Origin of the sequence: Kribbella sp. NPDC023972 (assembly GCF_040639075.1) — a bacterium.
Classification (GTDB): Bacteria; Actinomycetota; Actinomycetes; order Propionibacteriales; family Kribbellaceae; genus Kribbella.
Map to the genome: position 1 here is coordinate 1,501,617 of NZ_JBEZZH010000001.1, position 220,587 is coordinate 1,722,203.

Genomic DNA, 220,587 nt, shown 5'->3' on the forward strand with positions numbered 1-220,587 from the left:
CGCAGCCACGTCGCGCGACGCCGTCTGCTCCGCAGGTACGACGCCCAACGGCTCCTGCACCGTGATCGTCACATTGTCGACAATCAGCGTGGTGCCGACCGCGATCTCCACCGGAGTGTTGCCGATGACAACGGTCACCGGAACCTTGGACGAGAAGGTCAACCGGTCGTCGGAGAGCGCCACCAGGTCGGCCGAGGCCAGCGTCAGCGTCTTGTCCCCGAGCGGCAGGCCGATCAGCATCAGCGGGCACGAGTCCGCCGCAACCGCCACCGACACCCCGTCGACGATCGCCCGGCCGTCCGTCGTACCGAGGTTCGGTACGGCGACCAGCCGCCCACCACCGCCCAGGTCGAGGACCGAGGGAGACGAGCTGGTCGGGAAGTCCGCAACCACCTCGACGGGTGCTCCGGAGGTTGCGAGCGCCAACCGGGTGCCCAGCGCGTCGAGGACGCGGGCCAGGACCTGTGCCTCGGCGTACTCGGGCCGCTCGCTACCCGTCGACGATACGTAACCACCGAAGTCGTACCCGTGGCTCATGAAGTTGCCGGGTTTGCCCCAGTTCCCGCTCGACGGCGTGTAGCCGAAGTTCCATCCCGACGCCTGCAGGTACGGCGCGATCAGCGAGGCGCCACTGGCCAGCAGCCGCCGGAGCGTCCGGTGCCGCCGGTTCGTCTCGGTGATCAGCAACGGCAGCCCGCGATCCGCGAGCAAGGTCGCGTAGCGCCGTACCTCATCCTCGATGTACGGCGAGTCGTCGTTCGGGTAGAAGTTGCACGCGGGTACGACGTCCGGCACGTTGCCGGTGGCACCGAAGACGTCACCCTGACCAGCGCAGGCGATCAACGGCACCGTGATGCCATGGGCAACAGCCTGGTCGCGCAGCGCGGTGATGTAGCCGGTGCGGTCCTCGCAGTCGAAGAAGTCCAGCTCGTTCTCCAGCTGGACCATGATCACCGAGCCGCCCGCTCCGTGCTGACGAGCAGCGAGGATCGGCAGGACTTCGTCGAACCAGGCACTCACCCAGGCGAGGAAGCGCGGCTCGTTCTGCCGGACCCGGAGGTCCGGGTCGAGACCGAGCCAGGCCGGCAGCGCGCCGCCGTCCCACTCCGAGCAGATGTACGGCCCGGGCCGGGCGATCACGTGCAGCCCGGCGTCGTGCGCGAGGTCCAGGAACGCGGCCACGTCGCGCCGGCCGTCGAACGACCAGCGGCCGGGCGCGAGCTCGTGGAAGTTCCACGGCAGGTACACGTCCACACACGTGTAGCCCGAGGCCTTGACCTGGTCGAGCCGTTCCCGCCACTGCTCCCGGGGCAACCGGAAGTAGAACAGGGATGCACACAGGACGACCTGCGGCTGACCGTCGATCCGGATGCCGCGGGCATCCATTGTCACCGCGTTCACTTGACCCCCGCGCTGCCGCCGCTGATGTCCATCTCGTACAGGTACCGCTGACCCAGGTAGTAGACCAGGATCATCGGCAAGGTGAGCAGGATCGATCCGACCATCACCAGGTTCCACGGCGGCGCCTGCAGTGCTTGCGACGTACTGGTGATGTACTGCACGCCGAGGGCGAGTGGCATCTTGGTCTCGTCGTTCAGGTAGATCAACGGGCCCATGAAATCACCCCAGGTCGCGGTCAGGGTGAAGATGCCGATCGCGATCAGCACCGGGCTGAGCATCGGCAGCATGATCCGGCGGTAGATGCCGAAGAAGCCGAGCCCGTCCACCATCGCCGCCTCGTCGATCTCGCTCGGCAACCGGGACACGAACTGCCGGACCAGGAAGACGTTGAACGCGTTGGAGAAGAAGTTCGGCACGATCAGCGGCAGGAACGTGTTCACCCAGCCGAGCTCCTTGAACAGGATGAACTGCGGGATCATCGTGATCTGCGCCGGGATCATCATCGTCGCCAGCACGATGATGAACAGCGCGTTCTTGCCCGGCGCCCGCAGCCGGGCGAACGCGTACCCGACCAGTCCGCTGGACAGCATCTGACCGATCACCGCGCCGGTGGAGATGATGACCGAGTTCAGCAGGAACCGCTGCATCGGCAGGTCGGTGCCGAAGACCCGGGTGAAGTTCTCCCAGTGGAACTCGCGCGGGATGATCGTGAAGGTGTTCGCGTTCACGGTCTGGTCGCTGGACAGCGCGATCGAGACCACGAACACCAGCGGCACGCACAGCACCGCCGACACGATGATCAACGTGGCGTAGGTGAACGGCGACGCCCGGAACACGCCCATCACCCGGTCCCGGCTCTCCGATCGAGGCCCCGGCTCCGGTTCCAGCTGAGTCGGCGGGGCAGGGGACAGAACGGTGGCCATCACTTCACCTCGGTCTCGTAGAACACCCAGCGCCGGGCGGTGCGGAAGGCGAGCAGCGTGAACACCAGGATGACCGCGAACAGCAGCCACGACAGCGCCGACGCGTAACCCATGTGGTAGAAGGAGAACGCCTCGTTGAACAGCAGCGGAACCATCATCTGGCTGGCGTTGTCCGGCCCGCCCTTGGTCAGGATGTAGACCTGGGAGAACACCTGGAACGCCCCGATCAGGCCCATGATCAGGTTGAAGAAGATGATCGGGGTCAGCTGCGGGACGGTGATGCTCCAGAACTGCCGGACCGGCCCGGCGCCGTCCACCTCGGCCGCCTCGTAGAGCTCCCGCGGGATGCCCTTCATTGCCGCCAGCAACAGTACGGTCGCGCCGCCGGCGCCCCAGACCGACAGCAGGATCAGCGCCGGTTTCACCCAGATCGCTTCCAGCAGCCACGACGGGCCCGGGATGCCGAACACCCCGAGCACGTCGTTGAGCGGACCCGAGGGGGCCAGCACCATCTTGAAGATCATCGCCGTCGCGACCAGCGGCACCAGGGTGGGCAGGTAGATCAGCGTCCGGAACACCTTGCGGATGCGAACCTGCTTGTTCAGCAGGTTCGCCAGCCACAGGCCGATCCCGAGCCCGAGCGGCACCGAGATCGCGGCGTAGTAGAACGTGTTCCACAACGCCTTCCAGAACACCGGATCCTCGGTCAGCAGCCGGGTGTAGTTCTCCAGCCCGACCCACTTCGGCGGCGTGAACGAGTCCCAGTCGGTCAGCGAGATGTAGATCGACGCGATCATCGGCCCGAGCAGGAACACGACGAACCCGATGATCCACGGCGATGCGAACAAGTAGAACCACATCGCCTCGCGGCGGCGCAACCTGGACATCAGCTCGGCTTGACGATGGTCTCGAGCCGCTTCTGGATGGCGGTCAGCGCGGTGCGCGCGTCCTGCTTGCCCAGCCAGAAGTCAGCCAGCCCGTCGTCGAACGCCTTCTGCATCTCGTTCCAGGCCGGGATGAACGGCGCCCGGTAGACGAAGTCGCTGGACTCGCCGAACACGTTCATGTTCACCGGCTTGGTCATCCAGGCGGGCTTCAGGAACGCGTCGCTCTTCTGCACCTCGATGTTGGCCGGCACGTCCTGGCCGGTGGCGATGATCTGCTGCTGCGCCTCCGGCGAGGTGAGGAAGTCGATCGCCTTGAGTGCGGCGTCCGGGTTCTTCGCCGTCCGGGAGACGGCCAGGCCGCTGCCGAACGCGGTCACCGCCTGCTGCTTGCCCTTCCACAGCGGCGCGATGTCCCAGTCGATCTTGCTCTTGGCCAGACCGCCGATCGCCCAGAACCCGGTGGTGTTCACCGCGACCTTGCCGTTCGCGAAGGCCTGGTCCCCGCCGACGTCCGCGCCCATGTCGGCGTACTGCTTCTTGGTCGGGACGACGCCGTGCTTGAACACCAGGTCGCCGGTCCACTGCAGCGCCTCGATCACCTCGTCGGTGGCGACCGCGGGCTTGCCGCTGTCGTCGATGATCTTGCCGCCGTTCTGGTACACGAAGCTCCACCACTGGGCCCACCAGCCGCCGCCGGCGTAACCCCACTGCTTGCCCGGAACCGTCAGCTCCTTGAAGGCGCTGAGCGCGTCGTCCCAGGTCCAGTCCGCGCTCGGCGCCTTGATGCCCTTGGCATCGAACAGCGCCTTGTTGTAGTACACGATCATCGCGCCGGAGCGGTCCGGGATCGCGTAGACCTTGTCCTGGTACGAGTACAGCTTGCCGATCGAGCCGAACCGCTTCTCCAGGTCGAGCCCGGCCTTCGAGGCCAGCTCGTCCAGCGGCAGGAGCTGGTTCTTGCTCGAGTACACGTTGACGCTCTCGGCCACCTGCATGATGTCGGGGCCCTTGCCGCCGGCAATCATCGTCTGGACCTTCTGCGCGTACCCGTCACCCGGGATCAGCTGCAGCGTCACCTTCAGCTCGGGGAACTTCTTGACCAGCAGGTCGATCCGCTTCTGGTACGCCGTCTTGTCGGCCTCCCCGCCCCACACCGTCATCACCAGGTTGGCGGCGGTGGCGTTACCCGACGACGAGCTCTTCTCGTCACTGTCGGCCCCGCAGGCGGTGAGCGTGATGACGCCCGCGGCCAGACCCATCCCGAGAAAACCCCGACGCGAAACCTGCGCCCTGTCCATGGCCATCGCGCTGGCCCTCCTTGCCTGTTGAACCCTGAGGGTTTCTGTTGAACCCTGAGCGTTTGAGTGGCGGTTAAACTAACCATTGGAATAACCGCTGGCAAGACCTCGGACGCCAAGACGCGAAACCGTGACCTCTTACGCTGAGTAGCCGGCAGGGGTTCCAGGGGCAGTAGCGCCGAGAAGCCACCGGCTGGTGGCGTAGGACAGGTCGCCCAGGTAGCCACTAACGTTCGGGCATGCGGAAAGTGACGTGGGTCGGTGTCGGTTGCCTGGTGCTCGCCTTCGTGGTGAGCGGGTTCTTCGTGCTGCAGCTCGTGCGCAGCATCCCGGGTGCACCGACCCCGATCGACGGTGGTCCGGTCCGGCTGGACGGAGTCGGGCTGACGATCTTCGCGTCGGAGCGGGGTGCCGGCCAGACGTGTACGGCGAAGGACGCGAATGGTCGCGCGATCGCGTTGAAGGAGCCGTCCCGGTCGGAGAAGTTCGACAACGGTGACGTCTACTACGTGGTCGCACACTCGGTCGAGAAGATCCCGGCGCAGACGGTCGACGTCGTCTGCACCAACCAGAGTGCGACCTACTTCGCCGGCCGCCGCCACACCGCGGAGACGTTCCTCGGACCAGCCTTGACCGCGCTCGGCTCGTTCGTCCTGTTCGGCGCCCTCGGCACCGTCCTGATCGTCGTCGCCCAACGCAAGCGTGGTCCGCGGCCGGTGCGATGACCTCGCTGGCGGGTTGTGTGCCGGCTGTCAGGCCGCCAAGGCCTCACCGCCGCCTGCCTCAGTCAGCGGCGCGGGCGGCCGCGATCTCGTAGAGGAAGCTGTTGACGGGCGTGGGCACACCGGCGCGGTCGCCCAGGCGGACGACCGCGCCGGTCCATGCGTCCAGCTCGTTCGGGCGGCCGGCGAGGATGTCGCGTTGCAGGGACGTGGTCCCGTCAGCGGGCAGGCTGTCGATCCAGCCCAGCGTCTTGGGTACGACGTCGTCCGGCAACTGGATGCCCAGCGCCAGGGCGACGTCGCGGATCTCGGTGATGGCCTCGGTGAGGAGTTTGCGGGTGCCGGGCCGGGAGCGCATCACGCCGTACGCGGCGCCGGTCGCAGTGCCCAGGCCGCCACCGGGCACGACCGACAGGAACTTGGTCCAGAGGCCGGCCCAGATGTCGTCCGACACGACCGCCAGCAGGCCGGCGTCCACGAAGGCGGTGCGCAGCCACTCGGTCCGCGGTGTCGGCCGGCTGTCCCACTCGGCGAAGGTCAGCCGGCCCGGTCCGCCGAGGTGGCGGATGGTCCCGGGGCTCTCGACGTACGCGATCACCTCCGCGGCGCCGGGCAGGACCGCCTCGCGCCCGTACACGGCCGCCACCTGATCGGGCGCCTCGACGCCGTTCTGCACGGTCACGATCGCGGTTCGATCACCGACCAGCGGCTCGATCGCGGTGATCGCGTCGGCCAACTGCCAGGTCTTCACGCAGACGAGAACGTAGTCGACCACACCGATCTCGGCCGCGTCCCCGGTCACCCGCACCGGCCTGAGCTCGAAGTCCCCGGCAACACTGCGAACCGCCAGCCCATCCGCCCGCAGTGCCTCCAAGTGTTTGCCACGGGCCACAAAGCTGACCTCGTGTCCGGCCTTCGCCAGCCGGCCACCGAAGTACCCACCGACCCCACCCGCTCCGACCACTGCGACCGCCGTCATCTGCCCCACTCCGTCCGTTACCGGCTTATCTGGTAACAGCGATGGTAGATTATTCCGGGTGAAGAGCTTTACCTGGGTCGGCGGCCGCCCGTCGGTGAACTTCACCGCGACCCTCGGCAAACGCCTGCAGGACCCTTTCGAGCGGATCCCGGGGCCGGCGGAGCTGGCTCGCTGGTTCCGCGAAGCGGGCCTGTCCGATGAGCTGCTCGACGTCACTCCACGCACCCACAAACAGGCCGTCGAGCTGCGCGAAGCCCTCTACCGCCTGTTCACGCGGACGGCGGTTGACCAGGTCGACGTCGATCTGGTGAACCGCTGGAGCACCCGCCCGCTCGCCGGCCCAAGCCTGACCCGCGACTTGGCCCTCGCGCGTCCCCGGACAGACGTCAACGGTCTGCTGACCCTGCTCGCGCGTGACGCCGTCGAGCTCGTCACCGGTCCACTTCGCGACCGGATCCACACGTGCTCGGCCGAGGACTGCTCACTGCTGTTCGTTGACGAGAGCCGTGCCGGGCGGCGGCGCTGGTGCTCGATGAACACGTGCGGCGCCCGCGCGAAGATGAGCCACTACCGCGATGGATTGAGGAGTTCCGTCAATTCAGGACGCGGGTAGAGCGCGGGCTGGTTGGCTCGAGGCATGCGTACAGCGACTAGTTCTCCGAATGAGGCGGCTCAGCTGCTGCAGGCGGATCATCGGCTGCTGGTGGAACGGATCGACGGGTTGAGTGAGGCTGAGCTCCGGGCGCCGTACCGGGTGGTCTCCGGGCCGCTCGGGCACTTCTGTGACTCGCTACATGATCTGACGGCACACCTTCTGATGTGGGACGAGATCACCCTCGCCGTACTCCGTGACGCGGCGGCCGGGCGGTTGCACTGGAGCCTGGATCCGCGCTGGGAGACCGCCGAAGCGGGGAGCGCACTCAACGTCGGCGGTGTCGAGGCGGGCCGGCACCTCCCGTCCGGGCTGCTCCTGCACCGGTTCCACAGCGTCGCCGACGCGCTCGTCGCGGAGATCCAGCAGTACGACGAGACGTCGTGGCACGACCCGTCGACCGGCGGCGGGTACGACGGCAGCATCGGAGCGCTGGCCGAGTACGCCGCGACCCCACCCGACGGCGCGCTCTTCGGACACGCCGCCCGCCACCTCAACCCCGCGCGGGTGCCGGCATGACGACATTCGAGGCCGAGCCTCCGGCGCGGGGGTCATGGGGCGCTGGCTCCCGGACCATCGTCGATCACCCGGCCTACCAGGCGGAGACCGATGCGCTGCTCGCCCGTTTCGCCGACCAGCCACCAGGTCCGGACCTCGATCCCTACCAGGCGCTGCTGCTCGACCGCGAGGAACTCCCCGACCCGTCGCTCGCCGGATCGATCCACCCAGCTGTCCATTGTGAAGACCTGACGATCGGCACCCTCGCGGCACGGATGTACCGACCGCCGACCGACGAGCCGAGGCCGGTGCTGTTGTGGTTGCACGGTGGCGGGTTCATCGGTGGGGACCTGCGCGACATCGAGTGCGCCACGTCCGGAATAGCTGCCGCAGGCAACATCATCGTTGTCTCGCTCAACTATCGGCTCGCCCCCGAAAACCCTTACCCGGCAGCGCTGCACGACGTACGCGACAGTCTCGAGTGGATTCGCGAGCACCAGGCCGAGCTCAACGGTGACGGCAGGATCGCGGTCGGCGGGCAGAGTGCGGGTGCCGCCCTCGCGGCCGGTGCGTGCCTGCTCGCGCGGGACGAAGGACGACCGCTGCCCGACCGCCAGCTCCTCTGCTATCCCAGTCTCGACCTCGACCAGGACACCGAGTCATATCGCCTCTTCGACGGCACGTTCCTCAGCATCGCGCCCGGTCGGTGGTCGTCGGCGCAGTACTTCCCCAGCGGCGAGCTGCCGGCGACCGCCGTACCCCTGCGGGCCGAGTCGTTGAAAGGCCTTCCGCCGGCTCTGATCCTCGCCGCCGGCCGGGATCCGCTGCGCGACGACGCCCGCAACTACGCGGCTCGGCTCGAGAATGACGACGTACCCGTGCGACTGGTCGAGTACGCCGGCACGATGCACGCGTTCCTCAACTTCCCCGCCGTACTGTCGGCGGCGCGGCACGCGATCGAGCTCATCGGCGCCGACCTGCGCGCTGCCTTTCCAGCGCCGTGACGAAAGCCGCCGTGGCCGGTGGATCGGGTGGTTCGCCGTACGTCGCCAGGTAGATCCGGCGTGCGGCGCTCACCTTGGTCGTCTTCACCCCCTCGGCCAGGTGCGTGCGCAACGCCATCCCCGGCATCACGGTGACGCCGAGTCCATGCGCCACGAAGGCCTGCTTCACCATGATGTCGTCGCTGGTGTAGGCGATCCGCGGCGTGAATCCGGCCTGCGCGCACAGGTCGACGAGCTCCTGCCGGCAATGCACGCAGCCCGCGATCCAGGCCGACTCCCGGTGGTCGGTGAGGGTTTCGCCGGTACGACGACTGAGCAGGTACACCGGGTCGTCGAGCAGGTACGTGTACCGGATCCCGTCGCTCGGCGGCTCGTCGTCGTACCGGAAGATGATCGCGAGATCGAGAATCCCCTCGCGGAGCTGCCGCTGCGCGACGACGGGGTGGACGTCGGTGAGCTCCAGCTCGAGGTTGGGGTGCTCCCGGCGAAGCTCGGCGGCGGCCGGCGGGACCAGCACGGTCAGCGCCGAGGTGAAGGCCCCGAGGCGGACCCGGCCGACCTCCAGACCGATCAGCGCGGCCAACTCGGCGTCGGCCGCGTCGACCCGGCCGATGATCTCGGCCGCGCGGCGCGCGAGCACCTCTCCCTCCGGGGTGAGCCGGATCCCGCGGCCCACCTTCTGGACCAGGCGGGCGCCGGTCGCCGCCTCCAGTCGCGCGAGGTGATGACTGACCGTCGGCTGGGTGTAGTGCAACGCCTGCGCCGCGGCCGTTACCGACCCGTGCGCGGCCACCGCGGCAAGCACCCGTAGCCGGACAAGATCGAGCATGAATCGATGGTATCTATGCATCCGCGCCGGCGGTGGCGTGCGGCCTATTACTCAGGTCCGCCGTGGTTGGTGCGGGGAGTGAAGAACTTGGTGGGATTGCCGGCGGCCCGAGGGCCGGACTCCATCCACTGGGTGAAGGCGTCGGGGGCGCGGCGTTCGAGCTCGTCCAGGTAGGCGTGGCGGGCGGCGATCACGGCGAGCCGTTGCTCGTCCGTCGTACAGGTCTCGAGCTCGGTGAAGCTGCGACGCCAAGCCAGGCAGAGATCCTCGTCGCTGAGAGCAGTGAGGTCCGGCGGCTCGGGTGACCTCGATGCAACCGGTTCCGGGGGCGGCGGCTCGGGCATCGGCTGTTTGTCTTTCTTCCGTTCGACCTTCGGCTTCCGCGGCCGTTCGGCCTTCGTCTTCGTCGTTGTCGCCCGCTCAACCGGAGGTTCCGGCCGGCGTACGGGTTCCTTCGACTGCGGCCAGAGCCAGCTGACGAGCGGCGGTGAGGTGACGGCGATCAGCACCAGCAACCAGAGTGTGGCCAGCCCTACCGCCGTCGTGTACCCGGCGATCGCGACCACGCAGAGCCCCGCCCGGCAGGCCCACCGCAGGACGTCGCGGATCAGTTCAGGCGTCTGTCTCTCCTGGGCCAGCCCGACACTCAGATGGACCGAGGCCACCAGCGTCCCGCCCATCAGGAACGCGACCACGATGGTCGACATCCCGACGAACAGGAACGCGGTCACCAGGCCGAGACCGACCAGGATCCCCACTGCTGTCCGCCAGCCGTGGCGATACGTTGCCCAACCGCTGTTCGCCATACCCATCTGGTGCCCACCCACCTCTCTACCAACCGTCACTCCGGCCGCGTTTTCAGTCAAGACGTACGCCGCCCTCACACGGCCCGGATCGCCACTCTGTACGACGACGTGAACCGGTTCCGGTCGACGGTGACCATGGCCCGGCACCGGTTCGGCGAGGGCGAGTACCGGTACTTCGACGAGCCGTTCCCGACGGCGCTGACGGCCTTGCCGCGGGCGCTGTACCCACAACTGTTGCCGATAGCACGGGACTGGTACGCGAAGCTCGGCCGGGAGGCCGAATGGCCGGACCACGGGCGAGGGCCTACTCGGCGGCCGCCAACTCCTCGCAGATGTCCCAGGCGGCTTGCCGGAGGAGGGCCGCGGTGTCCGCAGCGAGGCCCTTCACCGGTACGTCGATGCCGACCGGGTCCTGTTCGAGCAGGGCGATCAGGAAGACACACGCCGCGAGGTAGCTTCCCGCGAGCGCGGGGTGACTGTTGTCCTTGTCGTGCAGCACCGGCTGGTCGTGCAGGCTGAGGAAGCGTTCCCAGACCACGCCGACCGGGACGAGCGTCGCACCTAGCTCGGCAGCACTACCGGCGTACGCGGAAGTCAACGCCTGCTGGGTTTCCGGCGCGTTCCGCCGGGCCCAGGTCAGGTACAGCGCGGTCCGTGCGCCGGCCTCCTTGATCGCCGCGTCGAAGTCACGCACGCTCTCCCGCATCCGCGCCGGGCTTTTGATCGGCAACGTGCTCTGCTCCTGCAGTACGACGAAGTCGAACCCGCCGGTCGCGATCGCATCGAGCGCTTTACCCGCGTTCAGGTGCTGCCTGAGTGACGCACCGCCGGCCGAGACGAGCTTGTGCTCGAGGTCGATCCCCCGAGCTCCGGCCAGGCCGGCGAGCAGCCCGGGCAGGTTGTTCCGGGCCGTGAAGCTGTTCCCCACAAACAGAATCCGCACGCCATGGACGCTACAGGACCTAAACTTGCGCGGTGACTGAGCTTCGGATCGTGCCGGTGAGCGATGACGCGACACTCCTGGACTGGCAGCGCGTGCACAACGAGATCATTCCGACGGCGCCGTTGTCCGTCGACGAGATCCGGGAGCGCGCTGGGCGGCACGTCCTCGAGGTCGCGTACGCCGGTGACGTCCTGGTCGGCTGCTCGACCGTGCGCCCGCCGTCGGAGGAGACCGCGGCGGCGACCGTGATCGCCCGGGTGCTGCCCGAACACCGGCGACGGGCGTACGGCTCGGCCATCTACGAGCGCAGTCTGGCCCGGGGCCGCGAGCTCAGCAGCGCAGGGATCGAGACGCACATCCTCGCGACCAACGAGGACGGGCTGCGGTTCGCCAAGACCCACGGCTTCGTCGAGGTCGAGACCTATCTACTGCCCGGCGACACCATCCCCTTCATCGAACTGCGTCTGGAGCCACGACCCGGGTGAAGTCGCCGGCCGGCTACTGGCCGCGCAAGACCCCGATGCGACGCGACGCGCGCTGGGACGGCGCCGTACCGCTGTTCCTGAACGCCAACCACGGTGTCGCCCCGCCGGTCGAGGAAGTGCGCGCTCTGATGACCTTCCTGCAGGCACAACGCGGCAGGCACTTTGAGATTCTGGGCTCATGAGTGAGGAACAGCCGTCCTGCTGTGCGCCGCCGCGGCCGGTGCTGGGCGTGGGATCGACGCCACCGATCCCACCGGCCCAGCCGTACGCAGCGGCGGATCTGCATCAGATCGAGCAGGTCCGGCTGGACGGTGGCGTGTTCGCGATGGGGGACGGTTACGCCGACGGCAATCCTGGGGATGGGGAGGTGCCGATTCACCAGGTGCGGGTTCGGCCGTTCAGTATCGACGCGACCTCGGTGACGAATGCCGACTTCAGGCGGTTCGCCGAGGACACCGGGTATCGGACCGAGGCGGAGATCTTCGGGTTCTCGGCCGTGTTCCACCTGGCGGTGCAGGCGGATCCGGGCGAACTGATGGGACCGGCCGCCGGTACGCCGTGGTGGGCCGGGGTACGGGGTGCGGACTGGCGGCATCCGGGTGGTGGCCGGTCGGACCTCGACGGGCTCGACGACCATCCCGTCGTCCACGTGAGTTGGAAAGACGCGGTCGCCTACTGTTCGTGGGCCGGGCGGCGGCTGCCGACGGAGGCCGAGTGGGAGTACGCGTCCCGCGGCGGGCTCGACGGCGCACGGTATCCGTGGGGCGATGATCTGCTCGGCGACGACGGCGTCTGGCGCTGCAACATCTGGCAGGGCGTGTTCCCCGAGGCCAACACCGAAGAGGACGGTTATCTCACCACCACGCCGGTGCGGAGCTTCGAGCCTAACGGCTACGGGCTCTGGCAGACGGTCGGCAACGTGTGGGAGTGGTGCGCGGACTGGTTCGGTCCGCGGTACTACAAGTTCTCCCCCGACGAGGATCCGCGGGGCCCGTCCCTCGGCGCGGCCCGGGTGATGCGCGGCGGCTCATACCTCTGCCACGACTCGTACTGCAACCGCTATCGCAACGCCGCCCGCTCGTCGAACACCCCGGAGTCCTCGATGGGTAATGCCGGCTTCCGCACCGTCGCCCTCACTCCCGAGTAGCGACCGTGGTCCGGCGGAGGCCGGGCGTCGTCGCGGCCACGGCTGCGACGGCCACGACACACAGGATGGCGCCGGAGGCCAAGGCGGTGACGCCGGAGGTCGCCTGAGCCACCAGGCCGCCCCGAAGGTTCCCGAGATCAGGGCCTGCCTGGCCGACGATCTGCTCGGCGGCGGTGACGCGCCCGAGCAACTCGTTGGGTGTGTGCAACTGGACGATCGTGCTGCGCGAGATCACCGCGAGGGTGTCCGCGGCCCCGGCGACCGCGAGAAACGCCAGCCCGATCCACGGCACCGGCGAGAACGCGAACAACACCAGGGCGATGCCCCAGCCGGCCGACCCGGCAAGCATGACCGCGCCCGGTCGCGCCAACCGGGTGAACGAACCGGACAGCACGGACGCCGTCACACCGCCGACCGCGATCGCGCTCAGGAACAACCCCAACGTCCGTGGGTCATTGCCGAACCGCTCGGCGTTGATCACCGGGAACAGACTGACCGGCATCGACAACACCGTCGCCGCGAGGTCGGTGATCAACGCGCCCCGGATCACCGGCGTCGACACCACGAACGCCAACCCGTCCCGCACACCGCGCAACCCCGGACGGGCGGCGGCCTCGGCCCGCATGGCCGGCAGGCCGAGTACGCCGTACAAGGCGGCAAGGAAACTCAGGCAGTCGATGAGGTAACAGACGCCGACGCCCCACGCGTTGACGATCAGTCCGCCGACCGCGGGCCCGATCAGCATCGCGCCCTGGAGACCGATCCGGTTGAGCGCGATCCCGGCGGCGAGCAGCTCGCGGGGCAACAGTTGCGGAAGCACCGTCCGCGCCACCGGCCCGCCCGCGGCCGCGAACGCCGCCTGCGCCGCGACCAGGCCGAGCAGTACGCCGACCGGCACCGGCCCGATCACCAGCTGACTCGCCATCAGCGCGGAGACGACAACCTTCCCGCTGATGGTGATCAGGTAGAACCGCCGCCGCTCGACCCGATCGACGGCCGCGCCCGCGAACAACCCGAGCACGATCAACGGCACCGCCTGCGCCAACCCGACCGCACCCGTCCAGGCCGCACTCGACGTCTGGTCCCACACCTGGAACATCACCGCGACGAACGCGAGCTGGCCGCCGAAGCTCGACAGCACCTGGCCCATCCACAACCGCCGGAAGACCGGCGAAACCCGCAGCGGCTCCAGGTCGATCAGCGCGTGCCGGGCACTCATGGCTGCTGTTCGAGCTTCTCGGCGATCCGGTCGTGGAAGCTCTTGCGGGCCAGGGCTTGTTCGACGTCCCGGACCACCTGGGTCATCGGGTACGGGAGCTCGGCCTCGAGCTCGGTGATCGCGGCCTCGGTCGCTCGCCACTCGGCCGCGAGCAGCTCGACGATGCCCTTGGCCTTGGCGGTGAGAGCGACCTTCTTGCTCCGGGCATCGGCGCCGGGCACGGTCCGGACCAGGCCGGCAGTGCGCATCGCCGAGACCTTCTGGCTGAGCGCCGAATGGGTGCGGCCGACCGACTCGGCCAGCTCGGTGATCGTCATCGGGCCTTTGGCATGCAGCCGGAGCAGCTCCATCACGAAGCTCGGCTTCAGCCCCTTGACCTGTCGCTCGGAGTAGATGCGGGCGATGTCCGCGTCCATTCTGGCCTGCAGCTGGTGCAGCCCCCGCCACTGACTCTGCTCGGTCGGATCCTCCATCCCCGCATCATAACAGCACTTATATAAGTCCTGTCGTATTCGTCACCGGGACGGGCGCGGCAGGACGACGCTGCACCGTCGACCGGCGGATCCAGGCAGCGGCCAGGACGGCGGCGGTGACGCTGATGGCCATCAGGGTCGCGAACCCGTACCTGGTGTCGCTGCGATCGGTCACGACCGACGCGATCAGCATCACCACGACCGTGGCCGCGAGCCCGTAGCCATTGGCGACACCGAACGCACGGCCGACCTGGGACTCGTCGACCGAGGTCATCAGCAGGGACCGCGCCGCGATCCGCGCCTGCCCGAACACGAACGCACCAGCCACGACGCCGGCCATCAGCACACCGACCCCGAACTGCGGTTGCACCACCAGCATCACGTTGCAGGCGACGAACCCGACGAAGGCCAACCGCAGGTCCCCGAAGCGGACGGCGGTACGTCGATAGGCCACCGCGGCCAGCAGGAATCCGGCACCACCCAGCGCGTCGACGATCCCGACCACCGCCGCACCGCGGTGCCACTCACCGACGATCAGCACCGGCAGCAAGGCATTGAACACCGTCACCACCACGAGCCCTTGACCGTAGAGCAAGGCGAGCGCGCCCAACGGCAACCTCTGGCCGGTCGGATTGATTGCCGGGTGCAGCTCCTCGACGATGCCGGTACGACGGGGAGCGCGACCGATCGCGAGCACAAGCAATGCTGAGGCAACAAACGTGATCGCATTGAACACGAACAGCGGCGTGGAACCGAAGTACTGCACGGCGAATCCGCCGATCGATGCCGAGAGCAACATGCCGCACTGCAGCGCCATCTCGTAGCGCGCGTTGAAGCGCCGCAACTCGGTCGCCGGCACGCGCTCTCGCACCAGTGCGGCACTCGCGGGCGCGAACAACGCCGCGACAATCGCCAGAGCGAAGTTGCACGCGTACACAAGAGCTTGCTGCGGCGCGCCGATCGCCAGGCCGATCGGGAGGCAGACACCGGCGACAGCGCTCACGACATCGCAGCCAACCCACAGGCGACGGCGGTCGAAGCGATCGGCGAGCCGGCCGAAGTACGGCGACAACAAGGCCTGCGGGACAGCGACGGCAATGAACAGCCAGCCGACGTCCAGCATCGAGCCCTGCGCCTGGACAAGTAGTAGCGCGGCGCCGATCAGCTGGATGTTGTTGCCGAGAGACGTGACGAAGGCTGCCGGAAGCAGCAGCGTAGGAGATCTGAGCACGCGAGAACGCTCTCAACAAAACCTGACAATCCATGGCAGCGATCCTTTTCGCTACCTCAGTTGCGTAAATCCATCGCAGTGGATAGTGTCTTTTCGACACCGAAGTAGCGAAAAGGGGATGGTGATGGTGCGAGGGCGGCCGCGGGATGCTGGGGTGGAGGGACGGGTGCTGGAGGCCGCCATGGCCGAGATGCGGTTGCGGGGGTACGACGGCCTGTCGGTCGACCGGGTCGCGGACCGGGCCGGGGTGGCGAAGACGACGATCTACCGGCGCTGGCCGAGCAAGGCCGAGCTGGTGATCGCGATGATCGCCAGCCTGCGCGCCGCCGTACCGTTCGAGCCGAGCGGGGATCCACGCCGTGATCTCACCGACCTCGTCACCGCGATCTCCTCGGCGCTGACCGCCCTACCGACGACATTGATCGCGGACCTGGCAGCGGCCGCTGCTCGCGAGCCGCGGGTCGGGGAGAGCGTCCGTGCGCTGTGGGGTGAGCGGCACACGACCGTCACCGCGGTCCTCGCGCAGGCCCAACGGGATGGCGTCGTCCCCGGACACGCCTCCCCCGCCGTACTGGTCGACCAGCTCGTCGGGCCGCTGTACTACCGGCTTCTCATCACCGGGGAGCCGATCACGTCCGCCTACGTGAGGGAGCTGGTGCACAGCACCCTCGGACCTGTTCAGGAGAAGTCATGAAGAAGCTTTTGGTTGCCCTCGGCGTCATCGTCGTCCTGGTCGCCGGCTACACCGTCTACACAATCGTCCGGCCGTTCGTCGTGCACACCGAGATCGAGGTGGACGCGACCCCGGAGCAGGTCTGGAAGGTGCTTGCCGACCGGCAGGCGTACGCAGAGTGGAATCCGTTCATCATCTCCTCGACCGGTGAGCTGACGGCCGGTGGCACGATCACCAACGTGCTGCGCGACACCGAGGGCAAGGAGACCACGTTCACGCCCGAATTGCTGGTTGTCGAGCCGAACAAGGAACTGCGCTGGGTCGGCAAGATCGCGTTCGGCGGCATCTTCGACGGCGAACACGCGTTCCGCCTCGAGGAGCTCCCGAACGGCCGCACCCGCCTGATCCACGAAGAAACCTTCCGCGGCGTCGCCGTCCCCTTCACCAAGTCCCTGCTGACCAAGACCATCCAGCCCCAGTTCGTCGCGATGAACCACGCCCTCGCCGCGCGAGCCGCTGTATGAGTGGACTGCTGCGCAAGGTGGATGCGGTGACCGTGCGGGTGCCGGAGCTGGATGCGGGGCTGGAGTTCTACCGGGATCGGCTCGGGCATGAGCTGGTGTGGCGGAACGACGAGATCGGCCAGGCGGGTTTGCGGCTGCCGGACAGTGACACGGAGATCGTGCTGGCGACCGGGCTGGAGTATGCGCCGAGCTGGCTGGTGACCTCAGCGGACGAGGCCGCCGTACAGATCGTGCGGCAAGGTGGCCGGCTGGTCAGGGCGCCGTTCGACCTCCCGGTCGGGCGGTGCGCGGTGGTCGAGGATCCGTTCGGCAACGCGCTGGTGGTGCTCGATCTGTCGAAGGGTCTCTACGTCACCGACGAGCGGGGCTCGGTCACCGGCATCGAGTGACCTCATGTCCTATGTGCATCAACTCTGCGCAAAAGATGCATTGGACGGATGAGCTCCGCACTGGTTGGCTCGAAGCATGGAGAAACGTGCTTTGGGACGAGTTGGAATCGAGGTCAGCCCGGTCGGTTTCGGGTGCTGGGCCATTGGTGGGCCGTTCACTCGCGCGGGCAACGACGAGCCGTTGGGGTGGGGTGAGGTGGACGACGACGAGTCGGTGCGGGCGATCCGGCGAGCCGTCGAGCTGGGCGTGACGTTCTTCGACACCGCCGACGTGTACGGCGCCGGGCACAGCGAAAGGGTGTTGGGCAAGGCACTCGCGGGGATGCGGGACCAGGTGGTCATTGCCACCAAGTGGGGCAACACGTTCGACGAGGCGACCAAGGTCATGCATCACCAGGACACGTCGGCCGAGTATGTGCACAAGGCGGTCCGGGCGTCGCTCGAGCGGCTCGGGACCGACTACATCGACCTCTACCAGTTGCACTGCGACGCGACCAACGACGTCGCGCTGCCGTTGCGGGAGGCCTGCGAGGATCTCGTCCGGGAAGGGCTGATCCGCAGCTACGCCTGGAGCACGGACACGCTGAGCAGCGCGGAGTTCTTCGCCGAAGGCGAGCACTGCTCCGCGGTACAGCACGAGGCCAGCGTCCTGCACGACGCACCGGAGTTCTTCGCACTCTGCGAGCGCGTCGACCTGGCCAGCATCAACAGGACACCTTTGGGTATGGGCCTTCTCGGCCGTCGCGACGCGAACCGGCCGGCCACCGGTGCGGACATCCGGACGCTGCCGCCGTCCTGGCTGCAGTACTTCGACAAGGGCGGCGTACCCGCGCCTGAGTGGGCGGACAAGGTGTCGGCGATCCGCGACGTCCTGGAGAGCGACGGCCGGACGCTTGCGCAGGGTGCGCTCGCGTGGTTGTGGGCGCGGAGTCCGCGGACGGTTCCGATTCCGGGCTTCCGCACGGTCGCGCAGGCCGAGGAGAACGCCCGGGCGATGGAGTTCGGGCCGTTGCGGGACGACCAGCTGGCCGAGATCGCCACGCTGCTCGGGCGGTGATGAATCCCGTTCGCGCGATTGGGTACACGGTCGGTAAGCAACCATCGAGAAGGAGAGAGACGATGCGTCTGATCGTCGACCGCAGTACCAGGCACCGCGGTATCGCGGTGAAGGATCACGGGCATCCGTTCCTCAAGTCCGCCGGGCTCGCCGTGGCCGGGATGTGCGCCGGGATGGTGACCGAGTATCTGCTGGATCCCGAGCGCGGCAAGGCGCGACGAGCCCGGATGAAAGACAAGACGGCACATGCCGCACACGAAATGAACGGCGGCTTGAGCGGCATGTCCCGCGACATGACGAATCGCGGCCGCGGGATGGCGATGGCCGCCCGCTACCGGCTGATGGGACGGTCCGCCGACGACTCTGTCCTGCACGACCGGGTCCGATCCGAACTCGGGCGGCACGTCAGCCATCCGCACGCCGTGCAGGTGCGGGTGGACGGCGGGACCGTGACGCTGGTCGGCGACATGCTGGCCGACGAGGAGAAGGCGGCCCGGCACGCGGTCAAGCGGATCCCCGGCGTGAAGAAGGTGGACGCCCAGTGGACGGTCCACGAGGAGCCGGGCGACGTACCGACCCTGCAGGGTAAGGGGCGCAGCAAGCACTCCCCCGCGAACAGCTGACACACCCCCCGATCCAGCCCGGCGCTCTCGCCCTTCAGGCGGCGGCGCCGGGCTGATCCACGTCCGCGGCGGCCTCGAGCCTTCGCAGGCCAGGGCGGGCGCGCCGATGAAATCTCCACGGCCAACCTCTTGCCGACCATGAGGTTTATCGATATACCTCTGATCGACACCCCACCCTGGGAGCCGTGATGAGGTCTGTAGTGCGGTCAGCCGGCCGGTTTGGTCGTGCCGCGCTCGATCAGTGCGGCAGGCACGACCAGTTCCTGCGGGTCGCCGGTGGGCCCGCCGGCGATCTGGGCGACCAGCAGCGACGTGATCGCGTCGGCCATCTCCTCGTGGCCGGGGTTCACCGTGGAAAGCGCGGGAACCAGGTACGGCGCCTCGTCGATGTCGTCGAAGCCGACCACCTGGACGTCATCGGGCACTCGCAGGCCGGCATCGGCCAGGGCGCGCAGGGCGCCGATGGCCGCCACATCGGTCAGCGCGAACACGGCGTCGAAGGCGATCCCGCGGTCGAGCAGCGACCGGATCCCGTCGTACCCGTCCTGCAGCCGGAAACTGCACCGGACGATCAGCTCGGGATCCACCGGTACGCCGGCCTCGGCGTACGCGATGGCGTAGCCCTCGGACCGCAGCGCCGGCATGTTCGCGGTGGTGTCCAGGTTGCCGCCGAGCAGGGCGACGCGCCGGGCGCCGGTGGCGAGCAGGTGCGCGGTCGCCTGCCGGGCGCCGTCGACGTTGTCCATCATCACGTGGTCGAACCGCGACGGCAGCGCCCGCTCGCCGATCAGCACCACCGGTGCGTCGGTGCGGATCTGGGTCAGCTCGGCCGGGTCGATGTCGACCACACTGAGGATCAGGCCGTCGTACATCCGCAGCCGGGAGAAGGCGACCGCGTCCAGCTCGCCCTCGCGGCTGGCGCCGGTGCGCTCCATCACGATCCGCAGTCCGTGTGCCTCGAACCGGTCGGCGAGCCGGCCGGCCAGCTGGGCGAAGTACGGGCGCTCCAGTTCCGGAACCGCGAGCCCGACCACCCCGGTGCGGCCCGCGCGCAGATGCCGGGCGGCCAGGTTGACCTGGTACCCGAGCTCGCTGATCGCCGCCAGCACCCGTTCCCGGGTCGCCTCGCCCACGCGCGGCCGGCCGTTGATCACGTTCGACACGGTCATCGTGGACACCCCCGCGGACCGCGCCACATCGGCCATCGTCACCACGGTGCCCGGCTTCTTCATGGTCCATACCTTAGACATCATCTGGAGTTGCGATGAGATCCTCACCCCGCCGCATCGTCGACGGCCTGCCGGCAGGAACAGTGAAGTCATGATGCGCGCACCCTCGCCGCTCTACACCGATCCGGTGCATCTCGCGCCGACCGATCCGACGCTGATCGCCGGGCCGGACGGCGCGTGGTGGATGTTCTACACGCAGCGCCGCGCGCGTGAGCCCGACGGCGGCACCCGCTGGGTTCACGGCACCGACATCGGCGTGGCCCGATCCGTCGACGGCGGCCTGACCTGGACGTACGACGGTGTCGCGGCCGGTCTCGATCCCCATCCGGGCCGCAACACGCTGTGGGCTCCCGAGGTGATCCTGGCCGGCGATCGCTATCACATGTTCACCAGCTACATCCCCGGCGTACCGGACCGCTGGGAAGGGCATCCACGGTCGATCCTGCATCACACCTCGACCGACCTGCTCGATTGGCGGTACGACGGAGTGCTGCCGCTGTCGTCGGATCGGGTGATCGACGCGTGCGCGCATGAGTTGCCCAGTGGTGGGTGGCGGCTCTGGTACAAGGACGAGGCGCACGGGTCGACCACCTGGTCAGTGGACTCGCCCGACCTCGCCGAGTGGTCGGCACCGGTCCAGGTGATCGGTGGTGCTCCGCACGAAGGGCCGAACGTGTTCCAGCTGGGCGAGCACTACTGGATGATCACCGACGAGTGGCGCGGGCAGGCGGTCTACCGGTCCAGCGATCTGACCAGCTGGGAACGTGCCGGGCAGATCCTCGCCGAGCCGGGAACGCGGTCACTCGACCGGGGTGTCGGCCACCACGCGGACGTCGTGGTGGGCCGGGACGAGAACGGGCTCGAGGTGGGCTGGATCTTCTACTTCACCCATCGCACTGTTGCCACTGATGGGGAACACTTGGTCGACAACGAGGTCGATCCGCAGCGGCTGACCGACATCCACGTCGCGGTGCTGCGCGCCGACGGCGACCGGCTCAGCTGCGACCGCGACGCACCGGTCGCCCTTGACCTGCGTCGTACTGTCTGAAACACCAAGAAAACAAGGAGACTTCGTTGTCCAAGGTATCGTCGTCGCGGGTCGTGATCGACCTGGACGTCTCCGGTCCGGCCATCAGCCGGCACCTGTACGGGCACTTCGCCGAGCACCTGGGGCGGTGCATCTACGGCGGGTTCTACGTCGGTGAGGACTCAGACCTGCCGAACGAGGGCGGGATCCGGCTCGACGTGGTCGAGGCGCTCAAGGCGCTGAACATCCCTAACCTGCGCTGGCCGGGGGGCTGCTTCGCGGACGAGTACCACTGGAAGGACGGGATCGGCCCGAAGGACAGCCGGCCGTCGATGATCAACACCCACTGGGGCAACGTCGAGGAGAACAACCACTTCGGCACCCACGAGTTCATGGCACTGTGCGAGCTGCTCGGCGCCGACCCGTACGTGAACGGCAACGTCGGCAGCGGGACCGTCCAGGAGATGAGCGAGTGGGTCGAGTACCTGACCCGCGACGGTGACAGCCCGATGGTCCGGCTGCGCAAGGCGAACGGGCGGGACGAGCCGTGGAAGGTGCCGTTCTGGGGTGTCGGCAACGAGACCTGGGGCTGCGGCGGCAACATGCGGGCCGAGGCGTACGCCGACATGGCCCGGCGCTACGCCACCTTCTGCCGCAACCACGGGGACAACAAGCTCTACCGGATCGCCGCCGGCGCGTCCGACTACGACCTGGCCTGGACCGAGGCGCTGATGAAGGCGATCAGCTGCCTGGGCTGCGGGCGGGAGCCGAAGAACATCTTCCAGGCGATCTCGTTCCACTACTACACGATCGTCGGTTCGTGGGGGAACAAGGGCAGTGCCACCGACTTCTCCCTGGACGACTACTACCGGACGCTGATCAAGGCGCAGGACATCGACCGGATCATCCGCGGCCACTCCGCGGTGATGGACGCGTACGACCCGGACAAGACGGTCGGCCTGGTGCTGGACGAGTGGGGCACCTGGTGGGACGTCGAGCCGGGCACGAACCCCGGGTTCCTGTTCCAGCAGAACGCGATGCGGGACGCGCTGGTGGCGAGCGTGCACTTCGACGTGTTCCACCGGCACGCCGACCGGCTGGTGATGGCGAACATCGCGCAGACGGTCAACGTGCTGCAGGCGATGGTGCTCACCGACGACGACGGCGGCCTGGTGCTGACCCCGACGTACCACGTGTTCGAGATGAACAAGGGCCACCACGACGCGACGTCGGTCCCGACGCACCTGGTCGAGCAGCCGGCGCCGTACGAGCTGGACGGCAAGACGATGGAGCTGCTGTCCGCCTCGGCCAGTGTGAAGGACGGCAAGGCGCTGATCTCGGTCAGCAACCTGGACCCGAGCTCGCCGGCCGACGTCGTGCTGGATCTGCGGGGTGCGGACGTCCGCAACCCGTCCGGCCGGTTGCTGACGGCATCGAAACCGCAGTCCTACAACACGACGACGGACCCGTCCGCGGTCGCTCCGGTGCCGCTGACCGGGCTGGAGGCGGACCCGCGCGGCCTGCGGGTCACGCTTCCACCGCACTCCTTCGCCACGATCAGCCTGGACGTGTGACCAGGATCTGAAACTCGCGCACCCAGTTCGTGCCCGTCGACGTCGGCAACCTGGTCGGCGTCGACGGGTACGGCGGCATGGACGACGATCTGGTCGTCCTCGAGCTGCGCCTGCCGCAGCCGCAGCATGCCGCGCGGTTCCGCGCGAAGTCCGCGATGGTGAACCTGCGAGCACCTTCCTCGTTGACACGGTGTCAAGGTCAACGGGTCAGCGGGCGCGGCGGGTCCTCCGGTCGTTCTCGCGCTGGATGGCGTCGACCAGTGCGGGCTTCGTCATGGTCGAGCGGCCGGGGATGCCCAGTCGGCGGGCGACGTCGTACAGGTGCTGCTTGCTCGCGTTCGCGTCCACTCCCCCGGCGGTCTCGGCGGAGTCCGCGGACGACGCGGCGGTCCTCTCGGCCTGCTGGTCCGAGGGGCCGCTCTCCTGCTTCGGTTCCCAGTGGTCGCCGATCTTCTCGTACTGGTGCTTCAGGGCGGCGAACGCGGTCCGGTGGGCCCGTTCGCCCTCGCCGTACGTCTCGACTGCCGCGTCGTGGGCCGCGACCCAGATCTCCTGAGCGTGCTCGGGTGAGCGACGCAGTGTGGACGGCAGTTCCTGTCTGCCAGGCATTCGGGCCTCCTCTCCTCCGGAGGTCCGGTACCCGAATCACACCCTGGAGACGCTGCTCAGGAGGGGACCTGAGTACGGCGGTCGCGGACGGCGGCGACCGCGAAACCGGTGAGCATCAGGGCGATCCCGCCGGTGCCGAGGCCGACGACCACGTTGCCGCGGTTGTCCAGGCGTGGGTCGCACTGCATCGGCGTGATGCCCTTGTCCGGCTGGAACACCGACCCGCAGTCGCGACCGTCGACCGTGACCGGGCGGACGGCGAACACCACCCCGGCGATCAGCAGGACCACTCCCACCGCGCCGAGAACCTTGCTCAGCACTGCCCGTCTCGCAGCGCCGACCGCGGGACCTGCGCGACGGCAGCCACCAGGACCGACCACACCTGCCTGGTCAGACCTCGCATCTGGCGCTCACACTCCCTGGTAGCCCGGTAGGATTTGATCAAATCTAACGCAGCTAGTCCTCAGCGCTGAAGCCTGGATCCGGGCCCGGTTCGAATCTTCACCCAGTTCTAACGATCCACCACCGGGAATGTTCAAGCGTCAAGGACTGCGACCAGCGAGCCTGCGGCACGTCCGTGCGCGACATCGGCGAGGGCGCGGTCGACCTCGGCGAACGGGACCGCGGTGGTGTGCGCGGTTACGGGCAACCGGGCGACCAGCCGGAAGAGCTCCTCACCGTCACGTCGGGTGTTGGACGTGACGCTGCGCAGATCGCGCTCGCGGAAGAGGTGGCGCTCGTAGTTGAGGACCGGTACGTCGGTCAGGTGGATCCCCGCCACCGACACCGTGCCGCCGGGTTTGAGCGCCTCCAGGGCAGACGGCACCACGTCACCGGCCGGCGCGAACACGATGGCCGAGTCCAGCGGGACGGGCGGTCGGTCCGCCGTCTCACCGACGTACGCGGCCCCCAGCGCGCGGGCCAGCTCCCGGTTCCGCTCGCCGCGGGTCATCACGAACAATTCGGCGCCTTGCGCGGCGGCGAGCTGGGCCGTGAGGTGCGCACTGGAGCCGAAGCCGTAGATGCCGAGCCGTCCGCCCGGTGGCAGGTTCGCCCGCAGCAGCGATCGGTAGCCGATGATCCCCGCACAGAGGAACGGCGCCAGCTGCTCGGCCGGGCGATCGATCGACAGCGCGTACGCGTAGTCCTGCGGCACGACGGCGTACTCGGCGAAACCGCCGTCCGCGTCCCAGCCCGTGTACGACGACCGCGGGCAGAGGTTCTCCGAGCCGGCGCGGCAGAACTCGCACGACCCGCAGGTGCCGCGCAGCCAGGCGATCCCGACCCGATCCCCGGGCGCGAATCGCTCGGCCCTGGTACCACGCCCAACCACGGATCCCACGACCTGGTGCCCGGGCACGACGCCGGGCCTTCGCGGCCGCAGATCCCCCTCGCACAGATGCAGGTCGGTCCGGCAGATCCCACAGGCCTCCACCTTGACCAGCACTTCTCCCGGCCCCGGTTCCGGCACAGTACGACGTACTCGCCGCAAGGGCCCGTCATCGATCGGCGCGGGCCGGTCGACTGCCCAGACATCCATCTCGTCACCCATGCCCCGACCATCTCAGGTCGCATGCCCGCGGGCACCGGAGGAGCAAGCGGAAAGGCGGTGTGTCATGTACTCTCTCGTGCCCGTCGTCGACGCCGTGGTGATCGACGCGACGGACCCGGAGGCGGTCGCAAGCTTCTGGCAACGCCTGCTGGGCGGCGAACTCGTCCGTACCTCCAACGGCGACATCGACCTGCAGGACGGCCCGGTCCGCCTCTACTTCCAGCACGTGAAGGACGACGTCAAGCGCGGCAAGAACCGCCTCCACCTCGACCTCCGCGTCCCACCCGACGTACGGCGTGAAGCGGTCGAACGGGCCCTCTCCCTCGGCGCCACCCGAGCCGACGACGTCTACCCCGGCGACGAGTTCCAAGTCCTGCGCGACCCGGCCGGCAACGAGTTCTGCCTGATCTGGAACTGACCTCAGGCCGGCTTGTGCCTGGGGTGCTGGGTCAGAGAGCTCGGGGAGTTCGGGTTCGCGCCTTCGTCGACGCCGATGCCGAGGCGTTCGACGAGCTCGCCGCCGAGCCAGCCGGTAACCCCGGCCAGGGCGAAACCGGCGAAGCCGAGAATCAGCGCGCCGACACCCGGCTCCCAGGCGTCGGCGCCGGACCGAAACACCCAGCTCAGCGCGAACAGGACCACGACGACGACGTTGCCGACCCCGTGCAGTGCGCCGATCCGCCGGGCCCGGGTCCCGCCCGGGATCGCCAGCCAGTCGACCAGACCGAACACCGCCGCCACCAGTCCGCCGATCACACCGGCCGCGATGCTGTACGCCGCCGCGACGGGGAACCCGTCACGGTCCGTGATCAGATACAGGATGTCGAAGATGACCGCCGTACTGAGCAACCCCAGCGGGAACACGATCAGGACCGGGTGAATCGCGTGACCCATCATGCGCGCACGACTCTGCATGACTCGCACCTCCCTGACTCCCGGGTACCCAGGGCGAGGCGTTCGCATTCCGGTTCAGTCGGCCGGTCGGTGGCGGGCCTTTCATGGTCAGGGAGCCTTTGAGTGGTTCAGGCGACCCGCTGCAGCGCCCGCTCCCGCCGCTCGGCGACCTTGGAGCCGGACTCCCGCCGGGCCATCCGGCGGAGTACGACGGGTGCCGCCGCCAGCCCGATCACGGCCCAGACCCCCAGCACGGCGGCTGTCTCCAGTTGCCGCCAGGAGCCGCCGATCTCGACCACGACCGCGCTGTCGGGGAGCAGCGCCGACCGCATGCCCAGTCCCATCCAGTAGATCGGGCTGAGCTGGCCGATCCACTCCAGCCAGTCCGGCAGCGCGGTGATCGGGTAGAAGATGCCGGAGATCGCGATCAGGCCGAGCACCGGCAACTGGATGAGTCCCTGCGCCCGGGCGGTGGTGAAGACCGAGCCCAGGATCGCTCCGATCGGCAGCGTCGCGACCATCCCGAGCAGGAGCACCCAGCTCAGCGTGAGCCAGCCGTCGGCCGATCCGAGGGCGAGCCCGTCCACGATGAGCAGTCCCGGAATCAGCAGGATGGCCAGGTCGGCGAGCAGTCCGCCGGCCACCGAGACGACCTTGCCGACGAGATAGCCGAGCATCCCGTTCGGGGTCGCCTTGGCCCGCAGCAGCGTGCCGTCCTCGCGGTCCGCGGTGAGCTGCTGGCTCATGCTGACCATGCCCATCGCCGCGTTCATCCCGAGGATGCTCGGCAACGCGAGCGCGCCGAGCAGGAATCCGGTGGAGCCGAAGTCCCGGTCCCGCAGGAAGAACAGCGCGACCAGCATCAGCACCGGCCAGAGGAAGTGGCTGAACAGCTCCGGCCCGTTGGTGAAGGACTGCCGCAACTCGATCAGGCCGCGGGTCCAGCCGGCCCGGATGGCAACGGCTCTCATGCCACTGACTCCTCTCCGCGCACCAGCGCGAGATACGTGTCTTCGAGCGACGCTCGGCGTACTTCGAGCTCGCGGACGGCGGCGCCGTACTGCGTGAAGAGACCGCGAACGAAGTCGGTCGAATCGGCGGTGGACTTGCGGAAGTGCTGACCGTCGATGCTCCAGCGAACCTCGTCCACACCGGCGATCAGCGTGGTGAGCTCGGCGGCTGTGCCGGCCGCGACGATCCGGCCCGCGCTGAGGATCAGGATGCGATGCGCCAGCTTGCTGGCCTCGTCCAGGTCGTGGGTGGTGAGCAGGATCGTGGTCTCGTACTCGGCGGCCAAGAGTCGTACCAGCTCGTGGAACTCGTGCCGCGCCTGCGGGTCGAAGCCGGTGGTCGGCTCGTCCAGGAACAGCAACTCGGGCCGGCCGACGAGCCCGATCGCGACGTCGAGGCGGCGGCGTTGACCGCCGGACAGTGTCTTGACCTTCTTGTCCGCGTGCTCGGTGAGGCCGGCCGCGGCCAGCAGCTCACCGGTGTCCCACGGCCGGTCGATGCTGTTCGTCGAGTACGGCGCGTAGTACGTGCCGAGGTGGTGCAAGAGCTCACGGACTCGCCAGTTGCCGTGGTCGCGCCAGGACTGCAGCACGATGCCGAGCCGCGATCGCCAGCGCTCGTCGCCGTCGGCCGGATCGACGCCGAGCACCTCGACCGTCCCGGCCGACCGTAGCCGGAAGCCCTCGAGGATCTCGATCGTCGTGCTCTTGCCCGCGCCGTTCGGGCCGAGCAGGGCGAGGACTTCGCCGTGCCGGGCTTGGAACGAGACGTCGTGCAGCACCTCCGTACTGCCGTAGCACATCCGCAGGCCGTCCACCGCCAGCACCATGGGCAGCTCCCTTCTGTTGTTCACGAGTGCCTGAAAGCTACGTTGCGTTCACCTGCCCAGCAATCACTTCATCGCCCCGAACCGCTGCAAATGCAGCGAAATCATGGCAATCTGTGCAATGACGCTGAGACTGAATGCAACCGCGCATTGCAATGAGCTGATGATGAACGCACCGAGGAGGAACCAATGCCAGGTGGCAGGCTGAGCCACGAGGACCGGCGCGAGATCGCCGCCGGGCTGGCGGCCGGGCTCGGGTACGCCGAGATCGCGCGGCAACTGGACCGCCCGACCTCGACCATCAGCCGCGAGGTCGCCCGCAACGGCGGCGCCCATGGGTACCGCGCCGACCACGCCCACTACGCGACGTCGAGCCGGGCCCGTCGGCGGCGGTCCGAAACCACCGAACCACCATCGGCACTCGACGACCAGGTACGCGACTTCGTCGAGCGGTTCGCGACGATGATGGTGGACGGCGGGCTACCGAGGATGGCATCGCGAGTTCTCGCCCTGCTCTACACGGCAGATTCGCGCAGCCTGACCGCGGCCGAGCTGGTCCGGGAGCTGCGCGTCTCGCCGGCATCGATCTCCAAGGCGGTCGGCTATCTCGAACGTGTCGGCATGGTGCACCGCGAACCCGATCCACGTCGTCGGCTCCAGCACTACGTCATCGCCGAGGACGTGTGGCTGCAGGCGTGGAGGATCAGCGCTCGCACCAATCTGAACTGGGCCGAGACGGCCGGCGAAGGCGCGGTACTGCTCGGCCCGGACACGCCGGCCGGCGAGCGGCTGACCAAGATGGCCGACTTCTTCCACCGCCTCGGTGAGGACATGGCCGGTGGGCCCGCGTTCGAGGTCATCGCCGACGCCCTCACCGCGCTCGCCGCGCTCCTGCACGCGGCCCGTCCACTCACCGCGGACGAGCTCGCCACCGCCCTCGCCTGGCCGCCCGCCCGCATCACGGACGCCCTGGCCAACGCGACGAAGTACGCCGAGTACACCGACCCGGTCGTCCTTCATCAGCCGACGTCGGACACCTACACCGCCATCCCGGCCCCGAACCGTCTCAGCCCGGAGCAGTTGGCCGCACTCAGCTAGGTCCCGGATACGGGTGCATGCCGGCCGGGTATTCGTTGCCGTGAGCAACCAGCCAGCCGGCCGAGTCGACGATCAGCGCGGCGGTGACGTCGAAGGCGTTCAGGCTGTCGCCGTCACCCGCCGCCAGGTTGGCCACGTGCCCACCGGCGAACAGGAGAACCTCGCGCGCACCGGCCCGGTGACTCGTCACCGCCGGGATCACCTCCTCACCGTTGCCCAGGGCATCGAGATCGATCTCCTCCGCGGAGTGACCGGCGTTGACCACCAGGCATCCGTCCTTCAACCGCCCGATCACCTCCGCCGACACGGTCCCGACCCGACCGGTCGCGGTGACGACGATGTCGGCCCACTCCCCGATCTGCGACACGACCTCGAACCCGTCGTACGACGCGACCAGCGCGCGGCTCGCGTCCACCTCGGCGACCTGCACGATCGCCCCGAGGCCGCGCGCCGTACGAGCCAGGCCCGCGCCGACTTCGCCGTACCCGACGACCAGTACGGCGAGGCCGTGCAACGAGAGCTGGGTGCGGGCGAGGACGGTGTGCCACGTACTCGAGCCGACCGCGAACCGGTTGTGCAGCTGGTTCTTCACCGGTACGCCGTCCAGATCGAACACCGGGTGGGTCAACGCCAGCGCGTCGACCCGGTTGAGACCCGTCCGGGTCATCTCGATCCCCGCGACCACCCCGTCGTACCCGCGGGACGTCGCCTCGACCACCACGTCGCCACCCATCTCGACGGTGTGCGTCGGACCCCAGTCGACGCACCCGGCCGGCGTGGTGACCTCGATCCCCCAGCTCTCGACCAGCCGGCGTACGTCGTCCCGCGTCGTCGCCGGGTCGGCCGGATGCAGGATCACCGCGGCTCCGGCCTCCCGGAACGCCTGCAGGAACAGCGCCGACTTCAGGTCGATGTGCGCGGTGACCGCCAACCGCACGGACGTCAGGTCCGGCAACCTGCCGGCCGCGGCAGCTGTCCGTTGCATCCACCGCCGCGCCCACGCGAGCCGCTGCCCGAGCTCAACCCCTTGCCACGCCGTCCCCGGAAGATCCACCCGTCCACGATGTCACAGGAAGCCCTGGGCCAGTGCGCGGAGGAGGCGCCGGGTGATCAGGCCGTCGGCCAGGCCGAGCTCGACCAGGTCGTCGAAGATCGCTTGGTCGGCCGCGGCGGCGCGGATGCCGACATCGAGGATGCGGCCGGAGCCGGTGAGCTGGGCCGTCAGGGCGGTGTGCCGCAGGTGTTTGCCGAGCAAGCGATTGGTCTGACGGCGGTACGGCGTACCGGCGTCGGTGCTGTTGCTCCGGAGCGCATCGGCGACCGCGCGGCCGGCCAGCATCCCGGTCGCGACGGCGTAGTAGATGCCCTCACCGGTCATCGGATTGATCAGCCCGGCCGCGTCACCGGCGAGCATCACCGGCCCCGGCTGAGGACGCCAGAACCAGCTCGACAACGGCAGGTGATGACCCCACCAGGACTTCCCGCCGTCCGCCGCGCCCGGAAGCAGCGTCTCCAGTTGCGCCAGCAGCTCCGCTCGGCTCGGGCGTGGCCGGGTCGCTGTGAGCTGCTCGCCGTACCCGACGTTCGACCAGCCGTCGCCGCGGTCGAAGGACCACGCGTACGACGGTTGCCGGCCCGGGCCGTAGGCGATCACCTGGCTCGCGGCCCGCCCGGGCGGTGTCGGTGCGTACCCGCGGATCGCGAGTGCCACCGGACCCGCCTTCACCCCGAGGTCCCGGCGTACGACGGAATGCGCGCCGTCCGCACCGACGACGAACCGGGCCTCGAGGTCGCCGTCGACGGTGATGGAGTGTCTGCCGACCGTGATACCGCGGACACGCCGCCGAACGAGCTCGGCACCCGCCGCCTGGGCCGCGACCGCTAGGCGCTGGTCGAACACCGTCCGCGGCACCACCCAGTTCGGCCGGGCCATGTCCCGGTCGACTCCAGCTTCCCCCCGAGACAGCGCGAACCGTCGTACCGGGGTCCAATCGTCGACGATCCCGGTCACCCCGACCTCGGCCAGCAGGTCGAGCACGTGCGGCGCGATCCCGTCCCCACACGCCTTGTCCCGCGGGAAGTCATGCCGGTCCAGCAGCAGCACCGAAAGACTGGGATCCACCGCCAGCGCGCCGAGCGCCGCGGAAGCACCAGCCGGTCCGGCTCCGACGACCACCAGGTCCCACACAGCCCCAGTGTTGCGAAGCGGCAGCGCGGACGCGACCCCAGGCCACCGATCAGACCTGCTAGGTGCCAGGTCGCTTACCCGGTTTGGGGGTACGACGTGACGCCGTACGTCGTTGACGGGGGATCAGCCGGTCGACGTGGCCGGCGGACTCGCCCCACGGGGTGACCGGACGGGCTTCGTCGAGATCCACGATCTTCGGTGGCGGCGGGACGAAGACCTCGATGGTCTCCTCCTCCGCGGGCGGCGGTGGCGCCGGAACCGGCGTGGCCCTGGCCCGGGCGGCGGACTCCTTGCTCACCCGAGGCACGGGGGCCGCCGCCACCGCCACCACGGCGACGGGGGCAGGGACCGGGCGGCGCGGCAGCTTGGTCCGGAGCTCGAGGCCGAGCGCGTCGATCAACTTGCGGCAGGCAACGATCGACACGGCGACCGCGACGACCGTGCAGGCGGCGAACAGCACCGCCTGGCCGCCGGCCGCCCAGTTCGACGGATCGGTCCGGCGCATCGCGGCGATCATCGCCACCACGACCGCGTTGGTGATGCCGAAGGCAACCGCCACCCCGGCGGTCCGCAGCAGCACCCGGCGCTCCAGCCCGACATCGTCGGCAGCGGCGACCAGGCCGGCGATCAACCCGGCCAGCACCGGCACGGTGTACACCAGCGCCAGCATGAGCCCGGGGCTCGCCACCAGGTAGAAGACGTCGAAGACCAGCGCGGTCCCGGTCAGTGCGGCCGCGAAACACACCACCATCGGCGGATACGACCGCACGATGGCCACCGCGTCCGCCGGCACCGTCCTGATCATCCCGAACGCCAAACCACCGACTCCATCCCTCGCTCTCCCCCATTGTGCAGGTACCCCGCACCCTGGGTGACAACCGGACACACCCTGAGGTCGATGAATACGTGAGGCTGAAGCGTTTGTCCGCGGTGGGACAGCAGGTGTGTGCGCCGTGGCGACGGCCAGGTCGACGGGGTGTTCGGCAGCCAGTTGACCGGGGCAACGGTTGTCGACGGGATCTTCACCGCGATGAGCACCACGATCGGTGACTACCGGCAGGCGTGACGTCTGCAGGACGACCTCGTTGCCGCCGGAGCCGTGCTCTCGCGCTGACTCCGGCGGCTGAGGTCTAGGCTGCGGCCGGCATCGGGGCCAGTTGGTCGCGCAGGTCGTCCAGGATCTTGCGCAGGACGCGGGAGACCTGCATCTGGCTGACGCCGATGTCGCGGCCGATCTCGGACTGCGTCCAGCCCTCGACGAACCGCAACTGGAGGATCCGGCGCTCACGCGGCCCGAGCCCCTCCAGCACCGGCTGGAGCATCTCCACCGTCTCCAGCTGGTCGATGCTGCCGTCCTCGTCGTCTGCGACGACGTCGGCCAGGGTCAGGTCGGCGTCCACGTCGGACGGACGGTCCAGGGACAGAACGTTGAAACAACCCTTCGCGGCCAGGGCCTGCTCGACCTCGGAAACCTCGACGCCGAGGTGGTCGGCGATCTCGGCGGGGGTCGGCTCGCGGTTGAGCTGCTGCTCGAGCAACGGCAGCTTGGTGGCGATGGTGCCTTGCATCTCCTGCAGCCGGCGCGGGATCCGGACGGTCCACGCGCAGTCGCGGAAGTAGCGTTTCACCTCGCCCCGGATGGTCGGGATGGCGAATCCGATGAACGGTGTGTCTGCGTCGAGCCGGTAGTGGTGAGCGGCCTTCACCAGACCCAGATACGCGACCTGCTCGAGATCGTCGGCCTCGGCCCCGCGGCCGCGAAACCGGCGGGCGATCCCCCTGGCCATCTCGATGTTGAGCTCGACCACCTCTTCGAGCAACTGTTGCCGCTCTGCTTCGTCGGTGCTGGCAGCCCTGCGTTCCATCAGTTCTCGGGTGGCTGCTTCCCGGGCGGCCCGATCGGCCGCGGTTGAACAGTGAACAGGAGCCTGTTCGATCGTGCTGGTACCCATGGTATGACCTCGCGACTGTCCGTCACGGCGTGGCACGTATCTGGACCACGGTCATGCCTGCTTCCCGCCCGTACCCAACCGGGCGGATGTCATGCGCCCTATGTACGCGCGAGGCTGCGCTCGGCGTATCCCGACGGCACGGGCCGTTCCCCGGGCACCGGGTCGAGGAGCCGGATCGCGGTGCCGGTGCGGTCGGCGAAGACGGCGTACCGGCCGAGCGGGCTGTCCGCCGGGCTGAGCAGCCAGTCGAGGTCGCGATGGTCCTCGAAGAAGGTGTCGATGTCGCCGACGTCGAACACCCCGCCGGTTCCGAGCGCCCCCTCGGCGGGATCCCGGACCAGGGCGATCGTCGGGTGGTCGCCGCGCGGACCGAGTAACGCGGTGTCGTCACTGGGCCAGGCGACCGGCTCCAGGCCAAGTCCGCGGTAGTAGTCCACACTGGCTTCCAGGTGTTCGACCGGGCGAAGTTCGAACAGCAGTTTCATTGTCAGCCTCCCCTGTACTTGTGGCTGCGGTTCTGGCCTGATCGGCGGGCCTCGTTGGTCCGGGCGCCGATCTCGGAGATCCGGCCGGCCAGTGCCGGATGGTCCCTGCTGAGTTGTTCGCCCGCCGCGGCCAGCGGGCCGAGCAAGGCGGCCGAGTCGTTGTTGCCCAGGGCATCGTGGACGGCGTCGACACTCGCCTGGGCCTGATCGTCCAGTCCGGCCAGTCCCGCAACCTCGCCGGCCAGCCGGCGCAGATCCGCCGCGTGATCCCGGGCCCAGACCGCGACCGCACGGTCACCGGCGCGCTGGTCCCGCGCCGCCCGCACCCGCTGCTCACCGTTCAGCTCCGGGTGGGACGCATGCGGGTTGAGCCGGAGATAGCGCCGCTCGGCCGCCTGCCGGCTGGTGACTCCCAGCGCGGGCGCGAGCTGGATCCAGCTGATCCCGGCGGCCCGCGCGGCCTCGATCAATCGCGGCTCCCAGCCGCTCAGCTGCTCCCGCAACTCACGCAGCCGGACCAGCGCGGCGAGCACCTCGTCCGCGGAGGAAGCGGCCTCCGCCCCGGGAACGTTCGGGGCGGAGGGCAGCCTCCCCAGCACATCCACCAGGAACTCCAGAGCCGCCGCCGGTGTGCGGTCCTCTCCATTGGGCTGCGGCATCTGACCTCCTGGTGTCAGGCGTCGACCTGTTTGGTGTCCTCGACCGTCTCACCGGTCACGGTCCGGCTGCCGGTCTCACCACCGGTGATGGCGATCTTGCGCGGCTTGGCCTGCGCTGCGACCGGGATCTTCACGGTCAGGACGCCGTTCTCGTACGCCGCGCTGATCCGGTCGGCGTCGAGGGTGTCACCGAGGAACAACTGGCGCGAGAACACGCCGAGCGGCCGCTCCGACACCTGCATCTCGACTCCCTCGTCCAGCGCCGCCGGCCGGCGCTCGGCCTTCACGGTCAGCACGTTCCGCTCGACGTCGAGGTCGATCGCGTCCGGGCTCACCCCGGGCAGGTCGAACACGACCACGTACTCGTCACCCGATCGGTAGGCGTCCATCGGCATCGGGCTCGGCCGCGACCACGTCCCCGGCGTCACCGCGCCGGTCAGCTGCTGGGCCAGCCGGTCGAACTCCCGGAACGGGTCAGTGCGCATCAACATCGTTTCCACCTCCAGGTTCATCCGACAGTTCCGCTGTCAACACGCACCTTTGATATAGCATGTCATCGCTCCGTTGACAAGTCCTGTGTCATCCAAGCGTTGACGAGCATCGAGCTGGGTACCGGCGGCGGCATGACGGAGAACGAGCGGTTGATCCGGGCCCCGGTGGCCGACGTGTTCGCGATCCTGACCGACGGCTGGACCTACGGCGCCTGGGTGGTGGGAGCGTCCCGGGTCCGTGACGTCGAGAAGGGGTTCCCGCAGCCCGGTCACAGCCTCCACCACTCGGTGGGGATCTGGCCGCTGGTGATCGACGACAGCACGACGGTGCTGCAGTACGAGCCACTGCGTTTCCTCCAGCTCCGGGTCCGCGCCTGGCCGACCGGCGAGGGTCAGGTCGAGTTCGTCGCCACTGACCGCGACGGCGACTGCCACCTGGTGATGCGGGAGCAGGCCGTCAAAGGACCGGCCGCCGCGCTCCCCCACGCCGTGTACGACCCGATCCTGCGAGCCCGCAACCACGAGACCCTTCGCCGGCTGGCTCTGCTGGCCGAACGTCACCACTGAGATCCGCCTCGGCGGGTACCGGAATCACATGACGAGACAAGATTCGGTGTGGCTGGCGACCGCGACGATCCCGGAGTTCGAAGGGATCCTGACTGACAAACACGCCGATGTGGTCGTGGTCGGTGGTGGCCTGATCGGGCTGACGACCGCGCTGTATCTGCAGCAGGAGGGGACTGACGTCGTACTCCTGGAAGCCGGTCGCGTCGGTGGCCGGACCAGCGGCAACACCACCGGCAAGGTCACCTCGCAGCACAGCGCCATCTACGCGAATCTGCTCGACCGGCACGGGCCCGGCAAGGCCGGGCAGTACGCCGCCGCGAACCAGGCCGCTGTCGAGGAGGTCGCGGACCTGGTGAACCGCCTCGGCATCGACTGCGAGCTCGCCCGTACGCCGGCCTTCGTCTACTCGTTGACACCCGACTCACCGCTGCGCCGCGAGGCCGACGTCGCGGCCGCGCTCGGACTCCCGGCCCACTTCGTCGATCCGGACGAGCTCCAGCTGCCACTGAAGGTCGCCGAGGCCGTGCGTTTCGACGACCAGGTTCAGTTGCACCCGGCCCGCTACCTGGCCGGCCTCGCGACCGCGTTCACCCAGGCCGGCGGCCGCATCTTCGAGAACAGCCGGGTGACCGAGGTCAACACCGACGACGAGATCCAGGTGGTCACCGCCCAAGGTCCACTGGTCCGCGCCGACTACGTGATCGTCGCGACCCTGCTGCCGATCGGGCTCACCGGCGGGTACTTCGCCCGTACGCGGCCGAGCCAGTCGCACGGGATCGCCGTACGGCTACCGGTCGAGGCTCCCCGCGGTATGGCGATCTCGGTCGACTCACCAGTGCGGTCCACCCGCCCCTGGCCCGGCGGCGGCCCGAACGGGTTGATCGTTGTCGGTGGCGACCACGAGACCGGCGCCGAGCAGGACACCGAGGCGACCTACCAGAGCCTGGTCGACTGGGTCGGTTCGGTGTGGAACTTCGATGCCGAGCCGGAGTACCGCTGGTCCGCGCAGGACTACAGCACCCCCGACCTGCTCCCCTTCGTCGGCAAGGCACCGGGATCGCCGGTCCTGGTTGCCACCGGCATGCACAAGTGGGGACTGAGCAACGGAACGGTTGCCGCCGGCATCCTCCGCGACCTGGTCCTCGGCCGCGACAACCCCTCCGCCGGTCTGTACGACGCAGGCCGCATCGGTGACGTACAAGCGGTGGCGAAACTGGTGAAGGACAACCTGCACGTCGGCAAGGAGTTCGCGGCCGGCCACCTGGGACGGCTAAAGGGCGGAGTCGACCACCTCGAGGTCGGCCAAGGCGGTCTGCTCACCCTCGACGACGGCGGCACCGTCGGCGCCTACCGCGACCATGACGGCGAACTGCACACGGTCGAGCCCGTCTGCACCCACCTCGGCTGCCCGCTGCGCTGGAACCCGGCGGACACCACCTGGGACTGCAACTGCCACGGCTCCCGCTTCGACCACACCGGAAAGAACCTCGACGGCCCGGCCACCAAACCCCTCAGGTCGCCACGATCGGAGCCGGCCGAGCCGCCAGCCTGATCGGCGGTCGCAACGAGCTCGCCTGAGCCGCACCCAGCCGGGCATGCGAACGGCGCGCGCCCCTGTCCGGGACGCGCGCCGTCGAGGTCGCTACGGTCAGATTTCCTTCTTGGCGATACCGGCCATCAGGATCCGCTGGTACGGCTGCAGGTCCTCGACCGCCGGGATGTCGCCGTCGGGGTCCTCCGGGAACCAGCGGGCCAGGAAGTCCAGGCCCGGGGGAACGAGCGGCATCCCGAGGAAGTGCTGCTCGATCCGCTCCGGCGTCCGGATCCACCCGTTGCCGAGGCTCTCCAGACCGGCCCGCTCCATCCCCTTCTGCAGCGGCTCACCGGTGTCGACGAAGTCGGTGATGAACAGGTAGCTGCCCGGGACGAGTGCGTTCATGATCGTGCGGACCCACTCGTCCGGCTTCTCGTCGTCGTGGAAGTGCATGTGCAGACCGACGACCATCAGCGCGATCGGACGGCTGAAGTCCAGGTGCGCCTTGATGTCGGGGTGGTCGAGGATCTCCTGCGGCTGCCGCAGGTCCGCGGTGACCACGATGGTGCTGTTGTTGGTCGCCAGCAGCGCCCGGCCGTGCGCGAGCACGATCGGGTCGTTGTCGACGTAGGCGACCTTGGCGTTCGGATTGATCTCCTGAGCCGCCTCGTGGGTGTTCTTCTGCGTCGGCAGGCCGCTGCCGATGTCGAGGAACTGGTCGATCCCGGCCTGGCGGGCGAGGTACTGAACGCCCTTGACGAGCGCTTCCCGGTTCTCGATCGCGCAGCGACCGGCATCCGGGACGTACTTGAGGTAGAGCGCCGCGCCTTCCCGGTCGGCGGCGAAGTTGTCCTTGCCACCGAGCAGGGCGTCGTAGACGCGGGCGATGGTCGGTTGGGAAGTGTCGAACTCCGGGTTCGGGTCCGGAGTGCCGGAAGTCGCCATCGGCGCAGCCTTCGTGTCGGGGAAATCTTGGAGTGTCATCGTAGGGCAGTTGCGGACCTGTCGGAGCACTGGTTCGGCGCTGCGGGTGTGTCGGTCCGAAAGTCGGCCGGATTGCCTGAATCGTCAAGCAGATAAGCCTTTTCGGATGACCGAAGGTCCTGACAAACCAGGCGCTCGCCGGAGCTCCACTTCCTACCTTCCCCGTCCGTCGGCGGCCCAATCGCACCAGTCCTCGCGACGGCCCTGGAGCCGGAAAAGGTCACGAGCGGCGACCACGCCGTGCGATCGCCCCATGTCTTCGACCACACCGTGTAACTGAGCGGACACATCGACGCCAAACGTGTACGATGCAAATGCAAGGCCAAATGCACGTGCATTTGCCAAAGACGTACGGAAGGTGCAGCTGATGACTGCTGTCTACAACGGCATGCCTGGCGACTCGATGAGCACGCTGATCTGGCGGAAGAGTCAGCGGAGCGGCCCGAACGGCAACTGCGTAGAGGTCGCGAAGCTCCCGGGCGGCGGCGTGGCGATGCGAAACTCGCGTCACACCGACGGCCCGGCGCTGGTGTTCACCAAGGCCGAGATCGAGGCGTTCCTCGGCGGTGTTCAGGACGGGGAGTTCGACTACCTCGTCTGATCCGAACCGGAAAGCAAGAGGCCCCTTCGCCAGGCGAGTGACGAAGGGGCCTCTTCCTGTCTGCTGGTCTCTCCGGCGTCGAGTACGTCGCTGTGCCACCTGAGTACGGCGCCCTGACGCGAGCGGCCTCGCCGTACCGTCCTGAACGCCGTACGAACCGGATGAGAACAACGAAGGCCGACCCTCGGACGAGGGTCGGCCTTGGTGTTGCCCGGGGCAGGCGCGGACTACTGGACGGTGAGCGGCCAGAGCTGTTCGCTCGGCAGCTCCGACGCCGTCCCGCCGGCCGAATTGTCAACGGTGATACGCAATCCGGTGAACTTCGGCGTCATCACCCGCTGGTACCGCGAGGCGCGGTCGGGCTCGGCAAGGTACTCGGCGATCAGGTGGTCCCCCAGCCAGATCCGCACCATCTTTCGGCCTCCTGCTGCTCTGTCGGTGGTCATGGGGCCAGGCTCACGATCGGGTCGCCATCCAGCTGACGGACGCCGCGCAGCCAGCCCTCGAAGGCCCAGCGCTGTTGCTCAGGGCAACGCGCAACCAGTTCCTGGATCTCCCGCTCGGTCAGCTCGCCGGGCGCGTTCCCGCTCAGGTCGGCGGTGTGCTCGGCTACCTCACTGTCGTCACCGTTCATCGACTCGGGTTCCCCAACCAGTCGTGCCGGCGCTTGCGCCACCGGCGGTCTGTAGGACCGGCCTGCCGGATCACGCGATGTCACGTTTCGCGAGATTCAGCTCACCTTCTGTGCATGAATCAATCATGGCGTCGGCACGCTACGAATGCAAGCGCCCGATGCACGTGCATCCGCACGTTTTCCAGTTCGTGACCCGAAAACCTCGTTTTCCGCCTGCGGAGACCCCCTGGCCGCCCGTCGAACGGTGTTCGTCGGCGATCCAGGCGGCAACTTTGTCAGGACAAGTTCGATCTGCCTGACCGGTTCAGTACTACGCTGCGTAACCGTCGGAACCGGCTCGGCGCGACCCATGTAAGAACTTCGGCAGATTCCCGGTGGTCCGTGCGATGATGTCTCCCTGCGGGCGATGTCGCCGCTGATCCAGCTGGGGGCCGTGGGAGGTGGGTGTGACCGAGTCGGGCGCGCAGAGCGGGCCGACTGCGCTTCGGATCATCCTCGGAGCGCACCTGCGACGGATGCGGGAGGCGGCTGGGATCAGCCGCTCCGACGCAGGCTGGGAGATCCGCTCGTCGGAATCCAAGGTCAGCCGGATGGAGCTCGGCCGTGTCGGCTTCAAGGAGCGCGACGTCAGCGACCTCCTCACTCTCTACGGCCTGGACGACGGCGAGGAGCGCGAGCGGCTGCTGTCACTGGCCCGCGACGCGAACAACCCCGGCTGGTGGCACCGCTTCGGCGACGTACTGCCCAGCTGGTTCCACTCCTACCTCGACCTCGAGTCCGCCGCCCAGCTGATCCGTACCTACGAGCTGCAGTTCGTCCCGGGTCTGCTGCAGACACCGGAGTACGTGCGGGCCGTGGTCCAGCTCGGCCGCGGCCTGATCCCGGCCGAGGAGGTCGAGCGCCGCGTCGCCCTGCGGGTCAACCGGCAGGAGATCCTCCGCCGGGCCGACCCGGTGCGGCTGTGGGCCGTCGTCGACGAGTCCGTGCTGCGCCGGCCGATCGGCGGGGTGAAGGCGATGCGGGTGCAGCTGGAGTACCTGATCGAGGCCACCCACCTGCCGAACCTCACGCTCCAGGTGATGGAGTTCGACGGCGGTGGTCACGCCGCGACCGGCGGTGCGTACAGCATCCTTCGTTTCCCGGAGCGGGATCTGCCGGACATCGTCTACATCGAGCACCTGACCAGTGCGCTGTACCTGGACAAGCTCGAGGACCTCGACCGGTACACGGCCACCATGGAAGCCCTCTGCGTCGCGGCCCCGCCGCCGAACAAGACGCGCGACATCTTGGCCAGGATCCTGCGCGACTACGACGACTGACCTCAGCTGTTGTCGGTCAGCCAGGTGATCAGTGGTTTCGTCGCCCGCCAGTCCGCCCGGACGAGCTCGGCGAGCTCAGGGGTGTGGATCACCGGTTCGAAGCCGTAGGACTTGCTGACCGTCAGGGACTTGTGCCGGAGCAGCTCGATCCGCGGATGCTCGGCGTCGTAGCCGCGCGGACTCGTCTTCAGCCGGTCGCCGCCGACGGTCCAGCCGGCCGCGGTGAGATCGGCCAGCAGCCGCTCGAGTTGCTTGCCGCGGCGATCGTCGTCGATCGCGGTCCGCACCCGGCCGAGCCGTTCCGAGCTCGCCTCGTAGAAACCGGCCGCGACCCGGACGCCGGGCGCGGACACCTGGACGTACCACCCGGTCGACGGCGCGACGTCGATGAACGCGCCCTGATGGGTCTTGTACGGCGTCTTGTCCCGGGCGAACCGGACGTCGCGGTACGGCCGGAAGATCTTCGCCGGACCGAACTCCTCCTCGAGCTCCGCCAGGAGCGCCGCCATCGGGGCCCGGACCGACTCCTCGTAGACGTGCTTGTGCGCCGTCCAGAACGTCTTGGTGTTGTCCATCTCGAGGTCGTCGTAGAAGTCCAGCGCCGCGGCCGGGAACCCGGTGAAGCTCATCCACGTCCTCGCTTCGCTCCGGGCGCGGATGAGGCACGAACCGCGCTGTGCTTGATGGTGAACTCGCTTCGCTCCTTCACACCGATCACCATAGTTCCGTCCCGACTGGGCGATTACCCCGCGGGTACCGGGGGCGCGCCACTTTCCTGAACTCACTGGGAGGACGCGAAATGCCCGCGGACGTTGTCGATCTGATCATGCAGGACCACCGTGAGGTCGAACGACTGTTCGACGAGCTGAAGGACAGCCCGGAGAAACGCCCCAACCTGCTCCCCGTGCTCACCACGCTGCTCACCGCCCACAGTCGCGCCGAGGAGGCCGAGGTCTACCCGGTCGCCGCGACCGAGGCCGGTGAGAAGGAAGAGGTCTCGCACAGCCAGCAGGAGCACATCGAGGCCGATCAGCTGCTGGCGAAGCTCGCGCAGACCGATCCGACGTCGCCCGAGTTCGACACGGTGCTGCAGAACCTGGTCGACGCGGTGTCACACCACGTCGAGGAGGAGGAGACGAAGGTGCTGCCGGGCATGCGCTCGAACCTGTCCGACGAACGCCGGGCCCAGCTCGGCGAGGCGTTCGTTGCCAGCCGCAAGCAACATCTCGGCGAGCAGCCCGGTGATATGACCAAGGAGCAACTCGTTCAGCAGGCGAGCAACGCGGACATCTCCGGGACGTCGGGCCTGAGCAAGGAAGAGCTGAAGAAGAAGGTCGAGCAGGAGGCCGAGAGCTGACCACGAACAGGTGCGCCGGCCACCACCTGGCGCAGGCCGGCGCACCGCTCAGTCGACAGTGCGGAAGAACGCGCGGATGTCCTCGATCAGCACCTGGGGTTGTTCGAGCGCGGCGAAGTGACCGCCGTGCGGGTGGCTGGTCCAGCGGACGATGTTGTCCGTGTGCGCCACCCGATGGCGGAGCGGGATGAAGTTCTCGTGGGCGAGGTCCAGCAAAGCGGTCGGGGCGGTCGACGGCTCTGGCGGCTGCCCCCAGTACGGCGCCTGCGCGCGCTCGTAGTAGATCCGCGCCGCCGACCCCGCCGTACGCGTGAGCCAGTAGAACATCACGTTGGTGAGCAGTACGTCGCGATCGACGGTGCTCGCCGGATCGGTCCATTCCTCGAACTTCTCGGCGATCCAGGCCAGCTGGCCGACCGGTGAGTCGGTCAGCGCGTAGGCCAGTGTCTGCGGTCGGGTCGACTGCAGGTCGGCGTACCCTTGCCGGTCCTTCGACCACTTCTGATACCGCCGCCACGAGGCCCAGGTGCGTTCACGCTCGGCCGGATCGAGTGGCTCCAGCTCTTCCGCGGTCGGCTCGGCGGTCGCGCCGGCGCCGGGGATGAGATTGAGATGTACGCCGATCACGCGCTCGGGGTGGATCCGACCGAGCTCACGGGAGATCGCGGCACCATAGTCGCCACCCTGCAGGCCGAATCGCTCGTAGCCCAACCGGGACATCAACTCCGACCAGGCCCGGGCGATGCGCAAGAGCTCCCAGCCGGTCTCCCGGGTCGGCCCGGACAGGCCGAACCCCGGGATGCTCGGAATCACCAGGTGGAAGGCATCGGCCGGATCACCGCCGTACGCACGGGGGTCGGACAACGGCCCGGCGACCTCGAGGAACTCGACGATCGACCCCGGCCAGCCATGGGTGAGGACGAGCGGTGTCGCGTCCGGCTCCGGCGAACGGAGGTGGGCGAAGTGCACGTTCGCGCCGTCGATCGTGGTCGTGTACTGCGGCCACGCGTTCAGCCGGTCCTCGGCCCTGCGCCAGTCGTAGTCATGACGCCAGTAGTCGACCAGCTCCTGGAGATGGACCTTCGGTACGCCGTACGCCCACCCGACGCCGGGCAGCTCGTCCGGCCATCGGGTCAGGTCAAGACGTGTTCGCAGGTCGGCCAGCTCGCTGTCCGGCACGTCCAGCCGGAACGGTTCGACACTCACCCCGGCAGCCTGCCGTAGCGGTCGGCGTACCGCACCCGAATTCAGGCGTTGACCTTGTCGCGGACCACCTTGACGGCCGCCGCGGCGATCAGGCAGAGCACACCCGCGCTGATCACGATCGTCACCAGCGTGCCGGCGCCGTTCAGCGCGTTGTCGCACGACATCGGGGTGATGCCCGCGGCCGGTTGGAAGGCCGAACCGCAGACCGTGCCCCCGGCCGAGACCGACCGGAAGCCGAGCGCCACGCCGCCGAGGACGATGGCCACCCCGGCGATGGCGAGAATCTTGTTCAGCGTCGTCACGACGAATCCGGCGCCGCTGATGGTGGGCATGCCGGTGGCACGCCCGGTGAGCCCCGTTGCACTTCGTTCACTCCTGACCTCGACTGACCACCCGGATCGAACTTACGGTCCGGCGCCGGATGATCCCCAGTTGTGTGGTCGGTCAGCACTGATTCTTCACACAGTCCTTACTCAGGACATGACCGACCGTGACGATGGTCTCAGAGTGCGATGTGGACGGGGTCACGCACCCCCTTGACAGCTCCTTTCTCCGATGCTTACTTTTTGACTAAATTTAGTCCCAAAGTAAGTCTCCCGTGGAGGTGCCGCAGTGACAGGTCAGGGGCCGAGGGGCGACCTGGTGCCGTCCGGCATCGTCGCGCTGCTGGGCACTCGCGGGCCGACGTCGCGGACCGACATCGCGCGTGGCCTCGGCCTCAGCCCGGCGACCGTCACGCAGGTGACGAAGGACCTGATCGCGCGGGGCGTGGTCGAGGAGCTGGAGTCGGTGCCGTCGAACGGGGGCCGGCCGGCCCGGCTCCTCGGCCTGGTCAGCCAGGCCGGGGTCGCGCTCGGCGCCAAGGTCACCGCCGACCACGTCGCCGTCGTCACGGTCGAACTCGACGGGACGGTCCGTTCCACCCGGTCGCATCCGTACGACCCGAGCAGCAGCGAGGCGATCCCCGAGCTGGGCCGGATCCTCGCCGCCGAGGTCGCCGGCCTCGACGACCGGCTGCTCGGCGTCGGCGTCGGCGTGCCGGGATCGGTCGACTCGCAGGCGTCCGGGATCGTGGACGCTCCCACGCTGTCGTGGCGCGCCGTTCCGGTCGGCCCGGTCCTGCGTCAGGCCATCGGTACGCCGGTACTGGTCGACAACGACGTGAACACGTTGGCCGCGGCCGAGCGGCTGTACGGGATCGGCCGCGATCATTCGTCATACCTGGTGGTGACGATCGGGCGCGGGATCGGCTGTGGGATCGTCGTCGACGGCGGGATCTATCGCGGCGCCAACGGCGGCGCGGGCGAGATCGGGCACATCCCCGTCTGGGCTTCCGGTGGTGGTGCGGAACCGCCGTGCACGTGTGGATCCACGGGCTGCCTGGAGGCGTACATCGGCGCCGAAGGGCTGGTGCGTACGGCGCGCGCCCGCTGCGGGATCGAGTCACTCGACGAGCTGTTGCGTGCGGCAACCAATGGCGACGCGCGGGCGCAGGCCGTCTACGCGGAGGCGGGTGAGCTGCTCGGGCGGGCGCTGGCCGGCGTCATTCACACCGTCGACCCGGAGGTCGTCGTCCTGCTGGGTGAGGGAGTGGACGGATGGGAGTTCTGGCAGCCTGGGTTCGAGCCGTCGTTCCGGCGATCGTTGCTGCCGGCCCGCAAAGGCGTGCCAGTGGTGGTCGAGCCGTGGACGGAGGACCAGTGGGCCCGCGGCGCGGCCTCGCTCGTGCTGGCGTCACCGTTCGACTCGACCGGAAACGGCGGCGAGCAGAGCCGTCTGGTGCGGGCGCGGCTGGGTGCGTCATGAACGAGCGAAGCGAGTTCATCATCAAGCACAGTACGACTTGTGCCTCATCGGCGCCCGGAGCGAAGCGAGGACGTCGATGAGCACGGCGACCTTGACCCGGCCATCTTCTTCGGAGGCCCGGCGGGTGGGCCATCCAGGGCGTCGGTCGGTGGGCTGGAAGAAGCTCGGGTGGGTGCTGTTCTTCTTGTTGCCGAGTGCGATCCCGCTGTTCGTCTTCACGCTGGTGCCGATGGTCTCCAGCCTGTGGGTCAGCCTGCACAAGTGGAACCTGATCTCCCCGATGGAGTGGGTCGGGCTCGACAACTACGCGAACCTGCTCACCGATCCGATGACGCGACGCGTCTTCCTGCACACGCTGATCTACGTCGCCGGCTACCTCCCGCTGGTGTACGTCGGCGGTCTCGGACTGGCGCTCGCACTCAACCAGAAGCTGAAGGGCCGGGCCTTTCTGCGGGCGACGTACTTCCTGCCCGTGGTGACCAGCTGGGTGGTCGTAGCACTGGTCTGGAAGTGGTTGCTCAACCCGGCCAACGGCCTCGTCAACCAGTTGCTCGGGGCAATCGGTTTGCCGGAGCCGGGCTGGTGGACCGATCCGCAGTGGGCGCTGCCCGCGGTGATCCTGTCGTCGGCCTGGAAGGACCTCGGGTTCGTGATGGTGATCCTGCTGGCCGGGCTGCAGTCGATCCCGGCCGACGTGTACGAAGCGGCGACCGTGGACGGGGCGAGTGCCTGGCAGCGGTTCTGGCGGATCACGCTGCCGCTGCTGTCGCCGTCGACCTTCTTCGTGGTGGTGATCTCACTGATCAACGGCTTCCAGGTCTTCGACCAGGTGTACGTGATGACCGCCGGCGGCCCGGCCGGGTCGAGCCAGGTGGTGGTCGGGCAGATCTACGACCTCACCTTCCGGTACGGACGTGCCGGTGAGGCGTCCGCACTGTCCTGGATCCTGTTCGCGCTGATCCTGGTGATCACCGTGATCCAGATCCGCGGCCAGCGGAAGTGGGTGCACTATGCGTAGGGCGGCCCTCTACCTCGCGGTGCTGGCCGGAGCCGCGATCATGCTGTTCCCGTTCCTGTGGACGGTGATCACCTCGATCACGCCCGAGGGATCGCTGGCCGACGGGCCGACGCTGATAGTCGGCGATCCGACGCTCGACGCGTACCGGACCTTGCTGGACGCGATGCCGATCTGGCGGATCCTGGTCAACTCGCTGCTGATCGCGATCGCCTCGACGGTGTTCCAGCTGGTCACCGGGTCGATGGCCGCGTACGGGTTCGCGCGGTTGCGGTTCCCGTTCAAGAACGTGATCTTCGGGTGTTACCTGGCGACGCTGATGGTGCCGCTGCAGGTGCTCGTCGTACCGCTGTTCATCGAGATGAAGACGCTCAACCTGCAGGACACGTACTTCGCTCTGCTGGCACCGACGATCGCGTCCGCGTTCGGGGTGTTCCTGCTCCGGCAGGCGGTCGCGGGCGTACCCGCCGAACTGGACGAGGCGGCCACCATCGACGGCGCCGGGCACCTGCGCATCTTCACCACCATTGTGCTGCCGCTGATCCGGCCCGCACTCGCCACCGTCGCGGTGTTCGCGTTCATGGGCAGCTGGAACAGCTTCCTCTGGCCGCTCGTCGTGATCCGGTCGCCGGAGTTCATGACCCTGCCGCTCGGGCTGGCCACGCTGCAAGGCCAGTTCACCACCCAGTGGGACGTCGTGATGGCGGGGTCCGTCGTCTCGATCGTGCCGATCGCGATCGTCTACCTGCTCGCGCAGCGCCACATCATCGCCGGTGTCGCACACACCGGCATCAAGTAGGAGGGGACTTTGACCATGCGAACCATGCGTCTACTGAAACTTGCCGCCGCCGGCCTGGCCGGTGTGCTCGCGCTGACCGCCTGCGGGCAGGGGTCCGCGACCAAGGAGGCCGCCGCACCGGACGGCAAGACCGTCGTGCGGTACATGAACTTCTCCGCCAACGACGGCCACGAGAAGGACCTGACCGCGATCGTCAACGCGTTCCAGGCCGCCAACCCGGACATCACCGTCCAGGTCGAGACAGTCCCGTACGCCAACTACTTCACCAAGCTGCAGACCGCGGTCGCTGGTGGGACCGCGGCCGACGCGTTCGAGCTGAACTACGAGAACTTCGTGACGTACGCCAAGAACGGCTCACTCGCGGAGCTCGAGGACGTCGACTCGTCGGTCTACAAGAAGTCCTTGTACGACGCGTTCACCGCCGACGGCAAGCAGTACGGCGTACCCGAGTCGTTCTCGAACGTCGTGCTGTTCTACAACAAGAAGCTGTTCAAGCAGGCCGGCGTGGCCGAGCCGACGGCTGAGTGGACGTGGCAGGACGAGCAGGCCGCGGCCGCCAAGCTGACCAACAAGGGCGCAAAGGTGTGGGGCGACTACCAGCCGGTGTCGTACAACGAGTTCTACAAGGTGCTCGCGCAGAACGGCGGCGAGTTCCTGAACGCGGATCGGACCGAGGCGACGTTCAACTCGCCGCAGGGGGTCGAGGCGGCGAAGTTCCTGGTCGGCAAGGTGGGCAAGACGATGCCGACCGAGGCGGACGGCGCGGGTACGCCGGACTTCGACTCGAAGCTGTTCAAGTCCGGCAAGCTGGCCATGTGGCACACCGGGATCTGGATGTTCTCGGCACTCGAGGACGTTCCGTTCGAGTGGGACGTCGTGGTCGAGCCGGGGAACACGAAGAAGGCGTCGGCGATGTTCGTGAACGGGCTGGTGGTCAACGCCGCGTCGAAGAACGCCGAGGCCGCGCAGAAGTGGATCACCTTCCTGGCGTCGTCGGACGAGACGACCAAGACCCGGCTGGCGACCTCGTGGGAGCTGCCGCCGGTCGCGGACGAGGCGAAGCTCGCGCCGTACCTGCAGCAGCCCAAGCCGGCCAACCGTGAGGCCGTGTTCACCGCGCTGGAGGAGACCGTGCTGCCGCCGGTGGTCGAACGCCAGCAGGAGATGCAGGACCTGGTCACCCAGGAGCTGACCTCCGCGGCGGCCGGCCGCAAGACCGTCGAGAAGGCGCTGGCAGATGCCCAGACCAAGGTGAACGGACTGCTGAAGAAGTGACCGAGCTCGACCGGCTGCGGCAGTTGGCCGCCCACAGCCACGCAGTGATCGTCGCGCACCAGGACGTGGGCGGCGCGTATCCGGCGGCGCCTACGTTCTCGGCGTACAAGGGGTATGCGTGGCTGCGGGACGGCTCGTTCACCGCGGAGGGGATCTCGCGGTACGGCGACGTGCAGTCGGCCGACCGCTTTCACGACTGGGTGGACCGCGTACTGCGAGGCCGTCGCGCACAGGTGGACGACCTGTGCGCGACGGTGGCGCGGGGTGAAGTGCCGGATGACTCGGCGATGTTGCCGACGCGGTTCACGTTCGACGGGGCCGATGGGTCGGATCCGTGGTGGGACTTTCAGACTGACGGCTACGGGATGTGGTTGTGGTCCGTGGTGACGCATGCGGCGCGGCACGGGCTTGATCTCGAGCGATGGCGGGGCGGGATCGACGTCGCCGTGGACTACCTGGTCGCGTTCTGGGATCGGCCTTGTTACGACTGGTGGGAGGAGCACGTCGAGCATCGGCATGTCTCCACCCTCGGCGCGATCCACGGGGGATTGGTTGCCATCAGCCCGTATACGTCGGCTCCCGCACAGGAGGTTGCCGCGAGCATCCGGGCGCTCGTTGATGCTGAGGGCATCCATGACGGTCATCTGACCAAGTGGCTGGGGTCTTCGGCGGTGGACGGCTCGTTGCCGGCGTGCGTCGTACCGTTCGGGTTGGTGTCCGGTGACGTGGCAGCGGCCACGCTCGAGGCGGTGGCCGGGGACCTGGATGTCGATGGCGGGGTGCATCGGTTCGCGGCTGATGTGTTCTACGGCGGTGGACAGTGGATCCTGCTGTCGGCGTTGCTGGGGTGGAACCTGGCCGTTGCCGGTGACACCGAAGGTGCGTGGCGCCGTCTGCGGTGGATCGCCGCGCAGGCGGACGAAGCCGGCGACCTCCCGGAGCAGGTCGCGCATCACCTGCTGCACCCCGGATCGCGCGACGAGTGGATCGCGCGCTGGGGAACCGTGGCCAGCCCGCTGCTCTGGTCACACGGTATGTACCTGATCCTCGCCGACGAGCTCGGCATCACCCGCAAGGCGGCCTGAATGATCACCCATCGCCCCCACGGCATCGAACACCCCTATGCCTCCTCCCCCGACCAGCGCGTCCCCGTTCTCCCGCTGGCCGGCTCACCGGTCCGCCTCGGCGTTGTCGCCTCCCCCGACGTAACCCGAGTCGTGTGCGAGTGGGGCTCGGCCGAGTTGGAGATGTCACCTGCGGACGCAACCGAAGATGCCGCGGCTTTGGCAGGTGGCGAGGGCCATCTGAGCGAGGCGCAGGCGAAGTCACTCGGCTCCGAAGGCGGCTGGTCGGTGGAAACCCCGCCGGTCATCGAACCGGTGAGCTACCGCTTCCGTGCTTACCCGGCAGCCGGCGCTGCTGGTGACGGGGTGGAGCACACCGCCTGGTTCGAGGTCGCGCCGGCTAGTTGGGTGGCTGAGGGCGGGAAGCTGCTCGGTGGCGGTGACCGGGTGAGCGGTGTCGAGTGGTTGGTTTCGGCGCAGGGGGTTCACCGATGCCGGTTCAGGCTCCCGCTGGGACCGGATGATCGGCTGGTGGGCTTTGGCGAGCGGTACGACGTACTGGACCAGCGCGGGCGGGAGCTGGATGCGGTGGTGTTCGAGCAGTACAAGTCGCAAGGCGTGCACGGCAGGACCTACTTGCCCATGCCGTTCGCGCATGTGGTCAACGCCGCATGGGGATTCCACGTGCGGACGTCGCGGCGTACGTGGTTCTCGTCGGACGACCGCGGGCTGACCGTGGAAGTTGCCTTGGGCGACGAAGCGGTGGTTGACCTGGGCATCTATGACGGCTCGCCGACCGAGGTCTTGGGTGCCTTCCTGGACGAGGTCGGGCGGGCCGAGGAGTTGCCGTCCTGGGTGTTCCGGCTGTGGGCCTCCGGCAACGAATGGAACACCCAGGACCTGGTGATGGCCCGGATGGACAAGCATCGCGAGCTCGACATCCCGGTCGGCACGGTCGTGATCGAGGCCTGGAGCGACGAGGAAGGTATCACCATCTGGCGTGACGCGCAGTACGACGTGACGCCCGACGGCAGCGCGCACAAGGCGGGCGACTTCAGCTATCCCGCGGACGGCGCCTGGCCGTCGCCCAAGGCAATGATCGACGAGCTGCACCGCCGCGGGATCAAGGTGATCCTCTGGCAGATCCCGTTGCAGAAGTCGGAGCTCAGCACCGGCCAGGTCGCGGCCGACGCGGCGGCGATGGCGCGGGACGGGTACGCCGTCCTGGAGGCGGACGGTACGCCGTACCACAACCGCGGTTGGTGGTTCCCGCAGGCGCTGATGCCGGACCTGTCCGTGCAGCGGACCCGCGACTGGTGGACCGAGAAGCGCCGCTACCTGGTCGAGGATCTCGACGTCGACGGCTTCAAGACCGACGGCGGTGAGCACGCCTGGGGTCACGACCTGCGGTACGCCGACGGGCGACGTGGGGACGAAGGCAACAACCTCTTCCCGGTCCACTACGCGCGGGCGTTCGGCGATCTGCTCCGCTCGGCCGGGAAGGCGCCGGTCACGTTCTCACGCGCCGGCTTCACCGGCTCGCAGGCGCACGGCATCTTCTGGGCCGGCGACGAGGACTCCACCTGGGAGGCGTTCCGCTCGTCGATCACCGCCGGCCTGACGGCGGCGTCGTGCGGAATCGTCTACTGGGGTTGGGATCTGGCCGGCTTCTCCGGCCCGGTGCCCGACGCCGAGCTGTACCTGCGCGCGACCGCCGCGTCGACGTTCATGCCGATCATGCAGTACCACTCTGAGTTCAACCACCACCAGCTTCCGCTCCGCGACCGCACTCCCTGGCACGTCGCGGAGACCACTGATGACGACCGCGTCATCCCGATCTTCCGCCGGTATGCCGTACTCCGCGAGAAGCTCGTCCCCTACTTGACCGCGCAGGCGGCGCGCACCGTCACCACTGACCGCCCGTTGATGCGCCCATTGTTCTTCGACTACGCGGACGACCCGGAGATCTGGAACCACCCATACCAGTACCTCCTCGGCGACGATCTGCTGATCAGCCCGGTCCTCGAACCAGGTGCCGCCAACTGGACGACGTACGTCCCCGAAGGCGACTGGATCGACGCCTGGACCGGCACCCCGGTCTCCCCCGGCCTGATCACACGCGAGACTCCGCTGGACCTCATCCCGGTCTACTGCCGGGCCACCGCCTGGCCCGCCCTCCAGCCCTACTTCTGACGGAGGCCGTCCAAAAGCAGGTCCTCCACCGCGGCCAGATACTTCACGGTCGATTGGCGGGGTGCGGGTGGATGGCCTAGCCTGGACGTATGAAGAGTTCTGCAGATGTGCAGAGTGCCGATGCCTGCAACGTGCGGCTGGTGGACCCCGAGCGGGTGGCCAGCGTCACTGCCAGGATGCCCGCCGAGGAGGATGTCGTCGACACGGCTGACGTGTTCAGCCTGCTCGGCGATCCGCGCCGGCTGAAGCTGCTGGTCGCACTGCTCGACGGCGAGCTCTGCGTCTGCGACCTCGCGGCCGTGACCGGCATGAGCGAGTCTGCGACCTCCCATGCCCTCCGGCTGCTGCGTGCGCACCGAGTGGTCGCCGTACGCCGGGACGGCCGGATGGCGTACTACCGCTTGGACGACGCGCACGTCCGGATGCTCGTCGACCTCGCCGTCGCACACACCGAACACACAGACGCCATTCACCCCGAACGGTCCAACGCATGACTCTGCTATCTGCCGGGCCTCCGGCGCCGGCGGGTCATGGGGCCGCTCCGCTCCTCAGTCCAGGCCGGGAGGACGCATGACCGCGGAAGCGAACCACGGACACGGCCACGGCCACGGTCACGGGGTCAGCGTCGAGGCGGACCGGAAGCTGCTGAGTGGCGCGCTCGTACTGATCGTCGGATTCATGGCCGCCGAGGTGGTCGTCGGGATCGCGGCCGGCTCGCTCGCGCTGATCACCGACGCGGCGCACATGCTCACCGACGCGATCGCGATCGTCCTGGCCCTGATCGCGATCCGGCTGGCCGCCCGGCCGCCGGCCGGTGGGTTCACCTACGGCCTCAAGCGCGTGGAGATCCTGTCCGCCCAGGCGAACGGCATCACGCTGCTGCTGCTCGCGGCGTACTTCGTCTACGAGGCGATCGCCCGGATGATCCACCCACCCGAGGTGAAGGGCGCGCTGGTGCTGATCACCGGTGTGGTCGGCATCGTGGTGAACCTGGTCGCCACCTGGCTGATCAGCAAGGCGAACCGGACCAGCCTGAACGTCGAGGGCGCGTACCAGCACATCCTGAACGACCTGTTCGCATTCATCGCCACCGCGATCGCCGGCCTCGTCGTCCTGCTCACCGGTTTCGCCCGCGCCGACGCGATCGCCGCGCTGGTCGTCGCCGCACTGATGCTGAAGGCCGGCATCTCACTGGTCCGCGACTCCGGCCGCATCTTCCTCGAGGCCGCTCCGGCCGGCCTCGACCCGCAGGCGCTCGGCGCCGAGTTGTGCGCGCTCGACGGTGTGGTCGAGGTCCACGACCTGCACGTCTGGGAGATCACCTCGGGCGAGCCGGCCGCCTCCGCTCACATCCTGGTCGCGGAGGGCCTCGACTGCCACCAGATCCGGGTCGGGATCGAGGCGCTACTGGCCGAGCGTCACCAGTTGACGCACTCGACCCTTCAGGTCGACCACGCCACCGGCGACGAGGTCGACGCGCATTGCACCGATGCCCACGGCACGGTTCACCGGTCGGTCACAGCCGCTGGGAGAGGACCTGACCCGGCCATTCCGAACCCTTGACCGGTACGGCGAACTCGACGTCCCGGGTGAACCCCTGCTTCTCGTAGTACCGGACCAGCGCACCGTCGCCACCGGCGAAACAGTCCACCCGGAGCAACCCGACCCCGGCGGCACGCGCCAAGTCCCGGGCGTGGTCAAGTAGTGCCGCGCCGATGCCCTGACCGGCCGACGCCCGATCGGTCACCAGCATGCGCACGTACAACTCCGGCTCCCCGGCCGGCGGTACGTACGGCAACGCGGCGCCCACGGCGAGCGCGCCGACCACCCGCCCGTCGGCCTCCTCCGCCAGCCACAAGCCGTCGTCGTCAGCGAACCCGGTGACCTGTGCGATCCGCTGCGGGTTCGTCGAGTGCGGCTCGGTCCCCCACTGGTCGGTCCGCCCCTGCGCGACCAGCCATTCGGTCGCGCCGTCCAGCAGAGCCAGTACGTCGGGTAAGGCGGAGCGCCCCGCCTGGCGGATGGTGATCACCGATCCACAATAGATGTCGAAAACCGGTGGTCGGTTTCTACCTAGTGGTGAAAGCACCACGAGAGAGGAGCTCACCGTGACCAAGAAGACCGGAAAGCTGGACAGGACGTTCACCGCGCCACTGCAGAAGAGCGATGCGAAGGGCGGCTGGACCTTCGTGCAGATGCCGGGCTCGGCCGAGTACTTCGGCACCCGCGGGCTGGTCAAGGTCCGCGGCACCATGGACGGCCACCCGTTCGAGAGCTCGTTCATGGCCCTCGGCGACGGCACCCACAAACTCCCGGTGAAGGGCACGCTGCGCGACCTGATCGGCAAGGAGCCCGGCGACGAGATCACCGTGCACCTCCAGGAGCGCCTCGGCTGACCGTCAACCGGTCCGCAACCCCCGCGGGGTTGAGGACCGGTTCCGGGCTCAGGCGAGGGAGACCAGCTCCAGGTACTCGTCGGACCAGAGATCCTCGGTGGCGTCCGGGAGGATCAGCACCCGGTCGGGGCGGAGCGCCTCGATCGCGCCCTCGTCGTGGGTGACCATGACGATCGCGCCCGGATAGCTGCCGACCGCGCCGAGCACCTCGCCGCGGGAGGCCGGGTCGAGGTTGTTGGTCGGCTCGTCCAGGAGCAGCACGTTGGCGCCGGAGTGGACCAGCCTCGCGAGCGCCAGGCGGGTCTTCTCCCCGCCGGACAGCACGTGCGCCGGCTTCTCCGCGTCGTCGCCACTGAACAGGAACGAGCCGAGCACGTTCCGGACCTCGCCGTCGGTCAGTCCGGGCGCGACCGACGCCAGGTTCTGCCGGACGGTGCCGGCCAGATCCAGCGTGTCGTGCTCCTGCGCGAAGTACCCGAGCCGCAGCCCGTGACCGTGTACGACCTTCCCGTCGTCCGGCTCCTCACGACCCGCGAGCAGCCGGAGCAGCGTGGTCTTGCCCGCGCCGTTCAGACCGAGGATGACGACGCGGCTCCCCCGGTCCACGGCCAGGTCGACTCCGTCCAGCACCTGCAGGCCGCCGTACGCCTTCTTCAAGCCGGTGGCGCTGAGCGGTGTCTTCCCCGACGGCGCCGGCTCGGGCAGGCGGATCCGGGCCACCCGGGCAGCACGCCGTACCGGTTCGAGGTCCGCGAGCAGCTTGTCCGCCCGCCGCGCCATGTTGCGCGCGGCAACCGCCGTGGTGGCGCCGGCCTGCATCTTCGCCGCCTGGGCGTGCAGCACCGCCGCCTTACGCTCCGCGGTGTTGCGTTCGCGGGTACGACGGCGTTCGTCCAGCTCGAGCTGTTCCAGGTACTTCTTCCAGCCGGTGTTGTGGATGTCGATCGTGGTCCGTTGGGGATCCAGGTGGAACACACGGTTGACCGTTGCCGCGAGCAACTCGCGGTCGTGGCTGATGACCATCAGGCCGCCCGGGTACCCGAGCAGGAACTGGCGCAGCCACTGGACCGAGTCCGCGTCGAGGTGGTTGGTCGGCTCGTCGAGCAGCAACGTGTCGTGCTGCGCGAACAGGATCCGGGCCAGCTCGACCCGGCGCCGCTGACCGCCGGACAACTCACCGACCGGCTGCTCGAGCGCGCGGTTGGGCAGGCCGACACCGGCCGCGAGCCGGGCCGCCTCCGCCTCGGCCGCATAGCCACCGCCGGCCTGGAACTCAGCTTCGGCGCGGGCGTACGCCGCCATCGCGCGCTCCTGTGCTTCGCCGACGGCCGTGCTCATCGCGGCCTCGGCCTTGCGCAGGTTGCGGATGGCCACGTCCAGCCCGCGGGCGGACAGGATCCGGGCGGTGACGGTGAGACTCGGGTCGGCGGCGCGGGGGTCCTGGGGCAGGTAGCCGACGGAGCCGGACACGCTGATGTCACCTACGGCCGGGCGGTCCTCACCGGCCAGGGTCTTCATCAAGGTGGTCTTGCCGGCACCATTGCGGCCGACCAGCCCGACGCGGTCGCCTGAGCTGACGTGAAAGGTGAGGTCGGACAGCAGCAGGTGGGCGCCGACGCGAATATCTACACCGCGAACGGTGATCATGGTTACTCTCCGTGATAGCTAGTGGACACACTTCTGGCGTGGAAGCGGGTCCGCAGCTAGACACAGAGGCAAGTAGCCATGCGCCGAGGATAGAACGACCCCAGAAACTCACCAACCCATTAATCGCCGACCCCACCTTGAGAAGCCACCAACCAGATTTCGGCCCGAAATATGGTTGGTGGCTTCTCAAGGTGGCGGTGCCGCCGGGTCAGTGGAGCCGGACTCGGGGGTCGAGGGTGGCGTAGGCGATGTCGACCAGGATGTTGGCCACGACCACCGCGGCCGAGGCGAACAGGACGATGCCGATGATGACCGGCAGGTCTTGCTGGTTGATGGCGGTGACCGCGGTCTTGCCCAGGCCGGGGAGGCTGAAGACGGTCTCGGTGACAACCACACCGCCGATCAACTGACCAAGGTCGATGCCGAACTGGGTGACGACCGGCGTCATCGCACTCCGCAGGCCGTGGCGGACGATGACGCGGCTCTCCCGGATCCCCTTCGACCGCGCCGTACGGATGTAGTCCTCACCCAGGACGTCGAGCATCGAGCCGCGGGTCAGTCGCGTGTAAGTGGCCGCCAGCAACAAGGCGAGCGCGATCCAGGGCAGGAACAGGTGCTGGAACCACGGCCCGGCGCCCGCACTCAGCGCCGAGTACCCGCCGGCCGGGAACCAGTCGAAACCCGACAGCGTGAGCCGGAAGTACAGGAAGTACAGCAGTAGCAACCCGAGCAGGAACGACGGGAACGAGTAGAAGAACAACGAGAACAGCGTCAGCCCACGATCGGCCAGCGACCGCGGACGCACTGCCGAGACCACGCCGTTGAACACCCCGAGCAGCAACCACAGTACGGCGGCGCCGAGGGCGAGCGAGATGGTGATCGGCAACGCCTGTCCGATGATCGTGGTCACCGGCACCTGGTGGTAGTAGTCGTACCCGAGGTTGCCCTGCAGTGCGTTCTCGACGAAGTGCAGGTACTGCTTCCAGACCGGCAGGTCCAGCCCGAGCCGGTGCTTGATCAGCGCGATCGTCTCCGGTGTCGCCTGCCGCCCGGCCAGTGTCTGCGCAACGTTGCTCGGAGCAACGAAGAACAGCGCGAACACGGCCACCGTGATGAGCCAGAGGACCAGGATCCCGTGGCCGATCCGGCGGATCAGAAAGAGAATCATCGCTAGCTCCGGTCCGCGCGGGGGTCGAAAGCGTCCCGGACGCCGTCGCCGAAGAGGTTGAACGCCAGTGTCGTGATCAGCAGCGCCAGGCCGGGGAAGAGGATGAACCACCACGCGGTCGTGTAGTAGTTCTGCGACTCGCTGATCATCCCGCCCCAGTCCGCGGTCGGCGGCGGCAGCCCGAGCCCGAGGAACGACAGCGTCGCCTGGGTCACGATCACCACCGGGATCAGCAGCGTGGTGTAGACGATCACCGGCGCCAGCACGTTCGGCAGGACGTCGACGAACATGATCCGGGTGTCCCCGGCGCCGAGCGACCGCGCCGCCTCGACGAACTCCCGCTCCCGCAGCGACAGCACCTGACCGCGCACGATCCGGGCCACCGACGCCCAGCTGAAGAAGCCGATCACCAGCACCGTCACGGTCAGGCTCGGCCCGGTGATCGACACCAGCGCGATCGCCACCAGCAGGAACGGCACCGACAGGACGACGTCGATCAGCCGCGCGAGCACGGTGTCGACGATCCCGCCGAGGAACCCGGCCGCCAGCCCGAGGACGACGCCGATCGCGACGGTGATCGCGGTCGCGATGACGCCGACCAGCAACGACACGCGAGCGCCGTACGCGATCCGCACCAGGATGTCGCGGCCCAGGTCGTCGGTGCCCAGCCAGAACGTCCCGTTCGGCCCGCGGGGCAACCCGTCCGGCGTCAGCCCGATGTCGCGGTACTGCTCGTTCGGCGGATGCCCGGTCAGGTGGGCGAACAGCGGCGCGAAGATCGCCATCAGCACGATCAGCACGATCACGCCGAACGAGACCATCGCCACCTTGTCCCCGCGCAAGCGCCGCAACGCCAGCACGAACGGGCTCCGCCCCTCGATCGCCGGCGCCTCAATCGTAGGGTCCACCAGCTCCAACGCGGTGGTCATGATGCCTTCAAGTTGGGTACGGCGGTCGAGAGGTCTTCGCCGATTATCAGTGGATGGAGGCACGACGTGCGGTGTTCAGCGCCGTCTTCCAGTACGGCGACCAGCGGCGGCTCGGTCGTCGTGCAGTCGGCGCGGGCCTTCGGGCACCGGGTGTGGAACCGGCACCCGGCCGGCGGGTTCGTCGCGGACGGGATGTCGCCGCCGAGAATGATCTGCTCACGGCTGTCGGCCGTGTCCGGGTCCGCCACCGGTAGCGCGGACAGCAAGGCCCGGGTGTAGGGATGCCGGGTCTGCCCGAACAACTCGCCGGTGGGTGCCAGCTCCGCGATCTTCCCGAGGTACATCACCGCGATCCGGTCGCTCACGTGCCGGACCACGGACAGGTCGTGCGAGATGAACACGTAGGTCAGGTCGAACTCGCGCTGCAGATCTGCCAGCAGGTTGATGATCTGCGCCTGGATCGACACGTCGAGTGCCGACACCGGCTCGTCGCAGATCACCAGTTTCGGCCGCAGCGCGAGCGCCCGGGCGACCCCGATCCGCTGCCGCTGCCCGCCGGAGAACTCGGCCGGGAACCTGTTGTAGTGCTCGGGGTTCAGCCCGACCAGCTCCATCAGCTCCTGGACCTTCTTCTTCCGTTCCGGGCCGGACGCGATGCCGTGGATGCTGAACGGGTCGCCGATGATCGAGCCGACCCGGCGGCGCGGGTTCAGCGAGCCGTACGGGTCCTGGAAGATCACCTGGACCTCGCGGCGGATCGGCCGCATCGCCTTCCGGGACAACCTGCTGATCTCGGTACCGTCGAACCACACCGACCCGGACGTCACGTCGTACAAGTGCGCCATGCAACGGGCCAGGGTCGACTTGCCACACCCGGTCTCCCCGACCAGCCCGAGCGTCTCACCCTTGCGTACTTCGAGCGAGACCCCGTCGACCGCCCGAACGACCTCCCGTGAATGAGTCGGAAACTCCTTCCGGACGTCCTCCACTTTCAGCAGTACGTTACTCATCCACGTCCTCGCTTCGCTCCGGGCGCGGATGAGGCTCCGAGCGTGCTGGGCTTGATGATGAACTCGCTTCGCTCGTTCATGACGCGATCGCCTCGCTAACGTCGTGGGGTAGCCAGCAGGCGGACTGGTGCCGGGGGTCGCCGCCGACGTCGGTCAGGGGTGGCGCCTCGGTGCGGCACTTGTCGAACACATGCGGGCAGCGGGACGCGAACGGGCAGCCGGCCGGCAGGCGGATCAGGCTCGGCGGACTGCCCGGGATCGGGGTCAGCCGTTCGCCGCCGCGCGCCGGCAGGGAGGCCAGCAGGCCCTGGGTGTAAGGGTGATGGTTGCGGTAGAAGATGTCGCGCCGCGGTGCCCGTTCCATCACCGAGCCGGCGTACATCACCACCACGTCGTCGGCCATCTCCGCCACCACCCCGAGGTCGTGGGTGATCAGGATGATCGCCGTGCCGAACTGCTCCTGCAGCCGGCGCATCACGTTCAGCACCTGGGCCTGGACGGTCACGTCCAGCGCGGTCGTCGGCTCGTCGGCGATCAGCAGCGCCGGGTCGAGTGCCATCGCCATCGCGATCATCACCCGTTGCCGCATCCCGCCGGAGAACTGGTGCGGGTAGTCGTCGATCCGCTCGGCCGCGCGCGGGATGCCGACCAGGGTGAGCAGGTCGGCGGCACGTTGCCGGGCCGCCGCCTTGCTGATGACCCGGTCGTGGGCCCGGATCATCTCCACGATCTGCCAGCCGATCCGGTACTGCGGATGCAGGCTGGACAACGGGTCCTGGAAGATCATCCCGATCCGGTCCCCGCGCAACCGCCGCAGGGTGGCCGGGTCGGCACTGATCAGGTCGGTTCCGTCGAAGTACGCCGTACCGGAGACCTGGGCACCGCGGGTCAGGCCGGTGATGGTCTGGGTGGCGACGCTCTTGCCCGAGCCGGACTCGCCGACCACCGCCAGCGTCTGCCCGGCCTCCACGTCGAACGACAGCCCCCGGACGGCGCGGACGATGCCGTCCGGGGTGTCGAAGGAGACCCTCAGGTCCCTTACCTCTAGCAGTGTCATGGGGGTTAGCCGCCCTGCTTGTCCTTGGCGAGCCACACGTTCGTCGGGTCGAACATCTGCAGCGACGGCACATAGACCGCGTTGTTCACCTGCGGTGCGTGGTAGTTCGCGTTCTTCGGGTTGGTGAGCGGGAAGAACGGCGCGTCGGCCATCACCTGTGCGTCGGCCTTCGCCCACAGGTCGGCCGCCTGGTCCTCGGTGGTCGCCTTCGCGGCCTGATCGATCAGCGCGTTGGCGGCCGGGTTGTTGTAGAGGCCGAAGTTGCTGCCGATCGGCGGGTACGACGGCGCACCGGAGAACAGCGGGTTGAAGAACGACAGCGCCGCGTTGCCGTACCAGTCCGCACCCCAGCCGGCCAGCGACAGGTCCCACACCCCGCGCCGGGCGACACTCGGCACCTGCAGGTACTTCACGTAGAAGTCCGCGTTCGGCGACGGTACGCCGACCACCGTGATGCCGGCCTTGGACAGGTCCTGCTGGATCGTCTGGAACGCTTTGCTGCCGCCCTCGGACGCGTTGCGGTACAGGAACTTCAGCGTCAGGTGCGGGTAGCCGGCCTCGGCCAGCAGTTGCTTGGCCTTGTCCACGTCGTACGGGTACGGGTCGATCTGCTTCGAGCCGAGGATGTTGTCCGGCAGCACGTGGGTCAGCGGTGGGTTCACCGTCGGGCCGCCCAGCACCTGCAGGACGTGATCGCGGTTGATCGCGTAGCTGATCGCCTGGCGCACCTTCGGGTTCGCCAGCGCCTTGTTGTTGTTCGGCGAGGCGGTGTTGTAGACGACGTACGGGTTGCTGGACGCGGTCGGGCCGAGGTTCAGGTTCGGGTCCTTCTTCGCGATCAGCGCGGGCAGCTGGGACGGCGGCGGGCCGACGTCGAACTCGAGGTCGGCGGCCGGTGTGCCGGTCTGCAGCTGCTGCTGGACCGAGTCCTGGCTGACCGTCTCGTTCACCACGATCTTGTCGACGTACGCCTTGCGAACCGGGTCGGTGGAGGCGTTCCAGGCCGGGTTGCGCGAGTACGAGATCGACTTGGTCGGCACCCACGAGTCGACCTTGTACGGGCCGTCGGACGGGAAGTTGTTGCCCAGCTCGGTGCTGGCCGGCAGGTACTTGAGCACCTCGGCCGGGGCCGGTGAGAAGGCCGGCAGGGTGAGCATGTCGACGAAGTACGTGGCCGGCTGGGTGAGGTGGAACACGACCGTGGTCTGGTCCTTGGCGACCACACCGGGCAGCGGCGTCTTGTCGACGTACGCCTGGATCGCGGCCGGTGTCTTGTCCACCTTGGCGAAGCCGTCGGCGAACGCCTTGTAGCCGACGATCAGGTTGGCGAAGTCGGGGATGCCGCCGAACGGCTGGACCGGGTTCGCGGTCCGCTTCACCCCGCGGACCATGTCGGCCGCGGTCACCTGGCGGGCCGGGGAGGTGTTCCACTGCGCGCCGGGCCGGATCTTGATCGTGTACGTCTTCCCGTCGGCGCTGATCCCGCCGTTGTCCCGGGTCGGGATCTCGGTGGCGAGATCGGCCACCGGCTTGGTGTTCTCGCCGCCCGGCTCGGCCGGGTAGGTGAACAGCTGGCGGCTCCACATCCGCAGGTTCAGGTAGCCGACTGAGTAGTAGCTGATATTGGGATCCATGTAGTCGACATCACCCGCCCCGAGCATGTTCAGGGTGCCGCCGGTGACCGGGGCGGCCTCGGTACTTCCGGATCCGGAAGGTGATCCGCCACCACTGCTGCATGCGGCGAGCGCGAGCGTCGCCACGGCGGCAAGGGATACTGCCGCCAGCCGTCTTCTGGCCATTGGTCCTCCTCAGGACTCGATAAGGCCGAAATTAGGACCGGTGCGGCCGGTCGGAAGGCTGGTCACAGAAGCGTCAAACCCTTGTCACCGTGCGCCCGCGCGAAGATGACGAAGTCATGACAGACGTCACCGGCGGTTGCGCCTCCGGTAGGCCACACTGGACCGGTGGCACACAGCTTGCTGTTGGTCGATGACGAGCCGCGGATCCGGCGGGTGCTGCGGCTCGCCCTGGAGGACGAGGGCTACCAGGTCGCCGAGGCGGCCAACGGGTACGACGCACTGGCCACGCTGCGCCGGGAGCCGCCGGACGTGGTCCTGCTGGACTTGATGCTGCCGGACCGCGACGGGTTCACCGTCTGCCGCGAGATCCGGCGGACCAGCGACGTACCGGTCATCATGGTGACCGCGCGGACCGACAGCCACGACGTGGTCGCCGGGCTGGAGGCGGGCGCGGACGACTACGTCACCAAGCCGCTGGTGGCCAAGGAGCTCTCGGCCCGGATCCGGGCGCTGCTGCGGCGGGTCGAGCCGGCCAACGCACGGCAGGCGGAGCTGCTCGCGGTCGGGGACCTGCGGATCGACGTGCCGGGCGCCGAGGTGACCCGCGACGGCACCGTGCTGCCGTTGACCCGCACCGAGTTCAAGCTGCTCGCCGAGCTGGCCGGAGCCGAGGGCAAGGTGCTGAGCCGGGAGCAGTTGCTGTCGAAGGTGTGGGGCTACGGGTACTTCGGGGACAGCCGGATCGTCGACGTCCACATCCGCCGGCTACGGCTGAAGATCGAGCACGACCCGGCCAGCCCGACGCATCTGGTCACCGCTCGCGGCCTGGGCTATCGACTGGTGAGCTGACCGGTGCGGGGACGGCTGGCGCGGTGGGGGCGGCAACGGATCGGGCTCAGCCTGCGCGGGCGGGTGATGCTGGCCTATGGTTTGCTCGCGCTCGGACTGTCCACGCTGCTCGCGCTGGTCACCTGGAGTGTGGTCTCGGAGTACCTCACCGAGCAGCGCCAGTCATCCGCGCGAGTGGAGACGGCCGACAACGCGGCGGCCTTCCAGTACGGACTGTTCGGCCCGCCGCAGCCCTGCCGGCCCGCCCGGGAGCAGGTCGAGTGTGGCAGACCGACCCTCAAGCCTGATGTCAAGGTGATCGATCTGCTGAGCAGCCTGCCGTCCACCGATTCGGCGTCCTCGATGGCGTACTACGACGGCCAGTGGTACTCCTTGACCGGAAAGCCGTCCGACCTCCCCGCCGATCTGATCGAAACGGTCCGCAGCGGCAGTACGGCGCAGCGCCGCATCACGGTCGGTGGTCAGCCGGTCCTCGCGGTCGGCGTACCGATGAGGGGGCCGGGCGAGATGTTCTTCGAGTGGCATCCGCTGGAGAGCCTGGACGACACGCTGCGGACGTTGAAGATCACGCTGTTCGCGGCGGCGATCGCGACCGCGCTGATCGGTCTGGCGGTCGGACGGCTCGCGAGCACGCTGGCGCTGCGCCCGCTGGCCGCGCTGACGCGGGTTGCGGACGCAGTGGCCCGCGGCCAGCTGGATGCACGGTTGCAGGCCGAGGACGACCGCGACCTGGGCGGCCTGGCGCGGTCGTTCAACCAGACCGCGGCCGACCTGGAGCGGCGGGTGGCGGCGGACGCGCGGTTCGCCGGAGACGTCAGCCACGAGCTGCGGACGCCGCTGATGACGATGCTGAACTCGATGCAGCTGATCCAGAACCATCGCGCCGAGCTGCCGGGGTCCGTCCGCGAGCCGGTCGAGCTCCTCGGTGACGACCTCGAGCGCTTCCGCCGGCTGGTGATCGACCTGCTGGAGATCTCCCGCGACGACGGCGGTGACCAGGGCAGCCGGGAGATCGTCCGAATCGCCGATCTCGTTCGCGCCGCCGCGAACGCGACCGCCGGGCGGGACGTGACCACGGTCGCGCGGGAGGCCGAGGGGCTGACCTTGCAGGCGGACAAGCGCAGGCTGGAGCGAGTCATCGCCAACCTGGTCGAGAACGCCGAGGACCACGCCGGCGGCTGCAAAGGCGTCACTGTCGAGGCCGGCGGCCTCGGCGTCGTCATCACGGTCGACGACGCCGGTCCCGGTATCGCCGAAGCCGACCGGGACCGGATCTTCGAACGCTTCGGCCGCGGCGAGACCAGTAACACCAGCCGCGGTGTCGGCTTGGGACTGGCCATCGTCGCCCGCCATGTCCAGTGGCACCACGGCACCATCCGTGTCACCGACCGCCCGAGCGGCGGAGCCCGCTTCATCATCGAGCTTCCGGCCAAAACAACCTGAGTTCTTCGGTACGGTGTGGCGGTGCGGATCGTGGTGTACGGCGCGGGTGGGATCGGGTGCTATGTCGGCGGACGGTTGCTCGCGACGGGGACTCCGGTCACCTTTGTCGGACGGCAGCGGATGGCCGACGAGTTGGCCGCGCACGGATTGCGGCTGACGGACTATCTCGGTGCGGATCTCAGGGTGACCGCGGCGGACCTACGGTACGAGACGTCACCGGGCGCGGCGGCGGAAGCCGATCTGGTGCTGGTGACGGTGAAGTCGGCGGCGACGGAGAGCGCGGCCGGTGAGCTGGCCGAGGTCCTGAAACCTGGTGCGATCGTCGTCAGCTTCCAGAACGGCGTACGCAACGGAGAGCTCCTGCGGGAGCGGCTGACGGACCAGGTCGTGGTGACCGGGATGGTCCCGTTCAACGTGCTGAACCGTGGCGGCGGTGTCTTCCATCAGGGCACCGAGGGCGGCCTCGACGTCCAGCGTCACCCGGGGCTGGCGGCGTACGTCGATGCCTTCAGCCGGGCCGGGTTGCCGCTGACCCAGCACGACGACATCCTGCCGGTGCAGTGGGCGAAACTCCTGCTGAACCTGAACAATCCGATCAACGCGCTGTCCGACGTACCGTTGCGGGACGAGCTGTCCCAGCGTTCGTATCGCCGCTGCCTGGCCGCGGCCCAGGCCGAGACGCTCGCGCTCCTCGACGCCGCCGGCATCGAACCGGCCAAGCTCCTGCCGGTCCCGATGCACCGTTTCCCGGCGATCCTTCGCCTGCCCGACTTCCTGTTCCGCCGCCTGGCCGCGAAGATGCTCGCCATCGACCCGCTGGCGCGGACCTCCATGTGGGAAGACCTCGAGGCCGGCCGCCCCACCGAGATCGACTACCTCAACGGCGAGGTCGTCCGCCTGGCCGAATCCCTCAGCCGCTCCGCCCCGGTCAACGCCAAGCTCGTCGCGTTGATCCGCGCAGCCGAGGTCAACCGCCGCCCGTGGTCGGGCCAAGACCTGCTCCGCGAGCTGTCATAAACGCGCGGCCGGCGGGAGGGCCGCCGGGTCGGCGATCGGCCAACTGCGGGGATCCGGGCCGAGGCGGGCGAGTTCGTCCAGTTGCAGGACGCACCACGGGGACAGCTCCGGCATGCTGATCGGCCAGTCGACCCAGCGGTACGACGCTACTTCCGCCGGATTCGGTGTGGGGTCGCCGGTCCAGGTGACTCGGTAGACGGGACAGAGCTCGTTCTCGACCACGCCGGTCGGCATCTCCGCGCGGTAGCGGAACGCGGGCAGCACCAGGTCGACCCCGTCCGCGACGATCCCGAGCTCGTCGGCGAGGCGGCGTCGTACCGCGTCCGCCGCCGGCTCACCGGGAAGTGGATGCCCACAGCAACTATTTGTCCAGGCGCCGGGCCAGGTCGGCTTGCCGAAGGCGCGTTGCGTGACCAGCACCCGACCGGCCTCGTCGACCACATAGCTGGAGAACGCCAGGTGCAACGGGGTCGAGGCGTGGTGGACCGTCGCTTTGGCCTCGGTCCCGATTGCCCGGCCGGCCTCGTCCAGCAGTACTACCCGCTCCTCCGTCACACCCTGGAGCCTAACCCGATACCTGGCTGGGCCTGGCCTGCTAACCTGTTGGCGTGATCAAGCGAGGCGTGGCGTATCGACCGGCTCTGGGAGGGGCCGGCGTTCGGTAGTACCCACAACTCGCTCCACCCAGAGCCTCCGAGGCAGGAACCGTCCGGTTCCTGCCTCTTTCCGTTGCCGGAGGCCTCTGCTTGGGTGCCTCCTGTCCTGAGAGGAACCCCATGACCGAACCAAGTGCGGTGGTCGACCGGCTACGCCGCACCACCGACACCATCGTCGGCGAGAGCGAGCTACTCGAACGGCTGGCGTCCGGCCGGCCGCTGCGGATCAAGTACGGCGTCGACTGCACCGCGCCCGACCTGCACCTCGGGCACGCGGTCAACCTGTGGATGATGCGGCAACTGCAGGATCTCGGCCATCAGGTCGTGTTCCTGCTCGGCGACCTCACCACGCGCGTCGGCGACCCGACCGGCCGGTCCGAGACCAGGCCGCTGCTGTCCGCGGCGGAGATCGAGGCGAACGCGCAGTCCTTCCTCGAGCAGGTCTCGCTCGTGCTCCGCACCGATCCCGCGGTGTTCGAGGTCCGGCGGAACTCCGAGTGGTACGACGGGATGCGGGTGGCGGAGCTGCTGAGTCTGTTCGGCCAGGTCACGCACGCGCAGTTGATGGCGCGGGACATGTTCCGTGAGCGGGTCGCGGCCGGGCGGGAGATCGCGGTGCACGAACTGGTGTACCCGGTGCTGCAGGGATACGACAGCTTCGCGATGCGCAGCGACCTCACCATCGTGGGCTCGGATCAGCTCTTCAACGAACAGCTCGGCCGGCACCTCCAGCAACGGCTCGGCGCGCCACCGCAGGCGGTCATCACGACCACGATCACGCCGGGCATCGACGGGCGGGCGAAGCAGTCGAAATCGCTGAACAACTACATCGCGCTCACGGACACCCCGCGGGACAAGTTCGGCAAATTGATGAGCATCCCCGACTCGCTGGTGGAGATCTACGCCCGCGTCTACACCGAACTGCCCCTCGACACCGTCGCCGCCCTCGGCGCGTCCGCGGCCGTGGGCGGCCCGCAGGCCCGCGACGCCAAGCTCCGGTTGGCCGCGGCCGTCGTCACCCGCTACCACGGCGCCGGCACCGCCCGCAGCGAGCTCGAGGCGTTCAACCACACGTTCTCCGAAGGCCGGCAGCCGACCGACATCCCGGACGTCGTGGTGGGTTCGCCGGCTGCGACGATCCTCGAGTTGCTGCAGGTTGCCCGGCCGACCGACAGCAAGTCCGAGCTCCGCCGGCTGATCCGCGCGGGCGCGGTGACTGTCGACGGCACCCGCGCGGACGACCCGGACCAGGCCGTGTCGGTGGATCCCGACGTACTGCTCAAGTCGGGCCGCCGTACCTGGCACCGCATCCGGCGAGCGTGAAAACTGGGAGACGCGGTGCTGGGTGGCTGGTCAGACTGTGTGGGTGGAGCTGAAGACTGTCGAGGCGTTGGTGAGTGTGGGGACGCGGTATGTGGGCCGCGCCCCTACGTTCGATGTGGGGCCGCCTTGGTGGTCGGAGGTCGAGGGGGTTACGCGCCGGCTGGAGGAGTTGCTCGGCGTGCGAACCTTCGTGCTGCGCCTGGTGCATGCGGACGAGGCTGAGCTCGGTCGTGGCGGGCGGACGGTCTACCACGTGCAAGCGATGGGCGAACCGCGAGCCGGCGTCCTGGACGTGACGCCGTACGACGGATGGGACGAGATCGTCGCGCCACATCCGCTCCGGGCGCCCTGGGCCGAGGTGGGCGGTCCGGAGCGAATGGTGGAGTGGGCGCGATCGATCCTCGGGCCGGTCGATCCCGTTCAGGTGAAAACGTGGAATCTCTCCTGCCTGATGCGATTCCCGGGCGCGTGGGCGAAGGCGACGAGCCGCTTCTGCAGTATGGACGCGGACATCATCGAGCAGGTGCGGCGGTACGACGAGACGCTCGCGCCGGCCGTACTCGGCCAATCGGCGGAGCATCGCTGGTCGTTGCTCGCCCACGCACCGGGCGTCGACTGCTGGGAACCGGACCGGGCCACGGTCGAGGACGTCGTGAGCCGGTGGGTCGCGGTGCAGGCTCGCCTCGCGGATTCGGTCGACGAACTGCTCGCACCACGGCTCGTGCCGGACTCGTTGCCGGCGGAGATCGAACGGCTGCTTCGCGTCGTACCGCTGCCCGGCAGCGATCGCTCTGAGGTCGAGCAGTTGCTGACCGAACTCCCGTCGATCGTCGCCGACCTGGAGACGGCCGGGTTGCCGATCTCCCTCGTGCATGGCGACTTTCATCCGGGCAACTGGCGCTCGGACGGGACCACACGCGCGATCGTGGACTGGGCCGACACCTTCATCGGGCACCCGGCGACGGACATCCAGCGTCTGGTCGGCTGGCTGCCAGCAGCTGAGCGCGACCATGCCCTCGAGGTCTGGACCAGCGCATGGAAGGCATACCGCCCGGCTGCTGACCCCCTGCGTGCTCTGGCCCCGATGGCCGTACTGGCTCGCCTGATCTACGCGGCCATGTATCAGCGGTTCCTCGATAACATCGAGCCCGCCGAACGCATCTATCACGAGGATGACCCGGCCTCGGAACTCCGAGCGGCGGTCCTGGCTCTACGCGGAGGAAACTGATGACAGTTCTGGTGACGGGTGCCAGTGGGAACGCGGGCGGCGCGGTCGTGCAGGCGTTGGCCGCCGCGGGAATCGCGGGCCGGGCGCTGGTGCGCAAGGACATCGAGCTGCCCGGCGGGATCTCCGCGGTGTACGGCGATCTCAATCGGCCGGAGTCGTTCGCCGACGCGTTGCCGGGGGTGTCCGGCATCTTCCTGCTGAGCGGGTACGACCGGGTCGAGGAGTTGCTGGACAACGCCGTCCGCGCGGGGGTTCGCAAGGTCGTGCTGTTGTCGAGCAGCTCGCTGGACAGCGCGGACACCGGGAACGCGATCGCCGCGTATCACCACGCGGCCGAGGAGGCCGTGAAAGCGTCCGGTCTCGACTGGACGTTCCTGCGGCCGAACTCCTTCATGTCGAACACGCTGCGCTGGCTCGATCAGCTGCGTGCGGGTGATGTGGTCCGCGTGCAGTTTCCCGACGTACCTATCTCGACGATCCACCCGCTCGACATCGCCGAGGTCGCGGTGCGCGCGTTCACCGAGGATCACGCCGGCGTGATCCACCGGCTCACCGGCCCGGTCGCGCTGACTCCACCACAGCAGGTCGAGATCCTCGGCCAGGCGATCGGCCGGCCGTTGACGGTGTACCCGATGACGCGGGCCGAGGCACACGCGGAGTTGCACGCGACGATGCCACCGCAGTACGCCGAGGCGATCGAGAGCTTCTTCGGGGACGGCATCATCGACGAGACCTCGGTCAACGACACCGTCGAGAAGGTCACCGGCCACCCGGCTCGCACCTTGCCGGAGTGGACATCCGAGAACGCCGCGCTCTTCGCCTAGTTCGCTGCTGAGCTCGTCAGGTTGCGAAGGGTTTGCCCGGTCGGGTCAGGCCGGGTCGTCGACCTGGATGACGCAGAACTCGTTGCCCTCGGTGTCGCGCAGGACGATGAAGTCGTGCTCGTCGGGGTACGTCCAGTCGTCGACGCGGGTCGCGCCGAGGGCGACGATCCGGTCGATGTGCTCGTCACGCTTGCTGGTGTAGAGATCGATGTGCACCGGCGCCGGCTCCGACGGGATGTGCTGGGTGCGCTGGATCAGCACCGACGGACCGCTGCCGTCCGGATCCGTCAGCTTGGTGAACTGGTCGCCCGGACCGACCCGGTCCTTGCGCTCGTACCCAAGCACGCGCGACCAGAACTCCGCGGCGCGGTTCATGTCGAGCGCGTTGACGACGATCGTCGCCAGTCGCAGGTCACCGATCATCACTTCCTCCAGAAACCCATCCTGGGCGCGGTGTGGTCGAACGTGGCAGGGAGCGGGCCTTTGGTGAGCTTGTCGCGAGTGTGCGGATCCAGGTCGAGGTCGTACTGCGACACAAGGTGATGAGCCGCCGCGCTGACGGTCAGCAGTACGACATTCCGGCCAGGACACACCGCCGGACCTTCGCTGAACGGGATCAGCGGCCAAGGCCCGTCCGACCGCCCGTCCAGCCAGATCTCCGGGACGAAGTCGTTCGCGAAGTCCAGCACCTCGTCGTCGCGGTGGAACACCGAGCTCACGATCGCGAACTCGGTCCCGGCCGGCGCCGTACCGGCGTCCCATCGCGTCTCGGTGCGAGCCTCCCGCAGTACGACGAGCGTCGTCGGCCACAACCGCACCGATTCCTGGACGGCACCACCGGCGTACGCCCGCAGCGGCGACTCATCCTGGGCGACTCGCTCGGCGACTTCGCGCCTGGTGGCGAGTACGGCGAGGAGCCGCCAGAGCGCGATGCCGGCCGAGTCGAAGGCGAACAACCAGTGCGGGACCTGACCGGCCGGATCGAGCCCCGCCCCGGGCTCGATCGCGCGACTGTCTCGCTTGATGGTGCTCAGCATCAGGGCTTCGACGAGGCTTCCGGGCGCGGCGTGCTCGACGTACTCCGTGAGTCTTCGGTCGAGCAGGTCTTGCGCCTTGCGGTTGCGTGGACGCATGGCGGCCCAGTTGGCGTTCGAGCGCAGTACGTCGAGCAGCGCGGTGAGCTCGGTGTCGTCGCGAGCCTTGTCACCGAGCACGATGCGGCGGACGATCCGCGACCAGATCTCGCGGAAGTCGGTCCAGCCCAGCGTGCCTTCGAGGTGGAGCTCTTGGGTGACGGCCGCGATCATCGACTCGGCGGAGCGATGGACGGGGTGGTGGGAGTCGAGGGCTTCCTCGTTCAGCTCGCGCCGGGGTCCGCGCAACGGCGGCTCGGTGGCCAGGACGGCGTGCGGCTGGAAGTGATTCAGCGCGCCGACCTTGTCACCGGTTGCCGCGGAGAACGGATCTGGTGTCTCCCGGAGGATGCGATGGACGTGTTCCGGATCCATGACGAGCGCGATGGTCCGGCCCGGGAGGCGGATCAGCAGCGGGCCCTCGCCGTACTTTTCCCGCAGGACCCGCACTCGGTGGAGCGCGTGGTCGTCCGCGTGCAGCAGCTCGGCTGCTCTGGCTGCTGCCGGCCGCCGGAGGATCGCGCCCTGCGCGACGATCGGGAGCAGTACGTCGCGGATCGCCAGGGCGGCGTCAGGAAACGTCGCGGTGGGGAGCATGCCTGCCCGGTGCCCGGGGCGGCTGCCCACAAACCAGCGGCGTGGTCAGCTCGAAGGGCTCAGTGCCGCGACGTACTCCGTGCCCGAGCAGGTGGTCCCGAGCCGCGGGAAGATCGAGGACACGGCGAACTCGTGGGCGCGACCGTCCAGCCCGGTCATCGCATCCGTGATGTAGACGGCGTCGTAGCCGAGGTCGTCGGCGGCGCGGCCGGTGGACTCGACGCCGAAGTTGGTCGCGATCCCGGCCAGCGCGACGGTCTCGATCCCGCGCGTCTGCAACTCGCGGTCCAGCTCGGTCCGGCCGAAGGCGCCGATCGTCCGCTTGACGATCTCCAGATCTCCCGGCTCCGGCTGTGCACCGGGCGCGAACCCGCTGCCCTCCGGCTGCAGCTCGACCCCCGGCCGTTCGACCCGCACGTTCACGACCAACCCGCCCACCGACCGTGTCGCCTTCGCCAGCGCGACACACCGCTCCAGCACTTCCGGCCCGGTCAGTGGCGCCGTCTCCAGCGCCACGATCCGGGGCATCAGGTCGATCAGAACCAGCGCGGTATGCCGGGGATCCAGTCTGAGCTCGGTCATACCCCGACCCTAGTTGAGGACCAGTTCCACGAAGCCGAGGCCGGTACCCGCTGGCGGCGGATTCTTTACCGGCATAGTTGTCGTCCAGCCTGCACTCGAAAGGAGTTCGGAACCGTTTACCTCCTGCGCGGCGGCTGTTGATTCGTGCGTGCGTGCGCAGCGGCGGTCCAGGGGTTGGCCCCACTCGTCGTGATGCTTGCCGCGCGCGACAGACTGGGTCTCGACACCACACTGACCAGCGGGAGATTCGATGAGTTCTGCTCCAGCCCAGATCGCCGTCACCGGCCTCGCGGTGATGGGCCGCAACCTGGCCCGGAACCTGGCGCGCAACGGGTTCCGCGTCGCCGTCCACAACCGGTCGCAGGGCCGCACCGACGCCCTGATCAAGGAGTTCGGCCACGAGGGTGAGTTCGTCCCCGCCGCCGACCTGCCCGCCCTGGTCGAGTCGCTGGAACAGCCGCGGAAGATCATCATCATGGTCAAGGCGGGCGAGCCGACCGACGCGGTCATCGACGAACTGGTGCCACTGCTGGACGAAGGCGACATCGTCGTCGACGCCGGCAACGCGCACTTCGCCGACACCCGGCGGCGGGAGACCGCACTGCGCGAGAAGGGTCTGCACTTCGTCGGCAGCGGCGTGTCCGGCGGCGAGGAGGGCGCACTGAACGGCCCGAGCATCATGCCCGGCGGCTCCCCCGAGTCGTACGCGGCCCTCGAGCCGATGCTGACCAAGATCTCCGCACACGTGAACGGCGAGCCCTGCTGCGTGCACGTCGGCCCGGACGGCGCCGGCCACTTCGTCAAGATGCTGCACAACGGCATCGAGTACGCCGACATGCAGCTGATCGCGGAGGCGTACGACCTGCTCCGGCACGTCCTCGGACTCTCCCCGGCCGAGCTGGCCGACGTGTTCCGGGAGTGGAACAGCGGCGACCTCGAGTCGTTCCTGATCGAGATCACCGCGGAGGTGCTCAGCCAGGTCGACCCGACCACGGGCGGTCCGTTCGTGGACGTCGTACTGGACCAGGCGGAGCAGAAGGGCACCGGTCGCTGGACCGTGCAGTCCGCACTCGACCTCGGCATCCCGGTCAGCGGCATGGCCGAGGCCGTCTTCGCCCGATCCCTGTCGGGTGACGTCGTACGGCGTACTGCCGCGGCCGGAGTGCTGCCAGGGCCGGCCGACGCGAAGGCGGATGTGGACCGGGACGCGTTCGTCGAGGACGTGCGGCACGCGCTGTACGCGTCGAAGCTGGTCGCGTACGCACAGGGCTTCGACGCGATCCGGGCGGCGAGCGAGCAGTACGAGTGGGACATCGACCTGGGCGCGATGGCGACGATCTGGCGTGGCGGATGCATCATCCGGGCCCGCTTCCTGGACCGCATCAAGGAGGCGTACGACCGGAACCCGGACCTCCCCTCACTGCTCGTCGACGACTACTTCAAGGAAGCCATCGCGAACGGCCAGGAGGCCTGGCGCCGCGTGGTGGCCACCGCGGCGGCAGTCGGCGTACCGGCGCCCGGCTTCTCGGCCTCCTTGTCGTACTACGACGGCCTCCGCGCCGAACGCCTCCCCGCGGCCCTGATCCAAGGCCTCCGCGACCTCTTCGGCGCCCACACCTACCGCCGCACCGACCGCGAAGGCACCTACCACCTCGAATGGTCCGGCGACCGCTCCGAATCCGAGGCCTGACCCTGGCCCAAGCCGGCTTTTAGCTTGGTTTTCAGCCGGACCCGGTTCCACCGGGTCCGGCTGTTCCTTTGCGGCCGCCCCTCATCCGCGCCAAACCGCCTGCGCGCCCCCGACACAGACCCGCACCCGGGCCCCGCCATCTCCGCGCCGGGCCCTCAGGCACGCGCCGCCCCTCACCCACCGCAGCCGCCTCCGGCGAGCCATGCCCCGGTAGTGAGCGTGAAGCACAGGAGTGATGGTTGTTGCAGATGGGGCTGAATTGGCCTGGGTGTCGAACATATGTTCTAATAGACGCTCAGCGCCAGCCCGCTCACTGCGGGCGATGTTCAGAAGGAGATCGCCGCAACGATGACTGTAGACACTCTGGCAGTAGAAGCGCCGTCTGACGTCGCCGACACACCCGATACCGTCGCCCTGACGTCCACCGCGACAGACGCTCCGACGGACGCCCCGGCCATGGACGCAGCTCCGACGACCGACGCAGCCCCGGTCGCCGAGAAGCCAAAGAAGGCCACGGCAAAGAAGGCGGCCGGCAAGAAGACCAAGACCCTGGAGCTGACGCTGACCGTCACCGGCACTGCGGACGGCGAGTGGCACGCCGAGCTCAAGCAGGGCAGCACCTACCTGGCCCGCAACCTCGCCGTCGCAGCCGCCGCCGTCTCCCGCGCCGCCAAGGAGCTCCACGAAGACCTCTCCACCCCCATCGACGAGGTCATCGAAGCCGCCCGCGAACAGCAAGCCGCCAAGGTAGCCGCCCTGGAAGCCGAGCTCGAAGCCGCCCGCAAAGCCCTAGCCGACCTGGCGGACTAGCGCCCCACACCCTGAGGCTTAGCCCCACCAGCACCCCCCACCAGCCACCAACCCACCCCGGTCGGCCACCACGACGGCTCGTCACTGGCTGACAGTTGGCCCGCACAACGGCTGTTGGCGTACGACAACGAGGCGGCTGTGGGCCTGCACGACGATCGAGCGACTGGGGTTGTCGGGCTGCGCCACGATTGGTGCCCGCAGAGGTACACACCCTGGCGCGACAGCCATCTGCCTGGCGCTTGGAGGGCTTGCCCGGCCGCGTATCCGGCGGTCGAGACGGGCGTGCCCCACCACGACTGCTGACGTTTGGTGCTTTCCACCCGTCCGCTGCGACGGATTCCGTGCGCACCTCCCGCACGAGGGTGGGAAGCACCAAACGTCAGCCACCTCAGCAGCAGTGACACCCCGGCCGAGGTAGCTGATGGCAACAATCGTCAGCTGCCGACTCCCGCCGCCCCCGGGCCACACCACACCGTTGGCCGCCAGCTCCGACAGCGACGGCTGCGACGGAACGGCCGGGGTCTTCCAGCCGAACCCACAGACCGCGGGACGAACCGGTTCTGCTCAGGATCCGGCAGCGGCAGCGACCGGTCCGGCAGCGACTGCTCTGCAGCGGCACGACCGCGAGCGGGAACGGCACCGCCGGGAGCGGAGGGAAATGTGACGAAGACGCCGCGCCGGATGTCTGGGCGTGGTGGTGAGTGAAGCCTTACCGTGATTGCCTGGGCCGTCCCTGCTGGGCCCTGGCCACTCCGGATGAAGGGGTCAGATGAGCGCATTTCAGGACCTGGGATCGCTGCTGCTGGTGCGCGGCGCCGACGAGCTCGAGCACGCGGGCGGAAGCCTGTACGTCCATCTCCACCGCGTCGCCAAACGCCTGACCACGCTCGGCGCGTCCGACACCGTGGTCCTGGCCGGCCTCGCGCACGCGGCGTACGGAACCGATGGGTTCCCCACCCACCTGTTCGACTGGCAGCAGGAACGTCCGGTCCTGGAAGCCGTCATCGGACCCGAGGCCGAGCAGATCGTCTACCGCTACGGCTCCTGCGAACGCGAAACCACCTGGCGCGACCTCGCCGAACACCACACCGTCACCGACCGCTTCACCGGTACCTCCGAGGAGCTGTCCGTGGCCGACCTCCGCGACTTCATCGACCTCACCATCGTCAACGAGCTCGACGTCCTGGACCACGCCCCCGCCCTCGCCCCCAAACTCCGCCCCTTCCTCCAGGACCAAATCCCCCGCTGGCAATCCCTCGCCTCCCCCGCCGTCCTGGCCGAGGCCACCCGAATCCTCCAGCTCTAGCGGCCTCCTCCACCACCCAGCTCCAGCCTCCCGGCCCGGCACCGTTGTCGCGGAGCACCCGTCCGGGAACCTCAAGCCCGCGCCGGATCTGCCCTGCGGCCGCGGTCTCGCCGTACTCCAAGCTCCTCATCGAACGAAGTCTGCTGGAAAACTACTCACCGGCGACGGATGATCGGTGCATGGCCCGGTATGAAGTGGTTGCTCGCGCGAAGACTGACCGACGACTGTCCGACACCGACTACATCGACCTCGCACTCAAGTCGTACTCGCTCGACAAGGGCATGCGCTTCCAGCGGGTCGAGCACCTTCCCGACGGCACGGTCGCCGTCGTACTGCAGCACAAGCTCTCCCCACGCAAACACGACGCCGCCCGCAGCATGGCGAACCGTAGCCTCGCCCAGCTGGGATTCCCCGCCGCCCAGGTCCAGCAGATCGACCTCCTCCGCCTCTCCCGCAAGGGCAGGACGCTCGTCCGCTCCTGGTACACCCCGCAGGATCCTCCCGGCGACGAGGCCGGCGACCGCGAACCCCGCCGCCCGTCCCCCAACCCACCCCACCTCAAGGCAACCCTCGACCTGCCCAACAACTGACGAGCCGTCGAGCCGTCGAGCCGTCGAGCCGTCGACAGAGTTCTACGCCGAGTCGTCAATTGAGGTCCGCGAAACGGGCTTCAGCCAACCTCGATTGACGACTCGATGAGTGCGTGCAGGGCTGTGGACAGACGGCAACGCAGGCGGCGCAGGTCGGGCATGGTGGTGGGGTGGATGAGCGACCGGTTCGGCTGATCACGGCCGCGCAGGCCAGAGTGGCGGGGATCTCCCGCGGGATGCTGCGAAGCCGTCGCTACCAACGCGTCCTGGGGTCTGTGTACGTCGCCTCCGAGATCCCGCTGACGCTTCGAGTGCGCGCGGAGGCCGCATTGTCGCTCGTGCCGAACGGCGTACTGAGTCATCACACCGCGCTGGCGTTGTGGGGCGCCTCGGGTCCTGTCGACGACCGCCTGCATGTGAGTGTTCGTCGTGATCCGAAGCGAGCGAAGCCACGAGTTCATGGCCTCACGGTCCACGAAGTCCTCAATCTCGATGATCAGATTCTGGATGGCTTACCAGTGAGCCGGCCCGAGCGCACATTCTTGGACCTCGCCGGCGGCTCCGATCTGACCGGGCTCGTCATCGCCGGGGATTCGCTGGTACGGCGCTCGCCGGCCACACCCGAGTCACTTACCGCGCTGGCAACGTCAACGGCGGGCATGCGAGGAATCCGGCTGGCCCGGCGGGCGGCGACGCTCGTGCGCCACGGTGTCGACTCTCCGATGGAGACACGACTCCGGCTGCTGATCGTGCTCTCCGGACTACCCGAGCCCGCGGTCGGCCACGTGGTCCTCGACTCTGACGGTGGTTGGCTGGCCAAGCCGGACTTGTCGTACCCGGAACTCAAGATCGCGATCGAGTACGACGGCCACCATCACCTGAAGGATGCCCGTCAGTGGCAACGCGACATCCGCCGTCGAGAGAACCTCGAACGCGCAGGCTGGCGAGTCCGCGTCATCACCGCCGCCGACCTCCTCACCGCCCCCGCCACCATCCTCGCCCGCATCTCCACCGACCTCCACGCCCGCCACCTCTCCCACCTCGCGGCCTGACCAACCTGATCCCCCACTCACTCGTCAATCCCGGTCGAAGAAGCCGGCCCGACTCGACCAAGATCGACAACTCGATCCCGCGCCAGCATCGGCTGGGCTGTGCGGCGAGGGCCCAGCGGCATGCGCTGCGGGTGGCACGACCCGCGTCGTCGCGAGCCCGTCGGAGCACGGCGCCGCGGCACGCGGAGCCGGCCCGGTCTCGCTCGGAGCACGGCCCGGCGGCACGCGGAGCCGACCCGGTCCCGCTCGGAGCACGGCCCGGCGGCGCGTGGAGCCTGCGCGGTCCCGCTCGAAGCACGGCGCGGCGGCGCGTGGAGCCGGCGCGGTCCCGGTCGGCGGCGTGGCCGGCGTACGCGGGCTGCGCGGGGGGCGGCGCGGCGTGATACGGGCTGAGTCAGCACTCAGTCGTCAGTGTTGGTCCACAAAGTCGGCTCAACTCAACCAAAATCGACGACTCGATGTCGCGCCGGGCATCGGCTCGGCTGGACGGCGAGAGGTCGGTGGTGGACGCTGCGGCGGGAGCGGCGCGCCCGGCCCGACGCGTGAAGTCGGCGCACGTGGGGTCGGCGCGCCTGGAGTCGAAACGGTCCCGATCGGCGGGGACGTGGTCGGTGTACGTGGGGCCGGCGCGCGTGGGGTCCGCGCGCGTGAAGTCGACGCGCGTGGAGTCGGCGGCGCGAGTGATTCGAGGTGGGTCAGCACTCAGTCGTCAGTTCCGGTCCATGAAGTCGGCTCGACTCAGCCAAAATCGACGACTCGATGTCGCGCGGGCGTCGGCTGGGCTGGGTGGCGGGAGGTCGGTGGTGGACGCTGCGGCGGGGAGCGGCGCGGCCGGGTGGCGTGCGTGGGGTCGGCGCGGCGTCGCGTCGGCTCAGCTGCGCCTCGGCGAGCGTGGGGTCCGCGCGCCGTCGGCGGGCGTGAGGTTGGGGTGCGCGGGCGGCGGGCGCGAGTGTGGGGCGGGGGTGGGTTAGGGGGTGAAGACTTCGAAGGGGGTGGCGTAGGGGGTGCCTAGGCGGGTGCCGGTGGGGCGGGAGACGGCTTCGAGGAATTCGGCGGGGTCGAAGTCGGGGCGGTTGAGGCCTTCCAGGTACGCCTTGTGGGCTCGGAGGGACTCGAGGCCGAGGTCGAAGGTGTCGGTGGTGTCGGCGGCGTGGCGGGAGTTGGGGGAGCCGGCGGCCCACACTTGGCGTACGCCGTTCCAGCGTTCGCCGGCGTCGGGGAAGATCCAGCGGTTGGCCGCGTCGCGGACCGCGTCGAGGGTGGCGCGGCCGGTGTTGATGTGGTCGGCCTGGTTGAGCAGTACGTCGCCGTCCCAGGTGTCGCGGAAGTTGTTGGTGATCACGATCTCCGGCCGGTGCCGCCGGATCACCGAGGTGATCACGCGGCGGAGCGCTACGCCGTACTCGATTGTGCCGTCTGGCTGGCCGAGGAACTCGACCGCCGAGACGCCGACGATCCGGGCGGACTCGATCTGCTCGGCCTCGCGCAGCGGGCCGCACTCGTCGGGTGCGACACCGTCGATGCCCGCCTCCCCCGAGGTCAGCATGCAGTACACGACGTCCTTGCCCTGCCTGGTCCACCGCGCGATCGCGGCCGCCGACCCGAACTCCAGGTCATCCGGATGCGCGACAACAGCGAGCGCCTTCTGCCAGTCCTCGTCGACCGGTTCCAATTTCTCCACACCACTCATCCCCGCAGGCTAGCCCGCCCAGCAGGCTTCCGCGACCGTCTTCGCCCAAACAGACTGGGTGGTCAGCCGAAGACTTGGCGGGTGTAGGGGTTGGTGAAGGTCCGGTCGGGATCCAGTCGGTCTCGTACGGCGAGGAAGTCGTCGAAGCGGGGGTAGCGAGTACGGAGGTCGGAAGCGGTCAGGGTGTGGAGTTTCCCCCAGTGCGGGCGGCCGTCGTAGTCGGCGACGATTCGCTCGAAGGCCCGGAAGTACTCGTCGTGCGGGAGGCGGTGGTACTGATGAATGGCGATGTAGGCGGTGTCGCGGCCGTGGGCGGTGGACAGCCAGATGTCGTCGGCGGCGGCGACGCGGACCTCGATCGGGAACGGGATGCGCGAGCCTGAGCTGTCGATCCACGAGCGCAGCCGGCGGATGACGTCGATTGCGTGCTCCCGGGGTACGGCGTACTCGGACTCGCGGAAGACCACGTTGCGTTCGGAGCAGAAGACCTTGTACGACGCGTCGACGTACTCGCGGGCCGACAACGCGCGCGACGCGATCCGGTTGATCCTTGGCACCAGGCCGGGCTGCCGCGTCGCGAGCCGGTTGGTCAGCTCGAACACCTTGTTGGACAGCAGTTCGTCGTCGACCCAGCCGCGGAGCCGGCTGACCGGAGAGGCGCCGACGCCGCTCGCGACCCGGTTGTTCCGCTTGGTGAGCGCGAGGTCGGTGTGCGGAAACCAGTAGAACTCGAAGTGATCGTTGCCGTCGGCAAGCTCGTCGAACCCGTCCAGCACCTCCGGCAGCGGAAGCGGTCTCTCCTGCGCCCGCAGCAGGAACGCGGGCACGCACTGCAGCGTGAGCGAGGTGATCACGCCGAGCGCGCCGACCGAGATGCGCGCGGCGTTGAAGACGTCCGGGTTCTCCTCCGCGGAGCAGTGCAGCACCGAGCCGTCGGCCGTGACCAGGTCGAGCGCGACGACCTGTGTCGCGAGACCGCCGAGGCGCGCGCCGGTGCCGTGCGTACCGGTGGAGATCGCGCCGGAGATGGTCTGTTTGTCGATGTCGCCGAGGTTGGCCATCGCCAGGTCGAAGGCGGCCAGGCCCGCGTTGAGCTTGCGCAGGCCGGTGCCGGCGCCGACGGTGACGCGGCCGGATTCCTTGTCGGCGTACGTGATCGAGGACAGGCCGTCGAGCCGGATCATCACCTGCTCGGGCACCGAGCAGCCGGTGAACGAGTGGCCCGCGCCGACCGCCCTGAGCTTCCTGCCCTGCTCGGCGGCGGTCTTCACCGCGGCCGCCAGCTCGTCGGCCGACGCCGGGCGGAGCAGCTCCACGCCGGTCGCCGACTCGGTGCCGGACCAGTTCCGCCAGGTGCTCATCCGAAGTTCTTCCCCTCACCTCGGTACGTCGGGAGCCCGGTCAGCTCGTCACCGTCGATCGCGTACACGACATCGAATCGCTCCAGCATCTCGCCCGCCTTCGCATAGCGCATCCAAACCCGGTCTCCAAGATGCAATCCATCGGCGGAACTTCCAAGGACCGGAGTCTGCACTTCTCCGGCACCTTCTGTGCCCAGCAGCTTCAACCCGGCCGGCCACGCCGGCAACGGCAGCCGCGACTTCTTCGCCGGACCGGAGGCGACGTACCCGCCGCCGAAGAGGGTCGCGATCCGTGGCCCGGGCCGCCGTACGACGTCCAGCGCGTAGGCGACGGCGTGCTCCGGCTGGAAGACGTCGTACTTGTCGAAGAGGGTCGGGCCGTAGAGACCGGAACCGGCGGTGACCTCGGTGACGGCCGGGTCGGCGCTGCTGATCTCGAGGCTGCCGGTGCCGCCGCTGTTGACGAGCCGCAGCGGGGCGAACTGCTTGAGTGCGTCGACGACGGCGCCGCGACGATCGGCGAGCTCGGCGGCCGAGCGGCGTTTGACCCAGCGGACGGCCGGCGAAGTGTCCGGGAGACCGGCGATCTGCGCCTCGTAGAACATCACTCCGACCAGCTCGAAGGCATCGTCGGCGACGACCTCGCGGGCGAGGCCGGCGACGTCCGCCGGAGTCCGGAGCGGCGAACGACGTACCCCGAGATGTTGCCCGAAGACCCGCAATGACGCGTCCACGTCGAGACAGACCTGGATTCGCGTGCCGCCGGCGGTGACGGACTTGATGAACGCGAGGTGCTCGGACGAGTCGATCATCAAGGTGATCCGGGCGGCGGCTTCAGGATCCTCGGCCAGCGAGCGCAGGGCGGTCCGGTGCGTGGTCGGGTAGCCGAGCAGGATGTCGTCGACACCGTTGCGCGCCAGCCAGAGCGCCTCGGGCAGGGCGTAGCTCATCGCGCCGTGGAAACCGGGCCGCTCCAGCGCGGCCGCGATGAGCGCGCGGCAGCGGACCGACTTCGACGCGATCCGGATCGGCGTCCCCGCGGCACGGCGGACCAGGTCGTCCGCGTTCCGCCGGAACGCGGCCAGGTCGACCACCGCGTACGGCGCGTCGAGGTCCGCGGTCAAGCGGGTATACCGCTCGAAGTCACCCATAACGGGAGTGTAGGTCAACAAATACTGAAAGGTAATACAACTTCTGTTGCGGTTCCTACGGGGAATCGATCACGGCTTCCAGTGCCCGTACGACGCTGCGCGCCCAGTCTGACTGCGTGTCGGCCTGGGCGGAGGCTGCGGCGAGTAAAGCGACCGTGGAGCCCTTTACCACCGACACATCGACGTACTGCTCGGCCTCGTCGCCCGCATAGCGTCGTACTGCGGCTGCCGTGGTGTCCTCCGACCACAGTTGCTTCACACTGAGGTCACCGCCCTCGCCGCAAGCCGCGATGCGGGCCTGGTAGCCGGTGCGGTACGCCGTCGCCTGGTCAGCAGCTGCGAAGCGCAGAAGTAGTGCAGTGCCGGGCTTGCCGTCTGTTGTCCGGTAGGCGCCTTGCAGTGCGTACTGCGGAACCGGCAGCGAACCTGTCGGGAGTTGGCCAGCGCAACCGAGCGGCAAGGCCTCGTACGCAGCCTGATGCGGGTCACGTCGACGCGTCCAGGTCTGGTTGCCTAGAAAACCCTCCTCTGCACCGCCTGGGTCGACGTACGTCTTCCAGCCGGGACCTAGCTTGTCGGGCGCCGGCAGATTGCGTGCGGTGAGCGGACCGGCAGTGGGTGGAGGTGGCGCAGTGGCCTCCTCCGGTAGCTCAGGCGGCACTGCGGCGTCCGTCGGCTTCACGGTGCTCAGGGTGTTGGTCGGCACGGGCACGGTCCCACCCACCGTCTCCGGAATGGGAGTCGGACTGGGAGTCGTCGCCGCTTGAGGGCTCTCGTTACCGCTGCACCCCACCAGCAGCACCAAGAGGGCGGCGGCAGCCGCGACACCTCTCATCTGGGCTGGAAGTGCTGGTAGTCGGGTTTGCTCCAGTAAGCGCCCCACAAGTAGCCCTGGCCGATCAGCGCCTTCGTGGCGGTGCTGCTCGCGAACAACATGCCAGGGCGGGACACGGAGCGGTTGCGGTAGGCAAGGCCGTTGGACGGATACCAGACGCCATTGGCGGCCAGGTACGGGTTCTCCACGGTGTTGATGTCGATGGCCCAGCCATAGGAGTGCGGCGAGAGCGCGTACGGGTTGCCGGTGACCCGGCGGCAGTTGAACACGGAGGTGTTGTCCGCCGCCATCGACTTGATGTCGCTACCGCCGAAGCGGTCCACCCGGCGCATCTGCCGGATCGGGAACTTGGACGCGAACGTCGATGTCCAGACCGTGATCATCTTCCGTACGGCGGCATCCCGCACGATCAGCTCACCGCGGTGGACCTTGCCGTCGAAACCCCAGTAGTTCAACTGAATCAGCCGCAGCGACGAAGGCTTGACCGGGCAGCCGGCGCGGTACGTGTACGGCACCATCGAGGCCGAGACGGCGTACACCTTGGGGTTCAGGGCCGCCCTGACCACGATCGTGGCGAGGCCGGAGTACTCCATCTGGGGCTGGCTGACCCAGCGGGTCAGCACCCGCACGGTCCGGGTCGCCGGGACGTTGTCCGGCACCCGCATCCGGAAGTTGCCTGCGGCATCCATCTTGCCAATGGCGAGCAGTCGCCACTTGCCGCTGCCGAGGTAGTCCTGCAGTGCGAGCTCCTTGCCCGGCTCGGCCGGGGTCATCCGGCCGGTGACGGAGGCGCCGGTCAGCGTCGCGTACCACGGCGCCGGGGTGTTCAGCACGATCTTGCGGTCCTGGATGTTCGAGGACTGGTACGGCGAGATCGCGAGCGCGGTCTCGGCCTTGACGCCGATCATGGTGCGGAACGCCCACGTGCCGGGTGTCGCGGAGATGTAGCTGAACTTGTACACGCCGCCGGTCGTGGTCCGGGTCGAGGCGCGCAACACCCAGGCGCCGGGGACGCGCTGCCAGAGGGTGATGTACGAGCCGGTGATCGGCTGGCTGATCTTGCCGGTGAACACCGTGGCCCGGTCCTCCCAGGACGCGGCGGGTTTGGCCAGCGTGATCGACCACTCCTCGGCGGCCGTCGGTGTAGGCGTGGACGTCGGCGTCGGCGTCGGCGTGGGGGTCGGCGTCGGCTCCTCGACGGCCGAGGGTGGTGGTCCCGTAGGGGTGGCCGACGGCGTGTCGGCCAACTCCTTCGACGTCGAAATATCCGACGGGCTCTCGGTCGGATCATTCGACGTCGAAGATGTTGAGGTCGAAGGTTTCGATGTCGAAGGAGCTGGTGGGGTTGGGTCATCGTCGGCTGCGGCGCCGGGCGCGTGCAGCCCGGCCGCCAGCAGCAGTGCCGTCAGTCCCATCCCAAAGGCTCGCCACATCATCCGAACGCCCCTCTCCCCTGAACCGGGACCGGGCCGGTCCCCCCACCGCTTCTTACCCACTGAAGATGCGGTCGAAGAGGCAGATGTCACACACTACGTGGAAGTTCTGCCAAATGAGCGGTTTTTTCCACCGCGGCTAATCGTGCAGCCGTTTCACCGCGGCGTCGATGCGCTCATCGGTGCTAATCGTGCAGCCGTTTCACCGCGGCGTCGATGCGCTCATCGGTGCTAATCGTGCAGCCGTTTCACCGCGGCGTCGATGCGCTCGTCGGTGCCAGTGAGAGCAACGCGGACGTGCCGCTCCCCCGCCGTACCGTAGAAGGCTCCCGGGGCGACCAGGATGCCGCGATCCGCGAGCGCGCCCACCGAGCCGTACGAGTCGAACTCGGGGTGCTCGGCCCACAGGTACAGACCGCCGTTGGACAAGGTGATGACCCAGCCGGCGTCCGTCAGCGCATCACGCAGTACGGCGCGGCGCCGCAAGTACCGCTCCCGCTGCACCTCAACGTGCGCGTCGTCGGCAAACCCGGCCGCCATCGCCGCCTGGATCGGCGACGGCACCATCAGGCCCGCATGCTTGCGGACGGCAAGCAGTTCCGCGACCACCGTCTCGTCGCCGGCCACGAATCCACCGCGATACCCGGCGAGGTTGGACCGCTTCGAGAGCGAGTGCACGGCCAGCAGGTTGTCGAAGCTGCCGCCCGAGATATCCGGGTGCAGCACCGACACCGGCCGCGAATCCCAGCCGAACTCGATGTAGCACTCGTCGCTCACCAGCAGTACGTCGTTCGCCCGCGCCCACTCGACCGCCCGACGCAGATCCTCCGGCGAGGTGATCTCACCCGACGGGTTGCGCGGCGAATTGAGGTAGGCGACCCGGACCGGCCCGTCGTACGTCGTCGGATCGGCGACCGGAACGCTCTCGGCGCGAGCCAGCGCCGCGCCGGCCTCGTACGTCGGGTAGGCGAGGTCCGGGATGAGCACCGTGTCGCCGGCGCCGATGCCGAGCAGCGTCGGCAGCAGCATGATCAGCTCCTTGGTGCCGATCACGGGCAGTACGCCGGTCCGCGGGTCGACACCGGGTACGTCGAGACGCCGCGCCATCCAGTCCACGGCCGCCTGCCGCACGGTCGACGTACCGATGGTGGTCGGGTACGCCGGCGCGTCGGCCGCCTCCGCGAGCGCGTTCTTGATCAGGTCCGGCACCGGGTCGACCGGGCTGCCGATGGACAGGTCCACGATCCCGTCGGGATGCGCCGCCGCCTTCTGCTTGTACGGCGCGAGCTTGTCCCACGGAAAGTCCGGCAGCCGCCGCGAAGTCTCGAAGATCACCTCCGCATTCTCTCCTGTCAGCCGGATCGCCGGTCGGCAGGCGCCCGCTCCGCGAGAAAGACGACGGCCTTCTTCACCAGGTCGGGATCGCGCAGGACCCGGCGGTGCCCGAGGCCCTCGCTGGTCTCGAGCCGGGCGCCGGGCCAGTGAGCGAGGACGTCGACGCTGCCCTGGTACGACGTCTCCGGGTCGGAGCGATCGTGGACGAGCAGCAGCGGGGGCAACGGGCGACGGGAGGCGATGGACGGGATCACCGAGTCCATCCGGAACGAGTCCATCGGCCCGAAGCGGGCCTCGAACCGGCGGAGGAAGCCGGCCCGGATCCGCGGACCGAAGCCGAGAAAGGCCTGCATCTGGTCGAGTGTTTCGGTGAAGTCCGTCGCGGTGGCGATGAAGACGACGCGCTCGACATCGAGCCCGTCGCGCAGCGCGAGCGCGGTCGCGGGTGCACCGAGCGAGTGCGCGACGACGCCGTACGCCGGTCCTCGCGCGGCCACCACGACCTTCAGCGCGTCGGCCAACTCGAGGAGTGTGGACGCACCCTTGCCCTCACGGCCGGGAGCCGAGTCGCCATGACTTGGAGCGTCGTACGTGATGACCCGGAAGCCCGAGTCGACGAGCGGCTGGATGTGGGCGGCGAGCTGCAGCCCCCACCCACCCCAGCCGTGGACGAGGTAGATCGCCGGGCCCGCGCCGTACGACTGCCCACGGATGCCCCCGACCTCGAACGGGGTCGGCGTCGGGAGCTCGCCACGCGGGCGGCGGGTCTGCTCCGGTACGGCGGGAACGCGGAACCAGAGACGGTTGAGGAAGCCCACGCCGACGGCCGGTGCGATTCGTTCCAGCATAGTGAAAGCGAGATTCATCGACCGAACGTTCGTGCTTTTCTTGGCCGCCATGGCGACTACTCCAGGTCTCTCGAAAGGGTCAGCGGCGGGCCGCCCGGAGGAGCGCCTCGAAGGCGGTGCGCGCTCGATCCTCGGCCTTGGGGTCGGCCAGCAGGCGGCTGGCGTGGTGGTACGACAGCAGGACGCCTCTGATGTCGAAGGCGTACTGCTCGGGATCGGCGTCGGGGCGGAAGTGGCCCTCGCTGATGCCGGTCCGGAAGACGTTGGCGAGCAGGTCGGCGTAGTCGCGCTCGGCGCTCACCACGCGGTCGCGGACCGGGCCCGGCGGTGCGTCGTCGAGCTCCGCCGAGACGCTGGCGAAGAAGCATCCGCCGGGGAGCGCGAGGTCGCCGTTGTCCCAGCGGAGTTTGCGGTCGAAGAGCTCGCGCAGGCGTGGTTCGCCACGCGGAGCCTGCAGCGCCGGCCGGACGACCCGCTCGGCGAACAGCTCGGCGGCGCGCTCGACCACCGCGACCTGGAGCTGCTCCTTGGAGCGGAAGTGCGCGAACAGGCCACTCTTGGACAGCTGCATCCGATCGGCCAGCAACCCGATGGTGAGCCCGCTCAGCCCGCTCGCACTCACCACCCGCGCGGCCTCGTCCAGGACCGCGGCCCGAGTCTGCTCACCCTTACCCACCCCAGAATAAAAGCACGACCGTTCGTCAGATGGCAAGCAGTTCAGCAGGACTTCTCCGGGTCGACCTTGGTGAGGATCTGGTCGGCGATGACCTTGAGCTGGGCGAGCTGCTCCGGGGTGAGAGCGTCGATCACGTACTCGCGGACGGTCGCCTTCAACGCCGTCCTGCTGATCCTGGCCGTGATCGTCGCCGTCTTCCGCTTCGGCCCGAACAGCTTCTAGACCGCACAGCACTTCTCGGCCGCACGGCTCAGCGCCGCCAGGTCCACCTGCCCGCGACGAGGGTGGCGTGGACCTGGGTCGTCCCGAAGGTCTGCCTCCTGGCCTTACTCTGCAAGCGGACCGGTGCGACGAGGAGGCAGCGCGAAATGACGTACGACGTGGCCGTGGTCGGCGCGGGGGCGATGGGCTCGGCGGCTGCCCGGGCGTTGGCGGCTGCGGGGCGTGAGGTCGTCGTACTGGAGCAGTACGAGTTGGGCCATGTCCGGGGTGGGTCGCACGGCGGCACTCGGCTGTTCCGGCCGGCTGCGGACAACCCGGAGGTCGCGCGGCTGACTGAGCAGGCACGCGGCTTGTGGCGGGAGTTGGAAGACCAGTCCGGCGAGACGTTGTTTGAGGTGACCGGCGGGATTGACCACGGGGTCGACGATGCGGCGGTAGAGGCGTTCCGTGCGCTGCACCCGGCCGGCCAGGTGCTCGCACCTGAGGAGGCCGCGGAGCGCTGGCCGGGCATGCGGTTCGAGACGCAGGTGCTCTACCAGCCCGGTTCTGGGCGGTTGTACGCCGACCGCACGGTGAGTGCGCTGCAGCGAGTGGCGGACGCAGAATTCCGGGAGCAGTCGCCAGTGAAGGCGTTGCGGCTCCACAACGGCCTGGTCGAGCTCGACGTACCCGGTGGGGCGGTGCGGGCGCGGCAGGTCGTGGTGACGGCCGGGGCGTGGGCTCCGAAGCTGCTGACCGGGTTAGTGCCGCTGCCACCGTTCACGGTGACGCAGGAGCAGCCGCGGTTCTTCGAACCGGTGTCGGACGTCGACTGGCCTTCGTTCGTCCACGGGCGCAAAGCAAGCTACGGCCTGTTCGAGCCCGGGTCCGGCGTGAAAGTCGGGCTGCACGGCACCGGGCCGGAAGTCGATCCCGACACGCGTGACTTCGCGGTGGACCCCGAGCGGGATGCTCAGCTGATCCGGTACGTCGAGGCGTGGTTTCCCGGGCTGGACACCAGCCGGTCGACGGCGATCAGCTGCCTGTACGACACCACGCCGACGGACAACTTCGTCATCGACCGGGTCGGGCCGATCACGGTCGCGGTCGGGTTCTGTGGGCAGGGTTTCAAGTTCGTGCCACTGGTCGGCGAGCACGTGCGTGACCTGGTGATCGGCGGGGCCGCGGTGCCATCACGCTTCCGGCTCAGCAGCCACGGAGGAGGGTAGCTATGCTCGACCAAGACCTTGCGGACCTGCAGCTCGTGGATCATCACGTTCATGGCGCCGTCAAAGAACCACTGGACCGGGCCGGCTTCGAGCGGCTGATCACCGAGTCGGACCGGCCGGTCCCGCCGTGGATGTCGACGTTCGACTCCCAGCTGGGCTTCGCAGTTCGCCGGTACTGCGCTCCACTCCTCGGACTGGCTCCACACGCGTCAGCCGACGACTACATGGCTGCACGTGCCCAGCTGGGTGCGGGCGCCGTCAACCGGCTCTTTCTCGAAGCCGCCGGCGTGAGCGACTACCTGATGGACACAGGCCATCTGCCTGACGAGCTGACTGATGTCGACGAGTTGGCGAAGCTGAGTGGTTCCCGCGCCCATGAGGTGGTCCGGCTGGAGTCCGAGCTCGAGTACGTCGCCGCACACGAGTCCAGCGTTACTGCCGTACCTGACGCCCTGGCACGGTGGTTGGATGAGCGGACTGCTGGAGCGGTCGGGCTGAAGAGCATCGTGGCGTACCGGCACGGGTTCGACTTCGACCCGGCTGAGCCGAGTAGTTCCGAAGTACTGGCCGCACTGGATCGCTGGTACGCGTCAGGGCCTGAGCGGGTCACTGATCCCGTTCTGCTGCGCTGGCTGCTGTGGACGGGGGCGCGACGCGACCTGCCGTTACAACTGCACGTGGGCTTGGGTGATCCGGACCTGAACCTCCACATGACCAACCCGCTGCTACTGACCGAGTGGCTACGGCAGGTAGAGCCACTCGGTGCGCAGGTGGTGTTACTGCACTGCTATCCGTACCACCGTGAGGCCGGATACCTCGCACACGCCTTTCCGCACGTGCACTTCGACCTCGGCCTCACCACGATGTACGTCGGCGCGCGGGCGGCCGCCGTACTGGCCGAGGGGCTCGAGCTGGCGCCGTTCGCCAAGCTGCTCTACTCGTCCGACGCGTGGGGCCCCGCGGAGCTGCACTTCCTGGGAGCCACGCGGTGGCGGCGTGCGGTCACGACTGTGCTCAGTGGGTTTGTGGACCAGGGCGACTGGTCCGCCGACGACGCCCTGCGGGTGGCAACACTGTGGGGCCGCGAGAACGCCGTACGGCTCTACAACCTGAGTTAGAGGTAGAGGCCGGTCTGGCCGTCTTCGAGGCGGCCGGCGGCCACCGCGTGCAGGTCGCGCTCGCGGAGCAGGATGTAGTCGTCGCCGCGGACCTCGACCTCGGCCCGGTCCTCCGGGTCGAACAACACCCGGTCGTCCACCTCGACCGTGCGGACGTTGGCGCCGATCGCGACCACCTTGGCCCAGGCGAGCCGACGGCCCATCTGTGCGGTGGCCGGGATCAGGATGCCCGCCGAGGACTTCCGCTCGCCCTCCTGCTCGAGGGCGACCAGGACCCGGTCGTGCAGCATCCGGATCGGCAGTTTGTCGTCGGAGAGCCGCTTGCGAGGAGTCACCGGCGACCTACCAGCCGACGGATCAGCAGCAGCACGGCGAAGACGCCGACCGCGGCACCGCCGACCGCGACGAGCTTCTGGGTCCGCAACTGGCCGCGCTCGTCGAAGACCTGCGCCTTCGCCTGCTCGACCTGCCGCTTCGCCACGTTCTTCGGGTGCGCCCGGTCGACCAGTTCGTCCACGGTCGAGGCCAGGCGCGCGCGGGTGGCGGCGATATCCGCCTCGATCTGCTCGGCCGTCCGAGCCTGCGTGTCCGACACCTGTCGACGCTCCCTTCGTTCCTGGGGGCTGCCCCGGGATGCCCGGGGCTGCCCTGCTGAGTCCATCCTCGCAGGTCATCGCTGCAGGTCGACGACCACCTTGATGTCTTCCGGTTCCCGGACCAATGCGGACGGCCAGTCGGACAGCGGTACGGTCCGCGTGATCAAACGCTCCAGCCAGGCCTGGTCCGCGGTCTGGAGGATGCCGACCGCGTCCGCGTAGTGCCGTTTGGCCGCGTTGACCGATCCCACCAGGGCCGCGTTGCGGATGACCAACTGGCGGTTGAGGGTGTCCATCGGTACGTCGATGGTCGCGGGCCCGGGCGAGATGCCGGTCAGGCACATCACACCGGCCGGCCCGAGCAGCTTGGCGCAGTCGAACACCAACTGCCCCGCTCCGGTCGCCTCGATCACCACATCCGGCGTGACACTCAGGTCACCCAGCTCAGTGAGGTACGTCCCACCGAGTGCACGGACCAGATCAGGCTTCGGGCCGTCCTTGGTCCGGTCCAGCACGTGTACGGCGTACCCGCGCTGCGTGGCGATCAGAGCGGCCAGCAGACCGATCGGACCGGCCCCGGTGACGAGCACATGCTCCGGCCCGAACCATGACCGGGAGGCGACCCGGTCCACCTGCTCCCACGCCTTGGCGAGGATGCTGGTGGGCTCCACGAGTACGCCGAGGTGGCCGAGGTCTCGCGGGATCGGAGTCGCGAAGTACGGATCTACTCGCCAGCGCTCAGCGCCGTACCCGTCCATCTCGTTGATGCCGCGCTCCGTGTAGCGCCCGTTGCGGCAGAAGTCCCACTCACCGCGTGCACAGGCCGGACACGGCTCGGGATCGGGTCGGCGGACCACACCGGCCACCAGATCGCCTGCCGTGAAGCCAGAGCCGTCCGGTGCCTCCAGGACCCGGCCGAGCGACTCATGGCCGATCACCAGGTGATCCGAGCCCGGTCTGCCCTTGCCGAACGCACCGGAGACCAGCTCGACATCCGTGCCACAGATCCCGGTGAGCAGACCCTCGACCAGGATCGAACCGTCCGAGGCCGGCGGCTCGTCGACCTCCCCTACAGCGGCTGAATCAGCTTTCCCCGTCGTCACTGTCATCGCCCGCATGCGTTCAGGCTAACCGGGTCATGTCGACGGTCACCTCGATGGCAGTCGCCGCGCCGCCGGAATAGATGCCTTTGAGCGGAGAGACGTCCGCGTAGTCGCGACCGGTGGCGACCCAGACGTGCCGGTGTCCGATCGAGATGTCGTTCGTCGGATCGAAGCCCCACCAGTTACCCGTCCATGCCTCGATCCAGGCATGGCTCTCCCCCACGACCGTCTCACCGACCGCGGCGTCGGGTTTCGTGTGCAGGTAGCCCGACACGTACCGACTGGGTACGCCGACCGCCCGCAGCATGGCGAGCGTGAGATGCGCGTAGTCCTGGCAGACGCCTTCGCCCGCTTGCCAGGCGTCAACGGCGGACGAGTGCACTCCGGTGGTGCCGCGCTGGTACCTGAGGGTCTCGTGAACCCACTTGGAGACCGCCAGCACAGTCTCCTGCGGCGTACGTCCCTTGCGCAGCGACCGGGCTACCGCGGCGAGCTCACGATGCCTCGGGACGTAGGTGGTCCACTCGAGGTACTCGGCGTACCTGTCGATTGACTCGGGTGAGCGCACCTGGGCCCAGGTCGCATCGACGGACGGGGGCGGTTGCTCGGTTGTCTCGACCACGGACGCCGCGACGACCTTCAGCTCGGTGTGTGGGGTGTGCAGGTCGAAGGAGTTGACCTCGGTGCCCCAGTAGTCCGTGTACTTGTAGGCCCTGGTTGCCGGCACCGTCTCGAGTCGGGCGACCATGAGGTTCTGCCGGTCGTCGCTGCGCGGTGTGAGCCGTGCTTCGTTGTAGGACTGGGTCACCGGTGTCGCATAGCGGTAGCCGGTCGTGTGGACTACCCGGAGGCGCCAATTCACAGGTTCACCTCCGCGTTGTTCCACTCGATCCAGGGCACGGTGTGGAAGTACTGCCGTGACACCGCCTCACCGACCTCGCGCACCGTGGTCTGCAGCGCCTGCAGCCGGCCGGTGAGGTCGTCCAGTAGCTCAGCCGGTCGCAGGAACTCCAGCTCGCTCCGGGCCTTGCCCAGCAGCCGTGCCGCCTCCGCACTCGCGCCGATCCTGGCTGACGGCCCATGGTCGAGCTCTTCCAGGCAGGACTCGGCCTGCGTGAGTGCGTGGAAGGCAGACCGTGGGAACAACTTGTCCAGCAGCAGGAACTGCACGACACGTGAGGCGTCCAGTGCACCGCGGTAGGTCCGCAGGTACGTGTCATGAGCACCAGCGGAGCGCAACACCGTCACCCACCCTGGCGACGTCGGCTTGTCCCCCACCCGGGACATCAGCAGCCGGACGATCATGTCCACCCGCTCCACCGACCTGCCCAGCACCAGGAACCGCCAGCCGTCGTCCCGGCTCATCGTGGAGTCGGCCAGACCCGCGAACATCGCCGCCCGGTTCTCCACAAAGGTGAAGAACTCGTGCGGCCCCACTCGACGCGCGGCCCGCTGTCTCTCGGGTACGGCGTTCCACATGGCGTTGATGCACTGCCACAGCTCGCTGGACACCACCTCGCGGGCCACCCGGGTGTTCTCCCGCGCACTCGCGATCGACGACACGATCGAGCCGGTCTCAGGCGACATCGCTACCAGCTCGGTCAGGCCCCACACGTCCAGCTGGGTGCCTTCCGGCGGTGTGATGCCCAGGACTGCCAGCAGCGTGCGACTCTCGCTGTCGGCATCGACTGTCGCGTCCTCGAGCAACTGGTGGACCGACACGTCGAGGATCCGCGCGGTGTCGTCCGCGCGTTCGACGTACCGGCCGATCCAGTACAGCGACTCGGCGTTGCGTGCGAGCATCGTCAGCACCTCCCCATCACTGTTGCTGCTGCTGTTGGGCGACGTTGAGCTCCGGACCTTGCTCCAGGGTGGCCGTCTCATCAGCCTTCCCGGTCTTGCCGAGGAGCCCTGTCGTTGCCAGACCGCGTCCACGCAGTTCGGCGTCCTCACCGGAGGCTCTGGGCGCGAGGACCCAGGTGTCCTTGGACCCGCCGCCCTGCGACGAGTTGACGACCAGACTGCCTTCGGGGATCGCCACCCGGGTCAGTCCACCCGGCAGCACAAACACGTCCTCGCCGTCGTTCACCGCAAAGGGCCTCAGGTCCACATGCCTCGGCTGCAACCGCTCACCGACCTTGGTAGGCACAGTGGACAGCTGTACGACGGGCTGGGCGATCCAGCCACGCGGATTGGCCTTGATCCGGCGACGCTGTGCCTGAAGCTCCTTGGGTGAGGCATCCGGTCCGAAGACGATGCCGTAGCCACCGGAGCCCTCGACAGGCTTCGTGACCAGCTCATCCAGCCGGTCCAGCACCTCTGCCTGCTCACTGGGTAGCCAGCAGCGGTAGGTGTCCACGTTGGGCAGCAGCGGAGTCTCGCCCAGGTAGTACTTCAGGATCTCCGGCAGGTAGGTGTAGATCAGCTTGTCGTCGCCGACACCGTTGCCGATGGCGTTGGCGATGACCAGGTTGCCTGCCCGGGCCGCGTTCACCAGACCCGCGACACCGAGCACAGAGTCCGGTTCGAACTGCACCGGGTCCAGGAAGTCGTCGTCGATCCGCCGGTAGATCACGTCCACTCGCCGCTCGCCCTCAGTGGTCCGCAGGTAGATCACGTTGTTGCGGGCGAGCAGGTCACGACCCTCGACCAGCTCCACACCCATCTGCCGAGCCAGCAGCGAGTGCTCGAAGTACGCCGAGTTGTAGACGCCTGGCGTGAGTACGACGACGTTCGGGTCGGTCACACTCGGTGGAGCCGCCGCTCTGAGGGCTCTGAGCAGATGGACCGCGTAGTCACCGACCGCACGGACCCGGTGCTTGGCGAACAGGTCCGGAAACACCCGTGCCATCGTCCGGCGGTTCTCCATCACGTACGACACCCCGGACGGGTTGCGCAGGTTGTCCTCCAGCACCCGGAAGTCACCCTGCTCGTCACGGACCACGTCGATACCGGCCACGTGGATCCGGACACCGTTCGGCGGGGCGATGCCGGCCGCCTGCCGGTGGAAGTGCTCGCACGAGGTGATGAGGCGCCGCGGCAGTACGCCGTCCGCCACGATCTGCTGTGGACCGTAGATGTCGGCCAGGAACGCCTCCAGCGCCCGGACCCGCTGCACGATGCCACGCTCCAGCCGCGACCACTCCGAGGCGGTGATCACCCGCGGCACCAGGTCCAGCGGGAACGGCCGCTCCTGACCCGACAGGCTGAAGGTGATGCCTTGGTCGACCAGAGCCCGGTCGAGCGCCTCGGCCCGGGTGGTGAGGTCGCCCGGCCGCAACGGCTCGAGCGAGTCGTGCAGTCGCTTGTACGCCGTCCGGACGCCGTCGACCGGGTCGAACATCTCGTCGTACGCGCCGGCGTGCGGCCGCCGCGGATCGAGGTACCCGTCGAACAACTGGGGGCCCGCGGGGCGGGACAAAGCGGGACTCATCCGCGTCCTCGCTTCGCTCCGGGCGCGGCTGAGGCACCAAGGGCGCTGTGTTGAATGATGACCTCGCTCCGCTCGCTCATCTGCGCATCTTCACCCAGGTTCGGCCCGCTCGCACCCGGAACCGGGCTCAGTTATCCCGCACGTAACATTGCGGACAGTCATTCGATCCGTTCCGTGGAGGGCCTGATGTCCGAACGTCTGTCCGTCGGCGACGCCGCACCCGACTTCACCCTCCCGGATGCGGACGGCAACCAGGTCTCGCTGGCGGACCTGCGCGGGAAGAACGTGATCGTCTACTTCTACCCGGCCGCGATGACACCGGGCTGCACCAAGCAGGCGTGCGACTTCCGCGACTCACTCGACTCCCTCCAAGCCGCCGGGTACGCCGTACTCGGCATCTCGCCGGACAAGCCGGAGAAGCTGGCCAAGTTCCGCGACCGGGACGCGGTGACGTTCCCGCTGCTCAGCGACCCGGACAAGGACGTGCTGACGGCCTACGGCGCGTTCGGCGAGAAGACCATGTACGGCAAGAAGGTCACCGGGGTGATCCGCTCCACCTTCGTCGTCGACCCGGACGGCAAGATCGCCGTCGCCCAGTACAACGTCAAGGCCACCGGCCACGTCGCCAAGCTGCGCAGGGATCTGGGCCTCTGACCACCGTTACCGACCTACCTCCCAGGTCGGTCCGACGGAGGGAAACCTTCGACCGTTTCATGCAAATGGTCCATGGAACGGGCGTTTGAGCACAGGACCTGGCGTGATTTGGATCACACATTTATCTCACCGGACCGCAGCCACATCGCTACGGTCGGTGAGTTTTTGAGCCTTCCTGCGAAAGAGCGATACTCCCAGAGCTCCCAGCGTCCGGTTGCGGTCCCTCGTCAGGTGTGTCAAGAACCACTGCGATCTTCGCCCTGACCAGCCGAAACCGGGTAATCTGCGCGCGCAGTCAGCCTCTGGGAGGGAGGGACCTGCCGCGATGGGAAAACATTCCTCTGCGGTGACGCGAAGTAACAACAACCGTCGATCGGTGTACATCACCGCGGTCGGGCTTCTGGTGATCTCGCTGGGCGCCGTGTTCGTGGTCCGTTCCTTCGGATCCGCGTCGGGAGCCGACGGCTTCCTCAGCAACGGCAGCCAGTCGTGCGAAGACCCCACGCAGGTCTCGCTGAGCACCACACCCGAGTTGCAGTCCGCACTGGAGTCGGCGTCCAAGGCGCTGGCCGGCAAAGGCGGCGACGACGGAACTCCGTGTCTGCAGTTCACCATCACCGCGGCTCCCTCGGCGAAGATCGCCCAGGACATCGCCGGTAACTCCGACAACCGTCCCGACCTGTGGATCCCGGACTCCTCGCTCTGGGTGGCCCAGGCCGACGACGGCCAGAGCGTGCCGACAGTCGCCGTACCCTCCATCGCCTCGTCACCGCTGGTGCTGGTCGGCCGGAGCGACAACTTCGCCGACACCTCGTCCTGGCTGCGCGCGTTCGGCGGTGCCGAGCCGGCCCTGCTGGACCCGCTCAGCACCTCGCCGGGTGCGCTCGCGCTGCTCGCGATCCAGTCCGAGCGGCAGCGCACATCGGCGTCCGACACCCAGGTCGCCTCGGTCGTCGTACCGCTGGCGCAGCGACTCGGCTCGATGGCCAAGCCGTTCACCGACCCGAACGCCCTCTTCGGCCGTGCCGACCAGGACGGCAGCCGGGTCGTCGTACCGGCGTCGGAGCAGAGCTTCGTCAAGTACCAGGAAGACCACCCGGACGCGCAGCTGAGGGCGATCGTGCCGTCCACCGGCACCCTGTCGCTGGACTACCCGATCGTGGTCACCGCGAAGTCCGACGTCGAGCAGGTCACCGACGCCGCCAAGGCGCTCGCCGGTGAGCTCATCTCCGACGCGTCCACCCAGGCCCGCGACACCGCCGGCTTCCGGGACGCGCAGTTCAGCCCGCTCAGCGGTGGCCGCGGCGTCGGCGACATCACCCAGCTGACCAAGCCGAACAGCGAGATGATCGACAAGACGCTGCTGACCTGGACCCGGCTGTCGCTGTCCACCCACTCGCTGGCCGTGATCGACATCTCCGGCTCGATGGCGGAGGTGGTCGGCAACAAGACCCGGATGCAGCTGACCATCGAGGCGGCCAGCGGCGGTCTGTCCCTGTTCCCGAACAGCGCGTCCCTCGGCCTGTGGACGTTCTCCACCAAGATCGGCCCGGACGGCGCCGACTACAAGGAGCTCGTGCCGATCGCGCCGCTGTCGGACCGGCAGCGCAAGAAGATCCTCGACAACCTGAAGATCCAGCGCCCGATCCCGAACGGCAGCACCGGTCTGTTCGACACCGCGATCGCGGCGGTGCGCGCCGTACGGCAGCAGTACGACTCCAGCGCGGTCAACTCGATCCTGCTGTTCACCGACGGCAAGAACGACGACCCGGGCAGCCCCACCCTGGAGCAGACCGTGAAGACCCTCGAGGGCCTGCGCGACCCGGCCCGCCCGGTCCGCATCATCGCCCTCGGCATGGGCCCGGAGGCGAACGCCGACGAACTCCGCCGCCTCGCCGCCGCCACCGGGGGCCAGAGCTACGTCGCCCGCAACCCCACCGACCTCCGCCAGGTCTTCATCGACGCCCTCCAAAGCCGCTGACCGGGACAATCAGCACGACCTGAGTCGCCTCCCCTAGGATGTCTTCCCGAGGGGAGGCGACTCTCCCGGCCAGAGTGGTGGAACGGCAGACACGCCGGCTTTAGGTGCCGGTGCCCCCGGGCGTGCGGGTTCAAATCCCGCCTCTGGCACACATGCCCCCGCATGCCGATGTCTCAGGTTGTGCAGGGCGAGAGGTCTGGGCGCAGCGGGGTGTCGCCGGGGTGGAGATTGAAGTGAGCGGCGGCGGAGGCGCCTCGGATGACCAGTTCGAGGTAGCCGGTGCCGGAGCTGCCGGGGATGAGGCCTGGGGTGTTCCGGGGGACGGCGGTGAGGTGGGGGTAGCAGGTGACGTCGGTGTGGGTGATGGCGCCCTCGGGGGTGCGGCCTGTCACGGGGAGTGCGGCGCCGAGGGTGAAGCCGACGGCGGTGGGGTGGCAGTTGAGTTTGCAGTTGCCGAAGTTGTCGATGACGCTGACGGTCGGTGGTTCGTCCGGGGTCAGCGGTACGACGGCCGGCGTCGACGGGACCGGGCGGTCGTCGGCGATCCACTTGGCCAGCAGCGGAAGGTACCAGAGGCTGCGGAACTGGGTGTCCGCGATGCTGTCCGCCTCGGCCGACGTGAGGTTCGTCCACGAAGCCGAGGCCAGCACTTCACGGATGTCGGTGACGAACACCTTCTGTACGTCGAGTTCTCGCCGTACCAGGGCCAACGCGCGGGGGTTGAACGTGCTGGCGACCAGATGCCCGCCGAACCAGAAGTAGCAGAACGGTACGCCGTTCGGCCACGCGCCGTCGCGAGGGGCGATGTTGAGCAGGGTGATGGTCGGATGACCGTCCTCACCCAGTGCTTGCGTGGATCTCAGACAGTCCAGCAGGGTGAGGGCGGCGAAGGCCTCCGGGTCTGGGCCGTCGGCGGCCACGATGGTCGGTGGCTGGCCGAAGAGTGCGCCGATGCGGGTGCTGAGCCGGGCCCGGGCGTTCCCGTCGGAACAGTCGGTGAGGTAGGTGATCGGGTACATGCGTGCTCCTGAGGATGTTCGCAGCTGGGACGAAAAAAGAGAGGCCCCCGACACAGGGGGCCTCTCTGGCTGCAAGCATCAGTGCGCGCGCCGCTAGAGTCCTCCGCATCGAGGGCTCAGCATTCGCATGGCGGCGTACGCGATCACGAACGGGATGGTAGCACTACCGCGTCTGGCCGTTGTCGAAATACGTGACCAGCGCCGGGTCCAGGGGTGGGACGTCGATCGGGGTGCCGTTGTCGCGTAGGGACGTGGTCGCGGCGTACCCGGCGGCCACCGCTGCGCGAGCCGCGACCGGGGAGGTGAGGGTCGCGCCGCCCTCGCGCACGAACCGCACGTACTCGTCGACCAGCCGCGGGTCCGCGCCGGCGTGCCCGCCGTCGGCGGCCGGGATCTCGACCACCAGGTCCGCGTCCTCGCGGTACCCGGACCGCTTGCTGTTCCACACCTTCACCACGCCGCCGGGGCTGTCGCCGAAGTTCTCCAGCCGCCCTTCGGTGCCGATCACCGTGTAGTTGCGCCAGTAGTCCGGCGTGTAGTGGCACTGCTGATAGGTGACGAAAACCCCGTTGTCCAGCAGGAGATTCGCCATCGAGAGGTCCTCGACGTCCAGCACCGGCGCGAGCCCCCGCTGTGACAGCGGCGGCCAGTTGTCCTCGGACACGAAGTCGTCGAAACGTTGCCCGGAGCGGTCGAGCCGATCCTCGATCCCGCCGTACAGAGTCAGCGCGCCCATCGCGTTCGCCCGCGTGGTGTACCCGCCGGCCAGCCAGTGCATCACATCGATGTCGTGGGCACCTTTCTGCAACAGCAGGCTGGTGGTACGACGCCGGTCCGCGTGCCAGTCCTTGAAGTAGAAGTCACCGCCGTGCCCGACGAAGTGCCGGCACCAGATCGCCTTCACCTCGCCGATCGCGCCGGACTGGATGAGGTCGCGCATCGTCAGGACGACGGGCATGTGCCGCATGTTGTGGCCGACGTACAGCCGTGAACCACTCTCGTACGCCGCCTGCAGGACCCGGTCACACCCGGTCGTGGTGATCGCGAGCGGCTTCTCCACGAACACCGAGACACCGGCCTGGAGGAAGTCGATCGCCGGGTCCTCGTGCAGGTCGTCCGGCGTGGTCAGGAAGACCCCGTCGAGTTTCTGGTCGAGCAGTTCGCGGTAGTCGGCGTGGGTGGTGGCGTCCGGGTACTGCGCATGGGCCGCGTCCCGCTGGCCGCTGGCCGGGTCCGCGAGGGCGACGACCTCGGAACCCCGGCCGGGCCGGTGGGCGTGCTGCGCGATGCGGCTGCGAGCGCCGAGACCCACCACACCGAACCGAAGATCAGTCATCACCAGGCAACTCCTGCACATAGTTGTTTACATCACCCTAACTCCGAACACTTGCGTCCTTCAATCACCCTTCCTCCCGGTGGAATCGCCGCAGTCGTCATTCGGGCAACACAGCCGGCTCGCCCGGTGACGTCACGATGACGGAATGTGCGTTCGGAGGTACAGCGCGTCCGGGCATAGGGTCGGGGCATGGCTCGTATCGATGGACGTACTGCGGATCAACTCCGGCCCGTGACGCTGACCCGGAAGTGGCTCGACCACGCGGAAGGTTCGGTGCTGGTGGAGTTCGGCCGCACCCGGGTGCTGTGCGCGGCGAGCGTGACCGAGGGCGTGCCGCGGTGGCGGAAGGGCTCCGGGCTGGGCTGGGTCAGCGCGGAGTACGCGATGCTGCCGCGGTCGACGAACACCCGCTCGGACCGCGAGTCCGTCAAGGGCCGGATCGGCGGCCGGACGCACGAGATCTCCCGGCTGATCGGGCGGTCGCTGCGGGCCGTGATCGACTACAAGGCGCTCGGCGAGAACACCATCCTGCTGGACTGCGACGTACTGCAGGCCGACGGCGGCACCCGGACGGCCGCCATCACCGGCGCGTACGTCGCCCTCGCGGACGCCGTGTCGTTCCTGCGCGATCGCAAGCTGCTGAAGAGCGAGCCGCTGACCGGTTCGGTGTCCGCGGTCTCCGTCGGCATCATCGACGGCACCCCGATGCTCGACCTCTGCTACGAGGAGGACGCCCGAGCCGAGACCGACATGAACCTGGTGGTGACCGGCGACGGCAGGTTCATCGAGGTGCAGGGCACCGCCGAGGGCGCGCCGTTCGACCGCGCCGAGCTGGACAGCCTGCTCGAGCTCGGTACGGCGGGATGCGCCGAGCTGACCAAGCTGCAGCAGGAGGCCCTCGCGTGACTGTATTGACTGCCGCGCTGCCGCGCGGCGGGCCATGGGGCTTTGACTCCCGGCCTTCCCTCGTCGCTCCAGTCGCTTCGCTCCCTCCGCTCCTCAGTCCAGGCCGGGAGGCCCCATGACCCAGGTCTTGCTTGCCTCGAACAACAAGAAGAAGCTCGAGGAACTGCGCCGCATCCTGACCCCGATCGTGCCCGGGATCGAGGTGCTCGGGCTGGGCGACGTACCGCCGTACGACGAACCGGCCGAGACCGAGCCGACGTTCGAGGGCAACGCGCTGCTGAAGGCGCACGCGGCGATGGCGGCGACCGGGCTGCCGTCGATCGCGGACGACAGCGGGATCTGCGTCGACGCGCTGAACGGGATGCCCGGCGTCCTGTCCGCGCGCTGGGCCGGGCCCGCGAAAGACAACCACGCGAACAACCTGCTGCTGCTCGGGCAGCTGGAAGACGTACCGGACGAGCGGCGTGGCGCGTCGTTCATCGCGGCCGTGGCCTTTGTTCGGCCCGAGGCCGAGGACGAGATCGTGATCGGCGAGATGCGCGGCCGAGTCATCCGGGAACTGCGCGGCACCGGCGGGTTCGGGTACGACGTCCTGTTCGCCGCCGACGGCTACGACCGCACCACGGCCGAGCTGTCGATCGAGGAGAAGGACGCGATCAGCCACCGGGGCAAGGCGTTGCGCGCACTCGCCCCGATCGTCGCGAAGGCGTTGGGAGGCTAGGACACGATGTTGTTCGCCGGATCTGATCGGGACGGGGTCGCCGCGGGCAAGATCACCGCGGCGTACCGGCGGTGGGCCGAAGCACGGGTGGCCGAGGGGCGGGTCTACCGCACCAATGCCGGCCGGATCGAGATCGAGAGCGTCCGCCAGGTCAACCCGGACCTGATCGCCGACAACGACCCCGTCCTCGACGCCGCGGACCGCCGCAACGCCAAAGACGTCCGCCGCCGCCTCCGCGGCAACGAGTCCTGGCCAACCTTCCTGATCAGGTTCCACCTCGTCGAAGGCCCTGACCCTCGCGAGCAGCTCGCGGCCCAGTCCACCTTGTCCCCCGACGATGTCGAGGAGCTGAAGACACGGTTGGCCACGTTCGACGAGCTCAGCCGACACGGCGCCTGGACCACCGACACGCTCCGGCTGATCCAGGCGAAGCCGGCCACCCGGGCCGCCGACCTCGCCGCCGAACTAGGCCGCGAAACCGCCCCCTTCAAACTGGACGTCCGCAAACTCAAGAACCTCGGCCTCACCCACAGCCTCGAGGTCGGCTACGAGCTGACCCCCCGCGGCACGGCGTACCTGAACGCCCTCGACAACTGACTGGCCTGCCACGGATCCCCGGTTGGCGCGTTCGGCGGCCAGCTAGCGCATCGCCGACCGCAGCGCCTCCCGGACCAGGTGCGGCTGCTCGCGCCAAGGGGAGTGGCCGGCGTCCGGCACCAGGTGGAAGGTGTGCTGCGGCGTGCACGCCGCCAACTCGCGGACGGCGGATGCCGGCCGCGGGTCGCCCTCGCCGTGGATGTACGTCACGTGCATGGGCAAGTCCGCCGCGAGATCGGCGAGGTAGTTTTCCGGCCATGACTTGATCTCGGTGCCGAGAGCGCGGTTGGCCGCGAAGTTGATCGGCAGGTCGACGGAAGCACTTTTCAGCGCCCAAGTCATCGCCATCGACTGGTCAGCATGGTCGGTGAACCACGAGAGCACCCGGAACTCGATCTCCTCCTCGGCGCTCCGATCCGCGCCGCTCAACGCGTCCAGGCGCTCCCGCTGGGCCGGAGTCATCCGCCGGCTCTGTTCATCGTGGTACGCCGTACGCCAGTCACCGATCCCGACGCCATTGAGGTAGACGACACCCGCGACGTGGTCCGGGTACGACGCCGCGTACACCAGCGCCAGCGTCGCGCCGAACGAGTGCCCGATCACCACGATCCGCTCGTGACCCCAGTACGCGCGCAGCTCCTCGATGTCCTGCGCCAACCGCTGCATCGTCTGGACGTCCGACGGACCCGACCGCCCGCACCCGCGTTGGTCGAAGCGGTGGACGATCGTCAGGTCATCCACCATCTCCGCGAGTACGGCGTAGTCGTCCCAGAGGCCGGGGCCGCCGTGCAGGATCACGACCGGCGCGGCGGAAGTCGCCGTACCAGTGGTTGCGGTCCACAACTGAACGCCGTCAGATGTCGAAAACGGCATGCGGGGTCGCAACCTCTACCGGGCCCGGATACGTCTTGCGGGCGTTCTCGGCTTGGGTGTCGCGGTTGTACCAGGGTGGGACATGGGTGATGACGAGGCGTTTGACGCCCGCCTTCTTGGCCTGTTCACCGGCGTGGGCGGGAGTGAGGTGGAGGTCGGTCGGGTTGTGCGGATCGTCATCCGGCAAGGCGGCTTCGGACAGCAGCAAATCGGCGCCACGGGCCAGCTCGACCAGGGCGTCGTTCGGGCCGGTGTCGCCGGTGTAGACCAGCGATTTGTTGCCGTGCTCAACACGAATCGCGTACGCCGGGACCGGATGCACCATCGACGCGGTCCGCACCGTGAACGGCCCGATCTGCTGAACGTCCTTCCAGGCATGGAATTCCAGCTCCTCTTCCATGCCTGGATCGAGCGGCAGGTCGTACGCCAGCGCCATCCGGTACGCCGTACCAGGTGGGCCGTAGACGGGGATCCGCGGGATCGGTGCACCGGGTGCGTACTTGGCCGCGACGTACAGGCCGCACAGGTCCATACAGTGGTCAGGATGCAAGTGGGACAGGCCGATCGCGTCGATCTCCGGTACGGCGAGATGCCGCTGGAGCGCGCCGAGCGCGCCACTGCCGAGGTCGAGGATCAGGTTGAATCCCTCGGCGGTCACCAGATAGCTCGAGGCGGCCGAGTCCGGCCCGGGGACGGACCCGGAGCAGCCGAGCACGGTGAGCTTCATAGCGTGAACATTACCGGCGGGTTGCCGCGTTCGCAGGCAAGCCGGTGCCGTCGGACCAGAGCTGATCCAGTTGCCTGGCGATGATGTCGCGCACGTCCACGGCGGATCTGGTGCCGTGGACAACATCCAGTGCGAGACCCGTCACACCCGCGACCAGCAGGTCGGCGGTCGAGTCCACGTCGACCGCCGGCCGCAACAGCTTCAGCTCGGCGGCCTGCCGGAGGATCAACGCGACCAGATTCTCCAGCGACCGGTCGCCGGTGAGGAAGACCGCGGCCAGGGCGGGATCGGTCAGGCTGCGCGCGTAGTACGCCGCGAGCGCGCGCAGGCTCAGCCGGCGCTGCTCGTCGAGCGGCACGAACTCGTCCAGAACCGCGCGCAGCAAGGCTTTCGGGTCGGTCAGGTCGGCCTGGATCCGGTCCCGCGCGAGCCGTTCGTTGGTCTGGTGCAACACCCTCAGCGATTCGACCAGCAGCTGATGTTTGGTGCCGAAGTGGTACTGCACCACGCGCAACGACACCCCGGCCGCCGCCGCGACGGCGCGCATGGTGACCGCCTCGAGCCCTTGCTCGGCGGCGATTCGCCACACCGCCGAAGCGATCTGGGTACGGCGCTCCGTCCGTCGATCGGACGGTGCTACCTCGGGCGGGGCCGGTGGATTACGGCGAGCGCGATACGCCTTCGCCTGACACGAGCGCGAGCAGTACACCGGCCGCCGTCCGCGCTCCGGCGGGCTCAGCGGCCGACGGCAGACCCGGCACATTTCGTCACGCACGCTTCGCAGTCTATTCAGCCAACTGCCGTGATGTAAGAGCTAAGTTGCGACTAAAGTTAACGGTCTCCGCTGATACGTTCGTATCGTTTCGAACGGATCGAGAGGAGCTGGGGATGGACGAGGGCTGGTACCGGTTCGCGATGGTGGTGGTCGCGTTCTTCGGCGTCTGGGAAGGCGTCATCACGCTGATCTTCCGGCTGTGGACCGACAAGGAACCGACCGCGCTGACGGCGGCGAACCACCTGGACGCGCCGTGGTGCTACATCGTTGCCGCAGGCGCCATCGTGGTCGCGCTGGCGTTGCTCGCCGTACTGGGCAACGCGCGCGCCAAGGTGCTGGCGAAGTCCTAGCGGATCCAGGCGAACTGGTCGACGCCGGACAGCACCGGGCCGAGGAAGCGCGAGCCGATCGCGGCGAACTCGGCCGGGCTGCCGGTGGTGACGAACCGGTGCCGCGGCTCGGGCAGGTTGTCCGGGCGGAGCAGTCCGGTCTTGGTGAGCACGCCGTACACGTCCTTGGCGCATTCCTCGGCGCTGCTGACGAGGGTGACGTTGTCCCCCATCACGTAGGAGATCACACCGGTGAGCAGCGGGTAGTGGGTGCAGCCGAGGATGAGGGTGTCGACACCGGCCTCGACCAGCGGGTCGAGGTATTCGTGCGCGGCCTCGAGCAGCTCCGGGCCGGACGTCACACCGGACTCGACGAAGTCGACGAACTTCGGGCAGGCCCGGGTGAACAACTCCACCTGCGGCGCGGCGGCGAAACCGTCCTCGTACGCCAGTGAGGCCGCGGTCGCCCGGGTGCAGATGACGCCGACACGCTGGTTCCGGGTGGCGGCGACCGCGCGGCGGGCGGCGGGCAGGATCACCTCCACGACCGGTACGTCGTACCGCTCGCGAGCGTCCCGCAGCATCGCGGCGCTGGCCGAGTTGCAGGCGATCACGAGCATCTTCACGCCGGCCTCGACGAGGTGGTCGAGGCACTCCAGCGCGTACTCCCGCACCTCGGCGATCGGCTTCGGGCCGTACGGCTGGCGGGCGGTGTCGCCCAGGTAGAGGATCGGCTCGTGCGGGAGCTGGTCGAGCACCGCGCGGGCGACGGTGAGTCCCCCGAAGCCTGAATCGAAGATCCCCACCGGTGCGTCTGCCACACCGGAAAGCTTATCGGGAACCGTCGGCACCCGCCCGGCGGCTGTGGCCAGACCCGGGATCGGGCAGTGCTCAAGCGAGGCTCACCTGAGCCTGGCAACCGACACGCCGGAGTTATCCACATCTTTACTCTGCGGAATTGCCTTTTCGCGTGATGCGCGCCACTCTGGACCGATGTTTGTTCGACCGCCCGTCGTGACGCCATGAACCTGGCGCACCACATCGCGGTGATGCTGAGCACCACCGCCGCACCGAATCCGCAACCGGAGAACGCCACGGCCGCAGGGCAGGCCGCCGGTCAGGCTGCGGACACCAACAGCACCATGGCAGACATCGTGGCGTCCCTCGGGACGACCGGGACGATGCTGGTGCTGGCCATGGCGGCGTTTGCCATCTACGTCGTCTCGCTGTCGCTGCACCCGAACGCCAAGTGCCACCGTTGCAAAGGCGCCGGACGGCACCGCGGCGCGCTGTTCAGCTACGCCCAGCGCCCCTGCTCCAGCTGCAAGGGTCGCGGCGTCCACCCCCGGATCGGACGCAGGATCCTCTTCAAACAACCGTAGGCGGACATGACGTAAACACCCTTAGGTGCCGAAGGCAACAATTCGGAACCGTCGCCGGGTTCCGGCCCTCCGCCCGCCGGACCCGGATCACACCTCAGGCCCAGAGCTGGCCCTCGAGGCGGTCCTCCGCCTCGTCGATGGTGCCTTCGTAGGCGCCGGTGGACAGGTACTTCCAGCCGCCGTCGGCGACCACGAAGGCGATGTCCGCGGACTCGCCGTCACGGACGCACTTGGCCGCCTGGCCGAGCGCCGCGTGCAGGATCGCGCCGGTGGAGATGCCGGCGAAGATGCCCTCGTTGTCGAGCAGCTCGCGGACCCGCCGGACGGCGTCGCGCGGTCCGACCGAGAACCGGGCGTCGATCAGGGTCTCGTCGTACAGCTCGGGCACGAAGCCCTCGTCGAGGTTGCGCAGCCCGTAGACGAGCTCGCCGTACCGGGGCTCGGCCGCGACGATGCGCACCTCGGGCTTGTGCTCGCGGAAGAACCGGCCGGCGCCCATCAGCGTGCCGGTGGTTCCGAGGCCGGCCACGAAGTGGGTCACCGACGGGAGGTCGGCGAGGATCTCGCGCGCGGTGCCGTCGTAGTGCGCGGCCGCGTTCGACGGGTTGCCGTACTGGTAGAGCATCACCCAGTCCGGGTGCTCCTCGGCGACCTGCTTGGCCACCCGGACCGCCTCGTTCGAGCCGCCGGCGGCCGGGGAGGAGATGATCTCGACCCCCCACATCCGCAGGATCTGCCGGCGCTCCTCGGAGGTGTTCTCCGGCATCACGCAGACCATCCGGTAGCCGCGCAGCTTGGCCGCCATCGCCAGCGAGATACCGGTGTTGCCCGAGGTCGGCTCCAGGATCGTGTTGCCGGGCCGGAGCCGGCCGTCCTTCTCGGCGTCGAGCAGCATCCGCAACGCGGCCCGGTCCTTGATCGAGCCGGTCGGGTTGCGGTCCTCGAGCTTCGCCCACAGCCGTACGTCGGCCGACGGCGACAGCCGGGGCAGGCCGACCAGCGGCGTGCCCCCGACCGAGTCGAGCAGGCTGTCGAAACGCATGGTCAGCCGCCGGCCACCGCGGGCAGTACGACGACCACGTCACCGTCCTTGACACCGGTCTGCAGGCCGCCGGTGAAGCGGACGTCCTCGTCGTTCACGTACACGTTGACGAACCGGCGCAGCTCCTCCGGCTCACCCTCGATGATGCGCTCCTTCAGGCCCGGGTGGGTGCCGTTCACGTTGTCGATGAACTCGGCCAGGGTCGCGCCGTCGCCGTTCACGGCCTTCTCACCGCCGGTGTAGGTGCGCAGGATCGTCGGGACGCGCAACTCGATCGCCATCTCTATCTGTCTCCTTCGCCTTCTTCAAACGACACTGCTTCATAAGAACCAACCACGCGCACTTCTTCTTCCACGACCTCGCCGTCGATGATCCGGTACGAGCGGAACTCGACCGGGCCGTCGTACGACGGGGAATCCGCACCGTCCCGGGTCGACACCAGCACGTAGTGGGCGCCGGGCTCCTGGGCCAGCTTGATGTCGGTGCGCGACGGGTACGCCTCGGTCGCGGTGTGCGAGTGGTAGATCACCACCGGCTCCTCGTCCCGCTCGTCCATCTCCTTGTAGAGCCGGAACAGGTCCTGGGAGTCGAACTCGTAGAACGTCGGCGACATCGCCGCGTTGAGCATCGGGATGAACCGCTCGGCCCGGTCCGACCCGGCCGGCCCCGCGACCACCCCGCACGCCTCGTCCGGGTGGTCCCGGCGGGCATGCGCGACGATCGCGTCGTAGGTCGCACGCTCGATGATCAGCACGAGACCACGGTACGGGGGCGGCCGGTGCGGGCCTGCCAACCCGGCAGTCGGTCCATTATGCGGACAGGGCGCTACCAGCGATCGTGGATCTGTGGCCGGATCAACTCGTCGTACGTCGCCTGGACGGCGGCCAGCTGCTCCTCGGTGAGCGGTGGGAGCGTGGCCGCGGCGAGGTTGCCGGCGACCTGGGCGGGGTTGCGGGCGCCGGGGATGACGACGGTCACACCCGGCTGGTCGAGGATCCAGCGCAGGGCGAACTGGGCCATCGTGGCGCCGGCCGGGAGCCAGGGCATCAGGCGGCGGACGGCTTCCAGGCCGGTGGCGAAGTCGACGCCGGAGAAGGTCTCACCGACGTCGAAGGCCTCACCGTGGCGGTTGTAGGTCCGGTGGTCATCGGCTCCGAAGACCGTGTTCTCGTCGTACTTGCCGGACAGCAGCCCACTGGCCAGCGGGACCCGGGCGATGATGCCCACACCCGCCGCGCGCGCCGCCGGCAGCACCTCGTCGAGCGGCTTCAGCCGGAAGGCGTTCAGGATGATCTGGATCGACGCGACATTCGGCCGAGCGATCGCGGTCAGCGCCTCGGCGCAGGTCTCGACACTCACGCCGTACGACGCGATGCGGCCCTCCGAGACCATCGTGTCGAGCGCGTCGAAGACCGCGTCGGTCGAGTACACCGGCGTCGGCGGACAGTGCAGCTGGACGAGGTCGATCGTGTCGACGCCGAGGTTCTGCCGGGACCGGTCGTTCCAGGCGCGAAAGTTCTCCAGCGTGTAGTTCGCGGGGACCTGCTCGACCCGGCGGCCCATCTTGGTCGCCACGGTCAGGCCGCCAGACCCGTTGCGCACCGTCGACGTGAGCACCTGGCCGACCAGCCGCTCGCTGCGGCCGTCGCCGTACACGTCCGCGGTGTCGATGAAGGTGACCCCACCCTCGACCGCGGTCCGCAGTACGGCCAGCGCCTCTCGCTCGTCAACCGATCCCCAGTCGGCCCCCAGCTGCCAGGCACCAAGCCCAACCACACCCACATCCCGCCCGGTCCGCCCCAGCCTCCGCATCTCCATACCCGCCACCCTAAACAGTCCTCCCGCTCCACCGCTTTCCGGATGGTTACTGCCACCTGCTGGCAGCCATCTTCCGGAAACCAGCCGAACCCGCTCAGCGCATGTTGTGGAGAAGCGCGGACTGGAGGTAGCCCAACCACACCCCCACCGCCCGCGCGAAGCGCGGAACTTTTCAGCGCATGTTGTGGAGGAGGGCGGACTGGAGGTAGCCCAGCCAGTCGTAGAGGTCGTAGGTCAGGCGGCGGGGGTCGTCATCCGGGAGCTTCTCCCAGGTGGCGTAGTCGTCCTCTTCCTTGATGTCCAGGCGGGTGCCGATGGCCAGGCGGAGGTCGTTGATGGCGCGCAGCCAGGACAGCTGCTCGTCGGGTTCGAGGGCGATCTCGTCCGCACCCGACTCCTCGAGCGCCGACAGCACCCGTTTGGCGTCGCTGACCTTGCCCTCGCGCAGGCCGCGCTCGGTGAAGCGGCGGAACTCCGCGGAGGCCATGTCGTCCCCCTTGTACGCGTCCGGCAGCAGCCGCTGCAGTACGACGTCCTCCGGCGGCGACGTCGGCCCGTCACTGTCCAGCAAGGCGGCGAGCGGGTCCTCGGAGGCGGTGGCGCGCGGCGGCATCCCGTCGTACAGGAGCTCGACCAGGTTGCGGAGCAGGTTCGCCAGGATGTCGGCCTCGTGCTCGGCGAACCTCACCACCACGGTCTTGCGGCGCTTGCGGAACCGCGTCACGACTTCTCGCAGGTGGCCCACAGGCCGTAGGAGTGCATCGCCTCGACGTCGCGTTCCATCGCCTCACGGTTGCCGTTCGACACCGCCGACTTCCCCTCCTGGTGGACCTGCAGCATCAGCTTCTCCGCCTTCTCCTTGGAGTAGCCGAAATAGGTCTGGAAGACGAAGGTCACGTAGTCCATCAGGTTGACCGGATCGTTCCAGACGATCGTCACCCACGGTGGGCTCAGCTCGATCGCCTCGTCGACCTCGGGGCTCTCGAGTTCGCTTGGTGCGGTGCTCACCTGACCATTCTCTCCATCATCGGTTCGTCGTTCGCAATAGGCTGCCCTTGTGACTGACGCAGGGACGGATTCGACCGCTCTTCTCACGGACCACTACGAGCTGACCATGCTGCAGGCCAGTCTGGCCGACGGCACGGCGCATCGCCGATCGGTCTTCGAGCTGTTCGCCCGCCGGCTGCCGGACGGCCGCCGGTACGGCGTGGTGGCCGGCGTGAACAGGCTGCTCGACGCGCTCGACCGGTTCCGTTTCGACGAGCAGGCGATCGCGTTCCTGGCCGATCGGGGTGTCGTGGACCAGGCTACCCGCGACTGGCTGGCGGACTACCGGTTCAGCGGTGACATCTCCGGCTACGCCGACGGGGAGATCTTCTTCCCCGGCTCGCCGGTGCTCGTGGTGGAGTCCAGTTTCGCCGAGGCGGTGCTGCTGGAAACCGTTTTCCTGTCCATTCTGAACCACGACTCCGCGGTCGCCTCGGCCGCCTCCCGGATGACCTGGTGGGCCGGCGGCCGGCCGTGTATCGAGATGGGGTCCCGCCGGACCCACGAGGAGGCCGCGGTGGCCGCCGCGCTGGCGGCGTACATCGGCGGCTTCACCGCCACCTCGAACCTGGCCGCCGCCCGCCGCTTCGGCATCCCCAGCACCGGTACGGCGGCGCACTCGTTCACCCTGTTGCACGACCGGGAGCGGGACGCGTTCACCTCCCAGGTCGATGCCCTCGGCAAGGGAACGACACTGCTGGTGGACACCTACGACGTGGCTGAGGCGGTCCGGACCGCGATCGACATCACCGGGCCGGAGCTGGGCGCGGTCCGGCTCGATTCCGGCGACCTGCCGTCGCTGGCCGGGCAGGTCCGCGAGCAGCTGGACTCCCTCGGCGCGACCAAGACCCGGATCATCGTGACCAGCGACCTGGACGAGTTCCAGATCGCCGCGCTCGCCCCGGCGCCGGTCGACGGGTACGGCGTGGGCACGTCGCTGGTGACGGGGAGCGGCTACCCGACCTGTGGGTTCGTCTACAAGCTGGTCGCCCGTGAGGACGCGGACGGGACGCTGGTCCCGGTGGCGAAGAAGAGCGCCGACAAGATCTCGATCGGCGGCCGCAAGTGGGCGTTGCGCCGGCGTTCGGCCACCGGTGTCGCCGAGCTCGAGCTGATCGGCGTCGGCGAGCCGCCGGTCGACGACGGTGACGACCGCGAGCTGCTGAAGCCGCTGGTCGAGGGCGGCAAGATCGTCGGCCGCACCACCCCGGACGAAGCGCAGGCGCACCACCTCAAGGTCCGCGACGAGCTCCCCCGGTATGCCAGCCAGCTGAGCCGCGGCGAGCCCGCCATTCCGACCGAGTACATCGGCGACTTCGACGCCCGGAACCCGTTCCTGCCCCGGAGCCACGCGTGAGCACCGAGCACACCGAGAGCCGGGCCGCCCCAGCCGAGTGGCCGGCCGACGCACCGGCCAGCGAAGCGGATGTGCTGATCGCGATGCGGTTCGCGGACCGGGCGGCCCGGAAGGCGGTCAGCGAGGCGCTCGCCGGCACCGGGCTGCACACCGGGCAGGAGCTGGTGCTGGCCAAACTTCTTCACCTCGGCTCGCTCCCGGTCGCACGGCTTGCGAAGGTGCTGGACGTGGAGGTGCCGACCGCGACCAAGACCACCCAGCGGATGGAGGCCGCGGGCCTGGTCCGCCGGGTGAAGAACTCCACCGACGCGCGGCAGGTCAGCATCGAGCTCACCGACCGCGGCGTGGAGCTCGCCCACACGGTGCAGGAGGTCTACGCCCAGGCCGGCCGCCGCGCGCTGGCCAAGCTCACGCCCGAGGACCGCCGCATCCTGCGCAACCTGCTCTGGACCATCACCACCACCATCGAGCCGATCTCACACGAGTAGCTGGTCACACCCGCGGCGGCGTCAGGGGCAGGTACGTCTCCAGGTACGGGTTGCGGAACTTGCCGGTCGGGTCCTGCTTCGCGGCCAGGTCGATGAAGTCGGCAACCTTCGGGTAGCACGCCCGCAGGTACGCGGCGTCGGCCGCGAACACCTTCCCCCAGTGCGGCCGGGCACCCAACGGGTTCAGCGCGTCCTCGACTGCTGAAACGACGGGGAGTACGGCGGCCTCGTCCTGGATCCAGGTGAAGTGCAGGGCCACCGTGTCGCGGCCCTGGCTCGGACTCAGCCACAGCTCGTCGGCGGCGATCGTCCGTACCTCGGAAACCTGGATCACCGGCGCCAACCGATTGCCCAGAGATCGCAAGGCCTCGAACGCCTCGGCCGCCTTAGACCGTGCGACGAAGTACTCCGACTGCAGCTCGTCACCGTTGCTCGGGGTGAACTCCAGCCGGAAGTGCGGCAGCCGCTCGTTCCACGGCCCTGGTACACCGCCCTGCTGGGTCGCGTAGTCGGCCGGCATCGACTTGATCGGGTGCCGAGGCCCATCCGCGACGTGAGCACCGAGCCACTCGCTCTCGATCGGCGCACCGGCCCGCATCTTGCGCCACACCATCACGTCCGGGTCGACCCAGTCGGTGAACGCGCTGACGCTGTACGCACTGCCCATCACCTCGGCGAAGTCGCTGCCGAGCCGGTCGACCGGCAGACCGTCGTACACGACCTGGCTGATGTCGTACGACGGTTGCACGTCGAGCGTCAGGCTCACCATCACGCCGAGCGCGCCGAGCGAGATCACCGAGGCGGCGAACTCGGCGTCGTCGCGGGTGAGGGTGACCAGCTCGCCGGCCGCGTTGACGAAGGTGATCGCCCTGACGGCATCCGCGAGCGGGCCGTTGGTGTCACCGGAGCCATGCGTACCGGTCGCGCACGCGCCGGCCACCGAGATGTGCGGCAGCGAGCCGAGATTGTGCAACGCGAGCCCCCGCGACTGCAGCGCGGCGGTGATCTCGCCGTACCGGAGCCCGGCCGAGACCGTCACGCAGGAGTCGCCGACCTCGACCACCTGCGGCAGGTCCGCGACGCTGACCAGGGTGCCGGTGCTGTCGGCGATCTTGTTGAACGAGTGCCCGGTGCCGAGGACGCGGACCTTCTCGGCGCCGGCCACGAGCTCCTGCAGCTCGGGCACCGACCGCGGTCGCTGGAGTGGACCCGCGAAGCTGATGTTCCCGGCCCAGTTGGTGAGCTGCGTCATCGTTGCGCCCTTCTTCCGCACGGCATTCCCGGCCCGACTCTCGCACATCAGCCGGGGCCGGAGCCGAAGGGTCTTATCCCTTGGCCAGCGGCGAAAGGTTTCGGGCGGCGGGGAGCAGTTTGCCGCTGTCTCGCATCAGGCCTCCTCCGCGACGAGCCGGACGACGCGCACACCGCCGGCGTCGAGCTTCAGCGAGTCACCCGCCTCTCCGGTGAGCAGATCGGTCCCGCCGGCCAGCAGATCCACCGGCCGGGTGCCGTGATTGACGGCGATCAGATAGTCGGCGTCGGCCCCGTGCCGCCGGATGAGCTCGACCTCGGGCGGCCCGTCGGCCAGCACGATCCCGGCGTCGTCATAGGCCTGTCGCAGTACGACGGCCAACTCGTCCACACCGAGTCGCGTCGCGACGTAGTACGCCGAGCCGTCGCCGAGCACGTTGCGCGTGATGGCCGGCTTCCCCGCACCCGGCCCGTCCTCGAAGGCGGAGATCACCCCGGCGCCTTCCAGCGCGACGTCGTCCGACCACACGTCACCGGTCAGCCCGGCCGTCAGCCGGACCGTCTCACCGGCCCGCAGCGGCAGGAACTCCTCGACGGTCAGGCCGAGCACGTCCCGCAGCGGCGCCACGTAGCCACCCGGGTGGACGGCGTCGTTCGCGTCCACGATCGCGGAGAAGTACGACACCACGAGCGTCCCGCCGCTCTCGACGTACCGTCGAAGGTTGTCAGCGGCAACTTCCGTGAGCAGGTACGACGCCGGTGCGACGACCAGCCGGTACGCCGACAGGTCGGCCTCGGGATGGGCGAAGTCGACGGTGAGACCGTCGCGCCACAGCCGGTCGTAGAAGGTGTCGACCCGTTCGCGGTGGGACAGGTCCTCACTTGGCCGCCACTCCAGATCCTGCGCCCAGAACGACTCCCAGTCCCACAGAACGGCGACATCCGCGCGCACCACCGAGCCGAGAACCTCGCCGAGCCGGCCGAGGCCTTCGCCCAGCGCGCAAACCTCCGACCAGACCCGGCTGCTGGTGCCCGCGTGCGGCAGCATCGCCGAGTGGAACTTCTCCGCACCGGACCGGGACGCCTTCCACTGGAAGAACATCACCGCGTCGGCGCCGCGACCCAGATGAGTCAGAGCGTTGCGGGCGAGCTCGCCGGACCGTTTGGCCAGGTTGCGCGGCTGCCAGTTCACGCCCGAGGTCGAGTGCTCCATCAGGATCCACGGCCGGCCACGAGCGATCGACCGGGTCAGGTCGGCCGACATCGCCAGGCCGACATGGCTGCGTGGGTCGGCCGCGACGAGATAGTGGTCGTTGGCCACGATGTCGACCTCATCGGCCCACTTCCACAGATCCACCGACGGGCAGGTGCCGGCCATGAAGTTCGTGGTGATCGGTACGTCGGGACACTCCGCCCGGATCGCGTCCCGCTCGGCGATGAAGCACCGCAGCAGCGCGTCGGAGGTGAACCGGGCGAAGTCGAGCCGCTGGGCCGGGTTCACCACACTGGCCGAGACCGCCGGCGCGGACACGTGGTCCCACTCGCCGTAACGCTGACCCCAGAACGCCGTACCCCAGGCCTGGTTGAGCGCGTCGAGCGAGCCGTAGCGGTCCCGCAGCCAGCGGCGGAACGCGCGGATGCTCTCCTCGGCGTAACACTCCGACACAGGAGCGCCGTACTCGTTGTGGACATGCCAGACGGCCAGGGCCGGATGCTTGCCGTAGCGACGAGCGAGTGCTCGCGCGATCGACGTACTGGCTTCCCGGTACGCCGCTGAGCTCGGGCTGGCCATGCCGCGCGAGCCGAAGCCCAGGACCGTGCCGTCGCGAGTGACCACCCGGGCCTCAGGGTGCTGGTGGAAGAACCAGGCCGGCGGCGAGGCGGTCGGCGTACCGAGGCTGATCCGGATGCCGGCATCGTGCAGCAGGGCGAACAGCCGGTCCATCCAGCCGAAGTCGTACTCGCCCGGGCGCGGCTCGATCAGCGCCCAGGAGAAGACGCCGATGCTGACCAGGTTGACGCCCGCCTGCCGCATCAGCTCGATGTCGCCGGGCCAGGTCTCCTCCGCCCACTGCTCGGGGTTGTAGTCACCGCCGTAGCTGATCGCCGACACGTCCGGAAGCCAAGCGGCCATCGACAACTCCTCACAGTCTGTGCACGCACACAGCCGGTCGGCTCGGTGCCACAGCAAGGAAACAGGAAGAAACGAGCTGTTGACAAGAACTGAAGCTGAGAAGCACTGTGAACGTGCACAGCCCAACCAGCGACCAGGCTGCTGGCTCTGTTCCTCACCTTGCAGCGGTACTGGAAAGTCGATCTCGCCGCGGGTGCGGTGAAGAGTTGACACTAGACTCGGGAGCTGTGGAGCAGAACGGCGGCCGCAGACGACCCACGATCAAGGACGTGGCCGCCGTCGCCGGCGTCTCCCGCGGCACCGTCTCCCGGGTGCTGAACGGCGGCCACTGGGTCTCGCCCGAGGCGCTCACCGCGGTCCAGGCCGCGATCAAGTCCACCGGGTACGCCGCCAACCGGCACGCCCGGAGCCTGGTCACCGGCCGGGCCAACTCGGTCGCCTTCCTGCTGACCGAGCCGCAGCAACTCCTGTTCGAGGACCCGAACTTCTCGGTGCTGCTGCGCGGCGCCGCGGACGCGCTCGCCAAGCGCGACATGCCGCTGCTGCTGATGGTCGCGGGTACGGCGGCGGAACGGCGCCGGGTCACCGACTACGTCACCGCCGGGCACGTGGACGGCGTACTGCTGATCTCGTCGCACGCGGGGAACCCGGTGGTCGGCACGTTGCTGCGCGACGGCGTCCCGACGGTCGCCTGCGGGACACCGCTCGGCTACGAGGGGAAGGTCGGGTACGTCGCGGCCGACGACGTGACCGGCGCGCGGGAGATGGTCCGGCACCTGCGCGACACCGGCCGGCAGCGGATCGCCACCATCACCGGACCGCTGGACACACCCGGCGGGGTGCAGCGGCTGCAGGGGTACCGCGACGAGCTCGGCGGCTCCTACGACGAGTCACTCGTTGCCCATGGCGACTATTCGCGCCTCGGCGGCCAACGGGCGATGGCGGAGCTGCTCGAGCGCAGGCCGGACCTCGACGCGGTCTTCGTGGCCTCCGACCTGATGGCCGCCGGCGCCCTCATCACCCTCGCCGCCCAAGGCCGGCGAGTCCCCGGCGATGTCGCGGTCGGCGGCTTCGACGACTCCTACCTGGCCGCCACGCTGACCCCGGCCCTCACCACCATGCGCCAGCCCTTCGAGCGCATCAGCTCCGAGATGGTCCGCCTCCTCACAGACGTCATCAACGGCGAACAACCCGCCGCCATCACCCTCCCCACCACCCTCATCCACCGCGACTCCACCTGAGTTCGCTCTAACGCAGCATCAGTACGGCGGCCACGACGCCGGCCAGCACGATCAGCACGCGCAGCACCGTGGGCGGGATCCGGCGGCCGATGTGGGCGCCGACGTAGCCGCCGACCACGGAGCCGGCCGCGAGCAGGCCCGCCGCGGTCAGGTCGAGATCGGCGACGAAGACGAAGATCAGGCCGGCGACGAGGTTCGCGGCCAGCAGCGCGAGGGTCTTGAGCGCGTTGACGACGCGCAGGTCGAGATCGAGCCCGAGGGCGAGCACCGCGATCATCATCACGCCCGCACCGGCACCGAAGTAGCCGCCGTACACACCGGTCAGCGCGGCGAAGAAGGTGGTCGCCGGCGACATCGTCGTCCGTACGCCGTGCGGAGCCTGCTGCCGCGACCGCAGCCACTTCGTGATCCACGGCTGGACGCCGACGGTCAGGCAGGTGAACAGGATCAGCCACGGGGCCACGGCGGCGAAAACCCCCGGCGGCAACGCCAGCAGCAGGGCCGCCCCTCCGATCGCGCCGATGGCACAGGTCAGCACGACGGTGATCGAGTGCGCCCGAGGGACTTCCCGAAGCTCACGGCGGTACCCGAACGACCCGCTGGCCGCGGCCGGCAGCAGACCGACGGTGTTGGACACGTTCGCGACGACGGGCGGGATCCCGAGCGCGATCAGCACCGGGAAACTGAGCAACGACGCCACCCCGACCGTCGACGTCAGGACGCCGGCGCCGAGCCCGGCAGCGATGACAGCCAGATGTTCGGGCCCCGTCACGACTGCTCGCAAAGGAGCATGACGCCCGTGATCCAGGTGGAGCTCTGGTCGGCGACCTGCTCGTAGAGGCTCATCGCGTCAGGCTACGTCCCAGGTGCGCCAGTGGGGACAGGCGCAGGGACAGCGGTGAGAGGAAGAGGCCGATGGTGGTCGCGATCAGGGCTGCGCGAGTGCCGAACTGACCGGCCGCCGCACCACCGAGTAGGGCGCCGACCGGGGTCAGTCCCAGGCCAAGGAAGTTGATCGTGGCGACCACTCGGCCGTGGAGTGGGGCGGGGGTGATGGCTTGGCGGATCGCCATGATGGCGACGTCGACGGTTTGGCTGAAGACGCCGTACAGGAAGTTGATAGTGATCAGGGCGGCGATCGTGCCGACGCCGGAGCCGTGGAGGACCGACGTGCACAGCATGACCAGATCGGAGACGAGGGCGGCGAACACGACGACGCGGCCGTACCCGAACCAACGGGGCATCCAGCCCGACAGCAGCGAGCCGACCAACGCCCCCGGGCCGAAGGCGGCGAGGACCACACCCACGACCGCACCAGGCAAGTCCAGCGAGCGGGAGAGAAACAGCAGATACACCGTCATCAAGCCGGTGAAGAAGAACTGGTAGACACACGTCGCCAGCGCCACCGCCCGGAGTGAACCATCACCGACCACCACCCTCAGCCCTTCCTTGATCCCGCCGGACGGGACTGAGGGAGTCGTGTCAAGGCCGCGGATGCGCCAGATCGACACGCACGAGATCACGAAGCAGACGGCACTCGCCAGGACCGCGAAAGGGGCCGTGAGCAACGACACCAGACCGCCGCCGACCGCAGGTCCGGAGATCTGCGCCGCCGACTTGCTGCTCTCCAGGATGCTGTTGCCCTGCGCGAGCTGATCACGCCGGACCAGCCGCGGGAACGACGCCTGGTACGCGACGTCGAAGCAGACGCTGAACACCCCGCTGACGAAGGCGACGACGTACAGGAACGGCAGGCCGAGCGTCCACGCGATCGGGACCAGTCCGAGCAGGACGGCTCGGCCGAGGTCGGCGTACACCATCATGCTGCGGGCCCGCCACCGATCGACCAGGACGCCGACGAACAAGGAGAACAACAGGATCGGCACCTGCTGTGCGGCCCGCAGCCCACCGAGCTGGGCGGCGCCGGCGCCAAGTGAGACGACGGCGACCAGTGGCAGCGTCACCTGGCTGGCGTGAACGGCGAACAACGACGCGCTCTGGCCGATCCAGAGCTTGCGGAAATCACGATCCGCCCACAGGCTGGGCGCGCGCGACGGCAGCGACACGAGGAGTCCTTCGAGAAAGCCCGAAACGGGCAGGGGAAACCGTGCCGCCTACGCCGACAGCAGCACGCGATGACAGTCAGGTCAGCGCGTGCCCGATTGACCGACCATCACCAACTCCTCGAAGTCTCAGCTCCCCCGCACCCTAACCACCCGGCGCGGCCCCGGCCAAGCTGTTTTGCCGCCGGGGCCGCGTCAACCGCGTCAGCAGCGAGTGCCGCGGGGTGGGACGACGCCATCGGCCAGATACGCGTCGATCTTCGCGCGGGCGCAGGCGTTGACGGTGTAGAGGGTGTGCCCCGGACCGTCGTGGTACACCGAGCCGCTGCCCGGGACTTGGTCGATCACGCGCGAGGCCGAGTCGAACTCACTCCAGTTGCCCGCCATCAGCAACGGCGGCAGCCCTTTCGGGAGTGCGGCAGGTTCGTTCTGCAGCGGCACCGGCCAGCCGACACACGACAGCGTGGCGTAGGCGATCGTGCCGGCCGCGCCCGTGTACGGCGCCGCCGCCTCCATCCGTCGTACCTGCCGCTGGAGCTCACGCTGGTTGGCCGGATGCGGCCAGTCAGCGCACTCGACCACACCGGGCGTCGGTGTGTAGGGATACGGCGGGTTGGGCCGCGCCGGTACGAACCCGGACGCGTCGCCCGCCAACGCCTGCTTGATCGCGCCGGCCAGCTTCGGGTACGACGCCGGCCCGCGCCGCGCCAGCTGGAGACCGAGTGACCGTAGGTCGTTCCCGTCGTACGTCGTCCCGGCCGCCGGCGCGGGAATCGGCGTACGACTCGCCTTCGACACCAGTCGCTGCCACTCCACTTGTGGGTTGTCGATCGAGCAGGACGGCGTCGCCCGGCACCAGTCGAAGAAGCGGATCAGGAAGCTCTGCACGTCCCGAGCGACCTTGGTCAGCTCACGGTCCCAGTTGGCCGCGCTGTGGCTCCAGGTGCCGTCGAGCACGATCGTGCGGACGTGTTGCGGGTAGAGCCGGGCATACGCCTGCGCCAGGAACCCGCCGTACGACGCGCCGTAGAAGTTGACCTTCGCTTCACCGAGCGCCTTCCGGATCGCCTCCAGATCGCGCGCCTGACTGGCCGAGTCCATCGACTCGAACAACTGGGGGTCCTTCGCGCGGCACTTCTCCGCCGTAGCCCGGTTGGCGGCCGCGAGCTGGTCGAACTCGGCCTGGTTGCGCGGCAACCGCGGCAGCCGGGCCCCACTCCACTCGCACTGCAGGTTGGTACTCAGGCCGGGCAGGTTGGGTCCGCCGCGCATGTCCCAGGTGACGATGTCCATCTTCTGCCGCAGGCCCGCGAACGCTTCGGCGCCGCCGTACGAGCGCATCATGTCGATGCTGATGCCCATCGGGCCGCCGAAGTTGACGGTCACCGAGCCCTGCGACTTGGCGGCCGTGGAGGGCAACCGGCCGATCATCAAGGTGAGCTGCCGGCCGCCGGGATCGTCCCAGTCGACCGGGACCTGGAGGGACGCACATTCGATGCCGACCGTGCCGGGACCACCGGGACATTCACCCCAGTCCAGGCTCGGGGCGGCTGACGCGGGCACCGTGGCCGCGTTCAGCGCGAGTGCGCCGCTCGCGACGAGCGAGAGTATTTTCAGCATGCCTGCCACGCTTTCGCGGAACGCCGCGGAGCACATCGGACCGCAGGCCGACAGACCTGGGTCCGAGGTGGAGAGCCGTCCGGTCGGTTAGGTTCGACGCGTGACGGAGTCCGCGCTGACCCGGCGGCAACTGATTGCCGCCGACTGCTTCATTGCCGTCGTGTACGCCGTTCTGCTCGCGTTCACCAGGCCCACCGGTGAGCCGGCCTGGTCGGTCCTGCTGACGGCGGGCCTCGCGGTACCAATCGCCGTACGACGGATCTGGCCGTTGCCCGCGCTGGCAACTGTCCTCGCCCTGTCGGTCGCGGCCACCGCGGTTGACGCACTCCGTGACCCGCTCCTGGCCGCTTCCTACGTGTTGTACGTCGTGGGGCTCACCCGCGCGCCGACGCGCGCACCGGCAACAAATGGCCTGATCCGCGCGGCCGGCCTGGTGGGGCTCGTTCTCCTCGTCTTCGCTGTCATCGGAGGCTCGCCCCGCGGTTCCACCGATGTGACCCTCGTGCTCTCCGGGCTGGCGGGAATGTACGGCGCCTGGCTGCTCGGCCGCGTGGTCAGCGACCGGCGGGTGGCGGCCGTTCAAGCGGCCCGAACACTCGCTGAGCAGGCCGTGTCGGACGAACGGCTGCGGATCGCGCGGGAGCTGCACGACATCGTTGCCCACAGCATGGGTCTGATCGCGGTCAAGGCCGGCGTCGCCAACCACGTCCTACACGTGAAACCGGACGAGGTGTCCGACGCGCTCTCGGTGATCGAGACGATCAGCCGCAACGCACTCGTCGAGCTCCGCCACATGCTCAGCCTCCTGCGGACGACGGACCAACCCCCACCCGCCGGGCTGTCCGCACTCCCCGACCTGGCCGCCCGAGTCGAGTCCACCGGCGTTCAGGTCGAGCTCCTGGTGGAGGTGACCGAGCCGTTGCCGGAGGCGGTGGAGTTGGCGGTCCACCGGATCGTTCAGGAGTGCTTGACCAACGTCACCAGGCACGCTCGGGCAAGTCGTTGCCGGGTGCACCTTTCCGCTGACGCGTACGCCGTACGACTCGAGGTGACCGACGACGGGGTGGGAGGGGTTGCCCCGGAGGGACATGGGCTGATCGGGATCCGGGAAAGGGTGAGCATGTACGACGGGACGTTCCGGGCCGGGCCGCGATCGGCGGGCGGGTTCGAAGTCGCCGTACGGCTGCCGTTCCAGCGGGCTGGAGTCAACGCGTGAGCGACATCCGGGTCCTGGTGGCCGACGACCAGGCCTTGTTGCGCGGCAGTTTCCGGGTGCTCATCGACACGACTCCCGGTCTCGTCACGGTCGGTGAGGCCGCGGACGGTGTGGAGGCGGTCGAGCTGGCCCGCCGCGAGCGGCCGGACGTCGTACTGATGGATGTCCGGATGCCGCGGCTCGACGGGATCGAGGCGACCCGGCAGCTTTGCGCCTCCGCCGAGACGTCCGCGGTGCGGGTGCTGATCCTGACCATGTTCGACCTGGACGATTCCGTGTACGCCGCCCTGCGGGCAGGAGCGAGTGGATTCCTGCTGAAGGATGTTCCGCCGACCGAGTTGCTGCAGGCAATCACAGTCGTCGCGGCCGGCGAGGGCCTGCTCGCGCCGTCCATCACGCGCCGGCTGATCGCGGAGTTCGCCCGCTTGGCCGAGCCGGGACAGTCGCCATTGCACGGCTTGGACGGCGTGACCGAGCGGGAACGCGAGGTGCTGTCATTGATCGCACGCGGCCTGTCCAACAAGGAGATCTGCGAGCACCTGCACGTCGGACACGGGACCGTGAAGACGCACATCGGCCATCTGCTCGCCAAACTCCAGGCCCGCGACCGCGCCCAGCTGGTCATCGCCGCCTACGAGTCAGGCCTGGTCCACCCACGCCGCCACTGAGTCGCGCGGTCGGCCGGATCGGGTCAGCGGGTGGATGCCTTGCGCCGGATTGGTTAGTCGGCTAAGTTTTGTGATTAGCCGACTAACTACATGGAGTGTAGACATGGATCTGGGGTTGAAGGAAGCGGCCGTGCTGGTCACCGGCGGATCATCGGGGATCGGCCGCGAAGTGGCGATCGGGTACGGGCGTGAAGGCGCCCGGGTCGCGATCACGTACGCCTCCCGCAAGGACGCTGCCGAGGCGGTGGCCGAGGAGATCGAGGCGGCCGGCGGTACGGCGTACGTCGTACCGATGGAGCTGAACGAGCCGGAAACGATCGCGGCCGCGGTGGAGGCGACCGTGCAGCGGTGGGGCGGACTGGACGTGGTGGTGGGGAACGCGGTCAACTGGGGCAGCGCCGGGTTCCACGAGCGACCGGCCAGGATCGAGGACGCGAAACCCGAGTGGTGGGTGCCGGTGATGCGCGCCAACCTCGAGGGCAACTTCCGGCTCGCCCAGCAGGTGGCACCGGCCTTGCGGCGGTCGGAGCACGGCCGGCTGGTGCTGATCTCGACCGACCTGGCCGAGCGCGGGATGGCCGGCGCTTGGCCGTACGGCGCCGCGAAGGCCGGCCTGCACGGCCTGGTCGCGAGTCTCCAGCACGATCTCGGCGCGGACGGCGTACTGGTCAACGTCGTGATGCCGGGGATCACGCTGGAGAACGGCGAGCATCGGGTGATCCCGAAACCCGCGGTCGATCAGCTCGCGACCCGGTTCAGCGCCCGCAAACTCCCGGACACCACCGATGTCGCGGACGCGATCCTGTTCCTGACCTCACCGCGGACGACCGCGATCCAGGGTGAGATCCTGCGGGTCACCGGCGGCAGGATGCTCCCCGACTAGCGGATCCTGACGGCGGCGGCCGCACTCTTCCGGACGTTGCGGCCGTCGCTCACCTCGACGTGGTACGCGACCGACTGCCCGCTGGTCAGGCCGGTGTCGCCGAACGTCGTCACGACCGGCTTCGTCCACGGGTACGACGAGCGCTTCCAGGATCCGACCTTCGTCGTGCCGCGGTACAGCGTGTAGGTCAAGGAGATGTTGTCCGCGTCAACCACCGTCGTGAAACTCACCGTCGCCCGGTGGACCCGCGTGCTGGACACCTTCGGCGCAGCCGGGACGGCCGGCGGAGCACCGCCGGGCGCGTTGGTGAATCGCGTCAAGCCCTGCTGGGGTACACCATTCACCCTGGTGAAATCGCCGCCCGCCCAGACGTCGTTGCCGCCGGACGCGAAGGCCAGCGGCCCGACCTGCGTTGTGCCGCCCCAATTGGTGTTCGGGAACCAGGGCCCCAGCTTGCCGGTGATGGCGCTGTACACCAGCAGGTGATGCGGGCCGGCCCCTTCTGGGAAGCCGCCGTCCTTGCTGCAGTCATGCGCGTGCGAGCCCTTGTAGAGCCAGTTGCCGATCGCCTTGATCGCCTCGGTCGCGCCCAGGCAGTGGCTCTGCCACAGCAGCTTGCCGGACGACGCGTCAGCGGCGAGCACACCGTCGTAGCAATCGTCCCCATGGCCGGCGTTGGCAACGAAGACCTTGGTGCCGAGCGTGTCGATGTCCTTGACCCGACTGTCACAGCCGGGCGTCGTCTCCGGGATGGCAGCGGCGGCCGGCATCGGGTAGGCCGCTCCCGTCGTGGTGTTCAGCATCGCCAGCGCGTGGTGCTCCTCACCCTGCAGGGTCTCGAAGCCGCCACCGACGAAGACGCGGCTGCCGTCGTCCGACAGGTCGATCGCGTGCACGTCATCGTCCGCGGCCGGATCCCAAGGCAGCAGGACGCCGGTGTTCAGCGTGACCGCCGCCAGGCGTTCGCGGGTGACGTTGTCGACCCGGCCGAACGCGCCGCCGAGGTAGACCGTGTTGCCGGCGATCGCCAGCGCCGCAACCCGGTAGCTGACCGCCGGATCCCAGCCGGCCACGAGCTTGCCAGTGGCCACGCTGAACATGGCGATGCGCTTGCGGGACAGGCCGTTGACGGTGGTGAAGTCGCCGCCGATCACGACCCACTTGCCGTCCGGACTGGTGGCGATACTCCAGACGGCACCGTTGAGTTTCGGCGCAAACCTGGTCGGCGCACCGGTGCTGCGGTTGAACGCGGCGACGTACGTCCGGGCCGCGTCGCCTTGCCCGAGCGGCTTGCCGGGCTGCCGGATCCGCGTGAACAGGCCACCGGCGTACACGGTGTTGCCGGCGACGGCGAGCGCGTTCACGCTGGCGTTGGTCTGCCAGGCCGGCTGGCTGACGGCGGACACGGCCGACCCGAATCCCGGCGTCGCCGCCTCCACCGGCCGCCCGGATGGGACCAGCGCCGCGGCGACGACGGCCGCGGCGGTGACGACCGCCAGAACTACCTTCTTCATCAGGAATCCCCCGTGTCAATCCGTGACGTTATGCCACCACACGATAACTGTCCGCTCAGCCGGACGCGAATCGCCCTGCCGAAACGACTGGTTCAAGGCATGGCCCGGTGACCCACCGGCGGCGCGCAATTGGGGGTCTGTCGGCGGTGACGCTTGTACCGTTGGCACAGGGACACTTGGAGAAGGAGCGTCGCAATGGCCCGGGCACTGATTGTGGTGGACGTGCAGAACGACTTCTGCGAGGGCGGCAGCCTGGCCGTCAGCGGCGGGGCGGACGTGGCGTTCCGGATCGGTGAGCTGCTGCACAAGTGGTACGAGGCCGATCCGCAGGACAAGCGGTACGAGTACGTCGTGGCCACCCGGGACCACCACATCGACCCCGGCGACCACTTCTCCGCCAACCCCGACTTCGTGAACTCCTGGCCGCGGCACTGCGTCGCCGGTACCGACGGCGTCAGCTTCCACCCGAACATGGACCCCCAGCCGTTCGACGCGATCTTCGACAAGGGCGAGTACGCGGCCGCCTACTCGGGCTTCGAGGGCAAGTCCCACGAGGACGGCCGCGCGCTCGCCGACTGGCTGCGGGACAAGGGCGTCAGCGACGTCGACGTGTGCGGTATCGCCACCGACTACTGCGTCCGCGCGACCGCCCTCGACGCCAAGAAGGCAGGCTTCCGTACGACGGTCCTGACCCGGCTGACCGCGGGTGTCGCCCCGGCGACGACCGAGCAGGCGCTGTCCGAGCTCCGCGCCGCCGGAGTCACCCTCACCTGACCGGGGCTCGGCGGGTTGTCGCGGCCGGCCGGGTACATCAAGGGTTCACGATGATGGGGGCGCCGCCGGAGACCAGGGACCAGTCGCCGGTGTGGAAGGTGCTTGGGTCGACTGTGCCGGTGGCGATGACGTAGTCGATCATCAGTTGCCGGATCTCGACCTGGCGGTTGTAGACGACCGGCGCGGTCTTGATGTGCGGGAAGTTGCCGCCGCCGGACTGGCGATAGTTGTTCACGGCCACGACGAACTGCTGATCCGCCGCCACCGCGACCCCGTCGTACGTGAGGTCGGTGATCCGGGATCCAACCGGTTTGGCGATGTCGATCGTGTACCTGAGCGGCTTCGTCAGCCCGCCGAGGATGTCGTAGTTGTAGTCCGGCGTCCCGTTCGGCGCGGTCGCCGTCGGCGCGTTGGTCACCTGATCCGAGCTGAACGGTCCGGTCCCGCTGACCTGCTTGAAGTACTGCGCGGAGAACTCCAGGTACTCGTGGAGCTGCGCACCCGTCATCGTCACCGCGAGCAGCGTGTTGTCGAAGACGTACAGCCCGGCGACGTCGCGAATCGAGACCTCACCGGCCGGGATCGCGGCCGCCCGGTTGAACGGGGCCGCGATCGCCAGCACGGGCAGCGAGGCCTGCGGCGTACCGGCCAGCGCCTTCGCGACCGCGTCGGCCTGGATGAAGTTGACGAAGTCCAGCGCGGCAGTGTTCTCCCACGGCGCGGTCGCGGCCGACATTGCCTCAATGCAGGTGCCGATCCTGGAGTTCACGTACTCGACCACCGTGTCGTGAGCCTGTTGCAGTACGGCGACCACCTTGGGGTCGGCGTCGACGGTGTTGGCGTTCAGCACCTGCGCATGCCGGCCGACAACCTTCCACTTGCCGCGCTCCTTGCGCAGGTCGAGGTCGATCAGTGAGAGCCGCATCCCCCACTTGAGTGGCTCGGTCAGCACGGCCTGCTCGCCGGTCTGCCTGTTCGTCACCAGTCGCTCCGGGACCTCCTGGTGCGCGTGACCGACCAGAACGGCGTCGATCCCCGGCACGGTTTCGACCATCAGGGCCGAGGCGTTCTCGGGCACCGGCAGGGCGTCGCCGTACGACGAGGACAGCTCCATCCCGGAGTGCACCGCGACGATCACCACGTCCGCACCGGCCCGGCGGACCCGCGGCACCCAGAGCTTCGCCAGCTCGACCACGCCGCCGAACTTGATCTTGTTCTCGACGACCGCCTTGTCCCAGATCGCGATCCCGGGGTTGGTCAGGCCGAGGATGCCGACGGTGATCGGCTTCTCGCCAGGCACCTGCACCCGCTTCAGCACGTACGGCGGGAACACCGGCAGACCCGTCGTCCAGTCCTGGGCGTTCGCGCCGAGCAGCGGGAAGTCCAGCTGCTGCTGGAACTTCCGCAGGATGTCGAGGCCGTAGTTGAACTCATGGTTGCCCAGGGCAGCGGCGTCGTACCCGATCTCGTTCATCGCGGCCGCCATCGGGTGCAGGTGGCCGCCCGTGCTGTGCTCACTGGTGATGGGCTCGATCTTGGCGAAGTAGTACGCCAGCGGGGTGCCCTGGATGGTGTCGCCGGCGTCCAGCAGCAGCGGCCGCGGCGCGCTCCCGTCGGCGGCGATCCGGTCGCGGACCGCGGTGACCAGGGTGGAGACCTTCGCCAGGCCGATGTCGTTGTGCGCGGCGTCGTCGTACTCGGTGTTCTTGAAGTAGTCCCAGTTGAAGACGTTGCCGTGCAGGTCGGTGGTACCCATCACGGTCAGCCGAACCGTCCGCTCACCGCTCATCCATCCGCCTCACGTGTCGACTGCCCGGGTCGCCGGCCTCGACCGCACACGATACGGCGACACGCCCTGACCTGAGGTGGGGTTGGCCCTGCCCACACGAGAAGATGCCCGTCATGACCGTGCTCATGGCGCGCCTCCGGCGCGACGGGTCACGGGGCTTTGACTCCCGCCCTTCCCTCGTCGCTCCAGTCGCTTCGCTCCCTCCGCTCCTCAGTCCAGGCCGGGAGGCCCCGTGACCGGGCCGCCCGGCAAGCTTCTGCCGTTGGTCGCCGCCCTCCTTTGCGGTGCCGTCCTCGCCCAGGCCGCCCAACCAGCCGACCACTCCGTCACCAGCGCGGCGCCTGCCGTTCAGACGTCGACGCGTGCGCCGTTGAGCATCCCGGTGGTACGGAAACCGAGCCCGGCCGGACCCAGCGCCTCGCAGCAGCCGCCGCGCCGATCGGGCCGCACGTCGACCTCGACCAAGACCTCAACCACGACCGCGCCGGACGACTGGAATCTGACCAAGCACGGCAAGGTCCTCTACCTGACCTTCGACGACGGCCCGCAGAAGGAGTGGACGCCGAAGGTTCTGCAGGTACTGGCGAAGCACCAGGCCAAGGCGACGTTCTTCGTGCTCGGCCGGGAGGCGGCGGCACATCCGGACGTGGTCGCGCTCACCCGGGCCGCCGGTCACCGGATCGGCAACCACACCTGGGATCACCCGAAGCTGACCAGCCTGCCCGAAGGCAAGCTGCGGCAGGAGATCGGCACCGGGGTGAAGTCGAAGTGCTTCCGGCCGCCGTTCCGGGACACGAACGCCCACGTCGAGGCGATCGCGGCGTCGTACCACCAGCGCCAGGTGCTGTGGGACGTCGACACCGTGGACTGGTCCAAACCCGGTACGGCGAAGATCGAACGGGCGATCCTGAACGGGGCACGTCCCGGCGCGATCATCCTGTTGCACGACGGCGGCGGCAACCGCTCCGAAACCGTTGCTGCCTTGGACAGCGCGCTGGCCAAGCTCACTCGGCAGGGCTACACGTACCGCGCCCTTCCTTGTTAACGAGCGTCAGGTGGTCACTCCGGCCCGGCCTCCGGAGAAGTGCTTCAGGGCCTGGTCGATCACCGGCACCGGCTGGTCCAGGGCGTTCACCAGGAACAGGCCGGTCGGGCGGAGCAGCGGATTCGGCTTGACCACGGTCCGGACGGCCGGCTGGTCCAGTCCGCGTACGCCGGCCGTCGTCGCACCCACACCTGGGGCCAGCTCGAGCTCCAGCGCGTACTGACCGAAGAGTTTCGCCTGCCGGAAACCCTTCACCGTCGGCCACGGCAGCACGACTGGGTACGCCGCACCTTCGCAGGCCAACTCGAGTGCCTTCGGGGACATCCGCATGGCGACCGGCTGCACCCCGTTGGCGTCGTACCAGCGCTGCCGCTCCGCTTGCAGGCGGAGCGCGAGCAGTGTGCTGACCACAAGCGGAGTCATCGCCGCGATCAGCAGCAACGCGAACGGCCAGAGCCCCGCGCCCCGGAACGCGATCAGTGCGTAGAGCGCGGCGACGATGCCGACCGCACCGATCGCGAGTGTCACCCACGCACCGCGCCGCTGCAGCTTCCGGACAACCTCGCGCCGCTGCAGCACGACCGCCCGATCGATGCCCACGACAAATGCCCCGTCCTCACTCACCGCCCAAGAATCGCACAGGATCGTGGTTCAGGAGTTTCTCCGGCCGGCCCAGGTCCAGGCGTAGACGCCGTCGTCGACGGCCGTTCCGCCCTCGCCGAGCTCCAGCGGGCGGAAGGTGTCGACCATCACCGCGAGCTCCTCGAAGCGTTCGGCGCCGAGGGAGGCTTCGATGGCGGACGGTTGCGGGCCGTGGGCGTAGCCACCGGGGTGCAGCGAGATCGAGCCGAGGCCGATGCCGGAGCCCTTGCGCGCCTCGTAGTCGCCGCCGCAGTAGAACATCACCTCGTCGGAGTCGACGTTCGAGTGGTAGTACGGCACCGGAACCGACAGCGGGTGGTAGTCCACCTTGCGCGGCACGAAGTTGCAGACGACGAAGTTGTGGCCCTCGAACACCTGGTGCACCGGCGGCGGCTGGTGGATCCGCCCGGTGATCGGCTCGTAGTCGCTCACGTTGAACGTGTACGGGTACAGGCACCCGTCCCACCCGACCACGTCGAACGGATGCGTCGCGTAGACCATCCGCGACCCGACGATTCCGCCCGGCCCGTTCCCGCGGTGCTTCACCAGCACCTCGACGTCATTGCCCTCCACAACCAACGGCTCGGCCGCCGCGTGCAGGTCGCGTTCGCAGTACGGCGAGTGCTCCAGGAACTGGCCGTACCGGGACAGGTACCGCTTCGGCGGCGCGATGTGCGAGTTCGCCTCGATGCAATACGCGTGGACGCCGTCCGCTCCCGGAAGCCAGCGGTGTGTCGTCGCCCGCGGGATGATCACGTAGTCGCCTTCGACCGCGTTCAGTACGCCGAACACTGTCTCGACAGTCGCCGACCCCTTCTCGACGTAGACACACTCGTCCCCGGTGGCGTTGCGGTAGTACGGCGACGGCTGCTCGGCGACGACGTACGAGATCCGGACGTCCCCGTTGCCCAGCACCAACCGGCGGTCCTCCACGGCATTGCTCTTCGACGTGTCGGCGAAGAGGTCGTGCAGCTTCAGGTGCCGCGGGGTGAGCGGGTGGTTCGGGACGGTCGCGAGGTCGGGGAGCTCCCAGACCTGCGAATCGACGATCGCCGACGGTACGCCGGCGTGGTACAGCAGCGACGAGTCCGACGAGAACCCCTCCTCCCCCATCAGCTCCTCGTAGTACAGCCCGCCGTCCGGTTTCCGGAACTGTGTGTGCCGCTTCGGCGGGACCTGCCCGACCTGCCGGTAGAACGCCATTTCTCCTGCTCCAGGTGTACTATATTCGGACGCATGCGTCCGCTTACCGAAAGCATCCGTTAGGCTCGGACCCATGTCAACCGTCCCTGCCCTGTTCCGGCACCTGGTCGACGATGCCGCGAGGTTCCCGCCGGGCGAGCTGCCCCTGGCCGAGGCCGTCGCCGCGCACCGGGCGCATCGTCAGTCCGGGTACGCCGACCTGGTCGGACCGTTCGTGTGTACCGACGAGGACTTGATCAAGGTCGCCGCGGAAGCGGCCCGGACCGGACCCGGCCCACTCGAGGTCGCGGTGGTGATCACCGGCGGCGCCGGCGGAATCGAGCCCGCCGTCCGGTACGGCGACCGCTCCGCCGCCATCGAGGTGAAGGCGATCGAGGTCCGGCTGCGGAACGAGGACGACCTGTCCCGCAACGCACTCCGGGTGGTGCGCGCCTGTGACGACTGCCTGGACGAGGAGAACGCGTTCGTCGAGGTCGGCCTGGACGGCGCGTGGGAGCGCGCTCTGGACGTCGTCGCCGACGCCGGCTACGCCGCCAAGCTGCGCACCGGCGGGCTCGATGCCTCGTTGTTCCCGTCGGAGGACCAGGTGGCGGCCTTCATCACCGCGTGCCTGGACCGTGAGGTCGCCTTCAAGTGCACAGCCGGTCTGCACAACGCCGTCCGGCACACCGCCCCAGACACTGGCTTCGAGCACCACGGGTTCCTGAACGTGCTGCTCGCCACCCGGGCGTCCCTCGACGGAGCCTCGCAGGACGAGTTGGCCGCCGTACTGGCGTCCGGCGACGGCTCGCAGCTTGCGGAACGTGCCCGCGCGTTGTCGGAGGATCAGGCCGCCAGTACGCGCCGGTGGTTCACCTCATTCGGCTCCTGCAGCATCGACGAACCCCTTGCTGACCTGACCACTCTCAATCTGATGGAGGCCATGTGACTGTCCCTATGGCCGGGCCTCCGGCGCCGGCGAGGTCATGGGGCCTTGGCTCCCGGTCTTCCCTCGTCGCTCCAGTCGCTTCGCTCCCTCCACTCCTCAGTCCAGACCGGGAGGCCCCATGACCTGGATCGATATCGCCGCGGGCTCGCCGTTCGGACCGGACAACCTGCCACTCGGCGTGTTCCGGCACAACGACGAGGAGCCGCGGGTGGGCGCCGCGATCGGCCACCAGATCATCGATCTCGCCCCGGTCGCGTCGGCGCAGATGATGGACGGCTCCCAGTTGTTCGCGCGACCGTCCTTGAACGACTTCCTCGCCCTCGGCCGCCCGGCCTGGCAGGCGACGCGGGAGTGGCTGCTCGACCTGGTCCGCAACGAGAACGACCGCGACGTGGTCGAGCCGCACCTGATCCCCCAGTCCGCGGTGACGATGCAGTTGCCGTTCGAGGTCGGTGACTATGTCGACTTCTACGCCTCCGAACAGCACGCCACCAACCTCGGCCGGCTGTTCCGTCCCGACTCCGAACCCCTGCTACCGAACTGGAAACACCTCCCGGTCGGCTACCACGGCCGGGCCGGCACGATCGTTGTCAGCGGCACCGACATCGTCCGCCCGTCGGGGCAGCGCAAGGCACCTGACGCGACTGCTCCGACGTACGGACCGTCGCAACGGCTCGACATCGAGGTCGAGCTCGGCTACGTCATCGGTACGCCGTCCGCGCTCGGCAAGCCCGTCTCCGTCGAGGACTTCCGGGAGCACGTGTACGGCGTGGTGCTGGTGAACGACTGGTCGGCGCGAGACCTGCAGGCGTGGGAGTACGTCCCGCTCGGCCCCTTCCTCGGCAAGTCCTTCGCCACGTCGATCTCGCCGTGGGTGGTGTCGCTGGAGGCGTTGTCGGCGGCCGCCGTACCACTGCCGCCGCAGGATCCGCCGGTCCTGCCCTACCTGGCGAGTGACGACCTGCAGAACTACGACATCACCTTCGAGGTCCTGCTCAACGGCCATCGGGTCAGCTGCCCGCAGTACAAGGACACCTACTGGTCACCCGCCCAGATGCTCGCCCACATGACCGTCAACGGCGCCTCGGTCCGCACCGGCGACCTCTACGCATCCGGAACCATCAGCGGCCCGGCGAAGGACCAACGCGGCTCCTTCATCGAACTCACCTGGGCCGGCCGCGAACCCCTCATCCTCGACGGCAAAGAACATACCTTCCTGCAAGACGGCGACGAGGTCACCATCACCGCCCGGGCCACCACACCCTCCGGCACCCACCTAGGCCTCGGCGAGGTCACCGGCAAGATCCTCCCCGCCTAGATGTGCATGCGGTGGCCGGCTCGGTGTTGGGGCTTGGTGGATCTGGGAGGTGGTTTGGGTTATGGGTGGGGGGCAAGCGAGCTGGTGGATGTGGCTAGGGGTGGCTGGCGGGTTGTGTCACCGCTGGCGGGTTGCAGCCTGCCAGCGGTGACATAACCCGCCACTGGCCGTGGACCGGAGGGGGTGGTTCCGGCATGTGGCCGGTTCGTCCGGATGGCGGGATTTCCGAGCGGCCAGCCTCGGTTCGATCGTCGAGTCGTCAATCGTGGTCGAAGAATCGCCGCGGCCCGAACCAGAATCCGCGACTCGATGCACCAAGGCCCGCCGCGACCAACAGACCCGGCCGGGCCCACGGGTCACCCGGCAACCACGCTCGCAAGAAGTCATCCACCCCACCCCGGGCTACACCTCCCGCGGGATCCGCGTAGCTGCGTCCTTCCCTGGTCGGTGTGGTGTGTGTCAAGGGTCGAAGATCCGCGCAGCGGACGCCGAAGGCGCCCTTGACACACACCACACCGACCAGCACCATCACGCAGCGGAGCCCGCGAAACCACACCCACTCCTCACGGCGCTGACCGTCAGACACCGCCCTTGTGTTACGACTCCGTCTCAGGCCCGGAGGGGAGGACGAGACGGGTGAGGGCGCCGCCTCCGGGAGCTTCCCCGAAGGTCAGTTCGGCGCCGAGGACCTTGGCGTGACCGGCCGCGATGGTCAGGCCGAGGCCGTGGCCGACACCACGCTCGGCCATCCCGGACCGGAACCGACGCGGGCCCTCGGCAATCAACTCCTCCGGATAACCGTTGCCGTGGTCAACCACCTCGACGGTCCGGCCGCAGACCGTGACCTCGATCGGCGGCCTGCCGTGCCGCAACCCGTTGACGATCAGGTTGGCCAGGATCCGCTCGATCCGGCGTGAGTCGGTGGACACCGTCACGTCCGGCCCGAGCTGGTGGACCACGACGCTGTCCGGGGCGAGCGACTGCTGCATCCGCAACCGGCCGACCGCGGAGCCGACGAAGGCACCCAGCCCGACCAGCTCGAGGTCGGCCTGTTCAACCCCTGAGTCGAACCGGGCGATCTCGAGCAGATCCTCGACCAGCCGCCGGAGCACCTTGGCCCGGTCCCGGACCAGTTCGCTCGGACGCCCGGGCGGCAGCAGTTCGGCGGCAGTGGTCAGCCCGGTGACCGGCGTCCGCAGGTCGTGCGCGACGTCCGCGGTGAACCGGCGCTCGGCCTCCAGCTGACCACGCAGCGAACTGGCCATCGTGTCCAGGGCGTTCGCGAGCGACTGCACCTCGTCCTTGCCCTTGCCAGCGGCCTCGGCCGCCGACGCGTCCAGGTCGCCGGCCGCGATCCGGCGCGCCGTACCGGCGACCGCGACGATGCGTTTGGACAGGCTGCCGGCCAGGATCACGCTGACCAGGGCGACCAGGCCGACGGTGCCGATCCCACCCAGGATCAGCGCCCGCCGGAGCGCACTCATCGAGTCGTCGCTGGTCTCGTAGTCCTGCACGATCGACAGGATCCTGCCGTCCTTGACCGCGACCGCGGCCCACATCTTCGCGTTCGGCGACCCGGTCTTGAATGTCGCCCGCTTGCCCTCCAGCACCGCGTACCGCAACTGCGGCGGCAGGTCCGGGTCGTCCAGCTTGGACCCGAACACCGGTACGCCGTCGCGGTCGTAGGCGGCCGCGGCCAGCTGGATCCGCTCATCGGCGAAACTCCGGGTCCGGTCCAGCCGGGCCGACTGCGCCTGCGTGTAGACCGCGACGCACAGCACCAGGATCGCGAGCGAGGAGACCAGCAGGAAGATGAGACCGAGCTTCCCGCGCAGCCCCACGTCAGTGCCTTCCGTCCGAGGTCGGTGTGTTGGCTCCGGAGGACACTACCTAGGCGGTGTCTGATGGTCCAGCGCCGTAGCGAGCGGGTGCTCGGTGCGGTAGCTCGGCGTGCTGGAGCGAAGGTCTCGATGCGGATCCATCATGACCTTTGCTCCAGTGCGGCGAGGTGCCGTGCCGAGTGCCGCGCAGTAGGCGGGGGACCATCAGACACCGTCTACGCCCGCAGCTTGTATCCGAACCCGCGGACCGTTTCGATCCGGTCCGCGCCGATCTTGGTCCGCAACCGTTGCAGGTGGACGTCGACGAGCCGGCCGTCGCCGCCCCACTCGTAGTCCCAGACCCGCTGCAGCAGGGTGGACCGGCTGAGCACGACTCCAGGGTTGTTGGCGAACTCGATCAGCAGCTTGAGCTCGGTCGGCGTGAGCTGGACGGTCGCACCACCCCGTCGTACCTCCAAAGCCTCCCGGTCCAGCTCCAGGTCGCCGAAGGACTCCACGCCGGACCCGGCTGCCGGAGCCGGTCGCTCCGGATCGGCCACCGCACGCCGCATCACCGCGCGCAGCCGGGCCACCAGGACCTGCGTGTCGAAGGGCTTGGTCACATAGTCGTCCGCGCCCGCTTCCAGCCCGAGTACGACGTCCAGCGCGTCGCCACGGGCTGACACCATCACGATCGGGACCGTGCTGGTCTCGCGGACCCGGCGGCACACCGAGATCCCGTCCAGCCCGGGCAGCATGATGTCCAGCATCACGACATCCGGGTGGATCTTCTCGAAACGCTCGATCGCCTCCAGGCCGTCCTCGGCCGTGGTGACGTCGTAGCCGTGCCGCTCGAGGGTCAACTGGGTCGCCTCACGGATCACCGCGTCGTCCTCGACCATCAGGATGCGCGCTGCCGGTTCTTCCGGTACCACCGAACTTCAGTCTCCCTCTTGATCCGTCGAGCTCACCTTGATCATCTGCCGGCCGTTCCAACGGTAGACCTCGACCCGCCGTCCCGACGGGCAGCAGACCTTGTCGTCGAGCGCGTAGACCTTCGACTCGACCACCAGATCGCCCTGCGGGCTGGCGTTGATCGTCGGCTGATCGACCTTCAAGCTCCACATCGGCCGCGGACCGGCCGGCTCGACCGCGATCAGGAAGAAGCCGAAGACGAATCCTTCCAGGGAGTGAATCAGGACGATCTGCTGAGGTGTTCCGTTGTGCATAACATCAACGGTCTTACCCCTGCTCAGGCAACGCGAGATCACCGAGCAATTCACCAGCACCCGCCGGGAGAAGTCCGGCAGGTGCTTGTCGGCGAGCAGTTTGATCCGTACTTCGGCCAGATCCACGGTCACCGCGGGCGTCCGTCCCTGCGTCGGCCGGACGCTTCCGCCCATCACCGAGGGCGGGGCCGACGGGCTCGCGGTGCTCGACGGCGCGTCGGCTCCCTCGACCCGCAGGCCGCCGCCGTTCGCGCAGGCGGACAGGCCGGCCAGCGCGATCGTGGTGACGACGGCGGGCAGGAGGGTACGCGGGCGCGCGACGGGCGAGGCGCGCCCGGCTCGCCACATGCGCATAGGGCGCCTCCTACCCTGCCTCATCGATTCCCCCGGGAGATTCAGACAACTACCTTCCATAGTGCTGGCCGGACGTCACATTCGACGGCCATGGACGTCGAATGGCCTCGGCAGTTCCGTTGCGGTTTGGTCACGGGAGCCAAAGCCCCATGACCCCCGCGCCGGAGGCGTGGCATCAGTACGGTCACGACCGCCCTACTCGGCCACCACCTTGCCGGGATTCAGGATGTTCTTCGGATCCAGGGCGGCCTTGATCGCCCGGTGCACGTCGAGCGCGACCGGGCCGATCTCCTCGGCCAGCCAGGTCCGCTTCAGGACGCCGACACCGTGCTCACCGGTGATCGTGCCGCCGAGCTCCAGCCCCACCTCCATGATCCGGTCGAACGCCTGCTGCGCCCGGTCGGCCTGGCCGGGATCGGCCGGATCGAAGACCACCGTCGGGTGCATGTTGCCGTCCCCAGCATGCCCGAGCACACCGACAGTGATGTCGAGCTCCTTCGCGAGCGCCTCGGTCCGGCCGATGAACTCCGCCAGCCGGGACCGTGGCACGCAGACGTCGTCGATCATCGTCGTACCGAGCTGGTCCAGCGCGAGCAGCGCCGCCCGCCGGGCCTCCAGCAACAGCTCGCCCTCGGCCGGGTCCTCCGCTTCGAGGCACTCGATCGCGCCGTGTTCGCGGCACAGCTTGGCCACCGTGGCGATATCGGCCACGCCCGCCTCGCCGCCCGCATCCGACTGGGCCAGCAGCATCGCGGCCGCCTCGGTCGGCAGGTCCATCCGCTTGTACGCGTTCACCGCGGCGATCGTGGTCCGATCCATGATCTCCAGCAGGCTCAGCGAGACGCCGCTGCGGATGATCTCGGTGATCGCCTGGCCGGCCGCGACGCCGGAGTCGAACAGCGCAGCCATCGTCCGCGGCCGGGCCGCGAGCGGGCGCAGCGCCAGTGTCGCCTCGGTGATGATGCCGAGCGTGCCTTCGCTGCCGACGATCAGCTTGGCCAGGTCGTAGCCGGCCACGCCCTTGACGGTACGACGACCGGTCCGCAGCACCCGGCCGTCCGCGAGGACCACTTCCAGCCCGAGCACGTAGTCCGTCGTCACGCCGTACTTCACGCAGCACAGGCCGCCGGAGTTCGTGGACAGGTTGCCGCCGATCGAGCAGAACTCCCAGCTGGACGGGTCCGGCGGGTAGAACAGCCCCTGCTCCTCGACCGCGCGGGACAGGACGGCGTTGTAGACGCCCGGCTGGGTGACGACGTACCGGTCGATCGGCTCGATCTCCAGGATCCGGTCCATCTTCTCCAGCGAGATCACGATGCACCCGTCGAGCGCGTTGGCGGCGCCGGACAGCCCGGACCGCGCACCCTGCGGTACGACGGGCACACCCGCATCCGACGCGATCCGCACCGCGGCCTGCACGTGGGCGGTCTCTCGCACCAGTACGACGGCGAGCGGCATCCCGGCTGGGCAGAACATGGCCCGGTCGTACCGGAAACTCTCCATCCGGTCCGGGTCGGTCACCAGCGCCTCGGCAGGCAACGCGCGCCGCAACTGCTCGACAACGTCACTCATATTGTCGAGCCTAGTGATTACCGCTCAGTTCTGCGCAGGTCCCCGGTTGTCAGGCGGTGACTGTGCTGTGGGTCAGCGGGTGCGGGAGGTGGAGTTCTCCGCGATCTCCTCGTAGCCTCCGCCGTAGTTGTGGAACTCGCGGCCGATCGCGGCGAAGGTGATGCTGCCGGGAAGCGCCTTGACCTTTGGAGTCCGGCAGGTCCGCTGGCCCTTCACCACTGAGCCGTTGCCGCCGCTGCTGTCACAGCTGAGCACCCGGCCGTTGTTGGCTCCGCCGTACTGGACCAGGTAGGCGTTGGACTTCGCGTTGGCCGGCATCGGCGATTCCATGGTGATCTCGGCCCAGTACTGGAAACAGTTGTCCCGGACCAGGCGGATGGTGCCCCAGCTCGGTGGTCTGTGGTCGCGGAACATCGGCGCTGACGCGATGGACGTGGCACGCGAGCAGGCGGCGGCTTCGGCCGCCTGGGCCGGCGTCGCGGGAAGGGCGAACGCGCCCACCCCAGCCAGGCCCGCAGTGCTGAGCAGAATGCCCAGTGTCTTCATGACGAAACCCTTCCTGAATGTACGCCCCGACATACACTCACCGGGCACACTACGCGGAACAGCCCCTGCTCAACAGTCATTCCGGTAATCGGACGACGACACGCCGTATCCAGTTGCGCCCGGCAACGGGTAACCGCTTAACCACAAGCCGTAGGCAACTAACCCGATCGCCCCCAGGAGAAGGGCCCTGTGCCCGATCGGGCACAGGGCAGTGGGTCAGACGCCCGGTCGGCCACAACTGCTCGCAGGCGGTGCTTTGCGTGGCGCCGGCGGTCAGCCGTCCAGCACCCTGCAAAGCACCGACTAAGAGCTACCCCGCACCAGGGCAGAGCATCGCGGCAGCTAGAGATTCCCCCGCCGCTCCTGCTCGCGTTCGATTGCCTCGAACAACGCCTTGAAGTTGCCCTTGCCGAAGCCCAGCGAGCCGTGCCGCTCGATCAGTTCGTAGAACACCGTCGGCCGGTCGCCGATCGGCTTGGTGAAGATCTGCAGCAGGTAGCCGTCCTCGTCCCGGTCGACCAGGATGCCGCGCGCCTTCAGCTCCTCGATCGGCACCCGCACCTGACCGATCCGCGCCCGCAGCTCCGGGTCGTCGTAGTACGAGTCCGGTGTGTTGAGGAATTCCACCCCGTTGGCCCGCATGATGTCGACCGTGCGCAGGATGTCGTTCGTCGCCAGCGCGATGTGCTGGGCGCCGGCGCCGTCGTAGAACTCCAGGAACTCGTCGATCTGCGACTTCTTCTTCGCGATGGCCGGCTCGTTCAGCGGGAACTTGACCCGGTGATTGCCGTTGGCCACCACCTTGCTCATCAGCGCGGAGTAGTCGGTGGCGATGTCGTCACCGATGAACTCCGCCATGTTCACGAAGCCCATCACCTTGTTGTAGAACCCGACCCACTCGTCCATCTTGCCGAGCTCGACGTTCCCGACGACGTGGTCGACGGCCTGGAACAGCCGCTTCGGGTGCCCCTCCGGCCGGGTCACCTGGGTGGTCGCCGCGACGAACCCGGGCAGGTACGGGCCGTCGTACTTGCTCCGGTCGATCAGCGTGTGCCGCGTGTCGCCGTACGCCGCGATCGCGGCCCGCCGGACGGTGCCGTGCTCGTCGGAGACGTCGTTCGGCTCCTCGAGTACGACGGCGCCCTGCTTGCGGGCGTGTTCGATGCACTTGTCCACGTCCGGGACCTCGAGCGCGAGGTCGGCCACTCCGTCGCCGTGCCGGCGGTGGTGGTCGAGCAGCGGGCTCAACGGGGCGACGCCGCCGGTGATGACGAAGCGGGCCGAACCGGCCTTGAGCACGAACGCCTTGTTGTCCTTGTTGCCCGTCTCGGGGCCGGAGTACGCGACCAGGTCCATCCCGAAGGCGAGCTGGTAGTACTTCGCGGTCTGGGTGGCGTTGCCGACCACGAAGACCACCGCGTCCATCGCGGTGACCGGGAACGGATCCGTGCTCTCGTCGTACGGCACCAGGCCGACGAGCTGCTTCAACTGGTCGAGGTCGAGATCGGCGTCGAGCTCTGCGGGGGTGAGGTCGGTGCTGGTCATCGTGGTCCTCCCGGTTCCGGTTCTTGCCGCCGAGCCTGGTCGGAGCGAGGCAGGTTGCGCAACAGTTCGTTATTTCGTTGCGCAGGTTGTGCAGTATTGTGCGACTGTTGTTGGACTATTTGGTCAGGGTGACCACTTCGGAGGTCGGTATGACGGTGGATGCGCTGGACGCCCGGATCCTGGGGTTGTTCGCGGCCGAGCCGCGGGTCGGCGTACTGGAGGCGTCGCGGCGGCTCGGGGTCGCCCGCGGCACGGTGCAGGCACGGCTCGACCGGCTCCAGCGTGACGGGGTCGTCCGCGGCTGGGGCCCGGACATCGACACCACCGCGATCGGCTATCCGGTGACCGCGTTCGCCACCTTGCAGATCGAGCAGGGCTCCGGCCACACCACGGTCGCCGAAGCCCTGGCCCGCATCCCCGAGGTCCTGGAGGTCCACACCATCACCGGCGCCGAAGACCTCTGGTGCCGCATCGTCGCCCGCTCCAACGCCGACCTCCAACGCGTCATCGACCAGGTGGTCATCGTCCAAGGCATCCAACGCGCCTCCACCGTGATCGCCCTCGCTGAGCAGATCCAGCACCGCGTACTTCCTCTCGTGCACGCAGCCACCAAGACCTGACCCATTTGCCTGGTTGACCCACCAAATGGGGGGTTTGCCACCCTGAATCAGGGTGCCGAACCCCCAACGGCGCTGGTCAGCCAGGCAATTGGAGGATTGGCGCCGCGCGGGGTGGGCAGTGGTGCTGCGTGGGTCAGGCGAGGCGTTTGGCTACTTCTATGGCGGCTCGGGCTACTCGGGGGCCGACGAAGTCGCGATCGAGTTTGCCCAGGACCACTACGCCGATGGAGGCTTCCACGCCGGGGACGCCGAGGACCGGCGAGGAGACGCCCTGGGCGCCGGCCTGGAGCTCGCCGGAGGTGACGACGAACGGGCGGCCGGCCGGGTCGGGTTTGCGGCGGCCGGCCAGGATCGCCTTTCCGGCGGCGCCCTGGTCGAGCGCGTGCCGGGAGCCCATCCGGTACGAGACGTGGAAGTCGGTCCAGCTCGGCTCGATCACCGCGATGGCGAGAGCTTCCTCACCGTCCGCGACAGTCAGGTGCGCCGTCGCCCCGGTGTCCTCCGCGAGCGAGCGCAGCACCGGCAACGCCGCGTCACGCAGCGTGGGCTGAACGCGACGGCTGTAGTGCAGGACGGCCAGACCGAGGCGGGCCCGGCCCTCACTGTCGCGCCGGACCAGCCGATGCAACTCCAGCGTGTTCACCAGGCGGTACACCACGGTCCGGCTGACCCCTAGCGCCGCGGCCAGCTCCGTGATCGAGAGGCCGTCCGGGGCGTCCGCCAGCAACTCGAGGACGGTGAGTCCCCGGTCGAGGGTCTGGGACGTCTCTGCGGGCACCTCCGAAGCGTATCCGTTTTTCGGGCACGGCCCGATGGCCCCGTATCTTGCTGCCGTGCGAAATTACTGGGCGCTCCTCCCCGCCATCGCCGTCATCATCGGGCTGATCCTGCTCTACGCGATCCCCACGCTGATCAATCCGAACTGGACCGGCTCGATCCTCGGCCTGTTCCGGCAGTTCCCCGAGGACCCGCAACCGGGCCAAAATCAGGCGCAGAACCAGGCGCAGAATCAGGCCCAGAACCCGGCGCAGAATCAGGCCCAGCACGCCCAGCGGCCGGCCGGCGCGCTCGGCGCGCAGCAGCTCAAGTCGCGCCGGCTGCTCGCCGCCGCCCTGGTGGCTGCCGCGGTCGCCCTGCTCGGATTCAACATCCAGCTGAACCGGGAGGCGAACGCCTGCTACCAGGCGGCCAAGGCGTTCGGCGCGAGCGACGGCAAGCCGGCCGAGGATCCGTGCATCCACATGATCTACGGCAGTTTCTTCGGCGACGGCAAGGGCGCGGCGCTCGAGGACGACGCGCAGCCGGTCGAGTCCTACCAGGTGGTCCACAAGAAGAAGCCGACGTACCTGCGCTGGATCCAGAACTCACCCAAGTACGACGAAGCCGACCTGCTGATCGGGACCGGGCTGAGCTGCAACTCCGACCTCCGGATCACCGAGGAGGAGGACAAGGTCGTGGTCCTGATCGACGCCGACCAGCCGTGCCCACAGGAGGACAGCGTCTCGCTGACCGCGTTCAAGCTGAAGAAGCCGCTCGGTGACCGGAAGGTGGTCACCGTCGACGACAAGCCGATGCAGCAGATCAACCCGGACGTCGATTCCTGGCCGACCGTACTGAAGAAGCTGGTCACCGGCGGCTGAGGAAGCTAGTCGAGCGCGCGGGTTTGGGAGTCGTACACCCGGAACGGCCGGTTCCGGGTGAGCAGCAGGAGCAGGCCGACGATGCAGACGGCCGCGCCGCCGAGGAGCGCGATCGTCGGGGTGGTGAGCGACGCCGTCGTCCCCGCGACGAAGTCACCCAATCGCGGACCGCCGGCCACCACGACGATGAAGACACCTTGGAGCCGCCCGCGCATCGCGTCCGGCGCGGCCGACTGCAGGACCGTGTTCCGGTACGCCGAGCTGACCATGTCCGCCGCACCCGACAACGCGAGCAGCGCGACTCCGAGCCAGATCGTCCGCGACAACCCGAACAGTCCGACCGCCGCGGCGTACACCGTGATCGCGACCACGATCGCCACGCCCTGGCGTCGTACCCGGCTGACCCACCCGGAGAAGACCACCCCGACGAGCGCCCCGATCGCCGGCGCCGCCTGCAGCAGACCGACCGTCCGGACTCCCCCGCCGAAGAACGCGCCCGCGACCGCCGGGAACAGCGCCCGGGGCTGGGCGAACACCATCGCGAGGATGTCCGCCAGAAACGTCGCCAGCAGTGCCGGCGCCGCCCGCAGGAAGGTGAACCCCTCGAGCACCGACCGCAGCCCGGCCCGCCGCACCTCACCCGTCGGTGGCACCGACGGCAACCGGAACAAGGCGTAGAGCGCCGCGGTGAAGGTCAGCACATCGATCAGGTACGCCGCCGCGAACCCCCGCCAGGCGATCACCACCGCACCCAGCAGCGGCCCCGCGGTGAAGCCCAGGTTGAACGCGGCCTGGCTGAGCGTGTTCGCGGCCGGCAACAGCTCGGGCCGGATCAGCCGCGGGATGATCGCCGACCGCGCCGGGTTGTTGACCGCGAAGCACGCCGACTGGCCGGCGACCACGGCGTACAGGACCCACACCTGGTTCCAGTGCAGTTGTGACTGCAGCACCAGGACCATCGACAGCAGCCAGAGCCCGGTCGACGAGGCGAGCGCGAGGGTACGACGGTCGATCGCATCGGCCATCGCCCCGCCGTACAGGCCGAACACGATCAGCGGGACCAGTGAGCACAGCCCGACCAGCCCGACCGCGAACGTCGACTGCGACAGTGCGTACACCTGGATCGACACGGTCACCGCGGTCATCTGCTGGCCGAGCTGCGACACCGTCGATCCGATCCACAACCGCCGGAAGTCGGCGGACTCGCGCAGCGGCCGGAGGTCAGTGAGCAGACGCACCCTGACAACTTAGGTCACGTCGGGAAGGTCCTCAGACCCGAGGGAACAGCTCGTGCTCGAGCGGCTCACCAACGGTCAGACCGAGCCCGTCGGTGACCACATGCGGCGCGCCCGTGTACGTCGCTTCGGCGTCGATGTAGATCGCCACGTGCGCGATCCGCGGGTCGTCGGTCAGGTTCGGCGTGGCGGAGTGGGCCAGGTAGGCGTTGTGGAAGGTGCAGTCGCCGGCCCGCAGTGGGATCGTCTTGCGCTCCTCCCACCGCAGGTCGGGTGACGCCCGGAACAGGTCGTCGCGATCGGACAGGTCCTGCCGGCGCAGGTCCTGGTGGTCGTGTGACCCCGGGATGAAGGTCATGCACCCGCGCTCCACCGGTACGTCGACCAGCGCCACCCACGCCGACAGCGAGTGCCGTGAACCGGCATGCGGCCAGTACGGCGCGTCCTGGTGGAACTCGGTGGCCGCGCCATTGTGCGGAGGCTTGATCAGCAACTGGTCGTGCCAGAGTCGCAGCGGGATCCCGGCCAGCGCGGTCGCCGCCGCGGCGAGCCGCGGGTCCAGCGTGAGCTCGCGCAGTACGTCGTCCTGCCGCCAGATGTTGACGTACTGGTTGAAGATCGGCGAGTCGCCGGCGTTGTCCGCGGCGATCCCGGTCGCCGCGGCGGCCGCGTCCCGGAACCGGGCCGCCTCGGCCGCGCTGATGATGTTCCGGATCCGGACGACGCCGTCGCGGCGGTAGGCCGAAATGGTCTCTTCATCCAGCGTGACGGTTGTCGTAGGGTCGGTCGTGGTCATGGGTCGGCTCCTCGGAATCCGTTGCCAGGTTGGTCCTTCAACCCTCGCCCTGGTGAGCGCCGTGGGGACAGGCAACCGTTGACCACTGGTTGAGTGATCTTGACCTTCGGAGGTGAGCGGTGCACAAGATCCTCAGCCGCGAGGTCTTTCCGGATCAGCGCCTCCCGGTCGCCGGCGAACGGCTCGAACTGGTGGCGGACGTCGCGCCGCACAGTCACGCGTTCTTCGAGATCGCGGTCGTGCTGGAAGGGCGAGGCCTCCATCTCTCCGCCGCCGGCGAACTGCCGCTCGAGCGGGATGCGGTCGTGGTCCTGCGGCCGGGCGAGTGGCACGGCTACGCCGAGTGCGACGGCCTCGTGCTCCGCAACGCCTACCTCGGCGCGGACATCTTCGCCTTCCTGTCCGGAGCTCTGGTCCCCGGCGACAAGGCGGCGTACCCGGCGCATCCGGCAGTCCAGCACGCGATGAGGTTGCTGGAGGCAAGTGTCGACGAGCCGTGGACGCTGGACCGGCTGGCCACGGCGGTCAACCTGGCACCCGGCTACCTGGTCCGCCTGTTCGGGCGGACCGCCGGGATCTCGCCGATGGCCTACCTGAACCGGGTCCGGGCCGAGCGCGCGGCCGGCCTGTTGATCGAGACCGACCTACCGATCGCGACCATCGGCGCGATGGTGGGCTGGCACGACCCCAGCCATGCCAGCCGCCGCTTCCACGCCTGCTTCGGCCTCAGCCCGACCCGCTACCGCACCACCTTCCGCCCGTGACATCCGACGGCACCCCCAGCCCGACGCCGTACCCCGGCGGTGGGCAAAGATGGTCACCATGAGTTCCCTGCGCACGCCTGACCCGAACCCTGGTTGGCTGTCCGAGTTCGCTCTCGAGGAGACCCGCTCGCGCGTCCCGATCCTGTACGTCGAGGCCGTCCCGGCCCGGGTCGACGTCGCCGGGCAGATCGAGCAGGTCGGAGTGCTGCTGCGCGGGTCGGCCGCGACCGGTCAGATCACCCGGACCCTGGTGTCGGGCCGCGTCCTGCACGGCGAGTCCATCCGCAACGCCCTCCAGCGCAACATCGAGAAGGATCTCGGCCCGGCCGCGTTTCCCCGGCTGCCCCTCAGCCCGGTGCCGTTCACGGTCGCCGAGTACTTCCCGCTCCCCGGCGTCGCCCCGCTGCACGACCCACGCCAGCACGCCGTGGCCCTCGTCTACGTCGTACCGGTGACCGGCGAGTGCGACCCCCGCCAGGACGCCCTGGAGCTGACCTGGCTGACCCCGAAGGAAGCCCTCGAGCCCAGCCTCCTGGACGACCTGGAAGGCGGCCGCGGCCAACTCCTCAAACAAGCCCTCGCCTGGTCCGGCGCCCTGATCTGACCGCCGCCGGCCGGCTCACCACGGCAACCGGCCCTCCTCGGCGTGGACTTCGCCAGTGGGGCCGTCGATCCCCAGGGTCGCCAACTGGACCGCGACGGCGGCACCTTGCTGTGGGCTGCGTGGCGCGTCCCAGCCGCCCATGTCGGTGGCGCAGTTGCCGGGGTCGGCCGCGTTCACCAGGATGCCGGTCCCGCGCAGCTCGTTGGCCAGCATCACGGTCACCATGTTCACCGCCGCCTTCGACGCGTTGTACCCCAAGGTCAGGATCGTCGACATCCGCGACTCCGGATCCCCGACCAACTCGAACGACGCCAGGGAGGTCGACAAGTTCACCACCCGCGCCCGCTCCGCCTTCCGCAGCAGGGGAAGCATCGCCTGCGTCACCCCGACCAGCCCGATCACATTCGTCTCGAACGCGTCCCGCAGTACGTCGCCTGCCACCCGGGACACCGCGTCGTCGCCGGCCGGGATGATCGCCGCGTTGTTCACCAGTACGCCGAGCCGCCCGTACTCGGCGTCGATCCGGCCGGCCGCCGCGCGGACCGACCTCTCGTCCGTCACCTCCAGCTGAAGCGCCTGCACTTCGTAGCCCTCGGCAACCAACTCCTTCGCCGCCGCCTCACCGCGGGCCAGGTCCCGCGACCCGGCCAGCACGGTGAACCCGGCCGCGCCGAGCTGCCGTGCGATCTCCTTGCCAATGCCTTTGTTGGCGCCCGTGACGAGCGCGATCTTCGTGTTCATGCGGTCCAGGCTGCGGCCGGACGGCGTACTCAGGCAGAGTGAGCCGAACCTGGGATCAGCAGTCCCTGTTTGCGGTTTGCGACGGCTGGAATCCTTGGGGCATGGATCGGGGACAGCTCGCGGAGTTCCTACGGTTGCGGCGGGAGGCGTTGCAGCCCGCCGATGTCGGCCTGCCCGCAGGGCTGCGGCGGCGGACGCCCGGGTTGCGCCGGGAGGAGGTCGCGAGCCTGGCCACCATGTCGACCGACTACTACACCCGGCTCGAGCAGGGCCGAGGCCCACGCCCGTCCCGGCCGGTGCTCACCGGGCTCGCCCGGGCGCTGCGCCTGGACGACGACGAGCGTGACCACCTCTTCCGCCTGGCCGGCGAGCAACCTGGCCCGCCACCGGGTCCACCGACCGATGTGCGCGTCGGCATCCTGCGGATGCTGGACCGGCTCGACGTGCCGGGCCTGGTCCTCGACGCGAAGTACGACGTTCTCGCGTGGAACCCGATGTCAGCCGCGCTGATCACCGACTTCTCGGCCTTACCGGTGAAGGAGCGCAATCTGCTCCGGCTGCGGTTCCTGCACGGCGACCGGCAGGCCGACCGATTCGGCCAGACCGCGACCCACGACTTCGCCTTGGCGGCCGCGGCCGACCTGCGCGGGGCGACCGGCAGGTATCCGAACGACCCGGGTATCGCAGCGCTGGTCGCGGACCTGCTGGCCGGCAGCGAGGAGTTCGCCGAGATCTGGTCGTTCCACGACGTGTCGCGGCAGCACAGCATGTGCCAGACGATCTTCCACCCCGAGGTCGGCCGGATCGACGTGATCTGCGAAGTCCTGGTCGTCCCCGAGCGCGACCAGCGCGTCGTCCTCTACACCGCCGAGCCCGGCTCCCCCTCCGACCAGGCCCTCCGCCTGCTCGGCGTCATCGGCACCCAGTCGATGTCGCAGGGTTGACAACCCCGCACCGATCAAGCGACTGTTTGATCCGTTGGATTCTGACGGAGGAGTCTGCTTGATGCGAAAGCTACTTACGATCCCGCTCGCACTCGGGCTGCTCGTCGTACCGGCTGCGGCCGCGGTGGCCGATCAGCGCGGGACCGCCGGCGAGCAGGCCGTGCCGGGGCGGTTGGTGTTTGCGGACGAGTTCAACGGTACGGCGATCGACCGGAACAAGTGGGCCATCCACTCCAACGCCGAAGCGGACCGCTGTCTCGGCAACAAAGGCAACCAGCAGCTCGAGTGGCACACGTGGGACGCGCTGTCGGTCCGCGACGGTCTCCTCACCATCACAGCACGGAAGAACAACCCGGAGCCCGGGTACGAGTGGTCCAGCGGGCTGATCACCACTGGCCAGGCGTGCGGCCACGAGCCGCCGAACTCCTTCGCGGTCCGGCCCGGTGACTACATCGAGACCCGGCTGAAGCTCCCGTCGGCGAAGGGATTCTGGCCGTCCACCTGGACGTGGAACGGCAACGGCTCCAACGAGCAGGACACCTACGAGTTCTACAGCGACAACCACAACAACCTGTATCTGACCAACCATCAGGACGGCGGCGGCAGCTGCACCTACCGCTCCCCCACCGACCTGACCACGGACTGGCACACCATCGCGCAGCAACTCGGCCCCGACGAAACGATCTGGTACCTGGACGGCAAGGAGATCTGCCGGCAAGGCCCGTACGCCGGCACCGGCGACGCCCTCATCCTCGACATGTTCGTCTACTCGAAGATCCCACCCGAGGTCACCACCGAATCCATGCAGGTCGACCACATCCGCGTCTACCGCGCACAGTGACCCCCGGCGGCTCATCGGAGGTCAGGCGCGGCGCTGGGTGGCCCAGTCGCGGAGGAGCTCGATGCGCTCCTTGAGCTGGGTGGACGACGCGTGGGCCGCCGCCGGACCGCCGAGCTTGCGGCGCAGGTCGTTGTGAATGACCCCGTGCGGCTGGCCGGTGCGGTGGTGCCAGGCGGCGACCAGACCGTTCAGCTCTCGCCTCAGCAGCGCCACCTGCTCGTGCGTCGCCAGCTCCGTCGGTGTCGGGTCCTCCCTGCCTGAGGACTCCGACCCCCGCTGGGACCGCTTCTGCGCCGCGATCGACTTCGCCTGGCGTTTGCGGAGCAACTCGCGCACCTGGTCCGGCTCCAGCAGGCCGGGCAGCCCGAGGAAGTCCAGCTCCTCGTCCGACGCCATGTCGCCGCCGGTGCCGTAGTCACCGCCGTCGAACACCACCCGGTCGAAACTCGCGTCCGACCCGAGGGCCTCGAACTTCGCCTCCAGCTCATCGCTGGCACCCTCGGTCTGGTTCGCCTTCGCGAGCAGGTCGTCCTCGAGCGCGAAGATGTCGCCGTCGTCATTCGAGTTCTTCCGGCCGAGCACGTGGTCGCGCTCGACCTCCATCTCGGCGGCGAAGCTCAGCAGCCGGGTCACCGACGGCACGAACACCGACGCCGTCTCACCCCGCTTCCGGGCCCGGACGAACCGCCCGACCGCCTGCGCGAAGAACAGCGGCGTCGACGTCGGCGTGGCGTATACCCCGACCGCGAGCCGCGGCACGTCCACGCCCTCGCTGACCATCCGGACCGCGACCATCCAGCGCGAGTCGCCCTCGGAGAACTTCGCGATCTTCTTGCTGGCCGACTTCTCGTCGGACAGGACGACGGTCGGCGCCTCGCCGGTGAGCTCGCGCAGCGTCTTCGCGTACGCCCGGGCCGTGTTCTGGTCGCCGGAGATGACCAGCGCGCCCGCGTCGGGCATGTGCCGCCGAACCTCGGTCAGCCGCTTGTCCGCGGCCGCCAGCACCGCCGGCATCCACTCTCCGGCCGGGTCGAGCGCCGTACGCAGGGCCTGAGCGGTGAGGTCCTTGGTCAGCGGCTCTCCCAGCCGGGCCGCCACCTCGTCACCGGCCTTCGTCCGCCAGCGCATCTCGCCGGAGTACGACATGAAGATCACCGGGCGTACGACGTGATCGCGCAGAGCGTGACCGTAGCCGTAGGTGTAGTCCGCCTTGCTCCGGGCGACGCCGTCCGAGCCCTCCTCGTAGGTGACGAACGGGATCGGGTTGTCGTCGCTGCGGAACGGCGTACCGGTCAGGCAGAGCCGCCGGGTCGCGGGCTCGAACGCCTCCCGGACACCTTCACCCCAGCTCAGCGCGTCGCCGCCGTGGTGCACCTCGTCCAGGATCACCAGCGTCTTGAACCGCTCGGTCCGGACCCGGAAGGCGAGCGGGTTCACCGCGACACCGGCGTAGGTCACCGCGACGCCCTGGAAGTCCTTGTTGGTCTTCCCGCGCCGGCCGGCGAACGCCGGGTCGATCGCGATCCCGGCCCGGTCGGCCGCGTCGGCCCACTGGACCTTGAGGTGCTCGGTCGGCGTCACCACGGTGACCCGCTCGATCAGCCGCCGGTGCAGCAGCTCGGCGGCCACGGTGAGCGCGAAGGTGGTCTTACCGGCTCCCGGTGTCGCCACCGCGAGAAAGTCTTTCGGCTGCTTGTCGAGATAGAGCTTGAGTGCCTCCGCCTGCCAGGCCCGCAGCTTGCTCGCGGTACCCCACGCAGCGCGGTCCGGGTAGGCCGGAGGTAGCACGGCTGGTGTAGCTGGCGCGTGCGAATCCACGGACGGCATACTCCCCCGATAGACGACTGTCGGCCGTGCAGGAACGTTACCTGACATCGAGGACAACCGTTGTACGGCATGTCGGGTACGAGCGGTCTGTGGAGAAAGTTCCCCGGACTACTGGTGTGGCGTCCTACACTCGGGGGCATGAGTACTCAGCTGACCCCTGGGGCAGAGACGGTTGTCGACGAGCGGACAAAGCCTTCGCTGGACGACGGCGACCACGAGCGGTTCTCGCACTACGTGCCGAAGGACAAGCTGACCGAGGCGATGGTGATGGGCACGCCGGTGGTCGCGCTGTGCGGCAAGGTGTGGGTGCCGAGCCGGGACCCGCAGCGGTTCCCGGTCTGCCCGGAGTGCAAGGAGATCTGGGAGTCGCTCAACCCCGGTGACGACGAGGGCGGCGACGAGTAGGGCCTGGCCCGGTCAGTTCTGGGTCGGGTCGTCCGGGTACGTCGCCAGGTAGGCCATCTGGTCGGTCTGGCGACGCAGAACCCGGCGCCACAGCGTGTCTGGGTGCAGGCTGAACACGTCGTCGGGCTCCGACTCGACGACGTACCAGGCACCCTCGGTGATCTCGCCTTCGAGCTGGCCGCTGGACCAGCCGGCGTACCCGGCGAAGATGCGCATTCGCTGGATCGCGCCCGTCAGCAGAGCCGGCGGTACGTCGAGGTCGATCAGGCCGATCCGGCCGAAGCACTCGCGCCAGCCCGGCGGGTCGGCCGACTCGATCACCTCGGCGACCGCTAGGGCGCTGTCGGTGCCGACCGGGCCGCCCATGAAGAGCACGCCGGGTTCGTTCACGGTGGTGGACCAGTCCGGGAGCACGCGGTCGACGGCCAGGTCGGCCGCGCGGTTCACCACCACCCCGAGAGCGCCGTCGTCGTCGTGGTCCAGCAGCAGGATCACGGACCGGCGGAAGGGCGGCTCGTCGAGCAGAGGTGTCGCCACCAGCAGCGAACCGGTCAGGGTCGAGGCCGTCATGCCTCCCATCATGTCGTGCCCGGCGAGGTTTGTACTACGGACCGCGCGACGGCGCCTTGGATCTCGTGGCCAGCCAGGCGCCCACAGCCACGCCGAGCAGATCCGCGAGCGAGTCGAACGGATCGCCGCTGCGCTGCGAAAGGGCGAAGTGCTGGACCAGCTCACTGATCAGCGCGTTGCCGACCAATGCCAGCAGCAACCACCGCGCGGGTACGGCGGCCTTGAGTCCGAGGAAGGCCACCGAGCCGAACAGGAACAGGTGGGCGATCTTGTCGGCCAGCGGCAGCCCGACGTCCGGACCGGCCTGGCTCGGCGAGTAGACGCCGTACAGCTGCAGCAGGCAGGCCGCGACGAATCCGATCCGCCACAACCAGACCTTTACACCCGAGCTGGTCGCCCCCGCCACGGAAACAGTCACGCCGGTGCGTCGTCCGGGTAGGTCTCGTGCGCCGGGGCCCTGCCGCCGGCCGCGTCGCGGACCGCATGCGCGACACTGTTGTGCACTTCCGGGTGGAAGACGCTCGGCACGATGTAGGCGGCGTTCAGCTCGTCGTCGGTGACGACAGCGGCCAGCGCCTTCGCGGCGGCCAGCTCCATCTCGATCGACACCTTCGACGACTGCGCGTCCAGCAGACCGCGGAAGACCCCCGGGAAGACCAGCACGTTGTTGATCTGGTTCGGGAAGTCGCTCCGTCCGGTGGCCACCACCGCCGCGTGCTCGCCCGCCTCCGCGGGGTCGACCTCCGGCACCGGGTTGGCCAGCGCGAACACGATCGAGTCCTCGTTCATGGTGGCGATGTCCTCGCCGGTCAGGAGGTTCGGCGCCGACACCCCGATGAACACGTCGGCCCCGGCCAGCGCACCCTTCAGGTCGCCGCTGTACCTCGCCGCGTTGGTGTTCTCGGCGATCCAGCGCAGGTCGGGCGACAGTCCGTCGCGGTCCGGGTGGATCACGCCACCGATGTCGGCGACGCAGGTGTCCTTCACCCCGGCCGCGATCAGCAGCTTCAGGATCGCCGTACCGGCGGCTCCCGCACCGGACAGCACCACCCGCACGTTGCTGATGTCCTTGCCGACCACGCGCAGCGCGTTGTAGAGCGCACCGAGTACGACGACCGCCGTACCGTGCTGGTCGTCGTGGAAGACCGGGATGTCCAGCTCCTCGCGCAACCTCGCCTCGATCTCGAAACAGCGCGGGGCGGAGATGTCCTCCAGGTTGATGCCGGCGAACCCGGGCGCGATCGCCTTGACGATCTGGACGATCTCGTCCGAGTCCTGGGTGTCCAGGCACAGCGGCCAGGCGTCGATACCGGCGAACCGCTTGAACAGCGCCGCCTTGCCCTCCATCACCGGCAGCGCGGCCTTCGGGCCGATGTTGCCCAGGCCGAGGACGGCGGAACCGTCGGTGACGACCGCGACGCTGTTGCGCTTGATGGTCAGCCGGCGGGCGTCGTCGGGGTTGTTCGCGATCGCCAGGCAGACCCGCGCGACACCCGGCGTGTAGATCATCGACAGGTCGTCCCGGTTGCGGATCGGGTGCTTGGCCTCCATCGAGATCTTGCCGCCGAGGTGCATCAGGAACGTCCGGTCCGACACCCGGGCGATCTCGACCCCGGGGACGGCGCGCATCGCCTCGACCAGCCGGCCGGCGTGCTCGGTGTCGGCGGCGGCGCAGGTGACGTCGATTCGCAACCGCTCGTGACCGGACGCGGTCACGTCGAGTGCGGTGACCAGGCCGCCGGCCTGCTCGACCGCGGTCGTCAGCTTGCTCACCGTCGAGCCACCCGCGGGCACCTCGAGGCGAACGGTGATGGAGTACGAAACACTCGGCAAAGCAGTCACGCGGGTGATCCTCTCACGCCACTGGTAAAGCCCGAAGATTGTGTTCGTAAAGTGCACGGATAATCCATGACCCGCCCGGGGCGAACCACCAGGCCATCACAATCCGCGTCAGGCTCACCCCCTGAGCGGGCGGACGCACGACCCGAGCCCATTGTGATGGCCTGGGCGTCCACTCATTCGTCCAGCCACGCTCGCACCGACTCGTTGTGCTCGCCGAGTCGCGGCGGCGCCAGGTTGGTCTCGCGAGCACCGGCGTACGGTTGGTCGTCGAAGCGGAGCGGCGGCCCGGGCAGCTGGATCCTGCCGAGCGTCGGGTGCTCGACGTCGATCAGCAGTCCTTGCGACAACGTCTGTTCCCACTCGTAGACCTGCTGGAAGTCACGTACCTTCCCGGCCGGAATGCCCTGCTCCGCAAGCCTTTCCAGCCACACATCCGCCGGCTCTTTCGCGAACGCCGCTTCGATGGCCGCGGTCAGCTCGGACCGATGCGCCACCCGGGACGAGTTCACCGCGAACCGTTCGTCGGCCGGATCCAGCCCGACGATCGGCGCGAACGTCCGCCACTGCCCCTCACTCCCGACCGCGACCTGCACGATGTCGTCCTTGGTCCGGTACAGCCCGTACGGCGCGATCTGGGCATGGTGGTTGCCGACCCGCTCGGGCAGCTCGCCCGCGACCGTCCACTTGGTCCCGTGGAACGCGTGCACCCCGACCACCGAGGCGAGCAGGCTCGTCCGTACGACGCGCCCCTTCCCGGTGATCGATCGTTCGTGCAGAGCCGCCAGCGCCCCGTAGGCGCCGTACATCCCGGCGAGCAGGTCCGCGATCGGTACGCCGATCTTCGTCGGCTCGACCGCGCCGGTGATGCTCATCAGACCGCCCTCGCCCTGCGCGATCTGGTCGTACCCGGCCCGTCCGCCGTCCGGACCGTCGTGCCCGAACCCGGTGATGGACAGGATCACCAGCCCCGGGTTGAGCTCGTGCAACCGCGCGGTGGAGAACCCGAGCCGGTCGAGTACACCCGGCCGGAAGTTCTCGATCAGCACGTCGGCGCGCCGGACCAGCTTGGCCAGGAACTCCTTGCCCTCCGCGGACTTGAGGTCGGCCGTCACCGACTCCTTGTTCCGGTTGGCCGACAGGTAGTACGTCGACTCGCCCTCGACGAACGGTGGGCCCCAGCCGCGGCTGTCGTCGCCGCCTGCGGGGGTCTCCACCTTGATCACCCGGGCGCCGAGATCACCCAGCATCATCGCGGCGTGCGGCCCGGCCAGCGCCCGGGTCAGGTCGACGACCACCACATCCGACAGGAGATTCTGCACGTCGTCACCCTAGGCGAGAACCCAGGCCCGAGCCGTGACGCGATTCTCATCCAGATGCCGGACAGCTGAACCGATCCGGGTCGTCGTACGTGTACCGAGTGAGGACGGACCTCACAGCCAGGAGGGGAACCATGTCAGCACGCACCAGCATCGCCGCAGCCGCCGTCATTCTCGCGGCCGCCACCTTCGGCCTACCGAGCGCTTCCGCGGCGCCCGCCATCCCGCTGAGCGGCGGTCAGGAGACCCAAGCCGCGGATCCGGACGGCCACGGGTTCTTCACCTACACCCTCGAGGGCACCACCTTCTGCTGGACCCTCAGCTGGGAGAACATCGAGACCCCGACCGCGGCCCATGTGCACGTCGGCGCCCGGCACGTCGCCTTCGCAGGAAACATCGTCATCGACCTCAATGCCGACGGGGTGCCCGGACCCGACACGTCCGGCTGCAGGACCATTTCCGCCGAACTGGCCGCCGCGATCAGCGCCGAGCCGAAGAACTACTACGTCAACGTGCACACCGCGACCTTCCCGGGCGGCGCCATCCGCGGTCAGCTGAAGTAGACCTCAGCGTCGGGACACCTTGCGCGCCAGCGACGCGAGGCGATGGGTCACGTCTCGCGGGCGTTCCTGCATGAGCATGTGTCCGGCGCCCGGGTACATCCAGAGGCGCGCGGTGGGCAGCTCGGCGGCCATGCGGTTGGCGTGCCGGGGTGGGAGAAGGCGGTCGCGGGTGCCGTGCATGATCTCGACCGGGAGCTGGTCGAGCACCTTCAGCGCGTGACCTCGGTCGTGCTGCAGGATCGACTCGAAGAAGCCGCCGTACGACGGCCCCGGCACGAACGCGAGGTCCGCCAGGAAGAGATCCACCTCGGCGGGATCCACCTTCTTCCCGAACACCATCTGGCGTAGCGCGGGACGCTGCAGCCGGGCTGCCACCTCGAGCGCCCGCCGGCGCCGGGCCGCGACCGTCGCACGCCGCTGGACCCTGCGTTCCACCCGCGCGCCGACGAGGTTCACCGCCCGCGGAGCGAAGACCGCCGCGGCCGCGTCGAGCCGGCTGGGCAGGCCGAACGCTCCAGAGCTTGCCTGGCCGGACGTCGTACTGACCAAGGCCGCGGCCGCGATCCGGGAGCCGAACAGCTCAGGTCGCTCGTCGGCGAGCGCCATCAACGTCATGCCACCCATCGAGTGTCCGGCGTACACGACCGGACTGTCACCTACCACCTCGTCGAGCACCGTGACCAGGTCGTCCGCCAGTTGCTCGATCCGCATCGACCCGGCCGGCGCCGGGTCCGACCGGCCGTGACCACGATGGTCGAACGTGACGAGGCGTACTGCGTCCGGCCCGAGGATCCGCGGCAGTCTCTCGACCTGGTGGTGCCATGACCGCGTCGAGCAGGTCCATCCGTGGACGAGCAGCACCGTTACGGGTGCCTCTTCCGGCCCAGTCGTCTCGACGTTCAGCCTGAGGCCGTCGGACGTCATCACTGCCGACCGTTCCGCCTGGATCGTCACGCAGTCTCCCGTTCCCGCTCGCCGGCCTCCAGGTGGGCGGCGCGCAGGCGTCCGCCGCGGGCGCCACGTCCGACCAGCCAGGCGATTCCGGCGATCTCCATCAGACCGACCACGCCGAGCAACGCGTAGCCGCCGTTCCACATCCATCGTGGCACGTCCGTACGCTCCTCCCGCCGCAACACCTGCTGCTCGTCGATGAACTCGACCGTCTGCCCGTCCGACACCTGCACGGCCGGCTTCTCGATCGCCGTGTCCTCCGGCGCGTACACCCACATCGACACCAGGTCCCGCTGGCCTTGGTGCAGCCGGATCATCGACTTCCACTTGCCGTACATCGGCAACGCGTCCGTCGACCGGTAGGTGCCGTCAGCAACCTTCACCATCCGGTGCGTCAGAAATCCGCCGCCCTGCCAGGCCATCGCCTCGAACCACCGGGCATCCTCGGCCGCGTCGGCGGGCTCCAGCTTGACCGTCACGTACGCCGTCGGCTCGGCCCCCGTGGCCACCCGCTCCAACGACACCGTCGCGGACACGCCCGGCTCGGCCGACCGCGGCACGCAGAAGAACACTGCCCCGAGTACGACGGCCAACCCGACGGCTCCGAGTTGATGCGTACGCCGGACCGCCACCGGGCGGACGTGCCGGATCCCGGCCGCCTGACCCTGGCCGGCCACCTCGGCGAACCGGGTGGCGAGCCAGGCTCCGACCATCCCGGCTCCGATTCCGGTCACCACGCCGTACCCGAGGGCCGACGGAAGCATCGACGAGGGCCATGGGATCGGCATCCAGAACTGGCTCCAGGCATACTCGGCGACCACGCCGACGCTGCCGATCAGCGCGCCGGCGACGATACCGAGGCGGAAGCGATTCTTGTTGCCCAGGGCAAACGCCACCGCCTCGACCAGGAGTGCTTCGACGATCAGCAGCGGGAAGTGCGCGAGGATCCCACCCAGCGGCTGGTCCACCGCCCACGCGATTCCGCCCCGGATGACCAGGTAGACGGCCAGCGCGGCAAACGTCGTACCGGGGCCGCGGCGGGCACGTAGCACGGTGAAGGCCAGCGCGGCGCCGAACGCGATCAGGATCGGGTGCAGGACCAGCGGGAACTGCGGTACGCCGTAGTTGAACTCGGTGCTGAACAGGTCCCACGCGATCAGCAGCGCGCCGACCGAGACGATCTCCTGGAAGAACCGGCGCTTGTTCGGTCCCATCAACTGCTCGACCTCGGCGATGGCGAGCAGCCGGGCGAAGATCGACAGTACGACGCCGCCGATCATCAGCAGGTGGGTCGGGCCCCACAGCGTGACGTCCTCACCGAACAGCCGGTGCCAGACGTCGTCCAGCGGGAAGCCGACCAGCGCGAAGGTGCCGCAGACCGTGACGAGCGCGGCGCTGCACGGGATCCGCCAGCCCTTCGTCAGCTCGAGCGTCCGGGCCGGCAGCGGTTTGCGGGCGAGGGCGATCGGCAGCACGCCGGACACGATCACGCCGAGGATGCCGAAGAAGATCGGGTAGTGCGCCGGCGTACCGAACGGGCCGGTGTCGCGGCCGCGGGCGATGTGCACCGCGATGTCCCACCAGACGCCGAAGGCGCAGGCCAGCAGCGAGACCGCGTGCAGGTACGGCGTCAGCGCGGCCCATCGGGGGACTCCGTCCAGTCTCCCGATGGTGTCCGCAAGCCGTCCCACCAGCGTGACGCGTCCGGTCCGTTCCCGCCACAGGAGCACGGCGAGTGCGACGTACATCAGGGAGACGAGCCCGGTGACGATCGCGATCTGATCGAACGTCGCCGTACCGGTGGTTGCCAACGGGACCGCCATCGGGTGCTCCTTCATCGGCTGTACAAGCAATGCGACGGCACGCATGCGCCATGGGTGATGTTACATCTTCTATGTAACGTTGAGTCTGGAAGACTGTCAAGCGTGGAAGCACGCGATGAGGAACTCACCGTCGACCAGCTCGCCGCCAAGGTGGGCATGACGGTCCGCAACGTGCGGGCGTACGCCGGCCGCGGCCTGATCCCACCGCCTCGCCTGGTCGGCCGGACCGGGTACTACGGCGCCGACCACGTGGCGCGGCTCACGCTGGTCCGTGAGCTGCTGGGGAAGGGCTACACGCTGGCCGCGGTCGAGCGGATGATGAGCGAGCTGCCGGACGGCGCCATGGCGCTCGGCGTCTTCGAGACCTTGGTGAACCCGTGGACGCCGTCCGAGCCGGAGGTGCTGGACGAGCACCAGCTGGCCGAGCGGGCCGGCGTACCGCACGATCCGTCGGTCATCGAGCGGCTGGTCGAGCTCGGCATCGCCGAACGCCAGGACGACGGCCTGCTCCGGATCCCCAACCCCGACCTGCTCCGCACTGGCCTCGAGGTGATCAAGCTCGGCGTCCCGATGCAGGCGATCTTCGAGATGCTCCCGAAGCTGTTCACCCAGGCCGACGCGGTCGCCAAGACGTACGTCGAGCTCTTCCGCAGCACCGTCTGGCGCGAGTTCGCCGACGCCGGCCTCCCCGCCGAGGGCTGGCCCGAGATCCAGCGCACCCTCGAACACATCATCCCCCTTGCCGGCCAAGCCCTGGTAGCCGCCTTCCGCGAAGCGATGGCCCGCGAAATAGAAACAGTCGCCTACGAAGAACTAGGCCTAGACCCCAAAGCCTTACCCTCAACCGGCTGACGGCGTTCACCCGGGCGGCGAGGTCGAGGTCAGGGAAGTGCAGCTGTCAAATCGGTGTGGACGAAGTGTTTGCCCTTGAAAAGCAGCGACTCTCCGGCATCCTTGGCCAGCGCGTAAGCGAAACAGTCGCCGAAGTTGAGCCCAGCCGGATGGCCGCTCCCCTTACCGAAGTCGCGGTACGCCTCGCGCGCCGTCCGCGCCTGCGCCTCAGTCACGGGCTCCACCACGATCTCCGCAGCGGCGATGAGTTCGTCGAAGCGGCGACTGACCACTGGATCGCGCGCACTGTCCAGCACCACCGCCGCCTCCAGGAAGTTCGCCGCCGACATTCGCCGCGACGGCGCTGCTTCGATCGCCTCGGCGAAATCCGCGGCGTCCGGTTCCGCCCGCAGGATCGCGATGACGGCCGAGGTGTCGATGATCACCGGGGTAGTCCGTTCTCGTCATACAAGAGGTCGCCGTGGTCGGCGGTCCGCAACTCATCAGGCAGTCGGCGGGCCGTGTCGGCGCCGATAGCAAGCAGCCGATCCGCGAGGCCAGCGCCGCGCAGTCGCCTGACCCGGGCGAGGCGCTCCCGAACAGCAGTGTCGACGGCAGCCGTCTGGGACTCGCCCGTCAAGCGCGCGAGTTCACGCACCAGGCCGTGCGTGTCTTCGTTCTTGATATTCAAACTCATAGCGGAACCCTTCTACCTACATGCGGAACCATTCTACCCTAACTCCACGGCGCGTTCGTCGCCCCCCATCTGATCCTGCTCATCCTCCTCGGCGGCGGAACCACGCGATTGTCATCGCCGTCACGCCACGCATTGGCCCTCGCTGCCATCACGGATCGCCTGGTCTCCATGGAGTAGTGCAATCGATTGCAGGCAGACTATTGTGGACGGCCTGCCGCCCTTCTGGAGAGGATCCGCTCATGATTGCCGCCGCGTTGACAACGCCTTTTGACCGGGATGAGAACGTCGATCTGGGCGGCGTCCGGGCGTTGGTGGAGCATGTGATCGACGGTGGGATTCCGGCGGTTTTCGTGGCTGGGACCAACGGTGAGTTTCCGGCGCTGGACGATGGTGAGCGGCTCGAGGTCATCTCGGCCGCGCTGGAGGTGGCCGGTCCTTCGCGGGTGATCGCTCACGTCGGTGCGGCGACGACCCGGCAAGCGGTCCGATTGACGGCTGAGGCCCGGCGTCGCGGCGCCGAACGGCTGGCCGTCATCACCCCGTACTTCGTCCCGGCCGGACCGGAGCGCCTCGTCGAACACTTCGAGCGCTGCGCCGTCGCCGCGGATGGCGCCGACGTCTACGTCTATGTGTTCACAGCGCTCGCCGGCACCGTCGTACCGCCCTCACTGCTGAGTAAGCTCGCGACAATCGAGGGCATCGTCGGCGTCAAAGTCAGTGGCGCCGGGACGGACGTCGTACGCGCGTATGCCGAAGCGACCCCGCCGGACTTCGAGGTGTGGTCCGGCAACGACGCCGAGCTTCGCGACGTGATGCTTGCCGGAGGCACCGGAATCGTGTCGGGCAACGCCGGCGCGCTGCCCACCCTGTTCGCGGAACTCCTGACCGGCTCCAGCGCTCAGCCGACGGTTCAGGCGGCGGTGCAGACAGTCGAGGGCAGCATTGCCAACATCAAGCACCTACTGGATCTGCAGAATCTCCCCGGCGGCCGCTGCCGAATGGCGATCGATCCGCCCGGCACCGAACGCCGCGCTGCGTTGGCCCGGCTACTGACCTGACGGTCGACGGTCGACCGACTCGTCCTTGCGGCGACTGCGCATGACGAGCAGCGTCATTCCGCCCGCAAGTACGACCACCACCGCGACCGCTCCGATGACCCAGGTGGCACCGGTGTAGTCGTCCGGGTCGGCGTCCTGGGCGCCGGGCGGGTTCGGGTTCGGTGACTCGGTCGCCCCGAGCGTGGGGCTGGGCGTCGGGTCGACGGCAGGCTGAGCTGCCGACGCGCTCGCCGGCATCAGCATCAGCAGGAGCCCGAGCAGCACGGTACTCAGCACTTTGGCTCTCATAGCAGCCCGGTGCCCCGGTCACTGCCGGGCAAACCACCGTCTCCGGCGGCAACTGGTAGAATGACGACGTCGGCCTTCGAACCCCGCGGCACCGCCCGCGCGTTCGGAGGCTTTTTTCATGCCTTCTTACCGCTCATTGCTCAGCCATCGCGAGTTCGCCGGCCTCTACGTCAGCTTCACCCTCCTGGTCGCCGCCAGCACCCTGTCAGGCTTCGCGCTCGCCACTCTGATCAACGATCAGACCCGATCGCCGTTCCTGACCGCCATCAGCATGTACGGCGCAACGTTCGCGACCGTGCTCGGCGCACTCACCCTGATGTCGGTCGCCGACGGCCGCCATCCGCGCCGGACCCTCGTCGTACTGCAAGGCGTCTCACTGCTCGGCGTCGCCGCGCAGGCGGTGCCCGGACTGCCGTTGCCGATCCGGTTCTTGCTGCTGCTCGTCGTGGGCTTCTTCCAGTCCCTCGGCACCGGCACGCGGATGGGCCTGCTCGCCGAGATCATCCCGACCGCCTCCTACGCCCTGGCGCGTTCCCTGATGAACATCACCTCGGGCGGTATGGCGATCCTCGGGTACGCCGTCGGCGCCGTACTCCTGCGCGTGCTGAGCCCGACCGGAGTTTTCGTGGTCGCCACGGCGCTGACCGCGATCGGGCTGGTCGTGGTAGCCGCGACCGTCCGCGAGCATTCGATCCGGTTGACCCCTCGCCCCGGACTACGACAGACCTGGTTGACGAACGTCGTCCTCTTCTCGATGCCGGGCCGGCGCGCGCTGCTGCTCAACCTCTGGGTCCCGAACGGGCTGATCGTCGGCTGCGTCGCGCTTTTCGTCTCCTATGCCCCCGGGCAGGCCGGCATCCTGCTTGCGGCGGGATCGGCGGGCATGCTGCTCGGCGACCTGGCCGTCGGGCGACTTCTCACGGCCGATCAGCGTCGCCGCAGCGCGTTTGGGCTTCGCCTGCTGCTCGCAGCGCCGTACCTGGTGTTCGCCATACAGCCGCCGATCGTCGTGACCGTCGCGGCCGTGTTCGTCGCCAGCGCCGGGTACGCAGCCACGCTGCCGCTGCAGGAGCGGTTGGTCGAGCTGACGCCCGACGGGATCCGCGGTCAGGTCCAGGGCGTCGAGTCGGCCGGGCGGATGACGTGGCAGGGCATCGGCGCCGCGATCGCCGGTGGACTCGCGCAGTACGTCACGACCGCGGTGACGATCACGGTCCTGGCCGCGATCTCGCTCGCGATCACGGTTGTCTCGCGGCCGTTCGTAGTTCGTGCTCCAGTCGCAGCAGGCGATCGGCCCGGGCGTTGATGTCGGCCGCGGTGGTGAGGCCGTCGAGGTGACGCCCGTACCAGTGCACCAAACTCGATGCCTCACGCAACAATTGCAGATCGGGTACGTCGTTCAGCTCGGCCTCGGTCAGCGGCAGCCGCGCGACGTACCCACGCCGGAAGGCGTCGGCCGCGGCCTCGTCGTACTGACCGAAGGACCACAGACCGATGGCGAGGTCCATCGCGCGATACCCAGGGCCGACGGCCTCGAAGTCGAGGATGGCGGTGACGCGCGCGCCGTCCATCAGCACGTTGGTCGGGCCGAAGTCGGCGTGGATGATGCTCCGGGGAAGCTCGCGCACCCTCTGAACGACGGCGAAGATCCGGGCCACCTGCTCCGCCTTGTCGAGGATCGCGAGCAGCTCGCCGAGGTAGGGCACCCGCCGATGCACTTTGGTCAGGTCGCGATCCCACTCGTTTCGCGGGGGCAGCGCCCGCCGGTCGAGTCGGGCCAGGGCCTCGTCCAGCTCCGCCAACGCCGCACCACAAGCCTCAGCCCGTACGACGTCCCCGCGCCGTGGATGCTCACCCGGGATGAGCCGACTCAGACTGGCCGTGACCACCTCACCATCAAGCTCGCGCCGTACGACGGTCGAGCCATCCTCAGCCGGCAGTGGCACCGGTACGCCGAAGGACAGTCCGCCGAGCGCCCGCAGTACGGCGTGCTCGTAGTCGGGCGCCGTCGTGTTGCGATGGATCCGCAGTACGAACTCGTCGCCGATGTAGTAGCCCGCGTTGTTCGTTCCCTCCGCCACCGGCCGGACATCGCGCGCACGGACACCCCAGGCGTTCAACAGTTCGTCCACCGGCCCATCCTCTCTTGTGGCCCGCATGCCTTCGGGTACAGGGAGCGTGGCGGAGGAACTGGGGGTTCCGAGTTCGGAGGGCAGGAAGGACCTCTTCCGATGGCGGAACTGGATATCTCGACACTGACGCCGCAGCAGTTGGGGCCGATGTTGCGGTGCTGGGCGGCGGGGATGGAGAACGTCGAGGCCGGCGTCGAACTGCTGATCGCCCACCGCTACTGGCTGGAGCGGGCCGACTTCAGAGCGAGCTGCATCACCGCCGACGACGAGGGCTGGAGCCCTGACGGCACCATCTGCTCCATCGCCACCATCGACTGGGCCGCGGTCGCCGACACCGCCAAGGACACCGACGCACCACCAGCAGCCGGAAGCATGCTCCGCCTCGCCTGCGCCCTCGCCGACGGCCGCACCCACGCCGTGGCACTTGGCAAGGAGCTGCAGAATCTCGACCGGTCCGACGTACCCCTGATCCTCGAAGCCGTCGCCCACACCACCGGCTGGCACCACACCGACGCCCCCGTCCAGGTCACCGGCACCTTCGAACAGTAACCACTCTCACGCGATCAGTAGCCACCCCGACGCTTACGGTGGCACTTCACGCTTTAGTGGACACCCGACCCTCGCCTGACCCTCAGACACCCCCGACCGGCGGCTAAGGGCTGCGTAGGTACCGATATCGGTAATTTTCCGCATGTGCGCGAACTCTGGGCTTGGGATGTTGTTCTAACCAACCACAGGCCGAAAGCGCCTCCCGCACAGGCAGGACCAGAACGATGAGCCGACAGATCCAGCTCCGCCGCAGACCACTGCGTACGCGGCGCACCACGAGGACCCTCGACCTCCGCACCCCGTCCGGCCGGCCCTTGCCGTTCTGACGCCAGTCCCCTCCCCGAGAAACCGCACGACCATGAAGCTCAGACTGCACGTCCACCGCACCTTCACCGGCGGCTGGTGCGCCGACATCGACGACGACCACGACCGCCAGCCCGACGACCCCTACTGGTGCGTCGACCAATGGCCCACCCTCTACGAAGCCCTAACCGCCGGCTGCGCCCAGTTAGCCAAATTCACCACCACCCGCCCCACCCGCCTAAGCCAGCAATACACCCCTACCGCCGCCTAACCCACACCTCTCCCCGCTCAGCAGCACCCCCGCGCCGCGACCGGTCCCCCCTCGCGCTCCCCACCGCCCCACGGCCCTCCCGCACCACTCCCCTCAGCCGTCCTGGGGTGGCCGTCGACGGCTGCCGAGACCACCAGCGTGCCCATGCTTTCCTCGGTCAGCGGGCGGATCAGCTCCTCCAGGTCGCCGTCACCGGCGTACGTCGCCCAGGTCGCGCGCGTGGTCGGGGCGGTTCGGGTGGGCGGGAAGGTCGCCTAGGTCGGCGTCCCAGTCGTCGTACTCGTCGTACTCGTCGTACTCGTCGTCGGGCAGGGTCGCCTCGTTGCGGCGGGCGATGCGGAGGAAGGCGAGGATCAGCAGGATCGGGCCGAGCACCATCGCGGTCTCGGGGATTCCGCCCAGGTGCACGGCGATCATGATGCCGTCACCAACGCGATCCCGCCGGCGGTGAACGCGACCATCGCGGCGAGCATCGGGTACTGCGCCCGCCGCAACTGCCGGCGGCGGAACAGTTCGGCAGCGCGATCGTGCGCGGACACGACCCCGAGCACGTGTCCGAGCACGATCGCGCCGATCTGGACCCCCGCGATCACCCCGGTGCCCAGGAACGTGTAGTCGATCCGCGCGCCGCTGGTCCCGAGCAGGTCCCACCCCCGGCCGAACGGATCGGTCGCAAGCAACACACCCTCCTGCCCCTGGAACATCGCGAGCGAGAAGTAGTGGGCCACCGCATATCCAATGGCGATCGGCACCAGCGAATGCACGAACGCTCCCGGCAACCCGGCCCGCGCGACGACTCCGGGCCGCACTCGCGCCGCGCCGGACGTCCGCGCAGCCAGCACGAAGAGCACTGACACGACCGCCACGGATGTGATCAAACCCAGAGTGTGTACGACGATGTGTTGCGTCCGGCCGAGTTCGCCCGTCAACTGCGTCCAGGCCGACCAGCGCGAGATGCCATCGAAGGCCGTTGACCCGAGCAACAAACACAGCAGCCCGACGAGGCCCGGCTCCTGCGGCATCGTGGCCAGTCCTGCCAGCGGGTTCCGCAGCACCAGTCGGCCGTCGGGGCCGCGCCCGAGCGGACTCAGTCGCGCAAGCACTTCGCCGTACACCTCGAAGCTGTCGCCGATCCGGAACCAGGCCGGTCCATAGACGATGCCTGCGGCAACATTCACCACGGCGTACCCGGTGACGAAGATGGCGACGACCAGCGGTTCGGAGCCATCCGGATACGCGAGCTCGAGGCAAAGAAACCCGGCCAGCCCAGCAACCGCCGGCCAGTAGGCGATCCTCTCGGGAAGCTCCCGGTACGACGCCCGGCGCTCGACTCCATCGGGCAGCTTCCAGTACGACGCGCGGCGGACGACGTCGGCGATCGTGCGCAAGGGGTTCGCGAGCCGCCAGATCGGGCCGCAGACGAGCGAGAGCGGGATGATGCCGACCCAGATCCACACGTACAGCCAGGTCGGCGCCGGGTTGAGCGCCGGGGAACTGCTGCCGAACCAGGCCGCCCCGAGTATCAGCGCGAGCGCCGAAAGCCCGGCCAGTTTGAGCAGGAATCTGGTCACTCGATTGTCGGCAATCCGCGTCAGCAACCCGAGCGACTTACCGGCGGTACCCTCGAACCTCGGCCGCGACCAGAACGCCGCGAGCGCGAAGAACGAGACGGCCACGGCAGCTCCGGCGGAGTAGACCGCCAGCCACAGCGGCACCGGCAGATCACCGCGGCCGCCGATCCCGTGCAGCGGAATCAGCAGTTCCACCACGGCACCCGCCTCCGATCAGCCGGCTATCTGACCGATCGAATGTAACACGGTCGATGTCACATAGCGAGGGTCTGATACTCGGTCGCGTCGAAACGCCTGGTCAGCCGGCGGAACTGGAACGTGAACGACGGCCAGATGGTGGTGTTGCGGCCCTCCGAGTCCAGGTACCAGCTCGTGCAGCCGCCGCGGGCCCAGACCGTGTCGCGCATCGACGACCGGACACCGTCCACGAACGCCCGCTGGACCTCCGGCCGGACGTCGACCTCACGCAGCCCTTCGGCGTCCATCGTCTTCAGTGCATCCAGGATGTAGGCGATCTGCGACTCGATCATGAACACCATCGAGCTGTGCCCGAGCCCGGTGTTCGGGCCGATCAGCATGAAGAAGTTCGGGAAGCCGGAGACCGCCGTACCGAGGTGAGCCGCCATTCCGTCGGACCAGGCCTCGCGCAGCGAGACGCCGTCGCGGCCGTGGACCATGTCCATCACCGGCAGGTCGGTGACCCGGAAGCCGGTGCCGTAGATGATCGTGTCGACCTCGTGCTTCACGCCGTCCGCGGTGACGATGCCGGTCGGCGTCACCTCCGCGATCCGATCAATGATCACATCGACATTGGGCTGTGCGATCGCCGGGTAGTAGTCGTCGGAGATCAGCACGCGCTTGCACCCGAGGGTGAAGTCCGGCGTCAGCTTCGCTCGCAGCAGCGGGTCGCGGATCTGCCGCTCGAGATGCTTCTCGGCAACCTTCTGCACCTGCTTCATGATCGCCGGCAGCTTGGCGAACCCGAGCACCATCGACTCGCGACCGCAGTAGATGCCGGCCCGGAACGCCTTCTGGATCAGCGGAAACCGGCGGAAGACGGCCTTCTCGATCTCGGTGATCCTGCGGTCCGGCCGCGGCATCACCCACGGCGGCGTGCGCTGGAACAGGTGCAGTTCCTCGACCTCGGGCTGGATCGCCGGCACGAACTGGATCGCCGAGGCGCCGGTCCCGATCACCGCCACCTTGCGGCCGCTGAGGTCGAGGTCGTGATTCCACTGCGCGGAGTGGAAGACCTCACCCTCGAATGACTCGATCCCTTGCAACGTCGGGTACGACGGCTCGGCGAGTGGACCCATCCCCGACAGCAGCAACTGCGCGCTGAATTCGCCCTGACTGGTGCGGATCCGCCACTGGCCGTCCTCCCAGTACGCCGCCTCGACGGCATGACCGAAGCGGATGTGCGGGCGGATACCGAACCGGTCGGTGACGTTGCGCAGATACTCCTCGATCTCGGGTTGCGGCGAGAACGTCGACGACCACTCGGGGTTGGGCGCGAAGGAGAACGAGTACAGGTGCGAGGGCACGTCACACCGGCAGCCCGGGTAGGTGTTGTCCCGCCAGGTCCCGCCGACGTCCTGCGCCCGCTCCAGTACGACGAAGTCGTCGTACCCGGCCTGTTTGAGCCGGACAGCCATCCCGATCCCGGCAAATCCGGTGCCGACCACGACGATCCGGTGATGCCTGCTCTTCTGCGCCATCGGGTGCCCTCCAGCCTGCCGAGAAGAACTTACTCCGAGTAAGTTACTCAAAGTCAGTTAGACTCCGCAAGTGACCTCCACCACGCACAAGCCAAGCCCGACACCATCCCCGGAGACCACGACGGTGAAGCGGCGGCGGAATCGGGCTGCTCGGGAACGGGAGATTCTGGAGGCCGCTGAGCGGATCTTCGGGGAGCGCGGGTATCAGAGGACCTCAATGGACGACGTGGCCGCTGAGGTCGGGGTGTCGAAGCCGCTGATCTATCAGTACTACGGCTCCAAGGACGGGCTGTTCCTCGCCTGCCTGGCCCGGCTCCGGATCCAGTTGCTCGACACCGTGTCAGACGCCGTGCTGGCCGCACCGGATGCGGAGGACGCGCTGTACGCCGGTTTCGTCGCGTGGTTCGAGTTCCTCGACGATCACCCGCAAGCGTGGTCGGTGCTGATCGACGAAGGCATGCTGGGCATGAGCCCGGCCGCCGGTCCCGCCGCCGCGGCCACCGACGAGGTCCGCGCCGCCTTCATCGAACTGATCACCGCCATGGTCCGGATGAACCTCGCACCAGGCCGGACCGTCGACGAGGACGAGATCCAGATCATCGCCCAGAGCATCTCCGGCGCCACCGAACGCCTCGCCATCTGGCGCAGCCGCATCCCCGCCCCACCCTCCCCAGCAAAAGTAGCCCGAACCCTCCAAGACCTCCTCTGGCAAGGCCTCCACACCCTCCGCAACCCCTGACCAGTCCTCCCACACCCAGCTGGCTTGGGGCCTTGATCGACGAGCACGCGAACCGAGGGACGGGGCGGTCGACCCAATGCAGGCCGCGCACCAGGTGGCGGGAAAGTGTCGATGGTTGGAGGCATGCTGTGGGCCATGTCGATTCCGCGGGCGGTCGCAGTCGTACTCGATGCCGGGAGAGTGCTTGTCATCAAGCGGTACCTGCGACTGAGCCGGGCCGTTGACTGCGTGATGTGTGCGGCCGGCGGCTGGCGCGGAGCCGACTGCGGAGGCCACCGCTACGCGGTGCTGCCCGGCGGGCATGTCGAGCCGGGTGAGACCGCGGAGGAGGCTGCTCTGCGCGAGCTCGATGAAGAGACAACTCTCTCGGCCGAGGTCGATCGACTGCTCTGGACCGGCTCGCACAACGGACGGACGGCCCACTACTTCCTGATGACGAACGTCCAAGGTACGGCGACCCTCTCCGGCGATGAAGCCACCGCCAACTCCCCCAACAACAGCTTCGAACTGATCTGGGCCGATGTGCACACGCTTGCAGCGCATCGCATCTACCCGATCGAGATCGGAGCCCGTCTCCTCGCGCTCGTAGACGTCTGAGGGCAGCCGAGCAGCGCATTCTCTGGGTGGCTCCGCGGGCGGGAAGTCAACGGCGCCGAGATGGTGGCTTCAAAACTCCAGTGTGCAGACCACCGCGCGATGGTCGGATGGCGTGATGCCCTCGACCGCGTCACCCACCGTCCAACTCTCAGTCGCAGTGACCGGCCGGTTGAACATCCCCGGCCGGAAGAACACGTGGTCGATCCGCTCCCCCACCAACTCGGGCCCAGCCTCTGCAGGCGCGGTCGTCTCGGTCGGGTCACCCACCCACGCATCGGTCAACAGGTCGGACAACGGCCGCAGCAAGGGACTTCCCGGCGGCGCGTTCAGATCGCCCGCGACCACGACCGGCAGGGGCCCGTCCAGGGCCGGATCCGTGGCCAGCGAAGCCAGCAGACCGGCCTGCGCCAGCCGATCGTCGTTGTACGCCGGGTCGTACTCCAGACACGCCACCACCACATGCAGCGGCGCGTCCGGATGCGCAACCGTCGCGACAACAGCCACCGGATCAAACAGACGATGCCGGGCAGGCATCGGAACCACGCGCCAGCCGACGATCTCCCATCGGCTCAGCAACCCGATCCCAACCTCGACCCGAGCGTCGCGCGGATCCCGCGGCACATCCGTCGCCGGCGGGTACGACGGACCGGCGTACGCGCCATGCAAGCCCAGCTCCGCCGCCAGCGCCGCCACCTGATCCGTTGCCCCAGTCCCCCAAACTTCCTGTAAGGCAACGACATCCGGCTCCACCGAGCGCAGCGTCTGCGCGATCAGCTCATGCCGCGCGACCCACACCGGACCGAACCGCCACCAGGCGTTCCACGTCATCATCCGCAACTCGCCCATACCCTCGCGGTTCCCCGACCCAACCCTGAGAATCGCAGCTGACGGATGTCACGGGTACGTCGTGACGCTCGATCCAGGGGCACGACGCCGTACCCGGAGAACCTTCTTGGTATGACGACACAGACTGCGGTCAGCCTGACGGGCGTGACCAAGACATACGGGGCGGTGCAGGCGGTCGCCGGGGTGGATCTGAGTATCCGGACCGGTGAGGTGGTGGCGTTGCTGGGTCCGAACGGGGCCGGCAAGTCGACGACGATCGAGATGCTGCTCGGCCTGGTCCGGCCGGATCAGGGCAGCGTCCAGGTGTACGGCGGCACGCCGGTGGATGCGATTGCGCAGGGCCAGGTCGGGGTGATGCTGCAGAGCGGCGGAATCATCGAGGACGCCAAGGTCGGCGAACTGGTCAACCTGGTGGCCGGGCTGCACAAGGACCCGATGCCGGTCGGCGAGGCGCTCGACCGGGCCGGGATCGGCGACCTGGTCGACCGGAAGCTGAAGGGGCTGTCCGGTGGGCAGAAGCAGCGGGTGCGGTTCGCGATGGCGATCATCCCGCAGCCCGACCTGATCGTGCTGGACGAGCCGACCACCGGGATGGACGTCGAGTCCCGGCGCGACTTCTGGGCGTCGATGCACGCCGAGACCGCGCGCGGCCGGACCGTGCTGTTCGCCACCCACTACCTGGAAGAGGCGGACGCGTACGCCGATCGCGTCGTGCTGATGCGCAACGGCACGATCGTTGCCGACGGCACCGCCGCACAGATCAAGGCGAGCGTGTCCGGTCGACGGATCCGCGCGACCGTACCCGAGGCCGATCTCGCGACCCTCGCGTCACTGCCCGGCGTACGCAACGTCGAGACGCGCGGCGACGTGGTCCTGCTGCAGTGCGCCGACTCCGACGACACCTTGCGCTACCTGCTCGCCAACACGCGAGCCCACGACATCGAAGTGACCTCGGCCGATCTCGAGGACGCCGTCCTGGCGATCGGCGCCGGCCAGGTCACCGCAGAACGGGAGACCCTGGCATGAACCGCGACTATCTGATCTTTGATATCCGCCGCACCCTGCGGAACCGGCGGGTGCTGATCTTCTCGATCCTGATGCCGCTGGTGCTGTTCGTCATCTTCGGCGTGACGCTGCCCGAGGGGGCCAGCGAGGGTGGGCTGTCCGCGGTCGCCTACGTGATGGTGAGCATGGCGATGTTCGGTTCGATGTCCGCGGCGATGAGCAGTGGCGGCGTCATCGCGGCCGAGCGCGACGGCGGCTGGAACCGCACGCTGCGACTCACCCCCCTCAAACCACAGGCGTACGTCGCCAGCAAGGTGATCCTCTCGCTGTTGCTGGCGCTGCCCCCGTTGATCGTGGTGTTCCTGTCCGGGATGATCTTCGGCCACGTGCACTTGGACGCCGGCCAGTGGGCCACCGTCGCACTGGTGTCCTGGCTCGGCGCCCTGCCGTTCGCCGCTCTCGGCCTGGTCATCGGGTACGTCGCCAAGCCGGACAGCGTGCAGCCGATCACCGGACTCGCCACCATGCTGATCGCGGCCTTCGGCGGACTGTGGTTGCCCGTGGACCAGATGCCGTCGCTGATGAGGCACATTGCGCAACTGACCCCGGCGTACTGGACGGGCCAGACGTCCCGCAGTGCGCTGACGCAGAGCGGTCTGGACACGCACGCGCTGCTCGTGGTGCTCGGGTGGACCGTGGTACTCGGCGTCATCGGCCTGCGCAGGTTCCGCGCTGATACCGCCCGCGCCTGAGACCCGTGCATTAGCGTGAGGGACGTGACGAGGACTCCAACTCTGATCGAGAGCCTGGCCGAGCGTGACAACACCCGGCCAGGCCGTTGGGGTTGGCTGGCCACGGGGGTCTGGCTGTTCTACCTGACCAACCCGTTGAACACGATCCTCGACCAGCACGGCGCCACCCGGGTCTTCGGTCTCGTCACGCTCTTCCTCTTCGCGCTCTCGTATCTCGGCTTCTTCAGGTGGATCGGCCGGGTCGGGCTCGCCAGCGGGGCGGCGCTGTGGCAGCGGGCCGGCTACCTGGCCGCGATGCTGGTGCTGACCCTCGCGCTGATCCCGTCCGCCGGCCAGAAGGCGCTGACCTGCTGCGTCTACATCGCGGCGGCCTCGATGATGGCGCTCGACCTGCGGGCCGGGATCGTCGTCGTCCTGCTGCTCCTCGGCGGCGTGGAACTGTCGATGCGGGTGGTGCCTGGCTGGACGACCGACAACAGCTATGGCTTCGCGATCTTTCTCGGTGCGCTCGCCGTGCTCGCGATCCGGCGGGCGATCCAGCGCAGTGTGGAACTCGCCAAGACCCGGGAGGACATGGCCGAGCTGGCCGTCCAGGAAGAGCGGAACCGGTTCGCCCGGGACCTGCACGACATCCTCGGCCACTCGCTGACCGTCATCACCGTCAAGGCCGAGCTGGCCGGTCGCCTGATCGCGGCCGACCCCGAGCGGGCCACCGCGGAGGTCGCCGACGTGGAGAGTCTGGCTCGGGCGGCGCTGGCGGACGTCCGGGCAGCCGTGGCGGGGTATCGCGAGCTGAGTCTCGCCGGCGAGCTGGTGTCCGCCCGGGCCGCGTTGACGGCCGCGGACATCAAGGCCGACCTGCCGACCACGGTGGACGAGGTGCCGGAGGGGCACCGTGAGCTGTTCGCCTGGGTGGTGCGTGAAGGCGTGACGAACGTCGTACGGCATTCGGGCGCCAAGCGATGCACCATCCGGATCGGCGCTGCGGAGATCGAAGTACTGGACGACGGGAAAGGACCGACTCCCGGCGGCGGGGCGTCCGGTCATGGGCTGGTGGGACTGCGGGAGCGCGCGGGCCAGGCCGGCGCGAGTGTGCAGATCGGCCAGGCACCTGGAGGCGGATTCCGCCTGGCTGTCAGAGTGGGCCCGTGAGCATCCGATTGCTGATCGCGGACGATCAGGCGCTGGTTCGCGGTGCGTTGGCCGCGCTGCTGGACCTCGAGCCTGACCTCGAGGTGGTGTCCGAGGTCGGCCGTGGTGACGAGGTGGTCGCGGCCGCGCGGACGACCATGCCCGATGTCGCTCTCCTCGATGTCGAGATGCCGGGCCTGGACGGGATCGAGGCGGCCGCCGCGCTGCGGGGCGCCGTACCCCGGGTCCGGATCCTGATGGTGACCACCTTCGGCCGGCCCGGGTACCTGCGCCGGGCGATGGAGGCGGGTGCGGCCGGTTTCGTCGTCAAGGACACACCCGCGGCCCAGTTGGCCGACGCCGTACGGCGGGTGCACCAAGGACTCCGGGTGGTCGACCCGTCACTGGCCGCGGAGACGCTGGTCGCGGGCACGAGTCCGCTCACCGCCCGCGAGTCCGACGTACTGCGGGCTGCGCTGGAAGGTGGCACCGTCGCCGACATCGCCAAGGAGCTCCACCTCTCCGAGGGGACCGTCCGCAACCATCTCTCCGCCGCGATCGGGAAGACCGGCGCCCGCACCCGGGCCGAAGCCGCCCGGATCGCGGTCGACAACGGCTGGCTCTGAAGGTTCTCCCCAGCTTAGGGTTGGGACAAGGGGAGGAATCACATGTCGATCGAGCAGTTCAGCGTGCGCGGGCGGTTGGCGGACACCGGTGAGGGAATCACCGGCGACGAGCTGCAGCTGGCGGCGCGGAATCACGGCATGCCGCTGGAAGGCCTGCGGTACGACGTGACACCGCCGGGGCTGCACTACGTCCTGGTGCACTACGACATACCGGCGACGAACGCGGCGACGTGGTCGCTCACGATCGACGGATGCGTCGAGCAACCGTTGTCGTTCGGGCTGACCGAGTTGCGCGCGATGGGCCGCCGTACCGTGCGAGTCACGTTGGAGTGCGCGGGCAACGGACGGGCCGCGTTGCAGCCGCGGCCGATCAGCCAGCCGTGGTTGAACGAAGCGGTCGGTACGGCGGAATGGACCGGTGTGCTGCTGTCCGACCTGTTGCGGGCAGCCGGGATCCGGGATGACGCGGTGGACGTCGTGTTCACCGGCGCGGACCACGGGGTCGAGCGCGGTGTCGAGCAGGACTACCAACGCGGCTTGTCGGTGACCGAGGCGATCGACTCCGGTGCGATCGTTGCGTGGGAGATGAATGGTCAGCCGTTGCCGCCGCAACACGGTTACCCGCTGCGCCTCGTCGTACCCGGGTGGTACGGGATGGCGAGTGTGAAGTGGTTGCGGTCGATCGAGCTGATCGACCACGAGTTCGACGGCTACCAGAACGCGGTCGCGTACCGGATCCGCAAGGACGCGAACGAGCCCGGTGAGCCGGTCACCCGGATCCAGCCGCGCGCACTGCTCATCCCGCCCGGCTTCCCGGATTTCATGAGCCGCCACCGTTTCGTTGCCGCCGGCACCGTTACGTTGCAGGGCCGGGCCTGGTCCGGCTGGGCTCCGGTCGAGCGGGTCGAGATCAGCGTCGACGCCGGCGTCAGCTGGCAGCCGGCCAAACTGGATGCCGCCGGCAACGACGAGCTCGCCTGGCGGTCCTTCGCGTACGACTGGGACGCCACCCCCGGCGAGCACGTCATCACCGTCCGCGCCGTCGACGCCAGCGGCCGCGAGCAACCGGTCGAGGCCGAGTGGAACCGCGGCGGCTTCGCCAACAACACCGCCCAGCGAATCACCGTCCTGGTCACCTGAGGGTGTGCCTGACCCGCGTGTCGTTGGCCTGATCCGCCGGCCGTGGGTTACATCCTGGAGACGTACACGGTCTCACTCCAGGAGTGTGCGGTGAACGAGTTGGGCACTGAGGTGCACTTGCATGCGCGGGTCTTTCGGACGGCGGGCGAGTGGTACGCCGACGTCGACGACGGACTCGACCCACAGCCGGACAACCCCTTGTGGTGTGGTTCCTACCACTCCCAGCGCGCCGCGATCGACGCCGCCTGCGCACGGATCGCGGCGCTGCACCTGGCTCACACCACGCGGCTCGTCGACCAAGCGGCTAGTTGACTGAACTCTTTCGTGCCCCGGGTCGCTGTCGCACGAGCAGCGCCTCGAGCTCCGGAAGTCGGCCAAACAGGTCGGGAAGGCCGCGCACGCCGTTGCGCACGGACTCGTGCGACAGCGCGAGGTCAGGGCCGGTGCTCGCCCCGACACCGGCGAGGCAGCGGAGGATGTTCCACCTCGTGAACCCCAGCCAGCCGCCGATCATGAACACGAACCAGCTTGGACCCGACGGCGGCAGCGCTCCGCCCCCTGCGACGTAGCCGTCGAGGACCGAGCTGAAGATGGCGGGCTCGATGTTGTCGAAGCCAGGTCCCTTCGCGAGGCTCAGCGCGGTCGAGCCGAGCTCGCCGGCCAGGTCGAGCATCCCCGAGAGCTCCCAGTCGAGCACCACCGGCCGACCATCTCGAGCGAGCAGGTTCCACGGTTGGATGTCCCTGTGGGTCAGCACGACGGGGCCTGGCCGTTCGCAGGTGTCGACGAAGTGGGCAATCGCGAGGAACGTCTCGACGTGGGAGGCGAGCTCGTCGGCCCACGGCTGTCCGGTCGCCGCCGCCCGCTCGGCGAGCTCGGGCCAGTCCCAAGACGTCGGCTCCTCGATCGACACGTGGGTCCACTCGACGTCGAGCGCGTGGATACGCGCGAGGATCTCACCGATCTCGAACGCGTACGCCGCCGGCACCGGCGCTTCGGGCACCTTCTCTCCCTCGACCCACCGGTGGACGAGCGTGTGGTGGCTGGCCGAGATCGGCTCTGGCATCGGAATGCCGGCAGCGAAGGCCGCCCGCTCGAACCTGAACACGTCCTCGACGTGGTAGGTCCAGCGGCGGTCGACGAGGTTCAACTCCTTCACCGCGAACGACCCCTGGTCGGTGTCGAGCCGGTACATCCGGTTGGCGAACCCGCCGTGGACGCGGATCATCGGTCCGATCGGCGCGCCGAGATGCGAAAGGGTAGAGAGTACGTCGTCGTCCGCGGTCACCCCACGAATCTAGGGCTCGCAGTTCATCGATGCACCGGAATTTTCATCCATGGTCTCCTTGACCTGTTCAGTGAAGTCCTGACGGCTACTCCGGCTCGTTGTGGGACGGGCCGCCGATGCGGTACGGCGTACTGACACCGTCGTACATGAGGTGGGTCATCAGGCCTTCCGAGGCGTGCGGGAGGTTGTGGCAGTGGTCCATCCACAGACCGGGGTTGTCGGCGAGGAAGGCGATCTCGTACGTCTCGTCGTTGCCGACCTCGAGCGTGTCCACCCACCACGGTGAACCGGTCGCCGCGACACCGTTGCGCGACAGCACGATCGCGTGGTGACCGTGCAGATGCATGGGGTGCGCCTGCCCGCTGGTGTTGGAGATCGTCATCCGGACGACGTCGCCCTCGGCAACCATGTACATCGGTACGTCGGGGAACTTGTGCCCGTTGATCGTCCACCACAACCCCGGCACACCATCGAGGAACCCGGGCCGCCGGCCGATCCGGTACTCGAAGTTCCGGTCTGCCTTCGCCGGGTCGAAGCTCAGTGGAGCCGCAGTGCCGTAGGTCAGTAGGTCCACCGTCTCCGCCGGAAGCTCGGCAGTGGGCGAAGCCCCCGGCCCGATCCCCAGCGACAACGCCGCTGAGCCGGCCACCAACCGCATCCCGCCGGCAGGCACGACAGCCTCCAGATCGACCCGAGCCCCGGCCGCCAACGGGAAAGCCGCGGTCACCGGAGTCGGCCGGTTCACCTCACGCCCGTCGACCGCGACCACCTGGTACGGCGTACCGATCAGCCCGACCCGCAGGATCGCGTTGTCGGTGTTGATCACTCGCACGCGGGCCGTCGTACCGGCGGCCAGATCCACCTGCTGGGTACCCGTCCTGCCGTTGATCGTCCGCTTGCCGTCGTACGTGTGGATCGCGGCGATGACCTCACCAGGTTGCTCGGGTGCGACCACGATCGTGCCGAACAGACCGCCCTTCACCTCCTCGCTGGACACCTGATGCGAGTGGTACCAATACGTCCCCGCCCGGTCGGCCGTGAAGCGGTAGACGTGTTTCCCACCGATCGGTACGGCGTCCTGCGTCACCCCGGCCACCCCGTCCTCGGCGTTCGGTACGTCGATGCCGTGCCAGTGCAGTGTGGCTCCGTCGGGAACGTTCTCGTTCACCAAGGTCACCTGGACCAGATCGCCGAGCTTCGCCCGGATGAGCGGGCCGGGGGACGTCCCGTTGAGCGTGTAGCCGTCGATGGTCTCACCGCTGGCCAGCTGGTACTTCTTCTTCCGCGCGGTCAACGTGACGTCGAGATCCGGCGTACCGGTCTTCGGCCCGGTGAGATCGGCGACGCTCGTCCCACCGTGGTGGTGCTCGTGTCCTCCCGCCGGGCCGCCGCCGTAGTCGACGTACCCCATGTCCGCGGCCGAGTAGTCACTGGGCACGAGGCTGGTCGCCCAGAGGTACCCCAGCGGTGCCAGCACCGCCAGGGTCACCCCCAGTGCGATCAACCGCCCACGCAGCCGCCGCTTCTGATCAGACATTGACTGCCGGCTGCGCTGAGAGCTCGGTCGAGCGACGAGCCGCCGCGCCCGCGACACCCGCGATGGCCAAGCCGTTGATGCCGTGCAGGACGCCCAGCGCCGGGATGCCGAACGACACCACCGCGAGGGCGAACTGCAGGGCGACCAGGCCGACGACGATGCCGGCCAGTGACCGGCCGCGCGGGACATCGGTCAGGAAGGACACGATCAGCAAGATCAGCGCGAGCAGGCCGATCGCCGTGCCGGCGATGCTGTGGTAGCTCTGGCCGAAGTTGCTGTAGTCCGCCCCGATGACGGCCCCGTCACCGGCGTCCTTCGACACGGTGAACCCGGCGAGTGCGATCGACGCCACCTGGAGTACGACGGCGATCGCGATACCCAGCGCGACGACCCGGTAGACCGTCCTCATGCCCGACGCTCCTGCCGCCGCTTGCGGACGATGACGACCGCGGCCACGATCAGCAGCAGCGGGAGGATCGGCGGATGACCGGCGCCGGCCACGCAGCCGATCGACGCGATCAGCGCGATCGCGGCCAGCGCGATGAGCAGCGGGAACGGGATCTTCCCCAACGGACCTCGCGCCGCCCAAGGCGGACGCCCCGGACCAGGCCCACCGCTGTGCGCGGCGTTCTCAGGTGCGGTCCACGGCGGCTTGGTCCAGCCCCACGGCCCGCCCCAGGCCTCGCCGGTCTCGGCACCGGTCCGGTGTCCGCCCGGCAGGTCAGTGAACAGCGCGGCCAGGTCTGCGTCGGTCTTGGCTTCCAGTGCGCGGCCGATGCGCTCGGTGTGCTCCTCGGCGGTGAGCCGGCCGGCTTCGTAGTGCTCGCCCAGACGCTTGACCGCGTCCTCGCGTTCCTTGTCGCCGATGCGGATCGGTCCGCCCGGCTTCTCGTCGTTCATCCCTGACACTCCTCGGTGCTCGCAGTTCCTTCGACTGCACCAAGGTTGTCGTCCGGACCCCCGTCCCCGCGTCGCCTCAGCGGCGACACCTCACCTACCCCCGGAGGAGCACACTGCGCCCTCGGACGCAGTACGACGTACTCCCCCGGGCGTAGGCGAGACCCGGGAAAACCCTCAGGCGTTCGCCGAGAGAATCTTGTTCACCTCGTCGTTGGCCTCCGCGAGCGAGCTCGGTTCGGCCTCGAAGGACATCACCGCGTCCATCGCCGGTGTCATCACCGCGGTCACGTCCGCCGCGTTCGGGTTGGCCGGGAACGGGAACACGTCACCCGCCTCGACCGGTTCCAGGAACGGCGTGACGTCCCAGCCCTTCGATGCGAACGACGCCTTGGCCGCGGGCATGCTCGCCGCCACCGCCGGGAACACCACCCCCGCCTTCGCGACGATGTCCTGCGCGGTCTTCGAGCCGAGGAACTTCACCCACGCCCAGGACGCCTCCCGCCGGGTCGTTCCCGCCCAGATGGTGTCCGCGAGCCCGTTCATCATCGACATCCGCTTCCCGATCGGCCCGATCGGCAGCCGGGCCAGCTTGGTCTTCACCTGCTTCAGCCCGGCGTACGTCGCGAGCATCCAGGACCCGTTCGGGGTGATCGCGTACTTCCCCGCACCGAAGGAGGTGGTCACGTCCACGCCGGACTTGGCCTGCGCGTACGACGGCATGTACCCCTTGGTGATCAGGCCACGCCACCACCCGATCGTGTCGGTGAACTTCGGGTCACCGTAGAAGAACTTCGTCCCCCACGGCTCACCCTCGGAGTACTTCCACCCGTTGATCGCGGCGTACCAGCTCCAGCTGGTCTGGCCGTCGCCACCGCCGGCATCGGCGTACCCGAGTCCGTAGACCTTCACGTTGTTCTTGTCGAACCCCGGCTGGTCGCCGCGGCGCCCCTTGGCGTCGACCGTCAGGCGCCGGACGATCTGCTCGAAGGTACCGCCGTCCTGCGGGTTCCAGGTCATCGAGTTGAGCTGCTCGGCGCTGATCCCGGCCGCCTCGGTGAGGGCGCTGTTGTAGAAGTAGACCTCGGTGTCCCAGTCCTTCGGCAACCCGTACCGCTTGCCGTCGGCCCCGATCCAGCGGTCCGCCAGACCCTTCTGGTAGATGCTCAGGTCGACCTTGTCCTGGGCAACATAGTCGTCGATCGACAGCACTTGGCCCTTGTCCGCGAACAGCGGGTACTTCGCCGAGTGCGAGGTGAACACGTCCGGCGCGGTGTCGGAGATGAAGCCGGTCACCAGCTTGTTCCAGTAGTCGTTCCAGCCGTACTGCTCGATCCGCACGCTGTACTGCGGGTTCTGCTCGTGGAACACCTTCGCGCACTCGGTGTACATCGGCAGCTGGGCGGAGTCCCACAGCCAGTAGATGACTTCGCCCGCGCCCCGGGCCGCGGCGCCGTTGTTGCAGCCGGCCACGGCGGGGGCGGCGAGTCCGGCCAGGCCGGCCTTCAGCAATGTTCGTCTCGAAAGATTCATCGCAAACCTCACTTGATCCCGGAGAAGCCGATGGAGTTGGTGATCCGCTTGGCGAACGCCAGGAACAGCAGGATCATCGGCAGCGCCGCGATCAGGGCGGCGGCCATCAGCCCGGCCCAGTCCGGTCCGCCCTGCGGGGTCTGCGAGCGGAAGACGCCGAGCGCGACCGTCAGCACCCGGACGTTGTCCTGCTGCCCGACCAGCAGCGGCCAGAAGTAGTCGTTCCAGGAGTTGATGTAGGTCAGGATGGCCAGCGTGGCGATCGGCGCGGCGCTCATCGGGATGATCAGGCCGAAGAAGATCTTCCGGTGGCCGGCGCCGTCGATCATCGCCGCCTCCTCCAGCTCCCGGCTGATGCCGAGGAAGAACTGGCGGAGGAAGAAGATCGCGAACGGTGTCATGAACGCGCCCGGCAGGATGATGCCGGCGAAGCTGTTCAGCAGTCCGAGGCTCTTGATCAGCGCGAAGTTCGGCAGCGTGGTGAAGATCGGCGGCACCATCAGCGCGGCCAGGAACAGCGCGAACACCTTGTCCCGGCCGGGCCAGCGCAGCCGGGCGAACGCGTACGCCGCCATCGCGCTGAAGAACACCTGGCAGAGTGTGGTGACCGTTGCCACGATCAACGAGTTGCGCAGGTACAGCCAGAAGTTGACCGAGGCGCCGGAACCACCCTGCGCCTGGGCCTCCTCGATGGTGGACAGCCCGAGCACCCGCTTGAACGCACCGAGGGTGGTCTCGACCGGGAGCAACGAGTTCGGATGGCCGGCGAGCTGGGTGTTGTCGGACAGCGCCGTACGCAACATCCAGTAGAACGGGAAGAGCGTGGCCAGCATCAGCACGATCAGGCAGGCCCACGCGACGACCCGGCCTACGTTCATCTGCTTCCTCATGCCAGGTCACTCTCCTTCGCCCGGAGCAGCCGCAGCTGCAGCAGCGAGACCAGCGCGAGGATGGCGAACAACACCATCGCCATCGCCGAGGCGTAACCGAAGTCGAACCGGGTGAAGGCCCGCTCGTAGATGTAGTAGTAGATGACCCGGGTGGCGTTGATCGGTCCGCCCTGGGTCGTCACCGCGACAGTGTCGAAGATCTGGAACGACCCGATCATGGTGACCACCAGGACCATCACCAGGACCGGCCGCAGCAGCGGCAGCGTGATCCGCCAGAACGTCCGCCACTCGGTCGAACCGTCCACCTCGGCGGCTTCGTAGACGTACTTCGGAATCATCTGCAGCCCGGCGAACACCAGCAGCGCCGTGTAGCCCATGTGCCGCCAGACGTTGATCCCGGCGATGGTCGGGATCGCCCACTGCGACTCGCCGAAGAAGGCGACCGGGTCGATCCCGATCCAGGTGAGGCCCTGGTTCACGATGCCGACCTGGAAGTCGAGCATCCAGTACCAGACCAGCGCGACCACCACGTTCGCGACCAGGTAGGGCAGCAGGACGACGGCCCGTACCGTGATCGACTGGGTCAGCCGGTGCATCAGCATCGCGATACCGACCGCCAGGACCGTCTGGACGCCGATGTTGATCACGACGTACTCGACCGTGACCACCAGCGCGTTCCAGAAGAAGCTGTCCTGCACCATCCGCTCGTAGTTGGCCAGCCCGTTGAAGTCGGGCGCGGCCAGCAGGCTGTACTCGGTGAAGCTGAGGTAGGCGCCGCGCAGCGTCGGCCAGATGTAGAACACGACGAAGCCGAGAGTGGCCGGGGCCAGGAAGATCATCGCGACCTTCAGGTCCCCACGACTTCGCCGCTTCGTGGGCGGCGGCGCCGCCTCCCCGTGACTTCGTCTGCTGTTAGGTGGTGCGTTGGTGGTCGCGGTCACGGGGATCTCCTCCTCGGTCGGCGATCGCCTAGTCCCTGGACGGCTAGTCGATCGCTGTCACATCCAGCAACATCGCGTTCTCGGGCCACTGGGCGGGGATCTGCACTCCGACTGTGGCAAGTGCTGCCCCGTTCAACGTCAGCTGACGGCCGTCGGTCCACCAGGACACCGCACGCGGCTCCGGTCCGGGTGTCGCGGTCCTGCTCACCTGGTAGGTCCGGTTCGGGTCGAGTCCGGGCAGCCGGACCCGGCCGACGGCCGAGGTGATCGACTGGGTCAGCTGTACGGCGGCGTACACGGCGCGGGAGCCGTCCTGCGCGACCACGCCGTGCAGCAGGAAGTCGTCCGGGCCGCGGTCGGCGCGGACGACAAGTCCGGTGTGCAGCAGCGGCCGCAGTTCCTTGTGCAGGGCAACCCAGCCGGCCAGTTCCTTGCGCTCCTCCGCGCTCGCGGAGGCAATGTCCCACTCGATGCCGAAGTGGCCGAACAGGGCGGTGATCGCGCGGAACGACAGTGCCTGGGTGCGACCGGTGGTGTGTGCCCGCGGGGGACCGACGTGGCAGCCGATCAGCTCCGGCGGGAGCAGGAGCTGCGTGTAGCGCTGGATCTTCTGGCGCTCGAGCGCGTCGTTGCTGTCACTGCCCCAGACCCGGTCGGTGCGCTCGAGAATGCCGAGGTCCACGCGGGCGCCGCCGGACGAACACGACTCGATCTCCAGCCCCGGGTGCCGCCGCTTCAGCTCGTCGATCAGCCGGTAGACCGCCAGCGTCTGCGCGTGGATCCCGGCGGTCCCGGTCAGCTGGTTGCCGCCGTCAACGAAGTCACGGTTGTGGTCCCACTTCAGGTACGAGATGTCGTACTCGTTCAGCAACGAGTCCAGTCGCTCGAGGATGTAGTCGTAGGCGGCCGGCACACCGAGGTTGAGGCCCTGCTGGTGGCGCGCGGTCGGCGGCATCCGGTCGCCGGCGGCAAGGATCCAGTCGGGGTGCTCGCGGGCCAGGTCGGAGTCCGGGTTGACCATCTCCGGCTCGACCCACAGACCGAACTGCAGCCCGAGACCTCTCACGTGGTCGACGAGCGGGTGCAGCCCCTTCGGCCAGATCTCCTCGTCGACGTACCAGTCGCCCAGCCCGGCGTGGTCGTCACGCCGCCCCCGGAACCACCCGTCGTCCAGCACGAACCGCTCGGCCCCGACCTCGGCGGCCGCGTCCGCGAGCGCCTTCAGCTTGTCCAGATCGAGGTTGAAGTAGACCGCTTCCCAGGTGTTCAGTACGACGGGACGCTCGGTCTTCGGGTGGTTGTCCCGGGCCCGGAGGAACTCGTGGAAGCGGGCCGAAAGCCGGTCGAGTCCGACGCCGTACGAACCGTAGATCCATGGGGTGCTGTAGGTGCCTTCCGCCTCCAGGCGCCCCTCGCCGGACAGGAGCAGTTCGCCGCCGCCGATCACGCCGTACCCGCTCATGCCGCGCTCGGCGTACGACCGGTGGTTGCCGCTCCAAGCTGTGTGGACGGCCCAGGCCTCACCGGTGCCGAAGCCGAAACCGGGCGTGCCGGCGATCAGCAGCAGGGTGGCGTCGGCACCGGTGCGGCCGCGACGGTTGTCCCGGATGTGCGCGCCCTGGGTGAAGGCGTGCCGCTGCGGGTGCCGCTCACCGATGTGCCGGCCGGTCATGTCGAGCAGCTCGGTCGCCTCGGTCGGCACCGGCAGCGCCAGCACCAGGCCGTCCACCGTGTACGGCGTCGCGCCCGCGTTGGTGAGATCAGCCTTGGCCCGGACCAGACCGGAGTCGGTCAGCTCGATCGTGAGGCGGATCTTGAGCCCCGCCCCGGTGTCCTCGGCGTCGGCCTGCACGGTGTTGCCGGTCTGCGCGACGCTCGTCAGCTGGAAGCTGGCGGAGAAGTTCTGGCCGTCGCGGTGACCGCTCAGGCCCGGCAGCCCGAACCAGCCGGTCGCGTACTCCGGCACGATCGCGACCGGTTGGTTGTCGTCCAGACCGTTGCCGTACTGGACCGCACCGGCCCCGCGCCTCAGTTCCAGCAGAGCGTCCCCGCTCAGTTCGCCCAGATCCGCGCCCCAGTGCAGGACGGACGGAAGGGCGGGTCCCGAGCAGTCCAGCACCAGACTGACCCCGGCAGCCCGGAGCTGCAGCACCTCGATGTTCGACACTGTTGATTCACTCTGCTTTCTGATTGATTTCAGGACGGAACTATTTACCCCGGCAGCGCGGATGTCAATGCTTCACGAAGTTAAGTAATCAGCCTAATCGTCGGTCAGGCACCTACCTAGGCGCGGGTAACCGCTCTCCAGCACTCAGACGGAGAGAATCAGGCGGAGAGGCGCATCCTGATCAGGAGGTCGTGCAGAGCCGGCTCAGCCGTCGGCCGGTCGGGGAGGCCGGTGACCGCCTCCGCCTCGTCGAGCGCGGCACGCAGCCGAGCGACGTCTTCCGCGATCCGCTCCCCCGACGGACCTTCGAGCGCACCATGCTCGGCCTCGGCCTTGGCCGCCATCAGCTCCGGCAGGTACGCCGGCGCCTCGGGAAGCTCGCGGACGAGCTCGCGCAGATCCGCCTGGACGACGCCCGTCCGCATCAAGTGGATGCCGGTGAGCAGCACCCGGAAGGTGTAGAGCAACGGCTTCAGCTGGTGGTTCTTCCCGAAGAAGTCCCACTGCGTGTTCGCGAAGCCCCGGTAATGATGGGCGTGCCACTTGGTCACGCAGTCCGCGGCCAACGCGACCAGCTCTTCGTGTTCCGGCGTACTGATGACGACGAGTGGCGAGAGCACCTGCTCCAGCACGTAGCCGTTCCGGCGGAGCATCAGCCGGGCGAACTTGGCCAGGTCATGGGTGACGAGATCGACCTCGGCCTCGTTCTGGAACCAGGTCCGGTCGAGGGTCTCCGGCCCAGTCCGCAGACCGACCACCTCGGCGGCGGGGAGCACGTGGACGCCGCGCAGGTCGACGTCGGAGTCCCGGGACGGGAAGCCGTACAGGTGCGCGCCCGAAACCGTTGCGAAGAGCAAGCGGTATGGCTGTTCGCCCACGATGTCGCGCAGCTCGGCGTAGTCGAGCTGCCGCATGTCACGCGTCACCGATGCTCCTCTTCCGCACCGACTTGAGCCAGCTGTCGACCCGGGCGACGTCGGGAGTGGCCGGGAGAACCGTTCTCTGTAAGGCGTTGTCGAGCTCTTCGTGCAGACCGAGCCGCCACTGCTCGACCTCTTCCCACGACAGCTCACCGCGCTTGACTGCTAGCAGCCGGTCGCGGTTGGGGCCCACGTCAACGATCAGCTTTGCCTCAAGCAACAGACTGCGGGCCGCGAGCAACAGCCGGATCAGGTGCATGACGTGCTTCCACTTCGGGGCACCATCACGGCGGAAGTCGGCCTCCAGCTTCTTGAACTGGCTGAGGACGTAGCCGGAGTACGTCTGGTAGGCCAGCTGGGAGAGGAAGGCCTCGCGCAGGTCGAGCAGCTCCTCGCCGAGCGGCGTCTGCCGTACGACGAGCGGCGAGTGCAGCACCTCGAGGAGGTTCGGGTTGGCCTTCAGCGCGAGTTCGCAGAACCGCTCGACCTCCCACGAGAACCACTCGGGCTCCGGCCCGTCCACATGCGCCGGCGGCTTGGCCAGCGACCAGAAGGACTCGGTCGGCGCGACATAGACGCCACGGGTATCGGTGTCCGAGGCGTCGGTGTCCAGCCCGAACGCACGCGATCCGACGACCGCGGCGTAGATCGTGTGCTCGCGCACCAGCCGATCGCCATCGGGCTGATCGAGTCCGATCGCTTCGTCCTGGTACGCCGTACGCAGACTGAGCTGGTCGCGACCCGCGACCGTCTCCCGGCCGTCTCCGAGCCGGACCGTGTAGCGGCCGTCGGGCGTGACCCCGGCGATCCGCCCGGTCGCTCCGCGTTGCGCCGTACCGCCCTGGTGGTCGGGGGCCGCGACCCGGATCACCACCTGGGTCCCCACCGGCAACTGCGGCCCTCGGACTGACATGCCGCCCATGCTTTCACCCCGCGTGGTCCACCCCGGACGCCCAGCCCATCACAATCGCGCCGGCCGCCGCCCGCTGAGCGTGCCGGCGCCGTTCGAGCCTCCCTTGGAATGGCCTGGCGGTACGTCATCTCCTATTGACAAATTTTTCTGTCAATAGGAGTGTGGTGGCGTGCTGAGATATGTGGAGGAGCCCGAGAAGGTCCGGATGGCGCTGTCGCCGATCCGGCGGCAGTTGCTCGAGCTGCTCCGGGAGCCCTCGTCGGCGACCCAGCTCGCGGCCACGCTCGAGCTGCCCCGGCAGCGGGTGAACTACCACCTGCGCGAGCTGGAGAAGGCCGGGCTGGTCGAGCTCGTCGAGGAGCGGCAGCGACGCGGGTTCACCGAGCGGATCCTGCGCGCGTCCGCCGCGACCCTGGTGGTCGACCCGGCGGTGATGGGCCAGGCATTCAGCACGATCCAGGACCAGTACGCCGCCGAGCACCTGGTGGACGTTGCCGCCGGCACCGTTCGGGACGTGGCCCGGATGCAGGCCAAGGCCGACACCGCGGGCAAGCGGCTGCTCACGTTCACCCTCGAGGCGGAGGTGCGGTTCGCCGAGCCGGGCGACGTCCACCGCTTCACCGACGCCCTGACCGCGGCGATCCAGCGGACTGTCGAGGAGTTCGACACCGAGGGCGGGCGTCCCTACCGGCTGATCGCGGGCGGCCACCCGGCCTCCCGTCGTACTCGAGGAGAACAGGCATGACTGAGGACAGACCGCGGATCGTGGTGACGGTGGCCGCGCCGGTCGAGGCGGTGTGGGACGCGCTGCGGGACAAGGAGAAGATCCGGCACTGGCACGGCTGGGAGTACCAGGGTGCCGAGGGCGGGCTGGAGGAAGAGATCGACCTGATCTACTTCACCCGGGTCAACGCCGACGAGGAGAGCGCGACGCTGACCCTCGGGGACGGCGACCAGTTCGTGGTCGAGCCGGTCGAGGGCGGATCGCGGATCACCCTGACCAGAGCGGCGTACGGCGACAACCCCGAATGGGACGCGTACTACGACGACATCACCGAGGGCTGGATCACGTTCCTGCAGCAACTGCGGTTCGCGCTGGAGCACCACCCGGGTGAGACGCGGCGGACACTGTTCTACTCGGGCGCGGGCGCCAGGTCGGCGATCGAGGAGCTGGGGATCTCGCCACAGCCCGCGGGTACGCCGTACGAGCTGGAGCTGATCGGCGAGCAGGTCAAGGGTGAGGTGTGGTTCACGTCCGAGCATCAGATCGGCCTGAGCGTCGACGGCTGGGGCAATGGGCTGCTGGTTCTCAGTCACGTCCCGCCGGGCGAGAAGAAGCCGGAGGGTGCCTCGATGGCGGTTCTCAGCTTGTACGGCGACGTCGACCGCGAGGCCCTCGACCAACGCTGGAAGACCTGGTGGGAGGCCCGCTACCCGGCGCCGCTGGACCTCGGCGGCTGAGGGTGGGCGGACCTAAGGACAGGAGATAGTCCCCAAATCGCAACCGATCACAGCCATCAGGGGCCAATACCTCCTGTTCTCCGGTCCCCGCCACCCCGGTGACACTGCGTAAGGTGCCACCACTCTCGGTCTCTCTCGCGCCCGGCGGCGGGTAGGCGGCGCGCGTGGGCGGCGGCCTCTTTGGCGGCCGCCGTACTGTGTTCTGAGTGCTGTGAACCGGTGTGACGAGGCTCATGGAGGCGAGGCGCTCTGGACCAGGTGCGGGTCGGGCAGGCACAATCGCGCAGACGGGTTGGCTGCCGGGTGAGGTGTTAGTGGAAACCGAATTCGCGGTGTCGCTCGGTTCGCAGCGCTGGACGCTGCCTGCCGACAGCGACACGATCACCATCGGCCGCGGCTCGAACGCCGACATCAAGCTGCCGTCCGACGACCAGATCTCCCGCATCCACGCCCGGCTGAACCGCACCGGCACGACGTGGACCCTCGTCGACGAGTCCCGCAACGGCACGGCCCTGAACGGCCGCCGCCTCGCCGCCCCCACCCCCCTCACCAACAACGACCGAATCCACATCGGCCGCTCAGTCCTGACCTTCCACGACCCCACCACACCCGACGCAGCCACCCCAAGCCAAGAGCCGAGCCCCGCGGACGCGACCGGCACCGCATCCCCTGCAGCCCTCACGGAGGCCGCGGGCCGCGCGGGCGCCGGGACGACGGCCGCTGCAGGCACCGCATCCGCCGGGGCCCACGCGGGCGCCGCCGGGACGGCAGCAGCCGCGGGCCTCGCGGGCACCGCAGGTCTCGTGGGCGACGCCGGCGCCGCAGGCACCGCAGGTCTCGGGGGCGACGCCGGGGCCGCAGGCACCGTAGGTCTCGGGGGCGACGCCTCCGCAGGCCGCGTAGCCGCCGCATCACCCACACCAACTCCCTCGCCCCCGTCGGCCACGCCCGGCAACGCGTCACCCCCACGAACTCCCCCGCCCAGCCCGGCATCCGAGCCAGACGCCGCACCCGCGCCAGGGCGTGGAGCCGACGCGTCCTCCGCACCGCCGCGCTCGACCCCACCGGCGCAAGCCGGGACCGTCGACACGCCGCCGCCATCTGCGCAGCCATCTGCGCCAACAGATGCCCCAGGCAACAGCCCGTTCCACTACACCCCACCACCACCGCCCGACGCCGGAACCGTGAGAGCCGACTCGCCGTTCGCGCGGCAGGGCGGTCAGGGGGTCGACGCCGACGACTGGGGTGAGCCAGCTCCCGGCTCGCCAGGTGGCGGGACCCCGGCGGCGCCCGCATCGACACATGCCGCCGGCAGCAGCCCGTTCCGGGAGGCCCCACGACCGGCCGACGCCGGAGCCGCGCCTGCCGACTCGCCGTTCGCGCGGCAAGGTGGTGAGATCGACCAGGACGCCTGGGAGGAGCCAGCTCCCGGCTCGCCAGTTGCCGGGAGCTCGCCTGCGCCCGGGACGACAGATGCCCCGGCGAACAGTCCGTTCCGGCAGACCGCAGCCCCGGCCGACAGCGGAGACGCGCCAGCCGGTTCGCCGTTCGCGTGGCAGGGTGCGCAGGGGGGCGCCGCCGACTCCTGGCGTGAGCCGGCTTCCGACTCACCAGTGGCCGGTACGCCGGCGACAGATGCCGCAAGCAACAGCCCGTTCCGTGGATCCGAAGCGTCGGCCGACGCCGGTGAGGTGCGGGATGAGTGGGTTGGTGGGGCTCGCGTTGGGTGGGTGGATCCTGAGGATGTTGCCCCGGCCGAGGCGGGGGCGGCGTGGGCTGCCTATCCGTCGGCGGACAATCCGGAGCCGGCGCGTTCGCCGTGGTCAGAGACGAAGCGCCACACCCTGACCCAACCGGACGGCGGCCAGCCCAACTGGTCGGAATCGGCCAGCTGGCCGGATTCGGCCTTCGAAAACCAGCAGCAGCCGCCCTCGGCAGCCACCCGCCAGCCGGAGCAGGTACGCCGCGCAACGACCACCCGCCAGCCGGAGCAGGGACGCCGCGCAGCGACCGACGAGGCGGCCGTGGGCCAGGTGCGCCTGGTCCGCGTCTTGCTCGTCGCAGGCGCCGTCCTGGGCCTCGGTTTGGTGATCAACCTCGCCGCGACGTTCTTCGCGGACGGTACCGGCAGCACCCTGCGTTGGTTGGTCCCACCGGCAATCGCTCTGATCGCCGCCATGGTCGTCGCCCTGCTCGACGCGACCTCCTCCGAGGAACGCCCCAGCGCCGGCCGGCTCGACGTACCGGTGTTCATCGCGATCGCCGCCGTACTGGTCGGTGTCGGCATCGGTGGGTTCGCGCTGACCGCGGGAGTCGAGTACGGCGCCGGCTACCTGACCGGCAAGGAGTCGGGTGAGGACCGTTTGATCAAACCCGTCTCCCGGACCGGCGCAGGGGTCACCGTCACAGTCGAGAACGTCACGTACACCAGTCACTTCACCCGGGTGAAGGTTGCGATCAGCAACGGCAATGACCAGGCGTTGGCCCTCCCGCTCGAGGGCCAGGCCGCCTTCACCGGCGCGGACGGCAATTCCTTGAAGGCCGACGGATTCCGCAGCCAGTGGCCGGATTCCATCCCGGCCGGCGGTGTCGAGCACGGCACCATCACCTTCAAGGGCCACCTCCCGGAGGGACTCACCACCGCCACCCTCACCCTCAAGTCAGGCCCGCCAGCCATCGCCGTTCCCGGCCTCGCCCTCAGCAACTGAGGCCCGCGGTGGACCTGACCGCCGATCAGCCATGCGGTGAGTTACATCGAAATTTGATATAGTTCACCGGGTGACGGTGGATGTGGAACGGCTGACCACGGTGATCGAGGACTTCAACACGATCTTCATCCGGTTGCCGTCGGTGCGGAGGTTCAGCTTCTCGACCTTGTCGGTCCTGCACACGCTCGCGCGAGGTGGGCCGATGCGGCTGACGGATCTGCTGGCGACCGAGCAGCTCAAGCAGCCGGCATTGACCAGCCTGGTGGCGAAGCTCGAGCAGGACGGACTGGTCAGCCGTCGCCCGGATCCGAGCGACGGACGCGCGATGCTGCTCTCGCTCACCCGCGAGGGCCGCCAGATCGTCCGGTCCCGGCACGCGAACCGGGTCGCGCAGCTGACCCGCCTGGTCGACCAGTTGACCGACGACGAACGTGCCGTACTCGCCGACTCGATGCCTGTCCTGACCCGGCTGACCGAAATCGCCAAGGAAGATGCCTGAGGCAACCATGAACACTGTAAAACCGACCCCGATCCACGTTCCGGACGTGGTGCTCGAGGATCTGCGCCACCGGCTGACCATGACCAAGTGGCCGCTCGACGTCGGTAACGACGACGGCTTCTACGGCGTACGTCGTACCGACCTGCAAGAGCTCGTGGAGTACTGGGCCGACGGGTACGACTGGCGGGCGGCCGAGCGGGCGATGAACGCGTATGAGCAGTATCGCGTCGACGTCGGCGGCGTACCGGTGCACTTCATGCGTAAGGCCGGAGTCGGCCCGGACCCGATTCCGCTGATCCTGAGTCACGGCTGGCCGTGGACGTTCTGGCACTGGTCGAAGGTGATCGATCCGCTCGCCGACCCCGCGTCGTACGGTGGTGATCCGGCCGATGCGTTCGACGTGATCGTGCCTTCGCTGCCCGGGTTCGGGTTCTCCACCCCGCTGACGAACCAGCCGGACATGAACTTCTGGAAGATGGCCGACGTCTGGCACGAGCTGATGACCGGCGTCCTCGGCTACGAGCGGTACGCCGCCGGCGGGTGTGATGTCGGGGCGCTCGTCACCGGGCAACTCGGTCACAAGTATGCCGACGCGCTCTACGGGATCCACATCGGTTCAGGCCTGAAGCTCACGTTCTTCACCGGCGACCGGGCCTGGGATTTCACCGGCGGGAACCCGCTCCCACCGGACCTCCCGCCCGCCATCCATGACCGGATCATCGAGCTGGAACGACGGTTCGCCTCGCACCTGGCGACGCATGTCCTCGACCCCAGCACCCTCGGCTTCGGCCTGGCCGATTCACCGGCCGGCATGCTCGCCTGGATGCTCGAGCGGTGGACGAAGTGGTCGGACGGCGACGTCTTCAGCAAGGACGACGTACTCACGCACGCGACGATTTACTGGGCCGGCAACGCGATCGACACCTCGATCCGCACGTACGCGAACAACAACCGCTACCCGTGGACCCCGTCACACGACCGCACACCGGTCATCGAGGCTCCGACCGGCATCACGTTCGTCGGCTACGAGAACCCGCCCGGTGTCACCACTCCAGAGCAACGCATCCAGCACTTCCTCGACAGCGACCGCGCCCCCTGGTACAACCACGTCAACCTCACCGCCCACCCCGCCGGCGGCCACTTCATCCCCTGGGAACTCCCCACCGAGTGGACCGAAGACCTCCGCCGCACCTTCCGCCCAACCCGCCCCTGACGATGCTTGGGGTCAGCGGGCTTTGCTCGCCGCTTCGGCGACGAGGTTGGTGGCGACGTCGCGCAGCTTGATGTTCCCGGTTTGGGAAATCCGGGCCAAGAAGGCGAAGGCGCGCTGCTGGTCGAGCCCGTACCGCTCCATCAGAATCCCGATGGCGGTGCCGATGCTCGCTCTGCTCTCCAGGGCCTCCGACAGCTGCGATTCCTGCCTGCCCCAGCCCAGCAGTACGGCGGCCCAATCGGCGAACATCCCGCCGATGTGGCGCGCCTCGACGTCGAACACGTCCGGCTCGTCGGCGTACAGGTCGAGCGCACCCCGCACCTGCGGATCGGCGCGGAACTGAAACGACAACTGCGAACACAACCCAAGAGCGCCGGCCTTCGGTCCGTACACCGGCCACCGCGGGTCGTTGGTCAAGTCATCGACCTGTACCACCGGCTCCGTCAGCACCGCGTCGATGCAAGGGCCTTCCCCGAGCTCGTACTGCAACTGGTCGGCGGTCGCGGCGACGATGTCGGTGGGGGCGAAGGTCTCGATGGTGCCGTCCTTGCTCGTCACCGAGATGCTGGCGTGCGTGACGCCGGGAATCGTGTCTACGACGCTGGCTGTGATCAGTGCCCGGGTCTGGTCGACGTCGACCGGCACCCGCAACGAATCAGCAACCGTGGTCATCAGCTCGGCCAGCTCCGGCAGTTCCATCTCCCCACCCATCCAGAGGGCCGGTGGCTGCCCGGCCAGTCACGCACATTGTGCGCTATGCAACCCCCGAACTGTGGCACCCCAGCTGGCCGACGCACTCCTCGGACGGCCTGTACGGCGGCAACGCCTTCGCCAACCGTTCAGCGTCACTCACACTGCGCGTTGAGTGACAAAGATGCAGAACGGATGGCCGGCGGGATCCGTGTAGACGCGGAAAGGCTCATCGTCGCCCGCATGCGTGTTGTCAGACAGATATCGGCCGCCAAGAGCCAGGACGCGCTCATGCTGGAGCTCGAGCTCCTCGACGGACGAGACGCTCAAATCGAGATGTAGCTGCTGCGGCACCTCGCCTGTCGGCCACGTCGGCCGAGCCAACTGCTCGACGTACTGGAAGGCCAACTGCGGCGTCCCCTCCGCGGTCCGCAGTACGAGCCAGTCCTGAGCACGCTCATCCGGTTCCCCCGCGGCGGGAAGCTCGTCTCCGGGTCTGTAATCCAGACCAAGTAGCTCACGGTAGAACTCGGCGAGCGCTAGGGGTCAGTACCGTCCAGCACCGTCTGACACAGCCTGAGTGAACCCTGTTCAGCCACCTGTCCGTCTCCTTCGCAGATGCCCAGCTGTTCGGCGAGTGACTACCCGGTTCCAGCCATCAACTGACGCAGCCCCACCCAACCGGGGACGCCGCAACCACGGCGTCCCCGGTTGTCTATGACCAACACGGTCGGGAAAGTTGCTCGCTCGCGGATCTACGCCGGCGCGTGCTCCTTCAGGATCGTCATGAACGCGCGCATCCAGCCCGGGTGGTCCGGCCAGGCGCGCCCGGACACCACGTTGCCGTCGACGACCGCGTCGCCGTCGACCCACTCCGCTCCACCGGCCCGGATGTCGAGCGCCAGGGCTGGGTAGGCGGACGTCTTGCGCCCGTTCAGTACGCCGGCCGCGGCGGCGACGAGTGGTCCGTGACATAGCTGGGCGACGGGCTTCGACTCACCGTAGAAGTGCTGCACGATCCGTTGGCAATCCTCGTCGTTGCGGATGTACTCCGGCGCACGACCACCGGGGATCACGAGGGCCGCGTACTCGGACGGATCGACATCGGCGAACGCGACATCTGCCTGCCAAGTGTGCCCGGGCTTCTCGGTGTACGTGTCGAACCCGTCCACGAAGTCGTGCACCACGAACTGCAGCTTCTTCACCGTCGGCGCGGCCACATGCACCTCGTACCCCTCCTCGAGCAGCCGTTGGTACGGGTAGAACACCTCGAGGTCTTCTGCGGCGTCACCAGTGAGAATCAGCACCTTGGTCATCACGTCATCCCTTCGCAGGCTCCGGTTCCACAGCTAGCCTCCGCCGCCGGCCAGTGTGGGTCAAGGGTGAACCCTGCGGACACACACACCGACGAGGACCCCTGCACCCGAGTGGTGTTGCCGTCGGGTGCGGTTCGTGGCAGTCGCCGCCGGAGACCGGCTTTCCGGCGGACGGATCATCTTCGCCATCGTCCTGGGTAGGCCGATCGACACCGAGTACGGCCGTTCGGCGACACCGCCGACCCTTGGGTGCTGGCGGCGTGCCGGACGCAGGCCTGGACGCGATCACCCTCCGGTGGTCGCCGACACGCACGCCTCCATCCGGCCCACCGCGACCCGAGCCGGTCTCCTCCCTCGTCGAGTTCGCGTCGCCAAGAAGACGCATGAATCAGCCGCCGGGTGCGCTCGCGGGGGAGGTAACACTGTGAGATGCGGCCATCGCCCCGTACCGACCGACCCACCGGAGAGGACGACGATGGTTGTTGCCCCGAGCAACCTCAGTGCGAGTTGGCGTGGCGCGCCAGATTCCACGCGCTGCGGACGGCTTCGTTAGATGATGATGGTCTTTCGGTGGCATAGCCGGTGCGGGTTCTGGCGATGGCAGCGGGCACGTCGGCGAGTGGGACCGGCCTGCGCGGGACACCGCCGAGCGCAGCGATGGCGTGGTGCAGATGACAGCGGCGGGCAATTGGAACCGCCAAGCGCAGCGAAGGCACAGCATGGAGGAAGCCGCGGCGAGCAACCACAGCCGCCGAGCGAAGCGAAGGCACAGCATGCAGATAGCCGCGGCGAGCAACCACAGCCGCCGAGCGAAGCGAAGGCACAGCATGCAGGTCCAGCGGCGAGCAACCACAGCCGCCGAGCGAAGCGAAGGCGTGGGGGGTGCGGGTGGCGGAGCCCCCGCTCGCGCCGAGCGGAGCGACGGCGCACAACACGACGAGGGCGACGAGGCCTGCGCTTTCCGCAGGCACACGTCGCCCATCGCACTCGTGGAGGTGGCGGGAATCGAACCCGCGTCCTTCAGCGTTGCTCCAAGACTTCTCCGGGCGCAGTCTGCTAGTCGCTTTTCTCAGCCCCAGCGCTCTCACAGACAAGTCGCTGACAGGCTCAGTCACTGTAAATGTCCCGTGCTAACCCCGTGACCGGGCTAACACAGCAAGCTTCCTAGCTGAGGCCAGGAACCGGGTCGGAAGCATCCCCGGGCTGACCCTTCGTTTATCTCAGGCCGTCAGGCGGCGAGAGCGAAGTTAGTGCGCTTAGAGTCGGCACTTATTGGTTTCCAGGGATCGTTTACGAGATAACCCTGGGTCCTCGGCCCGCTTCCCTTGGAACTAACGTCCAAAGTCGAAACCGTTCACCCCCTGTTGAGTTGTCAAACTCCCACCCAGCCCCGGAGGGCGGTGGAAACTCCACACTATCAAGCACAACAAGCCACCCGCACCTGGGATTCCCCAGCAGGCGTACGACGTCCCGAGGGCCGGCCGCGTTCCGTCGTACCTCAGCGATTCGGCTACTCAGGGTTACTTGATCAACCGGAGAGTGAAGGGGTAGCGGAAGTTGGAGCCCACCGCGGTGGCCAGGCCGCCGATGCCGGTGAGGACGAACCAGAGGACGCCGAGCAGCGGGAAGAGGAAGGCGGTGAACCCCTCCGTCACCCCGGTCATGATGCCCAGCAGGGCGAACGCGCCGAACGCGCTCAACTGGAAGTTCAGGGCCTCGACGGCGTGCTTGCGGACCGCCGGGTTCTTCTGGCCGGACGTCGCGACCACGATCGCCGGGCCGACGAAGAAGGTCGGGTAGCCGAGCCAGTGCGCCACAGTGCCCATTCCTCGACCGTCGCCGTTGTACCGCTGCACCGGCGCGGGCCGGGTGAAGGCGGCCGGTGCGTGCGTGGGGACGGGCCGGGCAACGAGGCCGTTGAACGTGCTGTTCAGCTCGGCCCGGGTGCGGGCCTTGAGCGCCAGCTCCAGCCGGGTGTCGAACTCGCCGTGGTCCAGCCGGCCGTCGGCGTACATTTCTTTCAGGATCTCGACGGCACGGTCCCGTTGGGCCGGCGTCACCAGCAGGTCTGAAGTGGACATGTGTCCACTCTGCGCGCCGCACGGCGCTCACCCCATCGGGTGCAGCCCCCACCTACCCCTGACCGGACCCCAGCCCATCGCCCGGGACCGGTCTCCGAGCCAGTACGGCGATCAGCGCCGGCGGGTGCGGTCCGAGAGGGCGCGTTGGGCCTCGCGGTTCGCCTGGCGCTCGGCCAGCGCGTGCCGCTTGTCATAGTCCTTCTTGCCCCGGCCGGTGCCGAGCTCGACCTTGGCGTAGCCGTCCTTGAAGTAGAGGGACAGCGGGATCAGCGACACGCCCTGCTGCTCGACGGCGCGGATGAGCTTCTGCAGCTCGTCCTTGTGCAGGAGCAGTTTGCGGGTGCGGCGCGGCTCGTGGTTGGTCCAGGTGCCGTGCTTGTACTCGGGGATGTGCATCCCCTGCAGCCACAGCTCGTTGCCCCGGACCGCCGCGAACGCGTCGACCAGGGAGGCCCGACCCTGCCGCAGGGACTTCACCTCGGTCCCGGTCAGCACGAGCCCGGCCTCCACCACGTCCTCGATGTGGTAGTCGTGTCGCGCCTTACGGTTCTGCGCGATCGGTTTCCGGCCGGTCTCTTTCACCATCCGACCAGTATCTCAGACCTCTCACAACCACTTCATCGGATTAACGACTCGGCCGTCCTGGTAGACCATGAAGTGCAGGTGGCAGCCGGTGGAGTACCCGGTGGTGCCGACGTACCCGATGATCTCGCCGCGGCTGACGCGCTCACCGACCCTGGCCTTGTAGCGGGACAGGTGGTTGTAGACGGTGGTGATGGAGGAGCCGTCGATCACGCCGTGCGAGATGAACAGCCGGTTCCCGTAGCCGCCGTTGTAGTACCTGTCCGTGACGACCCCGCTGGCCGCCGCGCGGATCGGCGTACCGCAGCCGCCGCCGAAGTCGGTGCCGTCGTGCAGCTTCCAGTAATGCAGGACCGGGTGGAACCGCATGCCGAACGGTGACGTGATGTAACTATTGATTGGGTAGCTCAGCCGGCCGTTGTCGTCCCGGTTGTCCGGAATCTGCCGCGGCGGGCGGCCTTCCTTCCGGGCCTTGTCCCGCTCGGCCTTCTCCCGGGCCGCCTTCCGGCGAGCTGCCGCGGCCTTCTCGGCGCGGGCGCGGGCGATCAGGATCTGCTCGACCCGGTTCCGCTCCCGGAGCAGCGCGTTGTACTGCGCCTGCTCGTTGTTCTTCTCCTTCTCGGCGGCCTTGTAGGCGACCAGCTTGAGCTGCGCGATCGCGGCGGCCTCGGCCTTGTCCGCGGCCACCTGCTTGGTCAGCGCGGTCACCTGCCGGACCGTCCGGGCTGCCTCGGCCCGGGCCTCCTCGGCGGCCTTCTCCGCGGCAGCGACCTTGACCCGCCGGTTCGCGAGCTGCGCCTGCGCGTTGTTCAGGTTGGTGATCGCGTTGCCCTGGATTCCGAACACGTTGCGCTGGACCTGCATCCCGGTGGCGATGTCCGCCGGGGATGCGCCGCGCAGCGCGATCGCCAACCCGACCAGGCTGTTCTGCTGCTGGTACGCCGAACGGACCGCGCGACCGGCCACGGCCCGCTTCTCGGCGATCAGCTTCTCGCCCGCCTCGACCTCGGCGACCGCCGTACGCAGCGCCCGCTCGGCGGTCCGGAGTTTGCCCGCGGCGACCGTATCGGCCGCCTTCGCGGCCGCCAGTTTGCCCTGGGCAACGGCGTACCGGGCCTGGACGGCCTTGTACTTCGCCTCCGCCTGGTTATAGGCGGCAACAGACTTGCCGAGCTGGTCGGACGCCTCGGCCAGCTCGGCCTTGGACTGGCCGATCTGCGAGTCGAGCTGCTTCTTCTTGGCGGCTGGATCCGGTGGGTCCGCCTGGGCAGACGGGACCACCGCCAGGGCTCCGGCGGACAGGGACAGGACAAGGCAGCAAGCGGCGACGACCGTCGGCCGGCCTGGCGCCCTCGTGCGGAGGCGCAGGCGTGGCTTCGCGGAGGTGCCGGTGCTGTCGTCTCGCTTGATGCTCGCCCGCTCACGCGGGTTCGCACCGGGGAAGTGCGGGACCACAGGTCGACCCCTTGCTCTGGGTTGAGTTGTCGTGCGTTGAGACTGCTACTGCACGATAAGTCACCCGGGTCAGACTTTGAGGTATTTCCGCGTTGTCAGGAATGTCGGGACGACGGCGAGCACCAGGCCGACCACCACCATGATGAGCGTGGCGCGGAAGGTTTCGGTGGCGCCGACCCACTGCCAGACCCGGAACGTCTCCTGGGCCCGCTGCATGACGACGAAGTACACCCCGACCCACAAGGTGCCACAGGCAAGGATCGCGCCGATGAGTGCTGCCAGGACCGCTTCGAGCAGGAACGGCAGCTGGATATAGAAGTTCGACGCGCCCACCAGGCGCATGATACCTATCTCCCGTCTGCGGGCGTACGCCGCCAGCCGGATCGTGTTCGAGATCTGCATCAGGGCCGCGACCAGCAGGAGTGCCGCCGCGACCAGGGCGCCGACTTGCAAGCCGTTGAGTGCCTTGAACAACGGATCCAGATACTGTCTGAGATCCTGGACGGTGTCGACGCCCGGCAGGCCCGCGACCGCGCTGACCAGGTTCTGGTAGCGCTGTGGATCCTTCAGCTTGACCCGGAAGGACTCCTGCATCTGGTCCTCGGTGACCGTGCTGACGATCGGCGAGTCCTTGTAGAGCTTCTTGAACTGCTCGAACGCTTCCTTCTTCGACTCGCCGAAGACGCCGTCCGGCGCGGTGTCCGGGTTCGACTCGATCACCTGGCGGATCCGGTTCTTCTGCTCCTGGGTCACCTCGGTACCGGAGCAGCCGCGGCCGCCGGAGTCCTTGGTGCAGAGGAAGACCGAGATCTGGATCTTGTCGTACCAGTTCCCCTTCATCAGCTCGACCTGCTCGCGGGCCAGCAGCGCGCTGCCGAACAGCGACAGCGAGACCCAGATGGTGACGACGACCGCGATCGTCATCGACAGGTTTCGCTTCAGGCCGATCCCGAGGTCCGAGAGGATGTAGTTCAAGCGCATCAGTCAGTAGTCCCTGTCTCAGTGCTGGTAGCCGTAGACGCCACGCGACTCGTCGCGGACGACATGACCGTTCTCCAGCTCGATCACGCGCTTGCGCATCTGGTCGACGATCGACACGTCGTGGGTGGCCATCACAACCGTCGTCCCGGTGCGGTTGATCCGGTCCAGCAGCTTCATGATGCCGACCGACGTCCCCGGGTCCAGGTTTCCGGTCGGCTCGTCGGCGATCAGGATCATCGGACGGTTGACGAACGCCCGGGCGATCGCGACCCGCTGCTGCTCACCGCCGGACAGCTCGTCGGGGAGCCGGTCCTCCTTGCCGTCCAGGCCGACCAGTTCGAGGACTTCGGGAACCGTCTTGCGGATGTGCGAGCGGGGTTTGCCGATCACCTGCAGGGCGAACGCCACGTTCTCGGCGACGGTCTTGTTCGGCAGCAGCCGGAAGTCCTGGAACACGGTGCCGATCTGGCGGCGCATCTGCGGGATCCGCCAGCCCGCCAGCCGGTTCAGGTCCTTGCCGGCCACCATGATGTGGCCCTTGGTCGTCCGGTGCTCGCGCAGGACCAGGCGCAGGAACGTCGACTTGCCGGACCCGGAGGTGCCGACCAGGAAGACGAACTCGCCTTTCTCGATCTCGACGTTGACGTTCAGCAGAGCGGCCTTGGACTGGCCCTCGTACGTCTTTGACACATTCTCGAAGCGGATCACGGGATCATCCGGCCGTGGTCGGGAACAGGGAGCGACGCAGCGGTAACCACGAGGAGACCGTACGCCACCGGAGCGGCCGCAGGTCAGTCTAGGTGGTCCCGGGCGTGCCGCCGACCAGGCGGGCCGGACCGTACACGCGCGTCCGATAGCCGGTGTACCACGAGGTGCGGGGTGCGACGGGATAGCCACGGGCTGTGCGGCCGACATTGCCACGCGCTGAGCGGCCGACGTTGCCCCGGGCTGTGCGGCCGACGCTGCGCCGCCCCCTGTTCTTCCTGCTTGAGCGTATCCGTTTTCGCCGGTCCGCCGGTGGAGTTATCCACAGGTCAAGCGGTTCCGCGCCCGGCGGCGCGCCTCGTACCCGGGCTGTCAGGCGCGCGCGCCGTACTCGGGCTGTCAGGCGGGGGCCGGTGCGGGGCCGTGGCCGTTGTCGGGGCGGGCGTCGGCGATGCGGGCGAGACCCGGCTCGGGTTTGCGGCCGGCCCGGCGGGCGGCCTCGACGTGCAACTGGGCCAGCTTGACGACCTGACGGGAGACCGTCACGGTCTTCTTCTCAGCCATCCCCGTCTCCCTCGACGACCTCGGTATCTGCTTCCGCGATATCAGCGTACGCGGCCTGGCCGACGCGGTCGATCGCGACCGAGGCGGTCAGCGCGGCGACCAGATCGTAGTCCTCGGGCTGTAACAGCTCCGACCGCATCAGTGAGCGGAGCGTGACGACACCGGCGTCGGTGCCGGCGTCCGTACCCTCGAGAATCTGCTCGACCGCCCACCGGACCATCCGCATCGTCTCCTCGCGGTGCCGCCAGACGTCCAGCTCGCGGTCGGACTTGCGGGTCAGGTACGCCCCGAGGGCGACCCCGCCGAGGGCCAGGAACGGGCTCAGCACGGTCGCGACGACGCCGACCACCGAGATCCAGGTCGGAATCACGGACACACCCCGCCGCTCATACGCGTCCTCCCAATTCCATGGTGGTGACCGGCCGAAGATGTTACGAAGGGAACCATTCCACCCGCCACCGACAGAGCAGCCCAGTCTGACAAGGAGCAGTGTCACCGTGATGGACGAGCCGGACCGCTACGACGTGTTCGTGCAGGGGACAGTGTTCCTCGACATCGTGCTGACCGGCCTGGAGTCCGCCCCGACCACCGGGACCGAGATCTTCGCCGAGGGGATGGGGTCCTGCCCCGGCGGCGTCGCGAACTTCGCCATCGCCGCCAGCCGGCTCGGCCTGAAGACCGGGCTTGCCGCCGTGTTCGGCGACGATGTGTACGCCGACTTCTGCTGGCGGACCCTGGCCGACCAGGAGGGCGTGGACCTGTCCCACTCCCGGCGGATCGGTCACTGGCACTCCCCCGTCACCGTCTCGATGTCACTCGACCGGGACCGGGCCATGGTGACGCACGCGCACGAGGCGCCCGGCGACCCGAGCAAACTGGTCGGCCCCGGCCTGAACACCCGGTCCGCGATCGTTCCGGTCGAGGACGAGCTGCCCGGCTGGACTGTCGAGGCGATGCGGTCCGGCGCGCTGCTGTTCGGTGACGTCGGCTGGGACCCGACCGACGAGTGGTCGCCGGCCGTTCTCGACGTACTCGAGGGGTTCCATGCCTTCACCCCGAACGCGCGCGAGGCGATGGCATACACCCGGACCGACACGCCGAAGGCCGCGTTGCACAAGCTGGCCGAGCGCGTGCCGCTGGCGGTGGTCACCAACGGGTCGGACGGAGTGCTCGCGATCGACTCGGCGACCGGTGAGGAGGAGCAGGTGCCGGCCCTGCCGGTGCGCTCGTACGACCCGACCGGGGCGGGTGACGTATTCCTCGCCTCACTTGTCCTCGGCACCCTTCGCGGCTGGCCGCTGGCGCACCGCCTTGCCTTCGGCAACCTGTGTGCGGGTCTGTCGGTGCAGCACTTCGGCGGCTCACTCGCCGCGCCGGGCTGGGGCGACATCATCGACTGGGTCCGCGACCACAGCCGGCACCGCCCGGGCGGCATCGCCCCCGAAATCCTTGCCCACTACAACTTCATCGGTGATGTCCTGCCCGAGGGCCCCGTCCCCATCGTCCGCCGGGCCTCCGCGACAATTGCGCGCCTGTCTGACGCCTGACAGCCAGACAGTCGCTGCGACGAGAGCAAGCAGTACGCCGCCAGCCAGGAACCCGTGTGACGGCGTAGTCCGGTCGATCGCCAGACCGGCGAGCGCCGATCCGGCCGAACTGCCGAGATTGTTGGCGGTGTTGATCCAGGTGCTCGCCTCGGTGCGCTGGTACGGCGGGGTGACGGTGTCGGCGGCCAGGTAGGACACCACGAAGATCGGCGCCACGGCGACCCCCGCGGCCGCCATCACGACGCCGAGCAGCATCAGGTTGCCGGCGAACGACGCCGCGACCAGTCCGGCAGCCAGTACGGCGATCAGTCCGCCGAGATGAGTGGACCACTGCCGGGTGTGCTTGCGCCGAGCCCACAGGAGTCCGCCGGCGACGCTTCCGAGTCCGATCGCGGCTTCGACGTATCCGGCCGTTCCCGGCCTGCCGGCATCCTGAGCGACGCCGGCCACGCAGAGGTACGCGACGCTGATGCCCGACGCCGTGACCAGGATGACCAGCAGGATCCGCCGCAGCCCCGGGATGACGAGCGGACCGAGAGGGTGGCGAGCCGGCGGAGCCGCGGCCGTGTGCCTGGTGACCGGACTGGTCACCATGGCGAGGGTGCCGACGAGCATCAGGCCCGCACAGCAGGCGAGAGCCGCTGGTGCGGACCCGAAGCTGATCAGTACGCCGACAAGCAGCGGACCGCCGAGGAAGAGCGACTCCTCGGAGACTGCGTCCAGCGCGTAGGCCCGTTCCTTCAGGGTCGAACCTTCGGTGAGCAGTCGCCAGGTCGACCGCATAGACGGTCCCAGCGGTGGCGCGAGGAGTCCCGCCGCCCCCACCACCGCGAGGTTGCTGGTAGAGAGAGCGATGACAACCAGAGTGGAAGAACAGCCGATCGCGAGGACCGGGAGCACGCGCCGCTGGCTGAAGCGGTCGACGAGCCGTGCTTTGTAGGGCATCGACAACGACGCCAGACCGAACAGTGCGACCGCCGCACCAGCGGTGGCGAACGAGTTGGTGGACTGCTGGACGGTGAAAAGCAGAGACAACGGGAGCAGACCGTACGACAACCGGCCGAGCAGCGCCGGCACGAACGTGCGCAACGCAGATGGCAACAGCAGGACGTCACGGTAGCTCCCGGCACGAGTGGTGCCGGACAAGAGGAACGCTCCTAGAGATTCGCGACGTCCTTGCCGGGCGCCGCGCAACGATGTGGGCTCAACCGCGCAAACCACGCGCAGGAGCCGCCTCTAGTCACGGGGAGAAGACATGCGGCAGAGCATACGTCATTTTGACAGTGAGATCTCCTGCGCTATATTCAACCTATCGGTTTAGAACCGATCAGTTGAATAGGAGTCAGATGCCGATCGACCAGCTGAGCCGCACCTTCGCGGCACTCGCCGATCCGACCCGGCGCGCGATCCTTGCGCGGCTGTCGGAGGGCGAGGCGACGGTCGGGCAGCTGGCAGAACCGTTCGAGATGAGCTTCGCGGCGGTGTCCAAGCACCTGCGGGTGCTCGAGGCCGCCGGGCTCGTCAGCCGGGGGCGCGACGCGCAGTACCGGCCGGCCCGTCTCGATGCGCGGCCGCTGGCGGCGGTGTCGGAGTGGATCGGCGACTATGCCCGGTTCTGGGCCGGCAGTTTCGACTCGCTCGGCAGCTATCTCGACACCCTTCAGCACAACGACCGCGACACCACGACCAAGGAGAACGACGATGACTGAGCCCCTGACCGTCACCCGCACCTTCAGCGCGCCACGCGAGCTCGTGTACGAGGCCTGGACGAAGCCGGAGCACTTCTCCGTCTGGTTCGGCACCGACGCCGTCGACGTGCCGCTCGACACGCTGTCCCTGGACGTCCGTGTCGGCGGCGCCTGGAACGCCGTGATGCAACTGCCCGACGGCAACCAGATCCACTGGGTCGGCGAGTACACCGAGGTCGACCCGCCCGCCCGACTGGCCTTCACGATGACCGACGACCCGGCGAACCCGGCCGGCGAGCCGATCGTCGTCACCTTCGCGGAGGTGACCGGTGGCACCGAGATGACGTTGGTCCAGCCCGCGGGCGACTTCACCCAGGAGCAGATCGACGCGACGATCATGGGCTACAACGGCTTCTTCGACTCGATGGAGAAGCTGCTCGCGGCCCAGAGCTGATCGGCACGCCCCGCAGCCGGGTAGTGAATCGGAGACGGTCGTCGTGCCTTCTTCCCGGCCGGAACCCTCCAGGGTCGTAGGGTCTTGATTCGTTGCGCGGCTGTGGGACCGCGCCGGGACTGCGGAGGTACGTCGAGATGTCGGGTGCTGATGGCAACGGGTTCGGTCGGCGGCGGTTCCTCGCCGTCGGAGGTGGGCTGGCGGCGATGGCCGTGGCCGGTTGCGGGTCGAACACTGGACGGGACACCGGATCGAGTGGCGCGTCCGGAGGCAAGCCGGAGTTGTCGCAGTGGTATCACCAGTACGGCGAGGCCGGAACGCAGCAGGCGGTGCAGCGGTACGCGAAAGAGTACCCGGATGCGACCGTCACCGTGCAGTGGTCACCTGGGGACTACGACAAGAAGACCGCGGCCGCACTGCTGACCGACAACGGGCCGGACGTGTTCGAGTACGGCAACGGCCCGACCATCGACATGATCAAGGGCGGCCAGTTGGTCGACCTGACCGACCTGCTCGACGCCACCACCAAGGCCGACTTCACGCCGTCGCTGCTCAGCCGCATGACCTACCAGGGCAAGCTGTACGCGATCCCGCAGGTCACCGACATGCAGCTGCTCGTCTACCGCAAGAGCCTGCTCAGCAGCGCCGGCGTCCAGCCGCCGCAGACCGTCGACGAGCTGCTCGCGGCCGCGAAGAAGCTGACCACGGACAAGATCAAGGGCCTGTTCGTCGGCAACGACGGCGGCGTCGGCATCCTCGGCGGACCGGCGCTGTGGTCGGCGGGGCTGGACTACCTGACCGAGGAGAACCAGTTCGGGTTCGACGACCCGGCCGCGGTGGAGTCGCTGTGGAGGCTGCGCGAGCTGTTCATCTCGAAGAGCCTGTTGCTCGGGGCACCGACCGATTGGTCCGACCCGTCGGCATTCATCCAGGGCCTGACCGCGATGCAGTTCACCGGCCTGTGGACCCTGCCCGCGATCCAGAAGGCGTTCGGCGACGACTTCGGCGTACTCCCCTGGCCCAAGCTGAACGCGACCACCGGAGCGCCGAGTGTCCCGGTCGGCGCCTACGGCTCGATGGTCAGCGCGAAGTCGAAGAACGTCGACGCGGCGAAGAAGTTCGTCAAGTGGCTGTGGGTCGACCAGGAGGACTTGCAGCTCGACTTCGCCCAGTCGTACGGCTTCCACATCCCGGCCCGCAAGAGCCTGGCGGAGAAGGCGGACAAGCTGAAGTCGGGGCCGGCCGCGGACGCGGTCAAGTTCGTCAACGAGAACGGGCGCGCGCAGACCCCGGTGCTGTGGTCACCGAAGTCCGGTACGGCGTACTCCGACGCACTCAACCGGATCATCCGCAGCGGTTCGGACCCGGCCACCGAGATCAAGGCGGTCAAGGCCGTGGTGGAGGCCGAGCTCAAGCGCATCGCCGGATGAGCTCGTCCCTCGCGACCAGGTTGCGGGGGCGGCACGACCGCAACCTGTGGTTCGCGATCTTCGTCGGCCCGTTCGTCCTCGGGCTGCTGGTGTTCGTGTACATCCCGATCGTCTGGTCGGTGGTGCTCAGCTTCTTCGACGCGCACAACACGGTCACGCCGACGAACTTCGTGGGCTTGGGCAATTACCTGGACATGCTCCGGGACGAGGCGTTCCGGTCCAGCCTGATCACCTTCGTGGTGTTCGCCGCGTTCATCGTGCCGACCACGTTCGTGCTGTCGCTCGGCCTGGCCCTGCTGGTGAACAGGGCCCGGTTCGCGAAGACGTTCTTCCGCTCGGTGTTCTTCCTGCCGACGGCGTGCTCATACGTCGTCGCCGCGCTGATCTGGAAGCTGTCGATCTTCAACGGCGTCCGGTTCGGCCTGGCCAATACCGTGCTCGGCTGGTTCGGGATCGAGCCGGTCGCGTGGCTGTCGGTCACCCAGCCGCCGTGGTACTGGCTGGTCATCGTCACCGCGCGGATGTGGTTGCAGGCCGGCTTCTACCTGATCCTGTTCCTGGCCGGGCTGCAGCGGATCGCGCCAGCGCTGTACGAGGCCGCGGCGATCGACGGCGCGACCGGGTGGCGGGTGCTGCGCTACATCACACTGCCACAACTCCGGGCGACGTCGACCGCCGTACTGCTGCTGCTTCTGATCAACGCGTTCCAGGCGTTCGACGAGTTCTACAACCTGTTGTCCAGCGCCGGCGGCTACCCGCCGTACGCGCGTCCGCCGCTGGTCTATCTGTACTACGCCGCACTCGGCCAGGGGCAGGACTTCGGCCACGGCAGCGCGGGTGCGGTGATCCTGACGTTGCTGATAGCAATCGTCGCGCTGGCGCACGGACGACTCGTCGGGCTCGGACGGAGGGACGACTGAGATGCAGCGATCGGGTGTCGACAAGACCGGCTCCGCGATCAGGTACGTCGTACTGATCGGTGGGGCGGTGTTGTTCCTGCTGCCCTTCTACCTGCTCGTGCGCAACGGGTTGTCGACCGAGCAGGACATCACGTCGCCGGAGTGGACGTTGTTCCCGTCGTCGCTGCAGTGGAGCAACGTCACCGAGCTGTTCCAGGACCCCGCCGTACCGATGGCGCGGAGCCTGGTGAACTCGCTGGTGATCGCGGTCGTGCAGACCGTCGGCGTCCTGGTGATCTCGGGGCTGGCCGGGTACGGGCTGGCGCGGATCCCGTTCCGGTACGCGAACGCGGTGTTCTACTTCATCGTCGCGACACTGCTGATCCCGGCCGCGGTCACGTTCGTGCCGAGCTTCGTGCTGGTGTCTACGCTCGGGTGGGTGAGCACGCTGCGCGGCCTGATCGTGCCGGGGTTGTTCCAGGCGTTCGCGACGTTCCTGTTCCGGCAGTACTTCCTCGGGTTCCCGCGGGAGCTGGAGGAGGCGGCGCAGCTGGACGGGACCGGGTACTGGGGAACGTTCTGGCGGGTCGTGGTACCGAACTCGAAGGGGTTCGTCGCGGCGATCGGGACGATCACGTTCATCGGCTCCTGGAACGCGTTCCTCTGGCCGCTCGTCATCGCGCCGGACCAGAACGCCTGGACCGTGCAGATCGCGCTGTCCACGTTCCTCACCGCGCAGACGATCAACCTGCCACAACTGTTCATCGCGGCCGCCATCGCCATCGGGCCGTTGGTGGTCGTCTTCATCTTCTTGCAGCGCTGGATCGTCCAGGGCGTGGAAAGGTCGGGTATCAGCGAATGACCGGGATCGAGCTGGAGCCGTTGACCGATGCGGATCGGGAGTTGATCGAACTCGCCCGCCGTACCGTCGACGAGAACACCGACGGGCCGGACGGGGTCCACACGGTGGGCGCCGCGGTGCGTGGTGCGGACGGGCGGATGTACGCCGGGATCAACCTGTACCACTTCACCGGCGGACCGTGCGCCGAGCTGGTCGCCCTGGGCCGGGCCCGGGCGGACGGTGCGCGGGAGCTGACCACGATCGTGGCCGTGGGCAATGAAGGCCGCGGTGTCGTCAGCCCGTGCGGCCGCGACCGGCAGGTGCTGGTCGACTACCACCCGGGCATCCGCGTCATCCTCCCCACCGCGGCAGGTGTCGGCTCGGTCCGGATCACCGACCTCCTCCCCGAGTCCTACCGCTGGACTCCGAACCCCTGACCAACCACCGGGTGTGAGAACACCGGGATGATGTCCCGGCCGTACGCGGCCAGGGTCTCTTCCTTGGCGTCGTGCTGGAGGTAGAGCGCGAACTGATCCACACCGAGCGACTTCAGCGCCGAGAGCCGCGCGAGGTGGTTGTCGACCGGGCCGAGGATGCAGAACCGGTCGACCACCTCGTCGGGGACGAAATCCGCATGGGTGTTGCCGGCCCGGCCGTGCTGCGCGTAGTCGTAGCCTTTGCGGCCCTCGATGTAGTCGGTCAGCGCCTTCGGCACCGCGGCTGACGTCCCGTACCGCGTGACGATGTCGGCCACGTGGTTGCCGACCATCCCGCCGAACCACCGGGTCTGATCCCGCTGATGCTCGAGGTCGTCCCCGACGTACGCCGGCGCCGCGACGCAGAACTTGATCGCGGCCGGATCACGACCCGCCTCTTCGGCGGAACGTCGTACCGCGGCGATCATCCACTCGGCGATGTCGGGGTCGGCCAGTTGCAGGATGTACCCGTCGCCGACCTGACCGGTCGCGGCCAGCGCCTTCGGGCCGTACGCCGCGACCCAGACGTCCAGTGCGCCGTTCTCGACCCAGGCGAACTTCAGCTGCTGGCCGCGGTACTCGACCGTCTCGCCGCAGGCCAGCGAGCGGACCACGTCGACGCACTGCTTCAGCTCCTCGATGGTGCCGGGTTTGGCACCCAGGGTGCGCAGCGCGGAGTCGCCGCGGCCGATGCCGCAGATCGTCCGGTTCCCGAACATCTCGTTCAGGGTGGCGAACTGGGACGCGATCACGGTCCAGTCCCGGGTGCCCGGATTCGTCACCATCGGGCCGACGACGACCCGCTCGGTGGTCGCCAGGATCTGGCTGTAGATGACGAACGGCTCCTGCCAGAGCAGGTGCGAGTCGAACGTCCAGACGTAGCCGAACCCGGCGTCCTCGGCCTTGCGGGCAAGGTCGACCACCGCGGACGCGGGCGGATCACACTGGAACACCACTCCGAAGTCCACGGTCGATCCCCCTACACCAGATACGACGACAGGCCGCGCTGCAGGAACTTCCCCCGGCCCTTGCGGCCATGGTAGTTGCCGTCAGCCACGATCACCTCGCCGCGCGAGATCACGGTGCCCACCCCGCCCTTGATCTCGACCCCTTCGTACGCCGAGTAGTCCATGTTCATGTGGTGGGTGTCGACGCTGATCCGGGTGGTCGCGTTCGGGTCGTAGACGACCAGGTCCGCGTCGGAGCCGGGGGCGACGATCCCTTTCCGCGGGTAGAGCCCGAACATCCTGGCCGGCGTGGTCGCGATCGTCTCCACCCAGCGTTCCAGAGACAACTGCCCGTCCACGACCCCTTGGTAGATCAGGTCGACCCGGTGCTCGACACCGCCGATGCCGTTCGGGATCTTGGAGAAGTCGCCGCGGCCGAGCTCCTTCTGGTCCTTCATGCAGAACGGGCAGTGATCGGTCGACACGATGGCCAGATCGTTGCTGCGCAAGCCTTTCCACAGATCCTTCGCGTGCGACTCGTGCTTGCTCCGCAGTGGGGTCGAGCACACCCACTTCGCACCCTCGAACCCTGGTGCGCCGAGCTGGTCCTCGAGGGTGAGGTACAGGTACTGCGGGCAGGTCTCGGCGAACACGTTCCGGCCGGCGTCGCGCGCTTGGGCGACGTGCTCCAACGCTTGGCTCGCGGACAGATGGACGATGTAGAGCGGGCAGTCCTGGGCGACCTCGGCGAGCGCTATCGCCCGGTTCGTCGCCTCCGCCTCCAGCGCGGCCGGGCGGGTGATGCCGTGGTAGATCGGGTCGGTCTCACCGCGGGCCAGCGCCTGCTGCACCAGGACGTCGATCGCGATGCCGTTCTCCGCGTGCATCATGATCATCGCGCCGTTCTCCCGGGCGGTCTGCATCGCTCGCAGGATCTGGCCGTCGTCGGAGTAGAAGACGCCCGGGTAGGCCATGAACAGCTTGAAACTGGTGACGCCTTCGTCCGACACCAGCTGGTCCATCGCCTTCAGCGAGTCGTCGTCGACCCCGCCCAGGATCATGTGGAACGCGTAGTCGATGTGGCAGTTGCCGTCGGCCTTCGCGTGCCAGGCGGCCAGCCCGTCCTGGACGACCTCACCGGTTCGCTGGACCGCGAAGTCGATGATGGTCGTCGTACCGCCCCAGGCCGCGGCCCGGGTGCCGGTGTCGAACGTGTCACTCGCCGCGGTGCCGCCGAACGGCAGCTCCATGTGCGTGTGAGCGTCGATCCCGCCCGGGATCACATACTTGCCTGCGGCATCGATCACCTCGTCCGGCGTGATCGTCTGGCTGAACGACGGGTCCAGCACCGCGACGATCTTCTCGCCCTGGACCAGGACGTCGGCGACCTGTGTCCCGGTCGGCCCGACCACAGTCCCACCCTTGACCAGCAAAGACATCTACGCCACTCCCCTTTGAGCGGTTCGACCCTTGACTTGTTCGCCTCGTGAAAACCAGTTGGTGGGGAGTTGCGTCCCCTTTGAGCGGTTCGACCCTTGACTTGTTCGCCTCGTGAAAACCAGTTGGTTGGGGAGGTGTGTCCCCCTTGAGGTTGGGTTAGGGCTTGGTCAGGTCGCCGTACGCGTCCGGGCGTCGGTCGCGGTAGAACTGCCAGCGGTCGCGGACCGTGTCGAGCAGGCTCAGGTCCAGGTCGCGGACGATCAGTTCCGGATCGTGGTCGTGCCCGGTCTCGCCGACGAACTTGCCCTCGGGGTCGACGAAGTACGACGTACCGTAGAAGTCGTTGTCACCGTAGTCGGACTCGATCCCGACCCGGTTGATCGCGCCGATGAAGTACTCGTTCGCCACCGCCGAGGCGGGCTGCTCCAGCTTCCACAGGTACGACGACAGGCCGCGGTGGGTCGCCGACGGGTTGAACACGATCTTGGCGCCGGCCAGCCCGAGCGCCCGCCAGCCCTCCGGGAAGTGCCGGTCGTAGCAGATGTAGACCCCGACCCGACCGACCGCGGTGTCGAAGACCGGATACCCCAGGTTGCCGGGCCGGAAGTAGAACTTCTCCCAGAACCCCTTCACCTGCGGGATGTGGTTCTTCCGGTACTTGCCCAGGTACTTGCCGTCAGCATCGATCACGGCGGCGGTGTTGTAGAGCACGCCGGGCTGCTCCTGCTCGTACACCGGCAGCACCATCACCATCCCGAGCTCCTGGGCCAGCGCGGCGAACCGCTCGGTCGTCGGCCCCGGCACGGACTCGGCGTACTCGTAGAACTTGGCATCCTGCAACTGGCAGAAATACGGCCCGTAGAACAGTTCCTGGAAGCAGATCACCCGCGCACCGGCCGCGGCAGCCTGCCGCGCATACTCCTCGTGCGCCTTGATCATGGACTCCTTGTCCCCGGTCCACGACGTCTGCACCAACGCAGCCCGCACAACCTCCGACATCAGCCCTCCCACCACTAGCCGAGCACCCATGCTCCATCCGCGCCCCCACACCCGTCAACGGATCTCGAAACGGATGTGGAAAACCCGGCCCGATCAGCGTCAGATCGTGATGTTGCGGGAATCGGCCGGGAGGACGCGACCGCCCACGGCGGCGTGGGTCGGGGGCTGCCAGGTGGTGTGGAGGTGGGAGCCGGCGCCCTGGATGACCAGCAGGTCCCGGGATAGTTGAGCGGTCAGCTGGGTGACGGCGGAGCCGGTGGCCTCGTCCTCGGGAACACCCATGGCAGGGGCGAAGGCCCGGGCCCGGATGATGCCGGCGGACTCGTCGATCCAGGACCAGATGAAGGTGTGACCGGCTGAGTACGCCGCGGGGTCGGCGGCCTCGACGGCTTCCGGGGAATCGAGTCGGCGCCAGTCCCAGGGGCTCCCCCAACTCGAGTCGGCGCGGACGAAGACCAGGTCGCCGTCGCGGGTCACGGTGATGTCGCCGGCCGGGACGCGCAGGGTGTCGACGTCCACACCCTGGGAGTGGAGCCACCAGGCGACGCCGACGGTGGGGTGGCCGGCGAAGGACATCTCGCGGGTGGCGGTGAAGATCCGGATCGTGCCGGTCGCGGCGTCGTCGACGTACACGGTCTCGCTGTAGCCGAGCTCGGCGGCGACACGCTGGCGGTCAGCCGGCGGGACGAGAGCGCCGTCGACGATGCCCAAGGGATTGCCGAAGCGGCCATCGGGGTCGGTGAAGACCCGGACGACCTCGACGTGAACCGGGGTCAAGTCGGTCAACCGGGGCGGCTCAGAGGACGACGATCGCCGCGATGACGGCGATCAGGACCACAGCGGCGCCGATCAGGGCGAGGACGCGGCCGTTCAGTTTCGGTTCGGCGGTCGCCTCGGCCTGGCCCTCGTTCACGAAGGCGCGGAACATCTGGGTGTTCGCGCCCGGGTCCTGCTCGTTCTCGACGTTCTGCGGGACGTTCTGCTCAGCCATGGCCCCAGACCCTACCGGCACCCCCGGCCAGAGCCTCCCAGCGCCCCGGCAAAAGTTCTTGCGTCGTCAGCTTTCCCGAGGTGTACCATTTGGTACATGCGCTTCGAACACTCCATCACGGTCCAGGCCTCACCCGAGCGGGTCTGGCAGGTCTACAGCGACGTCGAGCGGTGGCCCGAATGGACACCGACAATCGAGTCGGTCGAGCGGCTCGACGAGGGCCGCATCCACGTCGGCGCCAAGACACGGATCCGTCAGCCGAAACTGCCGGTCGCGGTCTGGGAGGTGACCGAAGTCAAAGAGGGCGAGTACTTCGAATGGGTCTCGAAGGCTCCCGGGATCAAGACCACCGGCGGTCACCGGGTCGCCAGTACGCCGGAAGGCACGGTCGCGACGGCCACGATCGTCCAGGAGGGCCCACTCGGCTGGATCTTCGGCAGGCTGTACGCCGGACTCACCCGCCGCTACATCGCCACTGAAGCCGAGAGGCTGAAGGCAATCAGTGAACGAGCGTAGCGAGTTCACCATCAAGCACAGCGTCACTTGTGACTCATCCGCGCCCGGAGCGAATGGAGGACGCGGATGAGTCGTGAATCGCTGCTTGCCGATGCCGTGGAGCACTTCGCGAAGAACGGGATCGGTGACGCGAGTCTGCGCAGTATCGCCACGTCGATCGGCACCAGCCATCGGATGCTGATCTACCACTTCGGTTCCCGCGAGGGGTTGCTCGCCGAGGTGGTTCGTACGGTCGAGCAGCAGCAGCGTGACCTGCTGGCCGAGGTGATGGCCAAGGACCTGCCGCTCGAGGAACAGGCCGATCTCTTCTGGCGACGCGTCTCCGAAGCGACGCTGATCTACGGGCCGCTGTTCTTCGAGCTGAGCGCTCACGCGATGCAGGACCGCCCGCACACCGCGGCGCTCAAGGCGGACCTGATCAACGTGTGGCTCCCGCCGGTGATCGAGCTGTGTGTCCGGGCGGGCATTCCGCCCGAGCAGGCGCCGTCGTACGCGCGACTGGGCCTGGCCGCCTCCCGCGGCCTGCTGTTCGACCTGCTCCTCACCGGTGATCGCGACGCGGTCGACGAGGCGTCCACGTTGCTCAACCGGCTGTTCAGTCTCCCGGCTCCGTAGGCGTCGCCACCCAGCCGGCCACGATCGGCAGCCGCGACTCCCGCAGTACGGCGACGAACCCGAACGGCCGGTCCAGCGTCACCTCCAGCCGACGGGCCTGCTGGGTCGGCATCGAGGTCCGCATCAATCCCATGGCAGTCACCGCCGCGGCCTCGAACCCGGTAGCGAAGAACCGCGCCAGCACCTTCTGCTTCGCCTGCCCGACGGCAAGCGGCGCCGGGCTGATCGAGCTGAAGTGACCGTGCGCCCCCGGATCCGTCGTCACCGCGCTCAGTCCGAACAGCTCACGCGACTCCATCAGGTCATGCTCGGTCTCCACACTGAACGACGGCAACGACAGCTTCAGATCCGGCCTCGGCGCCGTGGTCTGCCCGACCTTCACCCCGGGCGCAACCTCGGTCCCCGGCTGTCCCTGATCGATCAGTCGACTCCCCGGTACGCCTTCGCCCTGCGCCCCCAGAAGCGCAGCAAGTACGTCGGCCTGCGACGCCTGGGGCTCCCCGATGCCAAGCAGTACGTCGACGTCCGCATCGCCGGTCACGGTGATCACGGTCAGGTCGTCGTACCGCCGTACCGCGTCCAGTTCGCCGTCGACGCGTTCCAGCCAGTGCCACGAGCCGCCCGCCCACGGTCCGTCGTGGAAGCGCCGGACGAGCTCCTTGAACGGGATCACCCAGGTCGTCCGCAGCGAGAGCGCCGACGCGAGGACCAGCATCAGGTCGGGGGTGACCTCGATCGGCAGCTCGCGGATCAGGTCGTTGGTGTGCTGGGCGGCCCAGGCGTCGAGTTTCGGCTTGTCCGCAGCCGAGTTGCCCGTGAGTTTGCCGACCAGCGGCGCCGGCATCACGCTGTCGAACGACTCGGCGAGCTTCAACTGCTCGCTGACCCAGACACCCAGCGCCGCGTGCAGATCCTCCGAGCCCTCGATGGCGTCGATCAGCGCCAGCGCCTGCGCGGAACCGTCAGCGGCGGCAACCTTGGCGGCCTCGGCCAGCTCGGCGCGACCTGGTTCGTCGGCGGCGGTGGCCAGGATCGCGAGGAGCGGCCAGAGGCCGAGCCCGGACACGACCGTGTTGCCGTCCGGCAGGCTGCGAGCCCAGCGGACGGTGAGTTCGTTGACTGCGCGCACGACGTCGGTGTCCATACCTCCACCCTGCCACGTGGCTGGTCCCGCGGAGCTGATGCGGACGTCCAGGCCATCACAATCGGCCGAGCGCCGGTCCGCCCCGCGAGCGGCCCCAGCCGCGGGCCCATTGCGATGGCCTGGCGGTCCGCCCCGACCCCGACTATTTCCCGGAATGACGCTGATTTTCATTTCAAACGTGCGGTGAGTCCTCGTTCGAACGCGCTCTGCTGTGTCAGGATGCCGCCCATGACGGCCCATCCGACCGCCCCGCCCCCTGTCGACTCGCCGCCGCCTGATGCGGACAAGAAGGAGTCGAGCGGCTCCTCGATCGCGTTCACCGCGACGTTGATCCTGCTGGTCGGGCTGGCGCTGTTCGGGCGGAAGATCTTCGCCGGGGCGTTCACCGACGACGGGATCCGGACCTGGGCGACGATGTTCGTCGGTGTCACCGTCCAGGCGATGCCGTTCCTGGTCCTCGGCGTCCTGCTGTCCGCGGCGCTGACCGCGTTCATCCCGGCGTCGTTCTTCGCGAAGGCGCTCCCGAAGCACCCGGCCCTCGCCGTCCCGGTCGCCAGCGCCTCGGGCGTCGTACTGCCCGGCTGTGAGTGCGCGTCGGTGCCGGTGTCGGCGGCGTTGATGAACCGCGGGGTCACGCCGGCCGCGGCGCTCGCGTTCCTGCTGTCCGCGCCGGCGATCAACCCGGTCGTGCTGGCGTCCACCGCGGTCGCGTTCCCGGGGCAGCCGAAGGTTGTGGTCGCCCGCGCGATCACCTCGCTCGGGGTGTCGATGATCCTCGGCTGGTTGTTCCTGGCGACCGGCAAGGGCAGTTCGTGGCTGCGGATGCCGAAGAACAGGCACGCGGACGGCACCGGCAAGTTCGAGGTGTTCCGGTCCGCGATGCTGCACGACTTCCTGCACGCCGGAGGATTCCTCGTCATCGGCGCGGCCGCGGCGGCCACGCTGAACGTCGTCGTACCGCGCAGCTGGCTGGACCACGTGGCCGGCAACCTGCTGCTGTCCGTGCTCGTCCTCGGGCTGCTCGCCGTACTGCTGGCGATCTGTTCCGAGGCGGACGCGTTCGTGGCGGCCAGCCTGACGCAGTTCTCGTTGACCGCGCGGCTCGCTTTCATGGTGGTCGGGCCGATCGTGGACGTGAAGCTGATCGCGCTGCAGACCGGAACCTTCGGTCCGAAGTTCGCCGCCCGGTTCGCACCGGCCACCTTCGTGGTCGCGATCCTGGCCAGTCTCCTCGTGGGGTGGTGGTTGCTGTGAGGCGCAACGTCGCTGGTCTGGTGATCGTGTTCGTGGGCGCCGCGATAGTGCAACTGGCGACGTCGAACACCTATCTGCGGTACGTGAAACCCGGGATGCGGTGGATGCTGCTCGCGGCCGGGTTGATCCTGATCGCGCTGGCGGTCTTCGACGTACTCGCGGACACGCGGAAGAAGCCGGACGGACACGAGCAGCACGCCGACGACGGCCACGGCCATCACGGGCTGCCGCGGGCCGCGTGGCTGCTGCTGATCCCGATCTTCGCGCTGCTCGTCGTCGACCCACCCGCCCTCGGTGCGGACGCGGCCCAACGCCAGTCCCCGGTCGCAGCCAAACCGGCCGACCCGAAGAGCAACTCCTGGCTGTCCAACAACTCCCAGGGCGACGCCCCAGTGGCCTTGGCCGTCCGGGACTACGCCGTCTGGGCGGTGTGGGAGAAGGAGAGCATGAAGGGCCGCGCGTTCCAGCTGACCGGCTTCGTCACCCCGGCGAAGAACGGCAGCTGGTACGTGACCCGCATCGGCCTGACCTGCTGCGTCGCGGACGGCACCGCGTTCATGGTCGAGGCCCGCGGCCAGGCCGCCCCGCCGAAGAACCAATGGGTGACCGTCACAGGCCAGTGGGCCGAACCCACCAAACGCGCGGACGGCGACGTCGCCGCCCTCACCGTGGAAACCGTCAAGCCGGTCACTGCCCCCGCGAATCCCTACGAGTGAGGGACCGAACGACAGGAGACAGTCCGCTCCGGACGCCGTCTCAGCCGTCTGCCGGGCGGAAGCCCCCGGTGTAGTAGACGACGACTACGTCCTGTCGTTAGGTACTTGCCACCCAGCCGGCGACGACAGGGATCCCGGTGGGGCGGTGTACGGCGATGAAGGCGAAGGGGTGGTCCAAGGTCACCTTCAGCGCCTTGCCGCCTGGTGTCGGGGCGGACCCGGCGGCCATCGGCATCGTGGTGACGGCGGCTGCTTCGAAGCCGGTGGCGGAGAAGCGGGCCATCACCGCCTGCTTGGCCTGACTCACCGCGAGCGGGAACGGGCTCAGGCCGGGAAAGTGCCCGCGCCGTGTGTCCATCGCCGACGTCAGCCCGAACACCTCGGCATGCTCGAGCAAGTCGTGCTCCGCGTCGACCTCGAAGTACGGCATCGACAACACCACCGTCGGCACCGGTGATATCGACTCGATCACCTCGACGGCCGGTGCGGGCCGTTCCTTCGAGAACAGTCGCTTCCACCGGGAGGACGGCGCACCGGCAAGCAGCTCGGCACCGCCGATCCCCTCACCGCTCGGTTCAAGGGCAGCAGCCAGTACGGCGCCACGCCCGCGACCAGGCTCACCAGCGATCAGCCGTACGTCGAACTCCCCTGTCCCCACGACCGTCACCACTGTCAGCGGACCGGCCGGACCGTCGTACACACGCAGGCTCTCGAGGTCCTGGTCGGCCCGGCTGAGCCAACGCCGGTCATCCCGCGGGTACTCGTTGAACGGCAGCACCCACTTGGTCTGCAGCGCCAGCGCGGACGCGAGCACCAGCAGCACGTCGTCGTTGAGCTGGATCGGCATCCGCTTGAGCAGACCGCCCGTCTGCTCGATCACCCACGCATCGAGCGCCGCCTGATCCGTCAGCAGTCCGCGCACCTCCAGCGGCACCAGCCGATCCACCCCCGGCTGCAGCGGGATCTCCGGTCGCGTCCACAGCCCGAGGCCCATCCGGAGCTCGGGAGTCTGCAGCAGGCCGGCGTACTGTCCGCCTGCTGCTTCGGCGAGTTCCTCCCGCGCCGGGCCGTCGGCGAGTTCCGCCAGGATGGCGAGCAGCGGTTGCACGCCGAGCCCGGAGATGACGGTGCTTTCCTCACCTGACAGCTGCTCGATCCAGCGAGCGGTCAGGCGGCTGACTTGGTGGGCATCCACTCACACATCCTCGCCCATCACCGTTCTACCTCCGTGAAGCGAACTGTTGAACCCAAGGTCCTGTACTTCGGTACGCCGGTCGTCCTGATCAGCTCCCGCAACCCGGACGGGAGCACGAACCTCGGCCCGATGTCGTCCGCCTGGTGGCTCGGGTACACCGCGATGCTGGGGATGGGCACCAGCGCGCAGACGGTGAAGAACCTCGCCGAGCGCCCGGACTGCATTCTCAACCTGGTCGACCCCGCGATGGTCGCGGCACTCGACCGGATCGCCTTGCTGACCGGGTCGCGGGAGATGTCCGACGCCAAGCGCGCCCGCGGCTACCGCTACGAGCCGGACAAGTTCGCCGCCGCCGGCCTGACCCGCGAACCGGGCGAACTGGTCGACGTGGACGCGGTCGTGGAGAGCCCGATCAACCTCGAGGGCCGGATCGAAGCGATCCACGACATCGGCGGACCGGATTCCCACCTGTGTGCGCTGGAGATGAAGATCGAGCGCGTGCACGTCCACGAGGAGCTGCTGATGAGCAACGACCGCTACATCGATCCGCTCCGCTGGGACCCGCTGATCATGAAGTTCACCGAGTACTTCGCCGGCGGCACACCGGCGTACGCGTCGTCGTTGGCCCGCGGCTGGCAGATGCCGCCGATGCCGTTACCGGCCAACTAACTCCGGCTCGAGCCGTTCGCCGGACTCCGCCGCTCGCGGGGTCCGGCGGACGACCGTGCACGCCATGCCGCCGATGATCAGGACCGTGGCGATCGCCTGCTGGACGCCGATCGCCTCACCGCGCCAGAGCCACGCAGCCGCCATCCCGACGACGGGAACCAGCAGCGAGAACGGCGCGACCATGCTGGCGTCGTACTGACGCAGCAGGTATCCCCACACGCCGAAGCCGAACAGCGTCGCGACGAAGGCCAGGTAGCCGAGCGCGCCGATCCCGGTCAGGTCGATGCTTCGCAGCGCATCCAGGTCTGCCCGCGGTCCCTCGGTGAGGAGCGACAAGACGAGCAGCGGTACGACGGCCACCGCGCTGACCCAGATCATGAAGCGCAGGGTGTCCTGTGGTTTCGCGTGCCGGGTGACCGTGTTGGCGACACCCCAGCTCGCGCCGGCGGCGATGACCAGGGACAGTGCGCCGAGCGGTGCCGCGAGGCCGCGATCCAGCATGATGAGCACCATCCCGAGGCACGCGATCAGAATGCCGATCACCTGCGCGCCCCGCGGCCGCTCCCGCAGTACGGCGATCGCGAAGAGGACGGTGAAGATCACCTGACTCTGCAGCACCAGCGACGCCAAGCCTGCCGGGACACCGCGGTCCATCGCGATGAACAGCAGGCCGAACTTGGCCACGCCGAGGGCGAGACCGACCGCGATCACGTACCGCCAGGCGACCCGTGGCCGCCCCAGGATGAAGATCGCCGGGACCGCGGCGAGGAAGAAGCGCAACGCGGAGAACAGCAGCGGCGGGAAGTTCTCCAGGCCGACCTCGATGACGACGAAGTTCACGCCCCAGGCAACGACGACGGCGAGCGCGAGCAGCAGGTCACGAGGCTTCATGCGGTCCAGTCTGGGCAGGACTACACTTAAGGACCAGCACTGATTGCTACCGCCTTCGATGTAGGAGTGCTACATGATCGATCTCGGCCGGCTCCGCGCTCTGCATGCCGTCTCGCTGTACGGGTCGGTCAACCGAGCGGCCGAGGTGCTCGGATACACACCATCGGCGGTGTCGCAGCAGCTCGCGAAGCTGGAGCGCGAGACCCGGACCATCCTGGTCGAGCGGCGCGGGCGCGGGATCGTCCTGACCGACGCCGCCCAGCAGTTGGCCGCGACGGCCGCGCGGGTTCTCGAGTTGGTCGAGGACGCGGAACTGACCCTGGAGGAACAACGCGGTCAAGCGATCGGGACATTGGTGATCGCAGCCTTTCCGACCGCCGCCCGAGGACTGCTGCCGCCGGCTCTGTCACGACTGGCCGACGAGAACCCCGCGCTCGACGTCCGCGTCACCGAGATCGATCCGTTCGAGGCCGTTGCCGCGGTCAACCGTGGCGAGATCCACGTGGCGGTCGTGCACGACTGGCACAACACTCCGCTCAGCCTGCCCGAGGGATTGTCCCGGGTGAAGCTCGGCACCGATCCGGCCGACGTCCTCGTGCCGGCCACGCATCGCCTGGCCGGCAAAGAGTTCGTCCGCGCCGAGGATCTGGTCGGTGAGCGCTGGATCTGCCAGCCGACCGGCTCGATCTGCCACGAGTGGCTCGTCCGGACCATGCGCCGGGCCGGTGTCGAACCGGACGTCGCCTACTCGGTCGCCGAGTACCAGACCCAGCTGGCGATGCTTGCCCGTGGCATCGGCATTGGCCTGCTGCCGCGCCTGGGCCGTGGCCCGGTCCCCGACGAGGTGGTCGTCGTACCACTGCAACCGGCACCGAGCCGCCGCCTGTATGCCGTCTGGCGGACGACGACCGCGCGCCGGCCCGCGATCGCTGTGACACTGTCGACCTTGAAACACGCCTGGCCCGACCGGGACACTGCCTGATCGAGTGTGATCACTTCACGCGATCGGTTGACAGCGTTCCGTATCGTCGCTAAGTTCCGAGAAACTAATAGGAAACCTTCCTAACCATCCCAGGCAGTCCCCAACTTCGTTCCCGCCCCGACGCAGTAGGAGGCAGTTCATGATCCGCTCCCTGGCGGCCGGCGTACTGCTGGCCGCATCCACCCTTCTCCCCACCACCCCCGCGGCCACCGCCGCGCCTCCTCCCGAACCCGCCGCCGAGACCCCGGTCTCGATCAACGGGCAGCTGCGTGTCTGCGGCACCAAGCTGTGCAACCAGCACAATCAGCCGGTCCAGTTGCGCGGGATGAGCACCCACGGCATGCAGTGGTACTCGCAGTGCCTCAAGACCGCCTCGCTCGACGCGCTCGCCTACGACTGGAACGCCGACATCCTGCGCATCTCGCTGTACGTGCAGGAAGGTGGCTACGAGACCAACCCGCGCAAGTTCACCGACATGGTGCACAACTACATCGAGGAGGCGACCCGGCGCGGGATGTACGCCCTGGTCGACTGACACCAGCTCGACCCGGGTGACCCGAACTACAACCTGTCCCGGGCCAAGACGTTCTTCACCGAGATCGCCGACCGGCACAGGAACAAGAACAACATCATCTACGACATCGCCAACGAGCCGAACAACGTCGGAGACACCGAGTGAGGCCCAGCCGTGGGTGCCGACGAAGATCACGCCGTCGGGGTCCTTGGCCCGGATCACCGGCACCACCTGCTCGGCGTACGACTTGATGCCGGCCCAGCTGACCGGAGCGAGGCCGACATCGTCAACAACCCGGTCCGGGCCTCGAACCTGATGTACACGTTCCACTTCTACGCCGCGTCGCACCAGCAGGAGTACTTCGACGCGATGTCGCGGGCCGCGGACAAGCTCCCGCTGTTCGTCACCGAGTTCGGCACCCAGACCTACACCGGTGACGGCGGCAACGACTTCACCTGGTCGCAGAAGTACCTGGACTTCCTGGCCAGCAAGAAGATCGGCTGGACCAACTGGAACTTCTCCGACGACTTCCGTTCCGGCGCGGTCTTCAAGCAGAACGTCTGCGCCGGCAACACCTTCACCGGTACGTCGGTCCTCAAACCGGCCGGCGTCTGGGTCCGCGACCGGATCCGCACCCCTGACACCTTCCGCACCTCCGCACCGGCCGCGACCATCAACGTGAGTACGGCGGCGCAGCTGAAGTCGGCGCTGACCAACGCCGGACCGGGTGACACGATCAAGCTTGCCGACGGCACCTACACGGGCAACTTCAAGACCACGGTGTCCGGTACGTCGTCCGCACCGATCACGCTGACCGGTTCGGCGAACGCCGTACTGAAGTCCACTGGCGGCTACGGCCTGCACCTGAACGGATCGTCGTACTGGAACGTCCGCGGCGTCAGCGGACTGACCAACCCCGGGATCCCGGTCAGCTGACCGCCGCTCGGCTGCCGGAGCCGACGAGGGCGCGGAACTTGGTCTCCGTGTCCTCGTCGGCGGCTGTGTAGACGGTCGCCCGGAGGTGACCGAGCTGCGACAGCCACAGGATGGCCGGCTCGATCCGCAGCAGACCGGCCTTCGGATGCTCCAGCACCTTGATCCGGGTGCTCGGCACGGCCACCTCGTACCGCTCCCAGAGCTCCGCGAACAACGGCGAGCCGGTCAGCAGCCGTTGCGTCAGTTCCTGCCAGTCCGGCTCACCCAGATGGTCCGCAAGCGCGGCCCGGTACCCGGCGACCATGTGCACCTTCATCGAATCGGAGTCGACGTAACTGCACCCCCACTCCTTCCACATGAACGTCAGCCAGAGCATGTTGCGTTCCTCGACCGGGATGTCGCGCATGTCCAGCACGACCTCGCAGTAGGCGTCGTTGAACGCGAGGACGTCGTAGCGCGCGTTCAGCACCACCGCCGGGTACGGCGAGACGGCGTCCAGCATCTTCTGGATCGGCCTGGGGAGTGCTGGGCACTCTCCAGCCGCCGCACCGAGCTGGACACCGGCCAGCGTGTAGAGGTGCCTGCGCTCCTGCCGGTCGAGTCGCAGCGTGTTCGAGACCGCCTCCAGCACCTGCGCCGACACGTTAATGTCGCGACCCTGCTCAAGCCAGGTGTACCAGGTGACTCCCACACCGGCGAGCAGCGCGACCTCCTCCCGCCGCAACCCCGGCGTACGCCGCCGCCCGCCCGGCGCGAGCCCCACCTCCTCCGGCCGAATCCGCTCTCGCCGGCTCCGCAGGAACACCCCCAGCTCCCGCCGCTGCACCCCCTTGTCGGCCCGAACGCCGTACCTCATCCGGCTTCCGGCCTGCCCGGAACTGTCGGTGGTGGGTGGGAGGGTGTTCACGTCGATCACCGTTCTATGGTGGACCGGGCTGGAGGCTGGTTCCAGGTGCTGTGAATACCAGGATAAACAGACTCTCACTACCAGGCTCCGAACGGGCGCACGCTGGTGCGTATGACAGAGCTCCACGCCACTCAGGTCGCCGCCCGGCCGCGCGCTACCGCGTCACCGCTTGGGCCGGTGGCCCTCACCACCCTTCTCTTCGGCGCCTTCCTGCCGATGCTCTCCTTCTTCATCATCAACGTCGCCCTGCCGGCGATCGGCTCCGACCTGCGCGCCACCTCCGGTGAGCTCCAGCTCGTCGTCGGCAGCTACGGCATCGCCAACGCCACCCTGCTGGTCGTCGGCGGCCGGCTGGGCGACGGCTTCGGCCGCAAGCGGCTCTTCCTGATCGGGCTGATCGGTTTCACGGTCATGTCGCTCGTCTGCGCCATCGCCCCGACCATCGGCGTACTGCTGGCGGCTCGCGTCGTCCAGGGCGCAGCCGCGGCTGCCATGACCCCACAGGTACTGGCCTCCATCACCAGCCTGCTGACCGGCGAGCACCGCGCTCGGGCGATGGCCATGTTCGGTGTGGCCGGCGGAGCCGCGGCCGCCCTTGGCCAGATTCTCGGCGGCGTACTGGTCGAGGCTGATCTCTTCGGGCTCGGCTGGCGTGCGGTGTTCCTCGTCAACGTGCCGGTCGGCGTGCTGGCCGTGGCTGCGGCGATCCGGCTGCTCCCGGAGACCAAAGCCGATCAGGCACACCGGGTGGACCTCGTCGGAGCAGCTCTGCTCGCTCTGACGCTCGTACTGCTGCTCCTGCCTCTCACTGAGGGCCGTCCGCTCGGCTGGCCGCTCTGGACGTGGCTCTGCCTCGCTGCGACGATCCCGGCCGTGGCGGTGCTCGGCGTACACCAGCACCGGGCAGAGCAGTCCGGGCAGGCTCCGCTGATTCCGCCGACGGTGCTGCGGCTGCGGGCGATGCGGATCGGCTTGCTGCTCGCGGTCGCGTTCTTCACCACGTTCGGCGGGTTCATGTTCGTTTTCGCGCTCGCGACGCAGGGCGAGGCCGGGATGTCCCCGTTGGAAGGCGGTCTGAGCCTGCTGCCGATGGCCGTCGGGTTCTTCATCACATCGATCTACGGGCCGCGATTGCAGCAGCGGTACGGCGCCGGGCTCATCCTGCGCGGCTGGATCGTGCAGGCAGTCGGATATGGTCTGCTCGCCGTCGCAGCACTGACCCTCTGGCCGGATGTCGACCCACTGAAGCTCGCCGTACCGATGCTGGTCGCCGGCTTCGGCAGCGGCCTGGTCATGGTCCCGCTGATGGGTGTTGTGGTCAGCCAGGTCCCACCGGCTCAGGCCGGCCTCGGCAGCGGCATCCTGCTCACCAGCCAGCAGACCTGCCTCGCACTCGGGGCAGCCACCGTCGGTACGGCGTACCTCGCGCTGGCCGGGACGTCGTGGGGCCAAGGAGGCGCACTCGCCGCGGTCGCACTGGCCATCACCACCGTCTCGTTGCTGATGGCACCGGTCACGCACCAGCTGCGCTCGCGCTCCAGTGCGCAGGCCGGCTGAGAGAACCCGGCAGCTTGGTGGCACGGTCACCACGCGCGGCGTTGACCTGAGCCTGGGTGAGGAACAAGGCACCCGTCAGGTCGGCGCCGCGCAGGTCCGCGTCGCGAAGATCGGCACCGATCAGATCCGCCTGCCGGAGATCGGCGCCACGGAGGTCGGCACCGATCAGATAGGCACCACGGAGGTTGGCCTTCGCGAGATCGGCGCCACGGAGGCGGGCTCCGATCAGGTCGGCGCCGCGGCGCTCTTTCTTCTTGCTCTGCTTGCCACGCACGAGCTGACTCGTCTTCAGCAGCAACTCGTTGACCATGGCTCGCTCCGCGACCACGTCGACCGTGGTGAGGTCCGCCGTACGGCTGACCCGCTCGACACGATCGATCGCCGTACGCACGTCTGACTCGAAAGCCTTGTATTCAAGGGCTTCGGCGAGGTACCACAGCAGCTCGTGCAACTGTCGCAGGATCGGCAGGGCTTGGAACATTTGCTGCCCCGGCTGCTCGCGCCAGCTCTGGCCGGACCGGCGCGAGATCTCCTGGCCCGCCCCGAAGCAGTCGTAGACCGTGCAGCCCTGGAAGCCTTTCGGGCGCAGCTTGCTGTGGATCGTGCAGCGGAACGAGTCGTCGAGGTTCGGACAGGGTTCACCGGCGGGCTTGTCGATCGCGAAGTCG

233 protein-coding genes, 1 tRNA gene, 1 other RNA gene and 3 pseudogenes (2 of these 238 running past the window's edge) are annotated in these 220,587 nt (G+C 68.5%); 104 read left to right on the forward strand and 134 right to left on the reverse strand.

Annotation, left to right across the window (positions count from 1 at the left end):
* The 4 genes in view from AB0F43_RS07015 to AB0F43_RS07030 are tightly spaced (at most 11 nt apart) and all read right to left on the reverse strand, a layout consistent with a single transcriptional unit that may run on beyond the window.
* On the reverse strand, positions 1–1,386 hold the 5' portion of the coding sequence (locus AB0F43_RS07015; protein ID WP_360473054.1) for a beta-galactosidase. 1,077 nt of this gene lie to the left of the window's left edge; 1,386 of the gene's 2,463 nt are visible here — the first part of the coding sequence; its start codon is at positions 1,384–1,386; its stop codon lies off the left edge, out of view.
* A gap of 11 nt (positions 1,387–1,397) precedes the next feature.
* Complete coding sequence (locus AB0F43_RS07020) at positions 1,398–2,324, reverse strand: carbohydrate ABC transporter permease (protein WP_360471742.1); 927 nt, start codon at positions 2,322–2,324, stop codon at positions 1,398–1,400.
* Positions 2,324–3,211 (reverse strand): sugar ABC transporter permease, encoded by an 888-nt coding sequence (locus tag AB0F43_RS07025; protein WP_360471744.1) that lies wholly within the window; start codon positions 3,209–3,211, stop codon positions 2,324–2,326. Before AB0F43_RS07025 ends, AB0F43_RS07020 begins: the two co-directional genes overlap by 1 nt.
* Positions 3,211–4,515, reverse strand: coding sequence for a sugar ABC transporter substrate-binding protein (locus AB0F43_RS07030; protein ID WP_360471747.1), 1,305 nt, complete (start codon positions 4,513–4,515; stop codon positions 3,211–3,213). The genes AB0F43_RS07025 and AB0F43_RS07030 overlap by 1 nt, the downstream gene beginning before the upstream one ends.
* A 233-nt stretch (positions 4,516–4,748) precedes the next feature.
* Here AB0F43_RS07030 and AB0F43_RS07035 point away from each other — a divergent pair, with 233 nt between their 5' ends.
* Complete coding sequence (locus tag AB0F43_RS07035) at positions 4,749–5,234, forward strand: hypothetical protein (protein ID WP_360471750.1); 486 nt, start codon at positions 4,749–4,751, stop codon at positions 5,232–5,234.
* Positions 5,235–5,292: 58 nt separating this feature from the next.
* On the opposite strand, the gene AB0F43_RS07040 is transcribed toward AB0F43_RS07035, so the two are convergent.
* Positions 5,293–6,210: a 2-dehydropantoate 2-reductase gene (locus AB0F43_RS07040; RefSeq protein ID WP_360471752.1), complete on the reverse strand. Its 918-nt coding sequence runs from the start codon at positions 6,208–6,210 to the stop codon at positions 5,293–5,295.
* 58 nt (positions 6,211–6,268) lie between these two features.
* On the opposite strand from AB0F43_RS07040, the gene AB0F43_RS07045 reads away from it, so the two are divergent.
* From AB0F43_RS07045 to AB0F43_RS07055, 3 genes are read left to right on the forward strand one after another with little or no spacing between them, the layout of a single operon-like run.
* Complete coding sequence (locus AB0F43_RS07045; RefSeq protein WP_360471755.1) at positions 6,269–6,823, forward strand: ABATE domain-containing protein; 555 nt, start codon at positions 6,269–6,271, stop codon at positions 6,821–6,823.
* Between the two features lie 24 nt (positions 6,824–6,847).
* Positions 6,848–7,381 (forward strand): maleylpyruvate isomerase N-terminal domain-containing protein, encoded by a 534-nt coding sequence (locus tag AB0F43_RS07050; RefSeq protein ID WP_360471757.1) that lies wholly within the window; start codon positions 6,848–6,850, stop codon positions 7,379–7,381.
* On the forward strand, positions 7,378–8,364 hold the full coding sequence (locus tag AB0F43_RS07055) for an alpha/beta hydrolase (RefSeq protein WP_360471760.1): 987 nt from the start codon (positions 7,378–7,380) through the stop codon (positions 8,362–8,364). The genes AB0F43_RS07050 and AB0F43_RS07055 overlap by 4 nt, the downstream gene beginning before the upstream one ends.
* Here AB0F43_RS07055 and AB0F43_RS07060 read toward each other — a convergent pair.
* Positions 8,324–9,193 (reverse strand): LysR family transcriptional regulator, encoded by an 870-nt coding sequence (locus AB0F43_RS07060; RefSeq protein WP_360471762.1) that lies wholly within the window; start codon positions 9,191–9,193, stop codon positions 8,324–8,326. The genes AB0F43_RS07055 and AB0F43_RS07060 overlap by 41 nt on opposite strands.
* A 47-nt stretch (positions 9,194–9,240) precedes the next feature.
* Positions 9,241–9,999: a hypothetical protein gene (locus AB0F43_RS07065; protein ID WP_360471764.1), complete on the reverse strand. Its 759-nt coding sequence runs from the start codon at positions 9,997–9,999 to the stop codon at positions 9,241–9,243.
* A 135-nt stretch (positions 10,000–10,134) separates the two neighbouring features.
* On the opposite strand from AB0F43_RS07065, the pseudogene AB0F43_RS07070 reads away from it, so the two are divergent.
* A pseudogene (locus AB0F43_RS07070) lies at positions 10,135–10,281 on the forward strand (2OG-Fe(II) oxygenase); the annotation flags it as partial.
* A gap of 22 nt (positions 10,282–10,303) precedes the next feature.
* Here the strand turns inward: AB0F43_RS07070 and AB0F43_RS07075 are convergent.
* The gene (locus AB0F43_RS07075) at positions 10,304–10,942 is read right to left on the reverse strand and encodes a hypothetical protein (RefSeq protein ID WP_360471767.1); all 639 of its coding nucleotides are present in this window, start codon (positions 10,940–10,942) and stop codon (positions 10,304–10,306) included.
* 32 nt (positions 10,943–10,974) lie between these two features.
* On the opposite strand from AB0F43_RS07075, the gene AB0F43_RS07080 reads away from it, so the two are divergent.
* From AB0F43_RS07080 to AB0F43_RS07090, 3 genes are read left to right on the forward strand one after another with little or no spacing between them, the layout of a single operon-like run.
* Positions 10,975–11,427 (forward strand): GNAT family N-acetyltransferase, encoded by a 453-nt coding sequence (locus AB0F43_RS07080; protein WP_360471770.1) that lies wholly within the window; start codon positions 10,975–10,977, stop codon positions 11,425–11,427.
* Positions 11,424–11,609: a hypothetical protein gene (locus AB0F43_RS07085; RefSeq protein WP_360471772.1), complete on the forward strand. Its 186-nt coding sequence runs from the start codon at positions 11,424–11,426 to the stop codon at positions 11,607–11,609. Before AB0F43_RS07080 ends, AB0F43_RS07085 begins: the two co-directional genes overlap by 4 nt.
* Complete coding sequence (locus AB0F43_RS07090) at positions 11,606–12,574, forward strand: formylglycine-generating enzyme family protein (RefSeq protein WP_360471775.1); 969 nt, start codon at positions 11,606–11,608, stop codon at positions 12,572–12,574. Before AB0F43_RS07085 ends, AB0F43_RS07090 begins: the two co-directional genes overlap by 4 nt.
* Here the strand turns inward: AB0F43_RS07090 and AB0F43_RS07095 are convergent.
* Genes AB0F43_RS07095 through AB0F43_RS07105 form a run of 3 tightly spaced genes read right to left on the reverse strand, consistent with a single transcriptional unit; the run spans position 12,561 to position 15,497 of the window.
* The gene (locus tag AB0F43_RS07095) at positions 12,561–13,793 is read right to left on the reverse strand and encodes an MFS transporter (RefSeq protein WP_360471778.1); all 1,233 of its coding nucleotides are present in this window, start codon (positions 13,791–13,793) and stop codon (positions 12,561–12,563) included. The two genes, AB0F43_RS07090 and AB0F43_RS07095, sit on opposite strands and share 14 nt — an antisense overlap.
* On the reverse strand, positions 13,790–14,266 hold the full coding sequence (locus tag AB0F43_RS07100) for a MarR family winged helix-turn-helix transcriptional regulator (RefSeq protein ID WP_360471781.1): 477 nt from the start codon (positions 14,264–14,266) through the stop codon (positions 13,790–13,792). Before AB0F43_RS07100 ends, AB0F43_RS07095 begins: the two co-directional genes overlap by 4 nt.
* A 19-nt stretch (positions 14,267–14,285) precedes the next feature.
* Positions 14,286–15,497, reverse strand: a complete 1,212-nt coding sequence (locus AB0F43_RS07105; protein WP_360471784.1) for an MFS transporter — start codon at positions 15,495–15,497, stop codon at positions 14,286–14,288.
* Positions 15,498–15,621: 124 nt separating this feature from the next.
* On the opposite strand from AB0F43_RS07105, the gene AB0F43_RS07110 reads away from it, so the two are divergent.
* From AB0F43_RS07110 to AB0F43_RS07130, 5 genes are all read left to right on the forward strand, one after another.
* A complete protein-coding gene (locus tag AB0F43_RS07110) occupies positions 15,622–16,191 on the forward strand; it encodes a TetR/AcrR family transcriptional regulator (RefSeq protein ID WP_360471787.1) in 570 nt (189 codons plus the stop codon).
* Complete coding sequence (locus AB0F43_RS07115; protein WP_360471789.1) at positions 16,188–16,694, forward strand: SRPBCC family protein; 507 nt, start codon at positions 16,188–16,190, stop codon at positions 16,692–16,694. Before AB0F43_RS07110 ends, AB0F43_RS07115 begins: the two co-directional genes overlap by 4 nt.
* Positions 16,691–17,083 (forward strand): VOC family protein, encoded by a 393-nt coding sequence (locus tag AB0F43_RS07120; protein WP_360471792.1) that lies wholly within the window; start codon positions 16,691–16,693, stop codon positions 17,081–17,083. The genes AB0F43_RS07115 and AB0F43_RS07120 overlap by 4 nt, the downstream gene beginning before the upstream one ends.
* 76 nt (positions 17,084–17,159) lie before the next feature.
* Positions 17,160–18,140, forward strand: coding sequence for an aldo/keto reductase (locus AB0F43_RS07125; protein ID WP_360471794.1), 981 nt, complete (start codon positions 17,160–17,162; stop codon positions 18,138–18,140).
* A 62-nt stretch (positions 18,141–18,202) separates the two neighbouring features.
* Positions 18,203–18,763, forward strand: coding sequence for a BON domain-containing protein (locus AB0F43_RS07130; protein WP_360471796.1), 561 nt, complete (start codon positions 18,203–18,205; stop codon positions 18,761–18,763).
* 206 nt (positions 18,764–18,969) lie between these two features.
* Here the strand turns inward: AB0F43_RS07130 and AB0F43_RS07135 are convergent, their stop codons facing one another.
* Positions 18,970–19,995: a LacI family DNA-binding transcriptional regulator gene (locus AB0F43_RS07135; RefSeq protein ID WP_360471799.1), complete on the reverse strand. Its 1,026-nt coding sequence runs from the start codon at positions 19,993–19,995 to the stop codon at positions 18,970–18,972.
* Between the two features lie 88 nt (positions 19,996–20,083).
* On the opposite strand from AB0F43_RS07135, the gene AB0F43_RS07140 reads away from it, so the two are divergent.
* Positions 20,084–21,040 carry a hypothetical protein gene (locus AB0F43_RS07140; protein ID WP_360471802.1) on the forward strand — a complete coding sequence of 319 codons (957 nt, stop codon included), beginning with the start codon at positions 20,084–20,086 and terminating at the stop codon, positions 21,038–21,040.
* A gap of 26 nt (positions 21,041–21,066) precedes the next feature.
* On the forward strand, positions 21,067–22,593 hold the full coding sequence (locus AB0F43_RS07145; protein WP_360471804.1) for an alpha-L-arabinofuranosidase C-terminal domain-containing protein: 1,527 nt from the start codon (positions 21,067–21,069) through the stop codon (positions 22,591–22,593).
* A 207-nt stretch (positions 22,594–22,800) separates the two neighbouring features.
* Here the strand turns inward: AB0F43_RS07145 and AB0F43_RS07150 are convergent, their stop codons facing one another.
* The 3 genes from AB0F43_RS07150 to AB0F43_RS07160 form a co-directional block, all read right to left on the reverse strand.
* Positions 22,801–23,202, reverse strand: a complete 402-nt coding sequence (locus AB0F43_RS07150; RefSeq protein ID WP_360471806.1) for a ChaB family protein — start codon at positions 23,200–23,202, stop codon at positions 22,801–22,803.
* Positions 23,203–23,258: 56 nt separating this feature from the next.
* The gene (locus tag AB0F43_RS07155; protein WP_360471809.1) at positions 23,259–23,522 is read right to left on the reverse strand and encodes a hypothetical protein; all 264 of its coding nucleotides are present in this window, start codon (positions 23,520–23,522) and stop codon (positions 23,259–23,261) included.
* Positions 23,523–23,737: 215 nt separating this feature from the next.
* Positions 23,738–24,754, reverse strand: a complete 1,017-nt coding sequence (locus tag AB0F43_RS07160; protein WP_360471812.1) for a zinc-dependent alcohol dehydrogenase family protein — start codon at positions 24,752–24,754, stop codon at positions 23,738–23,740.
* A gap of 64 nt (positions 24,755–24,818) precedes the next feature.
* Here AB0F43_RS07160 and AB0F43_RS07165 point away from each other — a divergent pair, with 64 nt between their 5' ends.
* Entirely contained in the window at positions 24,819–25,172 is a 354-nt protein-coding gene (locus AB0F43_RS07165) for a VOC family protein (protein ID WP_360471815.1), read from the forward strand.
* A 2-nt stretch (positions 25,173–25,174) separates the two neighbouring features.
* Here AB0F43_RS07165 and AB0F43_RS07170 read toward each other — a convergent pair whose 3' ends face one another.
* The 3 genes from AB0F43_RS07170 to AB0F43_RS07180 all read right to left on the reverse strand — a co-directional run bounded on the left by AB0F43_RS07170 (position 25,175) and on the right by AB0F43_RS07180 (position 27,488).
* On the reverse strand, positions 25,175–25,669 hold the full coding sequence (locus AB0F43_RS07170; protein WP_360471817.1) for a DUF2231 domain-containing protein: 495 nt from the start codon (positions 25,667–25,669) through the stop codon (positions 25,175–25,177).
* A 107-nt stretch (positions 25,670–25,776) separates the two neighbouring features.
* Positions 25,777–26,619, reverse strand: coding sequence for an ABC transporter permease (locus AB0F43_RS07175; protein ID WP_360471820.1), 843 nt, complete (start codon positions 26,617–26,619; stop codon positions 25,777–25,779).
* Positions 26,616–27,488: an ABC transporter ATP-binding protein gene (locus tag AB0F43_RS07180; protein ID WP_360471823.1), complete on the reverse strand. Its 873-nt coding sequence runs from the start codon at positions 27,486–27,488 to the stop codon at positions 26,616–26,618. Before AB0F43_RS07180 ends, AB0F43_RS07175 begins: the two co-directional genes overlap by 4 nt.
* A gap of 186 nt (positions 27,489–27,674) precedes the next feature.
* Here AB0F43_RS07180 and AB0F43_RS07185 point away from each other — a divergent pair, with 186 nt between their 5' ends.
* Positions 27,675–28,583 (forward strand): MarR family transcriptional regulator, encoded by a 909-nt coding sequence (locus AB0F43_RS07185; RefSeq protein WP_360471826.1) that lies wholly within the window; start codon positions 27,675–27,677, stop codon positions 28,581–28,583.
* On the opposite strand, the gene AB0F43_RS07190 is transcribed toward AB0F43_RS07185, so the two are convergent.
* The 7 genes from AB0F43_RS07190 to AB0F43_RS07220 form a co-directional block, all read right to left on the reverse strand.
* Positions 28,576–29,637 (reverse strand): NAD(P)-dependent oxidoreductase, encoded by a 1,062-nt coding sequence (locus tag AB0F43_RS07190; protein ID WP_360471829.1) that lies wholly within the window; start codon positions 29,635–29,637, stop codon positions 28,576–28,578. The genes AB0F43_RS07185 and AB0F43_RS07190 overlap by 8 nt on opposite strands.
* A gap of 12 nt (positions 29,638–29,649) precedes the next feature.
* On the reverse strand, positions 29,650–30,771 hold the full coding sequence (locus AB0F43_RS07195; protein ID WP_360471831.1) for an NAD(P)/FAD-dependent oxidoreductase: 1,122 nt from the start codon (positions 30,769–30,771) through the stop codon (positions 29,650–29,652).
* Positions 30,772–30,829: 58 nt separating this feature from the next.
* Positions 30,830–31,576 carry a hypothetical protein gene (locus AB0F43_RS07200; RefSeq protein ID WP_360471834.1) on the reverse strand — a complete coding sequence of 249 codons (747 nt, stop codon included), beginning with the start codon at positions 31,574–31,576 and terminating at the stop codon, positions 30,830–30,832.
* A gap of 325 nt (positions 31,577–31,901) precedes the next feature.
* Entirely contained in the window at positions 31,902–32,636 is a 735-nt protein-coding gene (locus AB0F43_RS07205) for a SigB/SigF/SigG family RNA polymerase sigma factor (RefSeq protein ID WP_360471837.1), read from the reverse strand.
* A gap of 185 nt (positions 32,637–32,821) precedes the next feature.
* The gene (locus tag AB0F43_RS07210) at positions 32,822–33,208 is read right to left on the reverse strand and encodes a hypothetical protein (protein WP_360471840.1); all 387 of its coding nucleotides are present in this window, start codon (positions 33,206–33,208) and stop codon (positions 32,822–32,824) included.
* Positions 33,209–33,210: 2 nt separating this feature from the next.
* A complete protein-coding gene (locus AB0F43_RS07215) occupies positions 33,211–33,867 on the reverse strand; it encodes a hypothetical protein (RefSeq protein WP_360471842.1) in 657 nt (218 codons plus the stop codon).
* Positions 33,868–33,881: 14 nt separating this feature from the next.
* Positions 33,882–34,358: an Hsp20/alpha crystallin family protein gene (locus AB0F43_RS07220; protein ID WP_360471845.1), complete on the reverse strand. Its 477-nt coding sequence runs from the start codon at positions 34,356–34,358 to the stop codon at positions 33,882–33,884.
* Between the two features lie 99 nt (positions 34,359–34,457).
* Here AB0F43_RS07220 and AB0F43_RS07225 point away from each other — a divergent pair, with 99 nt between their 5' ends.
* Positions 34,458–34,925 (forward strand): SRPBCC family protein, encoded by a 468-nt coding sequence (locus tag AB0F43_RS07225; protein ID WP_360471848.1) that lies wholly within the window; start codon positions 34,458–34,460, stop codon positions 34,923–34,925.
* A gap of 28 nt (positions 34,926–34,953) precedes the next feature.
* Positions 34,954–36,477, forward strand: coding sequence for an FAD-dependent oxidoreductase (locus AB0F43_RS07230; protein ID WP_360471852.1), 1,524 nt, complete (start codon positions 34,954–34,956; stop codon positions 36,475–36,477).
* A gap of 96 nt (positions 36,478–36,573) precedes the next feature.
* Here AB0F43_RS07230 and AB0F43_RS07235 read toward each other — a convergent pair whose 3' ends face one another.
* Positions 36,574–37,404: an SAM-dependent methyltransferase gene (locus AB0F43_RS07235; RefSeq protein WP_360471854.1), complete on the reverse strand. Its 831-nt coding sequence runs from the start codon at positions 37,402–37,404 to the stop codon at positions 36,574–36,576.
* Positions 37,405–37,810: 406 nt separating this feature from the next.
* Between AB0F43_RS07235 and AB0F43_RS07240 the strand changes: the two genes are divergently transcribed.
* On the forward strand, positions 37,811–38,044 hold the full coding sequence (locus AB0F43_RS07240) for a DUF397 domain-containing protein (RefSeq protein ID WP_360471857.1): 234 nt from the start codon (positions 37,811–37,813) through the stop codon (positions 38,042–38,044).
* Positions 38,045–38,271: 227 nt separating this feature from the next.
* Here AB0F43_RS07240 and AB0F43_RS07245 read toward each other — a convergent pair whose 3' ends face one another.
* Both AB0F43_RS07245 and AB0F43_RS07250 read right to left on the reverse strand, forming a co-directional pair.
* The gene (locus AB0F43_RS07245) at positions 38,272–38,490 is read right to left on the reverse strand and encodes a hypothetical protein (protein WP_360471859.1); all 219 of its coding nucleotides are present in this window, start codon (positions 38,488–38,490) and stop codon (positions 38,272–38,274) included.
* Positions 38,487–38,678 carry a hypothetical protein gene (locus AB0F43_RS07250; RefSeq protein ID WP_360471862.1) on the reverse strand — a complete coding sequence of 64 codons (192 nt, stop codon included), beginning with the start codon at positions 38,676–38,678 and terminating at the stop codon, positions 38,487–38,489. The genes AB0F43_RS07245 and AB0F43_RS07250 overlap by 4 nt, the downstream gene beginning before the upstream one ends.
* A 446-nt stretch (positions 38,679–39,124) precedes the next feature.
* On the opposite strand from AB0F43_RS07250, the gene AB0F43_RS07255 reads away from it, so the two are divergent.
* Positions 39,125–39,997 carry a helix-turn-helix transcriptional regulator gene (locus tag AB0F43_RS07255; RefSeq protein ID WP_360471865.1) on the forward strand — a complete coding sequence of 291 codons (873 nt, stop codon included), beginning with the start codon at positions 39,125–39,127 and terminating at the stop codon, positions 39,995–39,997.
* A gap of 2 nt (positions 39,998–39,999) precedes the next feature.
* Here AB0F43_RS07255 and AB0F43_RS07260 read toward each other — a convergent pair whose 3' ends face one another.
* Positions 40,000–40,626 carry a DUF2461 domain-containing protein gene (locus tag AB0F43_RS07260; protein WP_360471866.1) on the reverse strand — a complete coding sequence of 209 codons (627 nt, stop codon included), beginning with the start codon at positions 40,624–40,626 and terminating at the stop codon, positions 40,000–40,002.
* A gap of 170 nt (positions 40,627–40,796) precedes the next feature.
* On the opposite strand from AB0F43_RS07260, the gene AB0F43_RS07265 reads away from it, so the two are divergent.
* Positions 40,797–41,354: a hemerythrin domain-containing protein gene (locus tag AB0F43_RS07265; protein ID WP_360471868.1), complete on the forward strand. Its 558-nt coding sequence runs from the start codon at positions 40,797–40,799 to the stop codon at positions 41,352–41,354.
* 48 nt (positions 41,355–41,402) lie between these two features.
* Here the strand turns inward: AB0F43_RS07265 and AB0F43_RS07270 are convergent, their stop codons facing one another.
* Positions 41,403–42,560 (reverse strand): epoxide hydrolase family protein, encoded by a 1,158-nt coding sequence (locus tag AB0F43_RS07270; RefSeq protein WP_360471870.1) that lies wholly within the window; start codon positions 42,558–42,560, stop codon positions 41,403–41,405.
* Between the two features lie 41 nt (positions 42,561–42,601).
* Positions 42,602–42,892, reverse strand: a complete 291-nt coding sequence (locus AB0F43_RS07275; protein ID WP_360471873.1) for a hypothetical protein — start codon at positions 42,890–42,892, stop codon at positions 42,602–42,604.
* Positions 42,893–43,172: 280 nt separating this feature from the next.
* Between AB0F43_RS07275 and AB0F43_RS07280 the strand changes: the two genes are divergently transcribed.
* From AB0F43_RS07280 to AB0F43_RS07315, 8 genes are all read left to right on the forward strand, one after another.
* On the forward strand, positions 43,173–44,366 hold the full coding sequence (locus AB0F43_RS07280) for an ROK family protein (RefSeq protein WP_360471876.1): 1,194 nt from the start codon (positions 43,173–43,175) through the stop codon (positions 44,364–44,366).
* A gap of 148 nt (positions 44,367–44,514) precedes the next feature.
* Positions 44,515–45,384, forward strand: coding sequence for a sugar ABC transporter permease (locus AB0F43_RS07285; RefSeq protein ID WP_360471878.1), 870 nt, complete (start codon positions 44,515–44,517; stop codon positions 45,382–45,384).
* A complete protein-coding gene (locus AB0F43_RS07290; protein WP_360471881.1) occupies positions 45,377–46,180 on the forward strand; it encodes a carbohydrate ABC transporter permease in 804 nt (267 codons plus the stop codon). Before AB0F43_RS07285 ends, AB0F43_RS07290 begins: the two co-directional genes overlap by 8 nt.
* A gap of 24 nt (positions 46,181–46,204) precedes the next feature.
* Positions 46,205–47,455, forward strand: coding sequence for a sugar ABC transporter substrate-binding protein (locus tag AB0F43_RS07295; protein ID WP_360471884.1), 1,251 nt, complete (start codon positions 46,205–46,207; stop codon positions 47,453–47,455).
* Entirely contained in the window at positions 47,452–48,540 is a 1,089-nt protein-coding gene (locus AB0F43_RS07300) for a glycoside hydrolase family 15 protein (RefSeq protein ID WP_360471886.1), read from the forward strand. Before AB0F43_RS07295 ends, AB0F43_RS07300 begins: the two co-directional genes overlap by 4 nt.
* Positions 48,541–50,712: a TIM-barrel domain-containing protein gene (locus AB0F43_RS07305; protein ID WP_360471888.1), complete on the forward strand. Its 2,172-nt coding sequence runs from the start codon at positions 48,541–48,543 to the stop codon at positions 50,710–50,712.
* 89 nt (positions 50,713–50,801) lie between these two features.
* Positions 50,802–51,206, forward strand: coding sequence for a metalloregulator ArsR/SmtB family transcription factor (locus tag AB0F43_RS07310; RefSeq protein WP_360471891.1), 405 nt, complete (start codon positions 50,802–50,804; stop codon positions 51,204–51,206).
* Positions 51,207–51,282: 76 nt separating this feature from the next.
* Entirely contained in the window at positions 51,283–52,275 is a 993-nt protein-coding gene (locus AB0F43_RS07315) for a cation diffusion facilitator family transporter (RefSeq protein WP_360471894.1), read from the forward strand.
* On the opposite strand, the gene AB0F43_RS07320 is transcribed toward AB0F43_RS07315, so the two are convergent.
* Positions 52,229–52,744: a GNAT family N-acetyltransferase gene (locus tag AB0F43_RS07320; protein ID WP_360471897.1), complete on the reverse strand. Its 516-nt coding sequence runs from the start codon at positions 52,742–52,744 to the stop codon at positions 52,229–52,231. The two genes, AB0F43_RS07315 and AB0F43_RS07320, sit on opposite strands and share 47 nt — an antisense overlap.
* Positions 52,745–52,820: 76 nt before the next feature.
* Between AB0F43_RS07320 and AB0F43_RS07325 the strand changes: the two genes are divergently transcribed.
* On the forward strand, positions 52,821–53,108 hold the full coding sequence (locus AB0F43_RS07325) for a DUF1905 domain-containing protein (RefSeq protein WP_360471900.1): 288 nt from the start codon (positions 52,821–52,823) through the stop codon (positions 53,106–53,108).
* A gap of 48 nt (positions 53,109–53,156) precedes the next feature.
* On the opposite strand, the gene AB0F43_RS07330 is transcribed toward AB0F43_RS07325, so the two are convergent.
* The 6 genes from AB0F43_RS07330 to AB0F43_RS07355 form a co-directional block, all read right to left on the reverse strand.
* On the reverse strand, positions 53,157–54,755 hold the full coding sequence (locus AB0F43_RS07330) for an ABC-F family ATP-binding cassette domain-containing protein (protein WP_360471902.1): 1,599 nt from the start codon (positions 54,753–54,755) through the stop codon (positions 53,157–53,159).
* Positions 54,756–54,963: 208 nt separating this feature from the next.
* Positions 54,964–55,923 (reverse strand): ABC transporter permease, encoded by a 960-nt coding sequence (locus AB0F43_RS07335; protein ID WP_360471905.1) that lies wholly within the window; start codon positions 55,921–55,923, stop codon positions 54,964–54,966.
* 2 nt (positions 55,924–55,925) lie between these two features.
* Entirely contained in the window at positions 55,926–56,831 is a 906-nt protein-coding gene (locus AB0F43_RS07340) for an ABC transporter permease (RefSeq protein WP_360471908.1), read from the reverse strand.
* Positions 56,832–56,848: 17 nt separating this feature from the next.
* Positions 56,849–57,862, reverse strand: a complete 1,014-nt coding sequence (locus tag AB0F43_RS07345; protein ID WP_360471910.1) for an oligopeptide/dipeptide ABC transporter ATP-binding protein — start codon at positions 57,860–57,862, stop codon at positions 56,849–56,851.
* A gap of 76 nt (positions 57,863–57,938) precedes the next feature.
* Positions 57,939–58,919, reverse strand: a complete 981-nt coding sequence (locus tag AB0F43_RS07350; RefSeq protein ID WP_360471913.1) for an ABC transporter ATP-binding protein — start codon at positions 58,917–58,919, stop codon at positions 57,939–57,941.
* Between the two features lie 5 nt (positions 58,920–58,924).
* On the reverse strand, positions 58,925–60,718 hold the full coding sequence (locus AB0F43_RS07355) for an ABC transporter substrate-binding protein (protein WP_360471916.1): 1,794 nt from the start codon (positions 60,716–60,718) through the stop codon (positions 58,925–58,927).
* Positions 60,719–60,883: 165 nt separating this feature from the next.
* Here AB0F43_RS07355 and AB0F43_RS07360 point away from each other — a divergent pair, with 165 nt between their 5' ends.
* From AB0F43_RS07360 to AB0F43_RS07370, 3 genes are read left to right on the forward strand one after another with little or no spacing between them, the layout of a single operon-like run.
* Positions 60,884–61,567 carry a response regulator transcription factor gene (locus AB0F43_RS07360; RefSeq protein ID WP_360471919.1) on the forward strand — a complete coding sequence of 228 codons (684 nt, stop codon included), beginning with the start codon at positions 60,884–60,886 and terminating at the stop codon, positions 61,565–61,567.
* Between the two features lie 3 nt (positions 61,568–61,570).
* Positions 61,571–63,010, forward strand: coding sequence for a HAMP domain-containing sensor histidine kinase (locus tag AB0F43_RS07365; RefSeq protein ID WP_360471922.1), 1,440 nt, complete (start codon positions 61,571–61,573; stop codon positions 63,008–63,010).
* 21 nt (positions 63,011–63,031) lie between these two features.
* The gene (locus AB0F43_RS07370) at positions 63,032–64,027 is read left to right on the forward strand and encodes a 2-dehydropantoate 2-reductase (RefSeq protein WP_360471925.1); all 996 of its coding nucleotides are present in this window, start codon (positions 63,032–63,034) and stop codon (positions 64,025–64,027) included.
* Here the strand turns inward: AB0F43_RS07370 and idi are convergent.
* Positions 64,022–64,582, reverse strand: a complete 561-nt coding sequence (gene idi, locus AB0F43_RS07375) for an isopentenyl-diphosphate Delta-isomerase (protein ID WP_360471928.1) — start codon at positions 64,580–64,582, stop codon at positions 64,022–64,024. The two genes, AB0F43_RS07370 and idi, sit on opposite strands and share 6 nt — an antisense overlap.
* A 221-nt stretch (positions 64,583–64,803) precedes the next feature.
* Between idi and tyrS the strand changes: the two genes are divergently transcribed.
* From tyrS to AB0F43_RS07390, 3 genes are read left to right on the forward strand one after another with little or no spacing between them, the layout of a single operon-like run.
* Positions 64,804–66,006 carry a tyrosine--tRNA ligase gene (gene tyrS / locus AB0F43_RS07380; protein ID WP_360471931.1) on the forward strand — a complete coding sequence of 401 codons (1,203 nt, stop codon included), beginning with the start codon at positions 64,804–64,806 and terminating at the stop codon, positions 66,004–66,006.
* A gap of 43 nt (positions 66,007–66,049) precedes the next feature.
* Positions 66,050–67,234 (forward strand): aminoglycoside phosphotransferase family protein, encoded by a 1,185-nt coding sequence (locus AB0F43_RS07385; protein WP_360471933.1) that lies wholly within the window; start codon positions 66,050–66,052, stop codon positions 67,232–67,234.
* Positions 67,234–68,058: an NAD(P)H-binding protein gene (locus AB0F43_RS07390; RefSeq protein WP_360471935.1), complete on the forward strand. Its 825-nt coding sequence runs from the start codon at positions 67,234–67,236 to the stop codon at positions 68,056–68,058. The genes AB0F43_RS07385 and AB0F43_RS07390 overlap by 1 nt, the downstream gene beginning before the upstream one ends.
* 45 nt (positions 68,059–68,103) lie before the next feature.
* Here AB0F43_RS07390 and AB0F43_RS07395 read toward each other — a convergent pair whose 3' ends face one another.
* From AB0F43_RS07395 to AB0F43_RS07405, 3 genes are read right to left on the reverse strand one after another with little or no spacing between them, the layout of a single operon-like run.
* Positions 68,104–68,481, reverse strand: coding sequence for a VOC family protein (locus tag AB0F43_RS07395; RefSeq protein ID WP_360471938.1), 378 nt, complete (start codon positions 68,479–68,481; stop codon positions 68,104–68,106).
* A complete protein-coding gene (locus AB0F43_RS07400; RefSeq protein ID WP_360471941.1) occupies positions 68,481–69,788 on the reverse strand; it encodes a cytochrome P450 in 1,308 nt (435 codons plus the stop codon). Before AB0F43_RS07400 ends, AB0F43_RS07395 begins: the two co-directional genes overlap by 1 nt.
* A 45-nt stretch (positions 69,789–69,833) precedes the next feature.
* Positions 69,834–70,370 carry an isochorismatase family protein gene (locus AB0F43_RS07405; protein ID WP_360471944.1) on the reverse strand — a complete coding sequence of 179 codons (537 nt, stop codon included), beginning with the start codon at positions 70,368–70,370 and terminating at the stop codon, positions 69,834–69,836.
* Positions 70,371–70,620: 250 nt separating this feature from the next.
* Between AB0F43_RS07405 and gndA the strand changes: the two genes are divergently transcribed.
* From gndA to AB0F43_RS07430, 5 genes are all read left to right on the forward strand, one after another.
* A complete protein-coding gene (gene gndA / locus AB0F43_RS07410) occupies positions 70,621–72,060 on the forward strand; it encodes an NADP-dependent phosphogluconate dehydrogenase (protein ID WP_360471947.1) in 1,440 nt (479 codons plus the stop codon).
* A gap of 348 nt (positions 72,061–72,408) precedes the next feature.
* Positions 72,409–72,870: a DUF6319 family protein gene (locus AB0F43_RS07415; protein ID WP_360471950.1), complete on the forward strand. Its 462-nt coding sequence runs from the start codon at positions 72,409–72,411 to the stop codon at positions 72,868–72,870.
* A 769-nt stretch (positions 72,871–73,639) separates the two neighbouring features.
* The gene (locus tag AB0F43_RS07420; protein WP_360471951.1) at positions 73,640–74,176 is read left to right on the forward strand and encodes a DUF6817 domain-containing protein; all 537 of its coding nucleotides are present in this window, start codon (positions 73,640–73,642) and stop codon (positions 74,174–74,176) included.
* 179 nt (positions 74,177–74,355) lie between these two features.
* Entirely contained in the window at positions 74,356–74,766 is a 411-nt protein-coding gene (locus AB0F43_RS07425; protein ID WP_360471953.1) for a hypothetical protein, read from the forward strand.
* 170 nt (positions 74,767–74,936) lie between these two features.
* Complete coding sequence (locus AB0F43_RS07430) at positions 74,937–75,818, forward strand: hypothetical protein (protein ID WP_360471954.1); 882 nt, start codon at positions 74,937–74,939, stop codon at positions 75,816–75,818.
* 967 nt (positions 75,819–76,785) lie between these two features.
* Here the strand turns inward: AB0F43_RS07430 and AB0F43_RS07435 are convergent.
* From AB0F43_RS07435 to AB0F43_RS07470, 8 genes are all read right to left on the reverse strand, one after another.
* Positions 76,786–77,508 carry a PIG-L deacetylase family protein gene (locus AB0F43_RS07435; protein ID WP_360471956.1) on the reverse strand — a complete coding sequence of 241 codons (723 nt, stop codon included), beginning with the start codon at positions 77,506–77,508 and terminating at the stop codon, positions 76,786–76,788.
* A 62-nt stretch (positions 77,509–77,570) separates the two neighbouring features.
* Positions 77,571–78,869, reverse strand: a complete 1,299-nt coding sequence (locus AB0F43_RS07440; RefSeq protein ID WP_360471958.1) for a D-arabinono-1,4-lactone oxidase — start codon at positions 78,867–78,869, stop codon at positions 77,571–77,573.
* Positions 78,866–80,020, reverse strand: coding sequence for an amino acid deaminase/aldolase (locus AB0F43_RS07445; protein WP_360471961.1), 1,155 nt, complete (start codon positions 80,018–80,020; stop codon positions 78,866–78,868). Before AB0F43_RS07445 ends, AB0F43_RS07440 begins: the two co-directional genes overlap by 4 nt.
* A 55-nt stretch (positions 80,021–80,075) precedes the next feature.
* Complete coding sequence (locus AB0F43_RS07450) at positions 80,076–80,732, reverse strand: hypothetical protein (protein ID WP_360471963.1); 657 nt, start codon at positions 80,730–80,732, stop codon at positions 80,076–80,078.
* A gap of 119 nt (positions 80,733–80,851) precedes the next feature.
* Complete coding sequence (locus AB0F43_RS07455; RefSeq protein ID WP_360471966.1) at positions 80,852–82,102, reverse strand: M15 family metallopeptidase; 1,251 nt, start codon at positions 82,100–82,102, stop codon at positions 80,852–80,854.
* Positions 82,103–82,519: 417 nt separating this feature from the next.
* Positions 82,520–83,620, reverse strand: a complete 1,101-nt coding sequence (gene dapC, locus AB0F43_RS07460; protein ID WP_360473056.1) for a succinyldiaminopimelate transaminase — start codon at positions 83,618–83,620, stop codon at positions 82,520–82,522.
* Positions 83,621–83,640: 20 nt separating this feature from the next.
* On the reverse strand, positions 83,641–84,471 hold the full coding sequence (locus AB0F43_RS07465; RefSeq protein WP_360471969.1) for an alpha/beta fold hydrolase: 831 nt from the start codon (positions 84,469–84,471) through the stop codon (positions 83,641–83,643).
* Between the two features lie 79 nt (positions 84,472–84,550).
* Positions 84,551–85,147: a TetR/AcrR family transcriptional regulator gene (locus tag AB0F43_RS07470; RefSeq protein WP_360471972.1), complete on the reverse strand. Its 597-nt coding sequence runs from the start codon at positions 85,145–85,147 to the stop codon at positions 84,551–84,553.
* Positions 85,148–85,515: 368 nt separating this feature from the next.
* On the opposite strand from AB0F43_RS07470, the gene AB0F43_RS07475 reads away from it, so the two are divergent.
* A complete protein-coding gene (locus AB0F43_RS07475) occupies positions 85,516–86,577 on the forward strand; it encodes an FAD-dependent oxidoreductase (protein WP_360471975.1) in 1,062 nt (353 codons plus the stop codon).
* Positions 86,578–86,579: 2 nt separating this feature from the next.
* Positions 86,580–87,695, forward strand: coding sequence for an amidohydrolase family protein (locus AB0F43_RS07480; RefSeq protein ID WP_360471978.1), 1,116 nt, complete (start codon positions 86,580–86,582; stop codon positions 87,693–87,695).
* Here AB0F43_RS07480 and AB0F43_RS07485 read toward each other — a convergent pair.
* From AB0F43_RS07485 to AB0F43_RS07510, 6 genes are all read right to left on the reverse strand, one after another.
* The gene (locus AB0F43_RS07485) at positions 87,692–87,985 is read right to left on the reverse strand and encodes a co-chaperone GroES (RefSeq protein ID WP_360473059.1); all 294 of its coding nucleotides are present in this window, start codon (positions 87,983–87,985) and stop codon (positions 87,692–87,694) included. The genes AB0F43_RS07480 and AB0F43_RS07485 overlap by 4 nt on opposite strands.
* A 41-nt stretch (positions 87,986–88,026) precedes the next feature.
* The gene (locus AB0F43_RS07490) at positions 88,027–88,290 is read right to left on the reverse strand and encodes a DUF3618 domain-containing protein (protein WP_360471981.1); all 264 of its coding nucleotides are present in this window, start codon (positions 88,288–88,290) and stop codon (positions 88,027–88,029) included.
* Between the two features lie 75 nt (positions 88,291–88,365).
* On the reverse strand, positions 88,366–89,409 hold the full coding sequence (locus AB0F43_RS07495; protein ID WP_360471984.1) for a glucose 1-dehydrogenase: 1,044 nt from the start codon (positions 89,407–89,409) through the stop codon (positions 88,366–88,368).
* Positions 89,410–89,413: 4 nt separating this feature from the next.
* Complete coding sequence (locus tag AB0F43_RS07500) at positions 89,414–90,256, reverse strand: transglutaminase family protein (RefSeq protein ID WP_360471987.1); 843 nt, start codon at positions 90,254–90,256, stop codon at positions 89,414–89,416.
* The gene (locus tag AB0F43_RS07505) at positions 90,253–91,197 is read right to left on the reverse strand and encodes an alpha-E domain-containing protein (RefSeq protein ID WP_360471988.1); all 945 of its coding nucleotides are present in this window, start codon (positions 91,195–91,197) and stop codon (positions 90,253–90,255) included. Before AB0F43_RS07505 ends, AB0F43_RS07500 begins: the two co-directional genes overlap by 4 nt.
* A gap of 16 nt (positions 91,198–91,213) precedes the next feature.
* A complete protein-coding gene (locus tag AB0F43_RS07510) occupies positions 91,214–92,827 on the reverse strand; it encodes a circularly permuted type 2 ATP-grasp protein (protein WP_360471991.1) in 1,614 nt (537 codons plus the stop codon).
* A gap of 186 nt (positions 92,828–93,013) precedes the next feature.
* Between AB0F43_RS07510 and bcp the strand changes: the two genes are divergently transcribed.
* The 3 genes from bcp (at position 93,014) to AB0F43_RS07525 (ending at position 95,611) form a co-directional block, all read left to right on the forward strand.
* Positions 93,014–93,481 (forward strand): thioredoxin-dependent thiol peroxidase, encoded by a 468-nt coding sequence (gene bcp, locus AB0F43_RS07515; RefSeq protein WP_360471994.1) that lies wholly within the window; start codon positions 93,014–93,016, stop codon positions 93,479–93,481.
* Between the two features lie 376 nt (positions 93,482–93,857).
* Entirely contained in the window at positions 93,858–95,462 is a 1,605-nt protein-coding gene (locus AB0F43_RS07520) for a substrate-binding domain-containing protein (protein WP_360471996.1), read from the forward strand.
* A gap of 68 nt (positions 95,463–95,530) precedes the next feature.
* Positions 95,531–95,611 (forward strand) — tRNA-Leu (locus AB0F43_RS07525).
* Positions 95,612–95,635: 24 nt separating this feature from the next.
* Here AB0F43_RS07525 and AB0F43_RS07530 read toward each other — a convergent pair.
* Both AB0F43_RS07530 and AB0F43_RS07535 read right to left on the reverse strand, forming a co-directional pair.
* Positions 95,636–96,481, reverse strand: coding sequence for an SAM hydroxide adenosyltransferase (locus AB0F43_RS07530; protein ID WP_360471999.1), 846 nt, complete (start codon positions 96,479–96,481; stop codon positions 95,636–95,638).
* Positions 96,482–96,644: 163 nt separating this feature from the next.
* On the reverse strand, positions 96,645–97,817 hold the full coding sequence (locus AB0F43_RS07535; protein WP_360472002.1) for a Gfo/Idh/MocA family oxidoreductase: 1,173 nt from the start codon (positions 97,815–97,817) through the stop codon (positions 96,645–96,647).
* A 189-nt stretch (positions 97,818–98,006) separates the two neighbouring features.
* Between AB0F43_RS07535 and rph the strand changes: the two genes are divergently transcribed.
* The 3 genes from rph to AB0F43_RS07550 all read left to right on the forward strand — a co-directional run bounded on the left by rph (position 98,007) and on the right by AB0F43_RS07550 (position 100,041).
* On the forward strand, positions 98,007–98,723 hold the full coding sequence (gene rph / locus AB0F43_RS07540; protein WP_360472004.1) for a ribonuclease PH: 717 nt from the start codon (positions 98,007–98,009) through the stop codon (positions 98,721–98,723).
* A 115-nt stretch (positions 98,724–98,838) separates the two neighbouring features.
* The gene (gene rdgB, locus AB0F43_RS07545; protein ID WP_360472007.1) at positions 98,839–99,444 is read left to right on the forward strand and encodes an RdgB/HAM1 family non-canonical purine NTP pyrophosphatase; all 606 of its coding nucleotides are present in this window, start codon (positions 98,839–98,841) and stop codon (positions 99,442–99,444) included.
* Between the two features lie 6 nt (positions 99,445–99,450).
* Positions 99,451–100,041, forward strand: a complete 591-nt coding sequence (locus AB0F43_RS07550) for a hypothetical protein (RefSeq protein ID WP_360472010.1) — start codon at positions 99,451–99,453, stop codon at positions 100,039–100,041.
* A gap of 42 nt (positions 100,042–100,083) precedes the next feature.
* Here the strand turns inward: AB0F43_RS07550 and AB0F43_RS07555 are convergent, their stop codons facing one another.
* The 3 genes from AB0F43_RS07555 to AB0F43_RS07565 are packed head-to-tail and all read right to left on the reverse strand — an operon-like array spanning position 100,084 to position 102,416.
* Positions 100,084–100,914: an alpha/beta hydrolase gene (locus tag AB0F43_RS07555; protein ID WP_360472012.1), complete on the reverse strand. Its 831-nt coding sequence runs from the start codon at positions 100,912–100,914 to the stop codon at positions 100,084–100,086.
* Positions 100,895–101,641, reverse strand: a complete 747-nt coding sequence (locus tag AB0F43_RS07560) for an MBL fold metallo-hydrolase (RefSeq protein WP_360472015.1) — start codon at positions 101,639–101,641, stop codon at positions 100,895–100,897. The genes AB0F43_RS07555 and AB0F43_RS07560 overlap by 20 nt, the downstream gene beginning before the upstream one ends.
* A 10-nt stretch (positions 101,642–101,651) precedes the next feature.
* Entirely contained in the window at positions 101,652–102,416 is a 765-nt protein-coding gene (locus AB0F43_RS07565; RefSeq protein WP_360472018.1) for a TetR/AcrR family transcriptional regulator, read from the reverse strand.
* A gap of 113 nt (positions 102,417–102,529) precedes the next feature.
* Here AB0F43_RS07565 and AB0F43_RS07570 point away from each other — a divergent pair, with 113 nt between their 5' ends.
* Positions 102,530–102,766, forward strand: coding sequence for a hypothetical protein (locus AB0F43_RS07570; RefSeq protein ID WP_360472020.1), 237 nt, complete (start codon positions 102,530–102,532; stop codon positions 102,764–102,766).
* Here the strand turns inward: AB0F43_RS07570 and murI are convergent.
* Positions 102,763–103,566 carry a glutamate racemase gene (gene murI / locus AB0F43_RS07575; protein ID WP_360472023.1) on the reverse strand — a complete coding sequence of 268 codons (804 nt, stop codon included), beginning with the start codon at positions 103,564–103,566 and terminating at the stop codon, positions 102,763–102,765. The two genes, AB0F43_RS07570 and murI, sit on opposite strands and share 4 nt — an antisense overlap.
* A gap of 201 nt (positions 103,567–103,767) precedes the next feature.
* Between murI and AB0F43_RS07580 the strand changes: the two genes are divergently transcribed.
* The gene (locus AB0F43_RS07580; protein ID WP_360472025.1) at positions 103,768–104,127 is read left to right on the forward strand and encodes a hypothetical protein; all 360 of its coding nucleotides are present in this window, start codon (positions 103,768–103,770) and stop codon (positions 104,125–104,127) included.
* A gap of 94 nt (positions 104,128–104,221) precedes the next feature.
* Here AB0F43_RS07580 and AB0F43_RS07585 read toward each other — a convergent pair whose 3' ends face one another.
* The 6 genes from AB0F43_RS07585 to clpS form a co-directional block, all read right to left on the reverse strand.
* Entirely contained in the window at positions 104,222–105,169 is a 948-nt protein-coding gene (locus AB0F43_RS07585) for a cysteine synthase (protein ID WP_360472028.1), read from the reverse strand.
* Between the two features lie 2 nt (positions 105,170–105,171).
* Positions 105,172–105,450 (reverse strand): MoaD/ThiS family protein, encoded by a 279-nt coding sequence (locus AB0F43_RS07590; RefSeq protein ID WP_360472030.1) that lies wholly within the window; start codon positions 105,448–105,450, stop codon positions 105,172–105,174.
* Positions 105,451–105,452: 2 nt separating this feature from the next.
* Positions 105,453–105,923: a M67 family metallopeptidase gene (locus tag AB0F43_RS07595; protein WP_360472033.1), complete on the reverse strand. Its 471-nt coding sequence runs from the start codon at positions 105,921–105,923 to the stop codon at positions 105,453–105,455.
* Positions 105,924–105,994: 71 nt separating this feature from the next.
* Positions 105,995–106,987, reverse strand: coding sequence for an aldo/keto reductase (locus AB0F43_RS07600; RefSeq protein ID WP_360472036.1), 993 nt, complete (start codon positions 106,985–106,987; stop codon positions 105,995–105,997).
* Between the two features lie 172 nt (positions 106,988–107,159).
* Positions 107,160–107,711, reverse strand: a complete 552-nt coding sequence (locus AB0F43_RS07605) for a DUF2017 domain-containing protein (protein WP_360472039.1) — start codon at positions 107,709–107,711, stop codon at positions 107,160–107,162.
* A complete protein-coding gene (gene clpS, locus AB0F43_RS07610; protein WP_360472042.1) occupies positions 107,708–107,995 on the reverse strand; it encodes an ATP-dependent Clp protease adapter ClpS in 288 nt (95 codons plus the stop codon). The genes AB0F43_RS07605 and clpS overlap by 4 nt, the downstream gene beginning before the upstream one ends.
* 49 nt (positions 107,996–108,044) lie before the next feature.
* On the opposite strand from clpS, the gene AB0F43_RS07615 reads away from it, so the two are divergent.
* Positions 108,045–109,391 (forward strand): nicotinate phosphoribosyltransferase, encoded by a 1,347-nt coding sequence (locus AB0F43_RS07615; protein ID WP_360472045.1) that lies wholly within the window; start codon positions 108,045–108,047, stop codon positions 109,389–109,391.
* Positions 109,388–109,879 carry a MarR family transcriptional regulator gene (locus AB0F43_RS07620; RefSeq protein WP_360472047.1) on the forward strand — a complete coding sequence of 164 codons (492 nt, stop codon included), beginning with the start codon at positions 109,388–109,390 and terminating at the stop codon, positions 109,877–109,879. Before AB0F43_RS07615 ends, AB0F43_RS07620 begins: the two co-directional genes overlap by 4 nt.
* Before the next feature lie 4 nt (positions 109,880–109,883).
* Here AB0F43_RS07620 and AB0F43_RS07625 read toward each other — a convergent pair whose 3' ends face one another.
* Both AB0F43_RS07625 and AB0F43_RS07630 read right to left on the reverse strand, forming a co-directional pair.
* Positions 109,884–111,131, reverse strand: coding sequence for a D-arabinono-1,4-lactone oxidase (locus tag AB0F43_RS07625; RefSeq protein ID WP_360472050.1), 1,248 nt, complete (start codon positions 111,129–111,131; stop codon positions 109,884–109,886).
* A 135-nt stretch (positions 111,132–111,266) separates the two neighbouring features.
* Positions 111,267–113,264: a beta-galactosidase gene (locus tag AB0F43_RS07630; protein ID WP_360472053.1), complete on the reverse strand. Its 1,998-nt coding sequence runs from the start codon at positions 113,262–113,264 to the stop codon at positions 111,267–111,269.
* Positions 113,265–113,491: 227 nt separating this feature from the next.
* On the opposite strand from AB0F43_RS07630, the gene AB0F43_RS07635 reads away from it, so the two are divergent.
* On the forward strand, positions 113,492–114,505 hold the full coding sequence (locus AB0F43_RS07635) for a LacI family DNA-binding transcriptional regulator (RefSeq protein WP_360472056.1): 1,014 nt from the start codon (positions 113,492–113,494) through the stop codon (positions 114,503–114,505).
* Between the two features lie 7 nt (positions 114,506–114,512).
* On the opposite strand, the gene AB0F43_RS07640 is transcribed toward AB0F43_RS07635, so the two are convergent.
* The 3 genes from AB0F43_RS07640 to AB0F43_RS07650 all read right to left on the reverse strand — a co-directional run bounded on the left by AB0F43_RS07640 (position 114,513) and on the right by AB0F43_RS07650 (position 118,188).
* Positions 114,513–115,277 (reverse strand): sulfite exporter TauE/SafE family protein, encoded by a 765-nt coding sequence (locus AB0F43_RS07640; protein WP_360472058.1) that lies wholly within the window; start codon positions 115,275–115,277, stop codon positions 114,513–114,515.
* 70 nt (positions 115,278–115,347) lie between these two features.
* The gene (locus AB0F43_RS07645; RefSeq protein ID WP_360472061.1) at positions 115,348–116,571 is read right to left on the reverse strand and encodes an MFS transporter; all 1,224 of its coding nucleotides are present in this window, start codon (positions 116,569–116,571) and stop codon (positions 115,348–115,350) included.
* Between the two features lie 201 nt (positions 116,572–116,772).
* Positions 116,773–118,188, reverse strand: coding sequence for an alpha/beta fold hydrolase (locus AB0F43_RS07650; RefSeq protein WP_360472064.1), 1,416 nt, complete (start codon positions 118,186–118,188; stop codon positions 116,773–116,775).
* Between the two features lie 100 nt (positions 118,189–118,288).
* Here AB0F43_RS07650 and AB0F43_RS07655 point away from each other — a divergent pair, with 100 nt between their 5' ends.
* The 3 genes from AB0F43_RS07655 (at position 118,289) to AB0F43_RS07665 (ending at position 120,955) form a co-directional block, all read left to right on the forward strand.
* Complete coding sequence (locus AB0F43_RS07655) at positions 118,289–119,404, forward strand: histidine kinase (protein ID WP_360472067.1); 1,116 nt, start codon at positions 118,289–118,291, stop codon at positions 119,402–119,404.
* Positions 119,401–120,072, forward strand: coding sequence for a response regulator transcription factor (locus tag AB0F43_RS07660; protein ID WP_360472069.1), 672 nt, complete (start codon positions 119,401–119,403; stop codon positions 120,070–120,072). Before AB0F43_RS07655 ends, AB0F43_RS07660 begins: the two co-directional genes overlap by 4 nt.
* Positions 120,073–120,175: 103 nt before the next feature.
* Positions 120,176–120,955: an SDR family oxidoreductase gene (locus AB0F43_RS07665; protein WP_360472071.1), complete on the forward strand. Its 780-nt coding sequence runs from the start codon at positions 120,176–120,178 to the stop codon at positions 120,953–120,955.
* On the opposite strand, the gene AB0F43_RS07670 is transcribed toward AB0F43_RS07665, so the two are convergent.
* Positions 120,952–122,469 (reverse strand): fibronectin type III domain-containing protein, encoded by a 1,518-nt coding sequence (locus tag AB0F43_RS07670; RefSeq protein ID WP_360472074.1) that lies wholly within the window; start codon positions 122,467–122,469, stop codon positions 120,952–120,954. The two genes, AB0F43_RS07665 and AB0F43_RS07670, sit on opposite strands and share 4 nt — an antisense overlap.
* A gap of 195 nt (positions 122,470–122,664) precedes the next feature.
* Here AB0F43_RS07670 and AB0F43_RS07675 point away from each other — a divergent pair, with 195 nt between their 5' ends.
* The gene (locus AB0F43_RS07675; RefSeq protein WP_360472077.1) at positions 122,665–123,243 is read left to right on the forward strand and encodes a nicotinamidase; all 579 of its coding nucleotides are present in this window, start codon (positions 122,665–122,667) and stop codon (positions 123,241–123,243) included.
* A gap of 37 nt (positions 123,244–123,280) precedes the next feature.
* Here the strand turns inward: AB0F43_RS07675 and AB0F43_RS07680 are convergent, their stop codons facing one another.
* Entirely contained in the window at positions 123,281–125,032 is a 1,752-nt protein-coding gene (locus AB0F43_RS07680) for a 5'-nucleotidase C-terminal domain-containing protein (protein WP_360472080.1), read from the reverse strand.
* Positions 125,033–125,264: 232 nt separating this feature from the next.
* Here AB0F43_RS07680 and AB0F43_RS07685 point away from each other — a divergent pair, with 232 nt between their 5' ends.
* Positions 125,265–126,077, forward strand: coding sequence for a polysaccharide deacetylase family protein (locus AB0F43_RS07685; RefSeq protein WP_360472083.1), 813 nt, complete (start codon positions 125,265–125,267; stop codon positions 126,075–126,077).
* Positions 126,078–126,083: 6 nt separating this feature from the next.
* Here the strand turns inward: AB0F43_RS07685 and AB0F43_RS07690 are convergent, their stop codons facing one another.
* Both AB0F43_RS07690 and AB0F43_RS07695 read right to left on the reverse strand, forming a co-directional pair.
* Positions 126,084–126,701, reverse strand: a complete 618-nt coding sequence (locus tag AB0F43_RS07690; protein ID WP_360472085.1) for a hypothetical protein — start codon at positions 126,699–126,701, stop codon at positions 126,084–126,086.
* Between the two features lie 27 nt (positions 126,702–126,728).
* On the reverse strand, positions 126,729–127,922 hold the full coding sequence (locus AB0F43_RS07695) for a homogentisate 1,2-dioxygenase domain-containing protein (protein ID WP_360472088.1): 1,194 nt from the start codon (positions 127,920–127,922) through the stop codon (positions 126,729–126,731).
* A 73-nt stretch (positions 127,923–127,995) separates the two neighbouring features.
* Here AB0F43_RS07695 and AB0F43_RS07700 point away from each other — a divergent pair, with 73 nt between their 5' ends.
* Together AB0F43_RS07700 and fahA are read left to right on the forward strand one after the other, a co-directional pair.
* Positions 127,996–128,850 (forward strand): hypothetical protein, encoded by an 855-nt coding sequence (locus AB0F43_RS07700; protein ID WP_360472090.1) that lies wholly within the window; start codon positions 127,996–127,998, stop codon positions 128,848–128,850.
* 118 nt (positions 128,851–128,968) lie between these two features.
* The gene (gene fahA, locus AB0F43_RS07705) at positions 128,969–130,168 is read left to right on the forward strand and encodes a fumarylacetoacetase (protein ID WP_360472093.1); all 1,200 of its coding nucleotides are present in this window, start codon (positions 128,969–128,971) and stop codon (positions 130,166–130,168) included.
* A gap of 596 nt (positions 130,169–130,764) precedes the next feature.
* On the opposite strand, the gene AB0F43_RS07710 is transcribed toward fahA, so the two are convergent.
* The 6 genes from AB0F43_RS07710 to hppD all read right to left on the reverse strand — a co-directional run bounded on the left by AB0F43_RS07710 (position 130,765) and on the right by hppD (position 137,234).
* Entirely contained in the window at positions 130,765–132,009 is a 1,245-nt protein-coding gene (locus AB0F43_RS07710; protein WP_360472096.1) for a HAMP domain-containing sensor histidine kinase, read from the reverse strand.
* Between the two features lie 215 nt (positions 132,010–132,224).
* Positions 132,225–132,923, reverse strand: coding sequence for a two-component system response regulator CseB (gene cseB / locus AB0F43_RS07715; protein WP_360472098.1), 699 nt, complete (start codon positions 132,921–132,923; stop codon positions 132,225–132,227).
* A gap of 6 nt (positions 132,924–132,929) precedes the next feature.
* Positions 132,930–133,571 (reverse strand): hypothetical protein, encoded by a 642-nt coding sequence (locus tag AB0F43_RS07720; RefSeq protein ID WP_360472101.1) that lies wholly within the window; start codon positions 133,569–133,571, stop codon positions 132,930–132,932.
* Between the two features lie 195 nt (positions 133,572–133,766).
* On the reverse strand, positions 133,767–135,143 hold the full coding sequence (locus tag AB0F43_RS07725; protein WP_360472104.1) for an FAD-linked oxidase C-terminal domain-containing protein: 1,377 nt from the start codon (positions 135,141–135,143) through the stop codon (positions 133,767–133,769).
* Positions 135,144–135,215: 72 nt separating this feature from the next.
* Complete coding sequence (locus tag AB0F43_RS07730) at positions 135,216–135,689, reverse strand: hypothetical protein (protein WP_360472106.1); 474 nt, start codon at positions 135,687–135,689, stop codon at positions 135,216–135,218.
* 342 nt (positions 135,690–136,031) lie between these two features.
* The gene (gene hppD, locus AB0F43_RS07735) at positions 136,032–137,234 is read right to left on the reverse strand and encodes a 4-hydroxyphenylpyruvate dioxygenase (RefSeq protein WP_360472109.1); all 1,203 of its coding nucleotides are present in this window, start codon (positions 137,232–137,234) and stop codon (positions 136,032–136,034) included.
* A 128-nt stretch (positions 137,235–137,362) separates the two neighbouring features.
* Between hppD and AB0F43_RS07740 the strand changes: the two genes are divergently transcribed.
* Positions 137,363–137,854: an Lrp/AsnC family transcriptional regulator gene (locus AB0F43_RS07740; RefSeq protein ID WP_360472112.1), complete on the forward strand. Its 492-nt coding sequence runs from the start codon at positions 137,363–137,365 to the stop codon at positions 137,852–137,854.
* 133 nt (positions 137,855–137,987) lie between these two features.
* Here AB0F43_RS07740 and AB0F43_RS07745 read toward each other — a convergent pair whose 3' ends face one another.
* The gene (locus AB0F43_RS07745; RefSeq protein ID WP_360472114.1) at positions 137,988–138,632 is read right to left on the reverse strand and encodes a helix-turn-helix domain-containing protein; all 645 of its coding nucleotides are present in this window, start codon (positions 138,630–138,632) and stop codon (positions 137,988–137,990) included.
* Between the two features lie 55 nt (positions 138,633–138,687).
* Between AB0F43_RS07745 and AB0F43_RS07750 the strand changes: the two genes are divergently transcribed.
* Entirely contained in the window at positions 138,688–139,494 is an 807-nt protein-coding gene (locus AB0F43_RS07750) for a hypothetical protein (RefSeq protein WP_360472117.1), read from the forward strand.
* A gap of 5 nt (positions 139,495–139,499) precedes the next feature.
* Here AB0F43_RS07750 and AB0F43_RS07755 read toward each other — a convergent pair whose 3' ends face one another.
* Positions 139,500–140,732: an MFS transporter gene (locus AB0F43_RS07755; RefSeq protein ID WP_360472120.1), complete on the reverse strand. Its 1,233-nt coding sequence runs from the start codon at positions 140,730–140,732 to the stop codon at positions 139,500–139,502.
* A gap of 31 nt (positions 140,733–140,763) precedes the next feature.
* Positions 140,764–141,525 carry a phytanoyl-CoA dioxygenase family protein gene (locus tag AB0F43_RS07760; RefSeq protein WP_360472123.1) on the reverse strand — a complete coding sequence of 254 codons (762 nt, stop codon included), beginning with the start codon at positions 141,523–141,525 and terminating at the stop codon, positions 140,764–140,766.
* A 119-nt stretch (positions 141,526–141,644) separates the two neighbouring features.
* Here AB0F43_RS07760 and AB0F43_RS07765 point away from each other — a divergent pair, with 119 nt between their 5' ends.
* Together AB0F43_RS07765 and AB0F43_RS07770 are read left to right on the forward strand one after the other, a co-directional pair.
* On the forward strand, positions 141,645–142,289 hold the full coding sequence (locus tag AB0F43_RS07765) for an AraC family transcriptional regulator (RefSeq protein ID WP_360472125.1): 645 nt from the start codon (positions 141,645–141,647) through the stop codon (positions 142,287–142,289).
* 58 nt (positions 142,290–142,347) lie between these two features.
* Positions 142,348–142,893 (forward strand): NUDIX hydrolase family protein, encoded by a 546-nt coding sequence (locus AB0F43_RS07770; RefSeq protein ID WP_360472128.1) that lies wholly within the window; start codon positions 142,348–142,350, stop codon positions 142,891–142,893.
* 15 nt (positions 142,894–142,908) lie between these two features.
* Here AB0F43_RS07770 and AB0F43_RS07775 read toward each other — a convergent pair whose 3' ends face one another.
* Positions 142,909–143,634, reverse strand: coding sequence for an SDR family oxidoreductase (locus AB0F43_RS07775; RefSeq protein ID WP_360472131.1), 726 nt, complete (start codon positions 143,632–143,634; stop codon positions 142,909–142,911).
* Positions 143,635–143,735: 101 nt separating this feature from the next.
* Between AB0F43_RS07775 and AB0F43_RS07780 the strand changes: the two genes are divergently transcribed.
* Positions 143,736–144,578: a helix-turn-helix transcriptional regulator gene (locus AB0F43_RS07780; RefSeq protein ID WP_360472134.1), complete on the forward strand. Its 843-nt coding sequence runs from the start codon at positions 143,736–143,738 to the stop codon at positions 144,576–144,578.
* A 61-nt stretch (positions 144,579–144,639) separates the two neighbouring features.
* On the forward strand, positions 144,640–145,419 hold the full coding sequence (locus AB0F43_RS07785; protein WP_360472137.1) for a glycoside hydrolase family 16 protein: 780 nt from the start codon (positions 144,640–144,642) through the stop codon (positions 145,417–145,419).
* A gap of 21 nt (positions 145,420–145,440) precedes the next feature.
* Here AB0F43_RS07785 and AB0F43_RS07790 read toward each other — a convergent pair whose 3' ends face one another.
* A complete protein-coding gene (locus tag AB0F43_RS07790; protein ID WP_360472139.1) occupies positions 145,441–147,237 on the reverse strand; it encodes a DEAD/DEAH box helicase in 1,797 nt (598 codons plus the stop codon).
* A gap of 147 nt (positions 147,238–147,384) precedes the next feature.
* On the opposite strand from AB0F43_RS07790, the gene AB0F43_RS07795 reads away from it, so the two are divergent.
* Positions 147,385–147,651: a DUF3039 domain-containing protein gene (locus tag AB0F43_RS07795; protein ID WP_360472142.1), complete on the forward strand. Its 267-nt coding sequence runs from the start codon at positions 147,385–147,387 to the stop codon at positions 147,649–147,651.
* Between the two features lie 12 nt (positions 147,652–147,663).
* Here AB0F43_RS07795 and AB0F43_RS07800 read toward each other — a convergent pair whose 3' ends face one another.
* The 4 genes from AB0F43_RS07800 to AB0F43_RS07815 form a co-directional block, all read right to left on the reverse strand.
* Positions 147,664–148,221: a YqgE/AlgH family protein gene (locus AB0F43_RS07800; protein ID WP_360472144.1), complete on the reverse strand. Its 558-nt coding sequence runs from the start codon at positions 148,219–148,221 to the stop codon at positions 147,664–147,666.
* Positions 148,222–148,255: 34 nt separating this feature from the next.
* Positions 148,256–148,639: a VanZ family protein gene (locus AB0F43_RS07805; RefSeq protein ID WP_360472147.1), complete on the reverse strand. Its 384-nt coding sequence runs from the start codon at positions 148,637–148,639 to the stop codon at positions 148,256–148,258.
* Entirely contained in the window at positions 148,636–150,063 is a 1,428-nt protein-coding gene (locus tag AB0F43_RS07810; RefSeq protein WP_360472150.1) for an NAD-dependent malic enzyme, read from the reverse strand. Before AB0F43_RS07810 ends, AB0F43_RS07805 begins: the two co-directional genes overlap by 4 nt.
* Before the next feature lie 173 nt (positions 150,064–150,236).
* Positions 150,237–151,382, reverse strand: coding sequence for a CoA transferase (locus tag AB0F43_RS07815; protein ID WP_360472152.1), 1,146 nt, complete (start codon positions 151,380–151,382; stop codon positions 150,237–150,239).
* Positions 151,383–151,513: 131 nt separating this feature from the next.
* Between AB0F43_RS07815 and AB0F43_RS07820 the strand changes: the two genes are divergently transcribed.
* Positions 151,514–151,942 (forward strand): CHRD domain-containing protein, encoded by a 429-nt coding sequence (locus AB0F43_RS07820; RefSeq protein WP_360472155.1) that lies wholly within the window; start codon positions 151,514–151,516, stop codon positions 151,940–151,942.
* 3 nt (positions 151,943–151,945) lie between these two features.
* On the opposite strand, the gene AB0F43_RS07825 is transcribed toward AB0F43_RS07820, so the two are convergent.
* Together AB0F43_RS07825 and AB0F43_RS07830 are read right to left on the reverse strand one after the other, a co-directional pair.
* Positions 151,946–152,896 carry an alpha/beta hydrolase gene (locus tag AB0F43_RS07825; protein WP_360472157.1) on the reverse strand — a complete coding sequence of 317 codons (951 nt, stop codon included), beginning with the start codon at positions 152,894–152,896 and terminating at the stop codon, positions 151,946–151,948.
* On the reverse strand, positions 152,893–154,716 hold the full coding sequence (locus AB0F43_RS07830) for a hypothetical protein (RefSeq protein ID WP_360472159.1): 1,824 nt from the start codon (positions 154,714–154,716) through the stop codon (positions 152,893–152,895). Before AB0F43_RS07830 ends, AB0F43_RS07825 begins: the two co-directional genes overlap by 4 nt.
* Before the next feature lie 102 nt (positions 154,717–154,818).
* Here AB0F43_RS07830 and AB0F43_RS07835 point away from each other — a divergent pair, with 102 nt between their 5' ends.
* Entirely contained in the window at positions 154,819–155,568 is a 750-nt protein-coding gene (locus tag AB0F43_RS07835; protein WP_360472162.1) for a MerR family transcriptional regulator, read from the forward strand.
* A 29-nt stretch (positions 155,569–155,597) separates the two neighbouring features.
* On the opposite strand, the gene AB0F43_RS07840 is transcribed toward AB0F43_RS07835, so the two are convergent.
* Entirely contained in the window at positions 155,598–155,993 is a 396-nt protein-coding gene (locus AB0F43_RS07840) for a type II toxin-antitoxin system VapC family toxin (protein WP_360472164.1), read from the reverse strand.
* Positions 155,990–156,244: a type II toxin-antitoxin system VapB family antitoxin gene (locus tag AB0F43_RS07845; protein WP_360472166.1), complete on the reverse strand. Its 255-nt coding sequence runs from the start codon at positions 156,242–156,244 to the stop codon at positions 155,990–155,992. The genes AB0F43_RS07840 and AB0F43_RS07845 overlap by 4 nt, the downstream gene beginning before the upstream one ends.
* Before the next feature lie 239 nt (positions 156,245–156,483).
* Between AB0F43_RS07845 and AB0F43_RS07850 the strand changes: the two genes are divergently transcribed.
* The gene (locus AB0F43_RS07850; protein ID WP_360472169.1) at positions 156,484–157,302 is read left to right on the forward strand and encodes a dihydrodipicolinate synthase family protein; all 819 of its coding nucleotides are present in this window, start codon (positions 156,484–156,486) and stop codon (positions 157,300–157,302) included.
* On the opposite strand, the gene AB0F43_RS07855 is transcribed toward AB0F43_RS07850, so the two are convergent.
* Entirely contained in the window at positions 157,291–157,590 is a 300-nt protein-coding gene (locus AB0F43_RS07855) for a hypothetical protein (RefSeq protein WP_360472172.1), read from the reverse strand. The two genes, AB0F43_RS07850 and AB0F43_RS07855, sit on opposite strands and share 12 nt — an antisense overlap.
* A gap of 118 nt (positions 157,591–157,708) precedes the next feature.
* Here AB0F43_RS07855 and AB0F43_RS07860 point away from each other — a divergent pair, with 118 nt between their 5' ends.
* Positions 157,709–158,896 (forward strand): MFS transporter, encoded by a 1,188-nt coding sequence (locus AB0F43_RS07860; protein WP_360472174.1) that lies wholly within the window; start codon positions 157,709–157,711, stop codon positions 158,894–158,896.
* Here AB0F43_RS07860 and AB0F43_RS07865 read toward each other — a convergent pair.
* Positions 158,829–159,722 (reverse strand): phosphotransferase, encoded by an 894-nt coding sequence (locus tag AB0F43_RS07865; protein WP_360472177.1) that lies wholly within the window; start codon positions 159,720–159,722, stop codon positions 158,829–158,831. The genes AB0F43_RS07860 and AB0F43_RS07865 overlap by 68 nt on opposite strands.
* A 99-nt stretch (positions 159,723–159,821) precedes the next feature.
* Here AB0F43_RS07865 and AB0F43_RS07870 point away from each other — a divergent pair, with 99 nt between their 5' ends.
* Together AB0F43_RS07870 and AB0F43_RS07875 are read left to right on the forward strand one after the other, a co-directional pair.
* A complete protein-coding gene (locus tag AB0F43_RS07870; RefSeq protein WP_360472180.1) occupies positions 159,822–160,271 on the forward strand; it encodes a hypothetical protein in 450 nt (149 codons plus the stop codon).
* Positions 160,272–160,629: 358 nt separating this feature from the next.
* A complete protein-coding gene (locus tag AB0F43_RS07875) occupies positions 160,630–160,845 on the forward strand; it encodes a hypothetical protein (RefSeq protein ID WP_360472183.1) in 216 nt (71 codons plus the stop codon).
* Between the two features lie 189 nt (positions 160,846–161,034).
* Here the strand turns inward: AB0F43_RS07875 and AB0F43_RS07880 are convergent, their stop codons facing one another.
* From AB0F43_RS07880 to AB0F43_RS07890, 3 genes are read right to left on the reverse strand one after another with little or no spacing between them, the layout of a single operon-like run.
* Complete coding sequence (locus AB0F43_RS07880; RefSeq protein ID WP_360472185.1) at positions 161,035–161,262, reverse strand: hypothetical protein; 228 nt, start codon at positions 161,260–161,262, stop codon at positions 161,035–161,037.
* The gene (locus tag AB0F43_RS07885) at positions 161,259–162,611 is read right to left on the reverse strand and encodes a hypothetical protein (RefSeq protein ID WP_360472188.1); all 1,353 of its coding nucleotides are present in this window, start codon (positions 162,609–162,611) and stop codon (positions 161,259–161,261) included. The genes AB0F43_RS07880 and AB0F43_RS07885 overlap by 4 nt, the downstream gene beginning before the upstream one ends.
* 59 nt (positions 162,612–162,670) lie before the next feature.
* Positions 162,671–164,134: an NAD(P)/FAD-dependent oxidoreductase gene (locus AB0F43_RS07890; protein ID WP_360472190.1), complete on the reverse strand. Its 1,464-nt coding sequence runs from the start codon at positions 164,132–164,134 to the stop codon at positions 162,671–162,673.
* Between the two features lie 70 nt (positions 164,135–164,204).
* Between AB0F43_RS07890 and AB0F43_RS07895 the strand changes: the two genes are divergently transcribed.
* Both AB0F43_RS07895 and AB0F43_RS07900 read left to right on the forward strand, forming a co-directional pair.
* The gene (locus tag AB0F43_RS07895; protein WP_360472193.1) at positions 164,205–164,873 is read left to right on the forward strand and encodes a TetR/AcrR family transcriptional regulator; all 669 of its coding nucleotides are present in this window, start codon (positions 164,205–164,207) and stop codon (positions 164,871–164,873) included.
* A 135-nt stretch (positions 164,874–165,008) separates the two neighbouring features.
* Positions 165,009–165,470: an NUDIX domain-containing protein gene (locus AB0F43_RS07900; RefSeq protein WP_360472195.1), complete on the forward strand. Its 462-nt coding sequence runs from the start codon at positions 165,009–165,011 to the stop codon at positions 165,468–165,470.
* A 69-nt stretch (positions 165,471–165,539) separates the two neighbouring features.
* Here AB0F43_RS07900 and AB0F43_RS07905 read toward each other — a convergent pair whose 3' ends face one another.
* Positions 165,540–166,316 carry an endonuclease/exonuclease/phosphatase family protein gene (locus AB0F43_RS07905; protein ID WP_360472198.1) on the reverse strand — a complete coding sequence of 259 codons (777 nt, stop codon included), beginning with the start codon at positions 166,314–166,316 and terminating at the stop codon, positions 165,540–165,542.
* Positions 166,317–166,427: 111 nt separating this feature from the next.
* On the opposite strand from AB0F43_RS07905, the gene AB0F43_RS07910 reads away from it, so the two are divergent.
* From AB0F43_RS07910 to AB0F43_RS07935, 6 genes are read left to right on the forward strand one after another with little or no spacing between them, the layout of a single operon-like run.
* Complete coding sequence (locus AB0F43_RS07910; RefSeq protein WP_360472201.1) at positions 166,428–167,342, forward strand: ABC transporter ATP-binding protein; 915 nt, start codon at positions 166,428–166,430, stop codon at positions 167,340–167,342.
* Entirely contained in the window at positions 167,339–168,073 is a 735-nt protein-coding gene (locus AB0F43_RS07915) for an ABC transporter permease (RefSeq protein WP_360472204.1), read from the forward strand. Before AB0F43_RS07910 ends, AB0F43_RS07915 begins: the two co-directional genes overlap by 4 nt.
* Before the next feature lie 24 nt (positions 168,074–168,097).
* A complete protein-coding gene (locus tag AB0F43_RS07920; RefSeq protein WP_360472207.1) occupies positions 168,098–169,225 on the forward strand; it encodes a sensor histidine kinase in 1,128 nt (375 codons plus the stop codon).
* Positions 169,222–169,830 (forward strand): response regulator transcription factor, encoded by a 609-nt coding sequence (locus AB0F43_RS07925; protein ID WP_360472209.1) that lies wholly within the window; start codon positions 169,222–169,224, stop codon positions 169,828–169,830. The genes AB0F43_RS07920 and AB0F43_RS07925 overlap by 4 nt, the downstream gene beginning before the upstream one ends.
* A gap of 42 nt (positions 169,831–169,872) precedes the next feature.
* Positions 169,873–170,970, forward strand: coding sequence for a sulfite oxidase (locus AB0F43_RS07930; protein ID WP_360472212.1), 1,098 nt, complete (start codon positions 169,873–169,875; stop codon positions 170,968–170,970).
* 42 nt (positions 170,971–171,012) lie between these two features.
* A complete protein-coding gene (locus AB0F43_RS07935; protein ID WP_360472214.1) occupies positions 171,013–171,282 on the forward strand; it encodes a hypothetical protein in 270 nt (89 codons plus the stop codon).
* Here the strand turns inward: AB0F43_RS07935 and AB0F43_RS07940 are convergent.
* The 10 genes from AB0F43_RS07940 to AB0F43_RS07985 all read right to left on the reverse strand — a co-directional run bounded on the left by AB0F43_RS07940 (position 171,275) and on the right by AB0F43_RS07985 (position 182,056).
* On the reverse strand, positions 171,275–172,258 hold the full coding sequence (locus tag AB0F43_RS07940) for a phosphotransferase (RefSeq protein ID WP_360472215.1): 984 nt from the start codon (positions 172,256–172,258) through the stop codon (positions 171,275–171,277). The genes AB0F43_RS07935 and AB0F43_RS07940 overlap by 8 nt on opposite strands.
* Before the next feature lie 85 nt (positions 172,259–172,343).
* Positions 172,344–173,795 (reverse strand): multicopper oxidase family protein, encoded by a 1,452-nt coding sequence (locus AB0F43_RS07945; RefSeq protein WP_360472217.1) that lies wholly within the window; start codon positions 173,793–173,795, stop codon positions 172,344–172,346.
* Positions 173,788–174,204, reverse strand: coding sequence for a hypothetical protein (locus tag AB0F43_RS07950; RefSeq protein ID WP_360472220.1), 417 nt, complete (start codon positions 174,202–174,204; stop codon positions 173,788–173,790). The genes AB0F43_RS07945 and AB0F43_RS07950 overlap by 8 nt, the downstream gene beginning before the upstream one ends.
* Positions 174,201–174,695: a DUF1707 domain-containing protein gene (locus AB0F43_RS07955; protein ID WP_360472222.1), complete on the reverse strand. Its 495-nt coding sequence runs from the start codon at positions 174,693–174,695 to the stop codon at positions 174,201–174,203. Before AB0F43_RS07955 ends, AB0F43_RS07950 begins: the two co-directional genes overlap by 4 nt.
* A gap of 174 nt (positions 174,696–174,869) precedes the next feature.
* Complete coding sequence (locus tag AB0F43_RS07960; protein WP_360472224.1) at positions 174,870–176,225, reverse strand: sugar ABC transporter substrate-binding protein; 1,356 nt, start codon at positions 176,223–176,225, stop codon at positions 174,870–174,872.
* Positions 176,226–176,233: 8 nt separating this feature from the next.
* Positions 176,234–177,115 carry a carbohydrate ABC transporter permease gene (locus tag AB0F43_RS07965; RefSeq protein WP_360472226.1) on the reverse strand — a complete coding sequence of 294 codons (882 nt, stop codon included), beginning with the start codon at positions 177,113–177,115 and terminating at the stop codon, positions 176,234–176,236.
* Positions 177,112–178,056, reverse strand: a complete 945-nt coding sequence (locus AB0F43_RS07970) for a sugar ABC transporter permease (protein WP_360472229.1) — start codon at positions 178,054–178,056, stop codon at positions 177,112–177,114. The genes AB0F43_RS07965 and AB0F43_RS07970 overlap by 4 nt, the downstream gene beginning before the upstream one ends.
* Positions 178,057–178,099: 43 nt before the next feature.
* The gene (locus tag AB0F43_RS07975) at positions 178,100–180,223 is read right to left on the reverse strand and encodes an alpha-galactosidase (protein ID WP_360472232.1); all 2,124 of its coding nucleotides are present in this window, start codon (positions 180,221–180,223) and stop codon (positions 178,100–178,102) included.
* A gap of 158 nt (positions 180,224–180,381) precedes the next feature.
* Positions 180,382–181,149: a nucleotidyltransferase domain-containing protein gene (locus AB0F43_RS07980; RefSeq protein ID WP_360472235.1), complete on the reverse strand. Its 768-nt coding sequence runs from the start codon at positions 181,147–181,149 to the stop codon at positions 180,382–180,384.
* Positions 181,139–182,056 (reverse strand): nucleotidyltransferase domain-containing protein, encoded by a 918-nt coding sequence (locus AB0F43_RS07985; RefSeq protein ID WP_360472237.1) that lies wholly within the window; start codon positions 182,054–182,056, stop codon positions 181,139–181,141. Before AB0F43_RS07985 ends, AB0F43_RS07980 begins: the two co-directional genes overlap by 11 nt.
* A gap of 169 nt (positions 182,057–182,225) precedes the next feature.
* Here AB0F43_RS07985 and AB0F43_RS07990 point away from each other — a divergent pair, with 169 nt between their 5' ends.
* The 5 genes from AB0F43_RS07990 to AB0F43_RS08010 all read left to right on the forward strand — a co-directional run bounded on the left by AB0F43_RS07990 (position 182,226) and on the right by AB0F43_RS08010 (position 187,937).
* A complete protein-coding gene (locus AB0F43_RS07990) occupies positions 182,226–182,801 on the forward strand; it encodes a winged helix-turn-helix domain-containing protein (protein ID WP_360472241.1) in 576 nt (191 codons plus the stop codon).
* Positions 182,798–183,517, forward strand: coding sequence for a hypothetical protein (locus AB0F43_RS07995; RefSeq protein ID WP_360472244.1), 720 nt, complete (start codon positions 182,798–182,800; stop codon positions 183,515–183,517). The genes AB0F43_RS07990 and AB0F43_RS07995 overlap by 4 nt, the downstream gene beginning before the upstream one ends.
* A 314-nt stretch (positions 183,518–183,831) precedes the next feature.
* The gene (locus AB0F43_RS08000) at positions 183,832–186,225 is read left to right on the forward strand and encodes an FHA domain-containing protein (protein WP_360472247.1); all 2,394 of its coding nucleotides are present in this window, start codon (positions 183,832–183,834) and stop codon (positions 186,223–186,225) included.
* 70 nt (positions 186,226–186,295) lie between these two features.
* Complete coding sequence (locus tag AB0F43_RS08005) at positions 186,296–186,724, forward strand: MarR family transcriptional regulator (protein ID WP_360472250.1); 429 nt, start codon at positions 186,296–186,298, stop codon at positions 186,722–186,724.
* A gap of 7 nt (positions 186,725–186,731) precedes the next feature.
* Positions 186,732–187,937, forward strand: coding sequence for an epoxide hydrolase family protein (locus tag AB0F43_RS08010; RefSeq protein WP_360472252.1), 1,206 nt, complete (start codon positions 186,732–186,734; stop codon positions 187,935–187,937).
* 12 nt (positions 187,938–187,949) lie between these two features.
* Here AB0F43_RS08010 and AB0F43_RS08015 read toward each other — a convergent pair whose 3' ends face one another.
* From AB0F43_RS08015 to AB0F43_RS08065, 11 genes are all read right to left on the reverse strand, one after another.
* A complete protein-coding gene (locus tag AB0F43_RS08015; RefSeq protein ID WP_360472254.1) occupies positions 187,950–188,636 on the reverse strand; it encodes a GAF and ANTAR domain-containing protein in 687 nt (228 codons plus the stop codon).
* A gap of 150 nt (positions 188,637–188,786) precedes the next feature.
* Positions 188,787–189,134 (reverse strand): VOC family protein, encoded by a 348-nt coding sequence (locus AB0F43_RS08020; RefSeq protein WP_360473062.1) that lies wholly within the window; start codon positions 189,132–189,134, stop codon positions 188,787–188,789.
* 248 nt (positions 189,135–189,382) lie between these two features.
* Positions 189,383–189,943 (reverse strand): DJ-1/PfpI family protein, encoded by a 561-nt coding sequence (locus AB0F43_RS08025; protein ID WP_360472257.1) that lies wholly within the window; start codon positions 189,941–189,943, stop codon positions 189,383–189,385.
* A 987-nt stretch (positions 189,944–190,930) separates the two neighbouring features.
* Positions 190,931–191,305: a transfer-messenger RNA gene (ssrA, locus tag AB0F43_RS08030) on the reverse strand.
* 158 nt (positions 191,306–191,463) lie between these two features.
* Positions 191,464–192,024 carry a DUF1707 and DUF4870 domain-containing protein gene (locus AB0F43_RS08035; protein ID WP_360472260.1) on the reverse strand — a complete coding sequence of 187 codons (561 nt, stop codon included), beginning with the start codon at positions 192,022–192,024 and terminating at the stop codon, positions 191,464–191,466.
* Between the two features lie 111 nt (positions 192,025–192,135).
* Complete coding sequence (gene smpB / locus AB0F43_RS08040; protein ID WP_360472262.1) at positions 192,136–192,609, reverse strand: SsrA-binding protein SmpB; 474 nt, start codon at positions 192,607–192,609, stop codon at positions 192,136–192,138.
* 21 nt (positions 192,610–192,630) lie between these two features.
* Positions 192,631–194,061, reverse strand: coding sequence for a peptidoglycan DD-metalloendopeptidase family protein (locus tag AB0F43_RS08045; protein ID WP_360472265.1), 1,431 nt, complete (start codon positions 194,059–194,061; stop codon positions 192,631–192,633).
* A gap of 69 nt (positions 194,062–194,130) precedes the next feature.
* Positions 194,131–195,042, reverse strand: a complete 912-nt coding sequence (gene ftsX / locus AB0F43_RS08050; RefSeq protein WP_360472266.1) for a permease-like cell division protein FtsX — start codon at positions 195,040–195,042, stop codon at positions 194,131–194,133.
* An 18-nt stretch (positions 195,043–195,060) separates the two neighbouring features.
* Entirely contained in the window at positions 195,061–195,750 is a 690-nt protein-coding gene (gene ftsE, locus AB0F43_RS08055; protein WP_360472268.1) for a cell division ATP-binding protein FtsE, read from the reverse strand.
* Positions 195,751–196,146: 396 nt separating this feature from the next.
* The gene (locus AB0F43_RS08060; protein ID WP_360472271.1) at positions 196,147–196,311 is read right to left on the reverse strand and encodes a hypothetical protein; all 165 of its coding nucleotides are present in this window, start codon (positions 196,309–196,311) and stop codon (positions 196,147–196,149) included.
* Positions 196,304–196,681, reverse strand: coding sequence for a hypothetical protein (locus tag AB0F43_RS08065; RefSeq protein ID WP_360472274.1), 378 nt, complete (start codon positions 196,679–196,681; stop codon positions 196,304–196,306). Before AB0F43_RS08065 ends, AB0F43_RS08060 begins: the two co-directional genes overlap by 8 nt.
* Before the next feature lie 130 nt (positions 196,682–196,811).
* On the opposite strand from AB0F43_RS08065, the gene AB0F43_RS08070 reads away from it, so the two are divergent.
* Positions 196,812–197,858 (forward strand): PfkB family carbohydrate kinase, encoded by a 1,047-nt coding sequence (locus tag AB0F43_RS08070; protein WP_360472276.1) that lies wholly within the window; start codon positions 196,812–196,814, stop codon positions 197,856–197,858.
* Positions 197,859–197,870: 12 nt separating this feature from the next.
* Here AB0F43_RS08070 and AB0F43_RS08075 read toward each other — a convergent pair.
* Positions 197,871–198,803, reverse strand: a pseudogene (locus AB0F43_RS08075) (MFS transporter); the annotation flags it as partial.
* A 401-nt stretch (positions 198,804–199,204) separates the two neighbouring features.
* Here AB0F43_RS08075 and AB0F43_RS08080 point away from each other — a divergent pair.
* From AB0F43_RS08080 to AB0F43_RS08105, 6 genes are all read left to right on the forward strand, one after another.
* The gene (locus tag AB0F43_RS08080; protein WP_360472279.1) at positions 199,205–199,567 is read left to right on the forward strand and encodes a metalloregulator ArsR/SmtB family transcription factor; all 363 of its coding nucleotides are present in this window, start codon (positions 199,205–199,207) and stop codon (positions 199,565–199,567) included.
* Positions 199,560–200,000, forward strand: coding sequence for an SRPBCC domain-containing protein (locus AB0F43_RS08085; protein ID WP_360472282.1), 441 nt, complete (start codon positions 199,560–199,562; stop codon positions 199,998–200,000). Before AB0F43_RS08080 ends, AB0F43_RS08085 begins: the two co-directional genes overlap by 8 nt.
* A 137-nt stretch (positions 200,001–200,137) precedes the next feature.
* Positions 200,138–201,430, forward strand: coding sequence for a sugar ABC transporter substrate-binding protein (locus AB0F43_RS08090; RefSeq protein WP_360472285.1), 1,293 nt, complete (start codon positions 200,138–200,140; stop codon positions 201,428–201,430).
* A complete protein-coding gene (locus AB0F43_RS08095; RefSeq protein ID WP_360472288.1) occupies positions 201,427–202,350 on the forward strand; it encodes a sugar ABC transporter permease in 924 nt (307 codons plus the stop codon). Before AB0F43_RS08090 ends, AB0F43_RS08095 begins: the two co-directional genes overlap by 4 nt.
* Before the next feature lies 1 nt (position 202,351).
* Positions 202,352–203,191 carry a carbohydrate ABC transporter permease gene (locus AB0F43_RS08100; RefSeq protein WP_360472291.1) on the forward strand — a complete coding sequence of 280 codons (840 nt, stop codon included), beginning with the start codon at positions 202,352–202,354 and terminating at the stop codon, positions 203,189–203,191.
* Positions 203,188–203,607, forward strand: coding sequence for a cytidine deaminase (locus AB0F43_RS08105; RefSeq protein ID WP_360472293.1), 420 nt, complete (start codon positions 203,188–203,190; stop codon positions 203,605–203,607). Before AB0F43_RS08100 ends, AB0F43_RS08105 begins: the two co-directional genes overlap by 4 nt.
* Here the strand turns inward: AB0F43_RS08105 and AB0F43_RS08110 are convergent.
* From AB0F43_RS08110 to AB0F43_RS08130, 5 genes are all read right to left on the reverse strand, one after another.
* Positions 203,583–204,614: a TIGR03842 family LLM class F420-dependent oxidoreductase gene (locus AB0F43_RS08110; RefSeq protein WP_360472295.1), complete on the reverse strand. Its 1,032-nt coding sequence runs from the start codon at positions 204,612–204,614 to the stop codon at positions 203,583–203,585. The two genes, AB0F43_RS08105 and AB0F43_RS08110, sit on opposite strands and share 25 nt — an antisense overlap.
* An 11-nt stretch (positions 204,615–204,625) precedes the next feature.
* Positions 204,626–206,032 (reverse strand): dihydropyrimidinase, encoded by a 1,407-nt coding sequence (hydA, locus tag AB0F43_RS08115; protein WP_360472297.1) that lies wholly within the window; start codon positions 206,030–206,032, stop codon positions 204,626–204,628.
* 157 nt (positions 206,033–206,189) lie between these two features.
* Positions 206,190–207,032, reverse strand: a complete 843-nt coding sequence (locus AB0F43_RS08120) for a nitrilase-related carbon-nitrogen hydrolase (protein WP_360472299.1) — start codon at positions 207,030–207,032, stop codon at positions 206,190–206,192.
* Positions 207,033–207,131: 99 nt separating this feature from the next.
* Positions 207,132–207,818, reverse strand: a complete 687-nt coding sequence (locus AB0F43_RS08125) for a PhzF family phenazine biosynthesis protein (RefSeq protein ID WP_360472302.1) — start codon at positions 207,816–207,818, stop codon at positions 207,132–207,134.
* Positions 207,819–207,828: 10 nt separating this feature from the next.
* On the reverse strand, positions 207,829–208,023 hold the full coding sequence (locus AB0F43_RS08130) for a hypothetical protein (protein WP_360472305.1): 195 nt from the start codon (positions 208,021–208,023) through the stop codon (positions 207,829–207,831).
* A gap of 96 nt (positions 208,024–208,119) precedes the next feature.
* Here AB0F43_RS08130 and AB0F43_RS08135 point away from each other — a divergent pair, with 96 nt between their 5' ends.
* Entirely contained in the window at positions 208,120–208,539 is a 420-nt protein-coding gene (locus AB0F43_RS08135) for an SRPBCC family protein (RefSeq protein WP_360472308.1), read from the forward strand.
* A gap of 66 nt (positions 208,540–208,605) precedes the next feature.
* Complete coding sequence (locus AB0F43_RS08140; RefSeq protein WP_360472311.1) at positions 208,606–209,154, forward strand: TetR family transcriptional regulator; 549 nt, start codon at positions 208,606–208,608, stop codon at positions 209,152–209,154.
* On the opposite strand, the gene AB0F43_RS08145 is transcribed toward AB0F43_RS08140, so the two are convergent.
* On the reverse strand, positions 209,135–210,298 hold the full coding sequence (locus AB0F43_RS08145) for a serpin family protein (RefSeq protein ID WP_360472314.1): 1,164 nt from the start codon (positions 210,296–210,298) through the stop codon (positions 209,135–209,137). The two genes, AB0F43_RS08140 and AB0F43_RS08145, sit on opposite strands and share 20 nt — an antisense overlap.
* 228 nt (positions 210,299–210,526) lie before the next feature.
* On the opposite strand from AB0F43_RS08145, the gene AB0F43_RS08150 reads away from it, so the two are divergent.
* Both AB0F43_RS08150 and AB0F43_RS08155 read left to right on the forward strand, forming a co-directional pair.
* Positions 210,527–211,552, forward strand: a complete 1,026-nt coding sequence (locus tag AB0F43_RS08150; protein WP_360472317.1) for a permease — start codon at positions 210,527–210,529, stop codon at positions 211,550–211,552.
* Positions 211,549–212,268: a TIGR03943 family protein gene (locus tag AB0F43_RS08155; protein WP_360472320.1), complete on the forward strand. Its 720-nt coding sequence runs from the start codon at positions 211,549–211,551 to the stop codon at positions 212,266–212,268. The genes AB0F43_RS08150 and AB0F43_RS08155 overlap by 4 nt, the downstream gene beginning before the upstream one ends.
* A gap of 97 nt (positions 212,269–212,365) precedes the next feature.
* Here the strand turns inward: AB0F43_RS08155 and AB0F43_RS08160 are convergent, their stop codons facing one another.
* Positions 212,366–213,463, reverse strand: coding sequence for a serpin family protein (locus AB0F43_RS08160; RefSeq protein WP_360472323.1), 1,098 nt, complete (start codon positions 213,461–213,463; stop codon positions 212,366–212,368).
* 33 nt (positions 213,464–213,496) lie between these two features.
* On the opposite strand from AB0F43_RS08160, the gene AB0F43_RS08165 reads away from it, so the two are divergent.
* On the forward strand, positions 213,497–214,132 hold the full coding sequence (locus AB0F43_RS08165; RefSeq protein WP_360472325.1) for a flavin reductase family protein: 636 nt from the start codon (positions 213,497–213,499) through the stop codon (positions 214,130–214,132).
* Here AB0F43_RS08165 and AB0F43_RS08170 read toward each other — a convergent pair.
* Positions 214,118–215,023 carry an EamA family transporter gene (locus AB0F43_RS08170; protein WP_360472328.1) on the reverse strand — a complete coding sequence of 302 codons (906 nt, stop codon included), beginning with the start codon at positions 215,021–215,023 and terminating at the stop codon, positions 214,118–214,120. The genes AB0F43_RS08165 and AB0F43_RS08170 overlap by 15 nt on opposite strands.
* 73 nt (positions 215,024–215,096) lie before the next feature.
* Here AB0F43_RS08170 and AB0F43_RS08175 point away from each other — a divergent pair, with 73 nt between their 5' ends.
* From AB0F43_RS08175 to AB0F43_RS08185, 3 genes and pseudogenes are all read left to right on the forward strand, one after another.
* On the forward strand, positions 215,097–216,005 hold the full coding sequence (locus tag AB0F43_RS08175) for a LysR family transcriptional regulator (protein WP_360472331.1): 909 nt from the start codon (positions 215,097–215,099) through the stop codon (positions 216,003–216,005).
* Between the two features lie 340 nt (positions 216,006–216,345).
* Positions 216,346–216,984: pseudogene (locus AB0F43_RS08180) on the forward strand (cellulase family glycosylhydrolase); the annotation flags it as partial.
* Between the two features lie 213 nt (positions 216,985–217,197).
* Entirely contained in the window at positions 217,198–217,455 is a 258-nt protein-coding gene (locus tag AB0F43_RS08185; protein WP_360473065.1) for a chondroitinase-B domain-containing protein, read from the forward strand.
* Here the strand turns inward: AB0F43_RS08185 and AB0F43_RS08190 are convergent.
* Positions 217,448–218,371, reverse strand: coding sequence for a helix-turn-helix transcriptional regulator (locus AB0F43_RS08190; protein ID WP_360472334.1), 924 nt, complete (start codon positions 218,369–218,371; stop codon positions 217,448–217,450). The genes AB0F43_RS08185 and AB0F43_RS08190 overlap by 8 nt on opposite strands.
* Before the next feature lie 102 nt (positions 218,372–218,473).
* Between AB0F43_RS08190 and AB0F43_RS08195 the strand changes: the two genes are divergently transcribed.
* Positions 218,474–219,919: an MFS transporter gene (locus AB0F43_RS08195; RefSeq protein ID WP_360472337.1), complete on the forward strand. Its 1,446-nt coding sequence runs from the start codon at positions 218,474–218,476 to the stop codon at positions 219,917–219,919.
* Here AB0F43_RS08195 and AB0F43_RS08200 read toward each other — a convergent pair.
* Positions 219,876–220,587, reverse strand: the 3' portion of a protein-coding gene (locus tag AB0F43_RS08200) for a pentapeptide repeat-containing protein (protein ID WP_360472340.1). The gene runs 26 nt beyond the window's last position; only the last 712 of its 738 coding nucleotides appear in the window; its start codon lies off the right edge, out of view — the gene reads right to left on this strand; the stop codon is at positions 219,876–219,878. The two genes, AB0F43_RS08195 and AB0F43_RS08200, sit on opposite strands and share 44 nt — an antisense overlap.

What these genes read in the sequence shown, in the direction of transcription:
- AB0F43_RS08015 (WP_360472254.1), bottom strand. Translation starts at nt 188,636, where the DNA reads ATGGAACTGCCGGAGCTGGCCGAGCTGATGACCACGGTTGCTGATTCG.
- AB0F43_RS07415 (WP_360471950.1), top strand. Translation starts at nt 72,409, where the DNA reads ATGACTGTAGACACTCTGGCAGTAGAAGCGCCGTCTGACGTCGCCGAC.
- AB0F43_RS07485 (WP_360473059.1), bottom strand. Translation starts at nt 87,985, where the DNA reads ATGCTGCACGACCGGGTCCTGGTCGCCCTCGAGCAGGAGGGCGAGCGG.
- AB0F43_RS08105 (WP_360472293.1), top strand. Translation starts at nt 203,188, where the DNA reads ATGACCGGGATCGAGCTGGAGCCGTTGACCGATGCGGATCGGGAGTTG.
- AB0F43_RS07150 (WP_360471806.1), bottom strand. Translation starts at nt 23,202, where the DNA reads ATGCCTGGCAGACAGGAACTGCCGTCCACACTGCGTCGCTCACCCGAG.
- AB0F43_RS07730 (WP_360472106.1), bottom strand. Translation starts at nt 135,689, where the DNA reads ATGAAGACACTGGGCATTCTGCTCAGCACTGCGGGCCTGGCTGGGGTG.
- AB0F43_RS07695 (WP_360472088.1), bottom strand. Translation starts at nt 127,922, where the DNA reads ATGGCGTTCTACCGGCAGGTCGGGCAGGTCCCGCCGAAGCGGCACACA.
- AB0F43_RS08135 (WP_360472308.1), top strand. Translation starts at nt 208,120, where the DNA reads ATGCGCTTCGAACACTCCATCACGGTCCAGGCCTCACCCGAGCGGGTC.
- AB0F43_RS07590 (WP_360472030.1), bottom strand. Translation starts at nt 105,450, where the DNA reads ATGGCGATCGAGTTGCGCGTCCCGACGATCCTGCGCACCTACACCGGC.
- AB0F43_RS07220 (WP_360471845.1), bottom strand. Translation starts at nt 34,358, where the DNA reads ATGTTGATGCGCACTGACCCGTTCCGGGAGTTCGACCGGCTGGCCCAG.
- AB0F43_RS07675 (WP_360472077.1), top strand. Translation starts at nt 122,665, where the DNA reads ATGGCCCGGGCACTGATTGTGGTGGACGTGCAGAACGACTTCTGCGAG.
- AB0F43_RS07335 (WP_360471905.1), bottom strand. Translation starts at nt 55,923, where the DNA reads ATGATTCTCTTTCTGATCCGCCGGATCGGCCACGGGATCCTGGTCCTC.
- AB0F43_RS07210 (WP_360471840.1), bottom strand. Translation starts at nt 33,208, where the DNA reads ATGAAACTGCTGTTCGAACTTCGCCCGGTCGAACACCTGGAAGCCAGT.
- AB0F43_RS07930 (WP_360472212.1), top strand. Translation starts at nt 169,873, where the DNA reads ATGTCGATCGAGCAGTTCAGCGTGCGCGGGCGGTTGGCGGACACCGGT.
- AB0F43_RS07185 (WP_360471826.1), top strand. Translation starts at nt 27,675, where the DNA reads ATGCCAGGTGGCAGGCTGAGCCACGAGGACCGGCGCGAGATCGCCGCC.
- AB0F43_RS08150 (WP_360472317.1), top strand. Translation starts at nt 210,527, where the DNA reads ATGACGGCCCATCCGACCGCCCCGCCCCCTGTCGACTCGCCGCCGCCT.
- AB0F43_RS07950 (WP_360472220.1), bottom strand. Translation starts at nt 174,204, where the DNA reads ATGAGGACGGTCTACCGGGTCGTCGCGCTGGGTATCGCGATCGCCGTC.
- AB0F43_RS07985 (WP_360472237.1), bottom strand. Translation starts at nt 182,056, where the DNA reads ATGTCAGTCCGAGGGCCGCAGTTGCCGGTGGGGACCCAGGTGGTGATC.
- AB0F43_RS07870 (WP_360472180.1), top strand. Translation starts at nt 159,822, where the DNA reads ATGGCGGAACTGGATATCTCGACACTGACGCCGCAGCAGTTGGGGCCG.
- AB0F43_RS08145 (WP_360472314.1), bottom strand. Translation starts at nt 210,298, where the DNA reads ATGGACACCGACGTCGTGCGCGCAGTCAACGAACTCACCGTCCGCTGG.
- hppD (WP_360472109.1), bottom strand. Translation starts at nt 137,234, where the DNA reads ATGACCAGCACCGACCTCACCCCCGCAGAGCTCGACGCCGATCTCGAC.
- AB0F43_RS07175 (WP_360471820.1), bottom strand. Translation starts at nt 26,619, where the DNA reads ATGAGAGCCGTTGCCATCCGGGCCGGCTGGACCCGCGGCCTGATCGAG.
- AB0F43_RS07245 (WP_360471859.1), bottom strand. Translation starts at nt 38,490, where the DNA reads ATGACCACCGACAGAGCAGCAGGAGGCCGAAAGATGGTGCGGATCTGG.
- AB0F43_RS07230 (WP_360471852.1), top strand. Translation starts at nt 34,954, where the DNA reads ATGACGAGACAAGATTCGGTGTGGCTGGCGACCGCGACGATCCCGGAG.
- gndA (WP_360471947.1), top strand. Translation starts at nt 70,621, where the DNA reads ATGAGTTCTGCTCCAGCCCAGATCGCCGTCACCGGCCTCGCGGTGATG.
- AB0F43_RS07020 (WP_360471742.1), bottom strand. Translation starts at nt 2,324, where the DNA reads ATGGCCACCGTTCTGTCCCCTGCCCCGCCGACTCAGCTGGAACCGGAG.
- AB0F43_RS07585 (WP_360472028.1), bottom strand. Translation starts at nt 105,169, where the DNA reads ATGCGTTTCGACAGCCTGCTCGACTCGGTCGGGGGCACGCCGCTGGTC.
- AB0F43_RS07160 (WP_360471812.1), bottom strand. Translation starts at nt 24,754, where the DNA reads ATGGGTGACGAGATGGATGTCTGGGCAGTCGACCGGCCCGCGCCGATC.
- AB0F43_RS08080 (WP_360472279.1), top strand. Translation starts at nt 199,205, where the DNA reads ATGCCGATCGACCAGCTGAGCCGCACCTTCGCGGCACTCGCCGATCCG.
- AB0F43_RS07900 (WP_360472195.1), top strand. Translation starts at nt 165,009, where the DNA reads ATGTCGATTCCGCGGGCGGTCGCAGTCGTACTCGATGCCGGGAGAGTG.
- AB0F43_RS07050 (WP_360471757.1), top strand. Translation starts at nt 6,848, where the DNA reads ATGCGTACAGCGACTAGTTCTCCGAATGAGGCGGCTCAGCTGCTGCAG.
- rph (WP_360472004.1), top strand. Translation starts at nt 98,007, where the DNA reads ATGGCTCGTATCGATGGACGTACTGCGGATCAACTCCGGCCCGTGACG.
- AB0F43_RS07570 (WP_360472020.1), top strand. Translation starts at nt 102,530, where the DNA reads ATGGACGAGGGCTGGTACCGGTTCGCGATGGTGGTGGTCGCGTTCTTC.
- AB0F43_RS07505 (WP_360471988.1), bottom strand. Translation starts at nt 91,197, where the DNA reads ATGCTCGCACGCAACGCCGAGTCGCTGTACTGGATCGGCCGGTACGTC.
- AB0F43_RS07310 (WP_360471891.1), top strand. Translation starts at nt 50,802, where the DNA reads ATGAAGAGTTCTGCAGATGTGCAGAGTGCCGATGCCTGCAACGTGCGG.
- AB0F43_RS07290 (WP_360471881.1), top strand. Translation starts at nt 45,377, where the DNA reads ATGCGTAGGGCGGCCCTCTACCTCGCGGTGCTGGCCGGAGCCGCGATC.
- AB0F43_RS07725 (WP_360472104.1), bottom strand. Translation starts at nt 135,143, where the DNA reads ATGAGTGACGTTGTCGAGCAGTTGCGGCGCGCGTTGCCTGCCGAGGCG.
- AB0F43_RS07650 (WP_360472064.1), bottom strand. Translation starts at nt 118,188, where the DNA reads ATGCTGAAAATACTCTCGCTCGTCGCGAGCGGCGCACTCGCGCTGAAC.
- AB0F43_RS08025 (WP_360472257.1), bottom strand. Translation starts at nt 189,943, where the DNA reads ATGACCAAGGTGCTGATTCTCACTGGTGACGCCGCAGAAGACCTCGAG.
- AB0F43_RS07390 (WP_360471935.1), top strand. Translation starts at nt 67,234, where the DNA reads ATGACAGTTCTGGTGACGGGTGCCAGTGGGAACGCGGGCGGCGCGGTC.
- AB0F43_RS07295 (WP_360471884.1), top strand. Translation starts at nt 46,205, where the DNA reads ATGCGTCTACTGAAACTTGCCGCCGCCGGCCTGGCCGGTGTGCTCGCG.
- AB0F43_RS08090 (WP_360472285.1), top strand. Translation starts at nt 200,138, where the DNA reads ATGTCGGGTGCTGATGGCAACGGGTTCGGTCGGCGGCGGTTCCTCGCC.
- AB0F43_RS07420 (WP_360471951.1), top strand. Translation starts at nt 73,640, where the DNA reads ATGAGCGCATTTCAGGACCTGGGATCGCTGCTGCTGGTGCGCGGCGCC.
- AB0F43_RS08140 (WP_360472311.1), top strand. Translation starts at nt 208,606, where the DNA reads ATGAGTCGTGAATCGCTGCTTGCCGATGCCGTGGAGCACTTCGCGAAG.
- AB0F43_RS07555 (WP_360472012.1), bottom strand. Translation starts at nt 100,914, where the DNA reads ATGCCGTTTTCGACATCTGACGGCGTTCAGTTGTGGACCGCAACCACT.
- AB0F43_RS07115 (WP_360471789.1), top strand. Translation starts at nt 16,188, where the DNA reads ATGAAGAAGCTTTTGGTTGCCCTCGGCGTCATCGTCGTCCTGGTCGCC.
- AB0F43_RS07845 (WP_360472166.1), bottom strand. Translation starts at nt 156,244, where the DNA reads ATGAGTTTGAATATCAAGAACGAAGACACGCACGGCCTGGTGCGTGAA.
- AB0F43_RS07550 (WP_360472010.1), top strand. Translation starts at nt 99,451, where the DNA reads ATGTTGTTCGCCGGATCTGATCGGGACGGGGTCGCCGCGGGCAAGATC.
- AB0F43_RS07435 (WP_360471956.1), bottom strand. Translation starts at nt 77,508, where the DNA reads ATGAGTGGTGTGGAGAAATTGGAACCGGTCGACGAGGACTGGCAGAAG.
- AB0F43_RS07055 (WP_360471760.1), top strand. Translation starts at nt 7,378, where the DNA reads ATGACGACATTCGAGGCCGAGCCTCCGGCGCGGGGGTCATGGGGCGCT.
- AB0F43_RS07140 (WP_360471802.1), top strand. Translation starts at nt 20,084, where the DNA reads ATGATGCGCGCACCCTCGCCGCTCTACACCGATCCGGTGCATCTCGCG.
- AB0F43_RS07770 (WP_360472128.1), top strand. Translation starts at nt 142,348, where the DNA reads ATGAGTTCCCTGCGCACGCCTGACCCGAACCCTGGTTGGCTGTCCGAG.
- AB0F43_RS07800 (WP_360472144.1), bottom strand. Translation starts at nt 148,221, where the DNA reads ATGACGGCCTCGACCCTGACCGGTTCGCTGCTGGTGGCGACACCTCTG.
- AB0F43_RS07630 (WP_360472053.1), bottom strand. Translation starts at nt 113,264, where the DNA reads ATGGCCGCTTGGCTTCCGGACGTGTCGGCGATCAGCTACGGCGGTGAC.
- AB0F43_RS07960 (WP_360472224.1), bottom strand. Translation starts at nt 176,225, where the DNA reads ATGAATCTTTCGAGACGAACATTGCTGAAGGCCGGCCTGGCCGGACTC.
- AB0F43_RS07510 (WP_360471991.1), bottom strand. Translation starts at nt 92,827, where the DNA reads ATGAGTCCCGCTTTGTCCCGCCCCGCGGGCCCCCAGTTGTTCGACGGG.
- AB0F43_RS07625 (WP_360472050.1), bottom strand. Translation starts at nt 111,131, where the DNA reads ATGACGCAGCTCACCAACTGGGCCGGGAACATCAGCTTCGCGGGTCCA.
- AB0F43_RS07760 (WP_360472123.1), bottom strand. Translation starts at nt 141,525, where the DNA reads ATGACCACGACCGACCCTACGACAACCGTCACGCTGGATGAAGAGACC.
- AB0F43_RS07330 (WP_360471902.1), bottom strand. Translation starts at nt 54,755, where the DNA reads ATGATCACCGTTCGCGGTGTAGATATTCGCGTCGGCGCCCACCTGCTG.
- AB0F43_RS07440 (WP_360471958.1), bottom strand. Translation starts at nt 78,869, where the DNA reads ATGAGCACCTGGCGGAACTGGTCCGGCACCGAGTCGGCGACCGGCGTG.
- AB0F43_RS07395 (WP_360471938.1), bottom strand. Translation starts at nt 68,481, where the DNA reads ATGATCGGTGACCTGCGACTGGCGACGATCGTCGTCAACGCGCTCGAC.
- AB0F43_RS08195 (WP_360472337.1), top strand. Translation starts at nt 218,474, where the DNA reads ATGACAGAGCTCCACGCCACTCAGGTCGCCGCCCGGCCGCGCGCTACC.
- AB0F43_RS07955 (WP_360472222.1), bottom strand. Translation starts at nt 174,695, where the DNA reads ATGAACGACGAGAAGCCGGGCGGACCGATCCGCATCGGCGACAAGGAA.
- AB0F43_RS07945 (WP_360472217.1), bottom strand. Translation starts at nt 173,795, where the DNA reads ATGTCTGATCAGAAGCGGCGGCTGCGTGGGCGGTTGATCGCACTGGGG.
- tyrS (WP_360471931.1), top strand. Translation starts at nt 64,804, where the DNA reads ATGACCGAACCAAGTGCGGTGGTCGACCGGCTACGCCGCACCACCGAC.
- AB0F43_RS07560 (WP_360472015.1), bottom strand. Translation starts at nt 101,641, where the DNA reads ATGAAGCTCACCGTGCTCGGCTGCTCCGGGTCCGTCCCCGGGCCGGAC.
- AB0F43_RS07180 (WP_360471823.1), bottom strand. Translation starts at nt 27,488, where the DNA reads ATGGTGCTGGCGGTGGACGGCCTGCGGATGTGCTACGGCAGTACGGAG.
- AB0F43_RS07700 (WP_360472090.1), top strand. Translation starts at nt 127,996, where the DNA reads ATGTCAACCGTCCCTGCCCTGTTCCGGCACCTGGTCGACGATGCCGCG.
- AB0F43_RS07425 (WP_360471953.1), top strand. Translation starts at nt 74,356, where the DNA reads ATGGCCCGGTATGAAGTGGTTGCTCGCGCGAAGACTGACCGACGACTG.
- AB0F43_RS08010 (WP_360472252.1), top strand. Translation starts at nt 186,732, where the DNA reads ATGAACACTGTAAAACCGACCCCGATCCACGTTCCGGACGTGGTGCTC.
- AB0F43_RS07110 (WP_360471787.1), top strand. Translation starts at nt 15,622, where the DNA reads ATGGTGCGAGGGCGGCCGCGGGATGCTGGGGTGGAGGGACGGGTGCTG.
- AB0F43_RS07170 (WP_360471817.1), bottom strand. Translation starts at nt 25,669, where the DNA reads ATGCAGAGTCGTGCGCGCATGATGGGTCACGCGATTCACCCGGTCCTG.
- AB0F43_RS07855 (WP_360472172.1), bottom strand. Translation starts at nt 157,590, where the DNA reads ATGAGAGCCAAAGTGCTGAGTACCGTGCTGCTCGGGCTCCTGCTGATG.
- AB0F43_RS07720 (WP_360472101.1), bottom strand. Translation starts at nt 133,571, where the DNA reads ATGCGCATGTGGCGAGCCGGGCGCGCCTCGCCCGTCGCGCGCCCGCGT.
- AB0F43_RS07465 (WP_360471969.1), bottom strand. Translation starts at nt 84,471, where the DNA reads ATGCTGGAACGAATCGCACCGGCCGTCGGCGTGGGCTTCCTCAACCGT.
- AB0F43_RS07205 (WP_360471837.1), bottom strand. Translation starts at nt 32,636, where the DNA reads ATGGAACGCAGGGCTGCCAGCACCGACGAAGCAGAGCGGCAACAGTTG.
- AB0F43_RS07875 (WP_360472183.1), top strand. Translation starts at nt 160,630, where the DNA reads ATGAAGCTCAGACTGCACGTCCACCGCACCTTCACCGGCGGCTGGTGC.
- AB0F43_RS07910 (WP_360472201.1), top strand. Translation starts at nt 166,428, where the DNA reads ATGACGACACAGACTGCGGTCAGCCTGACGGGCGTGACCAAGACATAC.
- AB0F43_RS07165 (WP_360471815.1), top strand. Translation starts at nt 24,819, where the DNA reads ATGTACTCTCTCGTGCCCGTCGTCGACGCCGTGGTGATCGACGCGACG.
- AB0F43_RS07235 (WP_360471854.1), bottom strand. Translation starts at nt 37,404, where the DNA reads ATGGCGACTTCCGGCACTCCGGACCCGAACCCGGAGTTCGACACTTCC.
- AB0F43_RS07400 (WP_360471941.1), bottom strand. Translation starts at nt 69,788, where the DNA reads ATGCTCCCCACCGCGACGTTTCCTGACGCCGCCCTGGCGATCCGCGAC.
- AB0F43_RS07265 (WP_360471868.1), top strand. Translation starts at nt 40,797, where the DNA reads ATGCCCGCGGACGTTGTCGATCTGATCATGCAGGACCACCGTGAGGTC.
- AB0F43_RS08095 (WP_360472288.1), top strand. Translation starts at nt 201,427, where the DNA reads ATGAGCTCGTCCCTCGCGACCAGGTTGCGGGGGCGGCACGACCGCAAC.
- AB0F43_RS08175 (WP_360472331.1), top strand. Translation starts at nt 215,097, where the DNA reads ATGATCGATCTCGGCCGGCTCCGCGCTCTGCATGCCGTCTCGCTGTAC.
- AB0F43_RS07785 (WP_360472137.1), top strand. Translation starts at nt 144,640, where the DNA reads ATGCGAAAGCTACTTACGATCCCGCTCGCACTCGGGCTGCTCGTCGTA.
- AB0F43_RS07670 (WP_360472074.1), bottom strand. Translation starts at nt 122,469, where the DNA reads ATGAAGAAGGTAGTTCTGGCGGTCGTCACCGCCGCGGCCGTCGTCGCC.
- AB0F43_RS07350 (WP_360471913.1), bottom strand. Translation starts at nt 58,919, where the DNA reads ATGACACTGCTAGAGGTAAGGGACCTGAGGGTCTCCTTCGACACCCCG.
- AB0F43_RS07495 (WP_360471984.1), bottom strand. Translation starts at nt 89,409, where the DNA reads ATGCGGGCGATGACAGTGACGACGGGGAAAGCTGATTCAGCCGCTGTA.
- AB0F43_RS07445 (WP_360471961.1), bottom strand. Translation starts at nt 80,020, where the DNA reads ATGGGTGACTTCGAGCGGTATACCCGCTTGACCGCGGACCTCGACGCG.
- AB0F43_RS07090 (WP_360471775.1), top strand. Translation starts at nt 11,606, where the DNA reads ATGAGTGAGGAACAGCCGTCCTGCTGTGCGCCGCCGCGGCCGGTGCTG.
- AB0F43_RS07860 (WP_360472174.1), top strand. Translation starts at nt 157,709, where the DNA reads ATGCCTTCTTACCGCTCATTGCTCAGCCATCGCGAGTTCGCCGGCCTC.
- AB0F43_RS07120 (WP_360471792.1), top strand. Translation starts at nt 16,691, where the DNA reads ATGAGTGGACTGCTGCGCAAGGTGGATGCGGTGACCGTGCGGGTGCCG.
- AB0F43_RS08100 (WP_360472291.1), top strand. Translation starts at nt 202,352, where the DNA reads ATGCAGCGATCGGGTGTCGACAAGACCGGCTCCGCGATCAGGTACGTC.
- AB0F43_RS07125 (WP_360471794.1), top strand. Translation starts at nt 17,160, where the DNA reads ATGGAGAAACGTGCTTTGGGACGAGTTGGAATCGAGGTCAGCCCGGTC.
- AB0F43_RS07775 (WP_360472131.1), bottom strand. Translation starts at nt 143,634, where the DNA reads ATGAACACGAAGATCGCGCTCGTCACGGGCGCCAACAAAGGCATTGGC.
- AB0F43_RS07030 (WP_360471747.1), bottom strand. Translation starts at nt 4,515, where the DNA reads ATGGCCATGGACAGGGCGCAGGTTTCGCGTCGGGGTTTTCTCGGGATG.
- AB0F43_RS07480 (WP_360471978.1), top strand. Translation starts at nt 86,580, where the DNA reads ATGCTCGACCAAGACCTTGCGGACCTGCAGCTCGTGGATCATCACGTT.
- AB0F43_RS08120 (WP_360472299.1), bottom strand. Translation starts at nt 207,032, where the DNA reads ATGTCGGAGGTTGTGCGGGCTGCGTTGGTGCAGACGTCGTGGACCGGG.
- AB0F43_RS07965 (WP_360472226.1), bottom strand. Translation starts at nt 177,115, where the DNA reads ATGAGGAAGCAGATGAACGTAGGCCGGGTCGTCGCGTGGGCCTGCCTG.
- AB0F43_RS07305 (WP_360471888.1), top strand. Translation starts at nt 48,541, where the DNA reads ATGATCACCCATCGCCCCCACGGCATCGAACACCCCTATGCCTCCTCC.
- AB0F43_RS07215 (WP_360471842.1), bottom strand. Translation starts at nt 33,867, where the DNA reads ATGCCGCAGCCCAATGGAGAGGACCGCACACCGGCGGCGGCTCTGGAG.
- AB0F43_RS07100 (WP_360471781.1), bottom strand. Translation starts at nt 14,266, where the DNA reads ATGGAGGATCCGACCGAGCAGAGTCAGTGGCGGGGGCTGCACCAGCTG.
- AB0F43_RS08130 (WP_360472305.1), bottom strand. Translation starts at nt 208,023, where the DNA reads ATGGCTGAGCAGAACGTCCCGCAGAACGTCGAGAACGAGCAGGACCCG.
- AB0F43_RS07345 (WP_360471910.1), bottom strand. Translation starts at nt 57,862, where the DNA reads ATGAGTAACGTACTGCTGAAAGTGGAGGACGTCCGGAAGGAGTTTCCG.
- AB0F43_RS08060 (WP_360472271.1), bottom strand. Translation starts at nt 196,311, where the DNA reads ATGGCTGAGAAGAAGACCGTGACGGTCTCCCGTCAGGTCGTCAAGCTG.
- AB0F43_RS07665 (WP_360472071.1), top strand. Translation starts at nt 120,176, where the DNA reads ATGGATCTGGGGTTGAAGGAAGCGGCCGTGCTGGTCACCGGCGGATCA.
- AB0F43_RS07600 (WP_360472036.1), bottom strand. Translation starts at nt 106,987, where the DNA reads ATGGAGATGCGGAGGCTGGGGCGGACCGGGCGGGATGTGGGTGTGGTT.
- AB0F43_RS07060 (WP_360471762.1), bottom strand. Translation starts at nt 9,193, where the DNA reads ATGCTCGATCTTGTCCGGCTACGGGTGCTTGCCGCGGTGGCCGCGCAC.
- AB0F43_RS07890 (WP_360472190.1), bottom strand. Translation starts at nt 164,134, where the DNA reads ATGGCGCAGAAGAGCAGGCATCACCGGATCGTCGTGGTCGGCACCGGA.
- AB0F43_RS07200 (WP_360471834.1), bottom strand. Translation starts at nt 31,576, where the DNA reads ATGATCAGGACGGTGCCGGCGGACGCGGTGGCCATCGTGCGGTCGTAT.
- AB0F43_RS08035 (WP_360472260.1), bottom strand. Translation starts at nt 192,024, where the DNA reads ATGTCCACTTCAGACCTGCTGGTGACGCCGGCCCAACGGGACCGTGCC.
- AB0F43_RS07780 (WP_360472134.1), top strand. Translation starts at nt 143,736, where the DNA reads ATGGATCGGGGACAGCTCGCGGAGTTCCTACGGTTGCGGCGGGAGGCG.
- AB0F43_RS07475 (WP_360471975.1), top strand. Translation starts at nt 85,516, where the DNA reads ATGACGTACGACGTGGCCGTGGTCGGCGCGGGGGCGATGGGCTCGGCG.
- AB0F43_RS07405 (WP_360471944.1), bottom strand. Translation starts at nt 70,370, where the DNA reads ATGACCGAGCTCAGACTGGATCCCCGGCATACCGCGCTGGTTCTGATC.
- AB0F43_RS07850 (WP_360472169.1), top strand. Translation starts at nt 156,484, where the DNA reads ATGATTGCCGCCGCGTTGACAACGCCTTTTGACCGGGATGAGAACGTC.
- AB0F43_RS07355 (WP_360471916.1), bottom strand. Translation starts at nt 60,718, where the DNA reads ATGGCCAGAAGACGGCTGGCGGCAGTATCCCTTGCCGCCGTGGCGACG.
- AB0F43_RS07315 (WP_360471894.1), top strand. Translation starts at nt 51,283, where the DNA reads ATGACCGCGGAAGCGAACCACGGACACGGCCACGGCCACGGTCACGGG.
- AB0F43_RS07035 (WP_360471750.1), top strand. Translation starts at nt 4,749, where the DNA reads ATGCGGAAAGTGACGTGGGTCGGTGTCGGTTGCCTGGTGCTCGCCTTC.
- fahA (WP_360472093.1), top strand. Translation starts at nt 128,969, where the DNA reads ATGACCTGGATCGATATCGCCGCGGGCTCGCCGTTCGGACCGGACAAC.
- AB0F43_RS07260 (WP_360471866.1), bottom strand. Translation starts at nt 40,626, where the DNA reads ATGAGCTTCACCGGGTTCCCGGCCGCGGCGCTGGACTTCTACGACGAC.
- AB0F43_RS07275 (WP_360471873.1), bottom strand. Translation starts at nt 42,892, where the DNA reads ATGCCCACCATCAGCGGCGCCGGATTCGTCGTGACGACGCTGAACAAG.
- AB0F43_RS08070 (WP_360472276.1), top strand. Translation starts at nt 196,812, where the DNA reads ATGGACGAGCCGGACCGCTACGACGTGTTCGTGCAGGGGACAGTGTTC.
- AB0F43_RS07095 (WP_360471778.1), bottom strand. Translation starts at nt 13,793, where the DNA reads ATGAGTGCCCGGCACGCGCTGATCGACCTGGAGCCGCTGCGGGTTTCG.
- AB0F43_RS07535 (WP_360472002.1), bottom strand. Translation starts at nt 97,817, where the DNA reads ATGACTGATCTTCGGTTCGGTGTGGTGGGTCTCGGCGCTCGCAGCCGC.
- AB0F43_RS07905 (WP_360472198.1), bottom strand. Translation starts at nt 166,316, where the DNA reads ATGGGCGAGTTGCGGATGATGACGTGGAACGCCTGGTGGCGGTTCGGT.
- AB0F43_RS07680 (WP_360472080.1), bottom strand. Translation starts at nt 125,032, where the DNA reads ATGAGCGGTGAGCGGACGGTTCGGCTGACCGTGATGGGTACCACCGAC.
- AB0F43_RS08085 (WP_360472282.1), top strand. Translation starts at nt 199,560, where the DNA reads ATGACTGAGCCCCTGACCGTCACCCGCACCTTCAGCGCGCCACGCGAG.
- AB0F43_RS07065 (WP_360471764.1), bottom strand. Translation starts at nt 9,999, where the DNA reads ATGGCGAACAGCGGTTGGGCAACGTATCGCCACGGCTGGCGGACAGCA.
- ftsX (WP_360472266.1), bottom strand. Translation starts at nt 195,042, where the DNA reads ATGCGCTTGAACTACATCCTCTCGGACCTCGGGATCGGCCTGAAGCGA.
- AB0F43_RS07795 (WP_360472142.1), top strand. Translation starts at nt 147,385, where the DNA reads ATGAGTACTCAGCTGACCCCTGGGGCAGAGACGGTTGTCGACGAGCGG.
- AB0F43_RS07130 (WP_360471796.1), top strand. Translation starts at nt 18,203, where the DNA reads ATGCGTCTGATCGTCGACCGCAGTACCAGGCACCGCGGTATCGCGGTG.
- AB0F43_RS07025 (WP_360471744.1), bottom strand. Translation starts at nt 3,211, where the DNA reads ATGTCCAGGTTGCGCCGCCGCGAGGCGATGTGGTTCTACTTGTTCGCA.
- AB0F43_RS07880 (WP_360472185.1), bottom strand. Translation starts at nt 161,262, where the DNA reads ATGATCGCCGTGCACCTGGGCGGAATCCCCGAGACCGCGATGGTGCTC.
- AB0F43_RS07040 (WP_360471752.1), bottom strand. Translation starts at nt 6,210, where the DNA reads ATGACGGCGGTCGCAGTGGTCGGAGCGGGTGGGGTCGGTGGGTACTTC.
- AB0F43_RS07915 (WP_360472204.1), top strand. Translation starts at nt 167,339, where the DNA reads ATGAACCGCGACTATCTGATCTTTGATATCCGCCGCACCCTGCGGAAC.
- AB0F43_RS07580 (WP_360472025.1), top strand. Translation starts at nt 103,768, where the DNA reads ATGAACCTGGCGCACCACATCGCGGTGATGCTGAGCACCACCGCCGCA.
- AB0F43_RS07240 (WP_360471857.1), top strand. Translation starts at nt 37,811, where the DNA reads ATGACTGCTGTCTACAACGGCATGCCTGGCGACTCGATGAGCACGCTG.
- AB0F43_RS07830 (WP_360472159.1), bottom strand. Translation starts at nt 154,716, where the DNA reads ATGGCGGTCCCGTTGGCAACCACCGGTACGGCGACGTTCGATCAGATC.
- rdgB (WP_360472007.1), top strand. Translation starts at nt 98,839, where the DNA reads ATGACCCAGGTCTTGCTTGCCTCGAACAACAAGAAGAAGCTCGAGGAA.
- bcp (WP_360471994.1), top strand. Translation starts at nt 93,014, where the DNA reads ATGTCCGAACGTCTGTCCGTCGGCGACGCCGCACCCGACTTCACCCTC.
- AB0F43_RS07995 (WP_360472244.1), top strand. Translation starts at nt 182,798, where the DNA reads ATGACTGAGGACAGACCGCGGATCGTGGTGACGGTGGCCGCGCCGGTC.
- AB0F43_RS07820 (WP_360472155.1), top strand. Translation starts at nt 151,514, where the DNA reads ATGTCAGCACGCACCAGCATCGCCGCAGCCGCCGTCATTCTCGCGGCC.
- AB0F43_RS08170 (WP_360472328.1), bottom strand. Translation starts at nt 215,023, where the DNA reads ATGAAGCCTCGTGACCTGCTGCTCGCGCTCGCCGTCGTCGTTGCCTGG.
- AB0F43_RS07530 (WP_360471999.1), bottom strand. Translation starts at nt 96,481, where the DNA reads ATGTACCCGATCACCTACCTCACCGACTGTTCCGACGGGAACGCCCGG.
- hydA (WP_360472297.1), bottom strand. Translation starts at nt 206,032, where the DNA reads ATGTCTTTGCTGGTCAAGGGTGGGACTGTGGTCGGGCCGACCGGGACA.
- AB0F43_RS07250 (WP_360471862.1), bottom strand. Translation starts at nt 38,678, where the DNA reads ATGAACGGTGACGACAGTGAGGTAGCCGAGCACACCGCCGACCTGAGC.
- smpB (WP_360472262.1), bottom strand. Translation starts at nt 192,609, where the DNA reads ATGGTGAAAGAGACCGGCCGGAAACCGATCGCGCAGAACCGTAAGGCG.
- AB0F43_RS07135 (WP_360471799.1), bottom strand. Translation starts at nt 19,995, where the DNA reads ATGAAGAAGCCGGGCACCGTGGTGACGATGGCCGATGTGGCGCGGTCC.